The organism is Kitasatospora sp. cg17-2 (assembly GCF_054031055.1).
Window position 1 is genome coordinate 1,374,883 of record NZ_CM132923.1, and the last position, 228,978, is coordinate 1,603,860.

Sequence of the window (228,978 nt, forward strand, 5' to 3'; positions counted from 1 at the left end):
GGGTGGGGCGGTTCACAGGCTGCTCCCGGCGGTCTCGTCGAGGTCGTCCCGCTCACCGAGGTCGTCGAGGTCGTCGATCTCCTCCAGCAGGCGCTCCTCGACCCGGCGGGCCAGGGCGGCCAGGGTGCGGTCCTCGAAGACGGTCCGCAGGGGCAGTTCGGTCTCGAAGGTGTCCCGGATCCGGGCCAGCAGCCGGGTGGCGAGCAGCGAGTGCCCGCCGAGCGCGAAGAAGTCGTCGTGCCGGGAGACCCGCTCCACCTTGAGGACCTCGGTCCACAGGTCCGCGAGCAGTTCCTCGCAGTCGCCCTCGGGCGGGGCACCGGCCCCGCCGAGCTGCGGCACCGGCAGCGCGGCCCGGTCGACCTTGCCGCTGGGGGTCAGCGGCAGCGCGTCGAGCAGGACGAGCCCGGCGGGCACCATGTAGTCGGGCAGTCGCTCGACCAGGGCGCCGCGCAGCGCGTCCTCGGTCAGGCCCGGGGCCACGGCGTAGCCGGCCAGGGCCGGTCCGGCCGGGGTCTCGACCAGCCGGGCGGCGCCCGCGACGACCCCCGGCAGGGCGGTGAGCGCGGCCTCGATCTCGCCCAGCTCGATCCGGAAGCCGCGCAGCTTGACCTGGGCGTCGGCGCGGCCGTGGTACTCCAGCCGGCCGTCGGCGCGGCGGCTGGCGAGGTCACCGGTGCGGTACATCAACGCGCCGTCGGTGCGGCCCGGTTCGGCGGTGAAGCGCTCGGCGGTCAGCTCGGGCCGGCCGTGGTAGCCGAGCGCGACGCCCGCGCCGGCGATGCACAGTTCGCCGATGCCGTTGACCGGGACCGGCTGGCCGGAGCGGTCGAGCAGGTGCAGCCGGGTGTTGGCGACGGGTGCGCCCAGGGCCACCACGCCGCCGTGGGCGGCGAGTTCGGGGGTGACCCGCTGGACGGTGGACCAGACGGTGGTCTCGGTCGGCCCGTAGAGGTTCCACAGCGAGCCGACCCGGCCGAGCAACGCGCGGGCGAGGTCGGCGGTGAGCGCCTCGCCGCCGCACAGCGCGGTCAGGCCCGGGGCGCCCGCCCAGTCGGCCTCCAGCAGCATCCGCCAGGTCGCGGGGGTGGCCTGGAGGTGGGTGACGCCCTGCTTCTCCACCCAGGCGCCGAGCGCGGCCCCGTCGGTGGCGGTGGCCCGGTCGGCGATCTCCACCCGGGCGCCGGTGACCAGCGGCAGCCACAGCTCCAGGCCGGCGATGTCGAAGGTCACGGTGGTGACGGCGGCCATCACGTCCCGCCCGGTGAGGCCGGGTTCGCGGCCCATCGAGGTGAGGAAGTTGACGATCGCCCGGTGCGGAACGGCGACCCCCTTCGGGGTGCCGGTGGAGCCGGAGGTGTACAGCAGGTAGGCCGGGTCCTCCGGGCCGACCGTGACGTCCGGCGCCTGGGCGGGGGCGGTGGCGTGCGCGGGCCCGTCCACGAGGACGGCCTCCCGGCCGCGCAGCAGTTCGTCCCCGGCGGTCGCGCCCTCGGCGACCACCACGGTGACCCCGGCGTCGTCCAGCACCGCCCGGTTGCGGGCGAGCGGCTGGTCGACGTCCAGCGGCAGGTAGGCGGCGCCGCTGCGCAGCACGCCGAGCAGGGCGGCGGGCAGCAGCCGGCCGCGCCGGACGGCGACCGCGACCAGGTGGCCGGGGCCGACGCCGCGGGCACCCAGCAGGTGGGCCAGCCGGTCGGCGGTGTCCAGGAGTCCGGCGTAGTCGAGGGTGCCGTCGGCGGCGGACACGGCGGGCGCGTCCGGGGTGAGGGCGGCCCGGTCGGCGACCAGCCGGTGCAGCGGGGCGTCGGGGATCGGCGCCCCGGTGCGGTTGACCGGCTCGTCCGCCGCGAGTTCGGCGGCGGAGAGCATGACCAGCTCGCCGAGCGGGCGGTCGGGTTCGGCGACGGCGGCGGACAGCAGCGCGACCAGGTGGTCGAGCGCGGCGCGCACCGACCGCTCCTCGTAGCGGGAGGTGCGGTACTCGGCGGACAGCAGCGGGCCGTCGGCCGGGAACTCCAGGAACAGCGAGAGGTCGGTCTTGGCGGTGCCGTTGCACACCTCGGCGACGAAGGTGAGCTTGAGGTCCGGCAGTTCGACGCCGGCCACCGGGTGGTTCTGGACGGCGAGCAGCACCTGGGAGATCGGCGAGGCGGTGAGGCCGGGCGAGCCGCCGTAGCGCCGGGCGTGGTCGACGAACGGGTGGCCGCTGTGGTCGGCGGCCTCCAGGACGACGGGGCGGACCCGGGCGACCAGCTCGCGGAAGGTGTCGGCGCCGGCCACGTCGAAGCGCAGCGCGACGGTGTTGATCAGCGAGCCGATCACGGTCTCCAGCTCGGGCACCGGCCGGACGGCGAAGGGGCTGATCACGGCGACGTCGGTGCGGCCGGTGTAGCGGTGCAGCACCCCGCCGAGCGCGGCGAGCACCACCGTGTAGAGGCTGGCGCCCTCCCCGGCGGCCCACTTCTCGACGCCCTCGACGAACCCTTCGTCCAGCCGGCGGGCGAGCCGGCGGCCGGCGATGTCCTGCGGGTTGGGGCGCTGGCGGTCGCCGGGCAGGTGCTGGTCGCCCTCGACGCCGCGCAGTCGCTCGGCCCAGCGCTCGGCGCCCTCACGGCCGGCCTCGACGTCGCGCAGCTCCCAGCGGGCGACGTCGGACAGCTGCAGCGCGGGCTCGGGCAGTTCGCCCTCCCGCAGGGCGCGGGCGACCTCGGCGAGCAGCAGACCGGCGGCCCAGCCGTCGGCCGCGGCGTGGTGCACGGTGAGCAGCAGCTCGTGCCGGTCCGTGTCGGTCCGCACGGCGAGGGCGCGCAGCAGTCGGCCGCCGGCGAGGTCGAGCGGGCGGGCGGCCTCGGCGCGCAGCGCGTCGTCGATCGCCTCCTCGTCGGCCACCTGCCCGTGCGGGCCGACGAGGTCGAGCAGCGGCACCTCGACCTGGTAGGGCGGGCGGACGTCGGCGACGGCGTCGTCCAGCTCGCTCGGGTTCGGGTCGCCGTAAAGGGCGGTGCGCAGCGACTCGTGACGGCGGACGACCTCGGTGAGCGCGCGGCCGAGGGCCTCGCGGTCGAGGGCGCCCTCGGCGCGGATCCGCACCGGCACGTTGTAGAGCGGGCTGCCGGTCTGGACGGCCTCGTGCAGCCACAGTTCGCGCTGGAACTCGGTGGCGCGGGCGGGCAGGTGGGCCTCGCGCCTCGGCGGTTCCACGGAGGCCCGGCCACCGCCGCCGTTGGCGGCCCGGACGGCCAGCGCGGCGACGGTCGGGGCGGCGAAGAACTCGGCGAGCGGCACCCGGGTGCCGAACTCGCGCTCGACCCGGGCCAGCAGGCCGACCGCGAGCAGGGAGTGGCCGCCGAGGTCGAGGAAGACGTCGTGCACGCCGACCTCGGGGACGCCGAGCAGGCCCTGCCAGAGTTCGGCGATCCGGATCTCGGCGGGGGTGCGGGGGGCGACGAACAGCTCGTTCCCGCCCCGGCTGCGGGCGACCGGGGGCAGCGCCTTGCGATCGGTCTTGCCGTTGGGGGTGAGCGGCAGTTCCGCCAGCACGGCGACGGCCAGCGGCACCATGTAGCCGGGCAGGGCGGCGGCGCAGTGGGCGCGCAGTTCGGCGGGCGTCGGTCCGGCGGCGCCGGGGGCGGCCTGGACGAAGGCGGCCAGGTAGTCGCCGGCCTCGTCGCGCTGGACGACGGCGGCGGCGGCCTCGACCTCGGGGTGGGTGGCGAGCACCGCCTCGATCTCGCCGAGCTCGACCCGGAAGCCGCGGACCTTCACCTGGTGGTCGACCCGGCCGTGGTACTCCAGGTCGCCGTCGGGCAGCCGGCGGACCAGGTCCCCGGTGCGGTAGCAGCGCAGGCCGTCGACGTGGACGAAGCGCTCCTCGGTGAGGTCGGGGCGGCCGTGGTAGCCGCGGGCCAGGCCCTCGCCGGAGAGGTACAGCTCGCCGATGCCGCCGTCCGGCACGGGTATCCGCTGCTCGTCGAGCACGTGGTCGAGGGTGCCGGCGAGCGGGCGGCCGATGACCGGCTCGCCGGTACCGCCGCGGGCGACCAGCGACCAGGTCGAGTAGACGGTGTCCTCGGTGGGCCCGTAGAGGTTGTAGAGGCGCTCGACGCCGGGCTGGGCGTGCACCTTGTCGGCGAGGTGGCGGGGCAGTGCCTCGCCGGCCAGGTTGACCACGCGCACGCCGGCCGGCAGTCCACCGCCGCCACCGCCGGGCAGGTCGCCGGGCAGGCTTCCCCCGCGCAGCAGCGCGGCCATCGCGCTGGGCACGGTGTTGACCAGGGTGACCTCGTCCCGGGCGGGCAGCTCGGGGAGGGCGAGGACGTTCTCGGCGACCACGATCGTGCCGCCGACGGAGAGCGGGAGGAACAGCTCGTACACCGAGATGTCGAAGCACACCGAGGTGCCGAACAGCACCCCGGTGAGGTCGGCGGCGGTGTACGTGTCGGCGGCCCAGCGGAGCATGGCGTTGACGCCGCGCTGGGTGACCGCGACGCCCTTGGGGCGGCCGGTGGAGCCGGAGGTGTAGAGCACGTAGGCCAGTGCGTCGGTGGCCGCGTCGCCGGTGGTGGGGCGCGCGGCGGCCGGGTCGAGCGGGGCGGCGGGGCCGTCGCCGTCGACGTGCAGGAGGGTGGCGCCCGCGCCGTTCAGCAGGTGCTCGTGGGCGCTGTCGGTGAGCACGACGGGGGCCTGCGCGTCGCCGACGACCAGCTCCAGGCGGTCGCGCGGATAGGCCGGGTCGAGCGGCACGTAGGCCCCGCCGGCCCGTAGCACCGCCAGCAGGCCGACCACGAGGTCGGCCGTTCGCGGCAGGCATACGCCGACCAGGGTCTCGGCCCGGACGCCCGCGGCGGCCAGCCGGCCCGCTACCGCGGCGGTCGCGGCGTCCAGTTCACGGTAGGTCAGTCGGCGTGTGCCGTCGATCACGGCCGTGGCGTCAGGGGTTCTTCCGGCCTGCGCGGCCACCAGTTCGGCCAGTGGTGCTGCCGGATCCAGTGGAGTAAGTCCCGTCGAACTCATCGCTTCTCTCCCGAGGGTGCTGCTGCATCGACTTGTGGTCGGCGAGAAATGGGCGGTGTGCCCTCGGAGATGGTGGGGTAAAGATCTACGAATCACCAGCACATTTCCGTCACTCGTTCGATATGCCGGAAAGATCACCTCTCCCGGCCTGGTCAGCGTGGCCGGTTCTGACGGTTCGTCGGCGATTTCACCCGGATTGACAGCCCCCTTGGCAGCGCCGGTCCGTACCGATAGCGTTTCACCGACGGTTCGTCAGTTGGCGCACACCTGTGTCCCACTGGCACCGCAAGCAGATTTCCGGACTCAATCTTGTCCGAGGGCAGTCAAAGTCTGGCCGATAGTGCGACTCCCGCACACCGCCGCCGGACCCCCGCCGCTCACTCGCCGCAGCACCCGCCCGACCTGCTCGGACAGCAATCCCCGGAGGCGGTGGACGCGGGCGGACCGGTCGCATATCTGTGTGCAAACGGTGTGTATTCACGGGGGACTCCGCGAGGCTCTGCCGACAGCTCGGCCACCCGGCACACACCGGGCTCCCACCCACACTCCGGCACCCGCCGTCCCGGACACCCGGGACCTCGGTCACGTCCCGGTCCCGGGCTTCCCTGCTTCCCCGCTTCCCCGGGGCCGGGCTTCCCCGCTTCTCGGCTTCCCCGCGGCCGGGCTCCGCGCCCGGCGGGAAGGGGCCAGAATGGAGCGCATGTCCCGACGTCGTTCCGCGCCCCGTGCCAGCACGCCCGCGCCGCGCCTGCTGCCCTCCTCCCCCTGCCCCTGCGGTCTGCCCGGCAGCTACGCCGAGTGCTGCGGCCGACTGCACCGGGGCCAGGTCGCCGCCACCACCGCCGAGGCACTGATGCGCTCGCGCTACAGCGCCTTCGCCGCGCGCGACGAGGCCTACCTGCTGCGCACCTGGCACCCGGACACCCGGCCGGACAGCGTGGACTTCGACCCGGGGCTGCGCTGGGTGCGGCTCGAGGTGCTCTCCACCGGCGAGGGCGGGGCGTTCCACGCCGAGGGCACGGTGGCCTTCCGCGCCCACTTCACAGAGGGCCGGGAGGAGGGCGTCCTCACCGAGCACAGCCGCTTCGTGCGGCACGAGGGCGCCTGGGTGTACCTGGACGCGCTCTCGCTCGACTGAGCCGGGGTCCCGGACGCGGGGACGGGCGGGTGGGCGAGTCCGCGGGCCGGCACACGTGCGGGCGGGCGGCCCCGGAGGACCGCCCGCCCGTGTACCCGTGCACCCGTGCACCCGTGCACCCGTGCACCCGGCTACAGGTAGTCGTCCAGCCGGGCCAGGGCGAAGCCCTGCGCGGTGACCTCGTCGACCACCTTGCGCAGCAGGTCGGGCATGGTCCCCGGCCACAGGTCGGTGCCGCGGAAGTGGGTCAGGATGATGTCGCCCGGGTGGAGCCGCTGGTCCTCGTAGCGGTACTCCATCCGGTCCGGGAAGGCCTCCTCGTTCCACAGCGGCACCGCCTCGATGCCGCAGGAGCCGGCGGCCCGCAGGGTGTCCTCGTTGTACTCGCCGTAGGGCGGCCGGAAGAGCCGGGGGCGGCTGCCGATCTGCCCCTCCAACTGGTCCTGCTGGCGGCAGATCTCGTCGCGCTGGGTCGCGTAGTCGAGGACCTTGAGGTTGCGGTGGTTGATGGTGTGGTTGTTCACCGCGTCGCCCTGCTCGGACAGCCGGCGGAAGTAGCCGTAGTCGGAGCGGGCCAGGTAGTCCGCGACGAAGGTGGAGAGCGGGATGCCGAGCTCGGCCGCCATCCGGCTGAACTCCGGGTCCTTCTCGGCGCCGTCGTCCACCGTCAGGAAGACGATCGGCTGCTCGGTCGGCACCCGGTAGACCACCGGCGGCAGTCCGTCCGCGAGCTTGACGCCCTGCGCGGCGCGCAGCTCGGGCCGGCCCGCCGGGGGCTGCGGGGCCGGCAGCGGCAGCCGGGCCAGCCCCCAGCGGCGGGCGGTCTCCAGCGCCGTACGGGCAGCCTCGGCCTTACGGGCCACCGCCTCGCCACTGGTCTCCTCCTCCGCCCTGGCCGGCCCCGGGAGGACCGCCGGAACGGCCGGGGCCGCCGGAGCAGCCTGAGCGGCCTGAGCGGCCTGGCCGGCCGGCACGGCCGGGGGCCGGGGCCCGCCCCGGTCGGTCGCCGCACTCGCCCCGGCCCGCGCCGTCGACGGCACCGCACCGCCCCCGGAAGAGCCGCCGCACCCCGCGACCGCGGCCACCAGGCACACCGCCGCGACCAGCCCGCCCCGTCCCCGCCCACGCCGGGGCCCAGCCAACTCCCGATTAATGCGATTATCTGATGGTCTTTCCATAACCCCACTGCTCCCCCGCCACGCCGGGCACCCAATCCACCCGTCACCCACCCGGCCCACCCAGGACCCCGCCCCCGACCTGCGGCTACGGTCCCGTCGATGATCGAAAATGGTTGGCGCCCGGCACGGACGGCCCCCGATAATGCGCCCATGACGACGAGCACGACGAGTACGCCGCACAGCACCGAGGACGCCTGGGCGGTCGCGCCCGCCGAGGTCGGATCCGCCGAGTCCCTGGCCCTGCTGCGCGAGTACTACACCGACGTCGCCAACCGCTACTACCGGCTCCACTTCGACCGGGACGGCACGGCCGAGGAGATCGAGGCCGGCCTCGCCGACACCCCCAGCGACCACCTCGCGCCGCCCACCGGGCTCTTCCTGCTCGGCCGGTACGCGGGCGAGGCCGAGTCCTGCGCCGGTCTGCGGGTGCTCGACGCCACGACCGTCGAGCTGACCCGGGTGTTCGTCCGACCGTCCCGACGCGGCACCGGCGGCGGCACCCGGCTGCTCACCGCCGTCGAGGAGGCCGCGCGCTCCCTCGGCGCCCGGCGGATCGTCCTGGACACCCGGCTCGACCTGGTCGAGGCCCGCGCGCTCTACACCCGGCACGGCTACCGCGAGATCCCCGCCTACGGCAACAGCCCGTTCGCCGAGGTCTGGTACGGCAAGGACCTCGTACCGGACCAGCGGCCGGGCGGGGCCCGTGCAGACGGTTGAGCTGCTCTGCGACCCGCCGTTCGACCGCGCCGTGCGCACCGTCTGGCAGCGGCTCGCGGACGCCGGGGTGGACAGCCTCGCCGACAACCCGCACCCGGGCCACCGCCCGCATCTCACCCTGGCCGCCTGCGCCCGGATGCCCGCCGGCGCCGCCGAACGGCTCGACGAACTCCTCGCCGGAGCGCTGCCGTTGACGGTCCGGCTGACCGGTCTGCTGTCCTTCGCGGCCCGCAGCCGGCGCCGGGTGCTCAGCTGGGCGATCGTCCCCACGGTCGAACTGGTGCAGCTCCACCACCGCGTCTGGGAGGTCCTGGCCGACGCCGCAGAACCGTCCCCCTACTACGTCCCCGGCCGCTGGTCCCCGCACCTCGGCCTCACCCGCCGCCTCGCCCCGGAGGACGTCTCCCTCGCCCACACCGCTCTCGGCCGCCACCCGGACCTCACCGGTACTTTCACCGCTGCCCGCAGCTTCGACTCCGAGAGCCAGCTGACCCGCCCGCTGGGCGTGGTCGACGGCGGCCTCGGCTGACGCGGCCCGGGATCGCACCTGTCCGGGATCGGAGCACTCCGCGATCGCCCTGCTCGACGTGCTCGGCGTGCTCGGCGTGCTCGGCATGCGATCCGCCGATCCAGAGGGTCAAGGGCTTCCGGCCGCCCCCGAGTGACCGCCGCATCACGTTGACCGGTCGGGTCCGCGCCCGCAGTGGCTCAGGAGCTCCTGGTGGGCGAGGAGTTGCCGGTCCCGCGACCGCTGACGGTCCTGGCCCCGCCGGGTCACCGGCCCGCCCACCAGCACGGCCGCGGCCGCCGAGGCCGCTCCGGCCGCGGTCGTGATCAGCGATTCCAGCAACGCTCCCCCCCAGCCCCTGCGCCTGCCGTTCGATCCGCGGTCGGAACACAGCACCGACACGCACCCGCGCCCCGTGAATTCCTCCGGGCCCGCCTAGGCGAGGGCCTCAGCCGAGGACCGAGGCCAGCTCCGCCGCGTCGGGCGGGTTCGCACCGGGGCGGGTGACCGTCAAGGTGGCCGCCGCCGTGGCGCGGGCAAGGGCGGTGTCGAGGCTCGCACCGGCGTGGCGGGCGTGCAGCAGGGCGGCGGTGAAGGCGTCGCCCGCGCCCACCGTGTCGGCGACCTCGACCGTGCGGGCGGGTGCCTCCACCCGGCGGCCGTCGGCGGTGAGCGCGAAGGCACCGGCCGGCCCGCGGGTGACCGCGACGGTGGCCGGACCGAGGCCGAGCCAGTGCCGGGCCACCTCCTCCGGGTCCTCGGCGGGGTAGAGCCAGGCGAGGTCCTCGTCGCTGGCCTTCACCAGGTCGGCGAGCCGCACGCAGCGCTCCACCCGGCGGACGGCCTCGCGGTGCTCGCCCATCAGCGCGGGCCGCACATTGGGGTCGTAGCTCACGCCGGCCCGGCCGCGCCAGCGCTCGACCAGGGCGAGCACGGCCGCCGCTCCCGGTCCGGTGACGGCGGCGATCGAACCCAGGTGCAGATGCCCGGGCGGGAAGGGCAGTTCGACCGGCGGGAGGGTCCAGCCGATGTCGAAGGTGTACTGCGCCCGCCCCTGCTCGTCCAGCCGCACCACCGCCGACGGGGTGCGCGGGGCGTCCGCCCCGTCCGCCCCCGGGAGCAGGGTGACGCCGACGGACTCCAGGTGCGCGCGGATCAGTCGGCCGTACGGGTCGTCAGCGAGCTGGGTGAGCAGCGCGACGGGCTCGCCCAGCCGGGCCAGCCCGTAGGCGACGTTGGCCGGACTGCCGCCGGGGTGGACGACGTCGGGCGCGCCGTCGGTGCGGACGACGTCGGCGACGCACTCGCCGATCACCACGAAGTGCGGGCTGGTCACGGGGCTGCTCCTGCCGGTCCGGTGCGCCGGCGGGGCTGCGGGCGGCCGGCACGGCTGCCCAGCCTACGAGGTGGCCGGCGGGCCGGGAGGAGCGGTGCGTGCCGCGGGGAAGGGCTCCGCGCGCGTGCGGGGGCGGATACGGAGGGCCTCGGCCCCGCACGCGGGCATGAGTACGGCCGCCGGACCTGGCCAGGTTCTCCGACGGCCGTGGCCCCGCCCGTCAGGGGGCGGAACTCTTCGAAGGTATGACACTGCGCAGCCGCTCGGCCACCATGGTGGTCCGTCCGGGGGACGGGCGCGTGTCGCGCGGTCCGGGGCCGACGGGTCCGGGGCGGTCCGCGCAGGTCGGAGCCGTGGGGGGTGGGGATTGTCGGAGGGCCCTGCTACGGTCCGTGCGCGGAAGGTCGCTCACCGGAACCGGGCCCGCCGGGGCCGGCGCGGACCCTCCGACACGAGAGAGGTGATCGCCTTGTCCTGGCACCGTTCCGTCCTCGCCGCCACGCTCGCGCTCGCGGCGGTCCCGCTCGGCCTGGCCCCGGCGGCCGCGGACAGCCCGGGCGCGGGCCCGCCAGGCACCGGGGACCCGGTCTACCCCGCGCTCGGCACCACCGACTACGACGCCCAGTCCTACGACCTCGCGTTCACCTACCGCCCCGCGACCAGGACGGTCGACGCCGCCATGGCGATGACCGCCCGCGCCCGCACCGCGCTGCCGAGCCTGGAACTGGACGCGCTCGGCCTGGACGTGCACGCCGTCCGGGTCGACGGGCGCCCGGCCGGCTTCCGGACGCACGACGAGAAGCTGACCGTGGTCCCGGCGCGACCGGTCCGGTCCGGGGCCGCGCTGCGGGTCGAGGTCGAGTACACCGCCGACCCGCGGGCCGCGCTGCCGCACACGGGCTGGGTGGTGACGCCCGACGGCTTCGCGGTGGCCGGCCAGCCGGACGGCGCGCACACCGTGTTCCCGTGCAACGACCGGCCGGGCGACAAGGCCCGCTTCACGGTCGCCGTCACCGCGCCGGACGAGCTGTACGGGGTGGCCAACGGTCTGCCGACCGCCACCGAGCCGCACTCCGACGGCACCACCACCCGGCGCTACCGGTCGCGCGAGCCGATGGCGACCGAGCTGCTCCAGGCCTCGGTGGGCCGCTACACGGTCCGTGAGCGCCAGGGCCCCGACGGACTGCCGCTGCGCGACGTGGTGCCCACCGCGCGAGCGGCCGACCTGGAGCCCGCGCTCGCCCTGACCCCCGGCCAGCTGGGCTGGGCCGAGCAGCACCTCGGAGCCTTCCCGTTCGAGACGTACGGGCTGCTGCCGGCCGACACCGACGACCCGGCGGCGTTCGGCTTCACCGGGCTGGAGACGCAGACGCTCACGCTCTACAAGCCGAACTTCCTGCGCCAGCCCGAGCGGCAGATCGGCTCGCACATGATGCACGAGCTGGTCCACTCGTGGTTCGGGAACAGCGTCACCCCCGGCACCTGGGCCGATCTCTGGCTGAACGAGGGCCATGCCGACTTCTACGGTCTGATGTACCGCTACGAGCGCGGCTGGCCGGACTCCGGCGGCTTCACCACCCTGGCCGACCGGATGCGGAGCGTCTACGCCCAGGGCGACCAGTGGCGCCACGACTCCGGGCCGGTGGCCGCGCCGACCGCCGCGACGCTGTTCGACAGCCAGCGGTACACCGGCGGCGCGCTGGTGCTGTTCGCGCTGCGGGAGAGGGTCGGGCCCGAGGTGTTCGACCGGATCGAGCAGGCCTTCCTGCGGCGCCACCGGAGCGGCACCGCCACCACCGCAGACTTCCTGCGCACGGCGGACGAGGTCTCCGGGCAGTCGCTCGGCGGCTTCCTGCGCGACTGGCTCTACGGCGACCGGACCCCGCCCATGCCGGGGCACCCCGACTGGACGGTGGATCCGGTCGATCCGGGCGCGGCACGACGGGCGGGAGGTGTACCGAGGGGCTCGGGCACGCTCTGACGGCGGCCGGCCGCGCCGACGGGCCGGGAACGGACGACGGGCGACGGGCGACGGGCCGGGAACGGACGGCGGGACAGGACGAAGGGCGGGCCGGGGCGGACCGGCGCGGGGGCGGAGCCGGGCCTCACCCGGCGCGCCCGGCCGGTGCGCCCGGGCGCCGTTCGCGCGCCCTTGGCGGCCGCCGGTGGCGGGCGGATCGTGGTGACCACGGCCCGCTCGCCGCCCGGCCGAGTCCCGGCCGGCTCGCGGGCCGTCCAGCGTTCGCACCCGACCGGTGCCCGCCTCCGTACTGCCCCCGGGCCCGCCCTCGTGCCCGCCCCGGGTCGCGCCGGCCGGGCCGTCGCGGGCCCTCGCGTGCCGCCCCCGGCCGACCCCGCCGTGGGCCCCGACCTGGCCACCCGCGAAAATAGACCGGTCGGACAGGCAACCCGGCGCTGAACCCAACGCGTTCAGCAGCCGTGAGAACGAGAGCGAGGACCCGGCGGCCACGGCCGACCGGCAGGACCGCCGCCACCGACCTGGCGGCGCGGATGACAGAGACGGTGGCGGGAGCGGCATGGCGGGGGCGTCGGGATGAGCGAAGCGAGACCGGACTTCGAGGAGTTCGTCGCCGCCCGCAGCCCTCGGCTGCTCAGGATGGCGTGGCTGCTGACCGGCGACCCGTACCTGGCCGAGGACCTGCTCCAGACAGCCCTGGCCAAGGTCTGGCCGCGCTGGGAGCAGGTCTCGATCGACCGGCCCGAGGCGTACGTCCGCCGGGTGCTGGTGAACTCGCACGTCTCCTGGTGGCGCCGCCGCTGGCAGGGCGAACTGCCGCACGACCGGCTGCCGGAGCCGCCGACGGTCGCCGACCCGTTCGACTCGGTGGTGACCGGCCAGGTGGTCGCCGCCGCGGTGCGGGCGCTCCCGGCCCGGCAGCGGGCCGTGGTGGTGCTGAGGTTCTTCGAGGACCTCAGCGTGGAGGACACCGCCGAGGCGCTGGGCTGCACCACGGGCACCGTCAAGAGCCAGACGCACCGCGCCCTGCAGACGCTGCGCGGCAAGCTTCCGGCCAGGGAACTGATGCTGGACGGGGGTCGTCGTGACGGAGCGTGACTTCGCCGCGTGGGAACGCGAGGCCGCTCTCGACCGCGAGACGGCCCTGGACCGGGCGGTGGCCGACGACCACGAGGTGGCCGACGAGCTGCGGGTGCTGCTCCAGCTGGCCGCGCCCCACCTGTCGGCGCCCGCCGACCGGATGGAACGGGTACTGGCGCGGGCTGCCCTGGCCCGACGGCGCCGACGGCGGACGGCCCTCGCGGCCGGGCTCGCGGTCGGCCTGACCGCGGCCGTGCTGGCCGCCGCCCCGGCGCTCGCGCCCGGGCCGACGGGCACCGTGCTCACCCCCGCCGCCTCGGGTCCGGCCCTCGGCGCGATGCCGCCGGCCGGAGCGCCCGCCGGCTCCCCCGAGGCCTCGGCGAGCGCCTCCCCCGACCCGGGCTGGGGCGACCCGAGGACCGCCTCACCGTCCGGCTCCCCCAGTGTCGGGGCCGACGGCGGCTCGACGGACGACCCGACGGGCGACGCGGTCGGCCCGATCCGTCCGACCCGGTTCACCCCGCTGGACGGGGTGATCGTCGATGTACCGAACACCTGGTCCGACCTCACCCTCCTCGGCACGGCCGGGCGGCCGGAGCCCGTCGGTTACCTCGCCTCCCAGCCACTGTCCCGGGAACCCGGCTGCCCGATCCGCAACGGCGTGCGGCCGCCCGTGTGCCTCGCCGCGGGGGGACTGCTCGACAACTCGGTGATCGTCTCGTTGCGGCTGGTCCGGGACGAGAAGCTGGCCGCCGAGGCCGCGAGCCGGCCGGCGCTGCTCCAGGACGTCGAGGTCGACAAGGAGTGCGGGGTCCACGGCGGCACCCGGCAGCTCGTCGCGCAGCAGGTGGTCATCCCGAACGGACAGGCCGAGGTCGTGGAGCTGTCGGCCTGTCTGCGGCGCCCGACGCAGGAGACCATGAGCGCGCTGTACCGGATCACCTCCTCGGTCCGCCTGTTCGGGACGGCGACGAACAGCCCGATCACCTCGACGGACTGACGGTCTCCGGCAACCCGGCGGCCTCCCGTAACCCGGGTGGCGGAGCCTCGTTGGACGGGGCATGAAGAAGCGCAGCATGCTGGCCGTCGCCTCGCTCGCCGTCGGCGTCGTGGCCTCCCTGACCGCTCCCGCAGCCCACGCCGCCGCCCTCGGCGGTCAGGGCGATCTGACCGGACCGCTCCAGGGCGGGCCCCTCGCCTCGGCCTCGGACGCGCTCCCGGGGCAGGTCGGCGACGCCGGCGGTGTGGTCGGCCAGGCGACCGGCCATGTCACGGGCGAGGCCCCGGGGCTGATCGGTCTCCCGTCCTGACGGAACGCCCGGCGCTGGTCGGCCGCGCGGCCGACCGGCGCGGTCGGCCGACCCGTACGCCCGGCGGGCCGACCGCGCCGCAGGGACGTGCGGCCCGCCCCCGTCAGCCGAGCGGGGCGCCCAGGTCCTGGGTCCAGTAGAGCCCGGCCGGGCCGGTGGTCACACCGATGCCGACGTCCTTGAACGCGCAGTCCAGCATGTTGGACTGGTGGATGCCGCCGTCCATCCAGCGGGAGAAGACCACCGCCGGGGCGCTCGGGCCCCGGTCGAGGTTCTCGCCCCACTGGGACCAGCGGTAGCCGGCCGCGTTGAGCCGGGCGTCCGCCCGGGTGCCGTCGGGGGCGAGGTGGTCGAAAAAGTTCCGGGCGACCATGTCGTCCGAGTGCTTCTGGGCGGCCGCGTGCAGCTTGGGATCGATCCGCAGCGGGCCGCAGCCGCGTCGGCCCCGCTCCGCGTTGACCAGGTCGACCAGCTGTCGTTCCAGGCTCGGCGCGGTCGTGGTCGGCCGGGCGGTGGTCGGGGTCGGGGTCGGGGTGACCGCCGCCGGGCTGCTCGGCACGGGCGGCACCTCGACCGGGGCGACCGTGACCGGAGCGGGTGGCGCGGTCTCCGCCGTCGGCGTGACGGCCGACGGCACCGGGGCGTCCGGGGCACTGGCCGGGGTGGTCGGTTCCGGCGCGGGCGGGGTCGGCTGCGTGGGCCGGGGCCAGACCATCGCGAGCGTCGCCGCCGCGAGCACCACCGCCGTCCCGCCCGCCAGCACGCTCTTGCGGCGGGCCAGGTCCGTCCAGCCGCCCGGTCCGCCGGACGGGTCGGTGGGCGGAGCACCGGCGCCGCCGGAGGGTCCGCCGGCTCCGGCCGAGCCTCCGGCGGCGCCGCCGTCACCCGGCACCCCGCCGGATCCGGCTCCCGGCGTCCCCGCCGTCGCTCCGGCGGCCTGGAACGCGAGCCCGCTCGGCGCGTCCATCGGTACCGGGACCAGCGCCAGACCGGCCAGCAGCCCCTCCGCCGGGAAGAGGTCGCGCCCCAGGCCGTCACAGGCCTGGCAGCCGCGGATGTGCCGGGCTATGCGCTTGCGCCAGACCGAGTTCGGCGTGCCGTCCCAGCCGGTCATCACCTCGGCCAGCTCCGGGCAGCGGGGGTAGGCGGTGAGCGCCCGGACCACCACCCGGCCGGCCTCCAGCTGCTTCTTCATCCGCTGGACCCGGACGGCGGTGTGCTGCGGCGTCAGGTCGAGCGCCTCGGCGAGTTCGGCGCGGGTGAGTTCGCCGGAGGCCTCCAGCCACCACAGGGCGAGCAGTTCCTTGTCGTCCGGGTCCAGCCAGCGGGTGGCCTCGGCGACCTCCCGGCGCTGGCCGGAGAGACCGAGCCGGAGAATGGTCAGATCGGTGAAGTCGGCGCGCGGGTCGGCCAGCTCCCAGCTCTCGTCCAGTCCGCCGACGGCCGCCTGCTGCTGGACGGTCGACCGGCTGCGGACCTGGTTCATGGTGATCGCGACCAGCCAGGACCGGAACGATCCCGGGTCGCGCAGCCCCTCCAGGCCGTCGAGGGCCCGGATCATGGTCTCCTGCGCGATGTCGTCCACGTCGGCGTGGCCGTTCAACGCCCGGCCGGCGACGTTGTAGACCAACGGGAACCAGGCCGCGACCAGCGCCTCGCGCGCCTGCGCGTCGCCCGCCTGGGCCGCGCGCACGAGGGTCGTCCCGGCCCTGCTCTGCACGTCAACGTTCATGGGTCCGCACTCCGTCCGGCTGTCGTCCGTCCGCCACTGCCTCCTCGGAGACCGCTGGGGAGTGCTCAGATAACAACAATTTGCGCGGATTCGGAAAATCGGCGAACCGCGAGGCCACCGGCCGGGCCCGTGCGGGCCCGAACGGTGGTTCCTCGGGAAGGTCGAGCGCTCAAGTGCTCAGGACGGAACGGCTCAGGGCAGGACGGCTCAGGACTGAACGGCCCAGGGCAGGACGGCCCAGGACGGCCCAGGACGACTCAGGGCGGCTCAGGACGGCTCAGGGCGGCTCAGGACGGCGAGGCGAAGACCTGGGTCCACCAGGGCCCGCCCGAGCCGGTCCGGACGCCGACGCCGATCTGCTTGAAGGAGCAGTTGAGGATGTTGGCGCGGTGGCCGGGGCTGTTCATCCACGACTCCATCACCGCCGCCGGGTCCTTCTGGCCGCGCGCGATGTTCTCGCCCCAACTGCTCCAGCGGTAGCCGGCCGCCTCGATGCGGTAGTCCGCGTGGCGGCCCTCGGGGCTGGCGTGGTCGAAGAAGTTGCGGTCCGCCATGTCGTCGCTGTGGAACTGGGCGGCGGTGGTGAGCTTGGGGTCCACCGTGAGCGGTCCGCAGCCGGCCTGCGAGCGCTGGGCGTTGACCAGGTCCGCCACCTGCTGGGCGAAGGAGCTGTTCGACGAGCCGCCCGGCGCGGTGGTGGCGGTCGGGCGCGGAGCGGTCGGCGAGGGCTTGGCCGTGCTGGGGGCCGCCGTCGGGGCAGTGGTGGGAGCGCCGCTCGGCTTCCCCGGGTCGGGAGCGCCCGCCGTGCCGCCGGGGGTGGTCCCGGTGCTCGGGCCCGCGGTCGGGTTGCGCGGCGTACCGGACGTGGTGGCCGGGGCCGTGGAGGCGGTGTGCCCCGGGGTGCTGGCCGAGGCCGAGGGCGTCGCCGGGGCGGTGCTGGGGGGAGGGGTGGCCGTGGCCGCGCGGGCCTGGTCCGTCGGCGCCGGGTCCAGGACCGGCGCGCCGCCCGCGCCCGGCACCTGGATGCCGTTCACGTCCCCGGCCTCGGCGGCGACCAGCGGCTCGTACGCCACCGCCTGCGAGCCGTTGTCGCTGCCCTCCTCGCCGCGGAACACCGCGTACCCGGCGCCGGTCAGCGCGGCGATCACGCTCGTACCGGCGACGGCCGCGGCCACGGCCATCATCGGTCCCATCGCGCCCCGACGGCGGCGCCGGCCGTGGCCGCGCCGCCGTTCGGCGGCCCGCCGCGCGGAACGCCCGTCGGCGCCCGCGGGGCGTCCGGTCGCGGGGAGGATGGTGGTGCGGTCTTCCCTGTTCACCTGCGCACGCTTCCTGAGTTCTGGTCCGTCGGATCGGTCGGACGAGTGCCGACACCTGGGAGACCGTGGAGCGGTGGGCGGATAACAGAAAAGTGCGAACTGATTTCCGAACGAACCGGTGGGGCGGCGGTTGGCCATGATGCCGCATCCCCGGCCGGGCCCGTCGGCCGGCACGGGGGTGGTGCACCCTGCGGTTGCACGGGAGCGGCGACCGGACCTCGCGCGGAACGCCGACCGGGGGCGGAATCCGTCGGTTCCGCCCCCGGTGGTCGCGCCCGGCACTCGCCCCGGCGGGTGCCGCGCACTGGGGCCGGGCCCAGCCCCTGGAGTCCCTAGACCTCGGGCTCCCAGGCGATCAGCTGTTCGATGATCTGCCGGTCGCCCTCCATCTTCAGCACGTCGAGCGGCAGGCGGCCGTAGAAGCCGGCGAGGATCAGCTCACCGGCCGAGGACACGGTCGAGAAGTCGGCGGGGGCCAGGTCCGCCGAGCCCGGGGTGCCGGGCGCGGGGATGCGGGTGACCCGCGCGCCCTCGGCGTCCACCCGCAGGCGCCAGGACCGGCCCTCGGTGACGTGGTAGTCGACGGTCGCGGGCTCGTGCGGCCAGGCGGCCGTCGTGGCACAGCAGGTGACCAGGAACTCCTCGACGCCGTCCAGGGCCACCTCGGTCGGCAGCGGCTGCGCGGTGCCCGCGACCAGCTGGGCGTCGTAGGTGTGCAGCGTGATCTCCTGGAGCTGGTGCCGGGCCACCGCGCCCGCGGTCTGCGGCGCCTGCGAAGCGGGCCACCACGTCCAGCAGCCGCTGTCCGGGCCGGCCTCGCGCAGGGCGTCGAGCAGCTGCTGGGTGGACTCGGCCAGCCAGGCGACCAGGGCCTCGCGCTCCGTCGGCACGTCCGGGCCGGCCAGGGCGGCGGAGGTGTCGGGGCGGACCTCCGACGGGCCGGCGGCCACGATGATGCCCCAGTTGCGGCGCCCCTCGCCCAGATGCCGCACCAGGTCGCGCAGCGTCCAGTCCGGGCAGGTCGGCACCTGCGCGTCGAGGTCGGGCGCGGCGGCGACCGCGGCGCGGAAGGCCGTCGACCGCTCGTCGATCAGACGGAGCAGGTCGGGAAAGTCCAAGATCTTATGCACACCCGGTGTCTATCACCGTGATCGAACCACCCGCCATCAATTTTTCCGCGCGCCGGGACCGCTGCGGAACGGCGGGACGGTCAGGCGCCGGCCCGGAACGGTCAGGCGCCGGCCGGGGGCATGTCGTAGGTGACGAACATGGTCCGGGTGGCGACCTGGTCGTACTTGCTGCGGGCCCGGTGGTTGTCGTCGGCGGTGATCCAGCGGACGGTGTTCCAGCCGCGCTCGGCGGCGATCGCGCGCAGCCGGGCGAGGAGGAGGTCGACCGCTCCGCTGCCGCGCGCGGCCGGGGCCACGAACAGGTCGTCGAGGAAGCCCGCCACCGCGCCGTGCAGCGGACGGACGAACGGCCGGTAGTGCGCCAGCCCGACCGGGGTGCCCCCGGTGTCGCGCACCAACAGGCCGTCCAGCTCGTGCGCCGGGTCGGTGAGCCAGGACCAGACCAGCTCGGCCTTCTCCTCCGGCACGGGCACCCCGTAGAAGTCGCAGTAGCCCCGGAACAGCTCCCGCCAGGCGGCGAAGTCCGCGGCCGTGGGCGCGTCCACGGTCCACTCCCCGGCGGGCCGGTGCTCGTCCGCCCGGTGCACGGCGGACGGCCTGGTGGCGGACGGCCTGGTGGCGGGCGGCGTGGTGCTGGTCGTCGGCATGGGGCGCATGGGGTGCTCCTCGGTTCGGTCGTACCGTGCGTGCACGGGTGGACGCCGGACAGCATGACGCCCCGTCGGATCCGCGCCGATCGACAGCACGGCCAAGTACGGGTCCGCTCCACTACGGAGTGGCGGTCGCCCCGGGCCACCGGCCCGGCGTGCCCACCGCGCGCCCGCGACCCGCGTCACCGATCCTGGACGCCCGTCCGCACGCCGTTCCCGAGCGATGCGCCGCGCCCGCCGAGGAGGCCCCCGATGCTGCTCCGCCGTCTGGCCCTCACCTCACGCGCCGTGGCCGCCGAGCCCGGCCGCCGGGCCAAGACCGAGCTGCTGGCCGACTGCCTGCGCGACCTGGGCCCGGGCGAGGCGCCCTCGGCCGTCGCCCTGCTCTCCGGCGAGTCGCAGCGGCTGCGCACCGGGCTCGGCCCGGCCGCCCTGCGCGAGCTGCCGCCGCCCGCCGCCGACCCGGTGCTGGGGGTGCGCGAGGCGGAACAGGTCCTGGAGGCCATCGCGGCCGTGCACGGGACGGGCGCCCGGGCCGAACGGCACCGGCTGCTCGCCGGGCTGTTCGAGCGCGCCACCGAGGCCGAGCAGTCCTTCCTGCGCGCCGTCCTGGTCGGCGACCTCCGCCAGGGGGCGCTGGACGCGGTGGTCGCCGACGCCGTCGCCCGGGCCGCCGGGGTGGCGGCGACGACGGTCCGGCGGGCGCTGATGTTCCGCGGTTCGGCGCGGGCCGTCGCCGAGGCCGCGCTGACCGGCGGGGAAGCCGCGCTGGCCGCCTTCCGGCTGGAGGTGGGCCGCCCGGTGCGGCCGATGCTGGCGGCCTCGGCGCCGGACGTCGGCGCGGCGCTGGAGCACCTTCCCGGACCGGCGGCGCTGGAGTGGAAGCTGGACGGGATCCGGGTCCAGGTGCACCGGGACGGCGGGGACGTCGGGGTCTTCACCCGGTCGCTGGACGACATCACCGCCCGGGTGCCCGAGGTGGTGGAGGCCGCGCTGGCACTCCCGGTGCGGTCGGCGGTCCTGGACGGCGAGGCGATCGCCCTCGGCCCGGACGGCCGCCCGCGCCCCTTCCAGGAGACCGCCGCCCGTACCGCGGCCCGCCGGGACCCGGAGCGGCTGCGCGCCGAGGTCCCGCTCAGCCCGCACTTCTTCGACCTGCTGCACCGGGACGGCGAGGACCTGGTGGACCGGCCCGGCCGGGAGCGCTGGGCGGCGCTGGCCGGGGCCGTCCCGCCCGGACTGCGGGTGGCCCGCACCGAGACCGCGGACCGGGAGGAGGCCCTCGCGTTCTTCCGCGCCACCCTGGCCCGGGGCCACGAAGGGGTCCTGGTGAAGGACCCGGCGGCGGGGTACCGGGCCGGCCGGCGCGGCGCGGGCTGGATCAAGGTGAAGCCCCGGCACACCCTGGACCTGGTGGTGCTGGCCGCCGAGTGGGGCAGCGGTCGGCGGCAGGGCTTCCTCAGCAATCTGCACCTGGGGGCGCGGGCCGGCGGCGAGCCGGGCCTCGGCCCCTGGGTGATGCTCGGCAAGACCTTCAAGGGCCTGACCGACGAGACCCTGGCCCGGCAGACCGAGGCCCTGCTCGCCCGCGAGGTCGAGCGGGACGCCCGGACGGTGCGGGTGCGGCCGGAGCTGGTCGTGGAGATCGCCTTCGACGGGGTCCAGCGCAGCCCCCGCTATCCGGCCGGGCTGGCCCTGCGGTTCGCCCGGGTGGTGCGCTACCGGCCGGACAAGAACGCGGCCGAGGCGGACACCGTGGCGACCGTCCGGGCGATCGCGGCCGCGGAGGGGACCGCCGCCGACGACGAGGCCGTCCAGGAGGCCGCCCAGGGGGACACCGGACCGGGACAACCCGGCTGACGGCTCATCAAACTTCTTCTTCCTCACACTCGTTCACGAGCAGAGGCAAATCGGCCATTCTGCGCGAGACGGCCACGCTCTCTTCGTGTGCGACGGGAGCCGGGGTTAGTTTGACGACGACAGCGGGGGCGGCACGGCCCGGAGGATCCGGTGCCACACCAGGAAGGGATGTCCGTCATGCACGTGAACGTCGAACGGGACCGCTGCTGCAGCTCCGGCCAGTGCGTCATGACCGTGCCGGAGATCTTCGAACAGGACGACCAGGACGGTCTGGTGCGAGTCCTCCTGAACGCCGTACCCGCACCACGGTTCGCCGATGTGCGCCTCGCCGCCGAGCTGTGCCCCGGCGGCGCGATCACCGTCACCGAGGACGACGGGGCCGGCACCGCCGCCTAGCGACCGCTCGGCCATCGCTCGACGACTGTCCGACGACTGTCCGACGACCGCTCGACGAGCGCCCGACGACGACGCCCCCACGGCCACCGTCGGGCCAGCGGCCCGCCCGCCGTCTCCCACCGCCTGCCACGGACCCACCTGTCACGCGAGGAGACCACCTTGAGCACACCCACCGCCCCCGTCACCCTGATCCCGGCCCGGCACGACACGGCCTGCCCGTTCGCGCCGCCGCCCGCCTACACCGAGGCCGCGAGCACCGGCCCGGTCAGCCGCGCGGAGCTCCCGGACGGCTCCCCCTGCTGGCTGGTCACCGGCTACCAGGAGGTCCGAACGGTGCTCTCGGACCGCCGGTTCAGCGCCGACGCCCGCCGGCCGGCGTTCCCCTTCCTCACCGAGGGGCGGCGCGAACTCGTCGCCGCCAACCCCTCCTTCCTCCGCCTCGACGACCCCGAGCACGCCCGGCTGCGCCGGATGGTCACCGGGGACTTCCTGGTCAAGCGGGTGGAGGAGATGCGCCCCGGCATCCAGCAGATCGTGGACGAGGCGCTGGACCGGATGATCGCCCGGGGCGGCCCGGCCGGGCCCGCCGACCTGGTCGCCGACTTCGCCCTGCCGGTGCCCTCCCTCGTCATCTGCCTGCTGCTGGGCGTCCCGTACGAGGACCGCGAGGAGTTCCAGGCGAACAGCCGGCTGCTGCTCACCACCGCGGCCGACGACCAGGACGTGGCCCGGGCGCAGGAGGAGCTGCTGGACTACCTGGGCCGACTCGCCGAACGCAAGCGGGCCGAGCCCGGGGACGACATCCTGAGCCGGCTGGCGACCCGGGAGGACCTCACCCTGCGCGAGATCGCCTCGACCGGGGTGCTGCTGCTGGTCGCCGGGCACGAGACCACCGCCAACATGATCGGGCTCTCCACCGCGCTGCTGCTGCGCCACCCGGAACAGGTGGCCCGGCTGGCCGACCCGGCGGCGGTGCCCGGCGCGGTGGAGGAGCTGCTGCGGCTGCTCACCATCGTGCACACCGGCGTCCCCCGGATGGCGGTGGAGGACGTCGAGCTCGGCGGCACGCTGATCCGGGCGGGGGACGGCGTGATGGCGATGCTGTCGACCGCCAACCGGGACGACGGGCTCTTCGGCACCGAGGGTCACCTGGGCGTCGACGAGGTCGACCTCGACCGCGAGGCCCGTCGGCACGTCGCCTTCGGCTTCGGGGTGCACCAGTGCCTGGGCCAGCCGCTGGCCCGGGCGGAACTGCAGATCGCGCTGGCCACGCTGTTCCGGCGGCTGCCGGGGCTGCGGCTCGCGGTGCCGGAGGAGGAGCTGGACTTCCGCACCGAGGCGCTGATCTACGGGCTGGGCTCGCTGCCGGTCGGCTGGTGACCGCCAGCGGGTGAGCGGTTCGCGGGCGGCGGCCGACGGGCGCGGCCCACAGCGGGCGGCGACCCACGGCCGCCCACGGCGGGCGGCGGAGGGTGGCCGGCCGGGTCCGGTTGGCCCTCGCCGGGGCACGGAGGCAGGCTTGAGGTGCGAAACAGAGCACCGGCCCGGCGGCCGCCCGCCACCACGGCGTAGCGCGGCGGGCCCGGACGCCCCGGCCGGCCGAGGAGACGGAGCCCGCGATGACCGACATGAGCGCACGCTCCGAGGTGAGCGTCGACCGGGACGAGGACGTCCGCGCGGCCGACCCCGAGGAGGGCATCACCTCGATGCAGAACCTGCACGCGCAGGACACCTCCCAGGCGGAGGGTGAGTCGGAGGATGAACGGGGGGCGATCGGCTGATCCGGCCGGACCGACAGGTTTGCGAAGTGCCGCCGACGAGCAACCGAGACGTTGCCACGAGGCCGCCCGATCTGCGGGCGGCCTCCGCGACCGCCGGTTCCGACGCCCGTACGGCGGCGGACCGGCCGGAGAGGATGGGCGCATGACCGAACAGCAGCAGGACACGGCGGCCGGGCGGTCGGCGGGGCCGGTGGAGCCGCCGGTCGACCCCCGGGCCTCCTGGGCCACCTGGACCACCCAGTCGATCATCAGCGGACCGGGCGGGGTGACCACCGTCGAGGTCGGCCCGATCTCGGGCGACCTCACCGTGCACACCACCTGGGTGGACGGCGAGGCGCGGCTCACCGTCCAGTACACCGGCGCGCTGGACTGGTACTCGGTGGCCGGCAGCCCGGTTCCGGCGGCCGACGAGACCACCGCCCGGGCCGTCCACCAGGCGATGGTGAACGCCGTCAAGACCGGGAAGGGCTCCCGCGCCCCGGCGGCCCCGGCCGACTGACCCGGCACCGACCGACGGCACCGACCGACGGCGCGGAGCGGCCGACCCCGGGCGGGGTCGGCCGCTCCGTGTCACGGGCGGGCACTGTCATGAGTGTGCGGGCCCGCGGTGGCACGGGCCCGCGGTGTCAGGGCCGCTCGTCCGGCTCCGTCCCGGCGCCCTTCCCGAGCCCTCGGCCCGAGCCCTTCCCCAGCCCCAGCCCCTTGCCGAGGCCCTTCCCGAGCCCCTTGCCCGCGTCCTTCTCCGGACGCGGGGCCGGAGCGGCGGCCACCCAGTACCCGGGGTCGACCGGGCGGCGTCCGCGCAGGTCCGCGCGGACCTCGCGGGCGACCTTGCGGGTGTCCCGCAGATTGACCGTGGCGCCGATGCCCGCGCCGACCAGCAGCGGGGTCAGCGAGGGCAGCCGGCGCAGCGTACTGCGGGTGAGCCGACGGCGGACCTGCTGGCGGACCTCGCTGCCGAGCGCCATCGCCGCCAGACCGGCCGGTTTGACGAGCAGCGAACCGTCGATGCCGCGCCGGTTGGCCCAGGCCGTGACGTAGGCGGTGGCCTTCTCGGTGGCCGTCCCCTGGGCGGGGAGGCCGTAGACCTGGTGCAGTTCGGCGATCAGTTTGACCTCGACGGCCGCCACGGCGAGCGTCTCGGCGGCGATCTCCACCGCCATCGCGGGCGGTACCGGGAGCATCGCGGCGGCGCCCACACCGGCGCCGAGCGCGCTGGAGGCCCGGCCGGCGCCGGTGACCAGCAGGTCGGCGAGCTGCTCCGGGTCGGTGGCACCGGGGTGCTGGGCCCGCAGGGTGGCGAGGTCGCGGACGGGGATGCGCGGGGCGGCCTGGAGCAGCTGGTCGGCCAGCGCGCGACCGCCGAACGCGGCGCCCTTGGCCGCCGTCCGGCTGCCGCTGCCGAGTCGGCGGGCGATGTCGGTGACCAGTTGGGCGCCGCGCCGACGGCCGCGCTCGACGCCCGCCCGGTACTCGGCGAGTTCCCCGGCCCCGCCCTCGGGAGGCGCCCCGGGAGCTCCCGGTTCGAGTTCCTCGACCAGGCCGGCCAGCTCGTCGGCGACTTGGTCCGGCGTGGGCTCGGGCTGCCCGGAGCGTCCCGGTTTCCTGAAGATTGCCATGCTGTGGCCGTACCCGGAGCGGTGCGGCGGTACGCGCCGGGCGTGTCCCGGTCCTGCGACGGGACGGCCACGGCGTCGTCCCGACGGCGTACCGGCGGCGGCGCCGGTGCCGTTCGACCGACGCGTTCGACCGACGCCGTTCGGCCGACCCTGCGCCCGTCAGTCGGTGATCTCGACCCCGCGCCAGAACGCCACCCGGCCGCGGATGTGCTCCGCCTCGGGCGCGGGGGCGGCGTAGAACCAGGCCGCGTCCGGGTTGGTGCGGCCGTCGACGTCGAGCGAGTAGTACTCGGCGGTGCCCTTCCAGCCGCAGACGGTGGTGGTGTCGGACGGGCGCAGGTACTCCGGGCGGACGGAGTCGGCCGGAAAGTAGTGGTTGCCCTCGACGACGACGGTGTCCTCGCTCTCGGCGACGACCGTGCCCTGCCAGCGTGCTGTGGTCATGGCGGGAGTCTGCCCGACGCGGCCCGGGGGCGGCAGGGGTCGCGGCGCGATCCGGCCACCCGGCGTGACAGGCCGGGCGTCACGGGCCGGGCACGGGAGGCCGCGCCGGTCAGGGCAGCGGCTGGGCGTGCACGGGGACGTGCGGGTTCTGGTGGCCGCCGGTGGCGAGCATCCGGACCTCCCCCACGTCGCTGATCTCGGCCCGGACGATTCCGCTGGCGTCCTCGTACACCGGATGGCCGCCGGGCCCGGCGGCGCTGGTGCGCTCGACCACGACCACGTCCTGCGGGGCCTGGGTGCCGGGGGTGCCCGGGAAGGTGAGTGCATAACGGGTGACGGGGCTCATCACCGACCTCCTGATCCCTGTTCGAGGTGCCCGGCCCTTCGACGTGCCCGGCCTTTCGAGGTGCCCGCCTCAGGCGGTGGCCCGGGCCGGACGGGCGGGCGCACCGCGTACTTCCAGCTCGCCGAGCAGGTGCGCGGTGGCCTCGGCCACCGCGTCCACGGCCCGGTCGAACGCCTCGCGGTTGTGCGCGGCCGGGGCCCGGAACCCGGACACCTTCCGTACGTACTGGAGCGCGGCCGCGCGGTAGTCCTCCTCGGTGGCGTCGGGCGTCACGGGTGGTCTCAGCGTCTTGATACTGCGGCACATGCCACCAGTCTTGCGCGCGGACGCCCGGCAGGCGACTCCCGTCCGTCACGGGACCGTCTTGTGCACCACACAGCGTCGTCATCCGATCGGATTAGGATTTGGCCCGAACAATCCCGACCTCGCTCGGTCGGTTCCCCTCCGTCCTTGCTCACCGTCCGTTCTTCCGGAGCACCCCCTTGCCTCTCGCGCTGGTCGCCCTGGCCGTCACCGCCTTCGCCATCGGAACCACCGAGTTCGCCGCCATGGGGCTGCTGCCCCAGGTCGCGAACGATCTGGACGTCTCGATCCCGCAGGCCGGCTGGCTGATCTCCGCCTACGCGCTGGGCGTGGTGATCGGGGCGCCGCTGCTCACCGCGCTCGCGGCCGGGCGGCCCCGGAAGGCGGTGCTGGTCGCCCTGGCCGGGTTCTTCGCCGCCGGGAACCTGCTCTGCGCGCTCGCCCCGGACTTCTGGACGCTGGCCGCCGCCCGGCTGGTCACCGGACTGCCGCACGGGGCGTTCTTCGGCGCCGGGGCGGTCGCGGCGGCCGAACTCGTCGCCCCGGACCGGCGGGCCAGGGCGGTCGCGGTGATGTTCTCCGGGCTGACCCTCGCCAATGTCGTCGGTGTGCCCGCCGCGACCCTGCTCGGCCAGCACCTGGGGTGGCGGGCGACCATGCTGGTGGTGGTCGCGATCGGCGCGGCGGGGGCGCTGGCGATCGCCCGGCTGGTCCCGGCGCTGCCGTCCCCCGCCCAGTCGGGCCTGCGGCACGAGCTGGGCGCGTTCCGCAGCGGACAGCTGTGGCTCGCGCTGGCCACGGTGGTCTTCGGCTGCGGCGGGTTCTTCGCCTGCTACTCCTACATCACCCCGCTGCTCACCGAGGTGTCCGGCTTCGCGACCGGGTCGGTGACCCTGGTGCTGGCGCTGTTCGGGGTCGGGATGACGATCGGCAACCTGCTCGGCGGCTACGCGGCCGACCGCGCGCTGCGGCCGACGGTGTGCGTCGCGTTCCTGCTGCTCGCCGCCGTGCTGGCACTGTTCGCGGTGACCGCCCGGGCCCAGTGGTCGGCGGCGGCGACGGTGGTGCTGGTGGGGATGTTCGGGTTCGCGATCGTCCCGGCGGTGCAGACGCTGGTGATGCGCGAGGCCCGGGGCGCGCCGACGCTGGCCTCGGCGACCGTGCAGGGCGCGTTCAACCTGGCCAACGCCCAGGGCGCGTACTTCGGCGGGCTCGCTCTGGACGCCGGGCTGGGCTGGACCTCGCCGCCGCTGGTCGGCTCGGGCCTGGCGGCCTCCGGCGCGGTGATCGCGGTCGCGGCCTGGGCCGCCGCCCGTCGGGGCACCCGGGCCGCGGGGGTCCCGAACGCTGTCGCGAGCGCTGTCGCCGGCGCGGGACCGGCCCCGGTGCCGGGCCCCGCGCCGGCCCCGGACGACCGGATCGGCGCGGGGACCGCGACGCCCCGCTGAGTCTCCGCCGAGCCCGCGCAGGGCCCCCGCAGGGCCCTGGGCGGACCCGTCAGGCCTCGTCGGCGGCCGACCCCGGACCCGCGACCGGAACCGGAACCGGCCGGAGGTCCCGGTGACCGTCGGCCAGCAGCGTGTAGCCCTCCGCGTTGAACTTGATGCCGGTCCGCTCCTCCTCGGTCAGCTCGCGGCGTACCTTGGCCGGCACCCCCGCGACCAGCGAACCGGGCGGGACCACCATGCCCTGCGGCACCACGGCGCCGGCCGCGACCAGCGAGCCGGCCCCGATCCGGGCGCCGTTCAGCACCGTGGCGTTCATCCCGACCAGGACGTCGTCCTCGATCACACAGCCGTGCAGCACGGCGTTGTGGCCGACCGAGATCCGCTCGCCCATCACCAGCGGGAAGCCGAGGTCGGCGTGCAGGGTGCAGTTGTCCTGGACGTTGCTGCCCGGGCCGACGGTGATCTCCTCGGCGTCGCCGCGCAGCACCGCGCCGTACCAGACGCTCGCCCCGGCGCCGACGGTCACGCTGCCGACGACGACCGCGTTGGGCGCCACGAAGGCGGTCGGGTCGACCCTCGGGACCCGGCCCCCGACCTCGGCGATCAGCGGCTCTGCCATCTCTGGTCCTCCTTGTGACGACTGACCATCAGGTGCGGGCCATGATGGCATCCGGCTCGGTGCGGTCAGTCGGCCGGGGCCGGGGCGGGAGCGGGAACGGCGGCGGTGGGCGGCGGGCCGCCGCAGGCGCCGGTGTCGAGCAGCTTCTGGAAGGCCGCGTTGGTGGCCGGCAGGTCCGACATGTCGAAGGCGTTCACGGAGGCGGCGAACTGCCGACGGGTGTCGCCGTCGGTGTAGACGAAGGTGTTGTAGCCGGGGATGCCGCCCGCGTGCCCCCAGACCGGGCCGCACGGCGTCGACACCCGCTGGAGGCCCAGACCGTACGCGTCCTGGCCGCTCTGCGGGGTGACGGCCATCATCTCGGCGAGCTGCGGCCGGGGCAGCAGTCGCCCGCCGATCAGGGCGGTGACGAAGGTGGTGAGGTCGGCGGTGGTCGAGATCCCGGCACCGGCCGCCCCCGCCATGCTCGGGTCCAGCTCGGTGACGTCCGCGGGTCCGGCCGGCAGGTCGTAGTAGCCGCGCGCGTGCGGGCCGGGGATCGTCGTCGCGTGGTCCGGCATGAAGGTGCGGGTCAGGCCCAGTCGGCGGACGATCCGCCGGTCCACCTCCTGCTGCCAGCTGTGCCCGGTGACCCGCTCGACGATCTGCCCGACCACGAGGTAGTTGGTGTTGGAGTAGTGCGCGCCCTGGCCCGGCTCGAAATACGGCGGGTGGGCGTTGGCGACGGCGATCAGCTGCTCAGGGGTGTACCGGGTGAAGCGGCCGGTCTCCAGCCACTGCTGGAGCCTGACGGGGTCCGACTCGTGGTCGAAGAGGTCGTCCTCGGTGTAGTTGAACAGACCGCTGGTGTGGTTGAGCAGCTGGCGCAGGGTGATGTTCCGGCCGTTCGGCACCGCGCCCGGCAGCAGCTTCTCCACCGGGTCGTCCAGCCGCAGCCGCCCCTCGGCGACGAGCTGGAGGACGACGGTGGAGACGAAGGTCTTGGTCACACTGCCGATCCGGAACAGGCCGTCGGGGTCCACCGGGGCCCCGGTGGTGAGGTCGGCGGTGCCGGCGGCGCCCTTCCACACGGTGCGACCGCGCTCGCTCACCCGGGCGAGCGTCGCCGAGGCCCCGCCGGGGTCGACCATGCCGCGCACGACGGCGTCCAGCGCCCGCGCGTCGACCCTCCGGCGCGCGTCCCCGCCGGCGGTCGCGCCGTCCTGCGTCCCTGCCACCGTCACCGTCGCCACCCCGCTCGGCCCGGTTGCGCCCAGCGCGCCGGCCGTCGGGGCGGTCACGCCCACCAGGCCCGCGCCGGCCAGCGCGAGTGCCACGACGCGCACGGCCGTGCCGCGTCGTCGGTGCCCTGTCCTGCCCGTACCCCCCGCGATCCCCGTACCGCCCGTACCGCTCCGTGCCGTCCCGTCCATGCGTCCTCCCACGTCAGTGCCTTCGGGTGCCCACAACACCCGTGCCGACTTCGGCAATTGACACTCTGACAGGAGCACCGGCGGATCTCCTCCGTCCACGGACCGACCCCACCCCGACTCAGGACCGAGATTCGGGCGCCCGTCACGGCCGTTTCCAGTACGGGCCACCCCTGACCCGCCTCGGGGTAGGTGCCTCCGACCGGGGCCGGAGGCACCTGCCCCAGGACGGCGTCAGGCCACCGGGGCCTTCACCCGCAGGACCTCGACGAACGCCCGCAGCCACGCCGGGTGGTCGGGCCAGGCGCGGGCCGAGACCACCACACCGTCGACCACCGCCTCGCCGTCCACGTACGTCGCGCCGGCCGCCGTCACGTCCGGCTCCAGGGCCGGGTAGGCGGCGCTGGTCCGCCCGCCGAGCACCCCGGCGGCGGCCGACACCAGCGGGCCGTGGCAGATCTGCGCGACCGGCTTCTCGCTCTCGAAGAAGTGCCGGACGATCCGCCGCACCTCCGGGTCGTTGCGCAGGTACTCGGGCGCGCGGCCACCCGGGATCACCAGCGCGACGTAGTCCGCCGGGTCCACCTCGGCGAAGGCCAGGTCGGCGGGCCAGGTGTAGCCCGGCTTCTCGGTGTAGGTGTCGAACCCCTCGACGAAGTCGTGCACCACGAACTGCAGCCGCTTGCGGGACGGTGCCGCGATGTCGACCTGGTAACCCTCCTCGCGCAGCCGCTGGTACGGGTAGAACACCTCCAGCGACTCCGCGGCGTCCCCCGTGACGAGCAGGATCTTCGATGCCATCGCCGACATCCCTCCGAATCGATCGATCGTCGGACATGCTGCCGGTCCGGGCCGGTGTGCCCGGCCCGGACCGACACCAACGTTCCGCACCGGAGGTACCCGCGCAACGGGGCGCACCGGGCATCCACGCCGTCGAGTGCGCCCCCGCACGCCACCCGGCGACGGCACGCGCCCCTGCCACGGGGACCTGGAGGCGCTGCTGCACGCCGAGAAGTCCTACGGCCTCTGCCAGGTCCAGGGCTGAGCCGCACCTGCCTCGCCGCCCACCGTCCTTGCCGGGCCGGGCAAGGACGGTAGGTGCCGGAACTTCTCCCGCAGTTCGCCCGACGGCCACCCGGCGGGGCGGGACTGCTCCTAGTCTGCGGGCGGCAGCCACACCGCGACGCCGACAGCGCGGCACCGACACCGCCGCGCCAACACCGCGACGCCATCCGCGCGAGCTAGGAGCTTCCATGACGTACCGTCCGACCGACGGCGACACCCCGGCGGAGTCCACCGAGGGCACCTCCTCCTCCCGCCGCACCTTCCTGCGGGCCACCGGCGCCGCCGGCCTCGGCGCGGCGGCCCTCGCCGCCGGGGCCGGGGAGGCGTTCGCCGCCCCCGGTGGGGACCAGCCCGGCGCGGACCGGTCCGGCGCCGACGACGAGCGCGGCGTCGCGTCCGACCGCCCGGCCGGCACCCGCCCGCCGGTCCGTACCGGCACCGGCCTGGACCGCCTGCCGCACCCGCTGATCGTCGGTCACCGCGGCGCCCCCGGCTACCGCCCCGAGCACACCCTGGGCTCCTACGACCTGGCGCTGCGGCTGGGCGCGGACGTCATCGAGCCCGACCTCGTCCCCACCAAGGACGGCCAGCTCGTGGTCCGGCACGAGAACAACATCGCGGAGACCACGGACGTCGCCGACCGCACCGAGTTCGCGAACCGCCGTGCCACCAAGACCATCGACGGTGTCACCCAGACCGGCTGGTTCACCGAGGACTTCACCCTCGCCGAGCTGCGCACCCTGCGCGCCAAGGAGCGGCTGCCGCAGCAGCGCCAGCGCAACACCCTCTACGACGGCCGCTGGGCGATCCCGACCTTCCGCGAGGTGGCCGACTTCGCCCGCAAGCGGGGCCGCGAGCTCGGCCGCGACGTCTGGGTGTACCCGGAGACCAAGCACCCCAGCTACTTCCGTTCGATCGGCCTGCCGCTGGAGGAGCGCCTCGCCGACGAGCTGCGCCGCACCGGGCTGGCCGGGCGCAACGGCCGGGCGATCCTGCAGTCCTTCGAGCCGAGCAGCCTGCAGCGGCTCGCCAAGCTGGTCGACAACCCGAAGATCTTCCTGCTCAGCGGCCCGACCAGCCAGCCGTACGACTTCGTGCTGTCCGGTGACAAGCGCACCGTGGCCGACCTCGTGAAGCCCGAGAACCTGCGCTGGATCGCCACCTTCGCGCACGGCATCGGCCCGACCACCACCCTGATCGCCCCGGTCGACGCGACCGGCAAGCTGCTGCCGCCGACCACCCTGGTCCGGGACGCGCACGCGGCGAACCTGCTGCTGCACCCGTACACGGTGCGCAACGAGAACGCCTTCCTGCCGCTGGACTACCGCCGGGGCACCGACCCCAACGCGTACGGCGACGCGATCGGCTGGGCGAAGTACCTGTACGAGCTCGGGGTGGACGGCTTCTTCACCGACCAGACCGACACCAGCGTGCTGGCCCGCCAGGACTTCTGGGACGCCAAGGGCGCGCACTGACGCACGCCGAGGGCAGTGAACCGCCGCGCCCCGGAACGTCCGTCGACGTTCCGGGGCGCGGCGCCGTCCGGGGCGGAGCGCCGGCGTCAGCCCTCGCCGTGCTGCTCCTCGGGCTGACCCTGCTGACCCTGCTGGCCCTGCTGGCCCTGCTGGCCCTGCTGCGCCTGATCCTGCGGCGCCTGGTCCCGCTGGGTCGGCTGTTCCTGCTGGGTCGGCTGGGCGGGCTTGCGGGTGGGCTGGCGGAACGGGCTCTGGGTGCGTCCGCCGGGCCAGTTCGGGGCGACGTCGGTCGGCTGGCCGCCGGGCCAGGTCGTCCACGGTGAGCCGCTGCCCGAGCCCGGGCTCGCCGAGGGGTCGCGCTTCGGCGGCGGGTTGGGGATGTAGACGGTCTCGAACTCCTGCACCGGCATGCCCCGGACGGCGTCGTTCATGGCCAGCTGCCAGATCGGCCCCGGGCCGGTGGCGCCGAAGACCTCGTCGAACCGCTTGCCGCCGATCGTGATGTTCTTCATCGGCACGCCGCCGGCCGGGCCGCCCAGCCAGACCGAGGCGGCCAGGTTGGCGGTGTAGCCGCTGAACCAGGCCGACTTCTTCTCGTCGGAGGTGCCGGTCTTGCCGGCGATCTGCCGGTCGTCGTTCAGCCCGAGGTCACGGGCGGTGCCGCCCTTCTCGGTGACCCCGAGCAGCACGGTGTTGATGACGTCGGCGGTGCTCTCGGACATCACCCGGTCGCACTTGGCCGGACTGACCGGGACGTCCTTGCCGTCCATGGTGGTGACACTGCTGATCGCGACCGGCGTGCAGTAGGTGCCGCGGTTGGCGAAGGTCGCGTAGACGTTGGCCATCACCAGCGGGCTCACCTCCTGGGTGCCCAGCCCGAGCGCCGGCAGTTCCTCCAGCGGCTTGCCGCTGGCCTTGCTCGCGACGCCGAGCTTGTTGGCCATCTGCTTGACCGCGCAGAGGCCGATCTCCTGCTCCATCTGCACGAAGTAGGTGTTGACCGAGAGCGCCATCGCCTCCTTGAGCTCGTACGGGCCGACCTCGCCCGAGGACTCGTTGGGGATGGTGCCGCCCTTCTTCCCCTTCTCCAGGTTCTTCCAGGTGCCTTCGCAGGTGGTCATGGTCGGCCAGTCCATCTTGTTCGGCGAGGGGTAGGACTGGGTGGACGTCAGCCCGGCCTCCAGCCCGGCGGCGGCCACGATCGGCTTGAAGTTGGAGCCCGGCTGGAAGCCGTTGCCGCCGCCCATCCCCGCGTCCACGTTGTAGTTGACGACGGTCTGGTTCTTGGCCGGGTCGATCCCGTACGGCCGGGTCTGGGTCATCGCCAGGATCTTCCCGGTGCCCGGCTCGACCATGGTCATCGCCGCCGACACCTGGTCGGTGACCTTCACCTTGGTGGTCACGGCCTTGAGCGCGGCCGCCTGCTTCACCGGGTCGAGGGTGGTGTGGATGAACAGGCCGCCCTGGTCCCAGAGTTTCTTGCGCTCGGCGGCGGTCTTGCCGAAGACCGGGTCCTGCTTGATCACGTGCCGGACGTAGTCGCAGAAGAAGCCCATGCCCGCGTCGGCGGTGATGCAGCCGTTCTGCGGCGCCTGGTAGTGCAGGGCGACCGGCCCGGACTTGGCCTCCTTGGCCTGCTCCGGGGTGAGGTGCTTGTTCTCGACCATCTTGTCGATGACGACGTCGCGGCGCTTGCGCGAGGCCTCGGGGTGGGCCTTGGGGTCGAACTGGGAGGGATTCTGCACCAGTCCGGCCAGCGTGGCGGCCTCGGCGACCGTGAGGTCCTTGCTGTTCTTGCTGAAGTAGCGCTGGGCCGCCGCCTGGATCCCGTACGCCTGCTGGCCGTAGTACGTGATGTTCAGGTAGTTGGTGAGGATCTGGTCCTTGGTCAGCTCCTCCTCCAGCTTGATGGAGTACTTGAGCTCCTGGACCTTGCGGCCGAGGGTCTTGCGCTGGGCCTCCAGCACCGCCACCGGGTCGTCGCCGGCCTTCTCGACGTTCACGTTCTTCACGTACTGCTGGGTGAGCGTGGACGCGCCCTGGACGGCGGTACCGCTCTCCGCGTTCTTGGTGATGGCCCGCAGGACGCCCTTGAGGTCGACCGCTCCGTGCTCGTAGAAGCGCGCGTCCTCGATGTCCACCTGGGCCTGGCGTATCAGCGTGCCCATCTCCTCGCCGGTGATCACCCGGCGGTCGCGCTCGTACACCTTGGCTATCTGCTGGCCCTTGGCGTCGTAGATCCAACTCGCCTGGGTCAGCGCCGGGGTCTTCAGGTCGGCGGGGATGCTGTCGAACTCCTCGACGCCGCTCTTCATGCCGAGCCCCAGCGCTCCGGCGGCCGGGAGGGCGATGCCCGCGAGCAGGACGCCCGCCAGGGTGCTGTAACCGAGGAACTTCACGCCGTGGCCGAGCAGGCCGAGCGGGGTCTCGCGGCGCCGGGGGCGCGGGACCCAGGTGTCGTGGGGCTCCGAGGAGGGCATGCGGCGGCTTCTCCGTGACATAGTCGGAACACTACGTCCACGAAAACCGCCCGTGGGGCCGGTGTTGGCCAAGCTTTGTCACAAATCGGCGACAGATCACCGGCGTTGGGCGTGGCGCCGGGGACGGTCGGCGGTTCCGCCCGCCCCGGGAGCCGGTCGTTCGCCCACGCTCGACAGGACTCGATCAAGAACGGGCGGGTCCGCCCGCCCCGCCCGCTCCCGGCCCTCAGCCCTCGCGCTTCTTGCGTCGCAGCCCGAACACCGCGACCGCGATCGCGGCCAGGAACGCCACCCCGAGCGCCTTGTCCCCGGTGCTCGCCGGGGCGTCCTTCCCCTCGGCGCGCGACGGCGGGGCGGCCGCGCCGGACGTCGGCGACGCCGGGCCCGAGGAGTCCGACGGGGCGGACGGGGCCGGGGTGGCACTCCGCAGGGGTTCGACGGTGTCCGGAAGCTGCGCGTCGTCGAGCGGCGCGCGCCAGACCGGACTGTCCTTGCCCTCGGTGCCGTAGAGCAGCGCCCGGCCGTCGGAGGTGAAGGTGACCGACTCCCCCTGCCGCTGGAACGGCGTGGACAGCGGTTCGGCGTCGCTCGGCGCGCCGTCCTTCCAGCGGTAGAGGGTGGCCGAGAAGTAGCCGCGCAGCACCAGTCGGGTGCCGTCCGGAGAGAAGGCGCCGTCGGTGGTCCACGGCGCGTCGGCGATCCTCCGGAAGGTGTTCACTCCCGTCGGGGAGAGCTTCTCCGGGCCCTGGTAGAGCCCGCCGCCGCCCTGCTTCTTGCTGGCGATGTAGGCGCGCCCGGTCACCGGGTGGACCATCAGCGCCTCCGCGTCGCGCGGGCCGTCCTCGTAGCGGACCTTGTAGCGGGTCACGTCCACGGTCTGGTCGTGCAGCTCGGCGGGTTCGGCGAAGGCGTAGATCCAGACCTCGGGCCATTTGCCGCCGAGGTTGTCGCCGAGGTCGCCGACGTAGAGCCGGCCGTCCGGACCGAGCGAGATCGCCTCGACGTCGCGGGGTTCGACGCCCCGCAGGGTCACGGTGGCGACCGTGCGGCCCTGGGAGTCGATCGCGTAGACGTACGGGCCGTCGTCGCTGTCGTTGTGGGTCCAGTAGACGCCGGGGTGCTGCCGGCTGGCGGCGAGGCCGCTGGACTCGGTGATCCTCGGGTCGGCGATGGAGAAGGCCTGGCCGCCAGGATCGGCCGCGTGCGCGGACGGGGCGCCGAAGGTGGCACCGGCGCCGACGGCGACCGCGGTGGTGGCGGTGGCGCAGGCCGCGGCGAGCAGCACTGCGGGGAGCCTGGTCGTTCGCATCCTCAGCACCGGTCGATCCTCCCACGGCCGCTCCCCCTGCCCGTTTTCCGCCGGGTCTCCGTCGGGGATCATTTCTCGTCACCTTGACGAGATCCCTTCGCCTTCAATATCGTCAGTACGACGAAAAGGAGTCGCCATGGCCGACATCACCAAGCGCTTCGGGCTGCGCCACCTGCGCGCCCGGCCCACCGCCCACATCCGGCACGTCCGCCGCGGCAAGCTCGCCCACGACGGCACCGGGCTCGCCTTCTGGTTCCGCCCGCTCACCGCCGCCCTCTCCGAGGTGCCGGTCGACGACCGCGAACTCGCGATGCTCTTCCACGCCCGCACCGCCGACTTCCAGGACGTCACCGTCCAGGGCACCCTGACCTACCGGATCACCGACCCGGCCACCGCCGCCGCCCGCGTCGACTTCGGCATCGACCCCGACACCGGCGCCTGGCGCTCCGCCCCGCTCGACCAGCTCGCCACCCTGCTCACCGAGACCGCCCAGCAGCACGCGCTCGGCCTGCTCGCCCGCACCCCGCTCGCCACCGCCCTGGCCGACGGCATCGCCGGCGTCCGCGAGCGGATGACCGCCGGCCTCGCCGCCGAACCCCGGCTCGCCGAGACCGGACTCGCCGTCATCTCCGTCCGCGTGGTCGCCCTGCGTCCCGAGCCGGAGGTGGAGCGCGCCCTGCGCACCCCCGCCCGGGAACTCGTCCAGCAGGAGGCCGACCGGGCCACCTTCGAGCGGCGCGCCGTCGCCGTCGAGCACGAGCGCGGCATCGCCGAGAACGAGCTCGCCAATCAGATCGAGCTCGCCCGGCGGCAGGAGCAGCTGATCACCCAGGAGGGCACCAACGCCCAGCGCCAGGCCGAGGACGAGGCCGTCGCCGACCGGATCCGCACCGACGCCGAGGCCCAGCGCCGCACCCGCCTCGCCGCCGCCGAGGCCGAGGCCGCCCGCGACCTGGGCGAGGCCAGGGCCGCCGCGGAGGCCGCCTGGCTGACCGCCCACCAGCAGGCCGACCCGGCGGTGCTGCGGGCGCTCGCGCTGATGCGGCTGGCCGAGCACCTGCCCCGGATCGACAGCCTCACCCTCACCCCGGACGTGCTGACCGGGCTGCTCGCCAAGCTCGGCGCGACGGGTTCGCCGGGGGACCCGCTCTCCGGTGGGGGCGAACGGTGACGTTGGCTCCCCGGGCCGTCCTGGTCCACCGCCGCAGCGAGTACCAGGAGCTGGTCGCCCACCACGGCACGCCCGGCCAGGCCGCCTACTTCCTGCGCAGCCGGGGCCGGTCGGTCGAGGAGATCGAGCGGCGCCACCTCCGGCAGGAGGAGGCGCTCGCCCGGGCGGCCGGCGCCGTGCCGCTGGACTGGCGCCGCACCCGGGTCGAACGCGCCGACCTGCCCCGGTTCCTCTTCGAGCCCGAGGACGTCGTCGTCGTGGTCGGCCAGGACGGCCTGGTCGCCAACGTCGCCAAGTACCTCGGCGGCCAGCCCGTCATCGGCGTGGACACCGAGCCCGGCCGCAACCCCGGAGTGCTGGTCCGCCACCGCGCCGACGACCTGCCCCGCCTCCTCCCGGCCGCCGTCGGCCCCGGCACCGACCGGCGGACCGAGGAGCGGACCATGGTCGAGGCCGTCGCCGACGACACCCAGCGGCTGCTCGCGCTCAACGAGGTCTACGTCGGCCAGCCCGGCCACCAGACCGCGCGGTACCGGCTGGCCGTCGAGCAGCACCCCGGCGCGCCGGACGGCGAGGAGGCGCAGGCCTCGTCCGGGGTGCTGGTCGGCACCGGCACCGGCGGCACCGGCTGGTGCCGCTCCGTCTGGCAGGACCGGGGCGGGCCGCTCGCCCTGCCCGCGCCCGCCGCCCCTTCGCTCGCCTGGTTCGTCCGCGAGGCCTGGCCCTCCCCCGCCACCGGCACCACCCGGGTGCACGGCCTGCTCGACGGGGAGCAGCGGCTCGTCCTGACCGTCGAGTCGGACCGGCTGGTGGCGTTCGGGGACGGCGTCGAGAGCGATGCGCTGGACCTCGTCCGCGGCCAGACCGTGCGGGTGGGCGTCGCCGCGACCCGGCTGCGGCTGCTCGGCTGAGCCTCCGCCCTACCGGGCCTGTGCCAACTGCTCCTCGTGCCGCACCACCACCACCGGGCAGAACGCGTGCTGGATCATCGCCTGGCTGGTCGAGCCCAGCAGCATGCCCGTGAAGCCGCCCCGGCCCCGGGCGCCGACCACCAGCAGTTGCGCCGCCCGGCTCGCGTCGATCAGCGCCGGCCGGGCGTGGGCCTCGATCATTTCCGAGCGCAGTTCGACGTCCGGGTACTTGTCGCGGTGGCCGGCCAGGGCCTCGGCGAGTGCCCACTCCTCCTGGCCCGGCAGGCTCGCGCTGGGATGCGCCACGTGCAGCGCGGTCAACGGCACCCGGCGGGCGGAGGCTTCCGCGAAGGCGAAGCCCAGTGCCTCGGCGCCCACCCCAGATCCGTCCACCGCCACCAGCACCGGCCCGTCCGGCTCCGGCCGACCCCGGACGATCAGCACCGGGCAGGCGGCGTGCGCGGCCAGGTGCACGGCCACCGAGCCGATCAGCAGCGCCCCGAACCGGCCGAGACCCCGGCTGCCGACCACGACCAGGCAGGAGTCCCGCGACCGGTGGGCCAGCACGGTCAGCGGCTCACCGGTGACCAGCTCGGCGGCGATCTCCAGCCGGGGATCCAGCGCCCGGGCCCGGGCCCGGGCGTCCTCCAGCACGTTCTCCGCCTGGTGCCGCAGCCCGCCCTCCGCCGGACCGCCCTGGGCCGGGCCGAGCGGCACGTGCATCAGCGGCCAGATGAAGGCGTGCACGATCCGCAGGCCGCGGCCGCGCAGCCGCGCCTCCCGGACCGCGACGTCCACGGCCGCGAGGCTCGCCTCCGAACCGTCCACCCCCACCAGCACCGGGTCACTCATCGCCCGCCTCCTGCTTCTCCTGCTTCTCGTCGGGGGTCCGCTCGTAGGGCACCACCGCGACCGGGCACGGCACGTGGTGCAGCACCGCGTGCGCGACCGACCCCAGGTGCGCTCCCAGCGGGGACCGCCGGACCCGCCGACCGATCACCACCAGCCCGGCGCCCGCCGCCGCCCGCTCCGCGAGCACCTTGGCGGGCCGGGCGTTCAGGACCTCCTCGACCACTGTCACCCCGGGGTGCTCGGCCCGCCACGGCTGGACCACCCGCCCGAGCTCGACCTCGGCGAAGGTCTGCATCTCGCCGGACACGTCGACGCTCGCGGCGATGCCCGCGTACTGGTAGGCCACCGGCAGCGTCCAGGCGTAGACGGCCCGCAGCGGCAGGCCGCGCCGCTCGGCCACCGCGAAGGCGTGGCCGAGCACCTCGGCGGCGCCCTGGTAGGGGTCGACGCCGACCACGACCTCGCCGGTTTCCTCCTGCGCCCGCCCCTCGCGGACCAGCACCACCGGGCAGTCCACCTTGGCGAGCACCCGCCGGCTCACCGACCCGACCAGGAACCCCGCCACCGCCCCGAGCCCCCGCGACCCGAGCACCAGGGTCTCCGCGCCGGGCTCCTCCCCTGCCTCCTCCACCAGCGCCCGCACCGGATCGTGCGGCACCTGCACCGCCGTCACCGCCAGCTCCGGCCACCGCTCCCGCACCCGCAACTCCGCCTCGCGCAGCGTCACCTCCGCCTGCCGCCGCGCCACATCCACCGCCCCCAGCACCGACAGCGGCGTCACCACACTCGGCCAGGCCAGCACCACCCTCAGCCCGGCCCCGCGCCCCGCTGCCTCCTCCGCGGCCCAGTCCAGCGCCGCCAGACTCTCGGGCGACCCATCCACCCCGACCACGACGAATCCGCTCACAACCGCCTCCACCCAACCGGACCCGGACGAACCACGCGCTCGCCCGCACCCCCACCCTCCCCACCCCGGTCCAAGTCCACCCAGAGTCCAAGGTCCCCGCCACCGGACCGGTGGTCCCGGGCCGACTCCCTACTCACAACCGGGCCTGGGGCGGCGATGTACAGGTGATCAGGCTGATCGGTCGGTCGAAGGAGCCGGTTCAGGACTCCGCGTTCCAACCCCCCTGGGAGACCCAGAGAGGTGCCTCCGGATTGGCCGGAGCGACCTCTTCGGCGTATCGATATGTTCCGTCCACGACACCGGCGACGAAGTCGGAGAACCCGCCGCCGAAGCAGTCCCACTCGTTCAGGCTCCGATACCAGGCGACGATCGGCCAGGAGTCCGGATCATCTCCGTCGGTCAGCCAGAAGAACTGGTCCGCATTGATGTTCGACCCCCATCCGAGAAGGCCGCCGGGATCCGGAAAGACCGGATACGGCATGTCCTCGTCCGCCGCCAGCTCGGCGGCGATCCCGTGTGTCGTCGCGCGCACAAAGCCAGGAAATCCAACGGCGGACCCCCCGTCCAGCGACTGCAGCGTCGGAATCCGGACCGACAGCTCGCCGTTGATCCGAACAGAGCCATATCGGTCCACAAATTCCCGGTAGTCGGACGGAAAAACGATCCCGACTTCGGCCGAGGAGTTGCCCCACGGTGGCCCGACCACACCCTCGACCGGGCTGCCGAAAAGACTCCACAGGCGACGACTCGCCACAATAAGCTCCCGACCCATCAAATTCGCCGACGATTGACCCGATTCCTATGACTGGCGCCCGAAACAGCGGCGGACCCGAATCAGGCAGGTGGCGTGGCCGCTACCTGCCCCCGCCTCGGCATCCCGTCCGGATGCGGCACATTCAGGTGCCGCATCACCGAGCCGTCGCCGTAGAGTCGGACGAACTCCTTGGAATCCTCCGGAAGCTCTGCACCGGCCCACTTCTCGATTTCCGCCCAGGCTTCGGGCCTGGGCGGCCGGAGCCACGGTTCTGCCTGCATCAGGTCCCGGAGGACGACCTCCGGAAGCTCACTCATCCCAACCTCGTCCGTCCTTGCCGAGCGGATCGGCGCATTCCCCAAGAATCAGTCGATCGACATTCATACCACTCGCCCGCCCGGAGGACGGATCAAGGGAGGGTGAGGATGCGGGGACCGGTGGGGGTGATGGCGACGGTGTGTTCGACGTGGGCGGCGCGGGTGCCGTCGGTGGTGCGGAGGGTCCAGCCGTCGGGGTCGGTGGTGTGGGTGTCGGTGCCGTCGGCGATGAGCATCGGTTCGATGGCGAGGACCAGGCCCGGCTTCAGGGGGAAGCCCCGGCCGGGGCGGCCCTCGTTGGGGAGGTGGGGGTCCTCGTGCATGCGGCGGCCGATGCCGTGGCCGCCGTAGCCCTCCAGCAGGCCGTAGCGCGCGCCGCGGGCGACGGTGCCGATGGCGTGGGCGATGTCGCCGGTGCGGTTGCCGACGACGGCGGCGGCGATGCCGGCCGCCAGGGCGCGGCGGGCGGTGTCGATCAGCCGCTGGTCCTCGGGGCGGGGCCGGCCGACGGTGAAGCTGACGGCGGCGTCGCCCGCCCAGCCGTCCAGGAGGGCGCCGCAGTCGATGCTCACGAGGTCCCCGTCGCGCAGCCGGTAGCCGGTGGGGATCCCGTGCACGACGGCGTCGTTGACGGAGGCGCAGATGACGGCCGGGAAGGGCACCGGGGCGAAGGACGGCCGGTAGCCGAGGAACGGGGAGGTCGCACCCGCCTTCCGCAGCACCTCCCGGGCCACCTCGTCGAGTTCCCGCAGGCTCACCCCGACCCCGGCGGCCCGCTCGACCTCCGCCAGCGCGGTGCCGACCACCCGCCCCGACTCCCGCATCGCGGTCAGCGCCGCCTCCGACTTGAACTCCACCATGGGACCCTCCGGGCCTAGCTCCAATTCTTATACCGGTATTTGTATCACGGTGGAGTGGGTCGGGCAGGCCGGACGAGTGGCCTACCATCGGGGGCATGGTGAGGACTCCGCTGACCCCCGGGGAACGCGAGCGCGGCGAGCGCTTCGGTGTACTGCTGCGCGAGGCCCGGGGCGGGCGCAGCATGGTCGAGGTGGCGGCGGCGGCCGGGGTGTCGGCCGAGACGCTGCGCAAGATCGAGACCGGACGGGCGCCGACACCCTCGTTCTTCACCGTCGCGGCGCTGGCGTACGCGCTGGGGCTGTCGCTGGACGAGCTGGCCGCCGCGGCCGTGCTGCCGGGCGCGGACGAGGACGGGGCCGAGGCGCTGTCGGCCTGAGACGGCCGGCGGTCCGGGGCCGGGTGGGGGTCCGACCCCGGACCTGCGCGCCCCCGGTCAGGCGCCCCGGTCAGGCGGTGATGCCCCCGTCGAGGACGAGGTCGGCGCCGACGGTGAACGCCGACTCCTCGGAGGCGAGGTGCAGCACGGCGGCCGCGACCTCCTCGACGGCCCCGGCCCGGCCGACCGGGACGTCGCCCTTCATCCGGTCCGCCTTGTCGGAGGCATTCTCGCCGGGGCGGGAGGACATGGTGGTGTCGACCGGGCCCGGGCTGACCATGTTGATCCGCACGCCGTCGGCGATGTGGTCGCGGGCGGCGCTGCGGGTCAGGGTGGCCACGGCGGCCTTGGAGACGGCGTAGGCGCCGAGGTTCGGCAGGCGGACGTGGGTGCCCAGGTTCGAGGCGATGTTGACGATCGCTCCGCCGCCGTTGGCGCGCTGGTGGGCGATCTGGTGCTTCATCGCGTACCAGGTGCCGTTGAGGTTGATGTCGATGACGCGCCGCCACTCCTCCTCCTCGACGTCGGCGATCGGGGCTATGCCGCCGAGCACACCGGCGTTGTTGACGGCGATGTCCAGGGCGCCCAGGCGCTCCACGGTCTCCCGGACCAGGCGGGCGGCGTCCGCGGACTCGGACACCGAGCCGACCAGGGCCACGGCGGTACCGCCCTCCCGCTCGATCAGGGCGACGGTCTCGGCCAGGGCACTCGCGGTGCGGCCGGCGACGGCGACGCGGGCGCCCTCCCGGGCGAAGGCGAGGGCCACGGCTCGGCCGATGCCGCTGCCGCCACCGGTGACCAGGACGGACTTGCCGGTGAAGCGGGTGGTGCTGCGGGACATGGAGTACTCCTCGATCAAGGCCTGGAAGGCCGGTCCAAATTGACCGTTCGGTTCAGAATGAGGACAAAAAAGGGGCACGGGACGGGGAGGGGGCCGGTCAGTCGAGCAGGGTGAGGGCCTGGTCGGCGGCGTCGCGCAGCCGGGCCGAGCCCTCGCCGGCCTTGCCGATCACCCGCATGCCCTGGAACAGCACCAGCAGCATCCGGGCCAGCGCCTGCGGGTCGCGCTCCTCGGGCAGCTCGCCCTGCGCCCGGGCGCGGACCAGGGCCGCGGCGAGCACCGTCTCCAGATGGAGCAGGTTGGACTCCACCCGGCGGGCGGCACCTTCGTCGTGCGGGGCCAGTTCGACCGCCGTGTTGGTGACGAAACAGCCCCGGTGGGGGCCGCCCTCACCGTCCGCGGCGGACTCGGCGGCGAACCGGCGGACCAGCGCCCGGACGGCCGGCAGCACCGGGCCCGGCTGCGACAGCTCGGCCAGCAGCACCGGCTGCTGTTGCTGCCCGTACCGCTCCAGCGCCCGCAGGTAGAGCTCCCGCTTGCTGCCGAAGGTGGCGTAGACGCTGGCCCGGGCGATCCCGAGGTGTTCCACCAGCTCGGCCATCGAGGTGGCCTCGTAGCCGCGCCGCCAGAACAGCTCCAGGGCCGACTGGAGCACCGCGTCGGGGTCGAATTCCTTGGTCCGTGCCATAACTGAAAGGTAGTCGATTCCAGATCGATCGGTCAAGAATGGAGAGGGGGTGGCCGGCCCGCCCCGTGGAGGGGCGGGCCGGCGACGGGCCTCAGCCCTCGGCGAGGTGGCGCTCCACCGTGGCGACCTTGCTGGTCAGCCCGTCGGTCACGCCGGCGCGGTCGTCGATCTTGATGACGGTGCTGACCCGGTTGCTGTAGGCCTTCACCGCCTCGATCGCCGCCCGGATCACCGGCATCACCTCGTCCCACTCCCCCTCGACACTGGTGAACATCGCGTCCGTGCGGTTCGGCAGTCCGCTCGCGCGGACCACCCGGACGGCGGCGGCGACCGCCTCCCCCACGTCCTCGCCGACCCCCAGCGGGGTGACCGAAAAGGCAGCGATCACGACTCCGTCTCCTCCCACGACTCCGCGGCACCGAGGCCCGGGTAGCATCCCGGGTCGGGTCCCGGCCACCGGGGCGACCAGCCTAACCACCCGCTCAGACCACGGTCGGCAGCGGCGGTTCGACCGCCAGCGGCGCAGTACTGCGGGCGCGGTGCTGGGCGGCCCAGGCGGTGAGCGCCACGGTGCAGGCGTGGTCCAGGTGGCGCAGCCCGGACCAGTCGAGTTCGACCGGGCGGTCCGCGGGGAGGCGTTCGAGGGTGTCGAGCAGCCGGGGCAGCCGCAGGAAGGTGGCGTTGCCGCTCAGCCGGACCCGCAGCGGGGCTTCCTCCGTGCCGGGCGCGGCGGGCCGCTCCTCGACGCCGATCTGCAGGTGGGAGGTCTGCCAGGCCGACTTGGCCACGGCCAGGCCGATGCCGATCAGCACGCCCTCGAACAGGTCGGTGGTGATGATCGAGACGGCGGTGACGGCCAGCACCACCGCCTCCCCCCGGTGTTCGCGGCAGAGCGCCGCGATCCGCCGCACCGGGACGAGCTTGGCGCCCGCGTGCACCAGGACGGCGGCCAGCGCGGTCAGCGGGACCAGGCCGAGCGCACCCGGCAGCAGCGCCGTGAAGAGCAGCAGCCAGCCGCCGTGCAGGACGCGCGAGGCCTTGCTGCGGGCACCGGCCTGGACGTTGGTCGCGCTGCGGACGATCACCGCCGTCATCGGGAGCGCGCCGAGCAGGCCGCAGAGGGCGTTGCCGATGCCCTGGGCGGTGAGTTCGCGGTCGTAGTCGGTGCGCGGGCCGTGGTGCATCCGGTCGACGGCGGCCGCGCTGAACAGCGTCTCGGCGGAGGCGATCAGGGTGAAGGCGAGCACGGTGCCGGCGCCGGCCGTGGTGGCCAGGGCGCCGAGCGCGGCGTGGTCGGGCAGTTGGAGGACGTCGAGCAGCCCCGCCACCTCGACCCGGGCCACCGGCAGGTCGAACACGGCGGTGACGGCGGCGGCCAGGCCGACCGCGGCCAGCGGGCCCGGCACCGCCCGGCCGAGCCGGGGCGGCAGGTACTTCCAGGCGACCAGCACCAGCAGGGTGGCGGCCCCGAGCGCCAGGGCGCCCCGGTCGGCGGCGCCGGTGACGGCGTCGCGCAGCAGCGCGGGCAGGCCGGCGATCTTCTCCGGACCGGTCCCGGGGGCCCGGCGGTCGGCGAGCGCGTAGAGCTGGCCGAACAGCAGGGTGAGGCCGATGCCGGCCAGCATGCCGTGCACCACGGAGGCCGACATGGCGCGGAACCAGCGGCCCAACCGCATCGCACCCATGGCGAGTTGGAGCAGGCCGGTGAGCAGCACCAGGACGCCGAGGGCGCCCGCGCCGTACTCCTGGACGGCTTCGTGGACGAGGACGGTGAGACCGGCGGCCGGGCCGCTGACCTGGAGGCTGCTGCCGGGCAGCGCGCCGACCAGCAGACCGCCGACGATGCCGGTGACCAGGCCGAGTTCGGCGGGCACCCCCGAGGCGACGGCGACGCCGACGCAGAGCGGGAGAGCGACCAGGAAGACGACCAGGGAGGCGGGGAGGTCGTACCGCCAGGGCACGGCGCGCAGCACGGCCACCGGGCCGCGCCGGGGACGGGAACCGGGACGGGAGCGCGGAGCCGCGGGCGGGTTCTTCCCCCGGCGGGGCAGACCGTTCACCGGCCCACCGCCCGGGAGGCGGCGAGGACGACCGGGAGAACGAGGACGGCAGGAAGGGCGAGGGCAGCGGGGACGGCGGCAGGGACGGCGGCGGGACAGGTGGGCAGGGCACATCGTCGAGGCATGGGGAGCTTCCTTCCGCGCACCCGGCGGGGCGGCGCGTCGCGGGCGACGCATCGGCTGCGGGCGCGTTGCTGCGGTGTGCTGCTGGTGGCGGCGATGGCGCGGCGGTGCGGTGGCGCGACGGTACGGCGGTGGCGCGGTGCTGTGGCGACGGCAGGGCCACCGGTGGCGGCGGTACTGCCACCCGTGGCGGACCCGCCGGCGGGGCGGTACGGCCGACGGGGGCGGTACCGCCGGTGGCGGCCAGGACGCGCGGACCGGGACGGCCGGCGCGGCGAGTTGCGCTGAACGGGATCCAGGACGGACCCCTCGACGGGATCGGCGACCGGAACTCCCCCGCTCCGCCCCGGAACCCCGTGACCCCCTTGCCGCGCCCCGTTGTTGAACATGGCAACCATGACGGGCCCGGCGTGGGACCGACGGTACCCAGCGCCCCGCGATCGGCCAACCACGCACACCGTCCCTCCACGTCACCAGCACGCCACCGACGCATCCGGGCCGCGATCCGGGCCCGCGGCGGGTACGCGCGTTCGCCGGTCGAGCAGCTGACCGGCGGACTCCCCCGCCCGCACGTTCCACATTCTGTTGAAAGCCCCCTTGACGCCCGGACGACCCCCGTCCTACTTTTATTCCACATACAGAAACCGTTCTTCCGTATGGTGGAATTCTGGAGATGAGCCCTCCGACCCACTGCGGGCCGACGCAGGAGAGACCCGATGCCCCGAATGACAGCCGCCCGCGCGGCCGTGGAGATCCTCAAGCTCGAAGGCGTCGACGTCGCCTTCGGCGTGCCGGGCGCGGCCATCAACCCCTTCTACGCCGCCCTCAAGGCCTCCGGCGGCATCCGGCACACGCTGGCCCGCCACGTCGAGGGCGCCTCGCACATGGCCGAGGGCTACACCCGCGCCGCCGCGGGCAACATCGGCGTCTGCATCGGCACCTCCGGACCGGCCGGCACCGACATGATCACCGGGCTCTACTCGGCCATCGCCGACTCGATCCCGATCCTGTGCATCACCGGCCAGGCCCCGGTCGCCCGCCTCCACAAGGAGGACTTCCAGGCCGTCGACATCGCCTCGATCGCCAAGCCGGTCACCAAGGCCGCCACCACCGTGCTGGAGGCCGCGCAGGTCCCCGGCGTGTTCCAGCAGGCCTTCCACCTGATGCGCTCGGGCCGCCCCGGCCCGGTGCTGATCGACCTGCCGATCGACGTCCAGCTCACCGAGATCGACTTCGACCCGGAGGCCTACCAGCCGCTCCCGGTCTACAAGCCCACCGCCAACCGGATCCAGATCGAGAAGGCGATCGCCCTGCTCCAGCGGTCCGAGCGGCCGCTGATCGTGGCCGGCGGCGGCGTGATCAACGCCGACGCCGCCGGACTGCTGCTGGAGTTCGCCGAGCTGACCGGCGTCCCGGTGGTGCCGACCCTGATGGGCTGGGGCATCGTCCCGGACGACCACCCGCTGAACGCCGGCATGGTCGGCCTGCAGACCTCGCACCGGTACGGCAACGAGAACTTCCTCGCCTCCGACTTCGTGCTCGGCATCGGCAACCGCTGGGCCAACCGCCACACCGGCGGCCTGGACGTCTACACCGAGGGCCGGACCTTCGTCCACGTCGACATCGAGCCCACCCAGATCGGCAAGATCTTCGCCCCCGCGCTCGGCATCGCCTCCGACGCCCGCGCCGCGCTGGAGCTCTTCGTCGAGGTCGCCCGGGAGCTGAAGGCCGCCGGCACCCTCGTGGACCGCGCCGAGTGGGCCGCGTCCACCCAGGAGCGCCGGGCGCAGCTCCAGCGCCGCACCCACTTCGACGACGTGCCGCTCAAGCCGCAGCGCGTCTACGAGGAGATGAACAGGGCGTTCGGCCCGGAGACCCGCTACGTCACCACCATCGGCCTCTCCCAGATCGCCGGCGCGCAGCTGCTGCACGTCTACAAGCCGCGGCACTGGATCAACTGCGGCCAGGCCGGACCGCTCGGCTGGACCATCCCGGCCGCGCTCGGCGTCGCGACCGCCGACCCCGAGGGCCAGGTCGTGGCGCTCTCCGGCGACTACGACTTCCAGTTCATGGTCGAGGAGCTGGCGGTCGGGGCGCAGCACCGGATCCCGTACGTCCACGTGCTGGTCAACAACTCCTACCTGGGGCTGATCCGGCAGGCGCAGCGGAACTTCGACATCGACTTCCAGGTCAAGCTGGAGTTCGAGAACATCAACGCGCCGGAGCTGGGCGTCTACGGCGTGGACCACGTCCGGGTCGCCGAGGGCCTGGGCTGCAAGGCGATCCGCGTCACCGAGCCGGAGGGTCTGCTGCCCGCCTTCGAGGAGGCCAAGAAGCTGGCCGCCGAGTTCCGGGTGCCGGTCGTGGTCGAGGCGATCCTGGAGCGGGTCACCAACATCTCGATGGGCGCCGCCGACATCGACAAGGTGATGGAGTGGGAGGAGGTCGCCACCCTCCCCGAGCACGCCCCGACGGCGATCCGCCCGCTGTCGGTCTGACCCTCCCACGGCCCGGAGGGGTCGAACACCGGGCAGCCGTCCGGCGTTCGACCCCGGGTTCGTGCGGGTACGTACCGGGCAACGCCCGGGCGCGAATCCGCGCGCGGACCGGCTGCCCCGGGGAGTCCCCACCGTGTCCTTCTCGATGACCCGCGCCGCGTGCGAGCGCTTCCTGGCCGGCGTGCACGTCGGCGTCCTGTCCGTCGCCGGAGCCGGTCCCGAGGAGGCCCCACTGGCCGTCCCGGTCTGGTATTCCTACCGCCCCGGCGGCCTGGTCACCCTGCTGACCGGTCGGGAGTCCGTCAAGGTGGGCCGGATCAGGGCCGCCGGCCGGTTCACCCTCTGCGCCCAGCAGGAGGAGCCACCCTGCCGGTACGTCACCGTCTCCGGGCCGGTGGTCGCCGTCGAGGACGCGGTGGACCCGGGCGAACGCGCCGCCCTGGCCCACCGCTACCTGCCGCCCGCCACGGCCGCCGCCTACCTGGTCGCCACGGCCGAGCAGCTGACGGCGGACGTCACCGTGCGGATGCGGCCGGAACGGTGGCTGAGCGCGGACTTCGCCGCGATCGCCGAGCAGCTCAGGAACGCCCCGCCGACGACAGCGGAGCAGGTCAGCCCTCCGCCTTCTGACCCCGCTGGACCCGCTTGACCCGCTCCGCCTGGACATCGGCGAACCGCTTCAGCGTCCCGTGGTCGCGCTCGTCCTCGTCCAGCTCGATCAGGGAGACGACGGCGCCGATCCGCATCACCATGGTCCCGGCGAGGACCTTGGTCGCGGGCCCGCCGGAGTCGCCGTCCTGCTCGATCTCCTTCTCGAAGGCCTGCGACTGCTCGGCGGCGGTCTTCACGTCGACCTTGCGCGCGGCGCCCTCGTCCGCCGCGAAGGAGGCCGCCAGCGCCTCGAACACCGGACCGGCGTTCTCCGCCTTGTCGAAGGTCAGCAGGGTGAGCCGGATGTCGTTGGCGGTGCTGGACTCCGACTTGTACCGGACGTTGCCCCCCAGTTGGAGACCGAGGCAGTCGGTCTTCAGCTTCTTGCGGCAGGTGGCCAGCGCGTCGGCCTGCGTGACGGCCTGCGGCGGCTTCGCCCCGGAGGAGCGCTTCCAGCCGGAGGGGAGCGAGGTCTCGCTCGGCAGCGCGTCGCGCACCTGATCCGGCTCCGACAGCACCACCTTGGCCTGGAACGCCGACCCGACGCCGCCCTCGTCGGAACCGCACGCGGCCGCGCCCAGCGCGAGCGCCGAGACCGTCCCCACGAGCACGAGGTTCCGCCCGTACCGCTTGAACCGCTTGAACCGCTCGAATCCGTTGAATCCGTTGAATCCGTCCACCGTGGTGCCCCCGTTCCGATCTTCATCTGAAGATCAACAGCGGACATCAAACCACATGATCATCGGATATTTCCGACCTTCTGTCCGGCGCATGCCACAGCTTTCGTCCGGAAGTTCGGATCCACCGACAGACCGACCACGACACATCCTGTCCGCCCGGTCAGAACCTGTCGCCGATCCCGGAACACCTGCCCGCCGATGGTGGTTGAGCAGGCGGGACCGGCTACCGTTCCCGACGGGCCCGCCCGACACCGACCGATCGCCTCCGAAGGGGACCAACTGTGAGCCTGTACGACATCCCGCTGCGCACGCTGACCGGCGAGGCCGCCTCGCTGGGCGACTACAAGGGCAAGGCGCTGCTGATCGTCAACGTCGCCTCCAAGTGCGGCCTGACCCCGCAGTACGCGGGCCTGGAGCGGCTCCAGGAGCGCTACGCCGGGCGCGGCTTCACCGTGCTGGGCTTCCCGTCGAACCAGTTCGCGGGGCAGGAGCCGGGCAGCGCCGACGAGATCCAGACCTTCTGCTCGACCACCTACGGCGTGACCTTCCCGCTGTTCGAGAAGACCGATGTGAACGGCGACGACCGGCACCCGCTGTACGCGCGGCTGACCGAGACCGCCGACGCCGAGGGCCAGGCCGGGGACGTCTCCTGGAACTTCGAGAAGTTCCTGGTGTCGCCGGACGGCACCGTGGTCGCCCGGATCCGGCCGCGCACCGAGCCGGAGTCGGACGAGGTCGTCGCCGCGATCGAGGCCGTGCTGCCGACCGCCTGAGACGCGGCATCCGCACGGAGGGCCCGGGGCATCCGCCCCGGGCCCTCCGGCGTTCCGGTCAGGCGCAGTGGTAGGGGAACGAGACCGCGGCGGTACGGGAGCCGGGCGCGAGGATCTCCAGGGTCGCGGTGGCCGCGAGCGAGCCCCGGCCCTCGAAGCTCCAGCGCAGCACCAGTTCGGTGCGGTGGGTGCCGGAGCCGAGGTCCTGGCCGATCTCGCCCGAGGTGGTGCCGTCGCTGCGCAGCCAGCGGTAGCGCAGGGTGCCGGCGCCGCCGTTGGTCTCCACCTCGGCCTTGATCACCGCCACCGCGTCGCAGCCGGGGCCCGCCGGGTCGGTGCTCACCCGGACTCCGGTGACCGCGAGGGCGGGTGTGGAGAAACGCCAGAACAGCAGCGCGAGGACGGCCAGCAGCAGCACCAGCGGGAGCAGCCACCGCCGGGCCCGGCGACGGCGCGGCGGCTCGGCGCCCGGTACGGCCGCGCCGTGCCAGACGGCGGCGGCCAACGGCGGGACGCCGGGGCCGAAGCGGCGCAACTCATCGGGGGCGAGCGGACGTTCGTCCTCGCTGCCGGCGACGGCGGGCGCGGAGGAAGCGGCCGGTGCCGGCGGGGGGCCGGGCGGGGGCGTGGCGCCGGTCGGGACGGAGGCGGAGACCGAGGTCGAGGCCGAGGCGGGAGCGGTCACGGTGAGCGCGGTGTCGGGCACGGTCGGGGCGAGGTCGGCCGGCGGCGGGCCCGGGGCGACCGCGACCGACGGCGGGACCGCCGTCGGAGCGGTGACCGTGAGGGCGGGGTCGGCCCCGGCCGGGGCGGCGGTGCCGTGCGCCGGGGTGTCCAGCAGTGTGAGCGCCTCCACCGTCTCCCCGGCGCCGCCCCAGACCCCGGGGTCGAGGAAGGTCGCGCTGACCGCCTCGTCCGGGTCGATCCGCAGGGTGGCCTCGGCGTCCGGCCCTTCGACAAGCGGCCCTTGGGCGGCCGGCCCTGCCCCGAGCCGGACGGTCTCCGTACCGCCCTCCCCGGCCGGGTCGAGGCCGACGGTCCGGTCGGCGTCACCGTCCGCGGCCGCGACCGGCGCCGGGGCCGGGGCCGGGGCCGGGTCGGAGTCGGGTCGGGGCGTGGGCATGGCTCCTCCAGTGAGCGGGATAGGGATGGGACGTGCCGGGGGGCGGCCGGGGCGGGTCAGCGCGGCGGGTCGCAGAGGAAGGCCGACACCGTGTCCGAGGTCTTCCCCGGCCTCGCCGCCGCCGGGGCGGTGCCGATCCGCACGCCCCAGGTCGGGAAGGTGTCCGCCGAGGTGAAGTCGTGCGTCCGGCTCACCGTGGCGCGGCCGTCGTGGACCGCCACCGTGTCGGTCGCGACGTCCACGGTGCGTTCGCCCAGGGTGTGGAACCAGGTCAGCGTCAGCGAGCCGGTGGCCGCGCCCTGGGCGACAACGGTGACCGTCGCGGTGGTGCTCCAGCGCCCGGCGCAGGCCAGCGCGTCCAGGTTCACCGAGGTCACCGCGATGGTCGGGGCGACCGTCCGGGTCGGCAGGACCGTGAGCGTCGGGGACGGCGTCGTGCTGGTAGGACCGGCGGGCGTCGCCGAGGGCGGGGCGCCGACGGGGCCGGTCGCCGGGACCGTCGCGGGCGGGGCGGAGGGCGGCGGGACGCTCCCGGGCGCGGCCGCGCCGGAGGCCGGCGCGGCGGAACCCGGCGGCAGCGGCGGCCGGACGGTGCCGGGGGTCCCGGAGCCGGGCCCTGTCCCCGGGGAGGTCCGGCCGGTCGGTGCGGCGGTGGGGCCGGTGCTGCGGCCGCCCGGGCCGGTGGAGGGCGCGCCGGGGGACGGCGGGCCCGAGGTCGGGGCGCCGGAGGAGGAGGCGTCCGGCGAGAGCGTCGCCGAGGGGTCGGACGGTCCGGGGGCCGGGGTGTCCTGGCCCTCGGCCGCGGCGGGCGGGGTGACGGGCGACGCGGCACCCGCCGGGTCGAACGGGCCGAGGCTGGTGGTGGCCTCCGGGGCGACTCCCCCGACGACGGTGCGGGAGTCGCCGTCCACGGCTCCGGCGACGGCCATCCCGGCCAGGGTGGCGAGGGTCAGCGCGCCGGCGGCGATTCCGGTGAGGGCCTTGCCGCGGGTCCCGGTGCGCGCCGCCCGGCGGATCAGCGTCTCCCGGACGACGGCGGCCTGCGCAGCCCCCGCCCCGGCCGAGGACTGCGGGGCCGCAGACTGCGAGGCCGCGGACTGCACCGCCGAGGACCCCCCGGTCGAGGAGTCCAGGGCCGCGGACCCGTCGCCGCCCAGGGCGGTGTGCGCCAGCGAGGTGCCGCCCGCCGCGGCGCCCGCGCCGGGAAGCAGCAGCGCGAGGAGGGCGACCAGGGCCGTCAGGTCGAGCCGCCCCTTCTCCTCCCACCCCGGTCCGTACCCGGCCGCCGCGACCGCCTCCAGCTCCGCCAGCAGCGCGGTCGCGCTGACCGGACGGGCGCCGGGGTCCTTGGCGAGGCCGGAGAGGATCAGCGGGCGGACCGGGTCCGGCGTCAGTTCGGCCGGGATCGGGGCCTCGGTGTGCTGGACGGCGAGTTCGGCGAAGGTCGTGCCGCCGTAGGGGCGGGCACCGGTGAGGCACTCGAAGAAGGTCACGGTCGCGGCGTAGACGTCGCCCGCCGGGGAGGCGGGCCGGCCGGCCCACTGCTCGGGCGGCATGTAGGCGGGGGTGCCGGAGACGTCGCGCTCGTCGCCGCTCGGCACCGCGATCCCGAAGTCCACCAGCTTGGACGTCCCGGCGGTGTCCACCAGCACGTTGGCGGGCTTGTAGTCCCGGTGCACCACCCCGGCGCCGTGCGCGGCGGCCAGGCCGAGCAGCGAGCCCTTCAGCACCACCAGGGCCGCTTCGGGGGTGGTGGCCCCCTCCGCGCGGAGCAGCTCGCGCAGGGCGATGCCGTCCACCAGCTCCATCACGATGGCCGCGCCGCGCTCGCCCTCGACGTACTCGTAGAGCCGGGTGACGTGCGGGGAGTCGAGTCCGGCCAGGACCTCGGCCTCGGCCCGGAGCGCGGCGGTGCCGGCCGTGCTGTGCAGGTACTTGACCGCCACGGGGGTGCCGGTCGCCCGGTGCCGGGCGAGCACCACCCGGCCGCTGGCACCGGCGCCGAGCTCGCGCTCGTGGACGTACTCGGGGAGCTCCCAGGGCAGCGCGTCCGCGGGCTCCGGGGTGCTCCCCGCGGCGGGGGCGGTGCGGCCCCCGGCCGGTCTGTGCTCCTGCTGCTTCCGGTCGTCCATCGCTTCGTGCTCTCCCCGTTCACGGCCCGCTCGGCTCTGCGGCGACGCACCTTACGGCAACGCCGACGCTGCCTGGGACGCGGCCGGTGAACAGCGGGTTCCGGGCCGGCGGGGCCCGTGGATCACGATTCGGGTGCTTCGCACACCGAGCCAATCGTTCCCGGTACGAATCCCGCGCGCGGGGGCGTGCGGGGGCGTGCTCAGGGGCGCGTTCAGCCGAGCAGCAGCCTGGTGCCCGGGGGCAGGCCGCCGGTGCGGGCCGCGTCGCGCAGGTGCGCCAGCAGGGTCGCCCGCAGCGCCTCCGCCGCCCGGGTCGGCGGCACCTCGTGGCCGTGGGCGACGGCGATGGTGCGGCCGAGGCCGGGACCGGCGAAGTGGGCGACGGCGAGACCCGAGCGGTCGGCCACCATCCCGGGCAGCACCGCGGGCCCGAGCCCGGCCCGGACGAAGCCCAGCACCGCGTCCATCTCCCCGCCCTCCACCGCGAACTCCGGCTCGAAGCCCGCCGCCCGGCAGGCCGCGAGGGTCGCCTCGCGCAGGTCGTAGCCCTCCCGGAACATGACCAGCGGCCGCTTGCCGAGCTCCGCCACCCGTACCGTGCGGCGGGTCCCCGGCTCGGCGCTCACCAGGACCAGTTCCTCGTGCAGCAGCTCGGTGACGGCCAGTGCCGGAACGGCCTCGCCGCTGGGCGGGGTGATGATCAGCGCGAGGTCCAGCTCGCCCGCCGCCAGCGAGCGTACGAGGTCCCGCGAGCCGCCCTCCCGCACCACCAGCGCCACCCCCGGGTAGCGGTCGCGGAACACCCGCAGGACGTCCGGCACCAGGCTGGTGCACAGGCTCGGCGGCGCCCCCAGCCGCACCCGGCCGCGGCGCAGCTGGACCGTCTCCTGCACCGCGAGCCGGGCGCTCTCGGTGTCGGCGAGGATGCGCCGGGCGAGCGGCAGCAGGGCGTCCCCGGCGTCGGTGAGGGCGATGTTGCCCCGGGTCCGGTGGAACAGCTCGGCGCCCAACTCCCGCTCCAGGGCACGGATCTGTTGCGAGAGTGACGGCTGCGCGACGTGTTCCGCCTCGGCCGCGCGGGTGAAGTGGCGGGTCTCGGCGACGGCGAGGAAATATCGGAGCTGCTGGAGTTGCACAGCTCCCAGCATAGGCAGGGACTATCGTCACGAGCCGCGTCATGTCTTGGACGCACCGTGCCCGCCTCCCTACCGTTGATGCCATGACAACCGCGTCCCGGACGGCCAGGCATCCGTCCACCCTGGCGACCCTCTGGCGGTCGACCGTCGGCAAGAAGGCGGTCATGGCCGTCAGCGGACTGGCGATGCTGCTGTACCTGGTCGCGCACATGCTGGGCAACCTCAAGGTCTTCTTCGGGCCGGACGACATCAACGGCTACGCGGCCTGGCTGCGTACGATCGGCCAGCCGTTCCTGGGGCACGAGTGGTTCCTCTGGATCGCCCGGGTCGGCCTGCTGGCCGCCGTCGTGCTGCACGGCGTGGCCGCGTTCCAGCTGAGCCGGCGGGACCTCGCCGCCCGGCCGAGCAAGTACGCCCACCAGCGGCGGCGGGCGAGCTACGCGACCCGGACGATGCGCTGGGGCGGGGTGATCCTGGCGCTGTTCATCGTCTGGCACATCCTCGACCTGACCACGCTGACCGTGAACCCCGCCGCGGAGCACGGCAGGCCGTACCAGAACATCGTGGCCTCCTTCGGGAACTGGTACTCCTGCGTGATCTACATCGTGGCGATGCTCGCCGTCGGCCTGCACGTCCGGCACGGGTTCTGGAGCGCCGCGCAGACCCTCGGTGCCAACAACGCCCGCCGGGACCGGGTGCTGAAGCTGACCGCCAACGGGCTGGCGCTGCTGCTGACCGCGGGCTTCCTGTCCGTCCCCGTCGCCGTGATGACCGGAGTGGTGAAGTGAACGCGTCCCCGGAGCAGAACACCTCCCCGCAGCAGAACGCCGCCCCGGGGCACACCGGGTACCCGGACTACGGCGTCGGCGAGCCGATCGCCGACACCCGCTCCCCCGGAGGACCGATCGAACAGCGCTGGGACCAGCGGCGGTTCGAGGCCAAGCTGGTCAACCCGGCGAACCGGCGCAAGCACACCGTGATCGTGGTCGGCACCGGCCTGGCGGGCGGCGCGGCCGGTGCCACCCTCGCCGAACAGGGCTACCACGTGGTCCAGTTCTGCTTCCAGGACTCGCCCCGGCGGGCCCACTCGATCGCCGCCCAGGGCGGCATCAACGCCGCCAAGAACTACCGCAACGACGGCGACTCCGTCCGCCGGCTGTTCTACGACACCGTCAAGGGCGGCGACTTCCGCGCCCGCGAGTCCAATGTGCACCGCCTGGCCCAGGTGTCGGTGGAGATCATCGACCAGTGCGTGGCCCAGGGCGTGCCGTTCGCCCGCGAGTACGGCGGCCTGCTGGACACCCGCTCGTTCGGCGGCGTCCAGGTCTCCCGGACCTTCTACGCCCGCGGCCAGACCGGCCAGCAGCTGCTGCTCGGCGCCTACCAGGCGCTGTCCCGACAGATCGCGGCCGGCAACGTGGAGCTGCACGCCCGCACCGAGATGCTCGACCTGCTGGTGATCGACGGCCGGGCGCGCGGGATCGTCGCCCGCGACCTGGTCACCGGCGAGGTCTCCAGTTACACCGCCGACGCCGTGGTGCTCGCCTCCGGCGGCTACGGCAACGTCTTCTACCTCTCCACCAACGCCAAGAACTCCAACGCCACCGCGATCTGGCGGGCGCACCGGCGCGGCGCGTACTTCGCCAACCCGTGCTTCACCCAGATCCACCCGACCTGCATCCCGCGCTCCGGCGACCACCAGTCCAAGCTGACGCTGATGAGCGAGTCGCTGCGCAACGACGGGCGGATCTGGGTGCCGAAGGCCCAGGGCGACACCCGGCCGCCGGCCGACATCCCGGAGCAGGAGCGCGACTACTACCTGGAGCGGATCTACCCGGCCTTCGGCAACCTGGTGCCGCGCGACATCGCCTCCCGGGCCGCCAAGAACGTCTGCGACGAGGGCCGCGGCGTCGGACCCGGCGGGCAGGGCGTCTACCTGGACTTCGCCGACGCCGTCCGCCGGCTGGGCCGGGACGCGGTGGAGGCCAAGTACGGCAACCTGTTCGAGATGTACGAGCGGATCACCGCCGAGGACCCGTACCGGGTGCCGATGCGGATCTACCCGGCGATCCACTACACGATGGGCGGGCTCTGGGTCGACTACGACCTGCAGACCACCGTGCCGGGCCTGTTCGCGATCGGCGAGGCCAACTTCTCCGACCACGGCGCCAACCGGCTCGGCGCGAGCGCGCTGATGCAGGGCCTCGCGGACGGCTACTTCGTGCTGCCGCCGGTGCTCAACGACTACCTGGCCCGGGAGGCGCTGCCCGCCGTCCCGGCCGACCACGAGGAGATCGCCTCGGTCGAGGCCGAGGTCGCGGACCGGCTGAACCTCATCCTCGCGGTGGACGGCGACCGCACGCCCGACTCCTTCCACCGCGAGCTCGGCGAACTGCTCTGGGACAAGTGCGGGATGGCCCGCGACGAGGCCGGGCTGCGCCACGCGCTGGAGCGGATCCCGGCCCTGCGGGAGGAGTTCTGGCGCCGGATCAAGGTGCCCGGCACCGGGCAGGAGCTCAACCAGGCGCTGGAGAAGGCCAACCGGCTGGTCGACTACTTCGAACTGGCCGAGCTGATGTGCCTGGACGCGCTGCACCGCGCCGAGTCCTGCGGCGGCCACTTCCGCACCGAGAGCCAGACCCCGGAGGGCGAGGCGGCCCGGCGGGACGAGGAGTTCTCCTACGCCGCCGCCTGGGAGTTCACCGGCACCGGCCGGGCGCCCGTCCTGCACCGCGAGCACCTCGACTTCGAGTACGTCCACCCCACCCAGCGGAGCTACGCGTGAACCTCACCCTCAGGATCTGGCGCCAGGCGGGCCCCGACACGCCCGGCTCGATGACCACCTACCAGGTCGGCGGGATCAGCCCCGACATGTCCTTCCTGGAGATGCTGGACACCCTCAACGAGGAGCTGATCCTGCGCGGCGACGCGCCGGTCGCCTTCGACCACGACTGCCGCGAGGGGATCTGCGGCGCCTGCGGCATGGTCATCAACGGCCGGGCGCACGGCCCCGAGCGCACCACCACCTGCCAGTTGCACATGCGGCACTTCGAGGACGGCGACACCATCGACGTCGAACCGTGGCGGGCGGCGGCGTTCCCGGTGGTCAAGGACCTGGTGGTGGACCGGTCGGCCTTCGACCGGATCATCGGCGCCGGCGGGTACATCACCGCCCCGACCGGCAGCGCGCCCGACGCCCACGCCACGCCCGTCCCCAAGGAGGCCGCCGACACCGCGTTCGAGCACGCCGAGTGCATCGGCTGCGGGGCCTGCGTGGCGGCCTGCCCCAACGGTTCGGCGATGCTGTTCACCTCCGCCAAGGTGGTCCACCTGAACGTGCTGCCGCAGGGCGGGCCCGAACGCGCCTCCCGGGTGATGAACATGGTGGAGGCGATGGACGCCGAGGGCTTCGGCGGCTGCACCAACACCGGCGAGTGCGCGACGGCCTGCCCCAAGGGCATCCCGCTGCCGAGCATCGCCGCGATGAACCGGGAGTACCTGCGCGGTTCGCTGCGCGGCGGACGCTGAGTCCACTGCGCGGCGGGCACTGAGTCCGCTGCGCGGCGGGCACTGAGTCCGCTGCGCGGCGAGCACTGACGCCCGGGGCAGGGCGGACCCCCAAAGCCGAAGCGGGGCGCGCGTGGTGCTCGTGCGCGCCCCGCTTCTTCGACTGTTCGTCAGGATCGTTACTGGCTCCTCGGATTTCGCGCTACGGTGGTCCCCGCGCCGAGGAGGAATGCATATGCCCGAGGTTCAGGCCTGCTCCGGGTGCGGCGGGTCCGGGGGGACCCAGAAGACCGAAGCCACGGTCGAACTGGACGAGGAAGGGAGCATGGTGCCGAAGATCCACACCTTCTGGTCGCCATGCGGTCGGTGCCACGGATCCGGGACGGTGATCGTCGGATGAGGCTGGTCTTCGAATGCGTCGAGTGCGGTAGCCACTACCTGCCGCCGGAGGCGATGGTGTACCCCGACGGGCCGGCCTCGCCGGTCTGGTGCACCCACTGCCAGACGGCGAAGCGGGCGGCGGGGGTCCGGGAGGACCCGCTGCTGGCGCGGGTCGCCCTGGCGACGGCCAAGGCCGCGCGGGCGCTGGCGACCGGGGCCGAGGCGCCCCCGTCCGGGCGCGGCGACGTACGGCCGTCGCGCCCGCCGCTCTCGCGACGGGCGCGCTCGGGGCCGGGCGGCGTGCGCGGCAAGCTCGCGTAACCGGTCCGCCGCCGGGGATCCGCACCGGGGACCGGAGCCGGAGCCCGAGCCGGGCCCGGGTCTCGACTCCGGGCCCGGCTCGGGGAATCGGCAGTCCGGGTCTCAGCTCCGGACGACGACCATCTGGGCGCCGCCGTCGGGCATCCCCGCGATGGACACCTTCCGCCCGCTGAAGGCCGTGTTCCACCAGCCCTGCCAGTTGCCGGACGAGTAACGCGCGTTGTGGTAGACCTGACCGTCGTTGCCCACGGCGAGCATCTGCGCGTCACCGTTGGACATCCCGGTGATCGCGAGGCTCCCGGCCTGGAAGCCCGCCGCGCCGCCGTAGCCGGCCACCGCGTTCCAGCCCTGCCAAGTACCGGCGGCGAAGCGCGCGTTGTGGTAGATCTTCCCGTCGCTGCCCACCACCAGCAGCTGGGTGTCACCGTTCGGCATGCCGGCGACGGCGATGTCCTTGGCCTGGAAGGTGTCCGCGCCGAAGCCGGCCACCGCGTTCCAGCCCTGCCAGGTGCCGTCCACCGCGCGAATGCTGTGGTACAGGTTGCCGTCGTTGCCGACGATCAGCACCTGGAGGCTGCCGTCCGGCAGGCCGGCCGCCGCGATCCGCTGGGCACCCCAGCTGCCGACCGGCGCCCATCCCTGCCAACTGCCCGAGACGAAACGGGCGTTGTGGTATATCTTGCCGTCCGCGCCGACCGCCACGATCTGGGTGTCGCCACTGGACATGCCCGCGATCGCCTGCGCCCTCGCGGCGAAGCGCGGGGATCCGGCGTAGCCGTCCAGGGGCGCCCAGGCCGTCCACGACCCGTTCGAGTAGCGGGCGGTGTGGTAGAGGTTGCCGTCGGACCCGGTGGCCAGGGTCTGCGTCGACCCGTCCGGGGTGGCCGCGATCGACTCCTGCGAGGCGTTGAAGAACGGGGCGGTGCCGAACCCGTTGAGCGGCTTGAAGGACGTCCAGTTCCCGTCCACCAGACGGGTCGCGTGGAAGAGGTCGCCGGGCGAGCTCACCGGAGCGGTCGGCGCGGGGTAGGGATCGGCGTGGTCGGTGCCCAGACCGGGGTTGCACTTGGCCGCCCACGCCCCGGTGCCCTGGCCGGCCAGGATCCGCTCGGCCGTCAGGATCTGCTGCTGCTTGGTGGCCTGGTGCGGGAGCGGCGCGTACTGCGTCCCGCCGAACGCCTCCCAGGTGCTCTTGCTGATCTGCAGGCCGCCGTAGTAGGGCCATCCGGCCCGGTAGTAGCTCCAGTCGCCGGTGCTCTCGCACTGCGCGACCCGGTCCCAGGTGGCCACCGAGGCGGCGTGGGCGGAGCCGGCCGCGACGGCCGGCAGGCCCAGGGCGGCGAGTGCGGTGAAGGTGACGGCGGCGGCGAGGGAACGGCGGGTCGAGCGGGACATCGGAGCCTCTTCCAGGGCGGCGGGGCGGGAGCCGGAGCAGGGGGCGGAGCGGTGGCGGCGGCGGGCGCCGGAGCAGGGGGCGGGCGGAGCGGGCCGGCCCACCGCGCGGGGACCGCGGGTGGGCCGGCCGGAAGGGCTCGCGCCGTCGATCAGTTGTAGGTGCCGCCGATCGAGACGTCCCAGTGGTTGCCGACCACACCGTTGAGCTGGATCGGCGCGGCGCCGTCCCAGCTGCCGGAGCCGTCGCGGATGGTGTGCATGATCCGGTCGTCGTTGGTGATGAAGACGACCTGGAGCTCGCCGTCGACGTTCGCGGCGCTGACCCGGTTCGCCGTGAAGGAGCCGATCACGGGGGCGAGCGGGTTGAAGTTCTGCCACGTGCCGTTGGCGTAGCGGGCGCCGTGGTACTGCTCGCCGCTGGTCGTCACCACGACGATCTGCGCGTCACCACCGGTGCCGGCGATCGCAACGTCCTGGGCGGTGCCGACGTTGCCGGCGGCGTCGTACGCGCTGGCCCAGGGCTGCCAGCTGCCGGAGACGGCGCGGACGGTGTGCTGGACGACACCGCCCGCCACCGAGACGACCTGGAGCTGGCCGTTGACGCTGGCGGCGGCCGCGCTGGTCACGGTGCCGGAGGCCGGGCTGATGTCGCCGAACTGCAGCCAGGTGCCGTTGGCGAGGCGGGCGGTGTGGAAGAGACGGCCGTTGGCCACCGCGACGACGTGCAGGTCACCGCCGATGGAGACCGCCGAGAGCTTGGTCACGCTGCCCAGCTGGTTGGTCTGCGGGCCGATGTCGGTGAAGTTGTCCCACGAACCGGTGTTGTGACGGATGGTGTGGTAGATGGCGCCGTTGCCGCCGACCGCGAGGATGTGGGTGTCGCCGTTGATGCCGGCGTCCGCGATGGCCTGGACACCGCCGATGTTCCCGGCCGCGGCCTCGACGTTGCCGAAGCCGGTCCACGAGCCCTGGCTGTTGCGGGTCGAGTGGAAGACGTCACCGCCGCCGTTCACGATCACCTGGGCGCCCCAGCCCACCGGGGCCGGCTTCGGCGGCAGCGGGGTGTTGTCCACGGTCTTGTCGTAACGGTAGGGCAGGAAGCCGTTGTTGACGAGGTAGCTGCGGGAGTAGGTGGTCTTGCGGGCGGTCAGACCGGACCGCGGCTCCTCCATGATGTTCGCGGTGGTGTGGCTGCCGTCGGTCCAGCCCGTGAACAGCACGACGTGGGTGGTGATGTTGTCGATCATGTCGCCGGGCTGCAGGTCGTCCAGGCTGTTGAGCCGGGTCGACACGTCGTCGAGGGTGGAGGTGACCCGGCTGGAGCCGAGGTGCCAGGCCATCGAGACGAAGCCCGAGCAGTCCTGCCGGTAGGAGCCGTTGCTGTCGGAGTGCCACAGGCTCTGGCTGTACGGCACCGCCTGGTCGACCCAGTTCTGGGCCCGGGCGATGATCTCCGAGCGGGTGATCGGGCCGTTGACCGCGGAGGTTCCGACCGCCTGGGCCGGCGCCGTCAGCGAGACGGTGGAGAGCGCCGCGCCGAGGACGAGGGTGCCGGTCAGGGCGATGTTGGCAAGCTTGGAACGGGTGACGGACATGGTGAAGTCTCCAGAGAGGTGTCAGGGGGTCGGCGGCCGCCCGCGACTGGCGGGTTCAGGGGCACGTCGACGGAGGAAGGAGGGCGCGGCGGCTCGGTGCTCGGACCGGCGAACTGCTCTCCGGGAGCAGTCGGCGCGCCTGGCGCTCCGGCACGGAGGTGCCGGGAGGGTGCTGGATCGGACCGCCTCACGGGCCCGGTGGGACGGCTGCCCTGCAGGAACAGCCGGCCGGGCCCGGGGCGGGCGGCAGCGGGGTGGAGCGGGGTGGAGCGGGCGTCAGCTCCGGACGGTGCCGGTGGCGGTGCCGGGTGCGGCGGGTGCGGCGGGTACGGCGACCGCGGTGGCCTCGGTGACGACGGTGCGGAGCATGAGGGTGCCCTCTCCTGTTCGACTGGTTCGGCTGGTTCGACGTGGTGCAGTGAACCGGTGGACGCGTCCCGCGGTGGCGCTTCTCCCGGTGCCGCTCCGGGCTGTTCTCCCTGGCGGCGATCACTAGCTTCGTCGCTGGTCGGCCCGCACGGAAGGGCTTCCGGGCGACCGGAAACGTCCTTGGACCGTTCCGGTCACCGGCCCCCTCCGGAGCACGTCGGCCGCCACCGGCACGACGTTCACGGGTGCGCGCGGAGGGGCCGCGGCGGGACGGGGCCGAGCGGGCTCCGCCGCCCCGTCAGAACAGCGCTTCCTGGGTGTCCGGGGGCTCCGGCCGGACCCTGGGGACCAGCGACAGCCCGGACGGCGGCCGGCCGGGCGCCGGGGTGAGCGTCCAGCCGGTCAGCAGCCGGGTGTCCAGGAGCAGCGGCGGCTCGCCGCCGGGCCGGTCGAGCAGCAGGTGCCGGCCGATCGGCGCGCGCAGCCGTCCGGCCACCACCGCGCCGTCCGCCAGGCCCTCGACCGCGTCGTAGACGGCGGGGGCGCCCCCGGTCAGGCCGAACAGCCCGACCTGGTCGACCACCGGGTGGTCGGGCAGCAGCTCCACGTCGTGGCCGGGCAGCAGGTCGTGCGCGCGGGCACGGGCGTCGGTCAGCACGGTCCGGCGGTGGGCGGCGTCCCCGTGCTCCCACCAGTGCTCCACCTTGGCCCGGACCTTGAACCGCTCCCGGGCCAACCCGGCCGCGGAGAGGGTGAGTTCGGCCCGGCGGACGGCGGGCAGGGCGCCCCGGGCGGCGAAGGTCCAGGCGAGCGCGCCCTGTTCGAGCAGTCGGCTGGTGCCGCGCTGCTCGGCGGTCAGGCCGACCTTCAGCAGTCCCTCGCCGAACCAGGCGAGATAGAGCCGGTAGGTGCGGCCGTCGTCGAGGATCCGGTCCCGGGCCAGCGCCAGGCCCCGGTCCACGCTCTGGCAGGGCGGGCACTGCACCGCGCCGCCGTCCGGGGCGATCGCGGCGCGGTGCGGGCACGGTGTGCGCTCGGCCCGGCCGACCAGCAGGGCGCCGATGCAGCGGCGCGGTCCGCCCAGCCGCCAGCCGACCCCGGTGCCGGGCACCACCTCGCGCTCGTGCGTGCGACGGCCGTGGACGGCGCTCAGCACCGCCCGGCCGTCCCGCCACGCCAGTCCGGTGGAGACCCACCCGTCCGTCCCGCTCACCCTTGCCCGCTCACCCTTGCCCTCTGACCTCTTACCTCCGGGCTCCGGGCTCCGGCCCCCGGCCTCGCCCGTGCCGCCCGAACTGTCGAGGCTACCGGGTGGCACCGACAGGGTCCGCCGGGTCCGCGGGCCGACCCCGCTCCCGGGCCCGGCCCGGGGCGGTAGCGTCACCGCATGACCACCACCGACACCGGGCCCGCCCCCGTCCCGCCCGGCCCCGTGACCCCGGACGACCTGGCCGCCGTCGTCCGGCTCGCCGTCGACACCCTGCGTGCCGCCCCCGCCGGCACCGACTGGTCCCGGCCGGCCGGCGGCATCGCCTGGGACTGCTGGAGCACCGTCGAGCACCTGGCGGACGACCTGCTCGCCTACGCCGCCCAGCTCGGCCCCGAGCACCCGCCGCAGCACCGCTACGTGCCGATCGTGGCCCGGCGGGCGCACCCCGGCGGCCCGAACAGCTTCGTCTTCGTCGAACGGGAGGGCGGACCGGAGGCGCTGGTGGAGGTGCTGGCGGCGAGCGGCGGGCTGATGGTCTCGATCGCCCGCACCAGGGGGCCGGAGGTCCGGGCCTTCCACCCCTGGGGGCTGGCCGACCCGGCCGGGTTCGTCGCGATGAGCCTGGTGGAGACCCTGGTCCACCTGCACGACGTGGCCGAGGGCCTCGGCCTGCCCTGGGACCCGCCGGCCGAGGTCTGCGCCCGCACCCTGGCCCGGCTGTTCCCGGACGTCCGGCCCGACCCGGCCGGCCCCTGGCCGACCCTGCTGTGGGCGACCGGCCGCCGCGCCCTCCCCGGCCGGCCGCGCCGCGAGGACTGGCGCTGGTACGCGGACGCGCCGACCTCGGCCTGACACCCGCTCACCCCCGCTCACCCCTGGGTGACACCGCAGGTCGCGGGCCCTTTGCGCGCTCCCCCGGTGCACGTTCTATTGTGGCGGGCGCGGGCGGTGGCGCGGCCGGGAGGCGGGCGCCGGGCCGGAGCGGCGTGGAGCGAAGGGGTGGACGTGGCGGGGCGGCGGAACAACGGGGTGCTGGCGGTCTGGGCGGAGGCGCAGCGGCAGGAGCAGCGCCGGGAGGAGGCGCGCTGGCGCGCCCAGGCCGCCGAGCAGCGCCGGTGGGAGCGCGAGCAGCGCGAGGCACAGAAGGCGGCGGCCCGCGGCGAGCGGGAGGCGCAGCGGGAGTACCAGCAGTCCAGGGAGGCCGAGGCCGCCCGGCGGACGGCCGAACTCGACGGCCGGGTGGAGGAGTTGCGGGGTCTGCTGGCGGCCGGTCTGGCCCGTCCGGCGTTCCGGGCGCAGAGCCTGCTGGCCGCGCGCCCGGTGCCGCCGTTCGAGCCGGGGCGGCTGGGCGAGCCGGTGCCGATGCCGGACCAGGCGCGCTACCAGGTGCCGCCGCCGGACCGGGCCCAGGCCCGCAATCCGGGGGTGCGGCAGCAGTACGAGCAGTACGTGGCACAGGCGCGGGCCCGGTTCGAGCAGGACTGGTACGCGGCGCAGGCGGCCGAGGCGGAGCGGCAGCGACGGCTGGGCGAGTACCACGGGCAGTACCTGGAGTGGGTGGCCCGGTTCCGCCGGGAGGACGAGGAGCGCGCCGCCCGGACCGAGGAGTCGCTGCGGCGGCTGCGGTCGGGCGAGGCGGAGGCGGTGCAGGAGTACTTCTCGGCCGTGCTGTACGCGTCGGCGGGCTGGCCGGAGGGCTTCCCGCACCGGCTGGTGGCGGCCTGGGAGGCGAGCAGCCGCCAGCTGGTGGTGAACTGGGAGCTGCCGGGCGCGGACGTGGTCCCGGCGACCGGCCGGGTGCGGTACGTGAAGGCGGACGACCGGGAGGCCGAGGTGGCCCGTCCGGCGACCGAGCGCAAGGCCCTCTACCGGGAGGTGCTGGCGCAGAGCGCGCTGCGGGTGGTCACCGAGCTGTACCGGGCGGACGGGGACGGTCTGCTGGCCTCGGTGGTGCTGAACGGCTTCGTCCGCGGCATCGACCCGGCGACCGGCCGGGAGGCGGAGCGCTTCCTGACCACGGTGACGGTCGACCGGGCCGAGTTCGCCGGTCTCACGCTGGACCGGGTGGCGGCCGTGGAGTGCTTCCAGGGGCTGGGCGGGGTGCTGTCCGCGCGTCCCGAGCGGCTGGACGAGGTGCGTCCGGACCGGCTGCCGGAGACGGTCGGCGGCAGTGTGGCGGGGCAGGGCGGCGAGGACGATCCGGACCTCTTCGAGATGGACCCGATCGAGTTCGAGGAGCTGATCGCGGAGCTGTTCCGGCTGCGCGGCTTCCGGGTGATGACCACGGCCCGCAGCGGGGACGCCGGGGTGGACGTGGTCGCCGAGGACCTCGATCCGGTGACCGGCGGACGGATCGTCATCCAGGCCAAGCGCTACCGCTCGACGGTCTCCCCCACGGCGGTGCGCGACCTCGACTCGACGGTCCGCCACCACGGGGCGATCAAGGGCATCCTGGTGACCACGGCCGGGTTCGGGCCCGGCTCGTACGAGTACATCCGGAACAAGCCGCTGACCCTGGTGAGCGGTCCCGAGCTGGTGGAGCTGCTGGCCGAGCAGGGCCTGCGCGGCCGCCTCGGGGAGCGGACCTCGGGCGGCGGCACGAACGGCGGCGGCGCGAACGGGAACGGCCCGAGCAGGAACGGGGCGAACGGCTCGGGCGGCGACGGGAGCGGCGGGGCCGCGACCGGCGGCGCCGCTGCGGGCACCGCCGGCGCCACCAGCACCGTGGCCCTGTCCTGGGGCAGCCGCACGGCCGGCGGCGACCCGGTCGAGCTGGACGTCTCGGCGTTCCTCTGCGCGAAGGGCCGGGTGCTGGACGACGAGCACTTCGTGTTCTTCAACAATCCGCAGGACCCGGACGGTGCCGTCCGGCTGCACCCCACCCGCTCGGTGCCGGGCGAACCGGTCCGCCGGGCCGAGCTCACCCTGGACACCGCCCGGCTGGCCCCGGCGGTGGACGAGGTGGTGGTGGCGGTGTCCACCGAGGAGGAGGAGCCGCCGACACTGCCGCTCGGCTATGTGCACGGACTGGCGCTGAGCGGCGCCTTCGGCCCCGACGTGACCGGCCCGGCCCGCTGGGAGGCCGGGACCGGCGGCGTGCCGGAGAGCGCGATGGTCGTCGGGTCCTTCCAACGGCGCGGCGGTGTCTGGCAGTTCGAGCCGAGCGGGACGCCGGTGCCGGGCGGTCTGGCCGGGCTCGCGGTGCGCTGGGGGGTCGCGGTCGAGTAGCCGGGTCCGGGGCCGGGACTGCGCCTGACTGAGGAGTCGCTGTCATACCCGAGGAGGAGGGGAGCCCCCGCCGGGCCGCCGGGTCGGCGGGGGGAGCCCGTACCCGGGAGCGACCTTCCGGGTACGGAACGGTGGCGAGAATGGATGGGAAGACGATCATCCGATTTTGCCTCGGCTTTTCCCTCGCATTCCCCAGGAGACCCTCGTGACGATGTCCGCAACCGCCGTCCGTACCGGCCGGGCGGCCGCCCGCGCCACCGGCCTGAACAAGGTCTACGGGGAGGGCGAGACCCGCGTGGTCGCCCTCGACAACGTCAGCGTCACCTTCCCCCAGGGCGAGTTCACCGCGATCATGGGCCCCTCCGGCTCCGGCAAGTCCACCCTCATGCACTGCATGGCCGGCCTCGACACCGTCAGCTCCGGCTCCTCCACCATCGGCGACACCGAACTCGTCGGCCTCAAGGACAAGCAGCTCACCCAGCTGCGCCGCGACCAGATCGGCTTCGTCTTCCAGGCCTTCAACCTGCTCCCCACCCTCACCGCCCTGGAGAACATCACCCTCCCCATGGACATCGCCGGCCGCAAGGCCGACAAGCAGTGGCTCGACCGCGTCGTCGAGACCGTCGGACTCTCCGGCCGCCTCTCCCACCGCCCCAGCCAGCTCTCCGGCGGCCAGCAGCAGCGCGTCGCCTGCGCCCGCGCCCTCGCCTCCAAGCCCGACATCGTCTTCGCCGACGAACCCACCGGCAACCTCGACTCCCGCTCCGGCGCCGAGATCCTCTCCTTCCTGCGCAACTCCGTCCGCGAACTCGGCCAGACCGTCGTCATGGTCACCCACGACCCCGTCGCCGCCGCCTACGCCGACCGCGTCGTCTTCCTCGCCGACGGCCGCATCGTCGACGAACTCACCAACCCCACCGCCGACACCGTCCTGGACCGCATGCGCCGCTTCGACGCCAAGGGCCGCACCAGCTGACGCAGCACGTCAGCCCCCAGCCCCGCCACCGAACCGGCCGCCGACGCCACGACCCTCAGGACTGACACCACCCCATGTACCGCACCGCACTGCGCAACGTGCTGGCCCACAAGGCCCGACTGCTGATGACGACGCTCGCCGTCCTGCTCGGCACCGCCTTCGTGGCCGGCACCATGGTCTTCACCGACACCCTCGCCAGCGCCTGGCGCGCCCAGAGCGCCCAGAGCTACACGGACATCGCCGTCACCGTCAGCGACCACGGTGCGGTCGGCAAGGGGTACGACCACGGCGGCAAGGCCTCCGACCGCCCCAAGCTCACCGAGGACACCCGCAAGGCGATCGCCGCGCTGCCCGGCGCCGCCGAGGCCCGCGGGGTGGTCAGCGGCTTCGCCGGCATCGCCGACCGCAAGGGCGCGCTGATCGGCGACGGCTTCTCCACCACCGGAACCAACTACGTCCCGGGCGCCGACGGCACCGACCCGCGCTTCCCGCTGGCCGACGGCCGGGGCCCGCGCACCTCCGGCGAGATCGCCCTGGACACCAGGACCGCCGAGAAGGGCGGCTTCAAGCTCGGCGACACCGTCCGCGTCGCGGTCAACGGCCCGGTCATGGAGCTCAAGCTCACCGGCACCCTGCACACCAACGACCCGCGCGTGGAGTCCGGCGGATCGCTCGCCGCCTTCGACACCGCCACCGCCCAGCAGCTCTACCTGAGCCCCGGCCAGTACGACGGGATCGACGTCAAGGCCAAGCCCGGCACGGACGACGCCGCGCTGCTGGCCGCCGTGCAGAAGTCCTTCCCCCAGTCCGACACCTTCGACGTCAACACCGGCCGCGCGCTGGCCGCCGAGCAGGAGCGGAGGATCGACGAGAACACCAAGGCGATGTCCACCATGCTGCTGGTGTTCGCCGGGATCTCGCTCTTCGTCGGCATCTTCATCATCGCCAACACCTTCACCATGCTGATCGCCCAGCGCACCAAGGAGCTCGCGCTGCTCCGCGCCGTCGGCGCCAGCCGCAAGCAGATCACCCTCTCGGTGCTGGCCGAGGCCCTGCTGGTCGGCCTGGCCGCCTCGATCGGCGGTCTGATCGGCGGCATCGGCATCGCGGCCGGTCTGCAGGCCCTGCTCAACGGCCCGTGGGAGGCCAACCTGCCGGACGGCCCGCTGGTGATCGCTCCGGGCACCGTGATCGCCTCGCTCGCCGTCGGCGTCCTCGTCACCGTGCTGGCCGCCTGGCTGCCCTCGCTGCGCGCCTCCCGGGTCGCCCCGGTCGCCGCGATGAGCTCCAGCGAGCAGCCCGCCACCCAGAAGTCGCTGCTGGTGCGCAACACCATCGGCCTGCTGTTCGCCGTCGGCGGCGCGCTCGGCCTGGTCGGCGGCGCCGCCTCCGAGTCGGTCAACCTGGTGGGCCTCGGCTCCGGCGCGCTGATGATCGGCGTCTTCGTGCTCACCCCGCTGCTGTCCCGCCCGGTGATCGCGCTGTTCGCCCCGGTGCTGCGCAAGCTGTTCGGCACGCCCGGCAAGCTGGCCCGCGAGAACGCCGTGCGCAACCCGCGCCGGACCGCCGCCACCGCCTCCGCGCTCACCATCGGCGTCACCCTGATCACCACGCTGAGCGTGGTCGGCGCCTCGGTGAGCAAGGCCGCCGACCGGGCCTTCGCCAGCGACATCAAGGCGGACTACGCCGTCGCCATGGACAACTATTCGATGCTGGCTCCCGAGGTCGCCGGGCAGATCGCGAAGACGGCCGGGGTCACCGCGACGAGCGTGGTGCGGGACGTGCCGGTGGAGGCGGTCGCCGACGGCGACACCTCCTGGCTGACGTCCGTGGACGCGGCGACCTTCGACCGGCTGGTCGACGTGAAGGTCACCGCGGGCGCCGCCGACGCGCTCCAGCAGGGCAAGCTGCTGGCCAGCACGGACTACGCCGAGCGCAACCACCTCACGGTCGGCTCGACCCTGGACATCACCTACCCCGACGGCACCCGCGGCAGCCTCGCCGTCGGCGCCCTGGTGGAGCGCAACTCCGAGATCGGCGGGCTGATCGCCCCGGACAAGCTGGTCGGCCCGCACGCCATGGCCGGCTCCGGCCTGAAGAAGGTCCTGGTCAAGGGCGCCGACGGCGCCACCCCCGCGCTCAAGCAGGCGCTGCGCGACGCCACCGGCGGCAACCCGCTGATCGGCATCAAGGGCGAGAAGGACATCAAGGCGGAGAACAACCGGGCGATCAACGGCGTGCTGAACGTCATGTACGGCCTGCTGGGCATGTCCGTGATCGTCGCGATCCTCGGTGTGGTCAACACCATGGCGATGTCGGTGTTCGAGCGCCGCCGCGAGATCGGCATGCTGCGGGCGATCGGCCTGGACCGGCGCGGCGTCGGCCGGATGGTCCGGCTGGAGTCGCTGATGATCGCGCTGTTCGGCGGTGTGGTCGGCGTGCTGCTCGGCATCGTCACCGCCTGGGCCGCTGTCCGGACGATCGCGGGATCGCTCAAGAGCATCACCCTGGTGGTGCCGCCGGTGCAGATCGGCTTCTTCCTGGTCGCCGCCGCGGTGATCGGCCTGCTGGCCGCCGTCTGGCCGGCCCTCCGGGCGGCCCGGCTGGACATCCTGGGCGCGATCAAGAGCGAGTAGCCGCCGCCCCTCGTACGCACGACGCCCGCCGGGACTCCTCCCGGCGGGCGTCGTGCTGTCCGTGCTCGGCGGGCGCCGTGCGCGCCCGGGGCAAACGTTTCCTCAGCAGCCGTTGAGGATCGAGGAGAGGGCGCTCTTCTCCGCGCTGTCGACCGAGAGGCCGTAGTAGTACTTCACCTGCACCCAGGCGCGGGCGTAGGTGCAGCGGTAGGAGGTCTGCGGCAGCCAGTGGGCCGGGTCCTGGTCGCCCTTGGAGCGGTTGGAGCTCGCGGAGACGGCGATCAGCTGCGGGCGGACCAGGTCGTTGGCGAGGGCCTGGCGCTGGGCGGTGGTCCAGGCCCAGGCGCCCGAGCGCCAGGCCTCGGCCAGCGGCACCAGGTGGTCGATGTCGAAGCTCGACGCGCTGGTGGTGGTGGCGTTGTCGTAGGCCGAGACCCAAGTGCCGCTGACGGAGGCACAGGCGGAGTCGGTGACGACGTTGCTGCCGTCGCGCTTGAGGACCGTCTCCCGGGTGTTGCAGGTGCCGGAGATGGTGATCCAGTGCGGGAAGAGCGCGCGGTCGTAGGTGGAGTCGTGGGACTCCGCGGCCACCGTGATCGCGGCGAGGTAGCCGCGGGCGGTGGCGGCCGAGACCGGGGTCGGCAGGGCCGCCTGGGCGGTACCCGCGCCGGTCAGCAGGGTGGTGAGGGCGAGCAGCAGGGCGCCGAAGGCGGCGGCCAGGACACGGCGGGGCACGCGTATCGCGGACATGACAGGGAACTCCTGGGTCGAGGAGGGCAGGGGAAGGCCCCCGGGCGGGGAACCGGCCCGGGCTGCCGACCAGCATGTCGCCCCAGGGGTTTACGCGGGTAGATCCCAGAGGTGAATTTTTTGACCGGATGTCAGGTACACAAACCGTCAGAGCGCGATCGGTCCCTTGCCGTCGGGCCCGGGAACGCGGACGCCCCGCCCGGGGTGCCGGGCGGGGCGTGGTGCGGTGGCGTGGGTGCGCCGGGTGGCGCGGGCCGGTGGTGTCAGGCGGTGGGGCGGGCCCCGGCCGGCTCGGGCTTGGGGGCGGTGGGCTTGGCGGGGCCGCCGAGGAGGCCGAAGAAGAAGGCCAGGGTGGGGGCGAGGTAGGCGAGCCAGACGACGATCTGGAACACCGTGGGGTCGGGCTGGAAGTTGAAGACGCCCTTGAGGAGGGTGCCGTACCAGCTGTCCTTGGGGATGGTGCTGGAGATGTCGAAGGCGAGGTTGTGCAGGCCGGGCAGCCAGCCGGCTTCCTGGAGGTCGTGGACGCCGTAGGCGAGGACGCCGGCGGCGACGACGACGAGCATGGCGCCGGTCCAGGTGAAGAACTTGGCGAGGTTGATCCTCAGCGCGCCGCGGTAGAACAGCCAGCCGAGGAAGGCGGCGGTGAGCAGGCCGAGGGCGGCGCCGACGATCGGGTTGTAGCCGTCCTCGGTGGCCTGGACGGCGGTCCAGATGAACAGGGCGGTCTCCAGGCCCTCGCGGCCGACGGCGAGGAAGGCGGTGGCGACGAGCGCGCCGGTGCCCATGGCGAGTGCGGCGTCGAGCTTGCCCTGGAGCTCGCTCTTGAGGTGGCGGGCGGTGCGGCGCATCCAGAAGACCATCCAGGTGACCAGGCCGACCGAGATGATCGACAGGGAGCCGCCGAGGGCTTCCTGGGCCTCGAAGGACAGCTGGGAGGAGCCGAACTGCAGGACCGCGCCGAAGGCCATGGACAGCAGCACGGCCGCGCCGACGCCGGTCCACACCGGCGGGAGCTTGTCCCGGCGGCCGGTCTTGACCAGGTAGGCGATGAGGATGCAGACGACCAGGCTGGCTTCGAGTCCTTCGCGCAGGCCGATCAGATAGTTGGCGAACACGCCGGCTCCCTGGGGGTGAGGAGAGTGGTACGGGCGGAACGGGCGGGAGGTCAGCCGAAGAGGGCCTGGCCCCACCACTCGCCGGGCTTGCGGACGCCCGCGGGGCAGGCGAAGTGGGCGGAACCGACGTGCTGGATGTACTCGTTCAGCTTGTCGGAGGCCGCCAGCCGCTGCTGCAGCGGGACGAACGCCTTGCGGGTGTCCCGCTGGTAGGCCAGGAAGAACAGGCCCGCGTCCAGCCGGCCGAGGCCGTCGGTGCCGTCGGTGAAGGAGAAGCCGCGGCGCAGGATCATCAGGCCGTCGTTGGTCTCCGGGTGGGCCAGCCGGACATGGGCGTCGGCGGGCATCGCCTTGAGGTCCGGGGCGTCGTGCTCCTTGGTCCGCCCGTACGCGGCGCCCTCGCCCTTGGTGCGGCCGAAGACGTCCTCCTGCTCCTTGAGCGAGGTGCGGTCCCAGGTCTCGATGTGCATCCGGATCCGGCGGGCCACCAGGTAGGAGCCGCCGGTCATCCAGTCCGGGCCCTCGCCGGGCGCGGCCCAGACGTGCTCGGCGAGCTTCGCGGTGTCGGTGCCGGCGATGTTGTGGGTGCCGTCCTTGAACCCCATCATGTTGCGCGGGGTCTGCGCGTCCGGGGTGGTGGACGAGGTCTTGCCGAAACCCAGCTGCGACCAGCGGATGTTGACGGTACCCATGCCGATCCGGGCCAGGTTGCGGATCGCGTGGACCGCCACCTGCGGGTCGTCCGCGCAGGCCTGGACGCACAGGTCGCCGCCGCTGCGCTGCGGGTCGAGGTTGTCGCCCTTGAACTTCGGGAGGTCGATCAGGGCCTCGGGCCGCCGGGCCTTGAGGCCGAAGCGGTCCACGCCGTCCTTCTCGAACAGGCTCGGACCGAAGCCGATGGTGAGGGTGAGCCGGGAGGCCGGCAGGCCCAGGGCCTCGCCGGTGTCGTCCGGCGGCGCCTCCGGCAGACCGCTGGCGGCGCCGCTGCCGACCTCGCGGCCGCCCGTCATCGCGGCGGCGGCCTTGGTCCACTCCTTCAGCATCCGGACCAGCGAGTCGCGGGTCGCGGTCGACGAGATGTCGAACGCCGCGAAGTGCAGCCGGTCCTGGACGGGGGTGGCGATGCCCGACTGGTGGTCGCCGAAGAACGGGATGTCCGCGGTGGCGGCGGGCGCGGCCGGGGTGTCGTCGTCCTGGCGGGTCGCGGCGGCGACCGAGCCGACACCGGCGGCGCCCAGCGCGACCCCGGCACCGGCCCAGCCGATGACGGCGCGGCGGCTGACCGGGGCGCGGCCGGCCGACGCCTCCGCGGTGGCGTCGGCGGTGGCGGCCGACGTCGCGTTCTGCTGCTGGTTCTCGGCGTCCATGGGCGGGTGGACCCTTCTCTGTGCTGAACTCACGGATGCCGCGGCGGCCGCTGGGGCCGCCACGGCGGAGTACCGGATGTGGTGCGCGGTGCGGGGTCCGGTGCGCGCGCCGCGGACGGCCGCGCGCGCCGGACTGCGCTTGTTACTTGACGACCACGGCGGCGGCGAGCTTCGACAGGGGCTCGCCGAGGGAGTTGACGGCGTCGGAGAAGGTCTTGCGCTCGGCGTCGGTGACCTTGTCGTAGGAGGTGTAGCTGCCGTCGGCCTGCTTGTACTTGGCGAGCAGGGTCTGGATGGCGGCGAACTCGGAGTCCAGGGTCTTGGCGAGCTCGGCGTCCTTCTCGGCGGCGACGGGCTTGAGCAGCTCGTAGGCCTTCTTCGCGCCCTCGACGTTGGCGGCGAAGTCGGCGAGGTCGGTGTGGCTGTAGCGGTCCTCCTCGCCGGTGACCTTGCCGGTGGCGACCTCGTCGAGGAGCTCCTTGGCGCCGTTGGCCATGCTGGTGGCGGTGATCTCGGCCTCGGGGATCTTCTTCTGCCAGTCCTTGAGGTCGGCGACCAGCTGGTCGGCGAGCTTCTTCTCGGCGTCGCCGATCACGGCGTCCGCCCAGAGGGACTTCTCCAGCTTGTGCCAGCCGGTCCACTCCTGGCCGGGCTCCAGGCCGTCCTCGCGGGTGTCGGTCTTGGGGTCGACGTCGCCGAAGCTCTCGGCGACGGGCTCGGTGCGCTCCCAGCCGGTGCGCGAGGGCGCGAAGAGGGACTTGGCCTTGTCCAGGTCGCCGGCGTTGATCGCGGCGGCGAAGGCCTCGACGGCCGGGATGGTGGCGTCGGCCTGCTCCTGGGCGTACGTGCGGTAGGCGTCGACGGCCGCGGTCAGGCGGGGGTCGGCGGGGGCGGCGGAGCTGTCGCCGGTGACGGTGATCTTCTGGCGGATGCCGTCGCCGACCATGCCCGGCTTGCAGGCGACCTCGTAGGTGCCGGCCTTGATCTCGGCGGTGATGGTGGCCTTGGTGCCGGGGCCGATGTTCTCGCGCTCGGTGACGATCTTGTCGTAGCGCATGGCGTAGACGTAGACCTCGGTGACCTTGGATCCCTTGTTGGCGATGTCGATGCTGACGTGACCGGCCGGGAACGTGGTCTTCGAGACCTCGCAGGCGGTGTCGGTGGCGTTGACCTTGACGGCGTCGGCCGCGGTCTTGTCGTCCTTCTTCTGCGAGCAGCCGGCCAGCGCGGCGGTCGCCACGGCGAGGGTGAGCAGTGTGGCTGCGGTGGAACGACGGGCGGACATGCGGGCTCCAGCGGTCAGGACAGGGCGTTTCAGGGCAGGGCTGAGCGCGGACGAGGGGCAACGACGCCGCCGGTGCCCCCGTCCACTTAGCTAAGGCATACCTTAGGGATATCGGTTTTTGCCGTCTACACCGGGGTCGGTCACGAAACGGTGCAGGTGGGACAAGGGCTCCGGTGCCCCGATGGTCGGTCCACCGACGATTTCCGGCCACACGTGACTCGGCCGGAGGTGGCGTCGATGGCAAAGAAGTGGTAAAGGGGCACGCACCGGTGGGTGCGCGCCCCTGGGGGAGGTCGTCGAGGACCGCCGCGGTCAGCCCGTCGGGGTGCGCCGCGCGGCGGCCCTGGCCGTCCAGCGGCCGTCCTGGCGGGTGATCCGGATCGGGTGGCCGAAGGTCGCGCTCACCAGCTCGGTGGTCATCACCTCGTCCACCGGGCCGGCCGCGACCGTCTCCCCGGCCCGCAGCAGCAGCGCGTGCGTGGTGGACTCCGGCAGCTCCTCCAGGTGGTGGGTGACCAGGACGCTCGCCAGCTCCGGGTGCTGATGGCGGAGCAGGTCCAGGCTGTCCAGCAGCAGTTCCCGGGCGGTCAGGTCGAGCCCGGTGGCGGGCTCGTCGAGCAGCAGCAGCCGCGGACTGGGCATCAGGGCCCGGGCGATCAGCGCCCGGCCGCGCTCCCCCTGGGAGAGCGTCGTCCACGGGGACTCCGCGGCCTCCGTCATTCCCAGCGTCCCGATCAGCAGCTCGGCCCGCTCCAGCTCCTCCGGGGCGGGCTTGCGGTGCAGATCCGGCTCGATCGTGTTGGTGACGCCGGTGAGGACCACCTCGCGCACGGTCAGCGGCGAGCGCAGCGGGTGGCGCGGATTGACGTGGCCGAGGTGGGCGCGCAGCTCGCGGATGTCGACCCGGCCGAGCCGGCGGCCGAGCACGTCCACCTCGCCCCGGGTGGGGTGGGAGACGGCGCCGAGCAGCGCGAGCAGGGTCGACTTGCCGGCGCCGTTCGGGCCGATCAGGGCCCAGTGCTCGCCGGGGTGGATGTCGAGGTCGATCCCGCGCAGCAGGTGGCGACCGTCCCGGACGACGTCCACGGCCCGGGTGCGCAGCAGCGGGGCCGGCGGCTCCGCGGGCGAGCCGGTGGCCGGGGCGTCGGCGGCTCGGGCGGCGGTGGCCTCCGAAACGGTGGCGGGCGGGCGCGGGGCGGACGTGCTCATGCGGGCGGGCCTCCTGGACTCCTCCGGTGCTGGGCAGGGTCGCGGTCGCGGGCGCGGCGCCGCACCGGACGGGCCGCCGCCGACCGTCCGCGTGCAGAGTACAACCGTCGGTCCGGACGACGGGTCCGGTGTCCGAGCCGTGGACGGCCGCCCGGCGCGGGCGCCGTGCGTACCCCCCGTTTCCCCGGCGGCAGTTGGGGCCAGGATCGGTGCGCGAACCGTGGAACCGGATCGGACCGGCGGCTCGTGGAAGCGGTGCGGACACCACGTGCGGGTGGAGGGGACGGGTCGATGACAGGAACGGACACACCGCCGGAACTCGGTACCGGACGCGCCGGGACGCTGCCCGGACGCTTCGAGGAGCACGCCCGCGCCACGCCGGAAGCGGTCGCCCTGCGCTGGGCCGGCACGGAGCTCCGCTACGGCGAACTCGACGCCAGGGCCGACCGGCTGGCCCACCACCTGGTCGGGCGCGGGCTCCGGCCCGGCCGGCTGGCGGCGGTGGCGCTCGGCCGCGGTGTCGAGGTGTACGTCGCCCTGCTCGCCGTGCTCAAGACCGGCGCCGCGTACCTCCCGCTGGAGCCCGGCGCCCCGGACCCGCTGCTGCGGCACGTGCTCGCCGAGGCCGCGCCGGACCTGGTCGTCACCGAGGAGGCGCACCGGATCCGGCTGACCGACGCCGGGGCCCGGGAGCTGGTCTGCGTCGACGCGGCCGGGGCCGCCCCGGCGACGCGACCCGCCGGCCCGCACCCCGTCGGCCCGCCCCCGGCCGAGCTCGACCCGGACGGCCTCGCGGTGGTCCTCACCACCTCCGGCACCACCGGCGCGCCGCGCTGCGCCGGGCTCTCGCACCGCAATCTGCTCGCCGCCCACCACGGCTGGCGCACCGTCTACGGCATCACTCCCGCCGACCGGATCCTCAGCACGGCGAGCCTGGAGTTCGACGTGTTCACCGCCGACTGGGTGCGCGCGCTCTGCTCCGGCGCGACGCTGGTGGTCGCCCCGCGCAACCTCACCCTGGACCGGGCCGCCGAGATCGCCGACCTCCCGCCGCTGATCGCCGCCGAGCGGATCACCCTGCTGGAGCTGAACACCCGCACCGCGCGCCGACTGACCGCCCTCCTGGCACCGACCGCCGGGGGCCGCCCGTTCGCCGGGGTGCGGGTGCTGACCGTCGGCGCCGAGAAGTGGTGGCTGGACGAGCACCTGGCACTGCAGCGGCTGGTCGGCCGGCCGACCCGGGTGATCAATGTCTACGGGCTGGCCGAAGCCTCGGTGGACAGCACCTGGTTCGAGGTCCGGGGCCTCGACGAGGTGCCCGGCGGCGCGGCGCTGTCGGTGGTCGGACTGCCGTTCCCCGGCGCCCGGGTGTACGTGCTCGACCCGGACGGCACCCCGCTGCCGGACGGCGCGGTCGGCGAGATCGCCCTCGCCGGGCCGGGCCTCGGCCCCGGCTACCCCGGCCGCCCCGAGGAGACGGCCCGCCGGTTCGTCCGCAGCGGGCACGACCCGGACGGCCGGGTCCTGCTCACCGGCGACCTCGGCCGGATCGCGGAGGGCGGCGCGCTGGAGTTCGTCGGCCGGGCGGCGGGCGTGCTCGGACCGACCGACGCCCGGGTCTCCGCCGCCGCGGCCGGGACGGTGTCCCGGGCGGCCCGCGCCGAGGCCCGGCTGCGCGCCCGCCCCGGGATCCGGGAGGCGGCCGTCGCCGTGGTGGAGGTGGCTCCCGGTCGGCGCGAGCTGGTCGGTTACGCCGTCACCGTGCCCGGCGCCCCGGACACCGACGGCTGGTCGCTGACGGCCGCGCTCTCGGCCTCGCTGCCGGCCGGGGAGGCGCCCGCCGCCGTGGTCCCGGTGCCCGAACTGCCGCGCACCCGGGCCGGCAAGCTCGACCGGGACGCGCTGCCGCTGCCCGCGCCGGGCGACCGCACGCCGCCCCGCCGGTCGGGCGGCGGGAAGGGCCACCGGGGCAAGGGCGGCGGGGGCGGGCGGTCCGGGGGCGTCGCGGAGTCGGAGTCCTTCCTCGGGTGCGGCACGGTCGCCGTCGGGGTGCCGTCGGCCGCCGCCGCCGCGCTGCTCACGGACAAGCTCTGGCCGGGCTCGACGGACGTCTCGGCGGTGCCGGCCCCGTACGACACCCTGTTCCGTGTGCTCTACCTCTTCGAGTGGGCCGCGTTCGGGCTCGGGGTGGCCTGGCTGCTCTTCGGGGCCGTGGTGACGGCCCGGCAGCGACGGCCCGCCGGTCTGTCGGTGGCCGCGCACCTGGCGGTGTTCTGGCTGCTGGCCTCCTGGTGGCCGCAGGACAACCTGTACCGGACCACCCGCCCGGCGGACTGGTCCGCCCAGAGCTGGCTGGTCTTCGTGTTCAACGTCGCGCTGATGGTCTCGGCCGCGATCGTGGTCCGGTTCCTGACCTGGCAGCCGAGGGTGCGCAAGCGGCTGTGAGCAGGCCGGGCCCGGGGCTCGGGGACTTGAGCGGCTCGCGGGACCTGGGCGGCTCGCGGGACTTGAGCGGCTCGGGGGACCTGGACGGCTCGGGGGAACGGCTCAGCGCAGAGCCTCGAACATCCGGCCCAGCGCGTGGTGGGCCGCCCCGAGCAGGGCCTCCGCGCCGTCCAGCGCCTCGACGCTCCGGGCGGCGAGCGCCAGGCCGACGACCGGGTCCGGCTCGTGCCCGGCCGTCACGATCAGCGGCAGCAGGGTCGCGCCGAGCCGCGCGCAGGCCGGGCGCAGCCGGTCCAGGTGGCCGTGCAGCGCCTCCTGGGAGAGCCGGGCGCCGAGCGGCATCGCGTCCAGGGTGCGGAGCAGGTGGCCGGGACCGCGCACCTGGTCCAGCCGGTGGCGCAGGACGAAGGCGATCGCCGGCCCGGTGAGCCGCAGATTGGCCTCGGTCGGGGCGAGCCGGCGTTCCCGGTCGGTGACGAAGTCCACGTCGTACCAGCCGCGGTGGCCGGCCTCGGCCAGCCGCTCCCCCACCGCGAGGCCGAAGCGTTCGGCGGTCGCGGCGGCGCCGGACGGGACCACGCCCGGACCGACCGTCACCCCCTGGTAGCTGGTCCCGTCGACCGCCATCTCGCCGACGCCGACCGGGTGGACCCGGCCGTCGGCGCCGATCACCGCGTCGAAGGTGAGGTCGCGCAGCCGGCCGGTGCCGGCCGGGCCACCGTCCACGTACTCCTCCAGCAGCAGCGGGCCGCCGGGCGGCAGGACGTCCTCGCGCACCAGCCGGCGCAGCAGCGCCCGGGCGCCGCCGGCCGCCGACAGCTCCTCGGGGGTGACCACCACGGTTCCGTAACCACCCACTCCGTGCGGGGACTTGAGCACCGTGGCGAGGCCCCGGGCGGCGCGGGCGGCCAGGAGCCGGGCGGCGGCCCGGGGGCCGTCGGCGGGCTCCTGTCGGGGCACTCGCACACCGGGGTGGTCCTGGGCGAGCGCGGTGAAGAGGCCGTGCGCGGCGTCCTTGGCCTCGTAGCGGCGGACGGCCGCGAGTTCCGGACCCTGGCCCCGGTCGGGGGTGCGGCCCCAGAACAGCACGGGTTCGGGGCCGGTGGCGAGCCGTTCGGCGAGCGCGGGGCGGGCGGCGAGGGCCTCGGCGACCGTGCCGCCGGGGGCGAGGCCGTCGAACAGCTCGACCGGGCCCCAGTCGAGTTCGCGGGCGAGCCAGTCGATCCAGGCCCGGTCGACCTCCGCCGGCAGGACCAGCGCGGCGGGTTCGGGGCTGTAGCCGACGGCCAGTCCGGCGTAGTGGTGCGCCCGGCGGAGGCGGTCGGCGCGCCGCTCGGCGGCGGACGGTTCGGCGGCGGACCTGCCCGACCCGAACCCCCTGACGGTGAACCGCCTGCCGGAGGAGGGTTCGTGGAGGAACTGCTCGTTGAAGTCGGCCACGTTGCCGACGTGCACCGCACGACGTCCGCCGGTCCAGGCCCCCACCCATCCGTCCATCCCGCGAGCGTACGGCACGGGGACCGTGCGGCGCGGGTTCCGACGGCCCCGGCCCAAGCGTGAACAGACAAGTCGAAAACGATCACATTTGATCAGTACAGGACACGAATTGGCAAAGTTCTGACGTTCGCTCTAGCCGTGGATGACTGCGCACCGTCAATCTCGGTCGCAGCTCTCATCCCTGCATCACGCAGCATCCCCGACTGGAGTCAGAGTGAGCCCCACCTCCTCTTCTCGCCGCTTCCTCGCGGCCGGAGCCATAGCGGCCACCGCCGCCCTCGTCGCCGCCACCGTCACCGCCGGGACCGCGTCCGCCGCCCCCACCGGCCGCGACGCGGCGATCGCACAGGCCCGGGCCAACGTCGCCCACAACGCGTCGGTCTTCGGCTTCGCCGACGGCCAGGACCTCCTGGTCAAGGACGTCGTGCTGGACGCCGACGGCACCCAGCACGTCCGCTTCGACCGCACCTACCTCGGCCTGCCCGTGGTCGGCGGCGACCTGGTGGTCCACCAGGACTCCCGCGGCCGGCTCAAGGACTCCTCCCGCGCGGCCGCCCACGACGCCGCCGTGCGCACCATCGTCCCCAAGGTCCCCGCCCAGCTCACCGCCGGCCGCGCGCTGGAGGCCGCACCCGGCGTCGGCAACGCCACCAGCAGCCCCGAGCTCGTCGTCTGGGCCGCCGACGGCACCCCGCGCCTCGCCTGGCGCACCACCGTCGAGGGCACCGGCGACCACGGCCAGCCGGCCGGCCGGATCGTCGTCACCGACGCCGACACCGGTGCGCAGATCGAGGCCTACGACGCCGAGCACCAGGCCACCGGCACCGGGCACTCCGAGTACACCGGTGACATCACCATCGACACCACCGCGCAGACCGGCGGCTTCTCGCTGAAGGACCCGACGCGCGGCCACATCACCAAGGACGCCCACAACGTCTCCGCCGGCTCGCTCAACGCGAACTCCGGCACCCTCTTCACCGACACCGACAACGTCTGGGGCGACGGGAAGAAGTTCTCCACCGACCGCGCCACCGCGGCCGTCGACGCCCACGCCAACACCGCCTGGACGTACGACTACTACAAGAACACCTTCGGCCGCAGCGGCATCAAGAACGACGGCAAGGGCGCCACCGTCTTCGTCCACGTCGGCACCAACTGGGACAACGCCCAGTGGTCCGACAGCTGCTTCTGCATGATGACCGGCGACGGCGACGGCGTCACCGACCCGGAGCAGGTCGACCTCGACACCATGGGCCACGAGATGACCCACGGCGTCACCAGCGCCACCGCCAACCTGCGCTACAGCGGCGAGTCCGGCGGCCTCAACGAGTCCACCTCGGACATCTTCGGCACCATGGTCGAGTTCTACGCCAACAACGCGGTGGACAAGGGCGACTACCTGTTCAGCGACCAGTCCACCCCGCCGTGGCTGCGCCGCTTCGACAAGCCCTCGCTGGACGGCCGGTCCGCCGACTGCTGGACCAGCAAGGTCGGCCAGCTCGACGTGCACAACTCCTCGGGCGTCGGCAACCACTGGTTCTACCTCGCGAGCGAGGGCAGCGGCGCCAAGACCCTCAACGGCGTCAGCTACAACAGCCCGACCTGCAACGGTTCGACGGTCACCGGCATCGGCAACCAGAAGATCGCCAAGATCTGGTACCGCGCGCTGACGGTCTACATGACCTCCACCACCAACTACAAGGGCGCGCGGGCCGCGTCGCTGAGCGCCGCGAAGGACCTCTACGGCGCCACCAGCACCGAGTACAAGGCCGTCGCGGCCGCCTGGAGCGCCGTCTCGGTCTCCTGACCGCGGCGCCCGCACCACGGCCCGTCACCCCCGTCGCGGGGGTGGCGGGCCGTCGGTCGCTCCGGTGGGCGGGGCCGACGGGCGATCCGGTGGGCCGGCCGGGCCGGGCCGTCAGTCGCTCCGGCGGGCCGGGCCGGGCCGTCAGCCGCCGAGGACGCGGACCGGTGCCCCGGCCAGGAAGGCCGCGATGTCCTCCACCGCCTCGCCGTAGTAGCGCCGGTAGTTGTCCCGCGACACGTACCCCAGGTGCGGGGTGGCCAGCAGCCGGGGCGCCGTCCGCATCGGGTGGTCCGCGGGCAGCGGCTCCTGGTCGAACACGTCCACCGCCGCCCCCGCGATCCGCCCCGCCGACAGCGCCGCCAGCAGCGCCTCCTGGTCCACGATCGCCGCCCGGGAGGTGTTGACCAGGTACGCGTCCGGCCGCATCAGCGCGAGTTCGGGCGCGCCGAGAAGCCCCCGGGTGCGCGCGCCGAGCGCGAGGTGCACGGAGACGAAGTCGCTCTCCCGCAGCAGTTCCTCCTTCGACCCGGCCCGGCGCACGCCCACCTCGGCCGCCCGCTCCCCGGTGAGGTTGCTGCTCCAGGCCACCACGTCCATGTCGAAGGCCAGCCCCACCCGGGCGACCCGGGCACCGATCTTCCCCAGCCCCAGCAGGCCCAGCCGGCGCCCCGCCAGATCCGCGCCCACCGTGCTCTGCCACGGCCCGCCGCTCCGCAGCGCCGTGCTCTCCTCGACCAGCCCGCGGGCCAGCCCCAGCAGCAGCGCCCAGGTCAGCTCCACCGGCGGCGTCGACGAACTCGCCGTCCCGCACACGGTGACCCCGTGGGCGCGGGCCGCCGCGTGGTCGATCACCGAGTTCCGCATCCCCGAGGCGACCAGCAGCCGCAGCCGGGGCAGCCGCTCGAAGACCTCCGCCGGAAAGGCGATCCGCTCGCGCAGCGTCACCACGATGTCGAAGTCGGCTACCGTCGCGACGAGTTCCGCCACCGAGGCCGGATGCTCGCGGAACGGCACGACCTCGACCCGGTCGGCCACCGGGGACCAGTCGGCGACGGTGGTGGCGACGCCCTGGAAGTCGTCGAGTACGGCGCAGCGGAGTCTCATGCCCCGCACTCTTCCAGATCGGCCCCGGACCGCCGGGCCCAGCTCCCCCGTCCCCGCCGTTACCCGGCCGGGACACCCCCGGAGGCGGTCCGGCGCCCCGGTGTGAGAGGGTCGGCGGCCGGACGGAGGAGGCGCCGATGCGGGTGAGTGGGACCGGGGACGCGGGGAGCCGGGACGCGGGGAGCCGGGACGAGAGAGGTCGCCGGGACGCGGCGGGGGCCGGCGGGAGGGTCCTGGTCGTCGACGACGACGCGGCGATCCGCCGCGGGCTGGAGCGCGGTCTGCGGCTGAGCGGCTTCTCGGTGGCCCTCGCCGAGGACGGCCGGGCGGCGCTGGCCCGGATGGCCACCGAACCGCCGGACGTGCTGGTGCTCGACGTGTCGATGCCCGGCGTCAGCGGCGTCGAGGTCTGCCGCCACCTGCGCGCCCGGGGCGACGACCTCCCGGTGCTGATGCTGTCCGCCCTCGACGAGGCCGCCGACCGGGTCGCCGGGCTCCAGGCGGGCGCCGACGACTACCTGGTCAAGCCGTTCGCCCTGGAGGAACTCGTGCTGCGGCTGCGGGCCCTGCTCCGCCGCCGGCCGCCGCAGCCGGACGACCGGGTGCTCGCCGGACCGCTCAGCCTCGACCCCGGCACCCGTCAGGCCCAGCTGGACGGCGAGGAACTCTCCCTCACCAGAAGGGAGTTCGAACTGCTCACGCACCTGGCCCGGAACGCCGGCCTGGTGCTCTCGCGCGAACTGCTGCTGGAACGCGTCTGGGGCTACGACGTCGAGGTGCGCAGCGACGCCGTCGACACCTTCGTCAGCTACCTGCGGCGCAAGACCGAGGCCGGCGGGCGGCCCCGGCTGATCCACACCGTCCGGGGCGTCGGCTTCGTACTGCGCACACCCGACCGCACACCCGACGGCACACCCGACGGCTCGCGGCAGGCCCCGCGATGAGGCTCTCCACCCGGATCGCGCTCTGGGCGGCGGCCGTGGTGCCGCTGCTGGTGGTGCTCGCGGGCCTGCTGCTGCTGCCGCTGGTCGGCCGGGACCTGCGGCACCAGCAGGACGCCCGGCTCGACGAGCGGGCGGCCGCGCTGCTGCCGAGCGTCCGGGCGCTGGTGGCCGCCGACAGCAAGGGCCGGCCGAAGGTGGAGCAGAACCAGCAGCGCAAGGTGGTGGACGCCGCCCTGGACCTGGGCGTGCGGGTGACCGGCACGGACGGCGACGTCCTGCTGTCCGTCGGCCCGCAGCCGGACGGGCCGGGCGCCCTCCCGAGCGAGCCGGGCGGCGGGCCGGTCACGGTCCGGGACCGGGGCGGCTCCTGGCGGGTCCTCACCAGGGCGGTCGGCGGGAACGGCAAGGCCAGCGGCTCCGGCCTGCTGCAGGTGATCGCCCCCACCGGGCCGGCGGACCGGCAGGCCGCAGCGGTGCGACGGCGCGTCCTGCTCGTCGCCCTGGTCTCGGCCCCGGTCTCCGCGCTGCTCGCCTTCGCGCTCGCCGAGCGGGCCACCGCCCCGCTGCGCCGGCTCAGCCGCCGGGCGGCCGGACTGGACCCGGCGGCGACACCCGGCGCTCCCGGATCCCCCGGCGCTCCTGGATCCCCCGGCTCCTCGGGCGGTCACGGGTTCGTGCCCGAGCGGACCGGCACCGCCGAGGTCGACGAGCTGTCCTCGGCCCTCGTGCTGCTCCTCACCCGCTACGACGAGCAGGCCCGACGGACGGCCCAGGCGCTGGACACCGCCCGGGCGTTCTCCGCCGACGCCTCGCACGAGCTGCGCACCCCGCTGATGAGCCTGCGCACCAATCTCGACGTCCTGGCCGCCCACCCGGACCTGCCCGCCGCCGACCGGGAGGAGGTCGTGGCGGAGCTGCGGCAGGACCACGCCCGGCTGCTCGACCTGCTCACCGCGCTCAGCGCCCTGGCCCGGGGGGACCTGGTCCAGCTGGACGCGTTCCAGCCGCTCGACCTCGCCGAACTCGTCGACGCGGCGGCCGAGGAGGCCCGCCGCCGCCACCCCGGCACGGTGTTCGCCGTGCACGCCCCGGCCGAACTGCGGCTGTTCGGCTGGGAGTCCGGGCTGCGGATCATGCTCGCCAACCTCCTCGGCAACGCGGCCGTGCACGGCCGCGCCGACGGCGTCCCGGCCCGCGTCACCGTCCGGCTCGCCACCGAGGGCGCGCAGGCCCGGCTGACCGTGGACGACAGCGGCCCCGGCGTCCCGCCGGAGGACCGGGCGGCGGTGTTCCAGCGCTTCCACCGCCGCCGGGACAGCCCCGGTTCGGGCCTAGGGCTCACCCTGGTCGCCCAGCAGGCCGCGCTGCACCGCGGCACCGTCGCCCTCGCCGCACCGCCCGACGGCACCGGCTGCCGGGCCGAGGTCACCCTCCCGCTCCCCCGCCCGGACGCCCCGACCCTCGAACTCCCGGCCCGCCGGGACTGGCTCACCGGCTCCGGCCACTGAGCCGGCCCGGGGTGCCGGCGGCCCCCGGGGCGGCAGTTCCACAGGGTTTCCACAAGAAGGCGTCCTACCGTCCGACTCGACCGCACCGGGCCGTCAGGGTCCGGGTTCGGGTCGAGGAGAGGACGTCACATGCCCGCAGTCAACCGCCTTCCCTCCGGTCGCCGGTCCGGCGCGCTCGGTGCCCTCGCCCTGGCCGGCGCGCTGCTGGCCGTCGCGCCCGCCGCCCAGGCGGCCCCGGCGGCCCCGAGCTCCGGCCCGGCCGCAGCCACCTCGCCGACCGCCCTGCCCACACCGACCGGTGACGGGGCCAAGAGCATCTGCAAGCGCCTGCCGAGCACCGAGGGGCATCTCACCAACGCGCTGAACCGGCTCAACGGGGACGCCACCGTGGCCGGCTCCGTCGCCCGGCTGGAGCAGCGGGTCGCCAACGCCAAGGCCGCCGGTCACACCGAGGTCGAGACCTACCTCAACGGCCGGCTGACCGCGCGCAAGGCCCTGGTCGGCACCCTGAAGTCCCGGCAGGACGACCTCAAGTCCGTGGCCACCTGGTGCGCCGCCCACGGCAAGGGCACCGGCAAGTGACCCGCCGCGCCGCCGGAGCGGTGCTCGCCGCCGTCCTCCTGGCCGGAGCGGCGCTGCTCACCGGCTGCGGCCCCGTGGTCACCCACGGACCGGCCTCCCCCGGCGCGGCCGACAGCGCGCCGCCCGCGGACCTGCAGCAGAAGCTGGACGCCGCCGAGAGCGCCGCCGCGGCGGCCGACGCCGACACGGCGGCCGAGAACGGCTGATCCGGTCGCGCGGGCAGCGGCGGCGGTGGGGGTGTGTCGGACCAGTCGTGGGGGCCGGTCCGACACACCCCCGCCGCCGCTGGACGGCGCCGTTGGACGGCGTCGGTCGACGCCGCCGCTCCCCGCCGCCGGTCTCAGTGCCTGCGGCGGGGCCGCCACCGCGGCCAAGGGGCGGGCGGCTCCTCCGGCCCCGGCAGCCGGGCCGCCAGCTCCCCGTAGCCCTGCTGCTCCAGCTGCCGCCTGAGCTCGGCCACCTCGTCCGGACGGCGCGAGGAAGCCGTCCTGATCGCCTCCTGGAGCGCCGTTCCGTGGTCGACCGGGTCCAGGTACTGGAGGAACTCGGCGATGTCCTCCGGAGGCCGGTAGCGGCACACGCTCACCGTCATCGCACGGCTGAACTCCGCCGGCAGCTCGGCCTCGACCAGGCTCACCACCGCCCGGGCGATCTCCGCGCCGCTCCTGTCCCGGGAGGAGAACGCGGAGGCCAGCATCGTCACGCTCCCCGACCGGCCGATCAGCAGCAGGCCCCCGATCACCCCGGCCACCGAGCCGCCCGCCAGCACCCGACCGGCCAGCAGCTCCGCCGTTTCGTTCGCGTGCCCGGCGGGACCCCGGTCCGTCGGTCCGTCGACCGGCAACGGGGCCTCCAGCAGCGCGGCGACCCGGTCGGCGTGCTCGTCGGCGAGGACGTGGTCGACGATCCGCTCCGCGTCCGGCAGCCGCCCGTTCGCCCGCAGGGCCCGGAGGACCAGGGCGAGTTCCGCCGGGGGCCGGGCTGCCGCGAGGATCTGCCACAGTTCGGCCCGCCGGTCCGCCGCCACCGGCCGGAACGCCGTGCCGTGCCGCACCGGCAGCAGTGGCAGGTCCGCCAGCGCGGCCAGCAGAGCGACCACGTCCTCGGGCTCCCGGTACAGCACCGCCGCCGCCAGGGCCGCCCTGGTCGGCCCGCCCCGGGCGGCGCGGTCGGCGAGTTCCCCGACCGGGCCGTCCGCCCCGGCCGCCCACAGCAGGTGGGCGCGGTGGAGCTCGGGGGCCGTCCGGTGCAACTGCCGGTACCAGGCCACGACGGGCGAGTCCGGCGGGGCCTCGTCGACCAGGACGGCCGCGTACCGGAACCAGCCGCGCTCGTTCAGCTCTGCCCAGAAAGCGGCGATGTCGGACCTCCGCGCGTGCACCCGGAGCACGGGCAGCCCGACCTGCTCGGCGCCGTGACGGCGCAGGTGGGCGAGGATGCCGTCGGCCTGCGGGGCCGACAGCTCCGGGGCCAGCGTGTCCATCGCGACGCCGCGCACCTCCTCGCCCCGCGCGTCCAGCGCCGTGAACAGCCGGTCGATCTCCTCCTCGGACCCGGTCCAGCGAGCGGCCCCCAGCAGGGCACCGGCGAAGAAGCCCTGCCGCCCGGCCAGCAGCTCCACCAGCAGTTCCGCGAACCGGTCCGGCGCCGTCGCCCGCGCGAGGTGCTCCACGAACCGCTGGATCGCCTGCCCCTTCCTCGGCCGCTCCAGCCGGAAGTTGGCCAGCACCTCGGCGACCTCCCGGACGGGCCGCCCGGCCGCCGCCCGGCACAGCACCTCGAACGCCTCGTCCTCCCGGAGGGCCTCCAGCAGGCCGACGACGACCGGGGCCGGCTGGGAGTGGCCCAGCCGCCCCAGCAGGGCGGCGGCCTCCTGCGCGCCGCCGGTCCGGCGGAGTTCCGCGAGCAGGGCGCGGAACTCCGCGACCGCGACGGGCGGACCGGCCGGGAAGACGCCCAACAGGTAGGACGTGCCAGGTGCGGAACCCTTCGCCCGGGCGGCCGAGAACAGCCTGGCGGCATGCACCCGGACGGCCTCGACCAGCCGCTCGCCGGGCGTCCGGTCCGCGGAGTCCCGGTAGCCCAGGGCCTCGACCAGGGCGCCGGCCCGCTCCACCGGTCCGGTGGCGAGGACGGTGCCGAACAGCTCGGTGAGGTCGACCGCCGCCGCGACGCGCGGCCCCAAGTCGTCGAGGGCGAGGACCAGTTCGGCCACCTCGTCGGGCGGGCGGAGCCGGGCCGCCCGGAGCAGGACGTCCCGGACCTGGCCGGCCGGGACCTGGGCGGCGGACGGGCGGGCCGTCGGGCCCCCGCTCCGAGCCGGTGCGGCCAGCAGGTCAAGGAGCTGCGGCAGCGGCAGCTCCACGGCCGGGTCGGCGGGGCGCCCACCTGGCCGGGGCACGGGGGCGGGGGTGGGGAGTTCGGGGGCGGGGCCGGGGAGTTCGGGGGCGGGGCCGGGGAGTTCGGGGGCGGGGCCGGGGAGTTCGGGGGCGGGGCCGGGGACGGGAACGAGCACGGAAGCGGGTTCCGACGGCACCGGCACCGACACCGGCGCCGCCACCGGAACCGCCGCGCTCCGGTCGGGCCCGAGCCGGTCGCGCAGCAGCCGTTCCCCGGCCCGCCGGTCACCGGCCCGCAGTTCGGCCCGCAGCGCGGTCAGCTCCGCGGGCCCGTACTCGGCGACGACGGCCCGCGCCAGCGGGTCCCCCAGGGAAGCGAACCGCTCCTCGCCGCAGGCCTCCAGCAACTCGGCGAGCCGGCCCGGCTCCCGGCGCAGCGCGAGGATCCGGTGCACGAGCACATCGCGCGCCGCCGACGGCATCCGCGCCAGCACGGTCAGCAGGTCCACCGTCGACCGGTCGCGGACCAGGGCGTCCCGGAGCCGGGCCGCGACGGCGGACAGGCGCCGCTGCTCCAGCGCCGCGAGCAGCGACCCCACCCCCTCCGCCGGGTACCCCCCGCCCAGCGCCGACACGGCGGCCGTGACCGGGTCGCGGTCCGTCCGCCCCTCGGTCGGGAGTTCCCAGACCCGGACAAGGACGTGCGCCGCCCGCTCCGGCGGCGCCCCGCACAGCACCTGGAGGAAAGGGGCGAGCAGGTTGTCCGGGCCGTGACCGCAGAGCAGGACGGCCAGCTCCCCCACCTCCTTGGGCACCATGAGGCCGGCCGCGAGCCGTACGACGGCGACCGCGTCCTCGTCGGGACCGGCGCTCTCGTGGCCGTCGCCGTCCGACAGACTCTGCAGCAATCCGTGCAGAGCGCGCGGTTCCTGCCGGGCGCACTCCTCGTGGAACAGGTCGAGGTACCGCGACATCCCGGCCTCGCGGAGCAGCCCCGGCAGGCTCCGTACGTCGCGGTGCCCGGCCAGCAGGGTCCGGACGACGGCCGTCGCGTCCCGCTCCAGACCGCCCCGCCCCCCGGTGGACCGAAGCCAGGAGCCAACCGCCTCCGCCGACCACTCCGCCATCGCCGCGAGCGCCGTCGCCCTGGCCTCGCCCGCCCCGGCCCGGGACAGCACCACGAGGAAGCCGTCCACCGACCGGGCCCCGAGCCTGGCCACCGTCGCCCGCACCAGCCGCCGGACCTCCGCCGGCTGTTCCGCCGCCTCCAGCGCGGCCAGCAGCGGCGGCAGTTCCTCCACCGGCCGCGGTTCGTCGGACACCCGCGCCGCCTCGGCGGCGAGTCCGGCCCGGTGCAGCTCCACGACGCACGCCGCCCAGGCGTCCGCCGGCAGGGCCGCCAGGGCGCGGAGCAGGGTCGACCGCAGGGCGTCGACCGTCTCCGCCGGCAGTCCGGCAGTCGCTGTCGGTGCCTCGGTTTCAGCGGCTCCGGTGGTTTCGGCAGGTACGGCGAGTCCGGCCAACCCCGCTAGCAGGACAGGCAGTTCGAGCGCCGGACGGACGGCCGCTCCGGTCAGGAGTCGGTGCGAGACGCCTCCGCGGCCGGCTCCGCAAAGGGCGCCGACCAGTTCCAGCAGCAGCGCGACGGGGCGGGACCGGGCCGCCGCCTCCCACATCGCGGCGACCGCCGTGGTGGGCAACCCACGGGTGTGGTCGAGCAGTTCGTCCGTCGGACCGAGTACGGCGTACTCCTCCAGGAGCTCCGTGCGCTCGGAGGTCCGGTACTGGTGGACGGCACGGCCCAGGAGAGCGCGGAGGCCCGGGTCGGCCGCCGGCTCCTCCGTCGTCGGCGCTTCGTCCTCGACCGGCACGGGGGCCGGCTCCAGCAGCGGTCCCGCGACCACGAACTCCGCCTGGTCGGCGTCGGTGAGGACGCGGACCTCCTGGGCGGGGCCCGACTTGCCGTGCTCGGTGTGGAGCGCTGCGATCCGGCTCTGGACTGCTTCGCCCAGCCGGTCCAGGGTCAGCGGACCCTCGTGCGTGCGCAGCACCTGCCGGACGGCGTGCGAGAACAGACTGAACGAGTCGCTCCCCGCAGAGACGAAGTGCGCGTACCCGCCTGGTGCGCAGGCGTAGAGGCGAGCAACCTTCCGGACCCGGACGGCTTTGGCCATCCTCCTCGACAGGGCGACCACTCCGCCCATGGTGCCGTCGCCGACCGCCTCCCGGCAGGCATCGACGAGGAACAGCACCGTCGCGGCAGCGGTGTCGTCGACCTCCTGGCTCCAGTCGATGGCGACGCAGCCCTTCCAGGGCGGCTTCCGGAAACGGTGCAGGTCCTCCGGCACCAGGTAGTCCACGCCCCGGGCGTGCAGTCCGTGACCGCTCAGGCAGATCAGCAGCGTCTCGCCCGGTGGCGCTTCCTCCAGGAAACGGGTGACCTCACCGTGCACGAAGTTCCAGCCGATCCGTTCGCCCACCCCGGGCCGCTCGACCCGGAAACCGCGCGCCGTCAGGGCCTCGTCGAGCCGCTCCAGATCCTCGGGGACGAAGGGCAACGAGTCGAACCCCACCCGCGCGTAATCGCTGGCACCGATCAGAAGTGCGGCGAACCCGCCCATCCCGTCCCGCTAGTTGCCGAAGACGAAGGTGATCCCACGGGTGCCCTGGACCTGGGAGCTGCCGACCAGCTGGACGCCGCCCGAGGCTGAGACCTGGAAGCTCAGCTGGACTTCCTTGAGCGGCAACGGGCCGCCGCGGTCGGCGATCTGCTCGAACAGCGTCTGGAGCGCGTCGACCGTCTCGGCGAGGTTCGAGCGCAGCGCCCCGAGCGGCACCCGGCGCAGCACGGCCTCACGGTCGCGCCGGAAGACGCCCATCGTGTCGCCGTCCTCCTCCTCGTCCTCGGTCACCCAGAACACCAGGGAATCCAAGGACTCCACCTCGTCCGCCACTTCTCCCCCACCCCACGCGATCCGCGCCCCAGGCCGACTCCGGTGTGATCCACCGCACGGCGAGGATAGCCCCCGGAGGCCGGTGATTGAAGTCGATCCGCCGATTGATCACGGGTGTTGAGGATGAGTCGGACGAGGTTGCCGTGACCCCTGTGACGACCACCGATCCGCCGTCGGCCGACCACGGCCGGCCGACGGCGCGGAGCCTCCCCGCCCCGGCGGTCCGATTCAGGCGTCGTACTGGTAACCGATGGTGACTCGCGTCGGCACCACCCAGAGGCCGAACTCGATCACCCCCTCGTCGTCCGACCAACGATGCACCCCACCCAGCACCGGCGCCCCCAGTCGGAGACCCAGGGCGGACGCTTCCCGGGCATCGCACTCCCGGGCGTGCATGTCGTCCCGGGCGTGGGTGATGCTTCGACCGGTTGCTTCCAGGATCTTCGACGTGAGCCCTGCGTTCTTGCCGGGTGCGGTGGAGAGCAAGTCCGGCACCTGGGCGGCGAAGTGTGCCGGGTGCCAGGTCACGACCAGCATGGTCCGGGTCCTCCCCCGCCCCACGATGAACTCGCGCCTGACAAGCTGGTCACCCGGGTCGAGGTTGAAGATGTCCTGCACGTACAGAGGCGGAACGACCAGCTCGGCGGCCGTCACTCGACTGGTCTCGCCCTCCATCAGGCTGCTCCGGAGCCGCTGAACCATGGACAGGCGGTCCGGTCCGGCAGCGGTCACCGTGGCGTCGTCCGCCACGAAGGTGCCCCGGGGGCTCGTCCTGATCAGCCCTTCCACAATCAGCTGGTTGAGGGCCCTGCTGACAGTGGCCGCCGCGACGTTCCAGCGCTGACACATCTCCCTGTTGGTCGGGAGCTTCTCGCCGGACACAAGATCGCCCGCAAGTATCGCCTGCCGATAGTGGTCTGCGATTGCGGTGAACGCCTTCGGGCCGGCCATGTACCACTCCTCTGTTGAGGTGACGGGCAGTCATGAGCACACTAGTGCACTGACATTCATGTCACCAGCACTACTTGCCGTCCTACCGTCTGTCCTAGAACACAGACCGAGTGTTCCAGGGAGGCTCCCACCACTGGCCTGCCCCTGCGTTCACCCGCACAAGATCCAAGGAGTCACTGTGCCCGTAGAAGCCGTCGAGCCCGTCCGGGCCACCAGGCCGTTCGGTCTCACGAGGGCCGTTCCGGTCGTCCCGGTCAGGGACGAGATCCTCCACACCCTGACCCTCTGCCCGGAGCGTCAGGTCAGCATCACCCCGGACCACGAGGTCTTCGTCCACGCGCCGTCGATGACGACGCAGGGGACGGGCCAGACGACGTACGTCACGACGACCGACCACCAGACGTGGAACGACAACGACACCGTTCCGACCGTCGACCAGTGATCCGACCCGACAGGAGCCCTGAACCGTGACCGTCCTGGTGCTGACTGCCGATCTCGACCCCACGGCCGATCTGGTGATCGTCGAGCTGAACCGGCGAGGAGTCCCGGTCGTGCGGATCGACCCCGGCGACTTTCCTGCGAAGCTGTCGCTCACGGCCGTGAGCGACAGTCGGGGATGGCGTGGAGCGGTATGCGGTCAGCACCAGGACCTGTCCGTGACCGAGGTCCGCTCCGTGTACTACCGTCGCCCTTCGGAGCACCGCCTTCCGGACGCGTTGGACAAGTCCGACCACGAGTGGTCCCGAGCGGAGGCAGTAGCGGGCTTCGGCGGCGTGTTGGCCTCTCTGAACTGTGTGTGGGTCAACCATCCCCACGCCAACCGGCGAGCGGCGCTCAAGCCGCTCGCACTCGCCGAGGCTGTCCGTGCCGGACTCGCCGTTCCGAGGACTCTGATCACCAGCGAACCGGAACAGGCCCGGAGCTTCGTCCGCCGGCTCCCACGTGGGCTCGCGGCTTACAAGCCGCTGGGCAGCACCATGCCACCGCAGACCGGCGACGATCGGACTGTCCTCTGGACCAACCGTGTGACCGCCGACGAGATCACGACAGCAGTGTGGTTCACCGCTCACCAGTTCCAGGAGTGGATCGACAAGGCGTACGAAGTGCGGTTGACGGTGGTCGGCGACGAGCTGTTCGCGGCGGAGATCCACGCCGGGTCGGAGGCGTCCCGGGTCGACTTCCGGACCGATTACGACAGCCTGAGGTACGCGGTGTGCGACGTACCCGAAGGTGTCGCCGACGGGGTCCGTTCGTTGATGGCGGTCTTCGGACTCCGCTACGCGGCACTGGACTTCCTCGTTGACAACGACGGGGCGTGGTTCTTCGTGGACCTCAACCCCAACGGCCAGTTCGGCTTCGTCCCGGACCTCCGGGACCCGATCGCCACGGCTCTTGCGAACCTTCTCGAAGGAGTTCCCCGTTGAACCCTGTCCCGACCGCGCCGGCCGGTCTTCGCCGCAAGCTGGCCGACCACCTTCGGAGCACCGGTGCCGTCAAGTCCGACCAGTGGTACGAGGCGTTCGCCGCGGTACCGCGAGAGGCGTTCGTCGGGGCCTTCACCGTCGGTACGCGGCACGGCCCCGTTCATCTGACGCCCGAGGATCCTCGGTGGCTGAGCACGGTCTACTCCGACGACTCCCTGCTGACCCGGTTCGACGCGGCGGGAGTCCCGACCAGTTCGTCGACGCTGCCCACCCTCATGGCGTTGATGCTCGAAGCCCTGGACGTGGCCGACGGCAACAGGGTGCTCGAAGTCGCCACCGGCACCGGGTACAACGCCGCGCTTCTGAGCCACCGGGTCGGCGACGGGAACGTGACGACGATCGAGGTCGACCCGGAGCTGGCCCGTGCCGCCGAACGGCGGCTCGCCGGGGCGGGCTACCGTCCCACGGTCCTTGCCGGGGACGGGCGGGCGGGTCACCCCGACGGGGGGCCGTACGACCGGTTGATTGCCACCTGCGGCTTCACCGGCGTCCCGCCCGCCTGGTTGGAGCAGGTGACTCCTGGGGGCATCATCGTCTGCCCGGTCGGCGGCGGTGTCGTCCGCCTTGTGGTCCGGAAGGCCGGAACGGCAGCCGGGGCGTTTCTGCCGGATGCGGCCTTCTTCATGCCCGTGCGCGGCATCGGGGAGAACGGGACGACCCCTGTTCCTCCGCCGCTGCCGGACAACTGCAGTTCCCGCCCGTGCTACGTGGAACCCGCCGATCTCCTGGACGACGGTATCCACTTCCTTCTGAACCTGGCCGTACCCCGGGCCATGACTCGCTTCATCCACGACGCCGCCGGGGAGGTCGCTGCCGTGAACATGTGGCAACCGGACGGCGCCTGGGCGGAGCTGCGGCACGGCATCGCCCGACAGGCCGGCCCCCGAAGGATTCTGGACGCGGTGGAGACCGCGATCATCGCCCACAAGGCCGCAGGCCGTCCGCCGCGCGAACGCTACCGGCTCAGGGTCGACGCGGGTCGGCAGTGGGTTTCGGTCGCGGACAGCGACGGCCCCACTTGGGAGTTGGGCTGACCGCACGGCAGGCCGCTCGGCCGGGGGATCCCGGCCGAGCGGCCGGTGATGATGCGGACCCGGAAAATCGATCACAGCATCACCCAGGCCCTGGCTCGATTGTCGAGCAATCACTCACGCCACAACGGCCACCGCCCCCAGGGTCGCGAAGACCTTCGTTGCGGCGGTGGGGGCGGTGAAGAAGATTCCGTCCGGGAGGCGTCGAACGCGCGGGCGTCGGGGGCCGATGTCGTTCCCGGTGACTTGCGTACGGGGGAATTCTTCTCCGGGGATTCGGGACGGATCGGACGATCGGCCGTTCCGGCCTCGCCCCCCCCGAAATGGCGCGCCCCGACGAAGGCCCCCGCCGGAGCATTCCGGCGGGGGCCCGGACCGGCCGCCGGGCGGGCAGGCGGGCTACGGTGCGGACGTCACTTGCCGCACCAGCCCGGGCCCTTGCCCCACCAGGTGCCGGAGTTGTAGTCCCGGCCGCCGTAGTAGATGCACTGCCCGGGTGCGTAGAGGTAGGCCGTGGCGTAATAGCTGAGGCTCCGGTACTCCTCCTGCCTTCCGCTGCCGTCGCCGAAGGTCAGGTAGGCGCCGGTCAGCGTCGGAGTGCCGACCTTGGAGTTCTTGATGGTGGCGACGCAGTTCTTGCCGGTCGCGCTGCTGTAGGTCAGGTAGACCGTCGAAGTGCCGCCCGGCAGATCGAAGGAATCCTTCACGACGTAGCTCGCCCCGCAGGCGGTCTGCGGGGTGTAGGCGGTGACGGCCGCTTCGGCGGTCGCGGGGACCGCGAACAGCACCGAACCGGCCGCCACGGCGAGGGCCGCCGTGCGCGCGTAGTTCCTACCGAACATCCTGGACTCCTTCGTGCGACGCGAACTCCTGGAAACCGACGTGCCGGGCCATGACAACAGTCGACCTCCCGCAATCGCCGATACTCTCTGCACGATGTCCGGAACCGGATCGAGGACGGTCCGGTTCCGCCCCGAAATTGTCGGCGAATACCGGAAGTGGAACCGGAACCGCCCGACCCGGCATTCTCTCGATTTCCGGGAATCACCGAGGATTTCCGAGATGCCTGACGCGGACCCGGATCCGCGACCGGGTCGACGAATTCCGGGAGTCGGCCGAGCGTCCCGCACGGGCGGCGGCTACTGGCGGGCGGTGAGCCAGCCGGAGAGTTCGGCGGGACGGTTGGTGATGATGCCGTCCACTCCTGCCGCGTCGAGGGCCTTCCAGCGGGCGGGTGCGTCGACCGTCCAGACGTTGACGGCGACACCTGCGGCGTGCAGCGCGGGCACCACCTCGGGGCGGGCGGCGAGGGCGGCGTCGGCGGGGTTGTAGGCGGTCAGGCCGAGGTCGCGGGCGACGGCGACCGGGTCGGCGTCGAGGGAGGAGCGCAGCAGGCCGAGGGGCAGTTCGGGGGCCAGTTCGCGGGTGTGGCGCAGGGCGTCGGTCTCGAAGCTCTGGACGAAGACCCGGCCGGACATGCCCCGGTCGCGGATGTCCTTGACGATCCGGGCCACCTCGTCGCGGGTGTGCGGGCCCTTGATCTCCAGCAGCAGGCTGCCGCCGCGGGTGCGGAGGTCGTCGAGCTGGGCGGCCAGGGTCGGCACGCGGGCGCCGGCCGTGGTCGGGGCGAACCAGGCGCCGGCGTCCAGCGCGGCCAGCTGGGCGGCCGTCAGGTCGCGGACGCGGCCGGTACCGTTGGTGGTGCGGTCCACCGTGTCGTCGTGCAGGACGTGGGGGACGCCGTCCTTGCTGGGCTGGACGTCGTTCTCGATCCAGTCCGCGCCGGCGCGCCGGGCGACCTCGTCGGACAGCAGGGTGTTCTCGGGGGCGGCGGAGGAGGCGCCGCGGTGGGCGAGGACGGTGAGCGGCGCGCCGGGCTGCCGGAGGAAGGCGCCGGGGGCGAGGGCGGTGACCTTGAGGTCGTCGAAGGAGACCTGAGCGCCGTTGACCAGCAGGGCCTGACCGCCGTCCGCGCTCCGGGCGACCTGGGTGGTGCGCATGACCTCGCGGCCGTCGAAGATCCAGCGGGCCGCGCCGCCGTGCACCTCGACGGCGAGCCGGACGTCCCGGCCGGTGCCCGCCGCGGCGGGCGCGACGGCGGTGTCGGTGACGTTCCAGGCGTCGGCGGGGGTGCGCCGGGCGAACTCCAGGCCGTTGGCGGCGGTGCTGCCGGAGCGCACGGTGGCGATCGACCACGGGGTGGCGCCGTTCGCCGGGACGTCCAGGCCGAGGGCGGTCCAGCGGGCGGCGTCGACGACGCTGTCGAAGCGGGCGGTCACTTCGAGACGGAAGTCGGTGAGGTGGCGGCCGAAGGTGATCCGGGTCTGCTGGTTCCAGTCGGTGGAGGTGCCGACCAGGCGGCCGTTCGCGATCCGCCAGGCCCCCTCGACGGCCGTCCAGCCGGCGGGCAGGGCGGGGCCGTCGAAGTGCTCGTCGACCACGACGTCACCGGGTGCGGCAGCTGCGACGGCGGCCGGGACGGCGCCGGGAGCGGCGGAGGCGGCGTGCGGGGCCGTCAGCGCGACGGTGCCGAGGCCCAGCGCGGCGGCGAGCAGCGCGGCGAGCGGGCCGGAACGGGCAGCGTGGGCGGAACGGGCGGTACGTCCGTTCCGCGGCCCGTCCGGGCCGGCGGAGTGACTGCTGATCATGCGCGGCACGCTAGGGGATCCCGACCCGGAGCGGAAGCCACGCCGTACGAACGACCGGCCGAACAAGCGGGTGGGGACGAGGCGGTGTCACCCCGTCGGTGGGGCTTGGCGGCCGGGGGCGAGGTGCCGGGCGAGGGTGGCCAGGGCCTCGGTGACGGCGTGCAGGGCCTCCGGGTCGGGGGCGGTGCCGTCCGGTCCGGCGAGGGCGACCGCGAGGGCGTCGTCGACGGTGGCGGTCCGGACCTCGGCGACCCGGGCCGAGGGTTCGACGGCGGGCCGGACGAGCCGTCGGCGGCCGTCGGCGGGGTCGGGCTCGGTCAGGACCGAGCCCGCCTCCACCAACCGGGCGACGGCGGTGGAGACCTGACTCTGCGGCAGGCCGGTGCGGGCGGCGATCTCGCCGACGGTCGTGCCCGGGCTGGCGACGATCTCGCCCAGCGTGACCAGGACCGATCGGACCGAGCCGCGCGAACCGGTGGCCGGTTCGGGCATGGCCTGCTCGCCGATCTTCATCAGCGTGCGGCCCAGGAGGAACAGCTCGACTCCGTTCATGGCCGCCAGGCTACATCGGCTTCGATGCATTGAAGGCGATGCATTGAATTGGATGCATCTCTATTGATGCATCTAAACAGATGCTCTAGTGTCGGTCGGGCCGGGCGAACACCGGCACCATCCACCGAAGGGACTCCCACCGCCATGGCCGCCGCCTCCGCCGCCTCCGCCACCGAGGGCACGCTCGCCGCCCCCGGCGCGACCCTCCACTACCGGCTCGCGGGCAGCGGCCCCGTCCTGCTGCTCTCGCAGAGCGGCGAGGGCGACGCCGACCGCACCGTCGACCTCGTCCCGCACCTCACCGACACCTTCACCGTCGTCACCTACGACCGCCGCGGACTCTCCCGCAGCACGCTCGACGACCCCGACCGACCGGTCACCATGGCCGACCACGCCGACGACGTCGCCCTGCTGCTCGCCGAGGCCGCCCGGATCGCGGGCACGGACGGCACCGGCGGGGCGGCTCCCGAGCCGGCCCTGATGGCCGGATTCAGCATGGGCGCCGCGATCGGCCTCCAGGTCCTGGTCCGTCACCCGGGTGTCCTCGGCACCCTGATCGCACACGAGCCCGTGCTGCCGAACCTGCTGCCCCCGGCGGACCGGGACGGGCATGTCGCGGAGCTCCGAGCCATCCAGGAGGCGCACGCCGCCGGAGGCGTGGCGGCGGCCTTCCCCGCGATCGCCCGGCACCTGGGCCTCGACCCCGGGCATGACACCACCGAGGAGGGCCTCACCCCGCAGCCGATGACGGCCCGCCGGGTGGCGAACTTCGACTTCTTCATCGGCACCGAGTTCACCGCCGTCACCACCGACGGACTCGGCCCGGCCGAGCTGGCCGCCGCCGCGCGGCGCTCCGGCACCCGCGTCCTCCCCGCCACCGGCCGCACCACCCGCCCGGAGGTGCACACCTACCGCTGCGCGCTGGCCCTGGCCGCGCTGCTCGGCACCGAAGCGGTGGCCTTCCCCGGCGGGCACAACGGGAACACCGCCTTCCCCCGGGCGACCGCACTGGCCCTGAAGGCTCTGCTCGGCCGGTGACCGCGGCCACGACCGCCGCTACGACCGCGACCGCGACCGCTCAGCGGGCGCCGTCCGGGTCGGCGGGCCTGGACTTCCCCGCCGCTCCGGGCCGGGGGACCCCGTCGATCGCGACGCAGATGCCGAAGACCCGGTCGTGTCCGGTCCAGCCGTTGACCCGGCCCCGGTTGTTGCTGATCTGCACCCGCCTCCTGGCGTGGTCCAGGGCCGACACCAGATGCAGGTAGACCGTGCCGGCGACCCTGGCCAGCACGATGTCACCGACCTCCAGCTTCGACGGATCGGCCGGGAGCACGCGCACCGACTGCCGGCTGCGGATCAGCGGGACCATCGACGAACCGCTCGGCCGGAACTCCACGCCGGCCCCACCGGCCACCCTCGCCGCCACCGCGTCCAGTGCACCCATCCGGCGATCGTCGCACTCACGATCCGGACCGGGCCACCGAATTGTCCGGCCGGGCTGCCCGCCCGCGAGGCGCCCGAGCCGCCCGAACCACCCACCCCGTCAAGGGACCGCGTCAACATCACACCTGCCGCTCTTCACACGTACGGTCAGGCTTCCCCCGGGTGCCAGGCGGGCCATTCCCAGGGGCGGTCGACCCAGTGGACGCGGTCCGGATCGCGCGGGTCGACGTCCGGGAAGAGTTGGTGCACCCTCGGTTCGAACTCCTCCGGGGCGAGCGGCTCCCAGCCGTGCCCCTCGAACCGGACCAGCCGGTACCGGCTGTCGGTGCGGAACTCGGCGACCTCGACCAGGGACTTCGGCGCGGTGTCCGCCGCCGTGGACGTGCTCTTGGTTTCCATGCCCCCAGCATGTGGCGGGCCTCCCGGCGGCGCACCCGGGCTGCGGCAGGCAGCGTACGGCGGCGGTCCGGATTCGCCCGGCGCGGCCGTTGGACCCCCGTCCGGGTCATGTCCCGCCGTCGGCAGGCTCGTTGAGCAGCGCGCGCAGGGGCCTGCGACGGCCGCCGCGCGGAGCGACCCGTCCGGCCCACCCGGCACACCCTGCCCTCCCGGCAGGCCACGCGCGGACGGGCGGCGGTGGACGACGGCAGGAGGACGAGGACATGGGCGGACAGGCGGCAGACGGCAGTATCCCGGCGGGCAGTGTCCCGGCGGGCGGCGGACCGAGGACCGGTCCGGTCGCGGCGGCAGGAGAGGCGACAGGAACCGTCCCGGCGGCGGGCGGAGCGGCGGGCGCGGGCGCGGCGGCAGGCACAGGCGCGGCGGCAGGCACGGGCGCGGCGGCGGGCGCGGGCGCCGCGCAGTGGCAGTGGCCGACCCCGGCCTGGCAGCCTCCGCCGGTGCCGGTCCCACCCCCGGGGCCCGTCCCGACGCCGCCCTGGGAGGCGATGGCGGAGGCCGCCGAGGCGGACCGGCGCCGGCGCCGCCGGACGTGGGCGGTGAGCGCCGCCGGGCTCGTCGCCGGGATGGCGGCGGTGCTGGCGATGTGCGGGCCCGGGTCGGGCGAGGAGTCGTCCGGGGTCGTGGCCTTCCCCGGCGCCCCGACGACGCCGCCGCTCGCACCGTCCCCGGCCGTCTCGCCGACCACCGGCCTGCTGCCGGTCCCGGCGCCCTCCCCGCTGCCGTCGCCGACGAGCAACGAGGGCCCGCGGCCCGCACCGGCCTCCGGCGGGCCGGAGGCGAACGCGGTCGTCGCGGGCGGAGCCCCGGCCGCGGCCGCGCCCGGCACCGACGGCGGCGACCCGGCGGGAAGTCCCCGGCCGAAGCCGAGCCGGTCACCACGACCGGCGCCCACCCGGGCGACGCACGCCCCCGGCAGTCCTGCCACGCCGGCGCCCACCCCGGCGGCCGCGGCGAATCCCTCGGCCTCAGCCTCCGCTCACGCCCCCGCCGCCGCACCGCCCGCGGCGTCGGTGCCCGGGGCGGGCGGCGGCACGATCTGCGACCAGGCCGAGCACTTCGGCCGCTGGCCCGCCGGTTCCGAGCAGGCCCGCATCTGCCGGGGCATCTACGGCTGAGCCCGGACCGGACCACCCGTCCGCACCCGTTGTCCGCCCGCCACGGACCGGCCGTCCCGGCCGCCCGGCGGCCGGGACGGCACCCGGACCGGAGCCGGCGTGCGGTGGCCCTCCCGGCGCAGGAAGTCGGATCGGCCGACCTTCTGGTCCGCCCGTTCCGGCACCGGCTCGTCGTCCGGCACGTCTTCCCCGCCGGCCCCTTGCCACTGGCACGGGGTCACCGGGACGCCGCCGTCCTGCCGGCGAGGGCCGCAGGCGAGAGGGCGTGGGAAGTCGGTGCCACCGACTTCCCACGCCCGGGTCCTGCGGGACCGACCCGCGCCCCGATCCGACCGGCGCCGACCGCTGCACGGGATGCCGCCCGCCCGGCCCCGGCGAACGGCATCCCCATCACCCCGGGAGCCGTCACCCCGAGCAGGGGAGGTCGACCGACCCGACCCTCGCACTCCGAGCGGTCTCCCTCGGTGGCCCGTACGGCACCCGCGACGCCCGCACGCGGGTCGAAAGGTGGTCGCACTCGTCCGGGTGCGGACCGGACGCGGACCGGACGGGCATCATCGCCGGGAGCGCCCGAACCGAACCGAGCCGACCCGGGCCGGGCCGCACGGCCCGCATGCCCGCACGCCCGACCTCGACGTCGGCCGTACGGGCCGCACCGGCCGCACGGGCCGCACCGGCCGCACGACAACGGCCGCCCGCCCACCGGAGGCGGTGGGCGGGCGGCCGGGTGCAGGAGCGGACCGTCAGGAGACGGTGTCGGGGCCGGTGTCGGGGCCGGGGCCCAGCAGCGCGTGGTCCAGGCGCGGGGCGAGGACCCTGGCCAGGGTGTCGGTGATGTGGCCGGTGTCGCGGTAGAGGATCACGCCCTCCAGGACGGCCGGGCAGTCTGGCCCGGTGCCGGGGCAGAGCAGCGGGCCGACGTCCAGCGCCCGGACCCGGTAGCGCTCGGCGAGGCCGCCGTCGAGCAGCGGGTCGCGCTCGAAGGCCGTCCCGCGCGGGAAGAAGCAGGAGTCCGAGCGGCCGTCCGAGCCGGCCAGGCAGGTCGGGATGTCCTTGCCGGGCATCGGGGTGTCGCCCAGGTAGGCGAGCGGCGCGCCGAGCGCGGTGAGGCGGTCGAGGGTGCGGGTCCAGCCCTCGGTGCGCTCGTCCTGGGCGCCGTACCGGTTGAGGCCCGCCATCAGCACCAGCCGGGGCTTGGGGCCGGAGGTGAGCCGGGTGAAGGTGTTCTCCCGCCAGCGGTCGCACTCCTCGAAAGTGCGGCCGAGCACGTTGTTGCGGACCGTCAGGGTGGCCAGCGGGCAGCCCGGCTTGACCAGCACCTCCAGCGCCCACTGCCGCTGCTCGGCCATCGCCAGGGCGGCGGAGATCCACTGACCGGCGTGCGAGTCGCCGATGAGCACGATCCGGTCGGGGCTGGACTCGGTGCCGAACAGGCAGCGCGGGCTGGTCTCGGCACCGAGCGGGATCTCGCAGCCCTTGCCGGGCGGGAAGTCCTCCCGGGCCCGGGCCAGCGAGGGGGTGAGCGTGAGCACCCGGGCGCCGGGGGCGAGCAGCCCGGGGCCGTCCACCGCCCCGGCCGGGGCGACGGTCGCGCGGTCGGGGTCGCCGAGCGCGCGGACGGTGCCGCCGCCCAGGGTGAGGCCGGCGATCAGCGGGATGACGAGGGCGCTGGCACCGACGGCGAGGCCCCGGCGCGGGGCCGGGCTGCTGCCGTACCGCAGCGGCTGTTCGACCAGCCGCATGGTGAGCCAGGCCGGGACGGCGGCGGCCGCCGTGAGGGCGACCAGCGTGGTCCAGGGCAGGGCGCCCCAGCGGGCCTGGGCGATGGTCAGGACCGGCCAGTGCCAGAGATACCAGGCGTAGGAGAGCCGACCGGCGGCGCGCAGCGGGCGGGTGGCGAGCAGTCGGCCGGCGTCACCGGCGCCGAGCGCGCGGTGCGCGGGGCCGGCCAGCAGGACGGCGGCGGTGCCGAGGACGGGCAGCAGGGCGGCGGCGCCGGGGAACGGCGTGTCGCGGTCGTACCGGAGCACGGCGGTGAGCAGCGCGGCGGCGCCGGCCCAGCCGAGGACGCGCAGCAGCCCGCCGCCGAGGCGGGCGCCGGAGCCGCCCCGGGCGAGCCGGGTGGTCAGCGCCGGTGCGGCGAGGGCGACGCAGCCGCCGACGGCGAACTCCCAGAGGCGGCTCGCGGTGGAGAAGTAGCCGAGCGGCGCGGAGCCGGCCGTCCAGCGCACGCAGAGCAGCAGCGACACGCCGCCGATGGCGAGGGTGGTCAGGGTGGCGGCGGCGACGGTGCGCCGGCGGTGTCCGGCGAACAGCCGGGCGAGGCCGAGCAGCAGGACGCCCCAGAGCAGGTAGAACTGGTTCTCCACCCCCAGGGACCAGAAGTGCTGGAGCGGGCTGGGGTCGTGCTCGGCGGCCAGGTAGTCGGTCTGCTGGCCGACGAAGCGCCAGTTGGAGAACTGTCCGGCGGCGGCGATCAGGTCCCGGGCGAGGTCGGTGCCGCGCAGCGGGTCGAGCAGGGCGCCGCCGGCCAGCGCGGTGGCGACCAGGACCACGGCGGCGGCGGGCAGGATGCGGCGGGCGCGGCGGGCGGCGAAGTCCCACAGGCCGAGGGGGCGGGCGAGGAGGAGCCCGGTGATCAGGAAGCCGGAGACGACGAAGAAGACGTCGACGCCGACGTAGCCGCCGGTCAGACCGGGGACGGCCGCGTGGAAGGCGAGCACGGAGAGCACGGCGACGCCGCGCAGGCCCTCGATGTCGGGGCGGAAGGCGGCCCTCGGGCGCGGGTCGGCGGTGGCGGGTCCGGCCGCGTCGACACGAGCGGCGACCGGCTCCAGGACGACAGGCTCCAGGAGGACAGGCTCGGCGGCGACAGGCTCCGCGGTGGACGAGGAGGAGAGGACGTCGGTCGGGACGAGGGCGCGCGACGGCTCGGCGCCTGGTGGTACGGCCGTGGGCACGGCGAAGCTCCTTGCAGGGGCTGGCAGCGGTGGTCGGGGGCCGGCGGGCCGATGGGGCGGCCGGCAGTCCGCGCCGGTGGGGCGACGCGCAAGGAAGGGCGGAACAGAACTACGAAGGGAGGAAGTAGAACTGATGTAACGTCAGAACACGAGCGGGTCGGCCCAGCCGGACGCCAGCAGGCCGCAGAGCAGCAGCACTGCGGTGACGGCGACGGCCTCGGCGGGCCCGAAGCGGAGGTCGGACCGCCGGTTGCCCTGGCGGTCGGACGGCCGGGCGAGGTCCGCGACGGTGGCGCCGTTGCCACCGCGGACCAGCGGCCAGAGCGCGCCGATCAGCGGAACGACCGTGTAGGTGGTGAGCGCGAGCAGTCCGGCGAGCGCCCAGAAGGGCTGCCAGCCGTAGGAGTTGACGGCCCGGACGAGTCCGACCGCACCCGCGACGACCACGAGGCCGAGCCAGCCGACCCCGATCCGGGCGACGCTGCGGGCCAGCGCGGTGCCGCCGGAGACGGCGCCGGTGGGCACCCAGTCGGCACTGCGGCGGCGCAGCGCGTGCGCGATGGCCACCACATGGCAGAGCCCGCCCAGGAGTTGGACCCGGGTGACCTCGAAGCGCCAGTGGGTGCGGGACATCGCGGGCAGCAGGACGAGCGCGACCCAGATCGGCGGCAGGAACGGCAGGACCTGCCAGGGGGCGATCTCCTCGGGGCGGAAGAACAGCATGATCAGGGCCGGCAGCGGCACGGCGAAGACGTTCACCGCGCTGGTGAGGTAGCCGAGGATGCCGTTCCAGAAGCAGAGCCGGGCCGAGCGGGGAAGCGGGCCGCGCCGGAAGTCGGGGTCCCCGACCAGGGCCAGCGAGCCCAGGCACCAGCGGTACTGCTGGCTGATGAAGGCGGGCAGGCCGGTGGGCGACATGCCCTTGGCGAGCAGCGCGGGCACGTACCGGGTGGTCCACCCGGCGCGGGCGAGCGAGAGGCCGGTGTAGAGGTCCTCGCTGTGGTCGATCTCGGCGAAGCCGCCGACGCGTTCGAGGGCGGCGCGCCGGTAGAGCGCGTTGGTGCCGCAGCAGACGGTGCCGTCCTGGGCGTCCCGGGAGGGCTGGATCCAGCGGTAGAAGATCTCCTGGGTGGCGCCGGCCGCGCGTTCGAGCCAGGACATCCCGGGGTCGGTGTCGAAGCACTGCGGGCTCTGCACGATGCCGATGTCCGGGTCGTCGAGGTACGGCACCAGGTGCTGCAGGAAGTCCGGGCGCGGGCAGAAGTCCGCGTCGAGGACGGCGATGATGTCGCCGGTGCCCTCGACCAGGCCGTGGTTGAGGTTCCCGGCCTTCTTGAAGCGGCCCCGGTCGGGGCGGCTGCGGTACTCGAAGCCGTAGGACTCGGCGAGTTCGCGCACCTCGGGCCGGGCGGCGTCGTCGAGGACCAGGACGGTCAGCTCGCCGGGCCAGCGGACGGCGGCGGTGTGCCGGTAGGCGTTGTCCAGGACGGCGAGCGGTTCACCGGCGGTGGGCAGCAGGAGGTCGACGCCCGGGTGCCGGACCGGGCGCCAGGCCCGGACCAGCAGGTCGTGCGAGTCGCGGGTGAAGCGGCGGGAGCGCTGTCCGTCGACGACGGAGAGCAGCCAGGTCGCGGCGTTGAGCACGGTGAGGGCGAGGAACGGCCAGAGCAGTGGGCGGCTGAGCGCGAACAGGCCGAGCGTCGCGGTGGCTCCGGCGTAGGAGAGGGTGGCGCAGAGCAGCACCCAGCGGCGCTGCGGGCCGAAGTACCAGTAGAGCTCCTCGTCGTCGGGCGGGCTGGGCAGACGGGACAGGTCGTCGTCGGCGCGTGCGTCGGGACGGGTACCGGGAAGCGTCCCGGAACGGCCGGCGAGCAGGCTGTCGGGACGGCCGTCGGGCCCGCCGTCGGGTATTCGGTGCCCGGGGTGGTGCGGTTCCCGGTCGGGCGCGGAGACGGCGTTGCCATGGTGTACGGGCATGCGGAATGGCCCCCCTGAGCTGGGACGGAACGTGGCCTTTCGCCGGTCAGCCTCTCACGTTGGTCTGGACCAATCGATCATCGGGCGTGACTGTCGGGCATCGTCCCAGGTCAGGGAGTTGACACAACGTCAGATTCGTACACCACCTGACGCCGTGTCACCACTACCCGACGGTAATCTCCTTGGTCAGCTTCTCGAACCGCAGGTCGGGGCGGAGCGGGATGCCGAAGCGCTCGTCGCCGTAGGGGAACGGCGAGTAGTCGCCGGTGCGCCGGAAGCCCCGGCGCTCGTACCAGGCGATCAGCTCCGAGCGCTGCTCGATCACCGTCATCTCCATCTCGGCCACCCCCCACTCCTCGGCCGCGTACCGCTCGGCCCGGGCGAGCACGGCCCGCCCGAGGCCGCCGCCCTGACGGCCGGGGCGCACCGAGAACATGCCGAAGTAGGCGCGCGAACCCCGGCGTTCCAGCTGGCAGCAGGCGAGCAGCTCGCCGTCCAGCTCCGCCAGCAGCACCACACCGTCCGCGTGGCCCACGGCCGCGCTCACACCCTCGGTGTCGGTCCGCTGCCCGGCCAGCAGGTCGGCCTCGGTGGTCCAACCGGCCCGGCTGGTGTCGCCCCGGTAGGCGGACTCGACCAGCTCCAGCAGGGCGGGCACATCGGCGGAGGTCGCGGCGCGGAAGGCGAGCCGGTCGGTGCGGGCGGCCTCGGGGGCCGCGCCGGTGCTGCTCTCGGACACGGGGTCCTCGTCTCTGGCGGGCCCGGACCGTGCTGGCCCGGGCGGGGAGGCGGCGGCCGTTCGGCCGATCCCTCGCATCGTGCCACAGCCGCCCCCGCGCCCCACCTGCGCGTACGACCCACCCGCGCCCACCCGGCCGCCCCGGCCGCACCCGTTCGGACCGTCCCGGCCGAGCGACCGGCCGAGCGAGCGGCGGAGCGACCGTCCGGCCCACCGTCCGAGCCCCGTTCCAGTACCCGGACACCCTCCCCCGCTAAGCGGCGCCTCCGGCAGGATGGCGGACGGACCACGAACCCTGCCCGGCACGCCCGGACCACCCACCCCGGAGGCCCCATGACGACCGTCGAGATCCCCGGCTCCAAGTCCGTCACCGCACGCGCGCTGTTCCTGGCCGCCGCCGCCGAGGGCACCACCACCCTGCTCCGGCCGCTGCGCTCCGACGACACCGAGGGCTTCACCGAGGGGCTGCGCGCGCTCGGTTACGCGCTCACCGCCGCGCCCGACCGGTGGACGGTCGAGGGCCGCCCGCAGGGCCCCGCCCACGACGCCGAGGTCTACTGCCGCGACGGTGCCACCACCGCCCGCTTCCTGCCCGTGCTCGCCGCCGCCGGCCGCGGCGACTTCCGCTTCGACGCCTCCGCCCAGATGCGCCGCCGCCCGCTCGGCCCGCTGACCGAGGCGCTGCGCGCCCTCGGGGTCGACCTCCGGCACGAGGAGGCCGAGGGCCACCACCCGCTGCGGATCACCGCCGACGGCGTCCGCGGCGGCGCGATCACCCTCGACGCGGGACTCTCCTCGCAGTACCTCACCGCGCTGCTGCTGCTCGGCCCGCTCACCGAGCAGGGCCTGCGGATCACCGTCACCGACCTGGTCTCCGCCCCGTACGTGGAGATCACCGTCGCCATGATGCGGTCCTTCGGCGCCACCGTGACCCGTACCGGCCGGGTCTACGAGGTCGCGCCCGGCGGCTACCGGGCCGCCGAGTACCCGGTCGAGCCGGACGCCTCGACGGCGAGCTACTTCTTCGCCGCCGCCGCGCTCACCGGCCGGCGGCTGACCGTCCCCGGGCTCGGCAAGGGCGCGCTCCAGGGCGACCTGGGGTTCGTCGACGTGCTGGCCCGGATGGGCGCGCGGGTCGAGGTCGGCAGCGACCGGACCACCGTCGAGGGCCCCGCCGGCGGCCGGCTCTCCGGTCTGACCGTCGACATGCGCGACATCTCCGACACCATGCCGACGCTCGCCGCCGTCGCCCCGTTCGCGGACGCGCCGGTGCGGATCGAGAACGTCGCCAACACCAGGGTCAAGGAGTGCGACCGGCTGGACGCCTGCGCGGAGAACCTCCGCCGGCTCGGCATCGACGTCGCCACCGGCCACGACTGGATCGAGATCCGCCCGGGCACCCCGCGCGGCGCCGCCCTGGCCTCCCACGGCGACCACCGGATGGTGATGTCCTTCTCCGTCACCGGCCTGCGCACCCCCGGCATCACCTTCGACGACCCCGGCTGCGTGCGGAAGACCTTCCCCGAGTTCCACGAGGTGTTCGGGCGGCTCCGCGAGGAGTGGGCGGCCACCGGCTGACCGGCGACGGAACGCCCGGACGGCGCCGGGGTCGGGCAGGTGTGCCCGCCCCCGGCGACCGCCCGCCCGCCCGACCGCCCGACGGTCAGTACGCCCGACGGTCAGTACGCGGGGCGCACCATGATCAGGGACTCCAGCTTGTCGGCGCTGTTCCACAGCAGCTGGATGCTGGTACCGGTCCGCGGGACCTTGACGCTGCTGTACGGGTTCGCGGCGTCCCAGTAGACGCCGGTGCGGTCGTTGAACTCCGTCACGCCCGGCAGGCTCGGCACGGTCACCGGGACGTCGGCGCGGGGCAGGGTGAGGCTGTCGGTCTCCTCGGTGCCGAAGGTGGAGTCGTAGCTCTGGACCCGGGTGTTCATCAGCCGACCGTCCTTCCAGCGCAGCGGCGCGGGGTGGGCGTCGACGGGCAGCACCAGTCCGGCGCCGGGGTGGTCCCAGACGTTGTTGTCGCTCTGCGAGGCGTCCCAGAACCAGATCAGCAGGCCGTTCTGGTAGGGGAAGTGCTCGACCCGGCGCGGGCGCAGGGTGGAGCCGAAGACGTACGGGCCGGTGCGCAGGGTGCTGTCGTAGGAGACGTACTGGCGGTTCTCCACCAGGTAGTACTGGCCGTGCTGCTGAGTGAAGGTGCCGGTGGTGCGGGTGAAGCCCCTGGCGTGCCAGCCGCCGTCGCCGTTCTCGGCCCCGTCGGTGAACAGGACGCTGCCGTCGGCGGTCGCGGACAGCTCGTCCAGGGCGAGGCCCTTGAGGCGGGTGCTGCCGTCGGTGGCGACCCGGAAGCGGACCTTGACCTGGCGGCCCGCGTAGGCGTCCAGCGGGTAGGCGAGGGTGCCCCAGGCGCCGCCGGAGGTGCCGGTGAGGGAGGGGGAGCCGCTGGGGTTGTGCGGGATCGGGGCGCCGTCGAAGGTCCCGGCCAGCGCGGTCCACTCGCCGCCGCCGTCGGTGGAGACCTCGGCGTAGGCGTAGTCGAAGTCGCGCTCCAGCTCGTACCAGCCCTTGGCGGTGAGCGCGGCCGTGGTCCGGCCGGTCAGGTCGAGGTCGCGCACCAGGGTGACGTTCTGGTTGTCGGCGCTGCCGCTCCACCACTCCTGGGTGCCCTCGGCCGGTGTGTTGACCACCGTGGTGACGCTCTTCTTCGGCAGCTCGACCACCAGGGCCTGCGGCAGCGCGGTGTTGTACTCCACCGGGCCGGTGCGGTGCACGGAGACCTCGCCGGAGGTGGCCCGGTCGTAGCTGAGCCAGCCCAGTTGCAGCTTGCTCCAGGCGTCCAGGTCGGCGGGGCGGTCGCCGATCTCGTCGCGGCCCTCGCCCAGCCAGGAGCCGGAGTTCATCAGCGACCAGTAGCCGACCGAGTTGTCGATGCCGTGACCGGTGGTGTCGTAGAGGTCGGGCAGGCCGAGATCGTGGCCGTACTCGTGGGCGAACACGCCGAGGCCGCCGTTCTCGGCCTGCATGGTGTAGTCGCCGGCCCAGATGCCGGTGCTGCCGACCGGCGTGCCCCCGAGCTTGTTCCCGGCCGGTCCGGTCCTTCCGGAACCCGAGCCGTAGACGTAACTGCGGTGCGCCCAGAGCGCGTCGGACCCCTGGGCGCCTCCCCCGGCGGACTCGTCGACGCCGGCGTGGACGATCTGGAAGTGGTCGAGGTAGCCGTCAGGTTCGTTGAACTCGCCGTCGCCGTCGAAGTCGTAGCGGTCCCACCGGTCGTACTCGGCGATCGCGGCGCGGATCTGCTCGTCGCTGCGGCCCTGGGCCCTCTGGTCGGCGACCCAGGCGTCGACGGCGTCGCGGATGAGGTCCTGGGCGCTGGAACAGACGTTGTCACCGCACCAGTTGGAGCCGTAGCGGGCCTCGTTCCAGGGCACCTTGACCCAGTCGGTGACGGTGCCGTCCACGGAGTAGCGACCGGAGGACTGCTTCTCGTAGTAGGTCCTGAGCGAGTCCCCGGTGGTGCCGAAGTAGAGATCCTGGTAGTGGGCCCGGTCGTAGTCGGGCTTCCAGGCGGTGGAGTTGTCCGTCGCGCGGTCCGGGCGGGCGATGGCGTTGTGCGACGGCCCCGGGGTGCCGCCGTACTTGGGCTTTCCGTCGTGCATCGTGGTGGTGTCGACCTGGTCGCCGAACTCGACCAGGACGGTGAAGATCCGGTCGGTCCGCTGCCGGGCGAGTTCGACGTACTGGCCGTCGCCGAGCTTGACCGCGGTGCTGGTGCCGCGCTGCTCGACGGTGGCGGTCCCGTTGACGAGCTGTTCGGTGGCGGTCTTCCGGGCGGCGTCGGCCTTCCCGGTGAGGGGGCCGGGCAGATTGTGCTCGACCGCCCGGGCCACCTGGGCCTCGGCGGGGTCCAGCGTGGCGCCGGGGTCGTCGGCGGCCGAGGCGCTGGGCGGCAGCAGCATCAGGCCTATGGAGGCGGCGATCGCGGCGGCGGTGGCCGCGGCGAGGGTGCGGGATCTCTTCACGAGGGGTGGTCGTCCTTCGTCCGGTGGCGGGCGGGTGCGCCCGCCAGGGGGCGGCGGCAGCCGGGAATCCGGCTCCGACGGGTTCAGGGGGTCGCGACCGGCGCGGGGGCGACGCCGAGGACCTGGGCCAGCGCCCGGCGACGCTCGGCGGGTTCGGCGGTGGCCAGCAGGGCGCTGAGGACGGCGGTGCGGGTCTGGCCCGCGCGCAGCGTGCCGGCCGGGACGGCGCCGGCGGCGACCAGGTCCACCGCGCCGCCGTTGGTGGCGAGTTCGGCGACCGGGCCGACCGGGACCCTGGTGCTCAGGGCGACCAGCACGCCGCGCGCGGTGGCCTCGGCGACGGCCTCGACGAACGGGGGCGTGGCGTTCCCGGCCCCGCTGCCGACCAGCACGACGCCCTGCGCGCCGCTCGCGACGGAGGCCCGCAGCAGCATCGGATCGGCGTCCGCGTGATGGGTCACCACGTCGACGCGCAGCGGCAGTTCGGGGACCGTCCGGGGCAGCGGCGGCAGTGGCGGCGTCCGCCGGGGCAGCGCGTGGACGCTGACCGTCTCGCCCCGGACCTCGCCGATCGGGCCCGCGCCGGGCGCGGCGAAGGCGTCGGTGGCCACCGTGTGGTACTTGACGGTGCCGCGGGCGGCGAACACCTTGCCGCCGAAGACCACCAGGGTGCCGAGTCCGGACACGGCGGAGGCGGTGAGGACGGCGTCGTGCAGATTGCCCGGCCCGTCGTCGCCGTCCGCGCCGCCGTCGATCGGGTGCATCGCGCCGGTGAACACCACCGGGCGCGGGTCGTGGTGGTGGAGGTCGCTCAGGTACGCGCTCTCCTCCAGGGTGTCGGTGCCGTGCGTGACGACGATGCCGCCGACCTCGGGCCTGGCGAGCACCTCGTGGATGCGTCGCAGCAGGGTCAGTTGGTGGGCGGTGGTCATCGACGGGCCGTCCAGGACGCACAGGTCGTCCAGTTCGACGGAGACGGCGGGCGGGACGGCCGTGCGGGCGAGCACCTCGCGCCCGGTGGCGCGGGCGCGGTAGCCGGTGCCGCTCCGGCGGGCGGAGATGGTGCCTCCGGTGGTGATGACGACGATCCGTCCCATTGAGCCTCGTCCGTTCTGTGCTGGGTGCTGGGGTGCTGGGGTGCTGCGTTGCCGGGGTGCTGCGTTGCCGGGCTGCCGGGGTGCCGGGTGCTGCGCTGCTGGAGGCCGGGTCCGGGGCGCGGTGTGGGGGTCGCGCTCCGGACCCGGCCGGCTCGGGGGAGGGTCAGGACGCCGAGCAGATGGTGAGGTAGGTCTGCTTGACGCAGCTCACGGTCGCCGAAGCGGTCGCCGTGCCGCCCTTGTTGTCGGTGACGGTCAGCCGGGCCTGGTAGGTGGCGGTGGCGGCCGGGTAGGTGTGGCCGGGCTTCAGTTCGCTGCTGACTGCCGTGCCGTCACCGAAGTCCCAGCGGTAGGAGGCGACGCTGCCGTCCGGGTCGAAGGAGTCGGTGGCGTCGAAGCCGCACCAGGCCGCGGCGGTGCAGAAGCGGCTGAACGAGGCGACCGGCTTCTCATTGACGGACGGGTCGGTGGCGCGGACGTAGGCACTGTTGCGGCTGGTGCGGCCCGCGGAGTCGGTGACGGTCAGCTTGACCTGCTTGACGCCGTAGGAGGCCCAGGTGTGCACGGGCTTGACGCCGGTGCCGGTGGAACCGTCGCCGAAGTCCCAGCTGTAGCTCAGGCCGCTGCCGCTGGTGAGCGAGGCGTCCAGGGTGCAGGTGTGGCCGGTGGCGTCGCAGCTGGGGACGAAGGTGGCGTCGGGCCCCGCCGTGCCGCCGGCCGGGAAGACCGCCGTGCTGGTGAGGTCGAGCAGCGGTTCCTTCACGCCGTCGCCGGAGGTGTCGGTCCAGTTGGTGTTCCCGGCGGCCACGAGCTTGTCGCGGACGGCGAGCACGCCGGCCCGGTTGGTGGGCTTGTTGCCGCCGCGGGTCAGCCAGGCGGCGGCGCCCGCCACGTGCGGGGCCGCCTGCGAGGTGCCGCTGTAGTTGGACCAGCCGCCGTTCTTGAACGTGGACTGGATGCAGTCGCCGGGGGCGGCGAGGTCCACGCCGCGCCCGAAGTTGCTGTAGTTGGAGAGCGAGTCGTCCTTGTTGGTGTTGTTCTTGTTGCACCAGGCGAAGGTGCCGAGGCCGCCGGGCTTCCCGTCCGCGTCACTGAGCGAGGAGACGGTGATGGCGTCCGGGACGTTGGCGGGGCTCTGGTTGGAGACGTCCCGGTGGTCGTTGCCGGCCGAGACCACCACCACGATGCCCTTGGCGATCGCGCGGTTCACCGCGTCGTTGACCGCGCGCTCGGTGCCGTCGAAGCCGATGCTGATGTTGACGACCTCGATCTCGTCGGCATGCGCGGTGACCCAGTCGATGCCGTTGACGATCTCCTCGGTGGAGCCCGAGCCCTCCTTGTCGAGGGACTTGACCGACCAGAGCCGGGCACCGGGCGCGACACCGACGTAGCCGATCCCGTTGTCCAGGCCGCCGACGATCCCGGCGACGTTGGACCCGTGGCCGTTGTCGTCGTAACCGGCGTTCTCCACACAGGCGGTGACGCCCACGCAGTTCACCCGGCGGACCACGTTGAGGTCCGGGTGGTAGTAGTCGATGCCCGAGTCGATGACCGCGACGTCCACGTCGACCCGCTGGTCGAGGCCGTCGCCGACCTTGAGACCGGGATTGGCGGGGGCACCGGCGCGGCTGGTGCCGTTCGGGGTGGCCTGGCCGTCCGCGTGGCCGGTGGCGGAGGCCTCGACATAGGCGACGTTCGGGTCGGAGCGCAGGGCGCTCACGGCCGTGGGGGTGAGCGCCGCCGAGAAGCCGTCGAGGGCGGAGCGGTAGACGGAGCCGAGTTCGACCCCGGCCACCGAGCGGGCGACGGCGACGGGGTCGACCGCCGTACCGTCCTTCAGGACCACGATGTAGTCGGTGGCGGGGCCTTCCAGTGGGGCGGCCGAGGCCGGGGATATCGCTCCGAGACCGGTCACGGCCGCCAGCATCACGCCGGCCAGCGCTGCTGAGCGCTTCATACGTCCTCCTTGTGGGGGCTGGGAGTTGACGAGAAGGCTAGGGCTCCCGGAGCTGTTTGGATCCACCGGTTTCCCGCCGATGGCGGCAAACCGACAGCCTGTGGGACAGGGTGATGACGGTCGTGTTTCCGGCGTGCGAGAACGGCGCCGACCGGGCCCGGAACGGGTGGTCCGGCCGCCGGCCCCGGAGGCGGTGCCCCTACGATGGGCTGCGCCGCCGGGCCACGCCGGTCCGGTTCACCCCACGGCAGAGGAGGACGGACGACCGTGCTCGAAGCCCTCGGCGTCACCGCGCAGGAGGAGGCGCTCTACCGCGTGCTCCTCCGGGAGCCGGACCGGACGCTGACCGAACTCGCGGAGAGCACCGGCCAGGACGCCTCCGGACTGCGCCGCAGGCTGCGCGACCTGGAGACCAAGGGGCTGCTCACCAAGACCCCCACCCGCCCGGTCCGGTTCCGGCCCGCCCCTCCCGAACTCGCCCTGGAGGTCCTGGCGCTCAGCGCGCGGCAACGCGTCGACCGGGCCCGCATCGCCGCCGTCGACCTGGCCGAACTCTGGCGGGCCGGACGCGACCGGGGCGAGCCCACCGTCGAGGTCGTCCAGGGCGACGAGGCCAACACCCTGCACTTCGAGCAGGTGCAGCAGTCGACCCGGGAGGAGGTGCTGATCCTCGACAAGCCGCCCTATGTCGAGGGAGGCATCGCCGGGCAGACCGACGTCCAACTCGACCTGATGGCACGCGGGGTGCAGTACCGCACGGTCTACGAGCGCACCGCCATCGCCGAACCCGGACAGCTCGCCCTGGCCCGCCGGCTCACCCAGCACGGCGAGTCCGCCCGGGTCGTCGAGGAACTCCCCATGAAGCTGCTGATCGCCGACCGGCGGGTCGCCCTGGTGCCCGTGGTGCTGGAGGGCGAGCGCCAGACCGTCGTGCTGCGCGCCTCCCCGCTGCTGGAGGGTCTGCTCGCGCTCTTCGAGGCGCAGTGGGAGCGCGGCACTCCGCTGTGGGGGCGCGGCCGGCCGGCCGCCGAACTCGGCGAGGAGGACATCCAACTCCTCGGCTACGCCGCCGCGGGCTGGACGGACGAGATCATCGCCCGCCGGATCGGCGTCAACAAGCGCACGGTGGAACGCCGGATGCGGCGGTTGATGGACTCCCTGGGGGCCCGCACCCGGTTCCAGGCCGGGCTCCAGGCCGGCCGCCGCGGCCTGCTCGGCTGAGGCGGCACCGAGGCGCCGCAGCACCGAGGCACCGAGGCACCGGTCGGGCAACCGCAGAGACCACGGCCCGTCCGGGCCGGGTCAGTCCGCGAGCCCGCGCCGGCTCGCCTGCAGACCGGCCTGAAAACGGGTGCGCGCGCCCAACGCGTCCATCAGGGCGCGCATCCGGCGCTCCACCGTGCGCTTGCTCAGACCCGTGCGCCGCGCGATCGCGGCATCGGTGCAGCCCGCGATCGCGTACCCGAGCATGCGCCGGCCCACCGTGTCGAGGCCCGCCTCCCTCGGCGAGGACCACAGCGGCGTGCCCTGCGCCCAGAGGGACTCGAAGAGCGCGAGCAGGCCGTCCAGCAGCGGGGAGGGTTCCAGCGCCACGCTCTCCCGGGGCCCACCGTCCCGGGGCCCGCCCTCGTGGGACCCGCCCTCGCGGGGATCGCCGGAGCCGAGCGGCAGCAGTCCGGAACTCCGGTCGGTGATCAGCATCTTCAGGGGCACACCGTTCACCACCCGGGCCCGCTCCCCCGCCCGCACCAGCTGCTCGACCCGCTCGAACTGGCCGGGCTCCTCCAGGGAGCGGCTGTCGTACACGGTGCGGTACGTGACGCCGCGGGCCATCAGTTCGAGCTGCAGGTCGTACTGGGGCTCCACGCCGTCGGCCAGGTAGGGCGGCTTGTCGAGGATCAGGACCTCTTCCCTGGCGGCCAGTTGGGCCTGGAGGTAGCGCCTGGTGTTCGCCTCGGGGCCGCGTACGACCATCAGCGGGACTCCTCGGGACCGCGCCCCGCCCGGCCGGAGCGCGGCGAACTCGGCGGCGGCGGCCCTGGCCCGCTCGATCCGCTGCTGCTGGTCGAGCGCCAGGACCTCGATCGCGAGATCGGGCGGCGCCGCCCGGAAGCGCACCGACCGGCCCCGCGTCCGCACCACGAGCCCCTTGGCCTCCAGCGCCCGCAGCCGACGGCCGGTGAGGGCCGGGCTCTGGCCGACGGACTCGGCGAGGGCGGCGAGTGTGGCGTCCCCGGCGGTCAACAGCGCGCGGTAGAGCGTCTCCTCACTCCCGGTCACACCGAACGGCTCAAGCATCGGATCGCTCCCCTTGCGGCCGTCGGGCCGCACTCCCCCGCGACTGCCGTCGGTCGTCGGGGACCGGCCGGGGTGCCGCCACAGTAGGGGACGGCGGGCGCCGGGAGGAACGGCGGACTACCGACACTGTCCGCATTCCGACACGACGGTGCTTCCCCCTCCGTTGACAGTCGGGAGTCCCGCCGCTGTGATGTTGCATGTTGTTCATATCCGGTGATTCATGAGCGAATTCATCGCCCCTCACCACCGCGCAGACCTGGCCCGGCCGCCCAGGTCCGGCCGGTTCCCCCCACCGGTTCGCCGTGCAGTCAGGGCAGCGCGAACCCCCCAGGACCCAACAGGGAGCCCCACCATGCCCCACGACCTCCCACACCCACCCGCACGCCGGACCGCCCGGCGACGGCGACGCCGCGCCCTCGCCACGCTGCTCGCCGCCGTGCTCGCCGTCCTGCTGTCGGCGGCGACGACCCTCGGCGGCGGTTCCCCCGCCCTGGCCGAGCCCGGGCCGTCCGCCCCGCCGACGGGCGCGGCACCGGCCCCCGCACCGGCCCCCGCACCGACCGCCGCGGGCGGCAGCCACACGGTGACCTACGACGGCTACTCGATGATGATCGACGGCCGCCGCACCTACATCTGGAGCGGGGAGTTCCACTACTTCCGGCTGCCCAGCCCCGACCTGTGGCGGGACATCCTGGAGAAGCAGCGGGCGGCAGGCTTCAACACCGTCTCGCTCTACTTCGACTGGGCCTACCACTCCCCCGCACCCGGGGTCTACGACTTCACCGGCGTCCGCGACGTCGACCGCCTGCTCGACCTCGCCGCCGAGCTCGGCCTCTACGTGATCGCCCGCCCCGGTCCCTACATCAACGCCGAGGTCGACAGCGGAGGCTTCCCGGCCTGGGTGGACACCCTGCCCGGCCATGCCCGGGGGACGAACCCCGCCTACCTCGCGGCCGCCGACGAGTGGCTCGCGAAGATCGACCCGATCATCGCCCGCCACCAACTCACCGACGGTCGCGGCACCGTGATCGCCTACCAGGTGGAGAACGAGTTCTACCAGAACGACGCTCCGGGCCGGGTCTACATCGCCCACCTCGCCAAGGGCGCCCGGGACCGGGGCATCACCGTCCCGCTGACCGGCAACCACAACGCGCACTTCACCGAGGGCACCGGCGCCCTCGACATCGACGGCGTGGACTCCTACCCCCAGGGCTTCAACTGCTCCTCCCCCGACACCTGGAAGGGCGTGCCCGACCTCTCCTACGGACACGCCCCCGGCAGTCCGCTGTTCGCCGCGGAGTTCCAGTCCGGCGCGTTCGACCCGTGGGGCGGCCCCGGCTACGAGAAGTGCCGGCAGCTGCTCGGCCCGCAGTTCGCCAACGTCTTCCACCAGCAGAACATCGCGGTCGGCGCGACCATGCAGAACCTCTACATGGCCTACGGCGGCACCAACTGGGGGTGGCAGGCCGACCCCGGCACGGTCTACACCTCGTACGACTACGGCGCCCCGATCACCGAGGCCCGCGGGCTCACCGACACCTACCGGCAGGACAAGCTGACCGGCTACTTCCTGCAGAGCGCCGCCCCCCTCACCAGGACCGACCGGGTCGCCGCCGGGCGGCCGAGCGCCGCCGGCCTCACCGAGACCGTCCGGATCAACCCCGACGACAGCACCCAGTTCCACGTCCTGCGGCAGACCGACGCCACCTCGACCAAGAAGGTCGACACCACGATCTCGCTCGACCTCGGCGCGCAGGCCTACACCGTCGACGACCAGGGCCCGGAAGCGGTCTACGGAACCGGCTGGACCAGGGCGGGCTACCAACAGGGCTACACCGCCGACGAGTTCCGGCAGACCGAGTCCTGGACCGACCGCGCGGGGGCCGACGTCACCGTGCGCTTCAAGGGCACCGCGGTGCGCTGGATCGCCTCCACCGCCGCCAACCACGGCCTGGCGGACGTGTACCTGGACGGCACCAGGGCCGCCACGGTGGACGGCTACTCCGCCGGCACCGTCTCCCAGCAGGTGCTGTGGGCCACCAGCGGGCTGACCGCCGGGGAGCACACCCTGCGGATCGTGGCCACCGGGCGCAAGAACGCGTCGGCCAAGGGCGCCTTCGTCTCCGTGGACGCCGTGGACGTGCCAGGCCCCGCCGGCCGGGTCTACCCGACCGTGCCGCAGGAGCCGGGCACCGCGATCTCGCTCAACGGCCGCCAGTCCAAGACCCTGGTCGCGGACTACCCGGTCGGCGCCTCCCGCCTCCGCTACTCCACCTCGGAGCCGGTCACCCACGCCCGGATCGGCGGACAGGACATCGCGCTGCTCCACGGCGACCACGGGCAGCCCGGCGAGACGGTCGTCGAGGCCGCGACCCGGCCGACCGTCCAGGTACTGGCCGGCACCGTCCACAGCAGCTGGGACGCCGCCACCGGGGACCTCCGGCTGAACTACACCCACGACGGACTCGCCCGCGTCCTGGTCACCGGGGGCGCGCAGCCGCTGCTGCTCCTGCTCGCGGACACCGCGACGGCCGGCGACTTCTGGCGGGCGGAGACCTCCGCCGGACCGGTGCTGGTGCGCGGGAGCTCGCTGCTGCGCTCGGCCTCGCTCGCGGCCGGCACCCTGGCGCTGACCGGCGACAACGCGCAGGCCGGACCGGTCGAGGTGTTCGGTCCGGCCGCCACCGCCACCACCTGGAACGGCGCCCCGCTCGCGCTGCGGACCGGTACCGGCGGTTCGCGGGTCGGCGACCTCGCCGCCCCGGCCGCCGTCGTCCTGCCCGCGCTCACCGGCTGGAAGAAGCAGGCGGAGAACCCGGAGTCCCGGCCGGGCTTCGACGACTCCGGGTGGCGCACGGCGGACAAGCAGTCCTCGAACAGCACCACGACGCCGGTCACCAAGCCGGTGCTGTTCGCCGACGAGTACGGCTTCCACCACGGGGACGTCTGGTACCGGGGGCACTTCACCGGGACGGCCGGCACCACCGGGGTGAGCCTGTCGGCCCTCACCGGCAAGGCGGGCGTCTACTCGGTGTGGCTCAACGGCACCTTCCTCGGCAGCGCCCCGGAGGGCACCAAAGCGTTCGCCTTCCCCGCCGGGAGCGTCACCCCGGGCCGGGACAACGTGCTGGCGGTGCTGCTGGAGAACTCCGGCCACAACAAGGACTGGTACGTCAACGACGCGCACAAGCAGGCCCGCGGCCTGACCGGCGCCAAGCTCACCGGCGAGGGCGCACCGGCGCTGGTCTGGCGCCTCCAGGGCGCGCTCGGCGGCGAGCAGCCGGCCGACCCGGCGCGCGGACCGATGAACAGCGGCGGCCTGTACGGCGAGCGCTCCGGCTGGTCGCTGCCCGGGTTCCCGGACAGCGGCTGGAGCCCGGCGACGCTGCCCGACCGGACCACCGCCCCGGGCGTCACCTGGTACCGGACCACGGTCGACCTGCACCTGCCGAAGGGCCAGGACACCTCGCTGGGGCTGCGGATCACGGACGACCGCTCCCGCCACTACCGGGCGCTGGTCTTCGTCAACGGCTGGCAGTTCGGGCGCTACATCAACGACGTCGGGCCGCAGACCCGGTTCCCGCTCCCCAACGGGATCCTGGACACCGACGGGAGCAACACGATCGCCGTCGCGGTGTGGAACACCGACGCCGCGGGCGGGGGCCCGGGCAGGATCGAGCTGGAGTCGTACGGGACGTGGCGGTCGCCGATGACGGCCGCCCGGGTGAGCGCTCCCGGGTACGGGGGCGGCGCGACCGCGGCGGCGTCGTAGCGGCGGCACCGCACCACGGAGTGGGACGGGCCCCCGGAGGCGTCAGCGGCCGGGGCCCCGTCCCACCACGCTGGAGTCCCGGATCACCAGCTGCGGACTGATCACCACCCGGTGCACCGGACGGTCCGCGCCTTCCCGCATCCGCTCCGCGAGCAGCCGGACGGCCGTCCGGCCGAGCGTCGGCTTGGCCGGGCGGACCGCCGTCAGCGCCGGCTCGGACAGCCCGGCCACCTCGTCGTCGTACGCGACCACCGCGAGGTCGGTCGGCACCTCGATGCCGCGTTCCTGGCAGCGGGCCACCAGCGAGATCGCCTCGCGGTCGGAGTGCACCAGGACCGCCGTGGTACCGCCGGCCAGGGCGGCGTCGAGGAAGCCGTCGAGCACGTCGTGCCAGTCCGCCGAACGGTGGTCGGGGGTGACCACCTCGGGGGTGCCGTCGGCGTCGAGGCCGAGCGCGGCCGTCGTCTCCTGCCAGCCCCGCCGCACGGCCGGGGTGGTCGGACTGGTCGCCGAGGCCAGCAGGCCGATCCGGCGGTGGCCCTCGGCGGCCAGGTGCCGTACGGCGAGGGCCGCGCCGAACGCGTGGTCGGTGGCGACCGACTCGACGTGCTCCGCGAACAGCCCGACGGTCGCGGTCCGTTCGACCAGCGTCACCGGGACGGGCAGCCCGGCCAGCCAGGACACCAGCTCGCCGGCGGCCTCCCCGACCGTCGGCGGCGCGATGAGCAGGCCCCGGATCCCGGCGGTCTCCAGCAGCCAGGTCACCTGGCGGCGGACGTCGTCCACGTCCTCGTAGGAGGATCCGCGCAGGACGATCCGGACACCCGCGTCGGGAGCCGCGTCGCGCGCGCCCCGGATGATCTGCGGCCAGTAGTAGTCGAGCGAGGGCACGACCATGCCGACCGCCGGCCGCTCGACGGCGCCCTCCACCGGCGCGGCCCCGCTCTCCTCGACCGCCGTCGGCGCCGCGGCCGGGGCCCGGTTGGCGTGGCGGGGCAGCCGGATGCCGCCGTGGACGCGCTCGATCACGCCCTCCTCGGCCAGCTGCGCCACGTCCCGGCGGACGGTCATCGGGCTGACGCCCAGCGCACGGGCGATGTCGGCGACCCGGAGCGTGCCGTGGTTGCGCAGCTCGCGCAGGACGTTCTCCCGGCGCTGCGCCGGCAGCAGGGGGGCCTCGGGCTCCGTCACAACGCCTCCGTGGTCGTTCCTCGTCATGGCGCCGTGGCGGGCGTCTCCGGTGGTCCGGCGCGGGCGGGGCGCAACGGCCCGGAACCGGACGGCCGCCCCCGCTCGATCCGAGCATAATCGATCACCTTCGCACACCGCACACGCCCCGGGGGGCGGGCGGTGCGGCGGGCCGCCGCACGGCAGCGGGCCGCGGCCGGGCCGATCGAGCGATCGGCCCGGCCGCGGCCCGGGTGCGGGGTCAGCGCTTGACGGTGAAGACCGGCCACTTCCCGCTGTAGTCGGACGTCCGGGTGTCGTAGTCGGTCATGGTGCCCATAACGCTGATGGACTTCCGGTTCTCGATGTAGTCGGCGTGGTCGATCCGGTCGGCATTGGTGCCGGCCGCGTTGACGGGCAGGTCGAAGACCGGGGCGAGGGTGGTGCCGTCGCGCAGGGCGGTGCTGGTCAGCCTGGAGTAGTTCTCGTCGGTGTAGAGGAACTCGAAGTCGTCGTTGCCGGTCTTCACCATGTCGAAGAACTGGGCCGTACCGGACTTGACGGTGCCGTACTCCCAGGCGTTGTTGCTGTTGAGACGGGCCCAGCGGATGTTGCGCTGTCCGGCGAGGGCCTCGCCGAAGCCGACGTAGACCTGGCCGGAGTCGGTGGCCCAGACCTGGGAGTACTGGACGGGGTGGGTGGCGGAGAAGTCGCCCGAGGCGGCCGGGGCGGCGGCCTTGACCAGGTGGGCGGGCAGGTCGGCGAAGTTGACGGTGTTGCCGGCGTCCTGTCCGGCGGCGTTGGACATCCGCCCGGTGGCCGGGTCGTAGACGCTGACGTAGAGGTCCTTGCCCTGCTTGGCGTGGCCGTTGGGGCCGCCCCAGAGGCTGTAGCTGATGTACACCTTCCCGTTGATGACGGCGACACCGAACGCGTAGACCTCGTTGAACCTGTCGGCGGTCTCGCCGGTGTCGATGACGGTGCTGGGGGAGCTCCAGGTCGCGCCGTTGTCGGCGGAGCTCATCACCTTGTAACTGCGGTACGGGTGGCTCTGGTCGTCGTTGCGGGAGTAGAAGAAGTAGAGCTTGTCGCCGACGACCACCGGCATCGGGTAGTCGTTCCAGTCGCCGCTGATCTGCTTGGTCGTCCAGGTGCCCTCGGCCGAGTGCGCGGTGGGGGCGGTGGCCATGTACGAGGCGACCGAGTGCTTGTCGAAGAACACCGCGAGCCTGCCGTTGGGCAGCATCACCAGGGTCGAGTAGTTGTGGTAGTCGAACTGCCCGGTCTGGTTCTGGGCCTTGACCAGGACCGGGGCCTCCCACTGCTCGGTGGCGTGGTCGTAGGCCCGCACGTACACGTCCATCCTCGGGCCGTTGTAGGTGATGTAGGTCTTGTTGGAGGCGGCGTCGTACAGGCCGCCGCCGAAGGACCGGCGGCACTGGAAGGTGGCGTCGGTGCTCAGCACGTCGAACGAGGGCGACACGGCGGTGGCGGCGGCGGCCGGGGTGGGGGCGGCCGCGCCGGGCAGCGCGACGGCGCCGGTGGCGAGGGTGAGCACGGCCGCGGCGAGGGCGGTACGGCGGCGGAGCGGGGTGCCGGAAGGACCGGTTCTGTGCATGGGGGTCTCCTGGTGCGAAGCGGGTGGGGCCGCGGAAGGCACATGTCGGCGACTCGCAGCGGAACGCTTCCCGACGCAGGGCGAAACCGTCACCTGAGCGATCGATCAGAAGCGAACAGCGGCCGACGAGCTGAATGACACCCGCGTTTCCGGGAGGTGTCAAGGGGGTGCGCACGGTCGTTCCGGCGGACCCGCCCGACCCGCCCGCGCCGGGCGGCATGCTTCGTCCCCGAGCGGACCGGGACCGGTCCGCCCCTGGTCAGCGCCTCCCCGGCGGCTACGCACGATTCACGTACCGATCGACCGCATCGACACGGAACCGTTCCGGACCCGGCCTCCCGGGCGCCGCCCCGACCGTGGCCCCATGGGTGGTGGGCGGCGACGGCCGCCCGACGCATGTCCGGGCGAGGGCCCGATGTCTCAGGTTCGACCACAAACGCACACTCCCGATCGAAACCTTTGCGTCACGAACGGGAAACGAGGGCTTGTGTCGGACCATCGGCATGCGGTGTACTCCCTCTCACTGATCGAGTGAACAGAAAGAAACACTTTCGCTCGCATCGACTGCCCGCCCCCAGGAAGGACCTCAGGACATGCGTCACCGTCCGGAAGCACTGCTCGTGATGCGGCGCGACACCTTCGGGGTCCAGTTCGGCCACCGACAGCTCGACCGGCTGCGGTCGCTGGCCCGGCTCGGCGACCCGCTGTGGAGCGAGGACCTCGACGAACCCCGCACCCTGGCCCGGCTGGCCGAGGCGGAGGTGCTGCTGACCTCCTGGGGATGCCCGCCGCTGACCGCCGAACGCCTCGACGCCGCACCGAGGTTGCGCGCCGTACTGCACTGCGCCGGCAGCGTGCGGCCGCTCGCCTCCGACGCCCTGTGGCAGCGCGGCCTGCTGGTCACCAGCGCCGCCGAGGCCAACGCCCGGCCGGTCGCGGAGTACACCCTGGCCGCGATCGTCCTCGCCGGGAAGAAGGCCCATGTGCTCGCGGCGCAGTCCCGGGTGCGACCCGCCGACTGGTCCGCCGTCCAGCACCGGCAGGACCTCTCCAACTACCGGCGCGTCGTCGGGATCGTCGGCTACTCCCGGATCGGACGCCGCGTGGTGGACCTGCTGCGCGGCACCCTCGACACCGCCGAGATCCTGGTCACCGACCCCTACGCCGACCCGGCCGAGGTCGCCGCCGCCGGTGCCCGGCTGGTCGGGCTGGACGAACTGCTGCGCCGCGCGGAGATCCTCTCGTTGCACCTGCCCGCCCTCCCGTCCACCCGGCACGCGATCGGCGCCCGCGAACTCGGCCTGCTGCCCGACGGCGCGACCGTCATCAACACCGCCCGCGGCAGCGTCGTCGACACCGACGCCCTGGAACGCGAGTGCGCCGCCGGCCGGCTCGACGCCATCCTCGACGTCACCGACCCCGAACCGCTGCCGCCGGGCTCCCGGCTGGCCGCCCTGCCGAACGTCATGCTCACCCCGCACATCGCCGGCTCCCTCGGCACCGAGACCCGCCGGATGGCCGACCAGGCGCTCGACGAGCTCGAACGCCATCTGGACGGCCTGCCGCCGCTGGACGCCGTCACCCACGAGGCCCTGGCGGTGCGGGCGTGAACGCCGCGACCCCGACGCCGACCCCGTCCCCGACACCGACGCCGACGCCGACGGCTCGGCCCACCGAGTACGGCCCCGGCCCCTCCCCGATCACCGGATGGACCCGGCCCGACGTCGCGGCGCTCGCCGACCGGCTGCTGCTCGCCGCCCGCCGGCACGCCTCGCCCGCACACGCCCTGATCACCCCGCCCGGCGCCCCCGGCGGCTACGGCACCGCGGTCGACGGCCTTGAGGGCTTCGCCCGGACCCTGCTGCTCGCGGGCTTCCGGGTCGCCGGGGAGCACGGCCGCGACCCGCTGCACCTGATGGAGCACTACGCCCGGGGCCTCGCCGCCGGCACCGACCCGGCCTCGCCCGAGCGCTGGGTGACACCCCGGGAGCACCCCCAGGCCAAGGTGGAGGCGGCCTCGCTCGCCCTGGTCCTCGACCTGACCCGGCCGTGGCTCTGGGACCTGCTCGACCCCGGCGTGCGGGAGCGGGTGGTCGGCTACCTGTCCCAGGTGGTCGGCGACGACGGCTACCCGCGGACCAACTGGGTGTGGTTCCGGATCGTCGTCGAGCAGTTCCTCGCCTCCGTCGGCGGACCGTGGTCCCGGGAGGACATCGAGTCCGACCTCGCCGTGCACGAGACCTTCGTCCGCCGCGACGGCTGGTACAGCGACGGCGCGGAGCGCAGCTACGACCACTACAACGGCTGGGCGCTGCACCTGTACCCGGTGCTGTGGAGCCGGATGGACGGCGCGGAGGAGTTCGCCGCGCCCCGCCTCCCCCGGTACCGCGAGCACCTGGACCGCTTCCTGCTCGACGCGGTCCGGCTGGTCGGCGCCGACGGTTCGCCGCTGCTCCAGGGGCGCAGCCTCAGCTACCGGTTCGCCGCGGCGGCGCCGTTCTGGCTGGGCGCGTTCAGCGACAGCACCGCGCTGTCCCCGGGACTGCTGCGGCGGGCCGCCGTCGGGATCGTCAAGCACTTCGCCGACCGGGGCGCGCCCGGTGCCGACGGGCTGCTCAGCCTGGGCTGGCACCACCCGTGGCGGCGGCTGGCGCAGCGCTACTCGGGCCCCGGCTCGCCGTACTGGGCGTCGAAGGGCCTGCTGGGGCTGGCCCTGCCGGCGGACCACCCGGTGTGGACCAGCACCGAGGAGCCGCTGCCGGTCGAGGTCGCCGACCAGTCGGCGCTGCTGGCGGCCCCGGGCTGGGCGCTGAGCTCGACCCGTGCCGACGGCATCGTGCGGGTCCACAACCACGGCACCGACCACGCCCGCCCCGGCGACCGGACCGGTGACTCGCCGCTCTACGCCCGGCTCGGCTACTCGACCGCCACCGCCCCGCTGCTGTCCGAGGACGGCTGGGACGCGCCGCTCGACCAGTCCGTCGTCCTGCTGGACGCCGACGGGCGGGCCACCCACCGCACCGGCTTCGAGACCTCGCGGTCGAGCAGCCGGAGGGCGCGGCGGTGCTGGCCTCGCGGGCCCGCTGCCACTGGGTCGATCCCGACCGCGGCGTCCCCGACCACGGCAGCGGCCGGCCGGGCACGGCCGTGGACGCCGCGGTGGTCACGACCGTCTCGATCGTGCGCGGGGCCTGGGAGGTGCGCTGCGTCCGGGTCGATCCGGCTGGCTCGCCGGGCTGGCCCGAGGTCGCCGCGCTGCGCGTCGGCGGCTGGCCGCTCACCGCCGACCGGCCGCCCGTCGACCGGGTCGACGGGTCGACGGCGAGCGCCGCCGCCACCGACCGCACCTCGACCTCGGTCGGCCTGCTCGGCTTCACCGGGGCCGGGGTCGACCGGGCCCTCGACGCCACCCCGCTGGGCGAGGCGACGGCCACCCCCTGGCTCCGGGCCCGCCCGCGACCGGGTGGCTGGTGCGTCGCCGCGCTGGCCCTGGGCGCGCCCCCGCACGTGCCGCCGCGCGCCGAACTCTCCGCGCCGGGAGCCCCGCCGACGGTCACCGTCGGCTGGCCGGACGGCCGGACCACGGTCGCCGTGCTGCCCGGCTCCCCTGTCCCCCCTGCCTCCCCCGCCTGATCCCCCGTCACCCCGACCCACCCCGATCCACCCGGGCACCGCGCCCCGGATCCCGAGACACCCAGGACCACCCGTGAACCGAAGAAGTGTCCTCGCCCTCCTCGCCGCCGTGGCCGTCGCCGCCCCGCTGACCGCCTGCGGCTCCAGCCCGGAAGCCACCGGCGCCGCGGACAACGGCCCGGTCGAACTCACCGTCAGCGTCTGGAACATGGCCACCACGCCGGAGTTCAAGGCCCTGTTCGACGCCTTCCACGCCGCGAACCCGAACATCACGGTCAAGCCGGTCGACATCCTCGCCGCCGACTACCCGACCAAGATCACCACGATGCTCGCCGCCGGCGACACCACCGACGTCATCACCATGAAGAACGTCATCGACTACTCCCGCTACGCCGGCCGGGGCCAGCTCAAGGACCTCACCCCGCTCGCCACCAAGGGCGAGGCCGACAAGCTCAACGGCCTGGGCGCGTTCCGGCAGGAGAACGGCAAGTACTACGCCCTGCCCTACCGCCAGGACTTCTGGCTGCTCTACTACAACAAGAAGCTGTTCGACGCGGCCGGCAAGCCCTACCCGACCAACCTCACCTGGGACGCCTACGCCGACCTCGCGAAGTCGCTGACCTCCGGCACCGGGCAGAACAAGGTGTACGGCACCTACCAGCACACCTGGCGCTCGGTGGTGCAGGCGGTCGCGGCCGCGCAGACCGGCGGCGACCTGCTGGGCGGCGACTACGGCTTCCTCGCCGACCAGTACCGCAACGCGCTCGCGCTCCAGGACGCCGGCGCGACGATCGACTTCGGCACCGCCACCACCCAGAAGACCGGCTACCAGTCGGTGTTCGAGAACAAGCAGGCCGCGATGCTGCCGATGGGCACCTGGTTCATCGCCAAGCTGCTGGCCGACAAGGCGGCCGGCACCACCGACGCCGACTGGGCCCTCGCCCCGCTCCCGCAGCGCCCCGGCGCCTCCGACGTCGCCACCTTCGGCTCGCCGACCGGCTTCGCCGTCAACAAGAAGGCCGGACACGCGGACGCCGCGCAGAAGTTCGTCGAGTTCGCCGCCGGCCCCGAGGGTGCCAAGGCGGTGACCGCGGTCGGCGTGGTGCCCGCCCTGCTGACCGAGCAAACCCGCCAGGCCTACTTCGCGCTGCCCGGGATGCCCACCGACGACGGCTCCAAGAAGGCGTTCAAGCCGGACCGGGTGGCGCTGGAGATGCCGGTCGGGCCGAAGACCTCCCAGATCGACACGATCCTCTCCGAGGAGCACCAGTTGGTCATGACCAAGCAGAAGCAGGTCGACGCCGGGATCAAGGAAATGAACTCCCGCGTGAAGACCGAGACCGACTGAGACCCGCGGCAACGGGCGGGCGGCCGAACGCCGCCCGCCCGTCCGGAAGGACCACCATGACAGACCTCATCGGCGCCGCACCCGCGACGCGGACGGCCGGCACCGCGCCGCCGTCCCGCGGGCCCTCCCGGTGGCGCACCACGCTCGTCGGCTGGAGCTTCATCCTGCCGAACTTCCTCGGCTTCGTCCTGATCACCCTCGTCCCGGTGGCCGCGGCGATGGCTCTCTCCCTCACCGACTGGGACTCCTACAACCCGCCGCACTGGACCGGGCCGGAGAACTTCCGCCGCCTCCTGAACGACGAATCGACCAAGGTCGCCCTGCTCAACACGCTGACCTACGCGGCGGGACACGTCCCGCTCACCGTGGCGGCCTCGCTCGGCCTCGCGCTGCTGCTCAACCGCAGGCTCGCCGGCGTCGCGTTCTTCCGCGCCGCCGCGTTCTTCCCCTACATCACCTCGATGGTCGCGGTCGCGCTGGTGTGGAACATGCTCTTCAACCCGGCCTCCGGACCGGTCAACCAGTTCCTGGAGTCCCTCGGCGTCGACCACCCGCCCGGCTGGACCAGCAGCACCACCTGGGCGATGCCCGCGGTCGTCGTCGCCAGCGCCTGGCGGGACATGGGCTACTACATGATCCTCTTCCTGGCCGGCCTCCAGGCGATCCCCAAGGAGCTGTACGAGGCCGCCGAGATGGACGGCGCCGGTGCCTGGCGGCGCTTCCGCAGCGTCACCCTGCCCGGGCTGCGGCCGGTCACCTTCCTGGTCCTGATCCTGCTGACGGTGCAGAGCTTCAAGATCTTCGACCTGGTCGTCGTCATGACCGGCGGCGGACCGGGCCGGGCGACCCGCGTACTGTCCCAGCAGATCTACCAGAAGGGCATCGTGGACGGGGAGTTCGGCTACGCCTCGGCGATCTCGGTGGTCCTGTTCCTGCTGGTCCTGGTCCTCACCCTCGGTCAGTTCTGGTTCAACAAGCGGAGGGACTCATGACCCCGACCCCCGCGGTCCGCCGCGTCCGCGCCCTGATCGGCCGGGGCCTGGCGTACGCGCTGCTGCTGGCCGCGGCGGCCGCCGTCCTCGTCCCCTTCGCCTGGATGCTCGGCGCCTCGCTCAAGGACAACAACGAGGTCTTCACCGTCCCGGTGCGGTGGATCCCGGAGACCTTCCGCTGGAGCAACTTCGTCGACATCTGGAGCCGCATCCCGCTGAGCACCTACCTGGGCAACACCGTCCTGCTCAGCACCACCATCACCCTGCTGCAGCTGTTCACCGGCAGCTTCGCCGCCTACGGCTTCGCCAAGGTCCGCTTCCCCGGCCGCGACGTCCTGTTCTTCGCCTACATCGCGACGATCGCCCTGCCCTGGCAGGCGTACATGATCCCGCAGTACATCATGATGCAGAAGGCCGGACTCACCGACACCTACTGGTCGCTGATCCTGCTGCAGGCGTTCAGCGCCTTCGGGGTGTTCCTGATGCGGCAGTACTACCTGACCATCCCCGACGAGCTGTGCGAGGCCGCGCGCGTCGACGGCCTGACGGAGTACGGCATCTGGGCCCGGATCGTCCTGCCGCTGTCGAAGCCGGCCCTGGCCAGCCTGGCGCTGCTCACCTTCGTCAACACCTGGAACGACTTCATGGGCCCGTTCATCTACCTGACCAGCAACGAGCACTGGACAATCCAGCTCGGCCTGCAGTCCTTCATCGGCCAGTTCGACGCCGACTATGCGATGATGATGACCGGCTCCGTGCTGTCCGTACTGCCGATCCTGGTGATCTTCCTGATCGGCCAGCGCTACTTCATCCAGGGCATCGCCACCTCCGGAATGAAGGGGTGAGCGGGCGTGCGTGAACGGACCGGGCTGCCCTACGAGAGCGTCTTCACCACGGTGTACGCCGGGCTGCGGATCAACCTCTGCCTGGCGCTGGCGACGCTGCCGGTCACCGTCGCGGCCGCCCTGGGCGCCACCGCGCCGGCGGCCCGGCCGCTGACCGCCGCCCTCTCGGTCCTGTGCGGACCGGCCGTCAGGGGCGCCTGCGCCGCCTTCGCCGCCGTCACCGACGAGCCGCAGCGGGTGGGCCGGTCCTTCTGGGCCGGGTACCGGGCCGGGTTCGCGCACGCCTGCCGGACCGCCGCGGTCGCCGCCGCGGCGGTCCTCGTCCTGGTCACCGACCTGCGGCTGGCGACCGGCACCGCCTTCGCCCCGCTGACCCCGGTGCTCCTGCTGCTGATCGCCCTCGTCGTGCTCGTGGCGGTGACGGTCCTGGCCTCGGACCGGCCGCTGCCGGCCCGGCTGCTGCTCCCCACCGCCTACCTGGCCCTGCGCCGCTGGCACCTCGGCCTGGCCACCCTCGCGGTGCTCGCGGTCCTCCTCGCGGCGGTCGCCCTGCGCCCCGCCGTAGGACTCCTGCTGCTGCCCGCACCGGCGCTGTACGTGGCCTGGGTCAACACCCGCCATGTGCTCGCGCCGCTCACGGACGGCCCGCCCCACCGGGCCCCCCGCCGGGGCTGATCCCAGCACCCAGCACCCGGCAACCGGCGGCGGGAGCGCACACCGCGCCCCCGCCGCCGGCGTCCCCCGACCTCCCCCCGGCTCCAGGAGCACCCGTGTCCCACCCGCCGTCCGACGCCGCCCGCCCCCACCCATCGGGCGCCGGGCCGCTCGCCGCGCCCTCGGCCTGCCTGCCGGTGCCGACCGCCGACGACCGCTCGGCCTGGTCCGCCGACCGGCTGGACCCGCCGACGCTGGAGGCGCTGCGCGCACGGGCCTGCGCCGACCTCGCCGCGCCGTGGCCGCTCCCGTCCGCGAGCGGCTTCGCCCGGATCGCCCGCGACGGTGACCGGGCGGGCTACGAGGGCGCGGTGTTCGCCCGTGAACAGCGGCTCAGCCGCGCCGTGGTGATGGCCGCGGTGACCCTCGACGACGCCTGGATCGACGAGGTCGCCGACGGCGTGACGCTGCTGTGCGAGCAGAGCACCTGGTGCTGGCCCGCCCACGACGAGGCGTTCGGGCGCGGCGAGGTGGTGCCCGACCCCGCCCGGCCGTTCCTCGACCTCGGCGCGGGCGAGGTCGCCGCCCAACTCGCCTGGACCGACCACCTGCTGGGCACCGCGCTCGACCGCCGCTATCCCGGCCTGCGCGCCCGGGTCCGGCACGAGGTCGGCCATCGGGTGCTCACGCCGTTCGCCGCCCGGCGCGACTGGCACTGGCTCGGCCTGGACGGCGACGTCCACAACTGGAGCGCCTGGATCCACGGCCATGTGCTGGTCGCCGCCCTGGTCCTGGCGCCCGAGGGCACGACCCGGGACCGGCTGGTCGGGCTGGCGGTGGACGGACTGGAGCACTACCTCGCCTCGGTCCTCGCGGACGGCGCCGTCGACGAGGGCTTCCACTACTGGTGGCAGGGCGTCTGCCGGGCCCTCGAAGCCCTCGACGTCCTGCACCACGCGAGCGGCGGCGCCCTCGACCCGGCCCCGGCCGCGGCGCTGCGGGAGACCGTGGCGTTCCCGTACCGGATGCACCTGGGCGGCCCGTGGTACGTCAACGCCGCGGACAGCCCGGCCCGGGTCCCGCCCGGCCAGCCCTGGGACGCCCTGCACCGGGCCGCCCGCCGGACCGGGGACGCCGCCGCCGAGGCGCACGCCGCGGCGCAGCGCCGACCCGGGGCGCCGCTCGCCCGGGAGGAGGGCGGCTTGGGGCGGCTGCTGCGGGCGCTCACCGACCCGGGGTGGAACGGCGTCCGGCCCGCGGTGCCGCCGCTGCCCAGGGACGTCTGGCTGCCGTCCGTCCAGCTGTTCCTGGCCCGCCGCGCCGAGGGCAGTTGCGCCGGCCTCACCCTCGCCGTCAAGGGCGGGCACAACGGCGAGCACCACAACCACAACGACGTGGGCAGCGTCGTCGTCGCGCTGAACGGCGTCCCGGTGGTCGTCGACCCCGGCCGCCCGACGTACACCGCGCGGACCTTCGGCCCGGACCGCTACGGCGTCTGGACCATGCGGAGCGACTGGCACACCGTGCCACGGATCCGCGGCACCGACCAGGCCCCGGGGGCGGCGTACGCGGCCCGCGACGTCCGGGTGCGCAGCGACGAGGACGAGGCCGTGCTGAGCCTGGACCTCGCCGGCGCCTACCCCCGCTCCGACGTGGCCGGCTGGCGGCGGGAGGCCCGGCTGGACCGCCGCGACGGGCGGGTGCGGGTCCGTGAGACCTGGGACCTCGCACCGTCCACCGGGGCCGGCACCGGGGAATCGGCGACCCGGGTGCACCTGGTGCTCGCGGGCACCGTGACGACCGGCGAGGGGTACGCCGTGGTCACCGCGCTGGAGGGCGCGGGCGCCGTCCGGATCACCTGGGAGCCCGCGTCCACGCCGTGCACCACGACCGTGCGGCTGCTCGACGACCCGTGGCTCGGGGACGTGTGGGGCGAGCGGCTGACCCGGATCGGGATCGACGTCGGCGCGCTGGGGCCGCGGGGCACGCTCACCTGGGTCGTGGAGGAGCTGCCGGAACGTCCCTGACTCCGGCGGCACCCGTTGTCCCTGTTCTCCCACCGAGTTCTCCCACCGCCGCCCGGCCCCGACGGCCCGGCGTCCCGGCGTCCCGGCGTCCCGAGGAGGAACACCGTGAGACTGGCCCTGAGCACCCTGGGCACCCCCAGCCTGCCGCTCGCCGACGTGGTCGCCCTGGCCCGCCGCTTCGGCCTGGACGGGCTGGAGCTGCGCCTGCACCCCGACACCGGCGTCCACGCCGGCCTCGGGGCCGCCGACCGCGCCGCCGTCCGCCGCACCCTCGGCGGTCTGCCCGCGTTCTGCCTCTCCGGCTACGTCCGGATCTGCGAGCCCGGCGCCGACGGACCGGTCGTCGACGCCCTGCGCGCCGACCTCCGCCTCGCCCGCGACCTCGGCGCCGACCACGTCCGGGTCTTCCCCGGCGGCACCGACCTCGCGGCCGGAGCCCGGCGACTCGCCGCCGTCGCCGACGAGGCGCCGGACGAGGGGCCGACGGTGCTGGTCGAGACCCACGACGCCCTGCCCACCGGCGCGGCCGTCGCCGCCCTGCTCGACCGCGCGCCCCGCGCCGGCGCGATCTGGGACCTGCTGCACCCCTGGCGGCACGGCGAGGCGCCCGCCGACACCCTGCGCCGGCTGCGGGACCGCCTGCACTGCGTCCAGCTCAAGGACGCCCCCTCGCCCGCCTGCACCACCCCCGTCCCGCTCGGCACCGGCGCCGTCCCGCTGGACGAGGCCCGCCGACTCCTCGACGGCTACGACGGCTGGGTGTCGCTGGAGTGGGAGCGCACCTGGTACCCCGGCATCCCTCCGGTGGAGGACGTCCTGCCCGGCGCGCTCGACTGGGTCGCCGGGAGGTGGCCCGCGGCGTGAGCCGGTCCCCAGCTCGGTGAGCACAGCTTGGTAAGCGCTATCCAGCCCTGGTCCGTCCCTCGCGGCAGTCGCCCCCGGCCCCTCTCAGCCCGCCACCGGCCCCGTACTGCCGCGCACCACCAGGGCCACGCCCAGCGGCGCCTGCCGGGCCGGCGAGGCGCCGTCCGCGATCAGCTGGACGGCCCGCTCCCCCGCCTCCTCCAGCGGCAGCCGGACGGTGGTCAGCGACGGCCGCAGGTCCACCGCGAACGGCACGTCGTCGAAGCCGACGACCGAGACCTCCCCCGGCACGCTCCGCCCCAGGTCGTCCTGGACGGCGGCCAGCACACCCGCCGCCATCACGTCGTTCAGGGCCAGCACCGCCGTGACCCCCGGCTCGGCCGCGAACAGCCCGAGCGCCGCCTCCCGCCCGCCCGCACGGGTGAAGTCCGCGAACACCACCCTGCGGTCCGGGAGTTCACCGCCCAGCCGGGACCACGCCGCCCTGATCCCGGCGAGCCGCCGCCGCACGGTCACCAGGCCCTCGGGCCCGGCGACCACGCCGATCCGGCGGTGTCCGAGCTGCCAGAGCTCGGTGGCCGCGCGCTCGGCCCCGCCGGTGTGGTCGAGCGGGACGTAGGGCTCGACGTCCCGCTCGCCGATGCAGGACACCCGGCCGCCGTCGGCCCGGAAGGCGTCCAGTTCGGCGGCCAGGCGCGCCGTGAGGTCCGGATCGGCGACGCCGCTGCCGGCCAGCAGCACCGCCCGCGCCCGCTGGGCGCGCAGGCTCCGCACGTACTCGATCTCCAGCTCCGGATCGCCGAAGGTGGCGGCGATCATGACCATCAGCCGGTGCCGCTTGGCGGCCCGCATCGCCCCGGCGGCGATCGCCCCGAAGTACGGGTCGGCGATGTCGTGGACGACCAGGCCCACCACCGAGGTCGAGGACCGGGCCAGTGCCTGCGCGGGCGCGTTGGAGACGTAGCCGAGGTCCCGCGCCGCGTCCTCGACCTTGCGGCGCAGCTCCTCGCCCACGGTCCGGGTGCCCCCGTGGAGCACCCGCGAGGCCGTGGCGATCGACACCCCGGCGTGCTCCGCGACGCGTTGCAGCGTCACGGCGCCGGTGGAACGGGTGGCACGGGTGGTTGACCTCGGGTTCGGCATACTCGTAACGTACCCGGCGGAAAGCGCTTACCAAGAATCCGCGCACACCTCCCGCGCACCTCCCCCGGAAGGAAGGCCCACCATGTCCCGCAAGGTGATCGGCATCGTCATGAACGGTGTCACCGGTCGAATGGGCTACCGCCAGCACCTCGTCCGCTCGATCCTCGCCATCCGCGAGCAGGGCGGCCTGCCGCTCGGCGACGGCGAGGTGCTGTGGCCGGAACCGATCCTGGTCGGCCGCAGCGCCCACAAGCTCAAGGAGATCGCCGACCGGCACGGCCTGACCCACTGGACCACCGACCTGGACGAGGCCCTCGCCCACCCGCTGGCCGAGATCTACTTCGACGCCCAGCTCACCCAGGTCCGTGAGCAGTCCATCCGCCGGGCCGTCGCCGCCGGCAAGCACATCTACACCGAGAAGCCCACCGCCGAGTCCCTGGACGCCGCGCTGGAGCTGGCCCGCCTGGCCCGCGACGCCGGGGTCCGCAACGGCGCCGTCCAGGACAAGCTGTTCCTCCCCGGCCTGCTCAAGCTCAAGCGCCTGGTCGACAGCGGCTTCTTCGGCCGGATCCTGTCCGTGCGCGGCGAGTTCGGCTACTGGGTCTTCGAGGGCGACTGGCAGGAGGCCCAGCGGCCGTCCTGGAACTACCGCGCCGAGGACGGCGGCGGCATGGTCCTCGACATGTTCCCGCACTGGCGCTACGTGCTGGACGGCATCGTCGCCCCGGTCCGCTCCGTCTACGCCCACACCACCACCCACATCCCCACCCGCGTCGACGAGCAGGGCCGCCCGTACCAGGCCACCGCCGACGACGCCGCGTACGGCATCTTCGAGCTGGAGGGCGGCATCACCGCCCAGATCAACTCCTCCTGGGCGGTCCGCGTCGACCGCGACGAACTGGTCGAGTTCCAGATCGACGGCACCGAGGGCAGCGCCGTCGCCGGACTGCGCGAGTGTCGCTTCCAGCACCGGGCCGCCACCCCCAAGCCGGTCTGGAACCCCGACCTGGCCGTCACCGAGTCCTTCCGCGACCAGTGGCAGCGGGTGCCGGACAACGCCGAGTTCGACAACGGCTTCAAGGTGCAGTGGGAGCTGTTCCTGCGGCACGTGGTGACCGGCTCCGAGTACCGGTGGGACCTCCTGGAGGGCGCCAAGGGCGTCCAGCTCGCCGAGCTCGGCCTGCGCTCCGCCCGCGAGGGCCGCCGCCTGGACGTGCCCGACCTCGCGCTCTGAGCCCCGCGTACCGCCCCCGCCCGCACCCGCCCCGGTTCCGCCCGCACCCCGACCCGATTGCTGACACCATGACCGAGATCGACCTGCCCGGCCACGGCCGCCACCGTCTGTCCGAGCCGCCCCGCCTCCCGCCCACCACCGGGGCGCCGACCGGCCGCGTCGTGTACGCCGCCGCCCACGTCGTCGCCGACCCGCTCGGCGACAACGCCCCCGGCGCACCCGCGGCCGTCGACTGGGACACCACCCTCGCCTTCCGCCGCCACCTGTGGTCCCTCGGCCTCGGCGTCGCCGACGCCATGGACACCGCCCAGCGCGGCATGGGTCTCGACTGGCCCGCCACCCGCGAACTGATCACCCGCTCCGGCGCCGAGGCCCGCGCCACCGGCGGACTGCTCGCCTGCGGCGCCGGCACCGACCAGCTCGCCCCGGGCACCCACACCCTCGACACCGTCACCGCCGCCTACGAGGAGCAGCTCGACGTCGTCGAGTCCGCCGGCGCCCGGCCGATCCTGATGGCCAGCCGCGCCCTGGCCGCCGCCGCCCGCGGACCCGAGGACTACCTGCGCGTCTACGGCCGCATCATCGGCCAGGCCGAGCGGCCGGTGATCCTGCACTGGCTGGGCGAGATGTTCGACCCGGCCCTCAGCGGCTACTGGGGATCCACCGACCTCGACGCCGCCACCGCCACCGTCCTGGAACTCATCGGCGAGCACGCCGACCGCGTCGACGGCATCAAGGTGTCACTGCTGGACGCCGACCGCGAGGTCGCGCTGCGCCGCGCCCTGCCCGCCGGGGTCCGCCTCTACACCGGCGACGACTTCCACTACCCGGAGCTGATCCGCGGCGACGAGCACGGCCACAGCGACGCGCTGCTGGGCGTCTTCGACCCGATCGCCCCGGTCGCGGCCGCCGCGCTGCACGCCCTGGACGCCGGGGACCTCGACCGCTACGACGCGCTGTTCGCGCCGACCCTGCCGCTGGCCCGGCACCTGTTCGCCGCCCCGACCTACCACTACAAGACCGGGATCGTGCTGCTCGCCTGGCTGGCCGGGCACCAGGACCACTTCACCATGGTCGGCGGCGCGCAGAGCGGCCGTTCGGTCCCCCACCTGGTCGAGCTGTTCCGGCTCGCCGACGCCGCCGGGGTCCTGCCGGACCCCGAGCTCGCGGCCGACCGGATGCGGCGCTTCCTCGCCGTGGCGGCGCCGCTCGGCTGAGCGGGGGCGCGTCCCCGCCTCAGGGCCCCGCGTCCTTCGGTGGCCGTCCTGCCCTCAGGGCGGCCACCGGCCTCACCCTCCCCTCCGCTCCCCTCACCCTCCGCTCCCCTCACCGGCCCTCACCTCCTCTCCCCTCACCGGCCCTCACCTCCTCGAAAGGAGCCCGGCACCGTGACCGGACTCTCCCGCCTGTCGCTCAACCAGATCACCACCAAGAACTGGAGCCTCCCCGAAGCCGTCCAGGGCTGCGTGGACGCCGGGATCCCCGCCATCGGCCTGTGGCGGGACAAGGTCGCCGAGACCGGCCTCGCCCGCTCCGCCAAGCTCTGCCGGGACGCCGGCCTCGCCGTCAGCAGCCTCTGCCGGGGCGGCTTTCTCACCGCCGCCGGACCGGACGAGCGGCGGGCCGCGCTCGCCGACAACCTCCGCGCCATCGAGGAGGCCGCCGAACTCGGCACCGACACCCTGGTCATGGTCGTCGGCGGCCTCCCCGAGGGCAGCCGCGACCTCGTCGGCGCCCGCACCGCCGTCGCCGACATGATCGCCGAACTCGCCCCGCACGCCGGTGACTTCCGCGTCCGGCTGGCCCTGGAGCCGCTGCACCCGATGTTCTGCGCCGACCGCGCCGTCGTCTCCACCCTCGGCCAGGCCCTCGACCTCGCGGCACCCCACCCCGCTGCCCAGGTCGGCGTGGTCGTCGACAGCTACCACGTCTGGTGGGACCCGCAGTTCCCCGAACAGATCGCCCGCGCCGGCCGGGAGGGCCGCATCGCCTCCTACCAGGTGTGCGACTGGACCCTGCCGCTGCCCGCCGACGCCCTGCTCGGCCGCGGCCACGTCGGCGACGGCCACATCGACTTCCGCACCCTCACCGACCAGGTCACCGCCGCCGGCTGGACCGGCTGGATCGAGGTCGAGATCTTCAACCAGCTGATCTGGGACACCCCCGGCGAGCAGACCCTGCGCACCCTCGCCGAACGCCACCTCACCCACGTGGCCCCGGCAGCATGAGGATCGTCCTCGCCCCCGACTCCTTCAAGGGCACCGCCACCGCCGCCGAGGCCGCCCGGGCCCTCGCCGAGGGCTGGCACTCCGTCCGACCCCACGACGAGCTCGTCCTGCTGCCGATGGCCGACGGCGGCGAGGGCACCCTCGACGCGGTGGCCACCGCCCACCCGGGCGCGACCGTCCACGAGGTCCCCGGCTGCACCGGCCCCGACGGCCGCCCCGTCCCGGGCCGCTACCTGCTGCTCCCCGACGGCACCGCGCTGGTCGAACTCGCCACCGCCAGCGGGCTCCCCCTGCTCGAAGGCCGCCTCGCACCGCTCGCCGCCACCAGCCGCGGCACCGGCGAGGCGATCGCCGCCGCCCTGGACGCGGGCGCCACCGCGCTGACCGTCGCCCTCGGCGGCTCCGCCTCCTCCGACGGCGGCGCCGGACTGCTCTCCGCCCTCGGCCTGCGCGTCCTCGGCCACTCGGGAGCCCCGCTCCCCGACGGCGGCGGCTCCCTCGCCACCGCCGGGCACATCGACACCCGCCGGCTGCGCCCCGGCCCGCCCGGCGGCGTCCGGCTGCTCACCGACGTCACCAACCCGCTCTACGGCCCCGACGGCGCGGCCGCCGTCTACGGCCCGCAGAAGGGCGCCGGCCCGTCCGAGATCGCCCTGCTGGAACACGGACTTCGCCGCTACGCCGAACTGCTCGGCGGCGACCCCCACCACCCCGGCGCCGGAGCGGCCGGCGGCACCGCCTACGGCCTCGCCACCGCCTGGGACGCCCGGATCACCCCGGGCGCGGCCGCCGTCGCCGACCTCCTCGACCTGGACGCCGCCCTCGCCGGGGCCGACCTCGTGGTCACCGGCGAGGGCCGCTTCGACGCCACCAGCCTGCTCGGCAAGGCCGTCGGCGAGGTGATCGACCGCGCGCACCGCGCCGCCGTACCGTTCCGCGTCGTCGCGGGCGACTCCACCGACGAACGGGCGCTCACCCTGCTGTCCCTGTCCGGCGACAGCGAGGACGCACAACGGCGGGCCACCCACTGGCTCGAACTCGCCGGAGCACACCTGGCCCACTCGGCCGGAGAGCCGACGCACTGACGCGCTGACCCGCTGACCCGCTGACCCGCTGACGCACCCGACCGAGCCGGCGCCGGTGAGGATGTCGACGTCAGCCTGCCGGGAGCGGATCAGCCGTGCGGGTGTCGGTGGCAGCCGGTTCCGCTGCAGGTCGTAACTTTCCGGACCGTCGTTCTTTGATCCGGACAGCAGTGATTGCAACCGGTTCAGGGCGTGCACCACCTTCAGCCGGCGCCTGATTCGACCGCCAACAGGTCGACCAGTGCTTCGAATTCATCTTGAGAGGAATGCGGAAATGTTCAAGAACACCTTTGCCGCCGCCGCCGGCCTGGCCGCCGCTGCCATCGCGATGTCCGCCGGGTCGGCCTTCGCCATCGCCGACGCGGACGGCGCCGCCGTCTCGTCCCAGGGCAACGGCGGCACCAACCAGACCGGCACCCACGGCGACCACAGCGCCAACTTCCACACCCTCGACAACCCGAACATCTGCCTCCCGGAGGTCCACAACGTCGCGGTCGGCGCCGTCATCGGCGTGGCCGTCCCGATCGAGGTCCCGGTCCTCAACAAGACCCCGAAGCAGATCTGCAACGTCGGCCACAACACCCAGTCCTCCGGTGACGGCGGTGTCTCGCACCTGATCGGCTGATCCCGCGGTACTCCTGGCCCCGGTGACACGTCCCGGGGGCCGGGTACCGCGCGGGACCGACGCCCGGCCGGGGCTTCCCGGCCGGGCGTTCGGCATGTCCGGTGGGCCGCGGGGGACTTGCGGGGCGCACGAAGAGTGGACGACCAATGGCCGACCGGTGCGCGAAGCCCGGGCGGCGCGGGAGTGCGGACCCGCGCCGCCCCGCACCGCCCGCCACCCGGGGCCCGGCGGCCCCGCCCCTGGTGAACACCGGTCCTGCGGGCACGGAGTCGTCCGGGTGGTCGGAACCACCCGGCTGTGACCCCCGGTCAGAATGGGGCCACCGATACCTGGCGGGCTGGCACGTACATGGCTACCCTGCTGCCTCCGGGCGCCCTCACCGGCCGTCCCGGCAGTCCGCACCACCCCACGGGTCGTCAGCACCGGACCAGAGGAGTGTCATGCCCAGCACTTCCCGCTCCGCCAGCTCCGCCAGCCCCTCCGTCGCCCCCTCCGGCACCACCGGCCTCCGGCGGCCCCGGCGGCGCCGGCTCGCCTCGTTCGCCGCCGTCGCCACCGCCGTCGCCCTGGCCGTCGGCATCGCCGCCCCCGCGCACGCGGCCGGCGGCCACCTGCCGCCGATCCACCCCGACCTCGACTTCGCCGGCTCCACCGTGGCCGCCCACGAGGGCCGCGACGGCACCGCCCCGCTCGCCGCCCTCGCCGTCACCCAGACGCCCGGACTCGACGTCGCCAGCTACCAGGGCAACGTCAGCTGGTCCTCGGTGCGCGCCAACGGAGCCCGCTTCGCCTACGTCAAGGCCACCGAGGGCACCACCTACACCAACCCGTACTTCACCCAGCAGTACAACGGCTCCTACAACGCCGGCCTGATCCGCGGCGCCTACCACTTCGCCCTGCCCGACCGCTCCTCCGGCACCGCGCAGGCCAACTGGTTCGTCGACCACGGCGGCGGCTGGTCCCGCGACGGCAAGACCCTCCCGCCGGCCCTCGACATCGAGTACAACCCGTACGGCGCCACCTGCTACGGGCTCAGCCAGAGCGCCATGGTGAGCTGGATCCGCGCCTTCAGCAACACCGTCCACACCCGCACCGGCCGCTACCCGACCATCTACACCACCACCAACTGGTGGACCACCTGCACCGGCAACAACGCCTCCTTCGGCGCCACCAACCCCCTCTGGGTCGCCCGCTACGCCTCCGCCGTCGGCACCCTCCCGGCCGGCTGGAGCTACCAGACCATCTGGCAGCACGCCGACTCCGGCACCTTCCCCGGCGACCAGAACCTCTTCAACGGCGCCTTCGACCGCGTCCAGGCCCTCGCCAACGGCTGAACCCAGGCGCTCGTTCCGTCCCCCATAACACCCACTCACCACGACACTCGACGATCCCCTGACGGCCTCCAGGAAGCCGCCCACCACACGCACCGGCGGCAAAGTGCTAGCTTCTCCGCATAGGACGGTGAACAGCGTTGCCGAACAACAGCGTTGAGGTGATCGGTGAGCAGCTCGGCAGTAGAGATCTTTCGCCGCATGGAAGGCTTCTATGCACCCGAACCAGGTACGGCTCGAAGTGTCCCGGAGAGCTTCTCCGCACTCGATTTCGAGGTGCGCTTCCTTGCGCTCCTAGCCACCTCCACGCTCCGGGCATCCGGCCGATCGGTGCCACCGATCGGCCGGTCGCCCGGGCTCGGGGAGTGGATCTCCCTTCTCCGTGACCTGCGTTCACGCCTCAACAGCGCCGGTGACAACACCGCGGTGCGCCACGTGGGTCAGGCCGTAACCGAGGCACTGTTCGGCTATGACGGCGGGATACCGGACGCGCCGTCCGGACTCCGGAGCACCAAGCAACTGCGCGACCACGTGAGCCACGGCGGGGCAGTGCCACCGGGTCTCTCGATGACCGTGGACGCTCTGGTACGCAAGACTTCCGACATCGTCGCAAGCTGTCTAGCCAACGCCACAGTCTCGCTCACCAGTACAATCGATCCCGAGCTCCGACCGGCTTTCCTCTGGTCCGACAGCGAGGTTGGGCTCTGGCCCTTCCTCTACGCCAAGGCGGACAACAGCTGGCACGTGTACTCGAGGTTCGTCGGCAACGATCCGTCGTTCCTCGCCTTCGGCACACCGGGCTACCGGTCCACCGTCAGCGGAGGTCCGCTCACAGCCTCGCTTGACCAGCTCCTCAAACCGCGATATCTGTCGGAACCCCGGGAAGCCTTCCGACGGGATGTCCAGAGTGACCTCGAAGCCTTTTCCGATCTGGTAGCACCACCGCCGGAGTGCTTCGACCACGAGCATGGATTCGGGTACGAGTGGGGCAAGTCGACAAGCGAGGGCACCGAACACCGGCGAGACTACTTCCGCCTCGGTCCCGACGGCCCCCAGTGGCAACACGAGGACGGCTGGCTCCCGTACCGCGTCTACCTCCGCCGACTGGCCAACTGGTCCGTCGTCGCCGCCCGACTGCGGCACACCCTGGAGCGAATCGAACGCCGGATCACCGACGAAGAGACCAACCAGCTCGGTTGGAAGCCGGAGATCGCCGCACAGCGGGAAGCGCGCGTGCAGGTGACCGACTATGACGGCACAAACCCTCAACAGCAGCAATTCTCCGCCCTGATCGACGGCGTGGACGACGACCTCGGTGTAGAGAAAGGCGAGACCCAAGTCGTCTTCGTCAACGGCGAGGCCGGGATCGGGAAGACCCGGGCGATGGTCAGAGCCGCGCGGGACCGGGCGCTGGAGGTTGAGCGAAACCAGGGCAACGAACGCGGAGACCTCCCGCTCTTCCTGTACGTGCAATCCACCGGCCGGGTCCTAGACGGCCTCGACGCGGCAGTCAACGATGCCGTCGTCCTGACACAGAATCTCGACGAGGACCGTGTCAAGTCTCTCTGCCGCAACGGCCTGCTGGCCCTGCTCATCGACGGCTTCGACGAGTTGCTCGGCGGCGCCGCATACAACGATGCCCTCGATTCCCTGAAGGACTGGCTTAACGCCCTCGGAGGCCGCGGGGTCCTCGTCGTCTCCGCGCGCTCCTCCTACTACGTGAACCAGTACCGGTCCAGCGTCCAGCGCGCCAAAGGCGGGAACGCAGCCGTCCGGCATCGAATTGCCGAGGTGCTACGTTGGACTCCCAGCGAGATCCGCTCCTTCCTCAACGACCATGGAGTTCCGGCCTCCCGCTTCCAGAACCTGTCAATCGGGGACAAGGAACTGCTTGGTCTGCCCTTCTTCGCCCGAGCCTTCGCCGAGATGTGCCTCGCTGGGGATTACGACGAGGATTCGAACACCCCCTCCTCCTTCACCGAACGGCTCCTGGATCACTACATCCTGCGGGAGGAACGCAAGCTCACCCCCGCCGCAGGCAGTGCGTCGAGCCTCCTCGACCACAGCGAGCTGCGACGTACGTTCGAGTATGTCGCAGAGATCATGGCTGACAACCATGAACGTGAGGTCGATTCCGCCGAATTGGAAACGGCTGCGGCGATAGCGCTCGGCCTGGACGACGTGGAGGAGCTGGACAACCGGGAAGGTCTTCGGGACCGGCTGCAGGTGTTATGCGGGCTAGCAGCCGGCTCGACGACCAACGGACCCACACGCTTTCGGTTCCAGCACGAACTCTTCTTCGACCACTTCCTTGCAGGCATTGCCACTCGCTACCTCGACGAGCAGTACCTCACGGTCTTCCACCGGCTCCTGAGCCGGTCGGAATGGCGAACGGCCACCGTGAACGCCGTGGTCGCGGCAGTCGACCCTGCTCGCATCGTCGGTGCGCTGGCCGACTTCCCCTCGGAATCCACTCGCCAGGCAGAGGGCTTCCACGACAGCGTGCTCGCGGCCAACCTCGGCAGCCTGTGGTCCGCGGTGATCAGGATCACTCAGGCGGTACCGTCAACACCAGTTCTGGGCGCGACCTTCGCCGACCCGCTCGACCTCACCGATGTCGAAGCGAACAACGTCAAACTAGTCGACTCCCGTGTGGACAAACTGGTCCTCCCCACGACCGCCAGCTGGCAGATCCGGCTCGACGGGACCCATGTCAAGAAGATCACGACAGGTGAGGGGAAGAGCAATCTGACAGGGCTGAGCGGAGTCGTACACAAGGAGGTGGTAGAGCTCTACGTCCGCCCCACCCATTACCACACCCGCCGCCAGGAGATCCTCGATGCACTCCTGAGCTGCGGCGCCGCTGTAATCGACGCTCCGGAGCCGTCGAGTGAAACCGCCTCGACACTGGCTGAGGCATCTCGGCACTATCTCAAGCATCTTACGGAACATGCCCAGTCGACTCTAATCCTCAGGGAGGATCACCAGCCTGAGGACCATCGCTTGAAGTGGACCCAGGAGTACGACGGCGAGTGGAGGCGCTTCATCGGTGAGCTTCTCGACTCTGATCTGGCACGACCGGAGAACCTCGCGGCGAAGGGGTCCAAGAAGGTCCGATTGAGGCTCAATCTCGGCGCCGCGATCATTCTGGACGAATCCTCGGAGGATGCGAGGGTCCACAGCTTCTGGGAGCGCGTGAAGCGGTAGCCAGCCATGTCGTTCCGTACGGACAGCTGGCCGTACGGAACGGGTCTGCCGCTGTTGCCTCCGCCAACGGCTGACCCCGCCTCCTCGCCCCGCCGCCCCCGCCACCCGGTCCGGTTCCGGGTGGCGGGGGCGGCGGGCTCACGGGGCCGCGGTGAGGGAGTCCAGAAGGATGCGCCAGGCGGCGGTGTGGGCGGCCGGGTCGTCGGGGGTCGCGTCCGGGCGGCCGAAGGCGACGTGCGGGGCGCCGTGGAGGACGGCGAGCAGGAGTTGGGCCACCAGTTCGGGCGGGCGGGGTGCCATGCTGCCCTCGCCCTGGGCGCGGCGGATGAGGGCGACCAGGCCGCACTGCACGTCCGAGAGGATGTCGGGCGCCGGACCGGCCGGGTCCGGGACGTCGGTGGCCAGGCGGAGGGCCGCCCGCAGCCGGACGTCCTCCTTCAGCCGCTGTGCGAGGTCCAGGACGAGTCCCTCCAGGACGTCCGCGGCCCCGACGCCGGGGACGTCGCGGGTCAGCCGCATCTCCTCCCAGACCTGGCGGGACTGCGACATCAGGGCACCCGCGAGGGCGCGCTTGGAGTCGAAGTGCCCGTACAGCGCGCCCTTCGTCATGCCGGTGCGCTGCGCCACCGCGTTGAGGGTGGCCCGGCTGTAGCCCTGGGTGGAGAACTCCTCGGCCGCGGCGTCGAGCACCTTCTCCCGGGTGCGCCGGGCCCGCTGCTGCTTCATCATGCGGTCCTCCTCGGGGTTCGGAGAACATTCCGTGGCGGAGGAATGTTCTCGGGGCGGCACGGTCACCGCCCGGTTCCGTTCTGGTCCGACCGGGAACATTCAACGGTGCTTCCTCCCCCGAGGTCGCGAACTCCCGCGCGGTACCGCTACATTGCGGTTCCCCCACAGGTGTCACGGCTCAGGAACCTACCTTCCGGAAGGATTGGCGTCGAGACGGGCTTCCCGCCGCCCTGTCCAAAACGCCTTCGTCGAGCACGGGTTGACAGCCCGCACCGGAACCGTCGCGGCGAACTCCGCCCCCACCACCGAGGAGCCGAACATGCCCGAACCCGAACCCGAGCGCGAACCCGAACGCGAACCCGACTCCGGGGCCAGACCCGGGGCCGAACCGCCCGGTCCGTTCCGGGTCCGGCCGATCGCCACCCGGCGGGGCCCCGACCCCAAGCAGGACCGGGCCGCCCGCACCAGGCTGCTGGTCCTCACCGCGGCCGCCGAACTGTTCACGGCCCGGGGCTTCCGGCACACCTCGGTGCAGGAGGTCGCCGACCGGGTGGGGATGACCAAGGGCGCGGTCTACTTCCACTACCCGACCAAGGAGGCACTGGCCGTCGCCGTGGTCGAACACCACTACGCCCGCTGGCCGTTGCTGCTGGCCGGGGTCACCGCGGAGGGGCACGGGCCGTTGGAGACCGCAGAACGCCTGCTGGCGGGCGCGGCGCTCGCCTTCCGGGACGACGTCGTCGTCCAGGCCGGCACCCGCCTGCAGGTCGAACGCCCGCAGATCGACGCCGAGTTGCCCACACCGTACGTGGACTGGACAGAGCTGCTGGCCGGACTGCTGTCCCGTGCCGAGGCGCTGGGCGAGCTGCGGACGGGGGTGCGACCCCGGACCGCGGCCCGGTCGCTGGTGGCCGCGTTCTTCGGCACCCAGCACATCTCGGACGTCCTGCGCGAACGGGCGGACATCGTCGAACGGTGGTCGGAGACGGCCGAGTTACTGTTCCGGGCGATCCGCGCGGAGTGACGCGAGCGGACGGCGGGCGGGCGCTGCGGACGGCTGCACGACGCGCGGGGCGTCGATACCGGCCCGGCTGGCGGCCGCTGCGACCAGCGCGAGCACGGCCGCCGCGAGCGGGAACCAGCGCCCGCCGAACAGGGCCACGGCCGCGCTGCCGACCGCGCCACCGGCGGCCGTACCCAGGTACAGGGCACTGCTGTTGAGCGAGATCAGCAGCTGCGCGTTGCCCGGGTCGAGCGAGGCGAGCCGGTGCGGCAGCGCCACCGAGACCGCCCAGCCCGCCAGCGGGGTGACGACGGCGTAGGCGAGCGCACCCGGCATCGAGCGCCCCGCCCACGGCAGCGCGGCGAACGCGAACGCCGCCACCGTGCTGCCGACCAGCAGCACCCTGCGGACGCCGACCCGGTCGACCAGGCGCCCGCCCAGCCAGCTGCCCGCGACCGAGGCGAGACCCGAGACCAGCAGCACCAGGCTCAACCGGTCGGCCCGTCCACCGGTGGCCGGGGCGATCGCGGTGGCCAGGTAGATGTAGACGGTCTGGAAGGCGAGGAAGAAGAGCAGCGTGGTCGACGCGGCGCCGAGCACCCGCCGGTCGCGCAGCGGCGCCAGCCGGTCCCGCAGGCCGGGTGCGACGGCGGGCGCCGGGAGGTCGCGCAGCAGCAGGGCGAGCCCGGCCAGGGCGGCCGCGCCGAGGGCGGTGACCAGCCACATCGTGAGGCGCCAGTCGGTGCGCCCGATCCAGGTGCCGAGCGGGACGCCGAGCGCGGTGGCGACCGTCATGCCGCCGAGCACGGTGGCCAGCGCCCGGCCGCGCCGCTCGGGGGCGACCAGGGTGGTGGCCACCGCGTTGGCGGTCGGGGTGTAGAGCGCGGCGCCCGCGGCGGCCAGGACCCGGGTGGCGAGCAGGGTCCCGTAGGAGGGGGCGAGCGCGCTGAGCGCGTTGGTGGCGGCGAACACGGCGAGCGCGGTGAGCAGCAGCCGGCGGCGCGGCCAGCGCGCGGTGAGCGCGGCGAGGGGTGGGGCGAGCAGCGCGTAGCCGAGGGCGAAGACGGTGACCAGCTGGCCGGCGGCGGCGACCGTGACGCCGAGGTCCTCGGCGATCGGGCCGAGGATTCCGGCCATGACCATGGTGTCGGTGCCGACGGCGAAGGTGCCGAGGGCGAGCAGGAGCAGGCGGACGGGCACGTGGTTCCCCCAGGAGCGGACGTCATCGGGCCTGATTGTTGGACGAACAGGCAACAGTTTGATGCTCGCCAAACAGTACGGATTGGTGGATGATTGTCAAACCGTCCCGTTCGCGTCGCGCCAGCGCCGCCCCAGCCCCGAGGAGGCCGCCGGCCATGACCGACGACGAGCGGCTGCCCCAGCCCGCCACCACCGAGATCGACCTGGTCACCGTGCTGCACGCGCTCGGCGACCCGGTCCGGATGCGCCTGCTGACCAGCTACGCCGACGGCGCCGAGCACTCCTGCGACCCGCGCCACCTCGGCCTGGACCACCTGCACAAGTCGACCGTGTCGCACCACATGCGGGTGCTGCGCGAGGCCGGCGTCACCTCCACCCGGGTCGCCGGCCGCAACCGCTTCGTCTCGCTGCGGCGGACCGACCTCGACGCGCGCTTCCCCGGCCTGCTCGACGCCCTGCTCGCCGCGACCCGGGCGGCCGACCCCGCCTGAGCCCTGCCCGAACCCCGACCCCGCCTGAGCCCTGCCCCGGCACGCCCTCCCGCCGCCCGAGCCCTGCCCCACCACGCCCCGCCCACCGCCGCCCGTCCGGCCGCACCGGACCGGCGCCCGCGCCGCGTGCTCGGTAGCGTGGCCGGGACGGCGAGGGCGCGTACCAGCGAAGGGCCGGGTGCGATGATCGGTGAGGTCGACGGACAGGCCGGCGACGGACAGACCGGCGACGGGCTCGACCTGGACGGCCTGCGCCGGGTCTACGGCACCCCCGGGCACCGGCTGTTCTACACCCTCGTCTGCCGACGGGCCCGGCACTGGGGCTGGACCGAGCCCGGCCAGTCCAAATGGCGCTGCTGGCGCGCGCAGCGGCAGCTGGAGGGGGTGCTCGGGCGCAAACTCGCCCTGGCGCCCGGTTCCCGGGTCCTGGACGCCGGCTGCGGCTCGGGCGTCGTCGCCCGCCAACTGGCCGCCCGCTTCGGCCTGCGGGTCACCGGCGTCGACCTGATGGACTTCCACGTCCGCGAGGCCCGCCGACTGAGCGCCCGGGCCGCGCTGGAGGGCCGCACCTCCTTCAGCTGGGGCGACTTCCACGAACTGGACCTGCCCGCCGGCTCCTTCGACGGCGCCTACTCGATGGAGACGCTCTGCCACGCCCACGACCCGGCGCGCGCCCTCGCGGAGTTCCACCGGCTGCTGCGGCCCGGCGGACGACTGGTCCTGCTCGGGCCGGCCGCCGTCCCTCGCACGGAGATGCCCGGAGCCCAGCAGGCGCTGCTCGACCCGTACTTGGACGCCATGGTGCTGCCCGGCGCCCGCCGCTACACCACCCGCACCCTCGGCAGACTGGTCACGGGCGCGGGCTTCCGGCTGGAGGAGGAGCTCGACGCCACGCCCTACTACCTGCCGACCACCGAGGCGCTGTACGGGTACTTCCGGCTGCCCTACGCCGTGCTGCGGCGCCTCGGCGCGACCGAGCACTGGCTGGGGCTGCGGTCCACGGTGGAGATGTACGAACTGCGCCACCACGTCGCGTGGATGGTGCACACCGCCGTCAAGGACGGCTGACCGGCGCCGAGTTCGATGCCGGAGACCGGTCCGTCAGCGCCCGGCACCCAGCATCCGGAGCACCAACTCACCGTAACGGCGGCCGAGTTCCTCCGGGGTCTCACTGCTGCGGTCGGTGTACCAGCGGGACACGTCGATCCCGAGCGAGGTGACCGCGCGCGCGGCGGTGCGCACCTCGGCGACCTCGAACAGCCCGTCCGCGCGCCCCGCCTCGATCAGCGCGGTGACCTCGCGCTCGATGTCCAGCCGCAGCGCCGCGACCGCCGCGTAGTCGTCCTCCGGGAGCGCGTGCAGCTCGTAGTTGACCACCCGGCCGACCGTCCGCGCCCGGGCGTGCCAGGCGGTGAAGTCCTCGACCAGGCGCCGCATCCGGTCCACCGGGTCGCCCTCGCCGGCCACCGCCGCGCGGACCAGGGCGAGCGCCGCGGCGTGACCGGCCCGGCTGATCTCGGCCAGCAGGGCCGCCTTGGAGGGGTAGTGGATGTAGAGCGCGGCCGGGCTCATCCCGGCGCCGGTGGCGATGTCCCGGGTGGTGGTGGCGTGGAAGCCGCGCTCGGCGAAGGACTCGACGGCGGCCCGGAGCAGCCGGTACGCCGCCTCCGGGCGGGTGTCGGCGCCGCCGGGCAGGGTGGGCCACAGCTCGGCGATGGGCGTGCTGGTCATGGCGCCATCCTCGCAGATCGGTCGTCCGGGCGGTCGTACGGGCATTCGCCCCGGGGCCGGGCCGGCGGAGGGCGGGAGACGCACCCGGAACACCCGCCCGGACGCGACCCCAGGGGCTGTTGACAGGGTGTCGCACCGACAGCATGCTGAGCAAGCGCTTAGTCAGCAGCCGCTCCACCAGTCAACAGCAGCTCCACCGGCAGCCGGGCCGCCGAGCCGGTCGCACGGCCGCCGTCCACGCCGAAGGGATCCCCGTGGTGCACTCCTTCAAGGGCCGGGTGGCCGTCGTCACCGGATCGAGCCGGGGCATCGGCCTCGGCATCGCGCGCGAGCTGGTCGCCCGGGGGGCCAGAGTGTGCCTGACCGCGCGCACCCCGGAGCCGCTCGCCGAGGCCGTCCAGGACCTCGGCGGACCCGAGGTCGCCATCGGCGTCGCCGGCCGCGCCGACGACCCGGCCCACCAGGAGGAGGCCGTCGCCCGCACCCTGGAGGCCTTCGGGCGACTCGACCACCTGGTCAACAACACCGGCATCAACCCGGTGTACGGCCCGGTGCTGACCGTCGACGAGGCCGCCGCCGCCAAGATCCTCGCCGTCAACGTGCTCGCCCCGCTCGCCTGGACCCGCCGGGCGCACGCCGCCTGGATGGGCGAGCACGGCGGCTCGGTGGTCAACGTCGCCTCGGTGGCCGGCCTCCGCTCCTCGCTCGGGATCGGCATGTACGGGGTGTCCAAGGCCGCGCTGATCCGGCTCACCACCGAACTCGCCGCCGAACTGGGCCCCGAGGGCATCCGGGTCAACGCGGTCGCCCCCGCCGTCGTCAAGACCAGGTTCGCCGAGCCCCTGTACGAGGGCCGCGAGGAGCAGGTCGCCGCCGCCTACCCGCTCGGCCGGCTCGGGATGCCCGAGGACGTCGCGGGCGCGGTCGCCTTCCTGCTCTCCCCCGACGCGGCCTGGATCACCGGCCAGACCGTGGTGGTGGACGGCGGCATCACCCTCGGCGGCGGGCTGTGAGCACCCCGGCCAACACCCCCGCCACCACCGCGGCCAACACCCCGGCCGCCAACCCCGCCGCGAGCCCCGCCGAGACCTCTGCCGAAACCCCCACCGACCCCACGACCGCCCCGCCGTTCGCCGGCCAGGGCGTCGTCGTCACCGGCGCCGGCCGCGGCATCGGCGCCGCAGTCGCCCGCGCCTTCGCCGCCGCGGGCGCCCAGGTGGTGGTGAACGACCTGGACGGCGCCGCGGCCCGCGCGGTCGCCGCCGACTGCGGCGGCTCCGCCGTCCCCGGCGACGCCGCCTCCGCCGAGGGACTCTCCGCCCTGGTCCACTCCGCCCGGGGAGCGCTCGCCCGGCACGGCGCCGAACTCGACATCTGGTGCGCCAACGCGGGCGTCGCACCGGTCGGCGGCGCGTACGCCGCGCCCGAGGCCTGGAGCGCCGCCTGGGAGGTCAACGTCCTGGCCCACGTCCGGGCCGCCGAACTGCTCCTCCCCCACTGGCTGGAACGCGGCAGCGGCCGGTTCGTCGCCACCGTCTCGGCGGCCGGGCTGCTCACCATGCTCGGCTCGGCCCCCTACGCCGTCACCAAGCACGGCGCGCTCGCCTTCGCCGAGTGGCTCGCCGCCACCTACCGGCACCGCGGGCTGCGGGTGCACGCGCTCTGCCCGCAGGGCGTGCGCACCGCGATGCTGGCGAGCACCGGCGCGGTCGGCGAGGCGCTGCTCGCACCCACCGCGCTGGAGCCGGCCGAGGTCGCGGCGGCCCTGCTGGACGCCCTGGCGGCGGACCGCTTCCTGGTCCTGCCGCACGCCGAGGTCGCCGACTTCTACACCGTCCGTGCCGGGGAACCGGACCGCTGGCTGGCCGGGATGAACCGCCTCCAGCGGCAGCTGGAGCAGGAGGGGGCGCTGTGAGGGCCTGGCAGGTGCCGGAGCCGGGCGAGCCGCGCGCGGCGCTGCGGCCGGTCGGCGACGCGCCCCGGCCGGCGCCGGGCCCGGGACAGCTGCTGGTCCGGGTCCGGGCGGCGGCCGTCAACTTCCCGGACGCGCTGCTGGTCCGGGGCCAGTACCAGGTGCGGCCGCCGCTGCCGTTCACCCCCGGGGTGGAGCTGTGCGGCGAGGTGGTGGAGCGCGGGCCCGCCCCGGCGGAGCCGGGAGACCTCCCGGACGAGCCGAGGGACCTCCCGGCGGAGCCGTGGCGGCCCGGTGACCGGGTGATCGGCACCCCCGTCCTCCCCCACGGCGCCTTCGCCGAGTACGCCCTGCTGGACGCGGCCGCGACCTTCCGCGCCCCCGACTGCCTGGACGACGCCGAGGCGGCCGCCCTGCACATCGGCCACCAGACCGCCTGGTTCGCCCTGCACCGGCGCGCCGCGCTGCGCCCCGGGGAGACGCTGCTGGTGCACGCGGCGGCCGGCGGGGTCGGCAGCGCCGCCGTCCAGCTCGGCCGGGCGGCCGGCGCCCGGGTGATCGCCGTGGTCGGCGGCGCGGCCAAGGCGGCCACCGCCCGCGCGCTGGGCGCCGACCTGGTGGTCGACCGCACCACCGAGGACTTCGTCGCCGCCGTCCGGACCGCCACCGGAGGCCGGGGCGCCGACGTGGTCTTCGACCCGGTCGGCGGCGCGGCCTTCACCGGCTCCACCCGCTGCGTCGCCTTCGAGGGCCGGATCGTCGTGGTCGGCTTCGCCGGCGGCGAGATCCCGGCGCCCGCGCTCAACCACGCCCTGGTGAAGAACTACGCGATCCTCGGCGTGCACTGGGGCCTCTACCAGACCCGCGACCCGGAGGCCGTGCGCGCCGTGCACCGGGAGCTGTGCGCACTCGCCGCCAAGGGCACGGTCCGCCCACTGGTGACCGAACGGCTCCCGTTCGAGGCCGTCCCCGACGCCGTCCAGCGGGTCGCCGACGGGACCACCACCGGGCGACTGGTGGTGCTGCCGTGAACGGGCGGGGCCGCGGCCGGCGGTCCCGGGCCGTCACCACGCCGCGTCGGTGCCGGCGGCGATCAGAACGACCCCATGTGATGACCCGATTCGTATGACCGGACGCCGCCGACGAGCACCACCCCTGGGAGCAACGTGATGATTCGTGTGCGGAGGGTGATCGGATCCTCCGCCACACCAAGGAGTTTCGATGAACCGTTTCACCAAGGCCTCGGTCACCGCCCTGGTCTGTGCCGCTGCTTGTACGGGCACCCTGGTCTCCACCGCGACCCCGTCCGCGGCCGCGACCACCGACACCTGCGGCGGCGCCATCAGCGACTACACGGGCCTTGAGAAGGCCGACACCGCCTTCACCGGTACCGCCACGGACGGCGCCACGAGCCGACCGTTCAGCATCACGCCCCAGGCCCACAAGAGCGCGCTGGTGAAGACGGAACTCGTCACCGGCACCAATGACACCTACGCGATCGCCAACTTCACGCTGGGCGTCAACAGCCTCGGCCGAGGAATCATCTACTTCGCGATGTTCGGCGGCACCGGCAACAGCACCGACATCGCCTGCGCAACGGGGACCCGGGTCACCAGGATCACCGGCCAGCTCCGGGTCTCCGACGCGGACAGGCCGCTGGAGTTCGACATCAGCCGCGCCTGACCGCCGCAAAGCCTCGACAAGTGCCGTGACGATGTCCCGCCGCCCGCCCGGGCGGCGGGACTCCGACGGGACCACCACCGGGAGGCCGGTGGCGGGGCCGCGACTGACGCTCCCGGGCCGTCACCACGAGGCGTCGGTGCCTGCGGCGATCACCTCCAGGGCCGGGCGCGGGGCGCGGCCGAGCAGGGCGGCGAGGTCGCCGGGCTTGCCCGGGCCGGCGAGGAAGCCGTGGGCGATCGACGAGAGGGTGCCCGCCACCATGGGCACCTGGAAGGACTCCGCGCCCGAGGCGGCGATCGCCGCCCGCGCCTGGGCGAGGGTGCCGGGGCGGTACTCGACCGGCCTGCCGGTGGCCCGGGTGAGCGCCGCGGCGACGTCGGCGGCGCCCACCGCCTCCTCGCCGACCAGCTCGTAGACCCGGCCCGCGTGCTCGGCCGGGGCCGACGCGACCTTCGCCGCGATCTCGGCGAGGTCCTCGCGGGCGACCGCCGCCAGCCGTCCGTCGGCGAGCGGGGCGGTGATCACGCCGTCCGCGTCGGGCCGGGCCAGGAAGGCCAGCAGCTCCGCGTAGAGGCCGTTGCGCAGGATCGTCCAGCGCAGGGTGGCGGACTCGCGCAGCCGCCGTTCGGTCCAGCGGTGGGCGAGCGCGTAGGCGAGGTGGTCGCCGTCGCCGGAGAGGCTGGTGTAGACGACGTGCTCCACCCCGGCCCGCTCGGCCGCCTCGATCGCCGCCCGGTGGCGGGCGATCACCACGTCGTCCTCGCCGTAGCCGGCCGAGACGAGCAGCAGGGTGCGCACTCCGGTGAAGGCCTCGGCCAGTGTCTCCGGGCGGTCGAAGTCCACCGTCCGCACCGGCACGCCGGTCGTCGACGCGCGCTCCGGCGTCCGGCTGCCCGCGACCACGCCCTCCGGCCCACCGGGCCGTCCGGCGAGGCGCTCCAGCACCAGCGAGCCGAGTCCGCCGTTGACACCGGTGACGAGAAGCATCGTTCCTCCTGGGGTTCCGTCCGCCCTGGTCGGCGGCCCGGTCTCCATCCTCGATAGCCTGGGCGTTCGACGTAAGGAGGCACTTCGATGTCAGTGGGGCACACCGAGGTAACCACCCCGGCCGCCGGAGCGCGTCCGGTGCTCTGGTGCGAGGACGGGGAGGACTGCGGCATCCGCGATCTGCTGAACCGCCTCGGCGACCGCTGGACCGTCCTGGTGGTGGTCGAACTCGCCAAGGGGGTACGGCGGTTCCGCGAGCTCCAGCGCGGCGTGCCGGGGATCTCCCAGCGCATGCTGACCCTGACGGTCCGCCGGCTGGAGCGCGACGGCCTGGTCTCGCGCACCGTCCACCCGACGATCCCGCCCCAGGTGGACTACGAGCTGACGCCGCTCGGACACAGCCTGACCCATCTGGTGCGCGCGATGGCGGACTGGTCCTACGACCACCACGACGCGATCGTCGACTCGCGGCAGAGCTGGGACGACGCCAATCCGGGGTCGGAGATCCGCTGACCCCGACGACCGCACCACAAGCAGGATGTGACGCCGCGTCAGCGCTCGAACCGCATCTCCGGGAAAAGCGCCGAGGGCCCGTCCAGCAGGCGGTCGTCGTGGCCGCGCAGCCAGCGGTCGAGGAACGAGCCGACATAGGCCCGGGTGGCGAGCACCGCCCGCTCCGGCCGGACGTCGCCGATGTCCGCGCGGACGGCGTCCGCCGGTACGGCCCCCTGCCGGGCGAGTTGCGGCAGCAGCGACTGCGCGTCGGTGTAGGAGCCGTGCCGGGAGCCGAGCAGGGTGACGTCGGCCTTCCAGCCCCGGGTGTGCTGCCAGAACGCGGCCCAGCCGGGCTGGCCCGGGTAGCCGCCGGAGTCCTCGCTCTCGGTGCCCATCAGCAGGAACGGGCGGTCCAGGCCGTCCTCGGCGACGCTGCTCAGGTGCACCCCGGTGCCGTCCGGACCGGGGAAGTGCAGTTGGCCGTCCAGGTTGACGCCCGCCTTGATCCGGGGATCGTCGTGCATGGTCTGGGCGGCCGTGAAGCCGCCGGCGGAGTGGCCGACCATGCCGATCCGGTCGAGGTCCAGCGATCCCGCCAGCGCGGGCGGCAGCCGGCGGTCGGTGCGCAGCGCGGCCAGCTCGTCCAGCACGAAGCGGGTGTCGGCGACCCTGGTCGCCATCACCTTGCGGAGCAACGCGCCGATGTCCAGGCCGGGTTGGCCGGCCAGTGCGGGCAGGACGGAGGTGGTCAGCCGGCCGTCGGGGAAGGCCACCTCGGAGGCGTCGGAGGGGTGGTCGACGGTGACCACGACGTAGCCGCGCGAGACGAGGTCCTCGACCAGCGCGGTGCCCCAGGTGCGGGGGTCGCCGAGTCCGGCCGAGTAGAGCACCACCGGGCGCGGCCGGGCGGCGGGCAGCGCCGGGGCGTCCTGTCCGGCGTGGGTGCGGACCCCGGACCAGTCGGTGCGGCCCGGATCCGTCCGGTAGTTGAAGACGCCGGCGCCGTCCGGGCCGCCGAAGTGACCGGCGGCGCGCGGCTCCATGTAGCGGGCCCGGCCGTCGGCCTGGACGGGGCGGGTGGCCGGGTACCAGAGGCTGATCATCAGCTCGCGGTCCCGCCCCGGCTGCCAGGGGTCCTCGCGGCCGTGGTCGACCAGGCGCAGCGCGGTGGTGCCGATCGCGTACGGGCCGGTGGGCTGCGGCAGTCCGGCCCTGGCCAGACGTTCGGCGACCGCCGGGGCGGCCTCGGCGGGGACCGCGGCCGCCCCGACGCCGCCCAGGACCGCGCTGGCCGCCAGAGCGACGGCGACGCCCGTCCGCAGACCCCGTCCACGCACCGTACCGGCCCGCCCCTGCACCCGCTCGCGCATGCTCCCCAACTCCCCGTGACGTGCGGCCCACCGTCCGTCGGCCGGCCGTACGGCGACAGTACGGTCCGGAACGGTGCGTGGACGTCATACCGCGGAGCCAACCCGCCGGGTCATACCCGGGTACTACCCGGTCGTGACCCGGGCGGGCGTACCGGAGAGACGACGGCGGGGCGTCAGCGGTAGCGGCGGGGCATCGGCGGTGGCGGCAGGGCGTCAGGGGGAGCGGCGGGGCGTCAGCGGTGGCGGCGCAGCTCGCGCCGGGCGAGCGAGCGCTTGTGCACCTCGTCCGGCCCGTCGGCGATCCGGATCGTCCGGTTGAAGGCCCAGAGGGCGGCGAGCGGGGTGTCCTGACTGACGCCGGCCGCGCCGTGGGCCTGCACGGCCTTGTCCAGGATCCATTCGACGGTACGCGGCGTGGCGATCTTGATGGCCTGGATCTCGGTGTGCGCGCCGCGGTTGCCGACGGTGTCCATCAGCCAGGCGGTCTTGAGTACCAGCAGCCTCAACTGCTCGATCCTGACCCGGGATTCGGCGATCCAGTCCTGGACGACGCCCTGGTCGGCGAGCGGTCCGCCGAAGGCGGTGCGGTCCAGGACGCGGCGGCAGGTCAGTTCGAGCGCCCGCTCCGCGATGCCGATGGCGCGCATGCAGTGGTGGATCCGGCCGGGGCCGAGCCTGGCCTGGGCGATGGCGAAGCCGGCGCCCTCCTCGCCGAGCAGGTTCCCGGCCGGGACCCGGACGCCCTCGAAGGCGATCTCGGCGTGGCCGCCGTGGTCGGCGTCGTCGTAGCCGAAGACGGTCATGCCCCGCCGCACGGTGACGCCGGGGGCGTCCCGCGGCACCAGGACCATGCTCTGCTGCCGGTGCGGCTCGGCGGCGGGGTCGGTCTTGCCCATCACGATCAGGAGGTGGCAGTCCGGGTTCATCGCGCCGCTGATGTACCACTTGCGGCCGTCGACCACGTACTCGTCGCCGTCGCGCACGATCCGGGTGGCGATGTTGGCGGCGTCGGAGGAGGCGACCTCGGGTTCGGTCATCGCGAAGGCGGAGCGGATCCGGGCGTCCAGCAGCGGTTCCAGCCAGCGTTCGCGCTGCTCGGCGGTGCCGAACCCGGCCAGCAGCTCCATGTTCCCGGTGTCGGGGGCGGCGCAGTTGAGGGCGGGCGGGGCGAGGTGCGGGCTGCGGCCGGTGATCTCGGCGAGCGGCGCGTACTGGAGGTTGGTGAGTCCGGCGCCGTGCTCGCCGGGCAGGAAGAGGTTCCACAGGCCCTGCTTGCGCGCCTCCACCCGCAGGTCGGCGACCACCGGCGGGATCTCCCAGCGCGGCCGGGCCGGGTCGGCGAGCTGGGCGGCCAGCACCGGTTCGGCCGGGTACACGTGCCGGTCCATGAACTCCTCCAGCCGTTCGCGGAGTTCGAGGGTGCGGCGGTCGTAGGAGAAGTCCATCGGTCAGTGTCCCTTCAGCGTGGTGAGGCCGTGCTCGATCAGGACGGGCGCCGCCGTGCCCGCCCGTTCGAAACCGGCGCCGAGGGTGCGGCCCTGGCGGAACCGGTAGTGGATGCCCTCGGCGACGACGGCGAGCTTGTAGGCGGCGAAGGCCACGTACCAGTCCAGCTCGGCGGCGTCCCGTCCGGTGGACCGCGCGTAGCGGTCGACCAGTTCGGCGCTGCGAGGGAAGCCGGGCGCGGTGGCGGCGGCCGGGACGAGCCCGCCGCCGACACCGGCCAGTTCGGTGTACATCACCAGCAGCCCGACGTCGGTGAGCGGGTCGCCGAGGGTGGACATCTCCCAGTCCAGGACGGCGCCGATGACGTCCCGTCCGTCGCGCTCCTGGAGCAGGACGTTGTCGAGCCGGTAGTCCCCGTGCACCAGGGCCGGGGCCGGGGAGGCCGGCCGCCGAGCGGTGAGCAGCTCGTGCAGCCGGTCGACGCCGGGCAGCTCGCGGCTCCGGGAGGCCTCCAACTGGGTCGACCAGCGCCGCAGTTGGCGTTCGAGATAGCCCTCGGGGCGGCCGAACCCGGCGAGCCCGACCGCCGCCGGGTCGATCCGGTGCAGGGTCGCGAGGGTGTCCACCAGGGCCTCGCCGACCGCCCGCACCCGGCCCTCGCCGAGCGCGCCGAAGACCTCGGCGTCCCGGTGCACGACCCCGGGCACGAAGGCCATCAGGTACCAGGGCGCGCCGAGCACCTCGGTGCCCGGATCCAGGTGGACCGTCTCCGGCACCGGCACCCCGGTGCCGCGCAGCGCCGTCATCACCCGGTACTCGCGGCCCATGTCGTGCGCGGTGGCGAGCACGTGCCCGAGCGGCGGCCGGCGCAGCACCCAGTCGTGGGCGCCGTCGGTGAGCCGGTAGCTGAGGTTGGAGCGGCCGCCCTCGATCAGCCGCGCCCGCAGCGGACCGGCCACCGTCCCGGGCAGGGCGCGCTCCAGGTGGGCGCGCAATCGCTCCAGGTCCAGCCCCTGCGGGGGCTCCGAACCGGGCTCCGAACCAGGCTCCGAACCGGGCTCCGAACCGGGCCCCGAACCGGGCTCCGGCATGCTGTCCGACCGACTGTCCGGCGTGCTCTCCGGTGTGCTGTCCGGTGTGCTGTCCGACTTGCTCTCCGGCACGGGCACTCTCCCTTCGTCCGCCGACCGCGTCGTCGACGACCAAGCACTGACCAAGCGTCGGCCAAGCGCCGACCAAGCCCTGACTAAGCGCTTGCTCAGCATTGGGCCGACGGCGGTGCCGTGTCAATCCCGACGGGACGTCACAATGAGCGCCATGAGGTTGATCCACACCGTCGTCGGCGCGCTGCTCCTGCTGCTCACCATCGGCAGCATCCTGCGCACGCTCGTCGTCCCGCGCGGCCTGTACAGCTCCCTGGTGCACGGGCTCTGGCGGGCCCTGCGCACCGTGCTGCGGCTCGCCGCCGCGCCGTTCGGCACCTACCGCGCGCAGGACCGGGCCCAGACCTGGCTGGCCCCGCTGATGCTGACCGGCATGCTCGCCGTCTGGCTCGGCGGGATGCTGATCTCCTACACGCTGATACTGCACGGCACCTCGGGACTCGACTGGTCGGTGTCCTTCCGCGAGGCCGGCTCCAGCCTCTTCACCCTCGGCTTCGCCAGCGGCGACCGGCTCCACCTCTCCGTGATCGACTTCGTCGCCGCCGCCAGCGGCCCCCTGGTGATCGCCCTGCAGATCGCCTACCTGCCCACCCTCTACTCCGCCTACGGCCGGCGCGAACTGGAGGTGACCCTGCTCCAGTCCCGGGCCGGCGAGCCCGCCTGGGGCCCGGAACTGCTCGCCCGGCAGTCCCTGGTCGACACCGAGACCGCCCTCCCCCAGCTCTACCGGGACTGGGAGCGCCTCGCCGCCGACCTCGGCGAGAGCCACTCCAACTACCCGGTGCTGATCTCCTTCCGCTCCCCGCAGCCCAACCGCAGCTGGGTGGTCGGACTCATCGCCGTCATGGACGCCGCCGCCGTCCACCTGGCGATCTGCCCGCGCACCGCCCCGCCGGAGGCCCGGCTGGTGCTCCGGGCCGGGTTCACCGCGCTGCGCGACATCGGGCGCTCGATGCGGGTCGACTTCGACCCCGACCCGGCCCCGGACACCCCGATCCGCCTCAGCTACACCGAGTTCGACGCGGCCGTCGCCCTGATCGCCGCCGCCGGGTTCCCGCACGAACGGCCCGCCCACGAGGCCTGGCCGCACTTCCAGGGGTGGCGGGTGAACTACGAGCCGCTGGCCTACGAGCTGGCCCGCCGCAGCGACGCCGTCCCGGCGCTGTGGAGCGGCCCGCGCGACTTCCGGGCCCCGGTCATCCCGCCGGCCCGACCGGCCGACCGACGACCGCCGGGCGGCCACGCGGGCTGACGCACGCGCGAGCCGCCCGGACGGCCGAACGGGGACGCGGAGGCGCAGGGGCCCGGAAGCTCGGGGGCCCGGAGGCGCGGGGGCCCGGAGGCGCGCCCTACTTCGGCTTGCGCTGGGTGAACCGCAGCATGTTGCCGGCCGGGTCGCGGAAGGCGCAGTCCCGCACCCCGTACGGCTGGTCGATCGGCTCCTGGAGCACCTCGCCGCCCGCCGCGCGGATCCGCTCGAAGACCGCGTCGCAGTCCTCGGTGGCGAAGATGACCGCCCGCAGCAGCCCCTTGGCCAGCAGTTCCGCCATGGCCTGGCGGTCGGCGGCCGAGGCGTTCGGGTCCGCCAGCGGCGGTTCGAGCACGATGTCCACGTCGGGCTGCGAGGGCGCGCCGACCGTCACCCAGCGCATGTTCTCGAACCCGACGTCGTTGCGCACCTCCAGGCCGAGGACGTCGCGGTAGAAGGCGAGCGCCTTGTCGTGGTCGTCGACGGCGATGAAGCACTGTGAAAGCTTGATGTCCATGCGCCTCACGCTACGGGTGGGGCGGACGATGCGCTTCTCCGTTCCTGACCGGTCTGGTGTAGAGCTTCGCGTAGCAGGCCGGGATCGCGGCGCCGTCCTCGTGGCCCCGGGCCCGGTAGGCGCTGGGGCTCTCCCCCACCAATTCGGTGAAACGCGAACTGAACGACCCCAGCGAGGTGCAGCCCACCGCGAAGCACACCTCCGTCACCGAGAGGTCGCCGCGCCGCAGCAGCGCCTTGGCGCGCTCGATCCGCCGGGTCATGAGGTAGCTGTACGGCGTCTCCCCGAAGGCGGCCCGGAAGCTGCGCGAGAAGTGGCCCGGCGACATCAGCGCCACCCGCGCCAGCGCCGGCACGTCCAACGGCAGCGCGTAGTCGCGGTCCATCGCGTCACGGGCCCGGCGCAGCCGGACGAGGTCCTCCAGGATCACCCCTCCACCCTCGCACAGGGCAGCGACAACCGCCCCGACCTGGTCGTTTATGCTCTGCGACGGACCACCCGCCGGCGGTGGAGCAGCGCGAGGGCATCCCGGCGGAGCGGGTGCGCGCGTTCGCGGACCTGCTGCTGGGCGGCTGAGCGGCCGAGGCGCCGTCGGCGCCTCGGCCCCCGGCTCAGATCTCGACGGTGGTGCCCGCCGCGAGCGAACGCTCCGCGGCGGCGAGGATCTCCACGGTGCGCAGGCCGAACGCGGCCGAACAGGGGTGCTCCTCGCCGGTGCGGGCGGCGGTCGCCAGGGCGTCCAGGGCGCGGTGGAACGCCGCGTGCGGACCCTCCCCGCGCTCCGGGAGCCGGACGGTGCCGGACTCGCCGCGCAGCTCCATCCCGGTGCCGCCGCCGGCGACCGGCGCGGTCAGGCTCAGCGCGAGGGTGCTGGAGGCGCCGCCGACGTGGCGCAGCACCAGGTGCACGGTGTCCAGCGGGCCGGGCACCGCGGTGACGGCGGTCGCGTCGCCGAGCACGGGCAGCAGCACGGAGAGCGCGTGCGGGCCGACGTCCCACAGCGCGCCCTTGTCCTTGCGCCACTGCGAGTCCGCGTACGGGCTGGTGGAGCCGGGGGCGAAGACGGAGCCGAGCCAGTCCGAGCGGCCGGTGAACCAGCCGCCGACGGCGGCCTGCTCCTCGATCCACGGCAGCTGCTCGCCGCCGAAGCGGACGGTGAAGAACACCACGGAGGCCACCCGGTGCGCCTCCGCCGCCTCGACCACCCGGCGGGCGTCGGGGACGGTGAACGCGACGGGCTTGTCCAGCAGCAGGTGGCAGCCGGCCTCGGCGGCGCGCACCGCGAGGTCCGCCTGCACGGTCGGCGGCAGGGCGATCGAGACGGCGTCGACCTCGGCGAGCAGCCGGTCGAGGTCGCCGTGGCCGGGGACGCCGTACTTCTCGCCGAGCGCGGCGGCCGCCTCGGGGCGACGGCCCCAGACGCCCGCGAACTCGACGCCGGGGTGCTCCGCGAGGACGGGCGCGTGCACCCGCTCCGCCCAGGTGCCGGTGCCCAGGAGTCCGATCCGCATGGTGCTCCTACTTCTCTCTTCGCCTGCTGTTCGGGTGTCGGTCGTGCCGTGAGGCAGTCCTGCGGTCGTGCGGTCCGGTGCCACCGGTGCCGCCGCGGACACCGCTGCCCGGAGCGGGTGCTCCGGGCAGCGGCTCGCGCGGGTCGGTTCCGGGCGGTCCCGGGGCCGTCAGTCGGCGGCGGGCGCGGCGACGGGCGGGGCCGGGTCCGCGGCCTTGGCCGCGTCCTCGGCCTCCAGGGCGTGCGCGGCCTTCGCGGCGCGGCGCTTCATGAACCAGGCCGAGAACGCGCCGATGGCGACGGCGAGCAGCAGGCCGATCCAGGAGAACTTCGACAGCCACTGCTCGGCGACCTTGCCGACCTGGTAGACCAGCCACGTCGTGCCACCGGCCCAGACCACGCCGCCGAGGACGTTGGCGATCAGGAACTTCCAGTAGGGCATCTTCAGGGCGCCCGCCAGCGGGCCGGCGAAGATGCGCAGCAGGGCGATGAAGCGGCCGAAGAAGACCGCCCACATGCCCCACTTCTGGAAGGAGCGCTCGGCGCTGGCCAGGTGGGCGGGGCCGAAGTGCTTGGGGAACTTTCGGCCGAGCTTCTCGAACAGCGGCTTGCCGCCCTTGCGGCCGATCGAGTAGCCGATCGAGTCGCCGATGATCGCGCCGGCGATCGCGCAGACCGCCACCCAGACCGGGCTGACCACGCCGCGCGAGGCCAGCAGGGAGGCGGAGACCAGGGCGATCTCCCCGGGGAGCGGGATGCCCAGCGACTCCAGTCCGATGATCAGCGCAACGAGGGCGTACACCGCGCCCGGTGGTACGCCTTCGATCCAGGCGTCGATGTGCAGCAAGGCCAGTACCTCCGTGGCAGGACGAGACCCGCGGCAGGCCCGCCCGGGTCCCGTTCAGGTCCCCGAGGCTCGCGCCGGTCTCGACAGTCGTCCGAATGGCGGCACCAGGCCGCTCCCCGAGAGGGCAGCCTAACGTGCCGGGCGGCCCGTCCCCTCGGCCGATCACCCCTGCGTACGACGTGCGGGACGGCCCGGCGGTTCCACGCCCCGGGCCGTCCGCGGGACCCGGTCTCCGTCGGGGCGCGCGGGGGCGCGCGCCGGAGCGGCCGGCAGCCACGAGGACGGGCGACGCTCCGACCACGCGTGACGCGCTCGCCGATCGCGGCAGTTCCCGGCGACCCGGGCCGGTCAGGTCCCGGCGGCCCGGGCCGGTCAGGTCCGGGCGGCGAAGTCCAGGACGGTGACCGTGGGGCGGTGGCCGGAGAGGACCGGGGCGGTGAGGGTCAGGGGCAGCAGGGCGGCCAGGGGGCCGCGGTCGGCGGTGGGGCGGACGTCGCGGACGGCGGTGATCCGCGGGCTCGCGGTGCGCAGCTTGTCGCGTTCGCGGGCGTCCATCGCCCAGGGCATCGGGGGTGCCTGGTAACCGGGGGTGCGCATCCTGCCCGACCGGGTGAGGCGGGCGAACCAGCGCGGGACGGCGTCGAGCACCAACGAGCCGCCGGGGAAGCGCTCGGCGCAGGCGGCGACGAGGTCGCGGACGTCGGGCGGGGAGAGGTACATCAGCAGGCCCTGGGCGGTGATCAGGACGGCGCGGTCGCGCTCCACCGCCTCGGCCCAGCCGAGGTCGGTGGCGTCGGCGGCCAGGCAGCGCTGTCGCGGGCCGGGCGGCAGGAGGCGTTCGCGCAGCTCCACCGCCTCCGGGAGGTCGACCGAGAGCCACTGCGCCCGGCCGTTGTCGACCCGCCAGTACTGGGTCTCCAGGCCCTCGCCCAGGCAGACGACCGTGCCGCGCGGCTCGCGGGCCAGGAAGTCCGCCACCTCGCGGTCGAAGCAGCCCACCCGCAGCGCCTGGAGGCGGGACTGCAAGCCGCTGGTGCCGAAGCGTTCCGCGAACGGGAAGTCGATCCGGTCGACGAGTTCGACGGCCTTGGGGTCGTGCAGCAGCGCGTCCGGCCGGCGGGCCTCGACGGCCCGCTGCCAGAGGGTCCACAGTGCCGTCTCGGGCACCGCCGTCAGTTCCGGACGCTCCGCGCCGCTCATCTCTCGCTCGTTCCCTCGGGTGGTGGGTGTGCCCTGCGACCCGCCGATTCTGACACCGCCGGGGGCGTGAACCCGGGGTGCGGCGGCCCGGCGCGCCGGGCCCCGCTCCCGCGCGCCGGTCAGCCGACGCTGAACGCGCCGTCCGGCGGGGGCGGGGAGTCGGTGGCGGTGGCGTCGGTGACCGGGGCCGTGCGGCCGGCGAAGGCCGCGAGGTCCGGGCCGTCGGTCAGCCGGGCCGGGAAGATGTCCCCGGCCAGCCGTCGGACGAGGTCCGCGACCGGCAGCGGTCCGGCGGAGCCGACCAGCAGGATGTTGCCGTACCGGCGTCCGCGCAGCACGGGCGGTTCGGCGATCAGACAGGTCTGCGGGAAGACCGCGCGCAGCGTCGCCGTCTGGGCACGGGCGAAGGCGAGCGGGGCGCCGTCGGCGAGGTTGGCCGCGTAGAGGCCGCCGGGGCGCAGCACGGCGGCGGCCAGGCGCAGGAACTCCACCGAAGTGAGGTGGCGGGGGGTGCGCGAGCCGTGGAAGACGTCCGCGACGACGAGGTCCAGGCTGCCGGGCGCGGTCCGGGCCAGGGCGGCGAGGGCCTCGCGGGCGTCGCCGACCTCGGCGGTGATGTCGACGCCGGGCCCCTGCCAGGGGAGGTGCTGTTCGACGAGGTCGAGCAGCGGGCCGTCCACCTCGACCACGCGCTGGCGCGAGCCGGGGCGGGTGGCGGCGAGGTAGCGGGGCAGGGTCAGGGCGCCGCCGCCGAGGTGGAGGGCGTCGACCGCTCCGCCCTCGGGCCCGTCGAGCGCGTCGACGAGGTGGCCGAGGCGACGGGTGTACTCGAACTCCAGGTGGGTCGGGTCGCCGAGGTCGACGTAGGACTGCGGGGTGTCGTCCAGGGTCAGCAGCCAGCCGCCGTCGTGGTCGACGTCGGGGAGCAGCTTCGCCCGCCCGAGGTCGGTCCCGCGCAGCACGGGCAGTCGTTCGTCGACCGGGGAATCCTGGGACGTCGGGGCGGTCGGGTCGGGCATCTCGGGCATGTCCGCAGCATAGGCGGCGGGCCCGAGTCGCCGTCACGCCCGAGGCTACCGGCCGGTATCGTCAGGGGGTCCGGGCGCCGAGGTCCCGGCGTCCCGCGATTCCGACCGGAGTCCGACCAGAGATTGGGTGCGAGTGGCCATGGAGTTCCGCGAAGACATCCTGGGTGCCCCCTACGAGGCGGCCGAGCTGCCGCTGCGTCCGGACGAGGAGGGCGAGGTCACGGCGACCCTGGTCCGTCGGCTGGTTCCCGGTTCGGACCGGGCCGTCCTCTACATCCACGGTTACAACGACTACTGGTTCCAGACCCACCTCGCCGACCACTACGTGGCCGCCGGCTTCTCCTTCTACGCGATCGACCTGCGCAAGTACGGCCGCTCGCTGCGCGCGCACCACTCGCCGAACTTCGTCCGCGACCTCGTCGCCTACGACGAGGAGCTGGACGAGGCGGTGCGGATCATCCGCGAGCAGGACGGCCACCGCCGGCTGCTGGTCAACGGGCACTCCACCGGCGGGCTGATCGCCGCGCTGTGGGCGGGCCGCCGGGCCGGGCGCGGCCTGGTCGACGGGCTGTTCCTCAACAGCCCGTTCCTGACCATGCCGGCCTCCCCCGCCGTACGCACCCTCGGCGCCCCGGCCCTGGAGGCGATCGCCCGGATCGCGCCCACCCGGGTCCTGCCGTCCGCGCTCAACCCGCACTACGTGCACAGCCTGCACCGGGACTTCCGCGGCGAGTGGGACTTCGACCTGAAGCTCAAGCCGGCCGAGGGCGTGCCGCTGTTCGCCGGCTGGCTGGCCGCGATCCAGCGCGGCCACCGCGAGGTGCGGCGCGGGCTCGGCATCGACGTGCCGGTGCTGCTGATGGCCTCCACCGCCTCGATCGCCACCACCCGCTGGCACGCCGCGCTGCACCACGCGGACGCCGTCCTGCGCGCCGACGACATCGCGGCCGCCGGGCCGCACCTGGGCCGCCATGTGACGATCGTCCGGATCAAGGGCGGGATGCACGACCTGGTGCTGTCCGGCGAGACCGCCCGCACCCAGGTGTTCGGCGAGCTCGACCGCTGGCTGGGCGCGTACTTCCCGCTGGCGGTGCACTGACGCGGCACACCGTCGCGGTGCACTGACGCGCTGCACTTCGCGGTGCTGACGCGGTGCTGGCACGGTGCTGGCGCGGTGCACCGGGTCGAAGATTCGTTCGGACCGGATCGAAGGTCCGTTCGGGGGGTCGGGGGCGCGCCGCCTCCGGCCCCCCGCTCGCTCCCCGTGCGCCTGCTGTGCGCCCGCGAGTCCGTGCGAGGCTACCCGGGCCATTGTCACTTACCTTGCCTAACAGGCGAGTTGAGGAGCCAGCATGCCGCATGAACACGGCCCGCAGGAAGACCGCCCGTCCGGACACAGCGATCCCTCCCTGTACCGCACGCCCACCGAGGCGATCGCCGCTCCCCCCGAGAAGCTCGCCTACGTCGCCGGGTTCGACCGGTCGGCGCAGCGTCCGGACGCGCTGATCACCGTCGACACCGACCCGGCGTCGCCGAGCTACGGGCGCGTGCTCAACTTCACCGACATGCCCGACGTGGGCGACGAACTGCACCACTTCGGCTGGAACGCCTGCTCCAGCGCCCTCGCGCACGCCTGCCACGACAACCCGGAGCGGCGCTACCTGCTGCTGCCGGGGCTGCGGTCGTCCCGGCTGCACGTGCTGGACACCCGGCCGGACCCGGTCCGGCCGAGACTGGTGAAGACGGTCGCGGCGGAGGAACTGGCCGCCAGAGCCGGGTACTCGCGGCCCCACACCCTGCACTGCGGGCCGGACGGCGTCTTCCTGTCCTGCCTCGGCGCGGCCTCGGGCGGCGACGGGCCCGGCGGGGTCGCCCTGCTCGACCACACCACCTTCGACGTGCTGCGCCCCTGGGAGACGGAGCGCGGCTCGCAGAACTTCTCCTACGACGTGTGGTGGCACCTGGGCAGCAACGTGGGCGTCACCAGCGAATGGGGCACCCCGTGGATGGTCGAGGACGGCGTGGTGCCGGAGCTGCTGCTCGGCCGCAAGTACGGGCACGCGCTGCACTTCTGGGAGTTGGACACCGGCCGGCACCTGCAGCGGATCGACCTCGGCGACCAGTACCAGATGGTGCTGGAGCTGCGCCCGGCCCACGACCCGGAGGCCGAATGGGGCTTCGCCGGGGTGGTCACCAACGTGGAGGACCTCTCGGCCTCGGTCTGGCTCTGGTACCGGCAGGGCGAGGCGTTCACCGCGCGCAAGGTGATCGAGATACCCGCCGAACCGGCGAAGGCCGAGGACCTGCCGCCGGTGCTCCAGCCCTTCGGCGCCGTGCCGCCACTGGTGACCGACATCAACCTGTCGGTGGACGACCGCTGGCTGTACGTGTCGGCCTGGGGCACCGGGGAGCTGCTCCAGTACGACGTGTCGGACCCGTTCCACCCGGTGCTCACCGCCTCGGTGCGGCTCGGCGGGGTGACGGCCAGGACCCCGCACCCGGCCGAGCCGGGCCGCCCGCTGAGCGGCGCGCCGCAGATGGTCGAGCTCAGCCGGGACGGGCGGCGGGTCTACCTCACCAACTCGCTCTACGGCGCGTGGGACGACCAGTTCTACCCCGACGGCATCGAGCCGTGGATCGTCAAGCTGGACGCCGACCCGGAGACGGGCGGGATGACGGTGGACCACCGGTTCTTCCCGCACGGCGCGGAGTTCCGGGGGCTGCGGGTGCACCAGACGCACCTGGCGGGCGGGGACGCCTCCTCGGACTCGTACTGCTACCGGTAGCGGCGGCCCGTTAGCGGCGGCCGGGCGACGACGGCGGCCGGGCAGTCCGTTCTCGGACGCTCAGAACCGGCCGAGCACCGGGTCGTGGTGGATCCGGGCGGCGGGCAGCCCGGCGGCCGCCAGGCGGGTGCGCACCTCGTCGACCAGGCCCGCCGGTCCGCTGACACAGGCCCGGTGCTCGGACCAGTCGGCGGCCCGGCCGACCGCCTCGGCCAGCCGCCCGCCGGGGGCGATCGGGGTCCCACCGTCCTCGGTGACCGGGACGAGCTCCAACCACGGCTTGCGGTGGCCGAGTTCGGCCAGCGCCGGCCAGTCGTAGAGCTCGCCCCGGTTCCGCGCGCCGACGAAGAGGTGGACCCGCTGTCCGCGCGGGCGGTGCTCCACCAGCCGCTCCACGATCGCCTTCATCGGGGCGAGTCCGGTGCCGCCCGCCACCAGCAGGAGGTCCCTGGTGTCGTCCTCCGGCATCAGCGTGCCGCGCGGCGGCCCCAGCCGCAGGCGGTCGCCGACGGCGGTGCTCCCGACCAGGGCCGCGCTCACCCCGCCCGGCCCGGTGCGGCGGACGTGGAACTCCAACTCGTTGTCGGCCCGCGGCGCGCAGCCCATCGAGTACTGCCGCCAGGTGTGCGGCAGCGCCGGGTGCTCGACCGTCCCGTACTGTCCGGCCCGGTACGGGTAGGGCTCGCCGGTGCGCACCCGGAGCACGGCGAGGTCGTGGCGGCGGCGTTCGTGGCCGACCACCGTGGCGTGCCAGTACGGGGGTTCGGTGAGCGCCGCCTCGGCGCCCGCCACCATCGAGCGGACGGCGAAGCGCAGCATCCGCACCCAGGCCGCTTCCAGCCCGGCGTGCCACCGGGAGCCCGCCCGGAACCGGATCGCCTCGCGGAGCGCCTCCTCGAAGGCCTCGTAGTGGACCGGCCGGACGCCGAGTTTCCGGTGGTCGCGGCCGAGCCGGGTGAGGGTGTCGGCGAGTTCGGCCGGCCGGTCCAGCCGCTCGACCAGATACTCGAACATCCGCTCCAGGTGGGCCTGCTGGAACTCCATGGACTCCGGGAACAGCGCGCGCAGGAACGGGCGGCGGCGGAACATGCAGGCGTAGAGGTGGTCGATGAGCTCGTCGAACGGGGTGACCAGGGCCAGGTCGCGGAGGATCAGCCGCTGGTCGGCCGCCCCGTCGTAGCCGTCGTAGTCGCCGGCGCTGTCGGCACCGTCGGGGGACGCGGACGGGCCGGGCGGCGCGGACGGACCGGCGGGGAAGGACGGCGCCGGGGCGAGGATCTGTCGGCGCAGCCGCATGGCATGGTGTCGCGCGATCAGCCGGTCGTACTCGGCGGTGGTGCTGGTGGTGTCCATGACGGGCAGCCTAACCAGGGCTGACGATCCGTCAGACACCTGCTGGACCAGCGCTGTTCACCGTTCCGGCGGGCCGACGGCCGGTTCCGGGCAGGGGGCGGCCCGGGCCCGGTACGAGACCAGTAAACGGCCCCGTCCCGGGGTCGGGACAGGGCCGGTGGTCCCGGTCCGGACGGGACCACCGGCCCGCCGCGGGCTCCGGGAAGAGGACTACCGGCCCGTCGACGAAGCTCCCGAACCCGCACCCGAACCGGGGCCCGAACCCGAGCCGGTTCCGGAACGCGCGCCGGATCCGGGCTCGGCCCCGGCCCCGGCCTCCTGCTCCGGGCGGCGCGGGAGCGCGACACCCCCGGACGGCCCCGTGGCGATCCAGCTCGCCAGCAGCCGCAGCGACTCGGCCGAGGGCGAGTCCGGCTCCGCGTGGTACGCGACCAGCACCTGGTCCGGGTCGCCCGCCGGGCGGAAGGTCTCGTAGCGCAGCGTCAGCCGGCCGACCACCGGATGGCGCAGCTCCTTGACCCCGTGCCCCTTGTCCAGGACGTTGTGCGCGGCCCAGAGCCTGCGGAAGTCCTCGCTCTTGACCGAGAGTTCGCCGATCAGCGAGGTCAGCCGGGGGTCGTCCGGGTCCCGGCCCGCGTCGAGCCGGAGCATTCCCACCAGATCGGCCGCCTTGCCCTCCCAGTCCAGGTAGAGCTCCCGGGCCCCCGGCTCGAAGAAGACCTGCCAGGCGAGGTTGCGCCGCTCCGGCGGCAGCGCGGCGACGTCGCCGATCACGGAGTTGCCGAGGCGGTTCCAGGCGAGCACGTCGAGCCGCCGCCCCAGGATGTAGGCCGGGACGCCGTCCATCGCGTCCAGCAGCTGCGTCAGCTCGGGCCGGACCTCCTGCGTGCGCATCGGACGCCCCCGGCCGGGGCGGCGGCGCACCGGCCGGGTGATCCGCAGCAGGTGCTCGCGCTCGGCCGGTTCGAGCCGCAGCGCGCGGGCGATCGCCTCCAGCACGGCCGTGGAGACGTTCTCGCCGTTCCCCTGCTCCAGCCGCACGTAGTAGGCCGTGCTCACCCCGGCCAGCTGGGCCAGCTCCTCGCGGCGCAGCCCCGGGACGCGGCGGCGGCCGCCGTAGTCGGGCAGGCCGACATCGGCCGGCCGCAGTCGGGCCCGCCGGGACCGCAGGAATTCGCTGAGCTCGGTGCGCTGGTCCATGTCAGAAGTATGGGCCCGGCCGCCCCGGCGGACGGGCGCCGTGGGTGATACTGCCAGTGGTAGGACCGGTGGTCGTACGACGACCACTGATCTGGCCCGCCCCGAACGGCGCGCCGAGTCTTGGGGCATGACGAACACGACGATCACCGCGGACACCACTCGCACCGCCGACGCCGAGACCCCCGGCGCCCCCGACCGGCCCGGCCGGATCGCGGTCTACGCCGCCCCGGCCCCGAAGGCCCCGCTGGAGCGCACCACCGTGCCGCGCCGGGCGCTCGGCCCGCACGACATCCTGATCGACGTCCGCTACGCCGGGATCTGCCACTCGGACATCCACCAGGTCGACGAGGACTGGGGGCCGGGCATCTTCCCGATGGTCCCGGGCCACGAGATCGCCGGGGTGGTCGCGGCGGTCGGCTCCGCCGTCTCCCTCCGGTCGGTCGGCGACCGGGTCGGCGTCGGCTGCTTCGTCGACTCCTGCCGGGAGTGCGACAACTGCCTCGCCGGGGTCCAGCAGTACTGCACGGGCGGGGGCGGCATCGTCCTCACCTACAACGGCCGCGGCCGGGACGGCTCGCCGACCTACGGCGGGTACGCGAAACAGCTGGTGGTGGACGAGCGGTACGCCCTGCGCATCCCCGACGAGCTGCCGCTGGACGTGGCCGCGCCGCTGCTCTGCGCGGGCATCACGGTCTACTCGCCGCTCAGCCACTGGGGTGCCGGGCCGGGGCGGAAGGTCGCCGTGGTCGGGCTCGGCGGGCTCGGCCACCTGGGGGTGCGGATCGCCCGGGCCAAGGGCGCGGAGGTCACCGTGCTCAGCCAGTCGCTGCGCAAGCGGGAGGACGGGCTGCGGCTCGGCGCCCACGACTACCGCGCCACCTCGGACCCGGCGACGTTCACCGAGCTGGCCGGACGGTTCGACCTCGTCCTCAACACCGTCTCGGCCGACCTGGACCTGAGCGCCTACCTCGGACTGCTGCGCACCGACGGCACACTGGTCCAGCTGGGCGCGCCGGCCGAGCCGGTCAGCCTGGGCGCGCACTCGCTGCTCATAGGGCGGCGGTCGCTCTCGGGCTCGATGATCGGCAGTCTGGCGGAGACCCAGGAGATGCTGGACTTCTGCGCCGAGCACGGGATCGGCGCGGAGATCGAGCTGATCCCGGCGGAGGGCATCAACGAGGCCTACCGGCGGGTCGTGGCGAGCGACGTGCACTACCGCTTCGTGATCGACACGGCGACGATCTGACGCCTGCCGTCCCGTTGCGGGGTCGCCCCGGTTGCCGGGCTGCCCTCGTCGCCCGGACAGTCACCAGGAACGAACGACGCCCCGTCCCCGGCGCTCTCCCTTCGCCGGGGGCGGGGCGCCGGCCCTGTCGGCCGTGACGGGCGTCGGTCACCGGCCGCGACCGGCGCCCGCCACGGCTCCCTCAGACGCCGGCCGGGTCGGCGGCCTTGCGTCCGGTCCGGTCCCGGCGCAGCCAGCGGCGGCGCGGGGGCTGGTCCGGCAGCCACCCGAAGGCGAGGCAGCTGCCGATCACGCCGAACAGCATCCCGAGCAGGAAACCGCCGAGGTTGGAGGTGAGCCAACTGCCCAGCGAGGCCAGCACGGCGAGGATCGAGTAGAACAGCCGCTGGGCCGGGTTGAAGAGGATCAGCAGGCCGCAGAGCACCATCACCGCCGGGACGAGGTAGCCGGCCAGCCCCTGGATCCCGATGTGCAGGACGATGGGCAGCGGGGCGCGCAGCGTGAAGAGGATCTCGGCGCCGCCGAACAGGACCAGCACGCCGCCCCAGAACGGCCGCCGGCCGCGCCAGCCCCGCCAGGCCCGCCGGGCCCGGGCGACCGCACCCGCCCGGGCCTTCGGCTCGACCTGTACCTCGGATCCCGCCTGTACCTCGGATCCCGCCTGCGCATCGGCCTGCACGTCGGCCACCGCCTCCGCCTCCGCCGGCGTCTCCGGCTCGGGTCCCGCCACCGTCAGCAGCCCTCGGAGCTGAAGCTCAGCCGGAGGTTGGGCAGCTTGAAGGCGCCCGCGGTGGTGGCGTAGTTGTGCTGCCGGAGGTTGCGGATCTTGACCGTGTCGGCCTGCTGGCCGAAGACCCCGGGCAGGCCCTGGACGCCGGCCTTGGTGTAGGTGCTGGCGTCGCCGCCGATCTCGATGTTCTTGAACTCCGCGTCGCCGGTGAGCAGATCGGAGTCGGTGGTGAGGTCGGTGGCGGTGACGGGCGTCCCGGCGTCACCGGCCCTGATCAGCAGGTTGATACCGCCGAGCTCGACGCTCTGGCACAGCTTGGTGAGCGAGGCCTCCTTGATCGCCGAGACCGCGACCAGCACCTGGCCGCCGGTGTCACCGGCGTTGGGACTGTCCTTGATCATGTGGTCCAGGCTGCCGAACTGCTCGAAGCCGACGCCGTCCAGGCTGTCGGCGGTGACGACGAACGGCATGCCGGATATGTCGAACTGGGCGGCGAGCACGCCCTGCGCGGTCAGGGCCATCAGCACCGCGCCGGCGGCGACGGCGGGGACGGCCATCAGCGCGGTGCGCCTCAGCCGGACCCGGCCTCTGTCCTGGCCGGGTGACGCGGGTGCCGGGGTGCTCTCGATCGGGTGGGCGGCGTCCTCGGACGTGGCCATGTGTGCTCCCTCGGGTGGTGGGGACGGGCAGGCACTGGCACGTTGTCCTGGCGCGGACAGCGTTCTGCGGCACGGCAGCGGAGGACCACCCCTCGGCAGCGGGGCGGACCGGTCGGGCCGCAGTGGGTAACTGGGAAGCTACTGCCCGGTATTGACCGGGTCAATACGGGTGCACGAAGGATCATCGTCCGCTCCCCGGCCCCGTTCCGGCACCGGCCCGCCCGAGGCCAGACGGCGTGCGGCCTCGGCCGGACCGAGGAAGGGCGCCAGGCAGAACAGGCTCAAGGTGGGCAGCAGGTCCGGGAGTTCGGCGGTGCGGTCGGTGTCGATGCAGCGCTGGAGGGTGGAGTAGACGCCGCCGACCACCGCGTCCACCATCGCCTCCGCCCCGATGCCGTCCGGGAGTTCGGGGATCTCGGCGAAGAACGCCCGGAACCTGATCAGGAGCTGGTCCCGTTCGCGGCGCCCGGCCGGGCCGACCGCGTCCAGCTCGATCACCGCCATGGTCGCGAAGGCCGGTACCCCGGCCAGCAGTCCGAGCATCGCCCGGAGCGCCTCGCGGATCCCGCTGCACCAGTCCGGCGAGGCGGCGAACGCCCGCGCCATCCGCCGGACCACCACCCCGGTGCCGTGCCGGTGGGCGGCGAGGAAGGCGTCCTCCTTGCCGCTGAACAGCTCGTAGAAGACCGGTCTGGTCACCCCGGCGGCGCGACAGATGTCGCTCACCGTGGCGCGCTGGTACCCGTGTTGCGCCACCGTGTGGACCAGCCCGTCGAGCAGCCGCTCCCGCTGGGTCGCCGCGACCACCCCGGGCGGCAGCCGGCTCGGGCCGCGTTTGATCGAGCGGGCCGGGTCGCGCCCGGTGCGCGCACCGGGGATCAGGACCACGTCGGCATTCCCACGGAGATCCGGGTCCATTGCCATCTTCTGTCCCCAACTCCTGTGCATTGCCTTGACATTGGCGCGACATCAGGTTTACAACACTGGCGGGTTTCCAATTCGCGGCCGAGACCGCCGGAAGCCCGCACGCGTTCCGACTGCTCAGTATGGCGAACGCATGCCCGGCGGTGGCAGCCGCCGACGTGCACCCTGCACTCCCGCACGTGCGCTGGACCGTTCCACCTCGCCGTACCCCGCCGTACTCAGCCGTACCCGGCCGGTTCGTTCCGGCCGGAACAGGCCGCGTCGTACCCGCCGACACAGCGTCGTGCCGCCGGTACCGCGCCGTACGGGCGGGCCCGTGGCGCCGGGCCCGCCGAGTCGCCGTTCGCGGCGCCCCACCCCGCACACCCTCCCCCGTACTGGCCGGGCCGCGGCCGACGATGCCGCGCGCACCCCCACACCGACCGCACGGGCTCCCCCACCCGACTCGCCCGGAGAGGCACACCCTCATGCGCATCCGCCGTACCCTCGGAGCCACCGCCCTCGCCGCCGCCGCGGTGCTGGCCGCCGGCACCACGACCCCCGCCCAGGCCGCCGGCTCCGCCGTGCTCACCCACACCTCGGTGGGCGGGCCCAACATCGCCGTCGGCGACGTGCTCACCGCCGACCTGGTGTCCGGCAGCTTCGCCACCTTCTACTCCACCGCCACCGGGACGAGCGGCATCAAGTGCGCCGCCTCGTCCTTCTCGGCGACCGTCACCAACAACCCGGCCGCGCCCGGGGTGGCCACCGAGCAGCTCAACACCCAGACCTTCGGCTCCTGCACCGCCAACGTCATCGGCGTGACCTCCGTGCAGAGCATCACCGTCAACAACCTGCCCTACACCAACTCGGTCAGCGACGCCCCCGGCAACCCGGTCTCGCTCGACCCCACCGCCGTCGGGCCGCTCCAGACCACGGTCGTGCTGAAGACCATCCTCGGCACCATCACCTGCGTCTACCGCGCCCCCGCCGGCATCAGCGGCACCACCAGCAACGTCGGCCAGACCATCGGCTTCAACGCCCAGGCCCTGCCCAAGGTCTCCGGTCCGAGCACCTGTTTCGCGACCGGGTACTTCAGCGCCACCTACGGGCCGGTGAAGGACAGCTCGGTGGCCGGCAGCCCGCACGTCTACATCAACTGACCCTCCCGGCCCGGCCCGACCGCCGGGGCCGGTAGAGCACCGGGGCCGGTAGAGCACCGGGCGGGGTGCGGCGGCCGCCGCACCCCGCCCCACCGGCTCCACCCGGTTCCCGGGGCCGGGGAGCCGGGGAACCGGGGAACCGGGGAGCCGGGACAGCGAAGTGACCCACGGGTAGGGTGCTGGCGACGGACACCGGACCACGGGGATGCGGGGCAGGCATGGTCGGCGAGGGCACGCAGTTCTTCGAGTCGGTGGCCGACACGGCCGAACGGCTGGCCGAGGTCGGCTACCTGGCCTCCACCGAGGTCGCCACCACCGTCTTCCTCGCCGACCGGCTCGGCAAGCCGCTCCTGGTCGAGGGCCCGGCCGGCGTCGGCAAGACCGAACTCGCCAAGGCCGTCGCCGCGCTCGGCCGGGCCCGGCTGGTCCGGCTCCAGTGCTACGAGGGCATCGACGAGTCCCGCGCCCTCTACGAGTGGAACCACGCCAAGCAGTTGCTGCGGATCACCGCCGGACGGGACGAGGGCTGGGACGCCGCCCGCACCGACATCTTCGGCGAGGAGTTCCTGCTCACCCGCCCGCTGCTCACCGCCATTCGCGGCGACGAACCGACCGTGCTGCTCATCGACGAGATGGACAAGGCCGACGTCGAGGTCGAGGCGCTGCTGCTCGAAGTGCTCAGCGACTACCAGGTCACCGTGCCCGAACTCGGCACCATCACGGCCACCCGCCGCCCCTTCGTCCTGCTCACCTCCAACGCCACCCGGGAACTCTCCGAGGCGCTGCGCCGCCGCTGCCTCTTCCTCCACCTCGACTACCCGGAGGCCGAACTGGAGCGCCGGATCGTCCGGCTGCGCGTCCCCGGGCTGGACGCGGCGCTGGCCGACTCGCTGGTCCGGGTGGTCGGCGCGCTGCGGGCACTGGAACTGCGCAAGGCCCCCTCGGTCGCCGAGACGGTCGACTGGGCCCGCACCCTGCTCGCACTCGGCGCCGACACCCTGGACGAGACGGTCGTCCGGGCCACCCTCGGGGTCGTCCTCAAGCACCAGGACGACGTGCTGAAGGCCGCCCAGAAGCTCACCCTCGCATGACCGTCCCGCCCCCGTCCGGTGCCCCCGGTGCACCCAGTGCCCCCGCGGACCTCGCCGCCCGGCTGACCGCCTTCGTGCGCTCCCTGCGCACCCACGGCCTGCGGATCGGGCCCTCGGAGACGGTCGACGCCGCGGCGGTCCTGGCCGTCCTCGGCCTCGCCGAGCGCGAGCAGGTCCGGGCCGGACTCGCCGCCGCGCTGCTGCGCACCGACGGGCAGCGCGGGGTCTTCGACGCCGCCTTCGACCTGTTCTTCCCGCTCGGCGTCGGCGATCCGGAGGCGGTGCGCCGGGCCTCGGCGCAGCAGGCCGCGCACACGGCCGACCCCGACGCACCGGCTCCCGCCGACCTCGCGGGCCCGGAGCAGGACCCTGCCGCGCTCCGCGAGGACCTCCGGGCGCGGCTGGTCGCGGCGCTCGCCGCCGACGACCGGGCCGCCCTGGCCGGGCTCGCCGGCGAGGCGGTGGCGGCGTTCGGCCGCTACGGCGGCGCCGGAGCCGCCGGCCGGCCCGGCAACGACGGCTGGTCGGCCTACCAGACCCTCGGCCGGCTCGCGCCGGAGACCCTGCTGGCGCGGGTGCTCGCGGCCCTGCGCGCCGGTGCGAGTGCCGGTTCCGCCGACGCCGGACCGGACCCCGCCGCGCCCGACCTCGCCGACCACGTCCTGCCCGACGAGATCCGCCGCCGCATCCAGGGCTTCCGCGCCCTGGTCGCCACCGAGGCGCGCCGACGCGCGGCCGAGCTCCGCGGCACCGAGCGCCTCGCCGAACGGGCCGTCGCGCCCAGCCCCGACCGGATCGACTTCCTCACCGCCGGCCGCGACCAGCTCGCCGAACTCCGCCGCACCGTGCACCCGTTGGCCCGCAAACTGGCCACCCGGCTGGCCGCGCGCCGACGCCGGGCCGCACGCGGGCGGATCGACCTGCGCCGCACCCTGCGCCGCTCGCTCTCCACCGGCGGCGTCCCGCTGCGCCCGGCCCACCGGCTGCGCCGCCCCGCCCGGCCCGAACTCGTCCTGCTCTGCGACGTCTCCGGCTCGGTGGCGGGCTTCTCCGACTTCACCCTGCTGCTGGTCCAGGCGATGCGCGACCAGTTCAGCAAGGTCCGGGTGTTCGCGTTCGTCAACCGCACCGCCGAGGTGACGGACCTGCTGACCCGCGGCGGCGGCGACCCGGCCGCGCTGGCCCGGCGGATCCTCACCGAGGCCAAGGTGATGGGCCACCACGGCAACAGCGACTACGGCTCGGCCCTCGGCGAGTTCGCCGAACGCCACCTGGACGCCGTGGGTCCGCGGACCGCCGTCCTGATCCTCGGCGACGCCCGCAACAACTACCGGGACCCGCACCTGCTCGCCCTGCGGCTGATCGCGGCCCGCGCCCGCCAGGTGCACTGGCTCAACCCGGAGCAGCCCTCGCTCTGGGGCACCGGCGACTCCGCCGCTCCCGCCTACGCCGAGGTGGTGCCGATGCACTGCTGCCGCAACGCCCGCCGGCTGGGCGAGTTCGTCGCCCGGCTGCTGCCGGTCTGAGGGGGCGCCGGGGGCGGGGCCGAGGCTCCGCCCCCGATCGCCGTCCGGCGCCTCAGCCGTCCGACGCCGCAGCCGTCCAGCGCCTCAGCCGTCCAGCTGGCCGAGGAAGTCGAGCAGGGCCGCGTTGACCTCCGCCGGGCTCTCCTGCTGGGTCCAGTGACCGACGCCCGGGAGCGTGACCCGCCGGTAGAGCTTCGGCGCCAGGCGCTCCAGCAGTCCGCGCATCGCCTCCTCGGGGATCAGGGCCATCACCATGTCCTGGTCCCCCGCCACGTAGAGGGCGGGCACCTCCACCGGCCGCCCGGCCAGCCCGGCGAGCAGTTCGTTGTTCCGGTCGATGTTGCGGTACCAGTTGAGACCACCGGTGAACGCCCGCTCGCCGTGCTCGGCGTAGTCGGCGACGAACGCCTCGATGTCCGCCTCGGAGAGCCAGTGCGGCAGCTTCTCGGGCTCGGGGACGCTGTCCAGCAGGGTCTGTCCCTCGCGGATCACCCAGGCCCGGGGTCCCCCGCCGTCCGGCCGGGCGCCGGCGCCACTGGACAGCATCCGGCGGAACGTCGAGTGCGGGTCCCGGCCGAGCTCGGCGTCCGCGACGCCGGGGCGCTGGAAGTAGATCTGGTAGAAGCCCTCGCCGAACCGCTCCCTGGCCTGGGCCAGCGGCGGCAGGCCGAGGGTGGGCAGCGGCGGGACGCTCAGCCCCGCCACCCCGCGCACCAGGTCGGGGCGGAGCGCGGCCGTGCTCCAGGCGACCGGGGCGCCCCAGTCGTGGCCGACCAGGACGGCGCTCTCCTCGCCGAGGGCGCCGATCAGCGCGGTGACGTCGCCGACCAGGTGCAGCAGGGTGTACGCGTCGACCGACTCGGGCTGCTCGCTGCGGGCGTAGCCGCGCTGGTCGACGGCGACCACGCGGTAGCCGGCCTCGGCGAGCGGGGCGAACTGGTGCCGCCAGGAGTACCAGCTCTCGGGGAAACCGTGCAGCAGCAGGACCAGTGGCCCCTCCCCCTGTTCGGCGACGTGCAGCCGGACTCCGTTCACCTCGACCTGACGGTGCGCGATATGCCCGTACGCCTGCTTGGTCATGCGGCCCTCCTCGTCGACGACGCGTCACCCGGCAGAACGGGCGGCGGCCGACCGTTCGTTCCCCGCCGCCCGTCCGGGAAGCCCCTGGCGGTGGCCCTGTCCGCGCCCCGTTCGCGCCCCGCCCGCTTCAGTCCCCGCTGTCGCGCCCCGCCCGCTTCAGTCCCCGCTGTCGCGCCGCGTCCGGCCCCCGCCCTCCCGCCGGTCGAGCAGCGCCGTCGCGGCGGCCAGCAGGGCGCCCACCGCGATCAGCACGAAGTAACCGACGGTCCGGTGGTCGGCGGGGACGAGATAGCGGACGAAGCCGAAGACGTGCAGGCCCCACAGGTGGTCGACGAGGAGGCCGTTGATGCCGCCGACGATCAGGACGAAGCTCACGAATCCCAGCAGGTTCTTCATGATCCCGACGTTAGGCAGCCGGTTCGCCGACGGGATCCGCCTTTCGGCGCGACCGGGAGCCACCAAAGTCGCGCATCCGCAGCAGCACGGGCACGGCGGCGAGCGCCGGGGCGGCGGCCAGGGCGAAGCAGAGCGGCAGCGGCAGGTGCCCGACCAGCAGGCCCGCGCCCGCGCCGCCGACGGCCGAACCGGCGTTCACGGCGGTGTTCACCCAGGCGCCGGCCCTGGTCCTGGCCTCCGGCGCGACCGCCTCGTCCGCGACCAGGTAGGAGGTGGTGAGGGCGGGCGAGACGAAGAACCCCGCGACCCCGGCGGCCACGCCGAGCACGACCGGGCCGGGTGCCAGCCCGGCGGCGGCCAGCGCCAGGCCCAGGCCGGCGGTGAACAGCGGCAGCCGGACGGCGTTGGACACCGGCCGGTCCAGCGCGCCCAGCCCGAGGCCGCCCACGGCGCTGCCGGCGGACAGCGCGGCCAGGATCCAGCCCACCGCCTCCGGCCGCCCCCGGTCCTCGGCGAAGGCGAGCACCATGAGGTCCAGCGCGCCCAGCGCCAGCCCGGTCACCGCGGACGCGAGCACCGCGGCGCGCAGCGCCCGTCCGCCGCCGAGCGGTGTCCGGCGACGGCGCCCGGCCGGCGGCGCTGCGGCGTCGGGGTCGTCAGCCTCCCTCGGTCCGCCCGGTCCGCCCGGTCCGCCCGCCGCCACCGGCGAGGCGACCAGCAGCAGGGCCCCGGCGAGCAGCAGCCCCGCGCCCACGACCACGGCGCCACCGGGGCCGACGACCGGGAGCAGCAGGCCGACCAGCAACGGCCCGGTGACGAAGAGCAGTTCCTCCGCGACCCCGTCCAGGCTGAACGCGCGGCGCAGAAGCGCCGGGTCGGGCAGGAGTCGCCGCCAGAAGGTCCGCATCACCGGACCGAGCGGCGGTGTGCAGGCGCCCGCCGCGACGACGAGCGCGCCGACCGCCGCCGGAGCGACGCCCGGCCGGGCCGTGGCCGCGACCACGGCGAGCAGCAGCGCGCCGTACAGCACGGCCATCGGCGGCAGCACCCGCCGGGGGCCGTGGCGGTCGACCAGCCCGGCCCGGACCGGTGAGAGGAGGACGCTGGCGAGTGCGAACAGGGCCATCGCCGCGCCGGCCGCGGAGTAGGAGCCGGTGGCCTCGCGGACGGTGAGCAGCAGGGCGAGCGGAACCACCCCGTAGGAGAGGCGGCCGAGCAGCGCGGCGCCGAAGGTGCGGCCGGCGTGCGGGGCGCCGAGCACGGCGCGGTAGCCGGGGCGGGCGGAGGGGTCGCGCGGAGGCGCGGAAGCGGTGGAAGGCACGGTGGACGTCCTCAGGGAGGTCCGGTGCGCGGGCCGGGAGGTCACGGCGGGCGGCACCGGAGGTGCGTACGGGGACACCGGAGGGCCGCGCGGTTCCCGATCGGTCGGGGCGCGGTCGCGTCGGGCCTGTTACGCACGGAGGGAGGACATGGGCCGTACCGTACCAGTCCGCCGCGCGGTGCGGGAGGGCCCGGACGGAGCAGCGGGCAGGGCGGCGCGGCGGCCGTCCGGGTACGTTCGCGGTGTGCAGCAGAGGTCACCCCACGTCAGCAGGCGCGCCCGGGCCGGGAGACCGGCGGCGGCCGGTGCCGTCGCCGTCCTGGTCCTCGCGGCCGGCGCGCCCGCCGCGTCCTCGGCCCCGTCCCCGTCCTCCTCTTCCCCCTCCTCCTCTTCCCCCTCCTCCGCTCCTGCGGCGGCGGGTGCCGGGACCGCCCAGGACGCGGCCGCCGTCGTCGGCGGTGAGCGGCTGGGTCGGCCCGCCGTCCAGGTCGCGCCCCGGACCGGGGCGCCCGACCTGCCGGCCACCCTCACCGGGCGGTCCTGGCTGATCGCCGACGCCGCGACCGGCGAGGTGCTCGCCGCGCGCAACGCCCACCTCCCGCTGCCGCCCGCCAGCACCCTCAAGATGCTGTTCGCCGACACCGTGCTGCCCAAGTTCGACCGCGCCCTGGAGCACCAGGTGGCTCCCGCCGAACTCGCCGCGCTGGGCGCGGGCAGCAGCCTGGTCGGCATCAAGGAGAACCTGCCGTACCGGGTCGAGGACCTCTGGCGCGGCGTCTTCCTCGCCTCCGGCAACGACGCCGTGCACGTGCTGTCCCACATGAACGGCGGCCTGGCCAGCACCGTCGCCCAGATGCAGGCCCGGGCGACCGCCCTCCAGGCGCGGGACACCCGGGTGGTCTCCCCGGAGGGCTACGACCAGGACGGCCAGGTCTCCTCGGCCTACGACCTCACGCTGTTCGCCCGCGCCGGGCTGCGCAACCCCGACTTCCGCAGCTACTGCGCGACCCGCACCGCCCGCTTCCCCGGCGCGGTGGACAAGGCGACGGGGCAGCGCTCCGCGTTCGACATCGCCAACACGGACCGCCTGCTGGGCAAGTACCCGGGCCTGATCGGGGTGAAGAACGGCTACACCACCAACGCGGGCGCCACCTTCACCGGAGCGGCCGAACGCGACGGTCGCACCCTGCTGGTGACGGTGATGCACCCGGAGCAGCAGTCCAAGGTCTACGACGAGGCGGCCGCGCTGCTGGACTGGGGCTTCGCGGCGGCCGGCAAGGTCGAGCCGGTCGGACGCCTCGTCGAGGAGGAGACCGGGCCCGGCGCGTCCGCCGCCCCGGCCGCCGAGGCCCCGGCCTCCGGTGTGCTGCCGCACGCCATCCAGCAGGCCGACCACGCCCTCGGCCCGGCCGGCTGGACGGCACTCGCCTTCGGCGCCGCGCTGGCCCTCTGGGCGGCCGGTCGCCTGCGCACCCGGCGGCGCCCGCACACCGCGGCGGCCGCGCTCCCCACGCTCCCCGTCCTCCCCGGCGGCGTCCCGGTCCCCCCGCGCCCGGACTACGCCCCGCGCATCGCCCACTCCGTACCGGCCCGGACGACGGCCGCTCCCGCCCGCCGCGGCGCCACCGCCGTCGGCGGCGCCACGGCGGTGGGCGGCGGCACCCGCCGCCGCCTCACCCGCCGCGCCCGCTCCCTGGCCCGCTCCACCCGCGCCCGCCTCACCACGACCACCACCCGCCGCCGCCCCTGAGGCCCGGCCCTGAAGCCCGGCCCTGCTCCTGGTGATCGTTTCTCGGGCGGGCCCTAGAATGCCCCGCATGAGCGCCACTCCCCACCCCGACCCGCACCGGCAGGAACGGCTCGAACGCCTGGTCAGCCTCTCCTCCGGCAGCTACCTGCTGGTCACCACCTTCAAGAAGGACGGCACCGCCGTGCCGACGCCGGTGTGGGTGGTGCGTGACGGGGAGGCGCTCGGCGTCTGGACCGTCACCGACTCGTGGAAGGTGAAGCGGATCCGCAACCGGCCGGACGTCCTGGTGGGCCCCTGCGACGTCCGGGGCAATCCGACCGGTGAGTCCGTGCCGGCCACCGCCGAGATCCTCGGCCCCGAGCGCACCGCCGCCTACCGGACGCTGCTGCGGCAGAAGTACGGGCTGGTCGGTGTCATGACGGTGCTCGGCAGCCGGCTGCGGCGCGGCGAGCGCGGCACGATCGGCATCCGGATCACCCTCACCGACGGCTGAGAGCCGCCGACGGCCGAGGCCCACCGACGGCCGAGGCCCGACGCCCCTTCCGCCCCACGTCCCCCAGGACGCGTGCGGATCCTCGTCCGGTTCATGCCAGGGAAAACGTTCTTCCGTTGGACGCCTGGTCGTTCGCCGGAGCGCGCGGTACGGCATGGGTGGCGCTGCTACAACACACAGCGCCCGCCCATCCACTGCTGCACGCCCGTCAGGAGGACGCCCATGCGGCGAACCGATCGAGTCCGGCTCCGCGCACTGGCGGTGGCATCGGCCGCCACCGTCGTCGCGGCGCTCACCGCGCTGCCCGCCGGCACCGCGCAGGCCGTGTCCCCGGACCTCGTCATCAGCCAGGTGTACGGCGGTGGCGGGAACTCCGGCGCGCCGTACCTCAATGACTTCGTCGAGCTGTACAACCGGGGCACCACCCCGGTCAGCGTCACCGGCTGGACCGTCCAGTACGCCTCGGCGGCCGGGTCCTCCTGGTCGAGGACCACCCTGTCGGGCACCATCGCCCCCGGCAAGTACTACCTGGTGCAGGAGGCCGCCGGGGCCGGTTCCGGCGCCGCCCTGCCGACGCCGGACGCCACCGGCACGATCGCGATGGGCGCCAACGCCGGGAAGATCGCGCTGGTTACCAACTCCACCGCGCTGACCTGCGCCACAGGCTGCGCCGGACAGCCCGGGGTCAAGGACTTCGTCGGCTACGGCACGACCGCCTCCTCCGCCGAGGGCTCCCCCACCGGGAACCTCGCCAACACCACCGCGGCGGTGCGGGCCGGCGGCGGCGCCACCGACACCGACAACAACGCGGCCGACTTCGCCGTCACCGCCCGCACCCCGCGCAACTCCGGCTACGGCGGCGGCACGGGCGGCGCCCGGATCCGCGACGTCCAGGGCGCCGCCCGGACCTCCCCGCTGGCGGGCCAGCCGGTCACCGGCGTCCCCGGCGTCGTCACCGCGGTCGGCCCGAGCGGCTACTGGTTCCAGGACCCGCAGCCCGACGCCGACCCGGCGACCAGCGAGGCGCTCTACGTCTACACGGCGAGCGCGCCCGGCGTGGCCGTCGGCGACTCCGTCCAGGTCGGCGGCACCGTCAGCGAGTACCGCCCCGGCGGCACCGGCGGCGCCACCAACCTCACGGTCACCGAACTCACCTCGCCCACCACCACCGTGCTCGCCCACAACGCGGCGCTGCCCGCCGCCACCGTGGTCGGCGCCGGCGGCCGGGTGCCGCCCGCCGCGGTGATCTCCAGCGTCACCACCGGCGACGTCGAGACCGCCGGCGGCTTCCAGCCGGCCACCGACGGCCTGGACTTCTGGGAGTCGCTGGAGGGCATGCGGGTCCAGCTGAACAACGCCGCGGTGGTCGGGCCGAGGAGCTCCGTCGGCGAGATCCCGGTCGTCCCGCAGGGCTCCACCACCAGGACCGCCCGCGGCGGCATCCTGCTCCAGGCCGCGGACGGCAACCCCGAGCGGGTCCTGCTGGACGACGTGCTCGCGCCGACCCCGGCCGCCAACGTCGGTGACACCCTCTCCGGCGCCACCGTCGGCGTCCTCGACTACTCCTTCGGCAACTTCAAGCTGCTGGTCACCGCCACGCCGACCGTCCTCCCCGGCGGCCTCGCCCCGGAGACCACCGCCGCACCGGCCGCCGGCGAGCTGTCCACGGCGACCTTCAACGTCGAGAACCTCGCGCCGAGCGACCCGCAGGCCAAGTTCGACGGCCTCGCCGCCGCCGTCGTCACCAACCTGCGCTCGCCCGACCTGGTCGCCCTGGAGGAGATCCAGGACAACTCCGGCGCCACCGACAACGGCGTGGTCGCCGCCGACCAGACCCTGGCCAAGCTCACCGCCGCGATCACCGCGGCCGGCGGCCCGGCCTACTCCTACCGCCAGCTCAACCCGGTCAACGACCAGGACGGCGGCCAGCCCGGCGGCAACATCCGCCAGGTGTTCCTCTACCGCACCGACCGGGGCCTGAGCTTCACCGACCGCCCGGGCGCCGGCTCCACCACCGCCGACTCCGTGGTCAACAACGGCGGCGTCCCCGCCCTCGCCTACTCCCCCGGCCGGATAGACCCGACCAACACCGCCTTCAACTCCAGCCGCAAGCCGCTCGCGGGCGAGTTCCGCTGGAACGGCCGCCCGGTGTTCGTGATCGCCAACCACTTCAACTCCAAGGGCGGCGACCAGCCCCTCTTCGGCCGCTACCAGCAGCCGTCCCACCCGTCCGAGACCCAGCGCCACGCGCAGGCCACGGCGGTCAAGACCTTCACCGACCAGATCCTCGCCGTCGACCCGAACGCCGCGGTGATCGTCCTCGGCGACCTCAACGACTTCGAGTTCTCCCAGACCGCCGACCTCCTCACCGCCGGCGGCTCCCTGGTCGACCTCCCCCGCACCCTCCCCCTCGCCGAGCGGTACACCTACGTCTACGAGGGCAACTCCCAGGTCCTCGACCACATCCTGATCTCCCCCGCACTCGCGGCCCGCGCCTACAGCTACGACATCGTCCACCTCAACAGCGAGTTCGCCACCCAGCTGAGCGACCACGACCCGCAGGTGGTCCGGATCCCGCTGCCGTAACACCGCACTCCCCGCACCCGCACCCCCGCTGCCCCGGCGCCACCTCCCCGACGCCGGGGCAGCGCCCTGTCAACGACCCCACGCCGACGACCCCGTGCCCGCGAAGGTGACAATCCGATTGCGTGCACACAATCTGCTCAAAACCTGGTCACACCAGCAGGTCAAACGGCTAGGCTCCCTGCTGGCCGGACCGGGCACAGCCGACGGCACCACCACTCGCGGCTGCGCCCACGCCGACGGCACAGCCCTGCTCCTCTGGGGGACATTCGTGCAGGAAATGGTCAAGGGCGCCAATGTCGGACTCTCCGCACTGAGCGGGAGCAACGAGAACGGCGGGAGCGTCGACGCCGTCACCGTGATCCTGGGCTGGAGCAGTTCCTCGGGCGAGGGCGACGCGGACGTCTCGGTGCTCCTCCTGACCGACGAGGGCAAGGTCCGCGACAACGCCGACTTCTTCTTCTACAACAACCCCACCGCCGCGGACGGCAGCGTCCAGCTGCTCGGCCAGAGCCCCACCGAGGTCGGCACCGAGGACCGCATCCAGCTCGACCTCACGGCCGTCCCGGACGGCATCGAGCGGCTGGTCATCGCCGCCAGCCGCCACCAGCGGGCGCCGTTCGGACAGTTGGACAACCTCCGGCTCGAACTCGCCGACCTCGGCGGCGAGCGGCTGCTCGGCTTCTCCATCACCGACGCGGAGTCGGAGAGCGGCTTCGTCTTCGGTGAGATCTACCGCCGCAACCAGGAGTGGAAGTTCCGCGCCATCGGCCAGGGCTACGACACCGGCCTCGCCGGTCTCGCCACGGACTTCGGCATCGAGATCGAGGACGACGCCGCCACCGAGGAGGCCCCGGCCCACGACCTCGCGGCGGACACGGAGGCGGAGGCCGCGAGCGCCCAGGCTGACCCGACGGCCGACCCGATGGCCAAGCCGCCGGTGACGGCCCCGGGGACGGAAGCCGCTCCGGCCTCCGGCGGCGCCCCGGCCGAGGCGGATACGCCCGGCGCCCCCGAGGCCGTTCCCGCCGCAGCAGCCGCCGCGCCCAAGCGGCTGCGCACCGCCAGGAAGAAGGTGACGCTCCCCAAGGCCGCCAAGCCCTCGCTCGCCGAGAACGACGCCTGGAACACCGCCCGCCTCTTCCCCGCCACCGCGCTCAACCGCGACCGCGAGCGCGAGGTCCGCGCCACCTCCGTCCTGCTCTCCGTGATGGCCCAGGTCCCGGAGTTCGGCCGACGGCTGACCGCCGCCTTCGGCGCCCCCGCCGGCCGGACGGAGACCTTCACCGAGGTCTCGCTCCCGCACGGCGAGACGCCCAAGCGGCCCGACGGCGTGATCCGCGTCGAACGCGCCGGACGGCTCTGGACCGCTCTGGTCGAGAGCAAGACCAACGGCAACCCGCTGAAGGCCGAGCAGGTCCAGGACTACATGGACATCGCCGCCCGGCGCGGCTACGAGGCGGTCATCACCCTCTCCAACGACGTCGCCCTCGACGGCAGCCCGCTCGTCCCGGTCAAGATCGACGGCCGGCGCAAGCACAAGGTGCTGCTCGGCCACCTCTCCTGGGCCGAGGTCGCGTACCAGGCGAAGATGCTGATCCGTCACGAGGGCGTCGGCAATCCCGCCCACGCCTGGCTGCTCCAGGAGCTGCTGCACTACCTCCAGCACGACAACTCGGGCTGCCACGGCTTCCAGAACATGGGCCCGGCCTGGGTGCCCGTCCGCAAGGGCATCGACGACGAGACGCTCGCCGCCGGCGACGAGCGGGCCACCCAGGTGGTGGAGAGCTGGGAGCGGCTGATCCGCCAGGTCTGCCTCCAGCTCGGCGGCGAACTCGGGGTCAAGGTGCTGCCGGTCCAGCGCACCGGTCGCGGCGAGGACCCCCGGGCCCGGCGGACGGCGCTGGCCGACCGGCTCTGCACGGACGGACGCCTGAATGCGGAGATCAGGATCGAGGACGCGCCCGGCACCATCGCGATCGCGGCGGACCTGCGGGTCGGGAAGCTGCGGACCTCCACCGAGATCCCGGCCCCGGAGCAGGGCTACCCGCTCAGCTGGGTCAAGCGGCTGGTCCGCCAGCTCGCCGACGCCCCGGCCGACCTGCACATCGAGACCCTCACGGACGGTGCCGCGGCGGGCCCGCGCGGCACCCTGGAGAAGCTGCGGCCGGAGCCGGGCGACCTGCTGCCCAAGGACTCCGCGCGGATCACCGGTTTCCGGCTCTCGCTGTCCAAGAGCATGGGGAGCACCCGGGGGAACGCCGAGAGCGGCTTCATCCGGAGCGTCGACGCCGCCGTGGAGCGCTTCCGCACCGGGGTGCTGGCGCACCTCGACCAGCGGACGGCACGCCGGGGGTAGGGCCCTCGGGGGGACCGGGCCCGCACGTCCCCCGTTCGGTCCGGCTTGGGCCGGACGGGGGATGTGATCCGGGTCATTGGGGGTGGGCGGGAACCCGGCGGGGTGGGGGCACGACTGGTGGGGCGTGAGTGGGATGTCGCCGGGTGCCCGGCCGTTGAGTGTGCTCGCGGGGTTCGCCCTGCTGCTGGTAGTGGTGTTCGTCGTGGCGTTCGCGGTGGGTCGCGGCGCCGGGCCGGTGACGCCCGGGCTGACGCCCGGTGGCGGAGGCGGCGGGAAGCCCGGAATGGGGCACGACATGGGGGCGGCCCGGTGAGGGCGGCCGCGGAGTCCGAGGCGTTGGTGTCCACCGACCTGGCGGTCGGCGGGATGACCTGCGCGGCGTGTGTGAGCCGGGTCGAGAAGCGGCTGGCCCGGATCGAGGGCGTCAGTGCCGGGGTGAACCTCGCCACCGGGCGGGCCCGGGTGCTGCATCCGGCCGGGGTGGGCCCGGAGGAGTTGGTCGCGGCCGTCGAACGGGCCGGATACACCGCCGAGTTGGCGCCGGAGGGCGTGCCGTCCGCCGGGCCGGCGGCGGAGGAGGCCGGGGAGCGGTGGCGGCTGCTGGTGACGGCGCTGCTGGCGGTGCCCGTACTGGTGCTGTCGATGGTGCCGTCCGCGCAGTTCCCGGGCTGGCAGTGGGTCTGCTTCGGGCTGGCGCTGCCGGTGGTGAGCTGGGGTTCGGCCGGCTTCCACCTCCGCGCGCTGCGGGGCCTGCGGCACGCGGCGGCGACCATGGACACCCTGGTGAGCCTCGGCGTGGTCGCCTCCTTCGCCTGGTCCGCGTACGCGCTGCTGTTCGGCGGGGCGGGCGCGATCGGGATGCGGATGCCGTTCTCGCTGACCGCGGACGGCGGCGGCACCGCGCACGTCTACCTGGAGGCGGCCGTCGGCGTGCCGCTGTTCGTGCTGGCCGGGCGGCTGCTGGAGGGCAGGGTGCGGCGGCGCAGCGGTTCCGCGCTGCGGGCGCTGGCCGAGCTGGGCGCCAAGCAGGTGTGCGTCCGCGATCCCGGGAGCGGCGAGGAGCGGCTGCTGCCGATCGAACAGCTGCTGCCGGGGCAGGAGTTCGTGGTCCGTCCGGGTGAGCGGGTGGCCACCGACGGACTGGTGGTGGAGGGCGGTTCGGCGCTCGACCTGAGCCTGCTGACCGGCGAGTCGGTGCCGGTGGAGGTCGGGCCGGGCGACCGGGTGGCGGGCGCCACGGTGAACGTCGGCGGGGCGCTGGTGGTGCGGGCGACGGCGGTCGGCGCGGACACCCAACTGGCCCGGATCACCGCGCTGGTGGCGGACGCCCAAGCGGGCAAGGCGCGGGCGCAGCGGCTGGCGGACACCGTCGCCGGGGTGTTCGTGCCCTGTGTGCTGACGGTGGCGGTGTGCGTGCTCGGCTTCTGGCTGGGCGCGGGCGCCGACCCGCAGGCGGCGGTGACGGCGGCGGTCGCCGTGCTGGTGGTGGCCTGTCCGTGCGCGCTGGGCCTGGCCACGCCGACCGCGCTGCTGGCGGCGACCGGGCGGGGCGCCGAGCTGGGCGTGCTGGTCCGCGGCCCGGAGGTGCTGGAGAGCCTGCGCCGGGTCGACACCGTGGTGCTGGACAAGACCGGCACCCTGACCACCGGTCGGATGGAGCTCGCGACGGTGGTCGTGGCCGCCGGCGCGGGTGTCGACGAGGAGCGGGTGCTGCGGCTCGCGGGAGCCGTCGAGCACCGTTCGGAGCACCCTGTCGGGCGGGCCGTCGTGGGGGCGGCCCGAGCCCGGTGCGGCTCCGACCCCCTTCCGGTGGTGGCCGGTTTCGCGGCCACCACCGGGGTCGGGGTGTCCGGCGAGGTCGAGGGGATCGCGGTGCGGGTGGTCCGCCCGGACGAGGCCGGGGAGCCGCTGCCGGCCGAGCTTACGGCGGCGCTCGCGGACGCCTCGGCGGCGGGCCGCACGCCGGTGGTGGTGGAGTTGGACGGCCTCCCGGTGGCGGTGCTGGCGGTCGGCGACACGCTGCGTTCGGGCAGCTGGCGCGCGCTGCACCGGCTGCGCGGCATGGGCCTGGAGCCGGTGCTGCTGACCGGCGACGGTCCGGGGGCGGCGCGCGCGGTCGCGGAGGAGCTGGGCATCGAGCGGGTGCACGCGTCGGCCTCCCCGGAGCACAAGGCGGAGGTGGTGGCCGAGCTGAGGGCCGCCGGACGGACCGTCGCGGTGGTCGGCGACGGCGTCAACGACGCGGTGGCGCTGGCCTCGGCGGACCTGGGGGTGGCGCTCGCCTCGGGCAGTGACGCGGCGATCGGCGCGGCCGGGCTGACCCTGGTGCGCGGGGACATCGAGGCGGTGGTGGACGCCGTCCGGCTGGCCCGGCGCACCCTGGGGACGATCCGGACCAATCTGGTGTGGGCGTTCGGCTACAACGTGGTGCTGATCCCGCTGGCGGCGGTGGGGCTGCTGAACCCGATGCTGGCGGCGGTGGCGATGTCGCTGAGTTCGCTGCTGGTGGTGGGCAACAGCCTGCGGCTGCGGACCTGGCGCCCGGGGCGGGGCACGGCGGACGAACCCGGGGGCGGTCGGTCCCCACGGCCTGCCCGGGCGCGGCGCTCGGCGGGTGCGGCGTGGTGAGCGGACGGCCCTCGGCCGGGGACCGGACGGTCGAGCGGTCGAAGCCGGCCGGACGAGCAAGGACGGTCGAGCGGCTGAAGGTGGCCGGACCGCCGGTCGGGGCCGCCCTGGTGGCGCTGGCGCTGCTGTCCGGCTGGACGGCGATCGGCGGTGCGGGCACGGCGCGCCCGGTCGAGGTCGGGCCGGGCTGGCTGCTCCTGCCGTCGGCGGGCGGGGTCCCGTCCACCGCGGCCTTCTTCACGGTCCGCAACCCCGGTGACATACCGGACGAACTCACTGGCGCCAGCTGGGAGTTCGGTGGCAAGGTGACCCTGAAGCGGCATCTGCACCAGGGCGCGGCGGGCAGTTGGGCGCCGGTCACGGCCCTGGAGGTCCCCGAGCGCGGGGAGCTGGCCATGTCCCCGGAGGACGCGGATCTCATGATCATAAATCCGCCCGCGCTGAAGGTCGGCCAGTGGGTGGAGTTCACCCTGACCTTCCGCAACAGCCCCGAGCAGAAGGTCAAGGCGGAGGTCCGCCCGCCCGGCGGCCGCCGCAGCTGAACTCCGAGGAGGCCCGGCCCCCCGTCCGGCCTCCTCGGACCCACCGGGTGGGCCACTCGCGTCGAGGGTCGGTGGCCCACCCGGTGACACCCCGGACGGTGACACCCCACCCGGTGACACCCCACCCGGTGGCGCCCCGGACGGCGCTCACTCCGGCGCGACGATCCGCCGGAGCGAGGTCGGCAGATCCGCGACGGACAGGTCGGCCAGTGACGCGATCGGGGTGACCTCCAGTGCGGGGTCCTCCCGCAGCGGACCCTCGCCGAGCGCATCGCCGCGGCCGGCCCCGACGGAGACGAGGTCCACGGTCAGCTCCGACAGGTCCGCGCCGCGCAGCTCCGCGCTCGCCACCCGGACCACGAAGTCGAAGGCGTCCGGTCGGTGCACGACGTGCTCGCGCGGGCCGTCCGTCCCGATCTCGCTGAAGCCCCGGCTGACGCCCGCGTCGGGCAGCGAGCCGAGCGCCACCCGCCGGTCACCGATCCGCACCTCATGGGCGAACCCCTGTGTCACAAGGCCGGTTTCGACGAACGGGCCGTCGAACTCGCGCGCCTCCAGCACCCGCAGGACGCCCTGCTCCAGCCGGACGACCAGCCTGACGTAGCCGGTTCCGTCGCCCTCCGACAGCGCGGCGGTCGTGTCCCCGGACCCGACGCCGATCAGCGGAGCACTGTCCCGGTGCTTCGCCGTGACCGCGTCCATGGCGCCGGCGCACACCGGGCAGAACCGTGGATCGTTGCTCCTCATCCGGCAGTTCACCACCGGTCGGTAGACCCCGAGCCGGTACGAGCCGGCGCCGCCCTCGAACAGTCCGACGTCCTGGTCGTCGTTCCAGCCCGACGGCTTCGGGGGCGTGACGTCGTCACCACCGGTCGGCAACAGGGTGTCCGCCCCCACTGCCCAGCCCCATTTCAACGTCGCGCGGTCGGTGTTCGCGGTGAGATTGGGCACCGTGGGCTCGGAACCGCCGTAGGTCTCGTCCCGCTCGTGGTACTCGTCCCCGAGCCTGCCCATCGCGTGACCGAACTCGTGCGCGATCGTCGACCAGCCGATGCCGAGCGGCACGGTCGCCCGCCAGTCGCCACCGCGCCCGCCGAATCCGGGGCTGTTCAGTACCACCAGCTTGAGCTGGTGCTCGGGGACCAGCTCCGACAGTGCCGCCGTCAGTCTGGCGTCGGTGGAGGGACCGTCCTCGACCCAGAGGTGCGCCCAGTCGCCGTTGTAGTACGCCCCGAGCGCCGTGTCACGGTCGACCTGCCGGACCACGTTCCCGTCCGCGTCGTACGTCCTGGTGCCCACGCCGGACTCCAGCGACACCAGGTTGACCCGCACCAGGTTGAACGCGGACCTGTTGTCGGCGAAGAAGTCCTGGGCGAAGAGCCCGTTCGTGAGCAGCGTGTCGACTGCCGTGTTGTAGGCGTCCTGGTCCTGGGGGCCGAACCCGTCACCCACCACCGCCACCGTGATCTTGCTGCCGGGCGGGCCGTTCCGGAACAACGTGGTCACCGAGGCGGCGAGCCAGGGGACTTCGGACGCCGACAGATCGGACCGCAACCAGTCGCGCAGGCTCGACGTGCCGTCCGCGCGCATGGGTTGCCGGATCCCTCCGGCGACATGCAGGTCCTTCGTGGTGGTGAATGCTCGCAGGCTCAACACGGTTGCCGCCCCCTTGTCTCGGTCGCCGCTGTCGCTACGCGCTCCGGGCCCTGCCGGAGCACGGTCCCGGACGTCCCGGACGTCCCGGTCGTCACTCGCGGACCGGCCGTACGCCGGCCGGTCCGGCGGAAGCCGCCGAAGGTCCGCATCGCGTCAGTGCAGGGTGACGAGGATCGGCAGCAGGCCCGTCCCGTCGGCCAGCGGGGCCATCGCCTTGCCGAGCACGGCGCCGAACGAGCGCGCGGCGTCGTCGGCCTTCATCGCGTGGCCCGGGGTCGGGGAGGTGGTGAGCAGATCACCGGCCTCGATGGCGCCGAACGAGGCGTCGGCCTTGCAGTACACCTTGCCGACCAGGGCGAGCGCCTGCCGCCCCGCGGCCTCGCCCTGGTGGTCGAGGACCACCCCGGGGCGGTAGTCACCGGCACCGGAGACGACACCGGCGACCCGTCGGTCGTAGGCGCTCTCGCTGACCCGGACCCGGTCCACGCCGTCGATCACCATGACCGTGCCCGGTTCGACGGACACCTGATCGGCCGTCGTGAAGTGCTCGGCGAGGTCGGCCCCGACGAGTTTCACATCGCCGTTGACCACCACGTCGCCGGTGACCACCACGTCGCCGAAGAAGCGGCCCGCGACCGGTCCGATGCCGCAGACTCCGGCGCCCTCGGTGTTGCCGGCCGCGACCGCGCCGACGACACCGCTCGCGTTGGGGACCTCCGTGTACCCGAACACGCCGTTGCCGACCGGAGGGCCGTCGGCCGGTGCCCGGGAGGTCGCGTTGTTGCGGCCGAAGATGCCGTTGCTCGTGCTGTCGTTGGCCGTTCCGTCGATCGCGTCGCCGTGCCCGCTGACGAGCCCGACCACCGCCTGGCCCCGCTTCGTCTCCGCCCACACGGCGGTGCTCTCCTCGTCGCCGTCCACGACGGCGACCAGCGCCCGGCCCTTCCGCGTCGCCGCCCAGACGCCGACGCCCTCATTGGTCGCCAGGCCGACGACGGAGCGCCCGTTCTTCGTCTCCGCCCACACCGCGGTGCTCTCCTCGTCGCCGTTCACGGCGGCGACCAGCGCCCGGCCCTTCTTCGTCTCCGCCCAGACGCCGGTACCCTCCACGTCGACGGCCCCGACGATCGCCCGGCCCTGCTTCAGCTGCCCCCACACACCGACGCCGGTCTCACTGACCCCGACAACGCCGCGGCCCTTCGGACTCGCCCCCCATATACCGGCGCCCCCATTGGTGTTCACGCCGTCCACACCTGCCACGTTCGGATCGTTCGAACTGCCGTGCACACTCGCCATGACCGCCTCCAGCGTCCTTGCCCCCCGGGACCGGGCGTGCGACAGGGACCCTTCCCCGGCACCCGGCGACCACTCGGCGCGCGCTGGGGGCGTGCAGAAGTGCGGTGCTTCTCCCTTACACCCTCGCGGAGGACCCCGGGCCCGGCCGACGGACTGTCGGTCGGGCCCGGTAGTTTGTGGACCGTCCTTCCGGGGGCCGCCGGGAATTGGGATGCCCTGACCAGGGAGTCCGTGCTTTCCTGTGTCACCGCGTCACGCCGTCGCGCCGTCGTACCGTTCGCGGGGCGTGGTGGCGGGTCGCACGCCCGGCAGCCCTGCCCCGCACCGAGGAGTTTCCCCATCAGTACCGTGATACGCCGGTCCGCCCGCACCGCCCTGGCCGCCGCCGCCTGCGGCGCCGTCCTCGCCGGCGGCCTCGCCGCGTGCGGGACCGTCCAGCAGCTCAACGCGGCCGACAAGGTGTCGAAGGCCTTCGAGACCTTCGGCAGCGGCAAGTCCTTCAGCGCCAAGCTGTCGGTCGACGCCACCCCCGCGCAGATCCAGGCCTTCGGCACGGCCACCGGCGAGGAGATCGACAAGGACAGCGCTGCCGCGCTGTCCGCCGTGAGCCTGTCGATCGCCTTCAGCGCGGACAAGCCGCTCAAGGACATCCAGCCCGCCAAGGGCTCCGGCAACGGCACCGCGTCGGCCGCCGACCCGTCGGTCTCGGCCTCCTACTCGCTCACCGGCAAGGGCGGTGCGCCGCTGCTGGAGCTCCGCCAGGTCGGCGGCAAGGCCTACGCGCGCGGGGACCTCGCCGGCTTCGCGCAGCTCGTCGGCGAGAACGCCGCCGAGGTCGAGGGCCTGGCCGAGGGCCTGCCCGCCGCCCTGGCGAACGCGCTCAAGGGCCAGTGGGTCGGCTTCGACGCCAAGACCCTCGGCAGCACCGGCGGCACCGGTGGGGCGGGCGGCACCGCGACCCCCGCGCCGACCCTGGACCCGAAGGCCGCGGAGAACCTCAACGCCTCGCTCAAGGGCATCCTCACCCACGACCTGTCCTTCGAGGACAAGGGCAAGCAGGACGGCAAGGAGCGGATCACCGTCACCGCCCCGGCCCGCAAGCTGACGGACGACCTGCTGAAGGCCGTCGAGCCGCTGGCCAAGGACATCCCCAGCCTCGCCAAGCTGCCCAAGTCCGCCCCGACCGGTGTGCCGGACCGCCCGCTGGCGCTGGACCTCTACCTCGACGGCGGCGCGCTGTCCGCCGTGACCTTCGACCTGGCCCAGCTCGCGGAGAAGGCCGGTACCGGCACGCCGCTGCCGCTCCGGATCGCGTTCGGCCACGACACCCCGGCCGTCCAGGCGCCCACCGGCGCCACCGAACTCACCACCGAGGACATCAACGGCCTCTTCGGCGAGCTCGCCGCCGCGGGTGCCGGTGGCGGCGCGGGCGGTTCGGACGGACCGGCCACGCCCCTGACCGACGCCCAGATCAAGGAGCTGACCCGGGACGGCGCCATGAACGAGGAGCAGGTGCGGCTGTACAACGCGATGGGCCTGGGCTACCAGGACATCAAGGACCTCGCCGACCGGAAGGCGTGAGGTCCTGATGTCCTGAAGCGCTGAGGTCCTGAGGTCCTGAGGTCCTGACGTCCCGGCCTCCAGGACGGTACGGCCCGGGCCCGGCTACGCCGGTGACGGCCCGGGCCGTGCCGACAGGTCCAGCACGTCCTCGACCGGGCGGCGCGGAGTGGCCGCACCGCCCGGGCCGTAGCCCAGCCGGAGCACCAGCTGGACGTGGCGGGGCCCGTCGGCCGGGTCGCGCAGACGCCAGCGCAGGTCGGGCCACTCCACCGGCTGGTGCCACACCGTCAGCCGCAGTCCGTGCACGGTGGCCAGCAGCCAGACCCGCTCCAGCGCCTGCCCCGCCCGCAGCCAGTCCGCCGGACCGTCGCCCGGGGTGCTCAGTGTGCAGAGCCGGGGCAGCGCCTCGAACCGTTCGGACGGCTGCAACGGCCCCTCGTGGTGCGGGGGCCGGCCCGCGTACTCGCGCGTCGGCACCCGGGCGTCGTGGTCCTGCGGGCCGAGCACCGCGTACGGCAGGCCGTCGACGGCGGCGGGAGCGGAGGCGTCGGCCCCGGCGTCCGGCCGCAGCCAGGAGCGGGTCTCGGCCTGCCGCGCGGGGTCGTGGGCGATCCGGTCCTCGGCCTCCGTGGTGACGGCCAGCACCCGCCGCACCGCTGCCTCCCCCAGGACGGCGAGCGCCGCGCCCTCCTCCCCGGCGGCGGCGACCAGCTCGGCGGCGACCGCCTCCGGAACGCCCTGCTCGGTGAACGGCCGCCGGCTGGAGCGACGCTCGGCGATCGCTGGGTAGAGGTCCCGGCCGAACGGCCCGGCGCCGCCCGCTCCGGCGGTCTCGGCGGGCCCGGACAGCTCCAGGACGGCGAGCAGCTGCGGGTCCGCCGGATCGGGCAGCAGCCGGACGGCGGCCGCCCGGCCGAGCCGGACGCCCGCGACCCGCAGATTGAACAGCGCCGCGCCCGCCGCGATGTGCAGGGCGGCACCACTGGCATCGGCGAGCGGGACGGCCCGGCCCTGATCGGCGTGGACCTCGACGCCCCGGCCGTCCGGGGTCGGGCGGAAGCGCCAGGGCTGGCTGTTGTGCAGCGACGGCGCCGCGCCACCCGCGACGGCGAGCAGCCGCAGGTCGGCCGGAGTGAGAGCTGATTGGGTCATGGTGATCCTCTCCTGGCCTCGACACCCCGGGGCCCGGCCTCATCGGCCGCACGCCCCGATACCCCCGAGCGTGCCCCGGCCCCGCGCCCGCCGCAAAGGGTCCAACGGCCCGCTTCGTCGTCCGGGCCCGGGCCTGGGCACCGTCGCTGGCGGACATTGTCGGCGGCGGACACTGTCGGTGGCGGGCACTACTCTCCGTACCCGTCGTCGTACCGGAGGAGCACGAACCGGGCCGGGGCAGAGCCGGGCCGGGGCAGAGCCCGTCCGGGCCGGGCCGACCACCGCGACGCCTCCGGTGACACCCGCGACGGGGTCAGGAGTGGGGGACGACGGCGACCGGGGGGCGGGCGTGGTGGAGGACGGCGTGGGCGGTGCGGCCGAGGCGGGGGGCGAGGTCGTGCGGGCGGCGGCGGCGACCGACCACCAGCAGCGCCGCGTCCTCGGTGTCCTCGACGAGGGTGCGGGCCGCTCCCAGCCGGGCCTGTTCGACGACCTCGATGTGCGGGTACCGGGCACGGTGGCCGGCCAGGGCGGCGGCCAGGGCCTTCTCCTCGACGGCCTGGAGCTGGGCCGTCTCGGTGCCGGAGGGCAGGAAGCCGACCACCGCGAAGGACGCCGGGAGGTTCCAGCCGTGGACGGCGCGCAGCCGGGCGCCGCGCAGTTCGGCCTCGCGGAAGGCGAAGTCGAGCACCGTGTCACTGGGCGCGCCCGCGTCGACGCCGACCACCACCTCGGACACGGCCCCGCTCTCCCCGACGCTCTCCGTACCGGTCTCCGGCCCGGGCTGCCGGACCACCACGACCGGGACGGCCGCGCGCCCCGCGACCGCCATGCTCACCGAGCCGACCAGCAGTCCCTTGAAACCGCCCAGGCCGCGCGAGCCGAGGACGAGCAGACCGGCGTCCTCGCTGGCCTCGGTGGCCGCGACCAGGCCGTCCACGGCGGCGTCGAGCACCACATCGGTCTGCACGGTGAGGCCCGGGTGCCGGTCGCCGACCTCCTCCGCCACGGCGGCCAGCATCCGCTGCGCGGCCACCGGCAGGTCCTCGGGGTCGGCGAACGAGGCGCGCCCGTCGGTGAGCCACGGCCAGGCGTGCAGCAGCCGCAGCGGGGCGCCGCGCCGCAGCGCCTCCCCGGCGGCCCAGTGGGCGGCGACGGTGCTCTCGGGCGAGCCGTCGACTCCGGCCAGGACTGCGGGCGTCATGGGTACTTCCTTCCGCTGCGGGTCCGCGGCGCGGGGCGCACCGCGGGTGGCACTGCCGGGTGGCGGGTGCTACTCGATACCTGCGCTGACGCACCGTCGGCACCCTCCCCCACCCTGGTCGGCGGACCCTTCGGCAGCCAGGGGCCACAAGGCCCTGTCCGCCGGGTCCTAGGACCTGGATCATGGCCGAAGGGGGGCGCGGGGCGGTTGCCGACCGGCGCGCGGACGGCCGTACGCACCTCTCCCGGCCCGCTCGTGACCGACCCCGGCGTCCCCCGCACGTGCCTGCGGCACTAACGTGAATCCGACAAACCACCTGATCGGACCATACGTCCGCCGGGCCGTCGGACTGCCTCGGGCGGATCCGGACCAGCAGCACGACCACACCCAGCAGCACGAACAGACGAGGAGGACGCCGGTGGGCGGCGCGGAGGACACGCGGACGGGCACCGGCGGGGACCAGCAGGAACGGGCGGAGCGCGAACGGGCCGACGGCAGCCCGCCACCCGGCTGCCCGGCCCACTCGGGGGACTCGCCGGGCACACAAGGCTCACGGGACTCGCGGGACTCGGGGAAGCAGGCCGCACCGTCGCGGCAGGCAGCCGAGGAACCGCGGTCCCGCGTTCCGTCCGGCGCCGGCCCGCGGATCCCCCAGCTGCGCCTGGACGAGCTGCTGGAGGAGCTCCAGTGGCGGATCGACGCGGCACGCGGCACCCGGGACCGGGTGCACAGCCTGCTGGAGGCGGTCCTCGCGGTCGGTCGCGAACTGGATCTCGCCCAGGCGCTGCACCGGATCGTCGAGGCCGCCGCCGACCTGGTCGACGCCCGTTACGCGGCGCTCGGGGTGATCGGTGCCGACGGGCACTCGCTCTCGCAGTTCCTCACGGTCGGACTGAGCCCCCGGGAGATCGAGGCGATCGGCCCGCAGCCGACCGGCCGGGGCATCCTCGGCGAGCTGATCCGCGACCCGCAGCCGCTCCGCTGCCCCACGCTCTCCGAGCACCCGGCCTCGGTGGGCTTCCCGCCGAACCACCCGCCGATGCACACCTTCCTCGGGGTGCCGGTCCGGGTGCGCGGCGAGGTGTTCGGCAATCTGTACCTGACCGACAAGCGCGGCGGGCTGGACTTCGACGCCGACGACGAGGCGGTCATCTCGACGCTGGCCGTCGCGGCCGGGGTCGCCATCGACAACGCCCGACTGTACGAGGAGGCGCAGCGGCAGCAGCGGTGGCTGCGGGCGAGCGCCGAGATCACCCGCAGCCTGCTCTCCGGCGCGCCCCGGCTGGAGGTCGTGGAGCTGATCGCGCGCCGGGCCCGGGAGATCGCGGGCGCCGAACTGGCCGATGTGTCGGTGGCGTTGGCCGATCCGGGCGAGCGGGCGGCCGAACTGACGGTGGAGGTCGCGCTGGGCGGGCGGCCGGAGGACCGGCTCGGGGTGACGGTGCCGGTGGACGGCACGCTGTCCGGCGCCGCCTACGCCTCGGGCTCACCGGCGACCAGCGACGAGCTGGAGCACGACGGGCGCTTCCCCGCCGGGCCCCCGGGGCGGTTCACCGGGCTGGGTCCGGCCGTCGCGGTGCCACTGGGCACCGGCGGGGGGTTCGGGCGCGGGGTGCTGCTGCTGGCCCGGGCGCACGGGCAGCCGCCGTTCACGGCCGAGGAGACCGGCCCGCTGCTGGGTTTCGCCGACCAGGCCGCGCTGGCCCTGGAGCTGGCGGAACGGCGGCGGGACGCCGAGCAGTTGACCCTCCTGGAGGACCGCGACCGGATCGCCAGGGACCTCCACGACCTGGCCATCCAGCGGCTGTTCGCGACCGGCATGACCCTGCAGAGCGCGGGGCGGCTGATCGAGAGCCGGAGCGCGGCCGACCGGGTGAGCCGGGCGGTCGCGGACCTGGACGAGACGATCAAGATCATCCGTTCGACCATCTTCGGCCTGCGCGCCCACAGCGAGCCCGACCGGGGCCTGCGCGCCCGCGCCACCCGCGCCGTCGGCGAGGCCCAGGCCACCCTGGGTTTCGCGCCGCGGCTCAGCATGGAGGGGTTGCTCGACACGGATGTGCCGCAGGAACTTTCCGAGCACGTCATGGCCGTCCTCGGCGAGGCCCTCAGCAACGCCGCCCGGCACGCCCGCGCGAGCCGGGTGGAGGTGGCCCTGCGCGCGGCCGGCGGCACGGTGACGCTCACGGTGACCGACGACGGCGTGGGCGTCCCGCCGTCCGGACGCCGCAGCGGGCTCCGCAACCTCGCCGAACGCGCCGACCGCGCGGGCGGCACCTTCGACCTCGGCCCCGCCGGGGACGGCGGCACCCGGCTGGTGTGGGAGGCCCCGCTGGGCGTGTAGCGGGCGCGGCCCGGACCAGACCGGCCCGGCCCGGGACGGATCGGCCCGGACTCAGGCGGCCGCGCGCTTGGCGAAGACCGTGATCCTGCCGACCGCGGCCATGGTCACGGACACGTGGTCCGTGCCGGGCCCCCCGTCGGTGACGGTGATGCACAGCGGGGTGCCGAGGAGGGTGGCGCCCTCGACCTTGGTGATCGTGTAGCCGGGGTAGCTCCCGACGAACCCGCCGGAGGCCTCCAGGCGGGTCTGGATCAGGAAGTCGCCGGACTGCCGGCTCCCGACCTCGTTGCAGGCGGCCAACCGGGGCGCGGAGGCGGCGGCGGGGACGGCCGCCGAGGCCACCGGGGCCAGGGCCAGGACGGAGAGGGCGGCCGCGGCCGCGAGGCAGGCACTTCGTGTACGCATGGCTGTCATGCGGCGATCGTCCACCGCGGCCCGTCCGCGCGCGAGCGGGCCGCAGGACCCACTGCTCCGAACGCGCGGTTGTACACATCGGCGACGCCCTCACCCCCACCCGGCCCTCGTGGTGGACGGCCGGTGCTGAGCCGATCAAACCCCGACGGCTACCGGCGGGTTACTTGTTCCCTGGTGTCCGGGATCGGTCTCCGGGGCCCCTGGTGTCCGGGATCGGTCTCCGGGGCCAGGACGGCGCGGTGGGCAGCCTCACTGCGGCCGCCCCGAGGATATGGCCCGGGCCGTTCAGGCCCGGGCCGTTCACGTGCTGGCCGCCACCACCTTCGCCCCCGGCATCGTGCTCGACTGCACCGGCGGCGCCAACCTTCCCACGGCCGCTGACGGGCATCCTTCCGGCGAAATCCTCGTCGGGCGACCTGGGAACGCAAGGGCTAGCGTGGAAATGACGAACCTAAGTACCTGAAATTTCTCTGCCTGCGGCAACTGTTGATCCGTGCATCGGAGAGGCGTCGCCGTGGCACGCCGGCACAACCACAAGGAGATGGTGGGAATGTCGCACCAGTTCCCAGGTGCGGACAAGGGGCCCGCCGAGCGTGATGCGAGGGACGCGGACCCCGTTCGGATAGCCGACGGGCTGGCCGGTGAGTTGTCTGCTCGCCCCGAACACACCGGCCGCAGGCGCGAGCTCTACCCGGACGTTCCGCTTGTTCTCGACGGAGAAGTGGTCGAGGACCTTGAACGCATGAACGCGGAAGTGACGCGGCCCTTGTTCATGACGCGTCTGATCCACAACTCGTCCCTGGCTCTGGGGGCCTTCACCGACCGCGAAGCGATGCTGTCGGAGGCGCGCCGTATGTACACCGACGCCGAGGAAGGGGCGCTGGAGGCGGCCCTCGAGGCGATCTGTACGCAGCCACCGGACGCCTTGCCCACGCGGGTGTGCTTCTTCGAGGACATCGATGAGCAAGGCGACGTGAAGTGTGTGGAGGCGGGGCTGGGATATCCGGACCTGAGCAAGGTGCACCGAGGTTTTCTGGGCGCAGGGGATTGGAATTTCGTCATCTCCTCCTTGAGCAGGTGCCGATTCGACGTATCACTCTTCGATCTCCTCGAATGGCACGGGGACGAGTTCTTCCAACCCAAGGGATGCAATACTCCCGATCTCGGCCGCTTCCGCTGGAACGACCTGGCGGTGTCCATCGCGAACTGGGGGACATGACCCGCAGCCCGATGCCGACGGGGTACGTCACTCCGTCGGGGGCGGCGGAACCGACGCCCGCATTCTGTGGAGGTGCACCACGATGACGCGGCCCAGCGGCAGCGGCGGCGTTCATCGGTCGGCCGAGGCTCCGTTCGGCGGCCCAGCGGCGGGGCTGGACGACAAACGCCCCGTCAGGCCGCGTCGGGGGCCAGGTGGCGGCCGACGACCAGTTCGGGGGCGATGCGGATCTCCGCGCGGGCGCCGGGTTCCGGGGACGAGTGGCGGACCTCCGCGCGGCCGAGGACGGTGACGCACCAACCGGTGCCGTCGGCGCCGTCCACCTCGTCGGCCTCGAAGGCGATCACGGCGCCGTCGACGGCGCGGGCCAGTTCGGAGCCGGGCACCGTCGAGAGCAGCACACCGCCGAGCGGGTCCAGCCGGAAGCGGACCGGGAGGACGGCCGGCAGGGCGCCGACCGTGTAGACCACCCGGCCCACCCCGGCGCGGCGCAGCAGTTCCAGCGCGCGGGCCTCGTCGAGGCCGGGCAGCGGCCCAGCACCTCCGGACCGGCTCGGGAGGGGCGGCTCGACCTGCACGGACGCGGCTTCACGATCGGCGTTCATACCAGCGATCGTCACCCGTCGGGCGGGGCGGGGCGAGGGCCGATGGTCCCGCCGGGAGTCCCTTCCGGCGACCCAGGAGCCCAGGACCGGGCCCGGGGCTGCCGTCAGCCGCGCGGGCCGTGGCCGAGGAGGCGCGCGTGGTGGGCCGACCGCTCCGGCACCCGCTCGGCGGCCGCGGACTGGCGCAGCTCGGTCGCGATCAGCGCGGCCTGGACGCGTCGCTCCACGCCCAGCTTGGCGAGCAGCCGGGACACATGGTTCTTGACCGTCTTCTCGGCCAGGTAGAGCCGCTCGCCGATCTGACGGTTCGTCAGGCCCTCGCCGATCAGCGCGAGCACCTCCTGCTCGCGGGCGGTCAGCTCCGGTCCGCCGGCGGCCGGCCGTTCCGGCTGGGCCTCGCTGCGCAGGCGGTTGAGCAGGCGGGTCGCGGCGCCCGGGTCGAGCATCGAGCGGCCGGAGGCGACGGTCCGGACGGCGGTGACCAGATCGGTGCCGCTGATCTGCTTCAGCACATAGCCGGCCGCGCCCGCCATCACGGCGTCGAGCAGTGCCTCCTCGTCGTCGAAGGAGGTCAGCATCAGACAGGCCAGATCGGGCATCCTGGAGCGCAGTTCGCGGCAGACGGCCACACCGTCGCCGTCGCCGAGGCGCACGTCCAGCACGGCGACGTCGGGGCGCAGCGCCGGGACCCGGACCAGGGCCTGCTCGGCGGTGGCGGCCTCGCCGACCACCTCCAGGTCGGGTTCGCCGTCCAGCAGGTCGTGCACCCCTCGGCGCACCACCTCGTGGTCGTCCAGCAGGAACACCCTGACCGGTGCCGCCGCGGCGGTCCCGGTCGTCTCGCTCGCCATGTCGCGACTCCACCCTCTCCCTGTCCGGCACACCGCACGCCGGGTCCACCGCATCATCCCCTGCGGCGCGCGCCGGCCCCAGGGCCGAACGACCCCATTTGCGACAGACGCGCGGCGGGCCCCTCGACGGCGAACCGCCCCGCCGCCGAGGGGTGCGAGCTGCTCCGCCGCCGAGGGGTACGGGCTACTCCGCCGGGCGCAGCGCGCCGAGCAGCCGGTCGACGGCCCCGAAGGCGACCGCGCCGTCCAGGGGGTTGGTGTACACCCGGGACCAGGTGATCAGGCCGCCCCGGACGCGGGCGAACATCACCGAGTCGAGGGTGTAGCGCTTGCCCGTGGCCAGCACCTCGCCGTGCAGCCGGTACTCGGCGACGGCGAGTTCGGGGTCGGTCGTGCCGTACACCTCGACGCGGTCGACGGCGTCGAAGCGCTGTATCGCGGCCCCCCGCTGGAGGTGGGTGAGGAAGGCCTCCCGGCCCGGCTGCTGCTGCGGGACGCCGGGTGTCAGGTAAGGCAGCTCGAAGACGGCGTCGGTGGTGACCAGGTCGACCACCGCCAGGTCGGGGCCTTTGCCCATCAACTGGACGAACTGGTGCAGGACTTCGCTCGGCGAGGCGGTGGCGGTCATCGGACGTTCCTCTCGACAGGACCGGGGGCGTCCCCCGGTGGGCTGATTGCTATCCGGGCCCGGATTTTCCTCGGCCAGGGTACGGCGGTCCGTCGATGACGATGCGTCAGGGTCGTTCCGGTCGAAGCCGGTCCGTTCGGTCAGGGCCCGCGCGTCAGGGCCGGTGCCGGTGGGCGTTGCCGAGGCCGAGGAGCAGGAAGGCGGTGGAGACGGCGACCGCGCTGCCCGCGGCGGCGGCCAGGCGCGGGGCGAGCGGGCCGCCGCCGGCGAGCAGGATCGAGGCGGCGCCGAGCGAGGCGGTCACCAGGCCGACGAGCAGCCAGCCGAGCAGGGCCCGCGCGGCCGGGCGGGGAGCCCGGGGCGCGGGGAGCGGTTCGAGCAGGGCCCAGCGCTCGGCCTCCTCCCGCTGTTCGGCGTGGTGCTGGAGCTGGGAGCGGATCCGGAGCAGGACACCGGCCACGAGTCCGGCCAGCGCGATCTGCGCGGCGGGCTGCCAGGCGGGGACGGCCAGCAGCAGACCGCCCGCCAGGGCCAGGCAGGCCCACCAGGTCACGCAGGCGGCCGCGGCGGTACGGGCCGAGCGCGGGCGGTCCTCGCCGGCCTGGAGGTCGGCGACGGCGGGCAGGTACCAGACGCAGCCGGACGCGGTGATCGCGGCGGTGCCGATGGCCAGGACGATGTGCGACATGGTGCCGTCCACTCCTCTGAGCGTCGGTGGGAGGGGGCCGCTCCCGCCCGCCCGGGGGTGGAGACACACGGGCGGGAGCGGCGTTCTGGGGGTCGGCGCGATCGGACCGGGCGAGCCGTCGGTCCGCGCGGCCGTCAGTCGGACCGGTCGTCGGAGCGCCGACGGCGCGGCAGCGGAGCGTCGTACGCGGCCGGGGCGACGCCGGCCAGGTACGTGGCGGGTTCGCCGTGGCACTCCAGGTAGTCGCGGGCGGCGATCTCCGGGTGGTGCAGGTCGAAGGCCGGGGATTCGGAGCGGATCCGGGGCAGGGAGGCGAAGTTGTGCCGCGGCGGCGGGCAGGAGGTCGCCCACTCCAGCGAACGGCCCCAGCCCCACGGGTCGTCGACGGTGACCTTCTCGCCGTACTTCGCCGTCTTCCACACGTTGTAGAGGAACGGCAGGATCGACAGGCCGAGCAGGAACGAGCCGATGGTGGACACCGTGTTGAGCGCGGTGAAGCCGTCGGAGGCCAGGTAGTCGGCGTAGCGGCGCGGCATGCCCGCGGCGCCGAGCCAGTGCTGCACCAGGAAGGTGCTGTGGAAGCCGACGGTGAGGGTCCAGAAGGTGACCTTGCCGAGGCGCTCGTCGAGCATCTTGCCGGTCATCTTCGGCCACCAGAAGTGGAAGCCGGCGAACATCGCGAAGACGACGGTGCCGAACAGCGTGTAGTGGAAGTGGGCGACGACGAAGTACGAGTCGGAGACGTGGAAGTCGAGCGGTGGGGCCGCGAGCAGCACCCCGGTGAGGCCGCCGAAGAGGAAGGTGACCAGGAAGCCGACCGTCCAGAGCATCGGGGTCTCGAAGCTCAGCGAGCCCTTCCACATGGTGCCGACCCAGTTGAAGAACTTCACCCCGGTGGGCACGGCGATCAGGAAGGTCATGAAGGCGAAGAAGGGCAGCAGCACCTGTCCGGTGACGTACATGTGGTGCGCCCAGACCGTCACGGAGAGGCCGGCGATCGCGATGGTGGCCGCGATCAGGCCGGAGTAGCCGAACATCGGCTTGCGGCTGAAGACCGGGATGACCTCCGAGACGATGCCGAAGAACGGCAGCGCCAGGATGTAGACCTCGGGATGGCCGAAGAACCAGAACAGGTGCTGCCAGAGCATCGCACCGCCGGAGGACGGGTCGAAGACGTGCGAGCCGAACTTGCGGTCGCACTCCAGCGCCAGCAGCGCGGCGGCCAGCACCGGGAAGACCAGCAGCACCAGGAGCGAGGTGAGCAGCACGTTCCAGCAGAAGATGGACATCCGGAACATGGTCAGGCCGGGGGCCCGCATGCAGATGATCGTGGTGATGAAGTTGACGGCGCCGAGGATGGAGCCGAAGCCGGAGAGCGTCACGCCCATGATCCACATGTCGGCGCCGATGCTCGGCGAGTGGACCGCGTCGGACAGCGGCGCGTAGAGGAACCAGCCGAAGTCGGCGGCGCCCTGCGGGGTGGCGAAGCCGGCGGCCGCGATCAGCGAGCCGAACATGAACAGCCAGAAGGCCAGCATGTTCAACCGGGGGAAGGCCACGTCGGGGGCACCGAGCTGCAGCGGCATGATCCAGTTGGCGAAGCCGGTGAACAGCGGCATCGCGAAGAGCAGCAGCATCACCGAACCGTGCATGGTGAAGGCCTGGTTGAACTGCTCGTTGGAGAGGATCTGCGTCCCCGGCCGGGCGAGTTCGGCGCGCATGACCAGGGCGAGGACGCCGCCGATCAGGAAGAACCCGAACGAGGACACCAGGTACATGGTGCCGATCGTCTTGTGGTCGGTGGTCGTCAGCAGCCGGACCAGGGCCGAGCCGGGCCGATCGGCCCGGGCCCCTCCCGGTCGGACGGCGGACGGCGGCGGCGCGCTGTCGCCCTGTGCCTCGATGGCGCTCAAGGACGGACTCCTTCGGAACTTCTGCGGATGGGTGGCGATCCATGATCGGAACGCACCGCCCTTGCGCCCCAGGGCCGTTGGACCCAGTGGACGGGGGCCGGTGGGCCTCGGATCCGGGCCCCCGGGCGGGACCACCGTCCGGTCCGGACCACACTCTCCGGGGCGCTCACCGAATGGCGGGAACGCCGAACGGCCGGTGCGGCCGGGAGAGTCGACGCTCCCCGGCCGCACCGGCCGCGTCCACGGCACCGACCGCACCGACCGCACCCGCCCACCGGTCCAGGCTCAGGACGCCGCGGCGGTCCCCGCGGTGAGCCGGTAGCCGGCCACCAGATCGGGCTGGATGGCCACCATGTGGTCCATCGAGCCGTTCACCCAGGGACTCAACAGCGCCCGGTAGCGGGCGAGTCGGGCGGGATCGGTGACCGGCCGGGCGAAGCCGGTGACCACCACGCTCCAGCCCAGCCTGGTCACCGGGTCGATCGCGTCCGCCTCGTAGGCGACCACCACGCCGATGTCCTCGTCCCCCTGGGCGGCCGCGGTGAGCGCGGCCCCCTCGTGGGTACGGATCACCACGGTGTCGTCGACCAGGAGGTGGTTGACCGGACGGATCGCGGGCAGTGCCCGCACCGTGAAGACGATCCGGCCGAACGGCGCGCCGCCCAGCAGCCGCAGCGCCTCGGCCCGTTCCAGCGGCACCAGTTCACGGGGCGGCGCCTCGACCGGCGGCCGGGGGCGCGGCGCCGGGCCCGGCCGGTGGCCGGGTGGCGGCGGGCCGCCGGAGCTGCGCAGTGCCCGCAACCGGCGGCGGACGGACTCGTCGCTCACGAGGCGGCCGCGATCAGGCCGAGGCCGCCGTCGTAGCGCCGGTAGAGCACCCGGCCGCGCCCCGAACCGGGTTGGGCGAAGAACAGGTGGGGCAGTTCGGCGGAGGTGAGCCGTTCGACGGCCTGTTCCTCGCTCAACTCCGGTGCACCGCAGGGGCTGAGGGTCAGCGGCACCGCGGGTCGGGTGGGCGGACCGGCGGCCAGCGTACGGGCCAGCCGGTAGCCGGTCGGGCCGACCCGGTAGACCACCGCGTCGGTCTCGGTGGCCGGATCGGTGAAGAGGTGGATGTCGTAGTCCATCGCGTCCATGGTGCGGGCCGCCGCGTCCGGGGAGCACCAGACGAGTTGCGGCAGCTTGCGCCGGACGATGCGCCGGGGCCCGGGCGGGCCGGGGAGGTCGAGGCGCGCGACGGCGCCGACGGACGGCACGGACCCGACGGACGAGGAGGGTTCGGCGGCAGCCGGAAGCCCCCGGGTGCGCGTCCGGCGCGGCCAGGGCCGGGGGGTCCACCCGGCGGTGACGGCGGTCATCCGCACGCGCAGCCCGTCCGCGAGCCGGTCCAGCGCCTCGCCCAGGTCGGCCGCGGCCTCCTGGACGCGGATCCGCCGGCCGTCCACCTCGGCGTTCACCTGGGCCAGCACTCCCGGCGGGCCCGGGGCCCCGGGCCCGCCGCCCGGGGAGCCCGGGGAGCCCGGGGAGCCCGGGGAGCCCGCGGCTGTGCCGAGCGTCCCGATCCGGATCCGCAACGACTCCACCAGGGCGTCCGCCCCGCTCACCACCGCAGCGATCCGGGTTCTCGCGTCGGCGGCGAAGCCCCGCGAAATCCCCTCGCACACCCGCACCGTGACCAACTCGCCCACCTCAGGCCTCTTCCCGTTCCGCCGCGCTGTCGTCCTGCCCGCGCCGACCCGCCCCCGGCGGGCCCCGCACACCGGCGCGGCGCTCACGATCCCTCCCCGCCGAAGGGGGCGGGAAGGGCCGAACGGCCCCATCGGCCCGCGTCCACCGGCCCCGCCGCCCGGCCGGGACACCGCGGCCGCACCCGCCCGCCGTCCCGGGCGCCCGCTCGCCCCGGTGCCGAACACGCGCCCCACACACCCCCGGCGCACCACCGTCACCCGGGGCGTGCCATCATCGGGCCATGTCGGCACCTGACGACCAGTCCGCGTACTGGAACTCCACCGGTACCACCAAGACCTTCGGCCATCCGCTCGACCCCGTCTGGGCGGCCCGGACCGACCCGGCGGCCGCCCTGCTCGACTACGGCTGCGGTTACGGCCGGCTCGCGGGCGACCTGCTCGGCCTGGGTTTCCGTGACATCGAGGGCGTGGACGTCGCCCCCGGGCTGATCGCCCGGGCCCGCGCCGAACAGCCCGCCGCCCGCTTCACCGTGCTGACCGACCCGCCCCGGCTCGACCGGCCCGACGGCAGCTACGACGCGGCCTTCCTGTTCGCCGTGCTCACCTGCGTGCCCGACGACGACGCGCAGCGCGCCCTGGTCGCCGAGCTGCACCGGGTCCTGCGACCGGGCGGGCTGCTGCACCTCAGTGACTACCTGCTCCAGCCGGACGAGCGGAACCAGGAGCGCTACCGGCGCGACGAGGACCGCTTCGGCCGGTTCGGGGTGTTCGAGACGGGCGACGGCGCGGTCTGCCGCCACCACACCCGCGACTGGCTGGACGGGCTGTTCGCCGGGTTCGACCCGGTGGACGCGCGGGAGCTCCCGGTGCGCACCATGAACGGCCGCCCCGCCACGGCGACCCAACTGCTGCTCGCGCGGCGCTAGTGGACACCGGGCCCGGCCCGGCCACCCGGAACGCCCCCCTCCATCGGCGGGGGTCCGGCGGATCGTGCGGGCCGAGCGGCACAAAGATGGGGGCGCGTCCCCCATGCCCCGGCAACCGCCCCAACGACAGGATCAGCAACGAGGGCAGCGCCTTCGACGGCAGCGCGGCTCTCTCCCGGCATCGGAGGTGCGGTGGTGGCTGAGGTGAACACCGTGCGCAACACGCGCCCCGACGGGGGCGCCGGACCGGTTCAGGGCCCGGTCGCACCGGCGGTTCCCTCGGCCATACCGTTCCCGCACACTCCGATGCCCGGCGACTTCCCCGCACCACCCGCCGAACCCGCACCACCCGCCGGACCCGCACGGTCCGCCGCACCCGCCCCGACGGCGGAAGCGGCGGGCACGGCTGGGACGGCGGGGACGGCGGTGCCCGACCCGAACCAGAACCAGCCCCACCCCTCCCAGACTCCCCGCTCCCACCACGCTCGTCTCCGGTCCCCCCGTGCCGGCGGCCCGCCGTGGTGGGAGCGGGGACTGACCCCGGGTCGGCCCGCGCCCGCCACCCGCCCGGACTGGGCCGCGTTCACCGAGGCCGCGGTGGCCGCCGCGCCCGTCCGCCCCGTCGTGCCGCGCGCCGCCTACCCGGGCCTGAGCGGCTTCGCGCTCGTCCTCCAGCCCTTCGCCGACCGCGCCCGGGTCCGGCTGCTGACCGCGCTCACCCCCGCCGTGCGGGCGGCCGACCAACTGGGCCGGATCGACCTGGCCGCGCTGCTCGCCGAGTTCACGGCGCGGCTCACCGAACGGCTGGCCCGGACCGCCGCCCGCACCCTCGTCCTGGAGCTCAACACGGCCCGGGCGGCCGGGCGGCTGGCCGGCGGCACCCCGCAGGAGCGGTTCCGCTCCTTCCTCGCGCTCACCGCCCGCCGCGAGGGCCTGGCCGCGCTGCTGCGCGACTACCCCGTGCTGGCCCGGCTGCTCGCCCGCGCCTGCCTGGACGCCGCCGACGCCCACGCCGAACTGCTGGACCGCTTCGCCGCCGACCGGGCGCTGCTGGTCGCCGGGCTGCTGCGCGGCCGCGACCCGGGCACGCTGCTGGCCGTCACCGCCGACGCCGGCGACCGCCACCGGCGCGGCCGGGCCGTCGCCGTGCTGCACTTCGCCAACGGCACCGCCGTCGTCCACCGCCCCCGGCCGCCCGCCGCGCACCGGCACTTCAACACCCTGCTCGGCTGGTACGGCGCGCAGCCCGGAGTGCCCCGGCTGCGCGCGCTCGGCCTGCTCGACCGCGGCACCCACGGCTGGACCGAGTACGCCGAGGCCCGGCCCTGCCTGACCCGCTACGACGTCGAACGGTTCTACCGGCGGCAGGGGGCGCTGCTCGCGCTGCTGCACGTCCTGGACGGCACCGACACCCACTTCGAGAACCTGGTCGCGTGCGGGGACCATCCGGTCCTGGTGGACGTCGAGACGCTCTTCCACCCCCCGGCGGGCGAACCCCGCCCCGTCCCCGACACCGGCTCCGGCACCGAGGCCCCCGAGGAGGACCCGGCGGCCCGCGCGCTCGCCGAGTCCGTCCACCGCGTCGGCCTGCTGCCGCAGCTGCTGCTCGGCGACGACGGCGCCGCGGACGTCTCCGGCATCGGCGGCGGCGGCACCGGTCGGCGGCTCTCCCCGGTCGACGGCGTGGACTGGGCCGGCGCCGGCACCGACGAGATGCGGCTGGTGCGCCGCCCGCGCCCGTTCGGCGCCGCGCACAACCGGCCCCGGCTCGGCGGCGCGGAGGTCGAGCCCGCCGAGCACACCGAGGCCCTGGTGGCCGGCTTCCGCGCCGGGTACGCGGCGCTCGCCGCCGGCCGCGACGACCTCACCGGCCCGCGCGGGCTGCTGCGCTCCTTCGCGGACGCCGAGGTCCGGGTGGTCGCCCGGGCCACCCGGGTCTACGCCCGGCTGCTGGACGAGTCCACCCACCCCGACGTGCTGCGCGAGGCGGGCGCCCGGCAGGCCGTGCTCGACCTGCTGCGCACCGACGCGGTCGACGACCCCGGCCGGCCCGGGCTGGCCGAGCACGAGATCGCCGACCTGTGGAGCGGCGACGTACCGCTGTTCACCACCCGGCCCGGCACCCGCGACCTGTGGACCTCCGGCGGCCGGCGACTGCCCGGGGAGCTGACCGAACCCGGGCTGGCCCGGGTCGAGGCCAAGCTCGCCGCACTCGGCGCGGTCGACCGCAAGGACCAGGAGTGGATCGTGCGCGCCGCCATGGCCGGCGCCGCCGACACCCCCGCGCACCGGCCCGGGCGTCCGGTGCCGGAGAACGTGTGGGCCACCGCGCCCGAGCCCGAACGGCTGCTGGCCGCCGCCCGGGGGCTCGGCGACCAGCTCGTCGCCGCCGCCTACCAGGGCCGTTCCCGCACCAACTGGCTCGGCCTGGAACTGCTCGCCGACCGCCACTGGCGGGTACGCCCGCTCGGCGCGGACCTCGCCGGCGGGTACACCGGCACCGCGCTGTTCCTCGCCCAGCTCGCCGCGCTCACCGGGACCGACCGCTACGCCGAGGTCGCCCGCCGGGCCCTGGCGCCCGTCCCCGGACTGCTCGACGCCCTCGGCTCGCACCCCGGCCACCCGGCGGCCGTCGGCTCCGGTGCCTTCGCCGGACTGGGCGGCATCAGCTACGCGCTCGCCGAACTCGCCCGGCTCCTGGACGATCCGCCGATCGCCGGGTGGGCCGGGGCGGCGGTGGCGCTCACGGTGGCCGCGGCCGAGGGCGAGGCCGACCCGGGCGTGCACAGCGGCACCGCCGGCGGGCTCGCGGCGCTGCTCGCCGTGCAGGCCGGAGCCGTTCACCCCGGAGCCGTCCACGCCGGGACCCAGGCCGCCACCGAGGCCCGGGCCGCCGCCCCAGCACAGGCCGCCGCCGCCCGCTGCGCCGAGCGGCTCGCCGCCCACCCCCTCCCCGCCACCGCCGGCTTCGCCCACGGTGCGGCCGGCGTCGGCTGGGCACTGCTGCGCTACGCAGAGGCCACCGGCGAGCCCCCCGAGGGCCCGTACCACCGGGCCGGTCTGGCCGCCCTGCGCGCGGCCACCGCCGTCCGCTCCCGCGAGGGCTCCTGGTGCCGGGGCCGACCCGGGATCGCGCTCGCCGTCCTCGACAGCCCGCTCGCGCTCGCCGACCGGGAACTCGCCGAGTGGGCCCAGCGGGCCGTCCGGAACACCGCCCGCGCCACCCCGCTCGGCGACCACAGCCTGTGCCACGGCGAGCTGGGAGTACTGGAGCTGCTCGGCCGGCACGGGCCCGCCGCCGGCCGCACCCCGTGGGTCCGGCGGGCCGGTGCCCTGCTGGCCGCCGTCGACCAGGACGGCGCGCGGTCCGGCACGCCCGACCACGTCCCGCACCCCGGGCTGCTCACCGGTCTGGCCGGGATCGGCCACGGACTGCTCCGCCTCGGCTTCCCCGAGCAGGTACCGTCGGCCCTGCTGCTCCGCCCCCGCGCCCCGGCGGCCGGCGGACCGGGCCCCGCGGCCGCCCCCGCAACCGGCTCCGCCGCCGCGGCCCACCGGACCGCGCGGCCCTTCGGCACCGCCCTCCCCGATCCCCCGGCCGTCCCGGCCACCGCCGCTTCCCTCCGCGTCGTCGGCGGACCGCGCAGCCCGGTCGCGCTCCGCTGACCGCCCCGGCGGGCCGCCCGGGCCGCCCGGCCACCCCCGACCGAACCGGCGCCGCCCGCACCACGTCCTCCTTCCCGAACCATCCATCACCACCACGAACGGAGCTCCCCACCATGCACAACCACGACGAGCGGCTCACCCTGCCGCAGACCGCCGTCCGCCCCGGCGAGACGGCCGACCACCCGGCCGGCGAGATCCGCCTGCGCGCGGGCGGCGGCCTGGGCCTGCGTTCCCACCTGCTCGCCGGGACGGGCGGCGCCATCCCCCCGATCATCGAATTCCCGACCATGACCACCCCCTTCTGATGCCCGACCGGCTCTTCTGACCCGTCAGCACCCGGTCCCGACCCGTTCGGACGCACTCGCCTCCGTTCGGACCCGTTCGGGACAGCCCGACCCGAGCACCACCCCCGGCCACCACCGGCCGGACCGTCCGCCGCCGAGGACCGGGCAGCCCCTCGGCGGCGGACACCTCCCCACCCCGCGCGCACCCCGGCCCCGCACCCCCGGCCCCTCGCCCCGGGCCCCGTCGCCCCGTGGCGACCCCGTGACCGAATGTGGTCGTACGGCAACGACCCGGTGCTGACACGGTGTCTGCTTCGTGATCGATTCACCGCACTTCAGAACGGAATCCCCGTCAAGTAGCCTGCGCCCATGGTGCGCACCACGTCGTCGATCACCGTCGGCCGCGCCGCGGAGCTCGCGATGCTCGGCGGCGCGCTGGCCGCTGCCCGGCAACGGTCCGGCGGAGCGGTCTTCCTGCTCGGCGAGGCCGGCATCGGCAAGTCCCGACTGGCCGGCGAATGCGCCTACCACGCGTACGGACTGGGCCTGCCGGTGCTGCGCGGGCGGGGCAGCTCGACCGGCACGGTGACACCGTTCCGCCCGCTGATCGAGGCGCTGTCCTCGCGCTTCCGGGCCGCCGGTCCCCCCACCGACCCCGAACTCGCCCCCTACCGCCCCGCGCTCGCCCGGCTCGTCCCCGAGTGGCGGGACACCGCACCGGCCGCCGGCGCGGGCGCCTACCCGGAGACGGTGGTCGAACTCGCCGAGGCGCTGCTCCGGCTGCTCGCGGTGCTCGGCCGCGACCAGGGCTGCGTCCTGCTGCTGGAGGACCTCCACGACACCGACGCCGAGACCGTCGCCGTCCTGGAGTACCTGGTCGACAACCTCGCGGGCCTCCCGGTCCTGCTGCTCGCGACCCTGCGGGCCGAACCCGGCCCGGCCCTGGAGCTGGTACGGGCCGCCGAGCGCCGCCGCGCCGCGACCGTCGCCGAACTCCCGCCGCTGCCGCCCGCCGAGGTCGCCGCGCTGGCCGCCGCCATCCTGGAGGACGCGACCGGCGAACTCCCGGCGCCCCTGGTCGAGCACCTCGTCGAACGCGGCGACGGCTGCCCGTACCTGGTCGAGGAACTCCTCTCCGACCTGCTGGACCGGGGCGTGCTGCGGCGCGCCGAGGACGGCCGCTGGCAACTGGCCGACGGCTCCCGGCCCGGCGTGCCGAGCACCATCGTCCGCAGCTGGGGCCACCGCATCGACCAGCTCGACCCCCAGGTGCGGGAGCTGCTGCTGACCGCGGCCACCCTCGGCAGCCGGTTCTCGGTGACCACCGTCCAACTGATCACCGGCTACGACGACCGGACCCTGTTCAGCCACCTCCGCTCGGCCTCCGAGGCCAATGTGATCGTGCCGGACGGCTCTGCACCCGACCGCTACGCCTTCCGACACGCGCTGACCGCCGACGCGGTGACGGCGGCCCTCGCCCCCGCCGAACGGGCCGCGCTGGCCCGCCGGGCGGCCCGCGCCATCGTCCGCGCCGACCCCGAACTCGCCGACGAACGACGTCAGTTGGTCGCCTCCCTGCTGCTGCTGAGCGGCGACCGGGCGGGCGCGGCCGTGCACTTCGCGGAAGCCGGCCGCCGGGTGCTGGAGGCCGGGGCGGCCGGCTCCGCCGTGGTCCTGCTGGAACGCGCGCACGAACTCGCCGCCGACGCCGAACGGGCCTGCGTCACCGAGCTGCTGCTCCCGGCGCTGGCCGAGTCCGGGCAGTTGGACCGGGCGTTCGAACTGGTCCGCACCCTGCCGCCGGTCCCGCCGTCCGCGACCGCAGCCCCCGGCTCGGGCCCCGGCTCGGGCTCGGGCTCCGGCTCGGACCTCGGCTCGGGATCGGGCTCGGGCCCCGGCTCCGGCTCCGGCTCCGACGACGGACGGGGGCCGCTCCCCACCCCGGCCGCGGAGCGCCGGATCGAACTGCACACCCGGCTCGCCTGGGCCGCCGTGATGGCCGAGCGCGGCCCGGACGCGGTCGCCCAGGTGGCCGCCGCGCGGGCCCTCACCACGGGCCGGCCGCGCCCCGAGCAGGACGCCGCACTGGCCGTGGTCGAGGGCCACCTCGCCCTGCTGCCGGACCACACCCCGGGCCCGCTCACCAGTGGCGACGACCACGACCACGAGACCGCCTCACCGACCTCGGCCCGCCTCGCCGAGGCCGAACGACGCGCCCGCCGGGCCGCCGAGGTGGCCGAACGCGCCGGCCTCCCGGTGGTCGCCTGCCAGGCCTGGCAGCTGCTCGCCCTGCTCTCCCGCGAACAGGGCTTCGACGCCGCCGACGCCTGCCTGGAACGCATGCTCGCCGTCGCCGAGGCCAACGCCCTCCCCGTCTGGCGGGTCGAGGCCATGCTCCGGCTCGGCGCCAACGCCTTCATGCGCACCGGCGACGGCACCCGACTGGAACGCGCCCGGGAGGCCGCCGCCGGACTCGGCGCGATCGTCCTCACCCAGACCCTCGACGGACTGCTCGCGATGAACGCGGTGATGCGCGGCGAGTGGCACACCGCCCGCACCACCGTCGACCGCTGCCTCGACGCCACCGCCCGGCTGCACAACCTCGCCGCCCACCGCTACCTGCTGCTCTCCTCCGCCACCCTCGCCGCACACCTCGGCCGCACCCGCGAGATGGAACACGAACTCGCCCGGTTCCGGCAGGCCGGCGGCGAGGAGTCCTTCCTGACGCCGCTGCGCTACGGACTGTGCCGGGCCGTCGGCGCCCTGCTCGCCGAGGACCGCCCCGGCGCCCGCGCCGAACTCGCCGCCGGACTGGCCTGGGAGGAGGAGCACCCCAGCGTGTTCTACCTGGCCGGCCGGCACGGCCTGCACCCGCTGCTGGAAGTGGTCGAGGGCCGCTGGGACCGCGCCGCCCTCGACCGCGCCGCCGCCGTACCCGCCGCCGAACTCGCCTGGAACCGCCAGTTCCTGCGGTTCGCCGACGCGGTACTGCTGGGCCGCGAGGGCCGCCCCGCCGAGGCCGCCCGCGCGCTCACCAGGACCGGCCCCGGCGCCGCGTCCTTCCCGCTCGCCCACCACCTCGCCCTGCGGCTCGCCGCCGAAGCCGCCCTCACCGACGGCTGGGGCGACCCGGTGGCCTGGCTGCGCACCGCCGAGGAGTACTTCCACCAGCTGGAGGTCCAGCCGGTGGCCGCCGCCTGCCGGACCCTGCTGCGCCGGGCCGGCGCCAGCGTCGCCCAGCACCGCGGCGGCCGCGACGCCGTCCCCGCCGGACTGCGCACCTGCGGCGTGACGGTCCGCGAGTACGAGGTGCTCGTCCTGCTCTCCGACCGCCCGGGCAACCAGGAACTGGCCCGCAAACTCTCCATCTCACCGCGCACGGTGGAGAAGCACCTCGCCAGCCTGCTCGCCAAGACCGGACGCCCGGACCGCGCCGCCCTCTGCGCCCTCGCCACCGAACTCCGCACCGGCCCCTGACCGGGACCGGGACCGGACACCGGTGCCCCGGAGGCCGACCGGAACCCTTACGGCCGACCCCGGCCGAAGAGGCGCTTGAGGCCCGAGGGGACCTCCGGGAGGCGCTCGCCCCCGACCTCCTCCTGCGCGGCGACCAACTCGCCGACGCTCACCCGGAAGCGGCTCTCGTCGTACCTGTGCGTCACTCGGACCAGCAGGGTGCCGTCCGGCATGCGGTAGACCTGGCGACCCGGCCGGGCCCCGGGGTACAGGTACAGGAACCGGCCGATGCTGTCGGGGACGTGGCTGTCCGCAAGCGACCGCGCGGCTGCCCCGGCCGCCTCCCGGGTGCCCTCGACCTCCGTGGTCCGCGCCAGGTGCCAGCGGTACAGGTCGTAGCCGTGCCCGTCGACGCTCGCGTAGTTCTTCGTCTCCTCTTCGAGGACGACGTACCAGGATCCCGTCATGTCAGGAGGCTACTGGCACCGCAGCGTTGCCGTCATCGGCCCGCGAACCCGACGGCCGGTTGCGGGAGCACCGGCCCGGAGGAACGAGCGCGCTGTTCCGCCGGTGGCGGAACACCGGCCGGACCGGGCCCGACGATCACTACAGTCCAGTCCCATGACGACGATGACGACGCGGACGACGCGTACGGTCGAGTACCCGGCGGACGGTCTGACGATGACCGGGCACCTCGCGCTCCCGGCCGGTACCGGGCGCCGGCCCGCGGTGCTGATCGGACCGGAGGGCATGGGGCTCAGCGACGTCGAGCGCCGCCGGGCCGACGCCCTCGCCGAACTCGGATACGTGGCACTGGCCTTCGACCTCCACGGCGGGCGCTACCTGGGCGACCCCGAGGAGATGCTGGCCCGCTGCCTGCCACTGCTCGCCGACCCCGACCGGATGCGGGACATCGGCCACGCGGCGCTCGACGTGCTGCGCGCCGAACCGCGGACCGACCCCGACCGGATCGCCGCCGTCGGCTACGGCACCGGCGGCGCCGTCGCCCTGGAACTCGGGCGCGACGGCGCCGACCTGCGCGCGATCGGGACCGTCAACGCGCTGACCACCGGCCGGCCCGGCGAGGCGGCGCGCATCCGCTGCCCGGTGTGGGCCGGCGTCGGGTCGGAGGACCCGATCATGCCGCCCGCGCAACGCGAGGCGTTCACCGCCGAGATGCAGGCCGCGGGCGTCGACTGGCGCCTCACGGTCTACGGCGGCGCCCTGCACGCCTTCCACCACCCCACGGTCGACCACCCCACCGTCCCCGGCGTCGGCCACCACCCGCGGCACGCACAACGGGCCTGGCGCGACGTCGTCGACCTGCTCGCCGAGTGCCTGCCCGTGGCGGAGGCGCCCGAACGTGGTTCTGCCGCGCGGACCTGAGGGGAGGGGGCGGTCAGTACCCGATGCGGACCGGGCGTGCGGCCCCAGCCGACGAGTCGGGCGTGCGGCCCCAGCCGACCAGCCGGGCGTGCGGCCCCAGCCGACCAGCCGGGCGTGCGACCCTAGCCGACCAGCCGGGCGATCTCGCCGAGCTCCAGGGCGACGTGCACGGTGCCGTCCGGGGTGACGGCGAGGCCGTGCGGTTCGGGGGCCGCGCCACCCTCGCCGCCGTCCAGCTCGTACCCGGCGTAGGCACCGTCGGGCGTGAGGGAGCCGATCCGGCCCGCGGCCCACTCGGTGAACCAGAGGCGGCCGTCCGGGCCCGCGGTGACGGCGTGCGGGCGGGCCCCGCGGTCCGGCAGCGGGAACTCCGTCACCTCGCCGTCCACGGTGATCCGGCCCACCTGGCCGGCGCCGATCTCGACGAACCAGAGCGCGCCGTCCGGGCCCGCCGCGATGCCGACCGGGCCCGCTCCCTCGGTGGGCAGCGGGTACAGCGCGGTCTCGCCGCCGACCGTGATCCGGCCGATCGCGTTGCCCTGGTTGAGGGTGAACCAGAGCGCGCCGTCCGATCCGGCGGCGATCATCGAGGGGAAGCCGCCGGCGACCGGCAGCGGGTACTCGGTGACCTCGCCGTCCACGGTGATCCGCCCGATCCGGTCGGCGTTCATCTCGGTGAACCACAGCGCGCCGTCCGGCCCGGCCGCGAGGCCGTACGGCCCGCAGTCCGCGGTGGGCAGCGCGAAGGAGGACGCCTCGCCGTCGACCGTGATCCGGCCGATCCGGTGGTCCCGCATCCGGGTGAACCAGAGGGCGCCGTCCGGACCGGCCGCAATCACCGCGGGCCCGCAGTCCGGCGAGTCGAGCGGGTAGCGGGCCACCGTCCCGTCCGCCGCCAGCCGCCCGATCCCCCCGGCGTGCACCAGGGTGAACCACACCGCGCCGTCGGCCCCGACCGCCACCCCGTACGGCCCGGCCGCACCGTCCGACACCACGACCCGTTCGATCGCCATCGGTCGCCCCACCCCCATCGCTTGACACATCGACAACAAAACCGTGCGCGAAGCACTCTCCCCCAACCGCCCCGCCCGGGGCAAACCACCGCCCGCCGCCGATTGTCGGTGGGGTGGCCTACCGTCCTCCGCATGGGCATCTATCTGGTGAGTGTCGAGGCCGACGACTGGCTCGACGAGGAAGCGCTCGGGCCGGTCGCCCGGGAGCTCGACGCGGTCCTGACCGGGCGGGGTCTGCCGCCCTTCGTCTGCCCGCCCGCGACGGAGTTCCGGGCCGGGTCCGGGCAGCACTTCGAGGTGAAGCTGAACCGGCCGATCAGCGGCTTCGAGGCGTTCTGCCGGGAGCTGGGCGACGGCACGGTCGAGGCCCTGCTCGGCTGGGACATGCTGCTCCCGGTGGAGCTGGAGGCGCCGGTCCTGCTGCCGGTGGAGTGCTCCTACAACGACATGACGGCGGTCGGCGACGCACACCGGACGCTCGCCGCCGCCCGGCGGCTGGCCGAGCTGCTCGCCCTGCCGCCCGGGATACCCGAGCACTGCGACAACCTGGAGATCAACTGCTGGTTCGAGGACCACGCGGACGCCGCGGCCGCCGCCTCCCCGGGGCCCTGGGCGAAGGACCTCGACCTCGCCTTCCACGCCGCGCTGTTCCTGCGCGCCGCCGAGTACACGCTGCGACGGGGCCGCCCGCTGCGCTACTCCTGACGTCCCCCGGCGACCGGGGCGACCGCCGGCGGGCCCGCCGGGCCGGGCCCGCCGTTCCGGTCGCCGCGGCGGCCCCGTCCGGGATCGCCGCGCAGCACCGAGACGACACCGAGCCCGGCGGCGCAGATCGGCACGGCCAGCAGGGCCCCGATGATGCCGGCGATCCCCGCACCCGCCACCACCGCGATCATGATGGTGCCCGGGTGGAGTTCCACCGTGCGGCTCTGGATCAGCGGCTGGAGGATGTTGCCCTCGACGGCCTGGACGGCGACGACGATGCCGAGCGCCCACAGGGCCGTGCCGAGCCCGCCGTCGGCGAGGGCGACCAGGACGGCGACCGCGCCCGAGAGGAAGGCCCCGACGAACGGGATGTAGGCGCCCATGAAGACCAGCGCACCCAGCCCGGGCGCGCCCGGCACCCCGAGGACGAGCAGGCCCACGGTGATGAAGAGGGCGTCGATCAGGGCGATCAGCGTGGTGCCGCGCATGAAGCCGGCCATCGCGTCGAAGGCCCGCTCGGCGCACAGGACGGCCGTCTCCGCGCTGCGGGCCGGCAGGTAGGAGCGGACGACCTCGCCGGTGCGGTGGCCGTCGCGGAGGAAGAAGAAGACCAGGGCCAGGGCCAGCACGCCGCCGGTGGCGATCTGGGTGGCCAGGCCCAGGCCGGAGAGCACACCGTCGGTGACGGTCGAGACGAGCGAATTGGTCTCGCCCTGGGCGTTGGCCAGGACGTGCCGGATCTTCTCGCCGACGGGCCCGAGCCAGTCGGCGATCCGGTCGCCCGCCTCCGGGAGCGCGTGGGCGATCTGCGGGGCGCTGTGCACCAGCGAGTTGACGAGCAGGGCGATCACCCCGCCGACGGCGGCGACCAGGACGGCGCAGGTCAGCCCGGCTGCGACCGAACGGCTGAAACCGCGCCGGACCATCCACGGCATCACCGGGTAGAGCAGCGAGGTGCCGAGCAGCGCCAGGATGACCGGCACGGTCGCGGCCCGCAGTTCGACCAGGGCGAAGACGACCAGCGAGGCGACGGTGATGAGCAGCACGACCGCCGCGGACCAGGCGGCGGCCGCCCGGAGCGGGGGCGGCAGCATGAGGTAGGGGCGGCGGTGGTCGACCGGCCGCGGCTCGGGTGGGTTCTCGCCCGGCATCCGTTCCTCCCGTCATCCGCCTTCCGCCCGGGTCGGGCGATCGGTCCAGGTGTGCCCCAATCCCAACAGATGATCAGATCGAACGCGCGTTGTGCGGCCGCCGCCCGGGGGCTGGACCGATTGAAGCCAGCCCACCGGTGCGGATACAGAGCAATCGGCCTCGAACCACCCCAATGAGTCACTCCGTCACGAACGGCCGTCCGGGCACCGGACGCCAGCGCCAACCGGCGCCGCGTCGTGCCGCCTCGTGCTGCCTCGTGCTGCTCTGCGCTGTTCGGCTCTGATCGGCGCTATTCGGCGGACTCGAAGCGGACCTCGCCGTCGCCGCCCGCGAAGGCGAGCACCCGTTCGGCCTCGGCCAGGGCGGCGCGCCGGTCGGCCGGGTCCAGCGGCGGGCCGAACGGGCGGACCGTCAGCGACCGGGCACCGGACCGCTCCTCGACCAGCCGCCAGCTGCCGGCGACCAGGCCGTCCACCAGCAGGGTGCCGAGCACCAGGCCGTTCTGGGTCATCACCCGGGGCCGGTACTCCTCGGGCAGCACCCGGGTGCGGTCGGCGTGCGACAGCAGCAGGTTGTCGAACGGGGCGATCAGCCGGACCGGGACCGGGGTGTCCGGGTCGGGCCGGGGCGCGTCGGGCAGGTCGTGGAGCAGCCGGCCGTGTTCGTCGCGGAAGGTGACCAGGCGGGGGGCGAGCCGCTTCAGGACCGGGGCGAGCCCGCTGAGACCGCACCACTTCTGCAGGTCGGCGGCGGTGGCCGGACCGAAGGCCGCGAGGTAGCGCAGGGCGAGGTCGTCGAGCGAGGGCTCGGGGTCGAGCGGCCGGCCGAGCCAGGACTCGGCGGTGGTGTGGGCGGCGGGTCCGCCGCGGCCCCAGACGCCGCGCGGCGGGACCTGCACCAGCGGGAGCAGGGCCCGGGCGGCCTGCGCGAGCGCGGCCGGGTCGCGGTCGGGGCGGGTGGCGGCGAGTTCGGTGCCGAGCAGCTGGAAGGTGCGCGGCTCCTTCTCGACCAGGACGCGGGCCTCGGCGGCGAGCGCGTCCAGGTCGAGGCCGACCAGCCATTTGCCGAAGGCGGCGCGCAGGCCCTTGTCGAGCACCGGCTGCAGCAGTGGACGCAGGGTCAGGCAGTCCTCGGCGGTGACCAGGTGGATGGTGCCGCGCTGAAGGGCGATCCGCACCACCCGGCGGCTCTCGATCAGCTCGGTGAGCGCCTCGGGGGCGAAACCGTCGAGACGGGAGAGCAGACCGAGGTAGGGCGGCTGCGGGGCGGCCTGGGCCTGGAGGCCGCCCAGGTGCTCGATCATGGCGGCCGGGGTGGTCGCGGTCCGCTCCAGCAGGTGCTGGCGGGCCAGCAGCGCCCGTCCGAGCGCCCGCCGGCCCAGCACTCCGCCCTCGGCCGCAGCGCCGCCGGCCTCCCCCGTGCTCGCCGGGCTCGCCGGGCTCACCGGCGGCCGTCCAGGACGGCGCGCAGCAGGGCGATCCGGTTGCTGGTGATCGAGTCGACACCGGCCGCGCCCAGCTTCCGCATGGTGCGGCGCAGGTCGGCGGTCCAGGTGGAGACCTCCAGTCCGGCCCGGTGCGCGGCGACGGTGAACTCGGGGGTGGCGAGGCCGAAGGGCGGGTTGATCCAGCGCGGGCGCAGATCGTCGAGCAGGGCGCGGGCGGGCAGCCGGGGCTGCTTCCAGGTGAGGGCGATCTCGGCCTCGGGGGCGAGGGCCCGGACGGCCAGCATGGCGGTGGCCGGGCCGCAGAAGCCCACCCGCCGCTCGGCGCCGAGGCCGACGACCACGTCCCAGGTGGCGGCGACCGGGCCGGCGTCGTCGAGGTCGATGAGCAGTCGGCCGCCGGGGTTCGCGGCGGTGGTCTTGAGCGCCTCGGCGAGGGTGGGGACGCGGTACCGCCCGCCACCGATCCCGTCGAGCTGCTCGGCGGTGAGCCGGGAGAGCGGGCGCGGGTCGTCCCAGAGCCGTTCGAGGGTGGCGTCGTGCAGCAGGACCGGGACCCGGTCGCGGGTCAGCCGGACGTCCACCTCGACGGCGTCGGCGCCGGCGGCGAACGCGGACTCGACGGAGGGGAGGGTGTTCTCGCGGTGGCGGTAGGGGTCGCCGCGGTGGGCGACGGCGAGCACGGGGCGGCGGGTGGCGGAGGCGGTCATCGGTCCGTTCATCGATCCGTTCACAGGTCCGGTCGTCGGTCGGTTCACCAGGTGGTCGGTCGGTTCAGCGGATCCGTCCCGCCAGCCAGGGCGTCAGGGTGAGCAGGGTGACGGCCTCACGGTAGCTCGGCTCGCCGGGCACGGTGACGATCATGGTGCAGGAGGGCGGGAACACTCGCTGCCGCACGTGGACCAGCCCGGTCCAGAGGGAGTTCAGGAAGGCCGGGACGCTGTCGCGCGGGACGTCGAACGCGACGCCGTCGACGGTGACCAGGGCCTCGTCGTGGACGAAGAGCCGGACGGTGACCTCGGGCGGACCGGCGATCTCGACCAGCGCCTCGTGCGGTATCGCGGCGAACTCGTCCGCGCCCGGGCCCGTGCCTGCGCCCGTGCCGTCGGCGCCGACCAGTCCGGCGAAGGTCCGGTCCCGGCCGATGTCGTGGCTGGTGCTCACCTCGCGGCCGTGCCGGGCGGCCGTCGCCTCGATCGCGAGGACGGCGCTCTGGGTCGACGGCAGCGGGGGGTGGGGCATCGGGCGGTCCTCTCGTGGGCGGGCAGGGCCTGGGACAGGGCCTCGGGCGGTCGGGCCCGAGCGGTCGGAGCCGGTGACCCGGGCTCGGTGACTCCGGCTCAGTCGATCATCGTCGTTCGATCATCACATTGGTCGATTTGATAACAGCCGTCGCGGGTGCACCGGGCACCAGCTCCAGCTCCTCCGCCGACTCCCGGCTGATCAGCGACACCACCCGGAACGGTCCGGCCTGGATCTCCACCTGGGCGGCGACGTCGCCCAGCACCACGGCGGTGACGATGCCGGGGAAGCGGTTGCGGGCCGAGGAGGGACGGCCCTCGGCTGCGGCGGTCTCCGGACGGGCCAGCTCCCGCGCGAAGGCGGCCAGTCGGGCGCCCGGGATGATCCGGTGGCCGTGTTCGTCGCGCTCGGCGACGACCCGGCCGGCGTCCACCCAGCGGCGCATGGTGTCGGCGCTCACGCCGAGCAGTGCGGCGGCCTCGCCGATCCGGTACGGGTTGGCCGGTGCCCCTGGGTGGCCCATGGTTGCGACTCCTGACGGTGGTTCGGACGGTCCGGCGGGCGCGCGGCCCGACGGGCGGACCACTGATCGGGCCGCTGGTCGGACCGACCGTCCGTCGGACGGCCCCGGCCCGCCGCCCATCCTGCCGCACCGGGCACCCACCCCGTGAAGCCCCGGCCCCTCCTCGCCCCCACCGCGCCCCCACTGCGCACTCGCCTCGCACTCGCCTCGCACTCTCTTCGCCCCCGTCGCCCTCCGGCCCCGCCCCCCGAGCCACTTTGCAAAGTCTCGTCAACCTCACTTGAAAACACTTTGCAAAGTCACATCAGCCCAGCTCAACGGCACATCGACAGCTCCGAAACCCTCACCCGGACGCACTTTGCAAAGTCCCGTCAACCCAGCGGCGGGGCACTTTGCAGAGTGCCCCGCCGCCCGCCGCCCTACCTCGAATGCACTTTGCAAAGCTCAGGACCACTTTGCAAAGTCTCGTCAACCGAACCCCGCACCCCGAACCCCGAACCCGAACACCGACCCCCGAGTCCCCCTACGGCTCGCCGAAGAGATCGCGCCGGACGGCATCGCCGGCGGTGAGGACGGCGCCGGCGAGGATCGCGCCGCCGCCCGCCTCGCCCGCGCGGACCTCGGTGCGCACCGGCGAGAGCTCGGCCAGCCGCCGTTCCACCCGGGCGGCGAGCTCGGCGCCGCCGGCCCGGCCGACCTCGCCGCCGAGGACGACGCAGCCGGGGTCGAGTACGACGCAGATCGCCGAGGTTCCGAGCGCGATCCGCTCGGCCAGCTCGTCCAGGAACGGCCCGCCGGGACCGCCGTCGCCGAGCGCCTCCAGCGCCGCCCGGACGGCGGCCTCGGCGGCCGCCGCGTCGTCCGCCGGGTCGGCGGCCAGGCCGTGGGCCCGGGCCAGCGCACAGACGGCCGCACTGCCGACCAGGCCGTGGAAGCCGCCCTCGCAACCGGTGGCGGTGGGCAGCGCCGCGGTGCCGGGCACGGGCAGGAAGCAGATCTCGCCGGCGCCGCCGCCGACACCCCGGCGCAGCCTGCCGTCCAGGACGACGGCGGCGCCGACGCTGTGGCCGAGCCAGACGAGGACGAAGTCGTCCCGCCCCCGGGCGGCGCCGGTCCGGTACTCGGCCCGCCCGGCGAGGTTGACCTCGTTCTCCAGGATCACCTCGGTGCCGGGCAGCTCGCGCAGGGCGGCGAGGAGGTCGGCGTGCCAGGCGGGCAGGTCGCCGGTGGACTGGAGCCGGCCGGTGGCGGGGTCGACCAGTCCGGGGGCGCCGACGGCGACGGTGTGCAGGTGCGGGACCTCGGCCCGGCGGGCGGTGTCGAGAAGGACGCCCATGATCCGGTCGGCTGCGGCGCGGTGGCCGGCGTCGTCGTCGGCGCCGGGGTCCTCGACCACGAGGTCGGCGGTGGCCAGGGTCCGCCCGGCCAGGTCGGCGACGACCAGGGAGACCCCGCCGGAGCGGACGTCGAAGGCGGCGAGGTGGGCGCGGGAGGCGACCAGCGCGTAGACCCGGGCATTGGGGCCGCGCCGCTGCTCGCCGCGTTCGCCGACGACGGCGACCAGGCCGCTGCGGCCGAGCCGGTCGAGCAGGTCGGCGACGGTGGGCCGGGAGAGCCCGGTGAGCTCGCGCAGCTCGGTCGCCGTGAGGGGTCCTTGGTCGAGCAGCAGATTGAGCGCCAAGCGGTCGTTGATCGCCCGGGCGGTGCTCGGCGTGGCCGTGCGCGCGGTGGTCATGGCCGCACATCCTTCCAGAGTCTTTCTATCAGGGTCCCTTCCTGATAATTTATCGAACCGTCGCCCGTCACGCCGTCCGGACCAGCGACCGGCCGGGCACGGCCGCCGCAAGGACAACACCGGGACTGCACCGGGACTGCACCGGGACTACGCCGGGACACCGGCGGAACACCACAGGGACACCACACAGGGACACCGCCCGCTGACAGGGGCGGCCATCAGCAGGACCATCGAAACCACCACCCACGGGGCACCGTCGCGGCACGCGGCGGGGAGGGAAGAACCGGATGACCACCAGCCCGACCGCAGGACCACCGCCCCTGGGCACACGGGACGCCGCCCGCCGGGCCCGCGTCGCCGTCGCCCTCGTCTTCGGTGTGCACGGGGCCGTCGGCGGCACCTTCGTCAGCCGGATCCCCTGGATCCAGCACCACCTCGGCCTCTCCCCCGGCCAGCTCGGACTGGCCCTGGTGATGCCGGCCATCGGCTCGTCCCTCGCGATGCCGCTGGCCGGCCGGTTCGTGCACCGCTGGGGCGGGCGGGCCGCGGTGCGCGTCCTCCTGTCGCTCTGCTGCCTGAGCGTCGCCCTGCCCGTCCTCGCCCCCTCGCTGCCGGTGCTCTGCCTGGCCCTGCTGGCCTACGGCGCGACGGCCGGCATGTCCGACGTGGCGATGAACGCCCAGGGCGTGGAGATCGAGCAGCGGCTCGGCCGCTCGATCATGTCCGGACTGCACGGGATGTGGAGCGCGGGCGGGCTGGTCGCCTCCGGCATCGGCATCCTCGCGGCCCACCAGTCCTTCGACCCGCGGCTCCAGCTCGCTGTGGCGGCCGCGCTGCTGCTGGCCCTCGCCCAGCCCGTCTGCGCCGCCCTGCCCGATCTGCGCGCGCCCGAGCAGGCCGAGGAGCCGCCCCGGTTCGCGCTGCCGCCGCGCAGTTCGCTGGTGATCGGGATGGTCGGCTTCTGCGCGGTGTTCGCCGAGGGCGCGTCGATGGACTGGAGCGGCGTCTACCTGCGCGATGTCACCGGCGCCTCGCCGACGGTGGCGGCCGCGGCGTACACGGCGTTCGCGCTCACCATGGCGGTCGGCCGACTGGCCGGCGACGCGGTGATCCGGCGCGTGGGCGCCGTCCGGTCGGCCCGGCTCAGCGGCGCCGTCGCCACGGCCGGCGGCCTGCTGGTGGTCGTGGCGGACCGGCCCGCGCTCGCGATCCCCGGCTTCGCGCTGATCGGGATCGGCGTCGCCGTGGTCGTCCCGCTGGCCTTCGCGGCGGCGGGACGGATCGGCGACAACCCCAGCCAGGCCATCGCCGGGGTCGCCACCGTCACCTACACCTCGGGACTGGTCGCACCCGCGATCGTCGGCGGTCTGGCCCAGGCGTCCTCGCTCACCGTCTCCTTCGGGGTGGTCACCGCGCTCTCCTTCGCCCTGCTGCTCGGGGCCGGCGCGCTGCGCCGGGCGGAGGTCCGGATCCCGGGCGGCAGCGTCCCGGTGGCCGCCGCACCGGGCAGCCCCGGCAAGCGGGAACCCGTCGTCGGCGAACCGTCCGTGGGGGAAGCGGTGACCCGGGGCTCCGGACCGAACTCCCCCGCGGGCTGAACCCGGGCGAGGCCCCCGGCACCACCCGCGACCTGGCCGGGCACGCACACCGCGTGCCCGGCCTCCGCGCGCCCGAGGCCGGATCGCCCGACGGGCTTCTAACCTTTCGTCACATCGCGTACAACCACTTCGGGCCGTCGGCCGTCAGTCACCTCGGCACCGCGTTCTCGAAGCCACTCACCGAGGGGAACTCCATGACCCGCCCTCGCTCCGCCGCCGCGCTCGCCGCCGGCGCCCTCACCCTCGCCCTCGCCGCCGTCCTCGCGACGCCGGCCGACGCCACCCCCACCCCCCGACCCGTCGGCCCCGCCGTTCCGATCGGCTCCGCCGCCGCCGTCGCCGCCGGCGGACCGGTGACGATCATCACCGCCAACCCCTCCGACACCCAGAAGTGCCTGGACGTCACCGGGCAGAGCACCGAGTCCGGCACCCTCGTCGAGCAGTGGACCTGCAACGGCGGCACCAACCAGCAGTGGACCTGGACCGACGCCGGCGAGTTCGTCAGCGTGGCCAGCGGCAAGTGCCTGGACATCCCCGGTTTCAGCACCGACGGGGGCGTGCAGGCCATCATCTGGCCCTGCAACGGCGGCACCAACCAGAAGTGGACCCAGTACCTCGTCCACCACGCCGGCCTCTACAACCTGATCAACGTCAACAGCGGTCTCAACCTGGACGTCCAGGGCGCCTCCCCGGCGGACGGCGCCCCGGTGATCCAGTGGCCGCAGACCTACGGGCAGAACCAGTGGTGGTTCTACGGCGCCGCGTCCGCCGCCCGGGGCTGAGCCCACGGCCGCCCGGCCGCCCGCCCGTCCGGGACCACCCACGTCCCGGGCGGGCGGGCGGCCCCGTTACGCTCGAACGGTGCCCGCACCCGTGACCTCCCCGCCGCCGCCCGGCCCCGCACCGGCCGACGGCCCCGCCATGGCCATCGGACCCGCCACGACCGACGGCCCCGCACCGGCCCTCGGACCCGGCCGGGAGCACGGACCGGCTCCCGTCGACGCCGCACCCCCCGACGACGCCCCGGCGGACGGCCCGGCCGACACCCCGGCCGAGGGCCCCGCACCGGCCGACGGACCGGCCCGCTCGCCCTGGCCCCGGTTCGCCCTGCTGGTGGCGATCCTCGGCGCGGCGGCCGGCTCGCTGTTGCTGTGGAGCCCCACCGCCCTGCTCGACGGCGGACTCTCCCACGGGATGCCCTGGTACTGGCGCGGCCCCCTGTTCGCCGCGGTGTACGCGGTGGGCACGGTGGCGTTCTTCCCCCGGCCCGCCCTGAACGCGGCCGCCGGGCTGCTGCTCGGACTGCAGGAGGGCCTGCTGCTCGCCGTCCTCGGCACCACCCTCGGCGCGGCCGCCGCCTTCGGGCTCGCCCGCTGGCTGGGACAGGACGCGCTGCGCCGCCTGCTGCGCGGGCGGGTGCTGGTGGCGCTGGACCGGCGCTTCACCGACCAGGGCTTCCGCAGCGTCCTGCTGCTCCGGCTGTTCCCCGGTCTGCCGTTCCAGGCGGCCAACTACGGCGCCGCCGTCTCCGGGGTCCGGTTCGGCTCCTTCATCGGCGCGACCGCGCTCGGGGTGATCCCGGTCACCGCGGTCTACGTCGCGGCGGCGGCCACCGCGCGGGAGCCCGGGTCGACCGGCTTCCTGCTCTCGATCGGCGCCCTCGGGCTGCTCGGACTGGCGACCCTGGCCCAGGTCGGACGGGCCGCTGCCCGTCGGCGGCGCACGGTCACTGACTGAGCGCCGGGCGTCCGAGCCGGCACGCCGGGCGCGCGGGACACCGGATCCGCTCGGCCGGCCGGGGTTGTTGTCGGTCCCGTGTGAAATCGTTCCCGCATTGTTGACAGAAGGTCAATTGCGCGGTGACCGCGACCGATATGGTCTACGCGCGCAACCGTACGCCGTTCTCCCGCGTCGCAACTGGTGCCCGGGTCCACCCGGGGCCCCGGCGCGGCACGACTCGTACGGACCGCGCGAGCGGGCACGACACCGGTGATCAGTGCGATACTCGGACAGTTCCGACGAGTGGATGACGTGTCAAAAGGACACGCGCACCGGGGGACCTGTACGGAACAGAGGCAGGGAGGCGCGGCATGGGAGCACTTCGCGACGAGCACCACAACGGGTGGCTGATGCCCTCCGGGAGCTACCCGGCCGCGGTGTACGACGACGAGTGGGTCGAGCAGGAGACGGTGTCGTCCTCCCCGGCCCCGACGAAGATCGTCTCCCTGCGGCCGACCGGGTTCGAGGCGGCCCGCACGGTCGGCGAGCACATCCGGGCGAGCATCCCGGTCGTCATGGACCTCACCGAGATGGAGGAGGCCGAGGCCAAGCGCATGGTCGACTTCGCCTCCGGTCTGATCTTCGGCACCCGCGGCGGCATCGAGCGGATCGCCAAGCGGGTCTTCCTGCTCACCCCGGCGGACGTCGAGGTGATGGTCATCGACCGCCCGCTCGACGAGACCGGCTTCTACAACCAGAGCTGACGGGCGCGCCGCGCGGACAGCGGCGCCCAGGACCGGGGACGGCACTCGCCGTCCCCGGTTTTCTGCTGTCCGGCCACCTCTCGCCGTCCGGGCCACCCTTCGCCGGCCACCTCTTCACCGGCCGCCCTTCACCGGCCGCCCTTCACCAGCCACCCACCCTCGGTCCGCCCGCCCACGGTCCTCCCACTGGGCAGCGGCGGCTCGAATGAGGCATCGAAAATAATAATGA

Annotated in this window: 190 protein-coding genes; 91 read left to right on the top strand and 99 right to left on the bottom strand. The window is 74.4% G+C overall.

Annotation, left to right across the window (positions count from 1 at the left end; all coding sequences use genetic code 11):
• Positions 1 to 12: 12 nt before the first annotated feature.
• A complete protein-coding gene (locus tag ACW14Y_RS05430; protein ID WP_456986065.1) occupies positions 13 to 5,016 on the bottom strand; it encodes an amino acid adenylation domain-containing protein in 5,004 nt (1,667 codons plus the stop codon).
• 700 nt (positions 5,017 to 5,716) lie between these two features.
• Between ACW14Y_RS05430 and ACW14Y_RS05435 the strand changes: the two genes are divergently transcribed.
• Entirely contained in the window at positions 5,717 to 6,154 is a 438-nt protein-coding gene (locus ACW14Y_RS05435; RefSeq protein WP_380311004.1) for a YchJ family protein, read from the top strand.
• Between the two features lie 131 nt (positions 6,155 to 6,285).
• Here the strand turns inward: ACW14Y_RS05435 and ACW14Y_RS05440 are convergent, their stop codons facing one another.
• Entirely contained in the window at positions 6,286 to 7,194 is a 909-nt protein-coding gene (locus ACW14Y_RS05440) for a polysaccharide deacetylase family protein (protein ID WP_456986066.1), read from the bottom strand.
• Positions 7,195 to 7,482: 288 nt separating this feature from the next.
• Between ACW14Y_RS05440 and ACW14Y_RS05445 the strand changes: the two genes are divergently transcribed.
• Together ACW14Y_RS05445 and ACW14Y_RS05450 are read left to right on the top strand one after the other, a co-directional pair.
• Entirely contained in the window at positions 7,483 to 8,049 is a 567-nt protein-coding gene (locus ACW14Y_RS05445) for a GNAT family N-acetyltransferase (RefSeq protein WP_380393014.1), read from the top strand.
• Positions 8,036 to 8,578, top strand: a complete 543-nt coding sequence (locus tag ACW14Y_RS05450; RefSeq protein ID WP_380311032.1) for a 2'-5' RNA ligase family protein — start codon at positions 8,036 to 8,038, stop codon at positions 8,576 to 8,578. Before ACW14Y_RS05445 ends, ACW14Y_RS05450 begins: the two co-directional genes overlap by 14 nt.
• Before the next feature lie 427 nt (positions 8,579 to 9,005).
• Here ACW14Y_RS05450 and ACW14Y_RS05455 read toward each other — a convergent pair whose 3' ends face one another.
• The gene (locus tag ACW14Y_RS05455; RefSeq protein ID WP_456986067.1) at positions 9,006 to 9,893 is read right to left on the bottom strand and encodes a carbohydrate kinase family protein; all 888 of its coding nucleotides are present in this window, start codon (positions 9,891 to 9,893) and stop codon (positions 9,006 to 9,008) included.
• Between the two features lie 469 nt (positions 9,894 to 10,362).
• Here ACW14Y_RS05455 and ACW14Y_RS05460 point away from each other — a divergent pair, with 469 nt between their 5' ends.
• The 4 genes from ACW14Y_RS05460 to ACW14Y_RS05475 all read left to right on the top strand — a co-directional run bounded on the left by ACW14Y_RS05460 (position 10,363) and on the right by ACW14Y_RS05475 (position 14,261).
• Positions 10,363 to 11,874 carry a M1 family metallopeptidase gene (locus tag ACW14Y_RS05460; protein WP_456986068.1) on the top strand — a complete coding sequence of 504 codons (1,512 nt, stop codon included), beginning with the start codon at positions 10,363 to 10,365 and terminating at the stop codon, positions 11,872 to 11,874.
• 573 nt (positions 11,875 to 12,447) lie between these two features.
• A complete protein-coding gene (locus ACW14Y_RS05465) occupies positions 12,448 to 12,969 on the top strand; it encodes a SigE family RNA polymerase sigma factor (protein ID WP_380311040.1) in 522 nt (173 codons plus the stop codon).
• Positions 12,956 to 13,951 (top strand): hypothetical protein, encoded by a 996-nt coding sequence (locus tag ACW14Y_RS05470; protein ID WP_456986069.1) that lies wholly within the window; start codon positions 12,956 to 12,958, stop codon positions 13,949 to 13,951. Before ACW14Y_RS05465 ends, ACW14Y_RS05470 begins: the two co-directional genes overlap by 14 nt.
• Positions 13,952 to 14,012: 61 nt before the next feature.
• On the top strand, positions 14,013 to 14,261 hold the full coding sequence (locus ACW14Y_RS05475; RefSeq protein WP_266277135.1) for a hypothetical protein: 249 nt from the start codon (positions 14,013 to 14,015) through the stop codon (positions 14,259 to 14,261).
• Positions 14,262 to 14,364: 103 nt separating this feature from the next.
• On the opposite strand, the gene ACW14Y_RS05480 is transcribed toward ACW14Y_RS05475, so the two are convergent.
• The 4 genes from ACW14Y_RS05480 to ACW14Y_RS05495 form a co-directional block, all read right to left on the bottom strand.
• Positions 14,365 to 15,993, bottom strand: a complete 1,629-nt coding sequence (locus ACW14Y_RS05480; protein ID WP_456986070.1) for a sigma-70 family RNA polymerase sigma factor — start codon at positions 15,991 to 15,993, stop codon at positions 14,365 to 14,367.
• Between the two features lie 287 nt (positions 15,994 to 16,280).
• A complete protein-coding gene (locus ACW14Y_RS05485) occupies positions 16,281 to 17,312 on the bottom strand; it encodes a CAP domain-containing protein (RefSeq protein ID WP_456986071.1) in 1,032 nt (343 codons plus the stop codon).
• A 332-nt stretch (positions 17,313 to 17,644) separates the two neighbouring features.
• The gene (locus ACW14Y_RS05490; RefSeq protein ID WP_456986072.1) at positions 17,645 to 18,442 is read right to left on the bottom strand and encodes a maleylpyruvate isomerase N-terminal domain-containing protein; all 798 of its coding nucleotides are present in this window, start codon (positions 18,440 to 18,442) and stop codon (positions 17,645 to 17,647) included.
• Between the two features lie 101 nt (positions 18,443 to 18,543).
• The gene (locus ACW14Y_RS05495; protein WP_456986073.1) at positions 18,544 to 19,098 is read right to left on the bottom strand and encodes an N-acetyltransferase family protein; all 555 of its coding nucleotides are present in this window, start codon (positions 19,096 to 19,098) and stop codon (positions 18,544 to 18,546) included.
• A 246-nt stretch (positions 19,099 to 19,344) separates the two neighbouring features.
• Between ACW14Y_RS05495 and ACW14Y_RS05500 the strand changes: the two genes are divergently transcribed.
• The 5 genes from ACW14Y_RS05500 (at position 19,345) to ACW14Y_RS05520 (ending at position 23,628) form a co-directional block, all read left to right on the top strand.
• Positions 19,345 to 20,952, top strand: a complete 1,608-nt coding sequence (locus tag ACW14Y_RS05500; RefSeq protein ID WP_456986074.1) for an ATP-dependent DNA ligase — start codon at positions 19,345 to 19,347, stop codon at positions 20,950 to 20,952.
• A gap of 177 nt (positions 20,953 to 21,129) precedes the next feature.
• Positions 21,130 to 21,348 (top strand): ferredoxin, encoded by a 219-nt coding sequence (locus ACW14Y_RS05505; protein ID WP_380307958.1) that lies wholly within the window; start codon positions 21,130 to 21,132, stop codon positions 21,346 to 21,348.
• A 159-nt stretch (positions 21,349 to 21,507) separates the two neighbouring features.
• Positions 21,508 to 22,728 carry a cytochrome P450 gene (locus ACW14Y_RS05510; protein WP_380307960.1) on the top strand — a complete coding sequence of 407 codons (1,221 nt, stop codon included), beginning with the start codon at positions 21,508 to 21,510 and terminating at the stop codon, positions 22,726 to 22,728.
• 239 nt (positions 22,729 to 22,967) lie between these two features.
• Complete coding sequence (locus tag ACW14Y_RS05515; protein WP_266277121.1) at positions 22,968 to 23,129, top strand: hypothetical protein; 162 nt, start codon at positions 22,968 to 22,970, stop codon at positions 23,127 to 23,129.
• Between the two features lie 142 nt (positions 23,130 to 23,271).
• Positions 23,272 to 23,628, top strand: a complete 357-nt coding sequence (locus ACW14Y_RS05520) for a hypothetical protein (protein WP_360015247.1) — start codon at positions 23,272 to 23,274, stop codon at positions 23,626 to 23,628.
• Positions 23,629 to 23,755: 127 nt separating this feature from the next.
• Here ACW14Y_RS05520 and ACW14Y_RS05525 read toward each other — a convergent pair whose 3' ends face one another.
• The 4 genes from ACW14Y_RS05525 to ACW14Y_RS05540 form a co-directional block, all read right to left on the bottom strand.
• A complete protein-coding gene (locus ACW14Y_RS05525) occupies positions 23,756 to 24,748 on the bottom strand; it encodes a hypothetical protein (protein WP_380387038.1) in 993 nt (330 codons plus the stop codon).
• A 159-nt stretch (positions 24,749 to 24,907) separates the two neighbouring features.
• Complete coding sequence (locus ACW14Y_RS05530; protein ID WP_380387035.1) at positions 24,908 to 25,192, bottom strand: DUF427 domain-containing protein; 285 nt, start codon at positions 25,190 to 25,192, stop codon at positions 24,908 to 24,910.
• Positions 25,193 to 25,301: 109 nt separating this feature from the next.
• Entirely contained in the window at positions 25,302 to 25,538 is a 237-nt protein-coding gene (locus ACW14Y_RS05535; RefSeq protein ID WP_380307967.1) for a DUF6296 family protein, read from the bottom strand.
• A gap of 69 nt (positions 25,539 to 25,607) precedes the next feature.
• Positions 25,608 to 25,844, bottom strand: a complete 237-nt coding sequence (locus ACW14Y_RS05540) for a DUF2277 domain-containing protein (RefSeq protein WP_266277115.1) — start codon at positions 25,842 to 25,844, stop codon at positions 25,608 to 25,610.
• Between the two features lie 176 nt (positions 25,845 to 26,020).
• On the opposite strand from ACW14Y_RS05540, the gene ACW14Y_RS05545 reads away from it, so the two are divergent.
• Complete coding sequence (locus ACW14Y_RS05545) at positions 26,021 to 27,289, top strand: MFS transporter (protein ID WP_380307969.1); 1,269 nt, start codon at positions 26,021 to 26,023, stop codon at positions 27,287 to 27,289.
• Between the two features lie 49 nt (positions 27,290 to 27,338).
• On the opposite strand, the gene ACW14Y_RS05550 is transcribed toward ACW14Y_RS05545, so the two are convergent.
• The 3 genes from ACW14Y_RS05550 to ACW14Y_RS05560 form a co-directional block, all read right to left on the bottom strand.
• Entirely contained in the window at positions 27,339 to 27,908 is a 570-nt protein-coding gene (locus ACW14Y_RS05550; RefSeq protein WP_380307971.1) for a gamma carbonic anhydrase family protein, read from the bottom strand.
• 65 nt (positions 27,909 to 27,973) lie between these two features.
• Positions 27,974 to 29,224 (bottom strand): serine hydrolase domain-containing protein, encoded by a 1,251-nt coding sequence (locus tag ACW14Y_RS05555; protein WP_456986075.1) that lies wholly within the window; start codon positions 29,222 to 29,224, stop codon positions 27,974 to 27,976.
• Between the two features lie 327 nt (positions 29,225 to 29,551).
• Positions 29,552 to 30,118: a DJ-1/PfpI family protein gene (locus ACW14Y_RS05560; RefSeq protein ID WP_380307975.1), complete on the bottom strand. Its 567-nt coding sequence runs from the start codon at positions 30,116 to 30,118 to the stop codon at positions 29,552 to 29,554.
• A 452-nt stretch (positions 30,119 to 30,570) separates the two neighbouring features.
• Here ACW14Y_RS05560 and ACW14Y_RS05565 point away from each other — a divergent pair, with 452 nt between their 5' ends.
• Positions 30,571 to 31,857: a glycerophosphodiester phosphodiesterase gene (locus tag ACW14Y_RS05565; protein WP_456986076.1), complete on the top strand. Its 1,287-nt coding sequence runs from the start codon at positions 30,571 to 30,573 to the stop codon at positions 31,855 to 31,857.
• Positions 31,858 to 31,943: 86 nt separating this feature from the next.
• On the opposite strand, the gene ACW14Y_RS05570 is transcribed toward ACW14Y_RS05565, so the two are convergent.
• Together ACW14Y_RS05570 and ACW14Y_RS05575 are read right to left on the bottom strand one after the other, a co-directional pair.
• Positions 31,944 to 34,337 (bottom strand): transglycosylase domain-containing protein, encoded by a 2,394-nt coding sequence (locus tag ACW14Y_RS05570; protein ID WP_456986078.1) that lies wholly within the window; start codon positions 34,335 to 34,337, stop codon positions 31,944 to 31,946.
• Between the two features lie 226 nt (positions 34,338 to 34,563).
• Positions 34,564 to 35,646, bottom strand: a complete 1,083-nt coding sequence (locus ACW14Y_RS05575) for a hypothetical protein (protein WP_380306929.1) — start codon at positions 35,644 to 35,646, stop codon at positions 34,564 to 34,566.
• 136 nt (positions 35,647 to 35,782) lie between these two features.
• Between ACW14Y_RS05575 and ACW14Y_RS05580 the strand changes: the two genes are divergently transcribed.
• Both ACW14Y_RS05580 and ACW14Y_RS05585 read left to right on the top strand, forming a co-directional pair.
• Positions 35,783 to 36,817 (top strand): SPFH domain-containing protein, encoded by a 1,035-nt coding sequence (locus ACW14Y_RS05580; RefSeq protein WP_456986079.1) that lies wholly within the window; start codon positions 35,783 to 35,785, stop codon positions 36,815 to 36,817.
• Entirely contained in the window at positions 36,814 to 37,728 is a 915-nt protein-coding gene (locus tag ACW14Y_RS05585; RefSeq protein ID WP_380438878.1) for a hypothetical protein, read from the top strand. Before ACW14Y_RS05580 ends, ACW14Y_RS05585 begins: the two co-directional genes overlap by 4 nt.
• A 9-nt stretch (positions 37,729 to 37,737) precedes the next feature.
• Here ACW14Y_RS05585 and ACW14Y_RS05590 read toward each other — a convergent pair whose 3' ends face one another.
• From ACW14Y_RS05590 to map, 5 genes are all read right to left on the bottom strand, one after another.
• Positions 37,738 to 38,580, bottom strand: a complete 843-nt coding sequence (locus ACW14Y_RS05590; protein ID WP_456986080.1) for a universal stress protein — start codon at positions 38,578 to 38,580, stop codon at positions 37,738 to 37,740.
• Positions 38,573 to 39,487, bottom strand: coding sequence for a universal stress protein (locus ACW14Y_RS05595; RefSeq protein WP_456986081.1), 915 nt, complete (start codon positions 39,485 to 39,487; stop codon positions 38,573 to 38,575). Before ACW14Y_RS05595 ends, ACW14Y_RS05590 begins: the two co-directional genes overlap by 8 nt.
• A 199-nt stretch (positions 39,488 to 39,686) precedes the next feature.
• Positions 39,687 to 40,241, bottom strand: a complete 555-nt coding sequence (locus ACW14Y_RS05600; protein WP_456986082.1) for a hypothetical protein — start codon at positions 40,239 to 40,241, stop codon at positions 39,687 to 39,689.
• A gap of 80 nt (positions 40,242 to 40,321) precedes the next feature.
• Positions 40,322 to 40,558, bottom strand: a complete 237-nt coding sequence (locus tag ACW14Y_RS05605) for a hypothetical protein (RefSeq protein WP_456986083.1) — start codon at positions 40,556 to 40,558, stop codon at positions 40,322 to 40,324.
• Positions 40,559 to 40,650: 92 nt separating this feature from the next.
• Entirely contained in the window at positions 40,651 to 41,418 is a 768-nt protein-coding gene (map, locus tag ACW14Y_RS05610; protein ID WP_456986084.1) for a type I methionyl aminopeptidase, read from the bottom strand.
• Positions 41,419 to 41,513: 95 nt separating this feature from the next.
• On the opposite strand from map, the gene ACW14Y_RS05615 reads away from it, so the two are divergent.
• Positions 41,514 to 41,795 (top strand): helix-turn-helix domain-containing protein, encoded by a 282-nt coding sequence (locus tag ACW14Y_RS05615; protein WP_402724924.1) that lies wholly within the window; start codon positions 41,514 to 41,516, stop codon positions 41,793 to 41,795.
• A gap of 70 nt (positions 41,796 to 41,865) precedes the next feature.
• Here the strand turns inward: ACW14Y_RS05615 and ACW14Y_RS05620 are convergent, their stop codons facing one another.
• From ACW14Y_RS05620 to ACW14Y_RS05640, 5 genes are all read right to left on the bottom strand, one after another.
• On the bottom strand, positions 41,866 to 42,636 hold the full coding sequence (locus ACW14Y_RS05620) for an SDR family NAD(P)-dependent oxidoreductase (RefSeq protein WP_456986085.1): 771 nt from the start codon (positions 42,634 to 42,636) through the stop codon (positions 41,866 to 41,868).
• Positions 42,637 to 42,733: 97 nt separating this feature from the next.
• On the bottom strand, positions 42,734 to 43,324 hold the full coding sequence (locus ACW14Y_RS05625) for a TetR/AcrR family transcriptional regulator (RefSeq protein WP_380306905.1): 591 nt from the start codon (positions 43,322 to 43,324) through the stop codon (positions 42,734 to 42,736).
• Between the two features lie 91 nt (positions 43,325 to 43,415).
• Positions 43,416 to 43,712 carry an MTH1187 family thiamine-binding protein gene (locus ACW14Y_RS05630; RefSeq protein ID WP_380306903.1) on the bottom strand — a complete coding sequence of 99 codons (297 nt, stop codon included), beginning with the start codon at positions 43,710 to 43,712 and terminating at the stop codon, positions 43,416 to 43,418.
• A 94-nt stretch (positions 43,713 to 43,806) separates the two neighbouring features.
• Positions 43,807 to 45,303 (bottom strand): SulP family inorganic anion transporter, encoded by a 1,497-nt coding sequence (locus ACW14Y_RS05635; RefSeq protein ID WP_380387000.1) that lies wholly within the window; start codon positions 45,301 to 45,303, stop codon positions 43,807 to 43,809.
• Positions 45,304 to 45,380: 77 nt separating this feature from the next.
• Complete coding sequence (locus tag ACW14Y_RS05640) at positions 45,381 to 45,509, bottom strand: hypothetical protein (RefSeq protein WP_380438866.1); 129 nt, start codon at positions 45,507 to 45,509, stop codon at positions 45,381 to 45,383.
• A gap of 714 nt (positions 45,510 to 46,223) precedes the next feature.
• Here ACW14Y_RS05640 and gcl point away from each other — a divergent pair.
• Together gcl and ACW14Y_RS05650 are read left to right on the top strand one after the other, a co-directional pair.
• The gene (gene gcl, locus ACW14Y_RS05645; RefSeq protein WP_380438864.1) at positions 46,224 to 48,005 is read left to right on the top strand and encodes a glyoxylate carboligase; all 1,782 of its coding nucleotides are present in this window, start codon (positions 46,224 to 46,226) and stop codon (positions 48,003 to 48,005) included.
• A 133-nt stretch (positions 48,006 to 48,138) separates the two neighbouring features.
• Complete coding sequence (locus ACW14Y_RS05650) at positions 48,139 to 48,654, top strand: pyridoxamine 5'-phosphate oxidase family protein (RefSeq protein ID WP_456986086.1); 516 nt, start codon at positions 48,139 to 48,141, stop codon at positions 48,652 to 48,654.
• Here the strand turns inward: ACW14Y_RS05650 and ACW14Y_RS05655 are convergent.
• Positions 48,617 to 49,336 (bottom strand): hypothetical protein, encoded by a 720-nt coding sequence (locus tag ACW14Y_RS05655; protein WP_456986087.1) that lies wholly within the window; start codon positions 49,334 to 49,336, stop codon positions 48,617 to 48,619. The two genes, ACW14Y_RS05650 and ACW14Y_RS05655, sit on opposite strands and share 38 nt — an antisense overlap.
• Positions 49,337 to 49,617: 281 nt before the next feature.
• Between ACW14Y_RS05655 and ACW14Y_RS05660 the strand changes: the two genes are divergently transcribed.
• The gene (locus ACW14Y_RS05660) at positions 49,618 to 50,109 is read left to right on the top strand and encodes a glutathione peroxidase (RefSeq protein WP_266277479.1); all 492 of its coding nucleotides are present in this window, start codon (positions 49,618 to 49,620) and stop codon (positions 50,107 to 50,109) included.
• 58 nt (positions 50,110 to 50,167) lie between these two features.
• Here ACW14Y_RS05660 and ACW14Y_RS05665 read toward each other — a convergent pair whose 3' ends face one another.
• The 3 genes from ACW14Y_RS05665 to ACW14Y_RS05675 form a co-directional block, all read right to left on the bottom strand.
• Positions 50,168 to 51,232 (bottom strand): hypothetical protein, encoded by a 1,065-nt coding sequence (locus ACW14Y_RS05665; RefSeq protein ID WP_456986088.1) that lies wholly within the window; start codon positions 51,230 to 51,232, stop codon positions 50,168 to 50,170.
• A gap of 56 nt (positions 51,233 to 51,288) precedes the next feature.
• Positions 51,289 to 53,364, bottom strand: coding sequence for a protein kinase domain-containing protein (locus tag ACW14Y_RS05670; protein WP_456986089.1), 2,076 nt, complete (start codon positions 53,362 to 53,364; stop codon positions 51,289 to 51,291).
• A 212-nt stretch (positions 53,365 to 53,576) separates the two neighbouring features.
• On the bottom strand, positions 53,577 to 54,500 hold the full coding sequence (locus tag ACW14Y_RS05675; RefSeq protein WP_380306887.1) for a LysR family transcriptional regulator: 924 nt from the start codon (positions 54,498 to 54,500) through the stop codon (positions 53,577 to 53,579).
• Positions 54,501 to 54,583: 83 nt separating this feature from the next.
• Between ACW14Y_RS05675 and ACW14Y_RS05680 the strand changes: the two genes are divergently transcribed.
• From ACW14Y_RS05680 to ACW14Y_RS05695, 4 genes are all read left to right on the top strand, one after another.
• Positions 54,584 to 55,288, top strand: coding sequence for a succinate dehydrogenase cytochrome b subunit (locus ACW14Y_RS05680; protein WP_360015184.1), 705 nt, complete (start codon positions 54,584 to 54,586; stop codon positions 55,286 to 55,288).
• Positions 55,285 to 57,285, top strand: a complete 2,001-nt coding sequence (locus tag ACW14Y_RS05685) for a fumarate reductase/succinate dehydrogenase flavoprotein subunit (RefSeq protein WP_456986090.1) — start codon at positions 55,285 to 55,287, stop codon at positions 57,283 to 57,285. Before ACW14Y_RS05680 ends, ACW14Y_RS05685 begins: the two co-directional genes overlap by 4 nt.
• Positions 57,282 to 58,028 carry a succinate dehydrogenase/fumarate reductase iron-sulfur subunit gene (locus ACW14Y_RS05690; protein ID WP_380306885.1) on the top strand — a complete coding sequence of 249 codons (747 nt, stop codon included), beginning with the start codon at positions 57,282 to 57,284 and terminating at the stop codon, positions 58,026 to 58,028. Before ACW14Y_RS05685 ends, ACW14Y_RS05690 begins: the two co-directional genes overlap by 4 nt.
• A gap of 375 nt (positions 58,029 to 58,403) precedes the next feature.
• Positions 58,404 to 58,709 (top strand): hypothetical protein, encoded by a 306-nt coding sequence (locus tag ACW14Y_RS05695; protein WP_380393746.1) that lies wholly within the window; start codon positions 58,404 to 58,406, stop codon positions 58,707 to 58,709.
• A gap of 102 nt (positions 58,710 to 58,811) precedes the next feature.
• Here the strand turns inward: ACW14Y_RS05695 and ACW14Y_RS05700 are convergent, their stop codons facing one another.
• The 3 genes from ACW14Y_RS05700 to ACW14Y_RS05710 all read right to left on the bottom strand — a co-directional run bounded on the left by ACW14Y_RS05700 (position 58,812) and on the right by ACW14Y_RS05710 (position 63,281).
• Complete coding sequence (locus ACW14Y_RS05700; RefSeq protein ID WP_380312148.1) at positions 58,812 to 60,104, bottom strand: transglycosylase family protein; 1,293 nt, start codon at positions 60,102 to 60,104, stop codon at positions 58,812 to 58,814.
• A 149-nt stretch (positions 60,105 to 60,253) separates the two neighbouring features.
• Positions 60,254 to 61,699, bottom strand: coding sequence for a hypothetical protein (locus ACW14Y_RS05705; protein WP_456986091.1), 1,446 nt, complete (start codon positions 61,697 to 61,699; stop codon positions 60,254 to 60,256).
• 667 nt (positions 61,700 to 62,366) lie between these two features.
• Positions 62,367 to 63,281, bottom strand: a complete 915-nt coding sequence (locus ACW14Y_RS05710; protein WP_380312144.1) for a DUF2797 domain-containing protein — start codon at positions 63,279 to 63,281, stop codon at positions 62,367 to 62,369.
• 174 nt (positions 63,282 to 63,455) lie between these two features.
• Here ACW14Y_RS05710 and ACW14Y_RS05715 point away from each other — a divergent pair, with 174 nt between their 5' ends.
• The 4 genes from ACW14Y_RS05715 to ACW14Y_RS05730 all read left to right on the top strand — a co-directional run bounded on the left by ACW14Y_RS05715 (position 63,456) and on the right by ACW14Y_RS05730 (position 70,118).
• Complete coding sequence (locus tag ACW14Y_RS05715; protein WP_456986092.1) at positions 63,456 to 64,130, top strand: hypothetical protein; 675 nt, start codon at positions 63,456 to 63,458, stop codon at positions 64,128 to 64,130.
• A 153-nt stretch (positions 64,131 to 64,283) separates the two neighbouring features.
• Positions 64,284 to 66,506: a restriction endonuclease gene (locus tag ACW14Y_RS05720; protein ID WP_456986093.1), complete on the top strand. Its 2,223-nt coding sequence runs from the start codon at positions 64,284 to 64,286 to the stop codon at positions 66,504 to 66,506.
• Positions 66,507 to 66,711: 205 nt separating this feature from the next.
• Positions 66,712 to 67,482, top strand: coding sequence for an ABC transporter ATP-binding protein (locus tag ACW14Y_RS05725; protein ID WP_043474491.1), 771 nt, complete (start codon positions 66,712 to 66,714; stop codon positions 67,480 to 67,482).
• A 74-nt stretch (positions 67,483 to 67,556) separates the two neighbouring features.
• Complete coding sequence (locus ACW14Y_RS05730) at positions 67,557 to 70,118, top strand: ABC transporter permease (RefSeq protein WP_456986094.1); 2,562 nt, start codon at positions 67,557 to 67,559, stop codon at positions 70,116 to 70,118.
• 102 nt (positions 70,119 to 70,220) lie between these two features.
• Here ACW14Y_RS05730 and ACW14Y_RS05735 read toward each other — a convergent pair whose 3' ends face one another.
• From ACW14Y_RS05735 to ACW14Y_RS05755, 5 genes are all read right to left on the bottom strand, one after another.
• Entirely contained in the window at positions 70,221 to 70,868 is a 648-nt protein-coding gene (locus ACW14Y_RS05735; RefSeq protein WP_340637190.1) for an HNH endonuclease family protein, read from the bottom strand.
• 263 nt (positions 70,869 to 71,131) lie between these two features.
• Positions 71,132 to 71,986 carry an iron uptake transporter permease EfeU gene (gene efeU, locus ACW14Y_RS05740; RefSeq protein ID WP_456986095.1) on the bottom strand — a complete coding sequence of 285 codons (855 nt, stop codon included), beginning with the start codon at positions 71,984 to 71,986 and terminating at the stop codon, positions 71,132 to 71,134.
• A gap of 50 nt (positions 71,987 to 72,036) precedes the next feature.
• Entirely contained in the window at positions 72,037 to 73,353 is a 1,317-nt protein-coding gene (efeB, locus tag ACW14Y_RS05745) for an iron uptake transporter deferrochelatase/peroxidase subunit (RefSeq protein WP_402725482.1), read from the bottom strand.
• A gap of 142 nt (positions 73,354 to 73,495) precedes the next feature.
• A complete protein-coding gene (gene efeO / locus ACW14Y_RS05750) occupies positions 73,496 to 74,638 on the bottom strand; it encodes an iron uptake system protein EfeO (RefSeq protein ID WP_456986096.1) in 1,143 nt (380 codons plus the stop codon).
• Between the two features lie 312 nt (positions 74,639 to 74,950).
• The gene (locus ACW14Y_RS05755) at positions 74,951 to 75,847 is read right to left on the bottom strand and encodes an ABC transporter ATP-binding protein (protein WP_380311343.1); all 897 of its coding nucleotides are present in this window, start codon (positions 75,845 to 75,847) and stop codon (positions 74,951 to 74,953) included.
• 291 nt (positions 75,848 to 76,138) lie between these two features.
• Between ACW14Y_RS05755 and ACW14Y_RS05760 the strand changes: the two genes are divergently transcribed.
• Positions 76,139 to 78,292: an AMP-binding protein gene (locus tag ACW14Y_RS05760; protein WP_456986097.1), complete on the top strand. Its 2,154-nt coding sequence runs from the start codon at positions 76,139 to 76,141 to the stop codon at positions 78,290 to 78,292.
• A 102-nt stretch (positions 78,293 to 78,394) separates the two neighbouring features.
• Here the strand turns inward: ACW14Y_RS05760 and ACW14Y_RS05765 are convergent, their stop codons facing one another.
• Positions 78,395 to 79,789, bottom strand: a complete 1,395-nt coding sequence (locus tag ACW14Y_RS05765; RefSeq protein WP_456986098.1) for a hypothetical protein — start codon at positions 79,787 to 79,789, stop codon at positions 78,395 to 78,397.
• Positions 79,790 to 80,003: 214 nt separating this feature from the next.
• Between ACW14Y_RS05765 and ACW14Y_RS05770 the strand changes: the two genes are divergently transcribed.
• Positions 80,004 to 81,596, top strand: a complete 1,593-nt coding sequence (locus tag ACW14Y_RS05770) for a M4 family metallopeptidase (protein WP_380311337.1) — start codon at positions 80,004 to 80,006, stop codon at positions 81,594 to 81,596.
• Positions 81,597 to 81,737: 141 nt separating this feature from the next.
• Here the strand turns inward: ACW14Y_RS05770 and ACW14Y_RS05775 are convergent, their stop codons facing one another.
• On the bottom strand, positions 81,738 to 82,700 hold the full coding sequence (locus ACW14Y_RS05775; protein WP_380443405.1) for a D-2-hydroxyacid dehydrogenase family protein: 963 nt from the start codon (positions 82,698 to 82,700) through the stop codon (positions 81,738 to 81,740).
• A 137-nt stretch (positions 82,701 to 82,837) separates the two neighbouring features.
• Between ACW14Y_RS05775 and ACW14Y_RS05780 the strand changes: the two genes are divergently transcribed.
• The 4 genes from ACW14Y_RS05780 to ACW14Y_RS05795 all read left to right on the top strand — a co-directional run bounded on the left by ACW14Y_RS05780 (position 82,838) and on the right by ACW14Y_RS05795 (position 85,940).
• Positions 82,838 to 83,644: a response regulator transcription factor gene (locus ACW14Y_RS05780; protein WP_456986099.1), complete on the top strand. Its 807-nt coding sequence runs from the start codon at positions 82,838 to 82,840 to the stop codon at positions 83,642 to 83,644.
• Positions 83,641 to 85,152: a sensor histidine kinase gene (locus ACW14Y_RS05785; protein WP_456986100.1), complete on the top strand. Its 1,512-nt coding sequence runs from the start codon at positions 83,641 to 83,643 to the stop codon at positions 85,150 to 85,152. Before ACW14Y_RS05780 ends, ACW14Y_RS05785 begins: the two co-directional genes overlap by 4 nt.
• Positions 85,153 to 85,281: 129 nt before the next feature.
• Entirely contained in the window at positions 85,282 to 85,734 is a 453-nt protein-coding gene (locus ACW14Y_RS05790) for a hypothetical protein (RefSeq protein WP_380311329.1), read from the top strand.
• The gene (locus ACW14Y_RS05795; RefSeq protein WP_380311327.1) at positions 85,731 to 85,940 is read left to right on the top strand and encodes a hypothetical protein; all 210 of its coding nucleotides are present in this window, start codon (positions 85,731 to 85,733) and stop codon (positions 85,938 to 85,940) included. Before ACW14Y_RS05790 ends, ACW14Y_RS05795 begins: the two co-directional genes overlap by 4 nt.
• A gap of 134 nt (positions 85,941 to 86,074) precedes the next feature.
• On the opposite strand, the gene ACW14Y_RS05800 is transcribed toward ACW14Y_RS05795, so the two are convergent.
• The 3 genes from ACW14Y_RS05800 to ACW14Y_RS05810 form a co-directional block, all read right to left on the bottom strand.
• A complete protein-coding gene (locus ACW14Y_RS05800; RefSeq protein WP_456986101.1) occupies positions 86,075 to 90,694 on the bottom strand; it encodes a caspase family protein in 4,620 nt (1,539 codons plus the stop codon).
• 9 nt (positions 90,695 to 90,703) lie between these two features.
• Positions 90,704 to 91,006 carry a Pepco domain-containing protein gene (locus ACW14Y_RS05805; RefSeq protein WP_149030562.1) on the bottom strand — a complete coding sequence of 101 codons (303 nt, stop codon included), beginning with the start codon at positions 91,004 to 91,006 and terminating at the stop codon, positions 90,704 to 90,706.
• Positions 91,007 to 91,255: 249 nt separating this feature from the next.
• Positions 91,256 to 91,978: a GntR family transcriptional regulator gene (locus ACW14Y_RS05810; protein WP_456986102.1), complete on the bottom strand. Its 723-nt coding sequence runs from the start codon at positions 91,976 to 91,978 to the stop codon at positions 91,256 to 91,258.
• 178 nt (positions 91,979 to 92,156) lie between these two features.
• Between ACW14Y_RS05810 and tgmA the strand changes: the two genes are divergently transcribed.
• From tgmA to ACW14Y_RS05825, 3 genes are read left to right on the top strand one after another with little or no spacing between them, the layout of a single operon-like run.
• A complete protein-coding gene (gene tgmA, locus ACW14Y_RS05815) occupies positions 92,157 to 92,420 on the top strand; it encodes a putative ATP-grasp-modified RiPP (protein WP_456986103.1) in 264 nt (87 codons plus the stop codon).
• Positions 92,421 to 92,445: 25 nt separating this feature from the next.
• Entirely contained in the window at positions 92,446 to 93,402 is a 957-nt protein-coding gene (tgmB, locus tag ACW14Y_RS05820; RefSeq protein ID WP_456986104.1) for an ATP-grasp ribosomal peptide maturase, read from the top strand.
• Positions 93,399 to 94,496 (top strand): methyltransferase domain-containing protein, encoded by a 1,098-nt coding sequence (locus tag ACW14Y_RS05825; RefSeq protein ID WP_456986105.1) that lies wholly within the window; start codon positions 93,399 to 93,401, stop codon positions 94,494 to 94,496. The genes tgmB and ACW14Y_RS05825 overlap by 4 nt, the downstream gene beginning before the upstream one ends.
• Before the next feature lie 410 nt (positions 94,497 to 94,906).
• Here the strand turns inward: ACW14Y_RS05825 and ACW14Y_RS05830 are convergent, their stop codons facing one another.
• From ACW14Y_RS05830 to ACW14Y_RS05840, 3 genes are all read right to left on the bottom strand, one after another.
• Positions 94,907 to 95,335, bottom strand: a complete 429-nt coding sequence (locus ACW14Y_RS05830) for a spore-associated protein A (RefSeq protein ID WP_380443937.1) — start codon at positions 95,333 to 95,335, stop codon at positions 94,907 to 94,909.
• A 297-nt stretch (positions 95,336 to 95,632) separates the two neighbouring features.
• Positions 95,633 to 97,141 carry a glycerophosphodiester phosphodiesterase gene (locus ACW14Y_RS05835; protein WP_380311060.1) on the bottom strand — a complete coding sequence of 503 codons (1,509 nt, stop codon included), beginning with the start codon at positions 97,139 to 97,141 and terminating at the stop codon, positions 95,633 to 95,635.
• A gap of 87 nt (positions 97,142 to 97,228) precedes the next feature.
• On the bottom strand, positions 97,229 to 97,693 hold the full coding sequence (locus ACW14Y_RS05840) for a MarR family transcriptional regulator (RefSeq protein ID WP_456986106.1): 465 nt from the start codon (positions 97,691 to 97,693) through the stop codon (positions 97,229 to 97,231).
• Positions 97,694 to 97,837: 144 nt separating this feature from the next.
• On the opposite strand from ACW14Y_RS05840, the gene ACW14Y_RS05845 reads away from it, so the two are divergent.
• Positions 97,838 to 98,731, top strand: coding sequence for an alpha/beta fold hydrolase (locus ACW14Y_RS05845; protein ID WP_380392314.1), 894 nt, complete (start codon positions 97,838 to 97,840; stop codon positions 98,729 to 98,731).
• Between the two features lie 40 nt (positions 98,732 to 98,771).
• On the opposite strand, the gene ACW14Y_RS05850 is transcribed toward ACW14Y_RS05845, so the two are convergent.
• Entirely contained in the window at positions 98,772 to 99,137 is a 366-nt protein-coding gene (locus ACW14Y_RS05850; protein WP_375922561.1) for a S26 family signal peptidase, read from the bottom strand.
• 146 nt (positions 99,138 to 99,283) lie between these two features.
• Positions 99,284 to 99,535, bottom strand: coding sequence for a hypothetical protein (locus ACW14Y_RS05855; protein WP_380311066.1), 252 nt, complete (start codon positions 99,533 to 99,535; stop codon positions 99,284 to 99,286).
• A gap of 500 nt (positions 99,536 to 100,035) precedes the next feature.
• Here ACW14Y_RS05855 and ACW14Y_RS05860 point away from each other — a divergent pair, with 500 nt between their 5' ends.
• The gene (locus tag ACW14Y_RS05860) at positions 100,036 to 100,713 is read left to right on the top strand and encodes a hypothetical protein (protein ID WP_456986107.1); all 678 of its coding nucleotides are present in this window, start codon (positions 100,036 to 100,038) and stop codon (positions 100,711 to 100,713) included.
• Positions 100,714 to 101,456: 743 nt separating this feature from the next.
• Here ACW14Y_RS05860 and ACW14Y_RS05865 read toward each other — a convergent pair.
• From ACW14Y_RS05865 to ACW14Y_RS05875, 3 genes are all read right to left on the bottom strand, one after another.
• Positions 101,457 to 103,673 (bottom strand): acyltransferase family protein, encoded by a 2,217-nt coding sequence (locus ACW14Y_RS05865; RefSeq protein ID WP_456986108.1) that lies wholly within the window; start codon positions 103,671 to 103,673, stop codon positions 101,457 to 101,459.
• Positions 103,674 to 103,814: 141 nt separating this feature from the next.
• The gene (locus ACW14Y_RS05870; RefSeq protein WP_380309414.1) at positions 103,815 to 105,650 is read right to left on the bottom strand and encodes a glycosyltransferase family 2 protein; all 1,836 of its coding nucleotides are present in this window, start codon (positions 105,648 to 105,650) and stop codon (positions 103,815 to 103,817) included.
• A 163-nt stretch (positions 105,651 to 105,813) separates the two neighbouring features.
• Positions 105,814 to 106,389 carry a GNAT family N-acetyltransferase gene (locus ACW14Y_RS05875; RefSeq protein WP_380309416.1) on the bottom strand — a complete coding sequence of 192 codons (576 nt, stop codon included), beginning with the start codon at positions 106,387 to 106,389 and terminating at the stop codon, positions 105,814 to 105,816.
• 333 nt (positions 106,390 to 106,722) lie between these two features.
• On the opposite strand from ACW14Y_RS05875, the gene aroA reads away from it, so the two are divergent.
• Positions 106,723 to 107,967 carry a 3-phosphoshikimate 1-carboxyvinyltransferase gene (gene aroA, locus ACW14Y_RS05880; protein WP_456986109.1) on the top strand — a complete coding sequence of 415 codons (1,245 nt, stop codon included), beginning with the start codon at positions 106,723 to 106,725 and terminating at the stop codon, positions 107,965 to 107,967.
• Between the two features lie 101 nt (positions 107,968 to 108,068).
• Here aroA and ACW14Y_RS05885 read toward each other — a convergent pair whose 3' ends face one another.
• The 3 genes from ACW14Y_RS05885 to ACW14Y_RS05895 form a co-directional block, all read right to left on the bottom strand.
• Complete coding sequence (locus ACW14Y_RS05885) at positions 108,069 to 110,420, bottom strand: immune inhibitor A domain-containing protein (protein ID WP_456986110.1); 2,352 nt, start codon at positions 110,418 to 110,420, stop codon at positions 108,069 to 108,071.
• An 83-nt stretch (positions 110,421 to 110,503) separates the two neighbouring features.
• Entirely contained in the window at positions 110,504 to 111,517 is a 1,014-nt protein-coding gene (locus ACW14Y_RS05890; protein ID WP_456986111.1) for an asparaginase, read from the bottom strand.
• Between the two features lie 163 nt (positions 111,518 to 111,680).
• The gene (locus ACW14Y_RS05895; RefSeq protein WP_456986112.1) at positions 111,681 to 113,474 is read right to left on the bottom strand and encodes a S8 family serine peptidase; all 1,794 of its coding nucleotides are present in this window, start codon (positions 113,472 to 113,474) and stop codon (positions 111,681 to 111,683) included.
• A gap of 267 nt (positions 113,475 to 113,741) precedes the next feature.
• On the opposite strand from ACW14Y_RS05895, the gene ACW14Y_RS05900 reads away from it, so the two are divergent.
• Positions 113,742 to 114,695 carry a helix-turn-helix domain-containing protein gene (locus ACW14Y_RS05900; protein ID WP_380309424.1) on the top strand — a complete coding sequence of 318 codons (954 nt, stop codon included), beginning with the start codon at positions 113,742 to 113,744 and terminating at the stop codon, positions 114,693 to 114,695.
• Positions 114,696 to 114,776: 81 nt separating this feature from the next.
• Here the strand turns inward: ACW14Y_RS05900 and ACW14Y_RS05905 are convergent, their stop codons facing one another.
• Positions 114,777 to 115,772: a helix-turn-helix transcriptional regulator gene (locus ACW14Y_RS05905; protein WP_456986113.1), complete on the bottom strand. Its 996-nt coding sequence runs from the start codon at positions 115,770 to 115,772 to the stop codon at positions 114,777 to 114,779.
• Between the two features lie 352 nt (positions 115,773 to 116,124).
• On the opposite strand from ACW14Y_RS05905, the gene ACW14Y_RS05910 reads away from it, so the two are divergent.
• Positions 116,125 to 119,544 carry a beta-galactosidase gene (locus ACW14Y_RS05910; RefSeq protein WP_456986114.1) on the top strand — a complete coding sequence of 1,140 codons (3,420 nt, stop codon included), beginning with the start codon at positions 116,125 to 116,127 and terminating at the stop codon, positions 119,542 to 119,544.
• A gap of 42 nt (positions 119,545 to 119,586) precedes the next feature.
• Here ACW14Y_RS05910 and ACW14Y_RS05915 read toward each other — a convergent pair whose 3' ends face one another.
• The gene (locus ACW14Y_RS05915) at positions 119,587 to 120,735 is read right to left on the bottom strand and encodes a LacI family DNA-binding transcriptional regulator (protein ID WP_456986115.1); all 1,149 of its coding nucleotides are present in this window, start codon (positions 120,733 to 120,735) and stop codon (positions 119,587 to 119,589) included.
• A 238-nt stretch (positions 120,736 to 120,973) separates the two neighbouring features.
• Entirely contained in the window at positions 120,974 to 122,329 is a 1,356-nt protein-coding gene (locus ACW14Y_RS05920) for a BNR-4 repeat-containing protein (RefSeq protein ID WP_456986116.1), read from the bottom strand.
• A gap of 593 nt (positions 122,330 to 122,922) precedes the next feature.
• Between ACW14Y_RS05920 and ACW14Y_RS05925 the strand changes: the two genes are divergently transcribed.
• From ACW14Y_RS05925 to ACW14Y_RS05955, 7 genes are all read left to right on the top strand, one after another.
• Complete coding sequence (locus tag ACW14Y_RS05925) at positions 122,923 to 123,939, top strand: hydroxyacid dehydrogenase (RefSeq protein ID WP_380395151.1); 1,017 nt, start codon at positions 122,923 to 122,925, stop codon at positions 123,937 to 123,939.
• Positions 123,936 to 127,310, top strand: coding sequence for an extracellular solute-binding protein (locus ACW14Y_RS05930; RefSeq protein WP_456986117.1), 3,375 nt, complete (start codon positions 123,936 to 123,938; stop codon positions 127,308 to 127,310). The genes ACW14Y_RS05925 and ACW14Y_RS05930 overlap by 4 nt, the downstream gene beginning before the upstream one ends.
• Positions 127,311 to 127,366: 56 nt before the next feature.
• Positions 127,367 to 128,302 (top strand): carbohydrate ABC transporter permease, encoded by a 936-nt coding sequence (locus ACW14Y_RS05935; protein WP_380310282.1) that lies wholly within the window; start codon positions 127,367 to 127,369, stop codon positions 128,300 to 128,302.
• Positions 128,299 to 129,147, top strand: a complete 849-nt coding sequence (locus tag ACW14Y_RS05940) for a carbohydrate ABC transporter permease (RefSeq protein WP_380393306.1) — start codon at positions 128,299 to 128,301, stop codon at positions 129,145 to 129,147. The genes ACW14Y_RS05935 and ACW14Y_RS05940 overlap by 4 nt, the downstream gene beginning before the upstream one ends.
• 6 nt (positions 129,148 to 129,153) lie before the next feature.
• Positions 129,154 to 129,822 carry a hypothetical protein gene (locus tag ACW14Y_RS05945; RefSeq protein ID WP_456986118.1) on the top strand — a complete coding sequence of 223 codons (669 nt, stop codon included), beginning with the start codon at positions 129,154 to 129,156 and terminating at the stop codon, positions 129,820 to 129,822.
• 95 nt (positions 129,823 to 129,917) lie between these two features.
• Positions 129,918 to 131,828, top strand: coding sequence for a heparinase II/III domain-containing protein (locus ACW14Y_RS05950; RefSeq protein WP_456986119.1), 1,911 nt, complete (start codon positions 129,918 to 129,920; stop codon positions 131,826 to 131,828).
• Positions 131,829 to 131,933: 105 nt separating this feature from the next.
• On the top strand, positions 131,934 to 132,692 hold the full coding sequence (locus ACW14Y_RS05955; protein WP_456986120.1) for a sugar phosphate isomerase/epimerase family protein: 759 nt from the start codon (positions 131,934 to 131,936) through the stop codon (positions 132,690 to 132,692).
• An 84-nt stretch (positions 132,693 to 132,776) separates the two neighbouring features.
• On the opposite strand, the gene ACW14Y_RS05960 is transcribed toward ACW14Y_RS05955, so the two are convergent.
• Complete coding sequence (locus tag ACW14Y_RS05960; protein ID WP_340635347.1) at positions 132,777 to 133,787, bottom strand: LacI family DNA-binding transcriptional regulator; 1,011 nt, start codon at positions 133,785 to 133,787, stop codon at positions 132,777 to 132,779.
• Positions 133,788 to 133,917: 130 nt separating this feature from the next.
• Here ACW14Y_RS05960 and ACW14Y_RS05965 point away from each other — a divergent pair, with 130 nt between their 5' ends.
• From ACW14Y_RS05965 to ACW14Y_RS05995, 7 genes are all read left to right on the top strand, one after another.
• Positions 133,918 to 135,069 carry a Gfo/Idh/MocA family protein gene (locus tag ACW14Y_RS05965; RefSeq protein WP_380442024.1) on the top strand — a complete coding sequence of 384 codons (1,152 nt, stop codon included), beginning with the start codon at positions 133,918 to 133,920 and terminating at the stop codon, positions 135,067 to 135,069.
• A 68-nt stretch (positions 135,070 to 135,137) separates the two neighbouring features.
• Entirely contained in the window at positions 135,138 to 136,286 is a 1,149-nt protein-coding gene (locus ACW14Y_RS05970) for a dihydrodipicolinate synthase family protein (protein WP_380393324.1), read from the top strand.
• 171 nt (positions 136,287 to 136,457) lie between these two features.
• Positions 136,458 to 137,297 (top strand): sugar phosphate isomerase/epimerase family protein, encoded by an 840-nt coding sequence (locus tag ACW14Y_RS05975; protein WP_456986121.1) that lies wholly within the window; start codon positions 136,458 to 136,460, stop codon positions 137,295 to 137,297.
• A complete protein-coding gene (locus ACW14Y_RS05980) occupies positions 137,294 to 138,382 on the top strand; it encodes a glycerate kinase (protein WP_456986122.1) in 1,089 nt (362 codons plus the stop codon). The genes ACW14Y_RS05975 and ACW14Y_RS05980 overlap by 4 nt, the downstream gene beginning before the upstream one ends.
• 274 nt (positions 138,383 to 138,656) lie before the next feature.
• Positions 138,657 to 139,007 carry a rodlet layer protein gene (locus ACW14Y_RS05985; RefSeq protein ID WP_380312935.1) on the top strand — a complete coding sequence of 117 codons (351 nt, stop codon included), beginning with the start codon at positions 138,657 to 138,659 and terminating at the stop codon, positions 139,005 to 139,007.
• Positions 139,008 to 139,447: 440 nt separating this feature from the next.
• Entirely contained in the window at positions 139,448 to 140,341 is an 894-nt protein-coding gene (locus ACW14Y_RS05990; protein ID WP_456986123.1) for a lysozyme, read from the top strand.
• Between the two features lie 198 nt (positions 140,342 to 140,539).
• Positions 140,540 to 143,545: an NACHT domain-containing protein gene (locus ACW14Y_RS05995; protein WP_456986124.1), complete on the top strand. Its 3,006-nt coding sequence runs from the start codon at positions 140,540 to 140,542 to the stop codon at positions 143,543 to 143,545.
• Between the two features lie 138 nt (positions 143,546 to 143,683).
• Here ACW14Y_RS05995 and ACW14Y_RS06000 read toward each other — a convergent pair whose 3' ends face one another.
• Positions 143,684 to 144,274, bottom strand: coding sequence for a TetR family transcriptional regulator (locus ACW14Y_RS06000; protein ID WP_380388155.1), 591 nt, complete (start codon positions 144,272 to 144,274; stop codon positions 143,684 to 143,686).
• A gap of 319 nt (positions 144,275 to 144,593) precedes the next feature.
• Here ACW14Y_RS06000 and ACW14Y_RS06005 point away from each other — a divergent pair, with 319 nt between their 5' ends.
• A complete protein-coding gene (locus tag ACW14Y_RS06005) occupies positions 144,594 to 145,298 on the top strand; it encodes a ScbR family autoregulator-binding transcription factor (RefSeq protein WP_456986125.1) in 705 nt (234 codons plus the stop codon).
• Here the strand turns inward: ACW14Y_RS06005 and ACW14Y_RS06010 are convergent.
• Positions 145,269 to 146,477 (bottom strand): MFS transporter, encoded by a 1,209-nt coding sequence (locus ACW14Y_RS06010; protein ID WP_456986126.1) that lies wholly within the window; start codon positions 146,475 to 146,477, stop codon positions 145,269 to 145,271. The two genes, ACW14Y_RS06005 and ACW14Y_RS06010, sit on opposite strands and share 30 nt — an antisense overlap.
• A 155-nt stretch (positions 146,478 to 146,632) precedes the next feature.
• Between ACW14Y_RS06010 and ACW14Y_RS06015 the strand changes: the two genes are divergently transcribed.
• Positions 146,633 to 146,968 (top strand): ArsR/SmtB family transcription factor, encoded by a 336-nt coding sequence (locus ACW14Y_RS06015; protein ID WP_456986127.1) that lies wholly within the window; start codon positions 146,633 to 146,635, stop codon positions 146,966 to 146,968.
• A 183-nt stretch (positions 146,969 to 147,151) separates the two neighbouring features.
• A complete protein-coding gene (locus tag ACW14Y_RS06020) occupies positions 147,152 to 148,036 on the top strand; it encodes a class I SAM-dependent methyltransferase (RefSeq protein ID WP_456986129.1) in 885 nt (294 codons plus the stop codon).
• A 33-nt stretch (positions 148,037 to 148,069) separates the two neighbouring features.
• On the opposite strand, the gene ACW14Y_RS06025 is transcribed toward ACW14Y_RS06020, so the two are convergent.
• Positions 148,070 to 148,699 carry a TetR/AcrR family transcriptional regulator gene (locus ACW14Y_RS06025; protein ID WP_380388166.1) on the bottom strand — a complete coding sequence of 210 codons (630 nt, stop codon included), beginning with the start codon at positions 148,697 to 148,699 and terminating at the stop codon, positions 148,070 to 148,072.
• Positions 148,700 to 148,953: 254 nt separating this feature from the next.
• Here ACW14Y_RS06025 and ACW14Y_RS06030 point away from each other — a divergent pair, with 254 nt between their 5' ends.
• From ACW14Y_RS06030 to ACW14Y_RS06045, 4 genes are all read left to right on the top strand, one after another.
• Positions 148,954 to 149,712, top strand: a complete 759-nt coding sequence (locus tag ACW14Y_RS06030; RefSeq protein ID WP_380302663.1) for an SDR family oxidoreductase — start codon at positions 148,954 to 148,956, stop codon at positions 149,710 to 149,712.
• The gene (locus ACW14Y_RS06035) at positions 149,709 to 150,614 is read left to right on the top strand and encodes an SDR family oxidoreductase (RefSeq protein ID WP_456986130.1); all 906 of its coding nucleotides are present in this window, start codon (positions 149,709 to 149,711) and stop codon (positions 150,612 to 150,614) included. Before ACW14Y_RS06030 ends, ACW14Y_RS06035 begins: the two co-directional genes overlap by 4 nt.
• A complete protein-coding gene (locus tag ACW14Y_RS06040; RefSeq protein WP_456986131.1) occupies positions 150,611 to 151,642 on the top strand; it encodes an NADPH:quinone oxidoreductase family protein in 1,032 nt (343 codons plus the stop codon). The genes ACW14Y_RS06035 and ACW14Y_RS06040 overlap by 4 nt, the downstream gene beginning before the upstream one ends.
• Positions 151,643 to 151,832: 190 nt before the next feature.
• Entirely contained in the window at positions 151,833 to 152,294 is a 462-nt protein-coding gene (locus ACW14Y_RS06045; protein ID WP_402724223.1) for a hypothetical protein, read from the top strand.
• 120 nt (positions 152,295 to 152,414) lie between these two features.
• On the opposite strand, the gene ACW14Y_RS06050 is transcribed toward ACW14Y_RS06045, so the two are convergent.
• Positions 152,415 to 153,281 (bottom strand): NAD(P)H-binding protein, encoded by an 867-nt coding sequence (locus ACW14Y_RS06050; protein ID WP_380388173.1) that lies wholly within the window; start codon positions 153,279 to 153,281, stop codon positions 152,415 to 152,417.
• An 87-nt stretch (positions 153,282 to 153,368) separates the two neighbouring features.
• On the opposite strand from ACW14Y_RS06050, the gene ACW14Y_RS06055 reads away from it, so the two are divergent.
• Positions 153,369 to 153,794, top strand: coding sequence for a winged helix-turn-helix transcriptional regulator (locus ACW14Y_RS06055; RefSeq protein WP_030396509.1), 426 nt, complete (start codon positions 153,369 to 153,371; stop codon positions 153,792 to 153,794).
• A 38-nt stretch (positions 153,795 to 153,832) separates the two neighbouring features.
• Here the strand turns inward: ACW14Y_RS06055 and ACW14Y_RS06060 are convergent, their stop codons facing one another.
• The 3 genes from ACW14Y_RS06060 to ACW14Y_RS06070 form a co-directional block, all read right to left on the bottom strand.
• Positions 153,833 to 155,146: an alpha/beta hydrolase family protein gene (locus ACW14Y_RS06060; protein ID WP_456986132.1), complete on the bottom strand. Its 1,314-nt coding sequence runs from the start codon at positions 155,144 to 155,146 to the stop codon at positions 153,833 to 153,835.
• Between the two features lie 233 nt (positions 155,147 to 155,379).
• Positions 155,380 to 156,591, bottom strand: a complete 1,212-nt coding sequence (locus ACW14Y_RS06065; RefSeq protein ID WP_456986133.1) for an acyl-CoA dehydrogenase family protein — start codon at positions 156,589 to 156,591, stop codon at positions 155,380 to 155,382.
• Positions 156,592 to 156,594: 3 nt separating this feature from the next.
• A complete protein-coding gene (locus ACW14Y_RS06070) occupies positions 156,595 to 157,683 on the bottom strand; it encodes a phosphotransferase family protein (RefSeq protein WP_456988073.1) in 1,089 nt (362 codons plus the stop codon).
• 226 nt (positions 157,684 to 157,909) lie between these two features.
• Between ACW14Y_RS06070 and ACW14Y_RS06075 the strand changes: the two genes are divergently transcribed.
• On the top strand, positions 157,910 to 159,007 hold the full coding sequence (locus tag ACW14Y_RS06075) for a hypothetical protein (protein WP_380302620.1): 1,098 nt from the start codon (positions 157,910 to 157,912) through the stop codon (positions 159,005 to 159,007).
• A 97-nt stretch (positions 159,008 to 159,104) separates the two neighbouring features.
• Here ACW14Y_RS06075 and ACW14Y_RS06080 read toward each other — a convergent pair whose 3' ends face one another.
• From ACW14Y_RS06080 to ACW14Y_RS06105, 6 genes are all read right to left on the bottom strand, one after another.
• Positions 159,105 to 159,521 carry a VOC family protein gene (locus tag ACW14Y_RS06080; protein WP_266276963.1) on the bottom strand — a complete coding sequence of 139 codons (417 nt, stop codon included), beginning with the start codon at positions 159,519 to 159,521 and terminating at the stop codon, positions 159,105 to 159,107.
• Between the two features lie 10 nt (positions 159,522 to 159,531).
• Positions 159,532 to 159,951: a helix-turn-helix transcriptional regulator gene (locus tag ACW14Y_RS06085; RefSeq protein ID WP_456986134.1), complete on the bottom strand. Its 420-nt coding sequence runs from the start codon at positions 159,949 to 159,951 to the stop codon at positions 159,532 to 159,534.
• A 181-nt stretch (positions 159,952 to 160,132) separates the two neighbouring features.
• Positions 160,133 to 161,032 carry a Gfo/Idh/MocA family protein gene (locus ACW14Y_RS06090; RefSeq protein ID WP_456986135.1) on the bottom strand — a complete coding sequence of 300 codons (900 nt, stop codon included), beginning with the start codon at positions 161,030 to 161,032 and terminating at the stop codon, positions 160,133 to 160,135.
• 168 nt (positions 161,033 to 161,200) lie between these two features.
• On the bottom strand, positions 161,201 to 161,875 hold the full coding sequence (locus ACW14Y_RS06095) for a DedA family protein (protein ID WP_380302668.1): 675 nt from the start codon (positions 161,873 to 161,875) through the stop codon (positions 161,201 to 161,203).
• 375 nt (positions 161,876 to 162,250) lie between these two features.
• Positions 162,251 to 163,078: a class I SAM-dependent methyltransferase gene (locus tag ACW14Y_RS06100; RefSeq protein ID WP_456986136.1), complete on the bottom strand. Its 828-nt coding sequence runs from the start codon at positions 163,076 to 163,078 to the stop codon at positions 162,251 to 162,253.
• Between the two features lie 119 nt (positions 163,079 to 163,197).
• Entirely contained in the window at positions 163,198 to 164,097 is a 900-nt protein-coding gene (locus ACW14Y_RS06105; RefSeq protein ID WP_380302670.1) for a spermidine synthase, read from the bottom strand.
• A 148-nt stretch (positions 164,098 to 164,245) separates the two neighbouring features.
• On the opposite strand from ACW14Y_RS06105, the gene ACW14Y_RS06110 reads away from it, so the two are divergent.
• Positions 164,246 to 165,205: an alpha/beta hydrolase gene (locus ACW14Y_RS06110; protein ID WP_456986137.1), complete on the top strand. Its 960-nt coding sequence runs from the start codon at positions 164,246 to 164,248 to the stop codon at positions 165,203 to 165,205.
• A 253-nt stretch (positions 165,206 to 165,458) separates the two neighbouring features.
• Entirely contained in the window at positions 165,459 to 166,892 is a 1,434-nt protein-coding gene (locus ACW14Y_RS06115; protein WP_327072595.1) for a selenium-binding protein SBP56-related protein, read from the top strand.
• A gap of 60 nt (positions 166,893 to 166,952) precedes the next feature.
• Here ACW14Y_RS06115 and ACW14Y_RS06120 read toward each other — a convergent pair whose 3' ends face one another.
• Positions 166,953 to 168,245: a globin domain-containing protein gene (locus ACW14Y_RS06120; RefSeq protein ID WP_456986138.1), complete on the bottom strand. Its 1,293-nt coding sequence runs from the start codon at positions 168,243 to 168,245 to the stop codon at positions 166,953 to 166,955.
• A 210-nt stretch (positions 168,246 to 168,455) separates the two neighbouring features.
• Positions 168,456 to 169,445, bottom strand: coding sequence for a helix-turn-helix domain-containing protein (locus ACW14Y_RS06125; RefSeq protein WP_456986139.1), 990 nt, complete (start codon positions 169,443 to 169,445; stop codon positions 168,456 to 168,458).
• Between the two features lie 127 nt (positions 169,446 to 169,572).
• Between ACW14Y_RS06125 and ACW14Y_RS06130 the strand changes: the two genes are divergently transcribed.
• Positions 169,573 to 170,691, top strand: a complete 1,119-nt coding sequence (locus tag ACW14Y_RS06130; protein ID WP_456986140.1) for an NAD(P)-dependent alcohol dehydrogenase — start codon at positions 169,573 to 169,575, stop codon at positions 170,689 to 170,691.
• A gap of 181 nt (positions 170,692 to 170,872) precedes the next feature.
• On the opposite strand, the gene ACW14Y_RS06135 is transcribed toward ACW14Y_RS06130, so the two are convergent.
• From ACW14Y_RS06135 to ACW14Y_RS06145, 3 genes are all read right to left on the bottom strand, one after another.
• Entirely contained in the window at positions 170,873 to 171,370 is a 498-nt protein-coding gene (locus tag ACW14Y_RS06135; protein WP_380388246.1) for a DUF6114 domain-containing protein, read from the bottom strand.
• Between the two features lie 53 nt (positions 171,371 to 171,423).
• Positions 171,424 to 172,080 (bottom strand): DUF6230 family protein, encoded by a 657-nt coding sequence (locus tag ACW14Y_RS06140; RefSeq protein WP_380302640.1) that lies wholly within the window; start codon positions 172,078 to 172,080, stop codon positions 171,424 to 171,426.
• A gap of 138 nt (positions 172,081 to 172,218) precedes the next feature.
• On the bottom strand, positions 172,219 to 172,968 hold the full coding sequence (locus ACW14Y_RS06145) for a TetR/AcrR family transcriptional regulator (protein ID WP_380302642.1): 750 nt from the start codon (positions 172,966 to 172,968) through the stop codon (positions 172,219 to 172,221).
• A gap of 503 nt (positions 172,969 to 173,471) precedes the next feature.
• Between ACW14Y_RS06145 and ACW14Y_RS06150 the strand changes: the two genes are divergently transcribed.
• From ACW14Y_RS06150 to ACW14Y_RS06160, 3 genes are all read left to right on the top strand, one after another.
• The gene (locus ACW14Y_RS06150) at positions 173,472 to 174,146 is read left to right on the top strand and encodes a Tat pathway signal sequence domain protein (RefSeq protein WP_266276952.1); all 675 of its coding nucleotides are present in this window, start codon (positions 173,472 to 173,474) and stop codon (positions 174,144 to 174,146) included.
• A gap of 218 nt (positions 174,147 to 174,364) precedes the next feature.
• Positions 174,365 to 175,237 carry an AAA family ATPase gene (locus tag ACW14Y_RS06155; RefSeq protein WP_327072602.1) on the top strand — a complete coding sequence of 291 codons (873 nt, stop codon included), beginning with the start codon at positions 174,365 to 174,367 and terminating at the stop codon, positions 175,235 to 175,237.
• Positions 175,234 to 176,763, top strand: coding sequence for a VWA domain-containing protein (locus tag ACW14Y_RS06160; RefSeq protein ID WP_456986141.1), 1,530 nt, complete (start codon positions 175,234 to 175,236; stop codon positions 176,761 to 176,763). The genes ACW14Y_RS06155 and ACW14Y_RS06160 overlap by 4 nt, the downstream gene beginning before the upstream one ends.
• Positions 176,764 to 176,847: 84 nt before the next feature.
• Here the strand turns inward: ACW14Y_RS06160 and ACW14Y_RS06165 are convergent, their stop codons facing one another.
• The 3 genes from ACW14Y_RS06165 to ACW14Y_RS06175 form a co-directional block, all read right to left on the bottom strand.
• On the bottom strand, positions 176,848 to 177,843 hold the full coding sequence (locus ACW14Y_RS06165) for an alpha/beta fold hydrolase (protein ID WP_380302648.1): 996 nt from the start codon (positions 177,841 to 177,843) through the stop codon (positions 176,848 to 176,850).
• A gap of 156 nt (positions 177,844 to 177,999) precedes the next feature.
• Complete coding sequence (locus ACW14Y_RS06170; protein ID WP_360020841.1) at positions 178,000 to 178,239, bottom strand: hypothetical protein; 240 nt, start codon at positions 178,237 to 178,239, stop codon at positions 178,000 to 178,002.
• Between the two features lie 10 nt (positions 178,240 to 178,249).
• Complete coding sequence (locus ACW14Y_RS06175; protein WP_380388213.1) at positions 178,250 to 179,560, bottom strand: MFS transporter; 1,311 nt, start codon at positions 179,558 to 179,560, stop codon at positions 178,250 to 178,252.
• Positions 179,561 to 179,804: 244 nt separating this feature from the next.
• Between ACW14Y_RS06175 and ACW14Y_RS06180 the strand changes: the two genes are divergently transcribed.
• The 7 genes from ACW14Y_RS06180 (at position 179,805) to ACW14Y_RS06210 (ending at position 189,915) form a co-directional block, all read left to right on the top strand.
• Positions 179,805 to 181,310 carry a D-alanyl-D-alanine carboxypeptidase family protein gene (locus ACW14Y_RS06180; RefSeq protein WP_456986142.1) on the top strand — a complete coding sequence of 502 codons (1,506 nt, stop codon included), beginning with the start codon at positions 179,805 to 179,807 and terminating at the stop codon, positions 181,308 to 181,310.
• A gap of 67 nt (positions 181,311 to 181,377) precedes the next feature.
• The gene (locus ACW14Y_RS06185) at positions 181,378 to 181,803 is read left to right on the top strand and encodes a PPOX class F420-dependent oxidoreductase (RefSeq protein ID WP_380302654.1); all 426 of its coding nucleotides are present in this window, start codon (positions 181,378 to 181,380) and stop codon (positions 181,801 to 181,803) included.
• A gap of 222 nt (positions 181,804 to 182,025) precedes the next feature.
• Entirely contained in the window at positions 182,026 to 184,389 is a 2,364-nt protein-coding gene (locus ACW14Y_RS06190; protein ID WP_456986143.1) for a lamin tail domain-containing protein, read from the top strand.
• 277 nt (positions 184,390 to 184,666) lie between these two features.
• Positions 184,667 to 186,745 carry a TerD family protein gene (locus tag ACW14Y_RS06195; protein ID WP_380440184.1) on the top strand — a complete coding sequence of 693 codons (2,079 nt, stop codon included), beginning with the start codon at positions 184,667 to 184,669 and terminating at the stop codon, positions 186,743 to 186,745.
• Positions 186,746 to 186,899: 154 nt separating this feature from the next.
• Entirely contained in the window at positions 186,900 to 187,058 is a 159-nt protein-coding gene (locus ACW14Y_RS06200) for a hypothetical protein (RefSeq protein ID WP_159425115.1), read from the top strand.
• A 53-nt stretch (positions 187,059 to 187,111) separates the two neighbouring features.
• Positions 187,112 to 189,373 (top strand): heavy metal translocating P-type ATPase, encoded by a 2,262-nt coding sequence (locus ACW14Y_RS06205; protein WP_456988076.1) that lies wholly within the window; start codon positions 187,112 to 187,114, stop codon positions 189,371 to 189,373.
• Entirely contained in the window at positions 189,370 to 189,915 is a 546-nt protein-coding gene (locus tag ACW14Y_RS06210) for a copper chaperone PCu(A)C (protein ID WP_380440166.1), read from the top strand. The genes ACW14Y_RS06205 and ACW14Y_RS06210 overlap by 4 nt, the downstream gene beginning before the upstream one ends.
• A 147-nt stretch (positions 189,916 to 190,062) precedes the next feature.
• On the opposite strand, the gene ACW14Y_RS06215 is transcribed toward ACW14Y_RS06210, so the two are convergent.
• A complete protein-coding gene (locus tag ACW14Y_RS06215) occupies positions 190,063 to 191,505 on the bottom strand; it encodes a M64 family metallopeptidase (RefSeq protein ID WP_456986144.1) in 1,443 nt (480 codons plus the stop codon).
• A 219-nt stretch (positions 191,506 to 191,724) separates the two neighbouring features.
• Positions 191,725 to 192,729, bottom strand: coding sequence for a hypothetical protein (locus ACW14Y_RS06220; RefSeq protein WP_456986145.1), 1,005 nt, complete (start codon positions 192,727 to 192,729; stop codon positions 191,725 to 191,727).
• 486 nt (positions 192,730 to 193,215) lie between these two features.
• On the opposite strand from ACW14Y_RS06220, the gene ACW14Y_RS06225 reads away from it, so the two are divergent.
• Positions 193,216 to 194,448, top strand: coding sequence for a hypothetical protein (locus ACW14Y_RS06225; protein WP_456986146.1), 1,233 nt, complete (start codon positions 193,216 to 193,218; stop codon positions 194,446 to 194,448).
• Positions 194,449 to 194,532: 84 nt separating this feature from the next.
• Here the strand turns inward: ACW14Y_RS06225 and ACW14Y_RS06230 are convergent, their stop codons facing one another.
• Positions 194,533 to 195,582 (bottom strand): Acg family FMN-binding oxidoreductase, encoded by a 1,050-nt coding sequence (locus tag ACW14Y_RS06230; RefSeq protein ID WP_456986147.1) that lies wholly within the window; start codon positions 195,580 to 195,582, stop codon positions 194,533 to 194,535.
• A 313-nt stretch (positions 195,583 to 195,895) separates the two neighbouring features.
• Positions 195,896 to 196,786: a universal stress protein gene (locus ACW14Y_RS06235; protein ID WP_456986148.1), complete on the bottom strand. Its 891-nt coding sequence runs from the start codon at positions 196,784 to 196,786 to the stop codon at positions 195,896 to 195,898.
• 646 nt (positions 196,787 to 197,432) lie between these two features.
• Between ACW14Y_RS06235 and ACW14Y_RS06240 the strand changes: the two genes are divergently transcribed.
• Positions 197,433 to 199,130, top strand: coding sequence for a sensor histidine kinase (locus ACW14Y_RS06240; RefSeq protein ID WP_456988078.1), 1,698 nt, complete (start codon positions 197,433 to 197,435; stop codon positions 199,128 to 199,130).
• Between the two features lie 51 nt (positions 199,131 to 199,181).
• Here the strand turns inward: ACW14Y_RS06240 and ACW14Y_RS06245 are convergent, their stop codons facing one another.
• Positions 199,182 to 199,535: a hypothetical protein gene (locus ACW14Y_RS06245; protein ID WP_402724206.1), complete on the bottom strand. Its 354-nt coding sequence runs from the start codon at positions 199,533 to 199,535 to the stop codon at positions 199,182 to 199,184.
• 559 nt (positions 199,536 to 200,094) lie between these two features.
• Between ACW14Y_RS06245 and ACW14Y_RS06250 the strand changes: the two genes are divergently transcribed.
• Complete coding sequence (locus ACW14Y_RS06250; RefSeq protein WP_380308086.1) at positions 200,095 to 200,763, top strand: hypothetical protein; 669 nt, start codon at positions 200,095 to 200,097, stop codon at positions 200,761 to 200,763.
• A 173-nt stretch (positions 200,764 to 200,936) separates the two neighbouring features.
• On the opposite strand, the gene ACW14Y_RS06255 is transcribed toward ACW14Y_RS06250, so the two are convergent.
• The 7 genes from ACW14Y_RS06255 to ACW14Y_RS06285 form a co-directional block, all read right to left on the bottom strand.
• Positions 200,937 to 201,368: a pyridoxamine 5'-phosphate oxidase family protein gene (locus ACW14Y_RS06255; protein WP_456986149.1), complete on the bottom strand. Its 432-nt coding sequence runs from the start codon at positions 201,366 to 201,368 to the stop codon at positions 200,937 to 200,939.
• A 104-nt stretch (positions 201,369 to 201,472) separates the two neighbouring features.
• Positions 201,473 to 202,219 carry a response regulator gene (locus ACW14Y_RS06260; protein ID WP_380308082.1) on the bottom strand — a complete coding sequence of 249 codons (747 nt, stop codon included), beginning with the start codon at positions 202,217 to 202,219 and terminating at the stop codon, positions 201,473 to 201,475.
• A 184-nt stretch (positions 202,220 to 202,403) separates the two neighbouring features.
• The gene (locus tag ACW14Y_RS06265; RefSeq protein WP_380308080.1) at positions 202,404 to 202,847 is read right to left on the bottom strand and encodes a nuclear transport factor 2 family protein; all 444 of its coding nucleotides are present in this window, start codon (positions 202,845 to 202,847) and stop codon (positions 202,404 to 202,406) included.
• Between the two features lie 154 nt (positions 202,848 to 203,001).
• Positions 203,002 to 203,535: a hypothetical protein gene (locus ACW14Y_RS06270; RefSeq protein WP_340635411.1), complete on the bottom strand. Its 534-nt coding sequence runs from the start codon at positions 203,533 to 203,535 to the stop codon at positions 203,002 to 203,004.
• A 134-nt stretch (positions 203,536 to 203,669) separates the two neighbouring features.
• A complete protein-coding gene (ctaD, locus tag ACW14Y_RS06275; RefSeq protein ID WP_456986150.1) occupies positions 203,670 to 205,448 on the bottom strand; it encodes an aa3-type cytochrome oxidase subunit I in 1,779 nt (592 codons plus the stop codon).
• 285 nt (positions 205,449 to 205,733) lie between these two features.
• The gene (locus ACW14Y_RS06280; protein WP_380395250.1) at positions 205,734 to 206,150 is read right to left on the bottom strand and encodes a pyridoxamine 5'-phosphate oxidase family protein; all 417 of its coding nucleotides are present in this window, start codon (positions 206,148 to 206,150) and stop codon (positions 205,734 to 205,736) included.
• A gap of 122 nt (positions 206,151 to 206,272) precedes the next feature.
• Positions 206,273 to 207,136: a sigma 54 modulation/S30EA ribosomal C-terminal domain-containing protein gene (locus tag ACW14Y_RS06285; protein ID WP_456986151.1), complete on the bottom strand. Its 864-nt coding sequence runs from the start codon at positions 207,134 to 207,136 to the stop codon at positions 206,273 to 206,275.
• A 281-nt stretch (positions 207,137 to 207,417) separates the two neighbouring features.
• Between ACW14Y_RS06285 and ACW14Y_RS06290 the strand changes: the two genes are divergently transcribed.
• The 4 genes from ACW14Y_RS06290 to ACW14Y_RS06305 all read left to right on the top strand — a co-directional run bounded on the left by ACW14Y_RS06290 (position 207,418) and on the right by ACW14Y_RS06305 (position 215,489).
• The gene (locus ACW14Y_RS06290; protein ID WP_456986152.1) at positions 207,418 to 208,062 is read left to right on the top strand and encodes a class I SAM-dependent methyltransferase; all 645 of its coding nucleotides are present in this window, start codon (positions 207,418 to 207,420) and stop codon (positions 208,060 to 208,062) included.
• Between the two features lie 597 nt (positions 208,063 to 208,659).
• Positions 208,660 to 211,728 carry a type 2 lanthipeptide synthetase LanM family protein gene (locus tag ACW14Y_RS06295; protein WP_456986153.1) on the top strand — a complete coding sequence of 1,023 codons (3,069 nt, stop codon included), beginning with the start codon at positions 208,660 to 208,662 and terminating at the stop codon, positions 211,726 to 211,728.
• A gap of 113 nt (positions 211,729 to 211,841) precedes the next feature.
• Positions 211,842 to 212,033 carry a hypothetical protein gene (locus tag ACW14Y_RS06300; RefSeq protein ID WP_053643780.1) on the top strand — a complete coding sequence of 64 codons (192 nt, stop codon included), beginning with the start codon at positions 211,842 to 211,844 and terminating at the stop codon, positions 212,031 to 212,033.
• A gap of 351 nt (positions 212,034 to 212,384) precedes the next feature.
• Positions 212,385 to 215,489, top strand: a complete 3,105-nt coding sequence (locus ACW14Y_RS06305) for an AAA family ATPase (protein ID WP_456988081.1) — start codon at positions 212,385 to 212,387, stop codon at positions 215,487 to 215,489.
• A 47-nt stretch (positions 215,490 to 215,536) separates the two neighbouring features.
• Here the strand turns inward: ACW14Y_RS06305 and ACW14Y_RS06310 are convergent, their stop codons facing one another.
• On the bottom strand, positions 215,537 to 215,935 hold the full coding sequence (locus tag ACW14Y_RS06310; protein WP_456986154.1) for a hypothetical protein: 399 nt from the start codon (positions 215,933 to 215,935) through the stop codon (positions 215,537 to 215,539).
• A 163-nt stretch (positions 215,936 to 216,098) separates the two neighbouring features.
• Here ACW14Y_RS06310 and ACW14Y_RS06315 point away from each other — a divergent pair, with 163 nt between their 5' ends.
• The gene (locus ACW14Y_RS06315; protein WP_456988083.1) at positions 216,099 to 216,854 is read left to right on the top strand and encodes a dienelactone hydrolase family protein; all 756 of its coding nucleotides are present in this window, start codon (positions 216,099 to 216,101) and stop codon (positions 216,852 to 216,854) included.
• A gap of 122 nt (positions 216,855 to 216,976) precedes the next feature.
• Here the strand turns inward: ACW14Y_RS06315 and ACW14Y_RS06320 are convergent, their stop codons facing one another.
• Positions 216,977 to 217,867 (bottom strand): Vgb family protein, encoded by an 891-nt coding sequence (locus tag ACW14Y_RS06320; protein ID WP_456986155.1) that lies wholly within the window; start codon positions 217,865 to 217,867, stop codon positions 216,977 to 216,979.
• Between the two features lie 132 nt (positions 217,868 to 217,999).
• Here ACW14Y_RS06320 and ACW14Y_RS06325 point away from each other — a divergent pair, with 132 nt between their 5' ends.
• Complete coding sequence (locus ACW14Y_RS06325; RefSeq protein WP_456986156.1) at positions 218,000 to 218,572, top strand: hypothetical protein; 573 nt, start codon at positions 218,000 to 218,002, stop codon at positions 218,570 to 218,572.
• On the opposite strand, the gene ACW14Y_RS06330 is transcribed toward ACW14Y_RS06325, so the two are convergent.
• The 6 genes from ACW14Y_RS06330 to ACW14Y_RS06355 all read right to left on the bottom strand — a co-directional run bounded on the left by ACW14Y_RS06330 (position 218,563) and on the right by ACW14Y_RS06355 (position 224,668).
• Positions 218,563 to 219,723 carry an AI-2E family transporter gene (locus tag ACW14Y_RS06330; RefSeq protein WP_456986157.1) on the bottom strand — a complete coding sequence of 387 codons (1,161 nt, stop codon included), beginning with the start codon at positions 219,721 to 219,723 and terminating at the stop codon, positions 218,563 to 218,565. The genes ACW14Y_RS06325 and ACW14Y_RS06330 overlap by 10 nt on opposite strands.
• Positions 219,724 to 220,013: 290 nt before the next feature.
• Entirely contained in the window at positions 220,014 to 221,168 is a 1,155-nt protein-coding gene (locus ACW14Y_RS06335) for a winged helix DNA-binding domain-containing protein (protein WP_456986158.1), read from the bottom strand.
• A complete protein-coding gene (locus ACW14Y_RS06340) occupies positions 221,165 to 221,878 on the bottom strand; it encodes a glycerophosphodiester phosphodiesterase (protein WP_456986159.1) in 714 nt (237 codons plus the stop codon). Before ACW14Y_RS06340 ends, ACW14Y_RS06335 begins: the two co-directional genes overlap by 4 nt.
• Positions 221,879 to 221,942: 64 nt before the next feature.
• Positions 221,943 to 222,410 (bottom strand): hypothetical protein, encoded by a 468-nt coding sequence (locus tag ACW14Y_RS06345; protein ID WP_456986160.1) that lies wholly within the window; start codon positions 222,408 to 222,410, stop codon positions 221,943 to 221,945.
• Between the two features lie 106 nt (positions 222,411 to 222,516).
• Entirely contained in the window at positions 222,517 to 222,933 is a 417-nt protein-coding gene (locus tag ACW14Y_RS06350; protein WP_266276900.1) for a TOBE domain-containing protein, read from the bottom strand.
• A gap of 523 nt (positions 222,934 to 223,456) precedes the next feature.
• Positions 223,457 to 224,668, bottom strand: coding sequence for an ROK family transcriptional regulator (locus tag ACW14Y_RS06355; RefSeq protein ID WP_380310663.1), 1,212 nt, complete (start codon positions 224,666 to 224,668; stop codon positions 223,457 to 223,459).
• A 287-nt stretch (positions 224,669 to 224,955) separates the two neighbouring features.
• Between ACW14Y_RS06355 and ACW14Y_RS06360 the strand changes: the two genes are divergently transcribed.
• The 4 genes from ACW14Y_RS06360 to ACW14Y_RS06375 all read left to right on the top strand — a co-directional run bounded on the left by ACW14Y_RS06360 (position 224,956) and on the right by ACW14Y_RS06375 (position 228,749).
• Complete coding sequence (locus ACW14Y_RS06360; RefSeq protein WP_380310661.1) at positions 224,956 to 226,266, top strand: MFS transporter; 1,311 nt, start codon at positions 224,956 to 224,958, stop codon at positions 226,264 to 226,266.
• A 194-nt stretch (positions 226,267 to 226,460) separates the two neighbouring features.
• The gene (locus ACW14Y_RS06365; protein WP_380384846.1) at positions 226,461 to 227,048 is read left to right on the top strand and encodes an RICIN domain-containing protein; all 588 of its coding nucleotides are present in this window, start codon (positions 226,461 to 226,463) and stop codon (positions 227,046 to 227,048) included.
• A gap of 79 nt (positions 227,049 to 227,127) precedes the next feature.
• Positions 227,128 to 228,003: a TVP38/TMEM64 family protein gene (locus tag ACW14Y_RS06370; protein WP_456986161.1), complete on the top strand. Its 876-nt coding sequence runs from the start codon at positions 227,128 to 227,130 to the stop codon at positions 228,001 to 228,003.
• A gap of 353 nt (positions 228,004 to 228,356) precedes the next feature.
• Positions 228,357 to 228,749 carry a cell division protein SepF gene (locus ACW14Y_RS06375; RefSeq protein ID WP_051740983.1) on the top strand — a complete coding sequence of 131 codons (393 nt, stop codon included), beginning with the start codon at positions 228,357 to 228,359 and terminating at the stop codon, positions 228,747 to 228,749.
• The last annotated feature ends 229 nt before the right edge of the window (positions 228,750 to 228,978 follow it).

Excerpts from the sequence above, each read along its gene's own strand:
- ACW14Y_RS05475 (WP_266277135.1), top strand. The coding sequence starts at position 14,013 with ATGAAGAAGCGCAGCATGCTGGCCGTCGCCTCGCTCGCCGTCGGCGTC.
- ACW14Y_RS05465 (WP_380311040.1), top strand. The coding sequence starts at position 12,448 with ATGAGCGAAGCGAGACCGGACTTCGAGGAGTTCGTCGCCGCCCGCAGC.
- ACW14Y_RS05925 (WP_380395151.1), top strand. The coding sequence starts at position 122,923 with ATGCGTCACCGTCCGGAAGCACTGCTCGTGATGCGGCGCGACACCTTC.
- ACW14Y_RS06230 (WP_456986147.1), bottom strand. The coding sequence starts at position 195,582 with ATGACCCAATCAGCTCTCACTCCGGCCGACCTGCGGCTGCTCGCCGTC.
- ACW14Y_RS05565 (WP_456986076.1), top strand. The coding sequence starts at position 30,571 with ATGACGTACCGTCCGACCGACGGCGACACCCCGGCGGAGTCCACCGAG.
- ACW14Y_RS05700 (WP_380312148.1), bottom strand. The coding sequence starts at position 60,104 with ATGTCCCGCTCGACCCGCCGTTCCCTCGCCGCCGCCGTCACCTTCACC.
- ACW14Y_RS05995 (WP_456986124.1), top strand. The coding sequence starts at position 140,540 with ATGGAAGGCTTCTATGCACCCGAACCAGGTACGGCTCGAAGTGTCCCG.
- ACW14Y_RS05730 (WP_456986094.1), top strand. The coding sequence starts at position 67,557 with ATGTACCGCACCGCACTGCGCAACGTGCTGGCCCACAAGGCCCGACTG.
- ACW14Y_RS05430 (WP_456986065.1), bottom strand. The coding sequence starts at position 5,016 with ATGAGTTCGACGGGACTTACTCCACTGGATCCGGCAGCACCACTGGCC.
- ACW14Y_RS06055 (WP_030396509.1), top strand. The coding sequence starts at position 153,369 with ATGTCAGTGGGGCACACCGAGGTAACCACCCCGGCCGCCGGAGCGCGT.
- ACW14Y_RS05495 (WP_456986073.1), bottom strand. The coding sequence starts at position 19,098 with ATGCGCCCCATGCCGACGACCAGCACCACGCCGCCCGCCACCAGGCCG.
- ACW14Y_RS05590 (WP_456986080.1), bottom strand. The coding sequence starts at position 38,580 with ATGAGTGACCCGGTGCTGGTGGGGGTGGACGGTTCGGAGGCGAGCCTC.
- ACW14Y_RS05985 (WP_380312935.1), top strand. The coding sequence starts at position 138,657 with ATGTTCAAGAACACCTTTGCCGCCGCCGCCGGCCTGGCCGCCGCTGCC.
- ACW14Y_RS05480 (WP_456986070.1), bottom strand. The coding sequence starts at position 15,993 with ATGAACGTTGACGTGCAGAGCAGGGCCGGGACGACCCTCGTGCGCGCG.
- ACW14Y_RS06355 (WP_380310663.1), bottom strand. The coding sequence starts at position 224,668 with ATGACCACCGCGCGCACGGCCACGCCGAGCACCGCCCGGGCGATCAAC.
- ACW14Y_RS05920 (WP_456986116.1), bottom strand. The coding sequence starts at position 122,329 with ATGCACAGAACCGGTCCTTCCGGCACCCCGCTCCGCCGCCGTACCGCC.
- ACW14Y_RS06345 (WP_456986160.1), bottom strand. The coding sequence starts at position 222,410 with ATGCCCCACCCCCCGCTGCCGTCGACCCAGAGCGCCGTCCTCGCGATC.
- ACW14Y_RS05785 (WP_456986100.1), top strand. The coding sequence starts at position 83,641 with ATGAGGCTCTCCACCCGGATCGCGCTCTGGGCGGCGGCCGTGGTGCCG.
- ACW14Y_RS05835 (WP_380311060.1), bottom strand. The coding sequence starts at position 97,141 with ATGATCAGCAGTCACTCCGCCGGCCCGGACGGGCCGCGGAACGGACGT.
- ACW14Y_RS06020 (WP_456986129.1), top strand. The coding sequence starts at position 147,152 with ATGATCGGTGAGGTCGACGGACAGGCCGGCGACGGACAGACCGGCGAC.
- ACW14Y_RS06075 (WP_380302620.1), top strand. The coding sequence starts at position 157,910 with ATGAGGTTGATCCACACCGTCGTCGGCGCGCTGCTCCTGCTGCTCACC.
- ACW14Y_RS05845 (WP_380392314.1), top strand. The coding sequence starts at position 97,838 with ATGGCCGCCGCCTCCGCCGCCTCCGCCACCGAGGGCACGCTCGCCGCC.
- ACW14Y_RS06365 (WP_380384846.1), top strand. The coding sequence starts at position 226,461 with ATGACCCGCCCTCGCTCCGCCGCCGCGCTCGCCGCCGGCGCCCTCACC.
- ACW14Y_RS06100 (WP_456986136.1), bottom strand. The coding sequence starts at position 163,078 with ATGAGCGGCGCGGAGCGTCCGGAACTGACGGCGGTGCCCGAGACGGCA.
- ACW14Y_RS06050 (WP_380388173.1), bottom strand. The coding sequence starts at position 153,281 with ATGCTTCTCGTCACCGGTGTCAACGGCGGACTCGGCTCGCTGGTGCTG.
- ACW14Y_RS05790 (WP_380311329.1), top strand. The coding sequence starts at position 85,282 with ATGCCCGCAGTCAACCGCCTTCCCTCCGGTCGCCGGTCCGGCGCGCTC.
- ACW14Y_RS05695 (WP_380393746.1), top strand. The coding sequence starts at position 58,404 with ATGAGGCTGGTCTTCGAATGCGTCGAGTGCGGTAGCCACTACCTGCCG.
- ACW14Y_RS05580 (WP_456986079.1), top strand. The coding sequence starts at position 35,783 with ATGGCCGACATCACCAAGCGCTTCGGGCTGCGCCACCTGCGCGCCCGG.
- ACW14Y_RS06185 (WP_380302654.1), top strand. The coding sequence starts at position 181,378 with ATGAGCGCCACTCCCCACCCCGACCCGCACCGGCAGGAACGGCTCGAA.
- ACW14Y_RS06160 (WP_456986141.1), top strand. The coding sequence starts at position 175,234 with ATGACCGTCCCGCCCCCGTCCGGTGCCCCCGGTGCACCCAGTGCCCCC.
- ACW14Y_RS06090 (WP_456986135.1), bottom strand. The coding sequence starts at position 161,032 with ATGCGGATCGGACTCCTGGGCACCGGCACCTGGGCGGAGCGGGTGCAC.
- ACW14Y_RS05530 (WP_380387035.1), bottom strand. The coding sequence starts at position 25,192 with ATGACCACAGCACGCTGGCAGGGCACGGTCGTCGCCGAGAGCGAGGAC.
- ACW14Y_RS06155 (WP_327072602.1), top strand. The coding sequence starts at position 174,365 with ATGGTCGGCGAGGGCACGCAGTTCTTCGAGTCGGTGGCCGACACGGCC.
- ACW14Y_RS06340 (WP_456986159.1), bottom strand. The coding sequence starts at position 221,878 with ATGACCGCCTCCGCCACCCGCCGCCCCGTGCTCGCCGTCGCCCACCGC.
- ACW14Y_RS05625 (WP_380306905.1), bottom strand. The coding sequence starts at position 43,324 with ATGGCACGGACCAAGGAATTCGACCCCGACGCGGTGCTCCAGTCGGCC.
- ACW14Y_RS05980 (WP_456986122.1), top strand. The coding sequence starts at position 137,294 with ATGAGGATCGTCCTCGCCCCCGACTCCTTCAAGGGCACCGCCACCGCC.
- ACW14Y_RS05560 (WP_380307975.1), bottom strand. The coding sequence starts at position 30,118 with ATGGCATCGAAGATCCTGCTCGTCACGGGGGACGCCGCGGAGTCGCTG.
- ACW14Y_RS06350 (WP_266276900.1), bottom strand. The coding sequence starts at position 222,933 with ATGGGCCACCCAGGGGCACCGGCCAACCCGTACCGGATCGGCGAGGCC.
- ACW14Y_RS06105 (WP_380302670.1), bottom strand. The coding sequence starts at position 164,097 with ATGCCCGACCCGACCGCCCCGACGTCCCAGGATTCCCCGGTCGACGAA.
- ACW14Y_RS05755 (WP_380311343.1), bottom strand. The coding sequence starts at position 75,847 with ATGAGCACGTCCGCCCCGCGCCCGCCCGCCACCGTTTCGGAGGCCACC.
- ACW14Y_RS06025 (WP_380388166.1), bottom strand. The coding sequence starts at position 148,699 with ATGACCAGCACGCCCATCGCCGAGCTGTGGCCCACCCTGCCCGGCGGC.
- ACW14Y_RS06320 (WP_456986155.1), bottom strand. The coding sequence starts at position 217,867 with ATGGCGATCGAACGGGTCGTGGTGTCGGACGGTGCGGCCGGGCCGTAC.
- ACW14Y_RS06360 (WP_380310661.1), top strand. The coding sequence starts at position 224,956 with ATGACCACCAGCCCGACCGCAGGACCACCGCCCCTGGGCACACGGGAC.
- ACW14Y_RS06170 (WP_360020841.1), bottom strand. The coding sequence starts at position 178,239 with ATGAAGAACCTGCTGGGATTCGTGAGCTTCGTCCTGATCGTCGGCGGC.
- gcl (WP_380438864.1), top strand. The coding sequence starts at position 46,224 with ATGCCCCGAATGACAGCCGCCCGCGCGGCCGTGGAGATCCTCAAGCTC.
- ACW14Y_RS06165 (WP_380302648.1), bottom strand. The coding sequence starts at position 177,843 with ATGACCAAGCAGGCGTACGGGCATATCGCGCACCGTCAGGTCGAGGTG.
- ACW14Y_RS06000 (WP_380388155.1), bottom strand. The coding sequence starts at position 144,274 with ATGATGAAGCAGCAGCGGGCCCGGCGCACCCGGGAGAAGGTGCTCGAC.
- ACW14Y_RS05715 (WP_456986092.1), top strand. The coding sequence starts at position 63,456 with ATGACCACCACCGACACCGGGCCCGCCCCCGTCCCGCCCGGCCCCGTG.
- ACW14Y_RS05910 (WP_456986114.1), top strand. The coding sequence starts at position 116,125 with ATGCCCCACGACCTCCCACACCCACCCGCACGCCGGACCGCCCGGCGA.
- ACW14Y_RS06325 (WP_456986156.1), top strand. The coding sequence starts at position 218,000 with ATGGGCATCTATCTGGTGAGTGTCGAGGCCGACGACTGGCTCGACGAG.
- ACW14Y_RS05765 (WP_456986098.1), bottom strand. The coding sequence starts at position 79,789 with ATGGACGGATGGGTGGGGGCCTGGACCGGCGGACGTCGTGCGGTGCAC.
- ACW14Y_RS06115 (WP_327072595.1), top strand. The coding sequence starts at position 165,459 with ATGCCGCATGAACACGGCCCGCAGGAAGACCGCCCGTCCGGACACAGC.
- ACW14Y_RS06120 (WP_456986138.1), bottom strand. The coding sequence starts at position 168,245 with ATGGACACCACCAGCACCACCGCCGAGTACGACCGGCTGATCGCGCGA.
- ACW14Y_RS06130 (WP_456986140.1), top strand. The coding sequence starts at position 169,573 with ATGACGAACACGACGATCACCGCGGACACCACTCGCACCGCCGACGCC.
- ACW14Y_RS05540 (WP_266277115.1), bottom strand. The coding sequence starts at position 25,844 with ATGTGCCGCAGTATCAAGACGCTGAGACCACCCGTGACGCCCGACGCC.
- ACW14Y_RS05705 (WP_456986091.1), bottom strand. The coding sequence starts at position 61,699 with ATGTCCGTCACCCGTTCCAAGCTTGCCAACATCGCCCTGACCGGCACC.
- ACW14Y_RS06310 (WP_456986154.1), bottom strand. The coding sequence starts at position 215,935 with ATGACGGGATCCTGGTACGTCGTCCTCGAAGAGGAGACGAAGAACTAC.
- ACW14Y_RS06005 (WP_456986125.1), top strand. The coding sequence starts at position 144,594 with ATGCCCGAACCCGAACCCGAGCGCGAACCCGAACGCGAACCCGACTCC.
- ACW14Y_RS05890 (WP_456986111.1), bottom strand. The coding sequence starts at position 111,517 with ATGGGACGGATCGTCGTCATCACCACCGGAGGCACCATCTCCGCCCGC.
- ACW14Y_RS05800 (WP_456986101.1), bottom strand. The coding sequence starts at position 90,694 with ATGGGCGGGTTCGCCGCACTTCTGATCGGTGCCAGCGATTACGCGCGG.
- efeB (WP_402725482.1), bottom strand. The coding sequence starts at position 73,353 with ATGGACGCCGAGAACCAGCAGCAGAACGCGACGTCGGCCGCCACCGCC.
- ACW14Y_RS06125 (WP_456986139.1), bottom strand. The coding sequence starts at position 169,445 with ATGGACCAGCGCACCGAGCTCAGCGAATTCCTGCGGTCCCGGCGGGCC.
- ACW14Y_RS05780 (WP_456986099.1), top strand. The coding sequence starts at position 82,838 with ATGCGGGTGAGTGGGACCGGGGACGCGGGGAGCCGGGACGCGGGGAGC.
- ACW14Y_RS06140 (WP_380302640.1), bottom strand. The coding sequence starts at position 172,080 with ATGGCCACGTCCGAGGACGCCGCCCACCCGATCGAGAGCACCCCGGCA.
- ACW14Y_RS06070 (WP_456988073.1), bottom strand. The coding sequence starts at position 157,683 with ATGCCGGAGCCCGGTTCGGGGCCCGGTTCGGAGCCCGGTTCGGAGCCT.
- ACW14Y_RS05665 (WP_456986088.1), bottom strand. The coding sequence starts at position 51,232 with ATGCCCACGCCCCGACCCGACTCCGACCCGGCCCCGGCCCCGGCCCCG.
- aroA (WP_456986109.1), top strand. The coding sequence starts at position 106,723 with ATGACGACCGTCGAGATCCCCGGCTCCAAGTCCGTCACCGCACGCGCG.
- ACW14Y_RS05575 (WP_380306929.1), bottom strand. The coding sequence starts at position 35,646 with ATGCGAACGACCAGGCTCCCCGCAGTGCTGCTCGCCGCGGCCTGCGCC.
- ACW14Y_RS05810 (WP_456986102.1), bottom strand. The coding sequence starts at position 91,978 with ATGGCCGGCCCGAAGGCGTTCACCGCAATCGCAGACCACTATCGGCAG.
- ACW14Y_RS05895 (WP_456986112.1), bottom strand. The coding sequence starts at position 113,474 with ATGAAGCGCTCAGCAGCGCTGGCCGGCGTGATGCTGGCGGCCGTGACC.
- ACW14Y_RS05735 (WP_340637190.1), bottom strand. The coding sequence starts at position 70,868 with ATGTCCGCGATACGCGTGCCCCGCCGTGTCCTGGCCGCCGCCTTCGGC.
- ACW14Y_RS06060 (WP_456986132.1), bottom strand. The coding sequence starts at position 155,146 with ATGCGCGAGCGGGTGCAGGGGCGGGCCGGTACGGTGCGTGGACGGGGT.
- ACW14Y_RS05615 (WP_402724924.1), top strand. The coding sequence starts at position 41,514 with ATGGTGAGGACTCCGCTGACCCCCGGGGAACGCGAGCGCGGCGAGCGC.
- ACW14Y_RS05965 (WP_380442024.1), top strand. The coding sequence starts at position 133,918 with ATGTCCCGCAAGGTGATCGGCATCGTCATGAACGGTGTCACCGGTCGA.
- ACW14Y_RS06190 (WP_456986143.1), top strand. The coding sequence starts at position 182,026 with ATGCGGCGAACCGATCGAGTCCGGCTCCGCGCACTGGCGGTGGCATCG.
- ACW14Y_RS06045 (WP_402724223.1), top strand. The coding sequence starts at position 151,833 with ATGAACCGTTTCACCAAGGCCTCGGTCACCGCCCTGGTCTGTGCCGCT.
- ACW14Y_RS05830 (WP_380443937.1), bottom strand. The coding sequence starts at position 95,335 with ATGTTCGGTAGGAACTACGCGCGCACGGCGGCCCTCGCCGTGGCGGCC.
- ACW14Y_RS05620 (WP_456986085.1), bottom strand. The coding sequence starts at position 42,636 with ATGTCCCGCAGCACCACCCGCTTCACCGGCAAGTCCGTCCTGGTCACC.
- ACW14Y_RS05505 (WP_380307958.1), top strand. The coding sequence starts at position 21,130 with ATGCACGTGAACGTCGAACGGGACCGCTGCTGCAGCTCCGGCCAGTGC.
- ACW14Y_RS05970 (WP_380393324.1), top strand. The coding sequence starts at position 135,138 with ATGACCGAGATCGACCTGCCCGGCCACGGCCGCCACCGTCTGTCCGAG.
- ACW14Y_RS06065 (WP_456986133.1), bottom strand. The coding sequence starts at position 156,591 with ATGGACTTCTCCTACGACCGCCGCACCCTCGAACTCCGCGAACGGCTG.
- ACW14Y_RS05870 (WP_380309414.1), bottom strand. The coding sequence starts at position 105,650 with ATGCCCGTACACCATGGCAACGCCGTCTCCGCGCCCGACCGGGAACCG.
- ACW14Y_RS06150 (WP_266276952.1), top strand. The coding sequence starts at position 173,472 with ATGCGCATCCGCCGTACCCTCGGAGCCACCGCCCTCGCCGCCGCCGCG.
- ACW14Y_RS05680 (WP_360015184.1), top strand. The coding sequence starts at position 54,584 with ATGACAACCGCGTCCCGGACGGCCAGGCATCCGTCCACCCTGGCGACC.
- ACW14Y_RS05500 (WP_456986074.1), top strand. The coding sequence starts at position 19,345 with ATGCTGCTCCGCCGTCTGGCCCTCACCTCACGCGCCGTGGCCGCCGAG.
- ACW14Y_RS05990 (WP_456986123.1), top strand. The coding sequence starts at position 139,448 with ATGCCCAGCACTTCCCGCTCCGCCAGCTCCGCCAGCCCCTCCGTCGCC.
- ACW14Y_RS05535 (WP_380307967.1), bottom strand. The coding sequence starts at position 25,538 with ATGAGCCCCGTCACCCGTTATGCACTCACCTTCCCGGGCACCCCCGGC.
- ACW14Y_RS06235 (WP_456986148.1), bottom strand. The coding sequence starts at position 196,786 with ATGACGCCCGCAGTCCTGGCCGGAGTCGACGGCTCGCCCGAGAGCACC.
- ACW14Y_RS06195 (WP_380440184.1), top strand. The coding sequence starts at position 184,667 with ATGGTCAAGGGCGCCAATGTCGGACTCTCCGCACTGAGCGGGAGCAAC.
- ACW14Y_RS06330 (WP_456986157.1), bottom strand. The coding sequence starts at position 219,723 with ATGCCGGGCGAGAACCCACCCGAGCCGCGGCCGGTCGACCACCGCCGC.
- ACW14Y_RS05840 (WP_456986106.1), bottom strand. The coding sequence starts at position 97,693 with ATGAACGGAGTCGAGCTGTTCCTCCTGGGCCGCACGCTGATGAAGATC.
- ACW14Y_RS06255 (WP_456986149.1), bottom strand. The coding sequence starts at position 201,368 with ATGAACGCCGATCGTGAAGCCGCGTCCGTGCAGGTCGAGCCGCCCCTC.
- ACW14Y_RS05640 (WP_380438866.1), bottom strand. The coding sequence starts at position 45,509 with ATGCCTCGACGATGTGCCCTGCCCACCTGTCCCGCCGCCGTCCCTGCC.
- ACW14Y_RS06015 (WP_456986127.1), top strand. The coding sequence starts at position 146,633 with ATGACCGACGACGAGCGGCTGCCCCAGCCCGCCACCACCGAGATCGAC.
- ACW14Y_RS05605 (WP_456986083.1), bottom strand. The coding sequence starts at position 40,558 with ATGAGTGAGCTTCCGGAGGTCGTCCTCCGGGACCTGATGCAGGCAGAA.
- ACW14Y_RS06315 (WP_456988083.1), top strand. The coding sequence starts at position 216,099 with ATGACGACGCGGACGACGCGTACGGTCGAGTACCCGGCGGACGGTCTG.
- ACW14Y_RS05760 (WP_456986097.1), top strand. The coding sequence starts at position 76,139 with ATGACAGGAACGGACACACCGCCGGAACTCGGTACCGGACGCGCCGGG.
- ACW14Y_RS05525 (WP_380387038.1), bottom strand. The coding sequence starts at position 24,748 with ATGGCAATCTTCAGGAAACCGGGACGCTCCGGGCAGCCCGAGCCCACG.
- ACW14Y_RS06290 (WP_456986152.1), top strand. The coding sequence starts at position 207,418 with ATGTCGGCACCTGACGACCAGTCCGCGTACTGGAACTCCACCGGTACC.
- ACW14Y_RS06080 (WP_266276963.1), bottom strand. The coding sequence starts at position 159,521 with ATGGACATCAAGCTTTCACAGTGCTTCATCGCCGTCGACGACCACGAC.
- ACW14Y_RS06270 (WP_340635411.1), bottom strand. The coding sequence starts at position 203,535 with ATGTCGCACATCGTCCTGGCCATCGGCACCGCCGCGATCACCGCGTCC.
- ACW14Y_RS06250 (WP_380308086.1), top strand. The coding sequence starts at position 200,095 with ATGTCGCACCAGTTCCCAGGTGCGGACAAGGGGCCCGCCGAGCGTGAT.
- ACW14Y_RS05855 (WP_380311066.1), bottom strand. The coding sequence starts at position 99,535 with ATGGAAACCAAGAGCACGTCCACGGCGGCGGACACCGCGCCGAAGTCC.
- ACW14Y_RS05520 (WP_360015247.1), top strand. The coding sequence starts at position 23,272 with ATGACCGAACAGCAGCAGGACACGGCGGCCGGGCGGTCGGCGGGGCCG.
- ACW14Y_RS05570 (WP_456986078.1), bottom strand. The coding sequence starts at position 34,337 with ATGCCCTCCTCGGAGCCCCACGACACCTGGGTCCCGCGCCCCCGGCGC.
- ACW14Y_RS06265 (WP_380308080.1), bottom strand. The coding sequence starts at position 202,847 with ATGACCGCCACCGCCTCGCCGAGCGAAGTCCTGCACCAGTTCGTCCAG.
- ACW14Y_RS06205 (WP_456988076.1), top strand. The coding sequence starts at position 187,112 with ATGACCTGCGCGGCGTGTGTGAGCCGGGTCGAGAAGCGGCTGGCCCGG.
- ACW14Y_RS05935 (WP_380310282.1), top strand. The coding sequence starts at position 127,367 with ATGACAGACCTCATCGGCGCCGCACCCGCGACGCGGACGGCCGGCACC.
- ACW14Y_RS05515 (WP_266277121.1), top strand. The coding sequence starts at position 22,968 with ATGACCGACATGAGCGCACGCTCCGAGGTGAGCGTCGACCGGGACGAG.
- ACW14Y_RS05775 (WP_380443405.1), bottom strand. The coding sequence starts at position 82,700 with ATGAGACTCCGCTGCGCCGTACTCGACGACTTCCAGGGCGTCGCCACC.
- ACW14Y_RS05435 (WP_380311004.1), top strand. The coding sequence starts at position 5,717 with ATGTCCCGACGTCGTTCCGCGCCCCGTGCCAGCACGCCCGCGCCGCGC.
- ACW14Y_RS05940 (WP_380393306.1), top strand. The coding sequence starts at position 128,299 with ATGACCCCGACCCCCGCGGTCCGCCGCGTCCGCGCCCTGATCGGCCGG.
- ACW14Y_RS05670 (WP_456986089.1), bottom strand. The coding sequence starts at position 53,364 with ATGGACGACCGGAAGCAGCAGGAGCACAGACCGGCCGGGGGCCGCACC.
- ACW14Y_RS06375 (WP_051740983.1), top strand. The coding sequence starts at position 228,357 with ATGGGAGCACTTCGCGACGAGCACCACAACGGGTGGCTGATGCCCTCC.
- map (WP_456986084.1), bottom strand. The coding sequence starts at position 41,418 with ATGGTGGAGTTCAAGTCGGAGGCGGCGCTGACCGCGATGCGGGAGTCG.
- ACW14Y_RS05850 (WP_375922561.1), bottom strand. The coding sequence starts at position 99,137 with ATGGGTGCACTGGACGCGGTGGCGGCGAGGGTGGCCGGTGGGGCCGGC.
- ACW14Y_RS05905 (WP_456986113.1), bottom strand. The coding sequence starts at position 115,772 with ATGCTTGAGCCGTTCGGTGTGACCGGGAGTGAGGAGACGCTCTACCGC.
- ACW14Y_RS06110 (WP_456986137.1), top strand. The coding sequence starts at position 164,246 with ATGGAGTTCCGCGAAGACATCCTGGGTGCCCCCTACGAGGCGGCCGAG.
- ACW14Y_RS06245 (WP_402724206.1), bottom strand. The coding sequence starts at position 199,535 with ATGCGTACACGAAGTGCCTGCCTCGCGGCCGCGGCCGCCCTCTCCGTC.
- ACW14Y_RS06260 (WP_380308082.1), bottom strand. The coding sequence starts at position 202,219 with ATGGCGAGCGAGACGACCGGGACCGCCGCGGCGGCACCGGTCAGGGTG.
- ACW14Y_RS05550 (WP_380307971.1), bottom strand. The coding sequence starts at position 27,908 with ATGGCAGAGCCGCTGATCGCCGAGGTCGGGGGCCGGGTCCCGAGGGTC.
- ACW14Y_RS06300 (WP_053643780.1), top strand. The coding sequence starts at position 211,842 with ATGCACAACCACGACGAGCGGCTCACCCTGCCGCAGACCGCCGTCCGC.
- ACW14Y_RS05445 (WP_380393014.1), top strand. The coding sequence starts at position 7,483 with ATGACGACGAGCACGACGAGTACGCCGCACAGCACCGAGGACGCCTGG.
- ACW14Y_RS06215 (WP_456986144.1), bottom strand. The coding sequence starts at position 191,505 with ATGCGCGCGGACGGCACGTCGAGCCTGCGCGACTGGTTGCGGTCCGAT.
- efeO (WP_456986096.1), bottom strand. The coding sequence starts at position 74,638 with ATGTCCGCCCGTCGTTCCACCGCAGCCACACTGCTCACCCTCGCCGTG.